Genomic DNA, 184,002 nt, shown 5'->3' with positions numbered 1-184,002 from the left:
AAAGCCCAAGCTAGTCATCCACTCAGATCAAGGGTGGCATTATCAGCAGGCTCAATACCGTCACAAACTTGCCGCACGAGGTGTGAAGCAGAGCATGTCCCGCAAAGGCAATTGCCTGGATAATGCGGCGATGGAAAGCTTCTTCGGCACGCTCAAGTCGGAGTTTTTCTACCTGAATCGCTTTGAGAGTGTCGAGGAACTAAAAGCGGGACTGGATGAGTACATTCACTACTACAACCATGACCGCATCAGGCTGAAACTCAATGGCCTGAGCCCTGTGAGCTACAGGACTCAGACCACTGGCTAAAACTGTCCAACTTTTGGGGGGCAGTCCAATCTGTGGGAGCTGGCTTGCCGGCGATGGGCCGCAAAGCGGCCCTGCTGTCAGGCCTGCTTCACTTCACGCATCGGCTTGCCCTTAACCGGTGCATCGCCTGCCACATAGTACTTGGCAGTGCTGCGCGCCAGCGGCTTGCGGCCACGGATCTTGTCGGAGATTTTCTCGGCGATCATGATCGTGGTGGCGTTGAGGTTGCCGGTGATGATCAGCGGCATGATCGACGCATCGACCACGCGCAGGCCCTTCATGCCGTGCACACGGCCTTCGCCGTCGACCACTGCCATGTCATCGGTGCCCATCTTGCACGAGCAGGACGGGTGGAAGGCAGTTTCGGCGTGCTCGCGGATGAACTTGTCCAGTTCTTCGTCGGTTTGCACGTGGGCGCCCGGGCTGATTTCGCGGCCACGGTACGGGTCCAGCGCCGGCTGGGCCATGATTTCACGGGTCAGGCGGATGCCGTCACGGAATTCCTGCCAGTCCTGCTCGGTGGACATGTAGTTGAACAGGATGCTCGGGTGCTGGCGCGGGTTCTTCGACTTGGCCTGGATGCGACCACGGGCAGGCGAGCGCATGGAGCCCATGTGCGCCTGGAAGCCGTGTTCCTTCACGCCATTGGAGCCGTTGTAGTTAATGGCGACCGGCAGGAAGTGGTACTGAATGTTCGGCCACTTGAACTCAGGGCGGGTACGGATGAAACCGCCAGCCTCGAACTGGTTGCTGGCACCGATGCCGGTGCCGTTGAACATCCACTCGGCACCGATGGCCGGTTGGTTCCACCACAGCAGCGAAGGGTACAGCGATACTGGCTGGGTGCAGGCGTATTGCAGGTACAGTTCCAGGTGGTCCTGCAGGTTTTCGCCTACGCCTGGCAGGTCGTGCACCACCGGGATGTCGAGGCTTTCCAGCAGGGCACGCGGGCCGACGCCGGAACGTTGCAGCAGCTGTGGCGAAGCGATGGCGCCGGAGCTGACGATCACTTCCTTGCGCGCACGGGCTTCAACGCGCTCTTCGCTGTCGCCGACCAGGTAAGTCACGCCAACGGCGCGCTTGCCGTCGAACAGCACGCGGTCGCTCAGGGCGTGGGTGACGATGGTCAGGTTCGGGCGCTTCTTGGCCTGGTCCAGGTAGCCACGGGCAGTGCTGGAGCGGCGGCCGTTCTTGGTTACCGAACGGTCCATCGGGCCGAAGCCTTCTTGCTGGTAGCCGTTCAGGTCTTCGGTGCGCGGGTAACCGGCTTGTACGCCGGCCTCTACCATGGCGTGGAACAGCGGGTTGTTGCCAGCCTTTGGCGTGGCCACGCTGACCGGGCCTTCGCCGCCGTGGTAGTCGTTCGGGCCGATGTCGCGGGTTTCGGCTTTACGGAAGTACGGCAGGCAGTCCAGGTAGGTCCAGTCTTGCAGGCCTGGCAGCTCTGCCCAGCCGTCGAAGTCCATGGCGTTGCCGCGGATGTAGCACATGCCGTTGATCAGCGACGAGCCACCCAGGCCCTTGCCGCGGCCACATTCCATGCGGCGGCCGTCCATGAACGGCTCCGGGTCGGTCTCGTAGGCCCAGTTGTAGCGGCGGCCCTGCAGCGGGAAGGCCAGGGCGGCTGGCATCTGGGTGCGGAAGTCGAAGCGGTAGTCGGGGCCACCGGCTTCCAGCAGCAGTACGGTAACGCCGGCGTCTTCGGTCAGGCGGGTAGCCAGGGTGTTACCGGCCGAGCCGGCACCGACGATGATGTAATCGAATTCTTGGGACATGAAAGTACCCTCGTGTTGGCGGTGATCAGGGAGCGGGAACGCCCGTGCGCGGGGGCACGGGCGTGGCTGGACAGGGCCTTAGAAGACCGAGTTGTAGCCGCCCAGCTCGACCTGGACCGACTTGATGCGGGTGTATTGAGCCAGCGAGCTGACGCCGTTTTCACGGCCGACGCCCGACTGCTTGTAGCCACCGACCGGCATTTCGGCCGGCGATTCGCCCCAGGCGTTGATCCAGCAGATACCGGCTTCCAGCTTGTGGATGATGCGGTGGGCGCGGGTGATGTCGTTGGTGCACACACCGGCGGCCAGGCCGTACTCGGTGTCGTTGGCGCGACGGATCACTTCTTCTTCGGTTTCGTAGGTGAGGATGCTCATCACCGGGCCGAAGATTTCTTCCTTGACGATGGTCATGTCGTCGGTGCAATCGGTGAACACGGTCGGGGCCACGAAGGCGCCCTTGGCGAAGTCACCGGCAGTCAGACGCTCGCCACCGCACAGCACACGGGCACCTTCTTCTTTGCCCTTGGCGATGTAGCCCAGCACGTTTTCCATGTGCGGGAAGCTGACCAGCGGGCCGAAGTTGGTGTTTTCGTCTTCTGGGTTGCCAACGCGAATGCGGGCAACGCGCTCGGCGATCTTGGCTTCGAAAGCCGCTTTCATCTCGGCAGGGATGAACACGCGGGTGCCGTTGGTGCACACCTGGCCCGAGCTGTAGAAGTTGGCCATCATGGCGATGTCGGCGGCCTTGTCCAGGTCGGCGTCGGCGCAGATGATCAGTGGCGACTTGCCGCCCAGTTCCATGGTGACTTCCTTCAGCGAGGAGCTGGAGGCGCTGGCCATGACCTTCTTGCCGGTGGTGGTGCCGCCGGTGAAGGACACTTTTTCAATGCGTGGGTGCTCGGTCAGCCAGGTGCCGACTTCGCGGCCGCTGCCGGTCAGTACGTTGAACACGCCGTTCGGCAGGCCGGCTTCGGTGTAGATCTCGGCCAGTTTCAGGGTGGTCAGCGAGGTGACTTCCGACGGCTTGAAGATCATCGCGTTGCCAGCGGCCAGGGCCGGGGCGGACTTCCACAGGGCGATCTGGATCGGGTAGTTCCAGGCACCGATACCCACGGTGACGCCCAGCGGCTCGCGACGTGTGTAGACGAAGGACGATTCGCGCAGCGGGATCTGCTCGCCTTCGATGGCCGGCACCAGGCCTGCGTAGTATTCCAGCACGTCGGCGCCGGTGACGATGTCGACGTAGCGGGTTTCGGAGTACGACTTGCCGGTGTCCAGGGTTTCCAGCATGGCCAGCTCGTCGTTGCGCTCGCGCAGGATGTCGACGGCGCGGCGCAGGATGCGCGAACGCTGCATGGCGGTCATTGCAGCCCAGACCTTCTGGCCGCGCTCGGCGCTTTCCACAGCCTTCTCGACGTCAGCCTGGGTGGCACGCTGTACGTGGGCGAGGACTTCGCCGGTAGCCGGGTTGATGGCTTCGAAGGTGGCATCGCTGCCAGCGTCGACGTAAGCGCCATCAATGTAGAGTTTTTGCGTTCCGAAACGGGCCATAGTGTCCTCGCAAGTGCAGTGTGTGGTTTGGCTTGCGCGTCACGCTCCAGCCGGGTTGGCAAGGGCCGTGCGCGGTTGTTCAGCGGCCTGGTCGTTTGTACCCAGGGTGTGCTGTTTAGCCAGTTGTAGATCCATGTATTCGTAAGCAATCCGTATCGCCTGGTCGGTGTCGAATGCATCACCCGACAGGGCACCACGCAGCCACAGGCCATCGATCAAAGCTGCCAGGCCGCGGGCTGCCTTGCGCGCATGGTAGAGCGGCAAGGCGCGGCGGAACTGGCAGCACAGGTTGGAATACAAGCGGTGGTCGTTGATCCGCTGCAACCTGTGCAAATCGGGCTGGTGCATGCTGGAAGCCCAGAAGGCCAACCAGGTTTTCATTGCCGGGCCGTTCACCTGGCTGGCATCGAAGTTGCCCTCGATGATCACTTTCAGGTGGGCGCGCGGGCTGTCGTCCGTCAGGGCCTGGCGACGTGCTCGAACACCTTCGTTGAGCATGTTCATGATGTAACCCATCGTCGCTGCAATCAGGCCGTTCTTGTCCCGAAAGTAGTGACTGATGATGCCGTTCGACACACCGGCCAAACGGGCAATCAGCGCAATGCTGGCGTCCCCCAGACCGACCTGATCGACCGCCTGCAACGTGGCTTCGATCAACTGCTGGCGGCGGATGGGTTGCATACCGACCTTGGGCATCTTGCTATCTCCTCAGGCCTGCGAGCAGACGACGGGCGGCTGACTCGGCGAAGGCCAGTCTATTTTGTTTTGATTGAACGTTCAATCAATAAAGAATAAGCTCTGCGACAATTTGTGCCATTGACAGTTTTTCAAGCGGTCGAGAAGGCACGAGTTGACACCCCAGGAAATCGCGTAACCCCCGGAATACAAGGCGTTGACGGGCATGAGCGATGCGAAATGCAGATTCTGCCGTACGGTCACTGGCCCTGCGACAGGCCCTTGGAGCGGGCGGGGTGATCTGTGACGAATGCGCGCACCTCAGCCGAGGCGTGGCATTTTCAGCAGGCCACCTGTCTGTTTTTTTGCAACGTATCGATTCGGGATCACGGTTTCCAGGGTGCTTTTATAACACCTGATGCAGTGGGGATATTCCACCAATTGCTCGGGAAAGACTGATTAGCCTCCACAGCCGTACTGCCCGGAGCATTCGTGCAATGAGTTCTGCCTCACTTACCAAGCCCCCCGCCGAGAGGGTACGGGTCAACCGCGTGGTGTTCTTCACCTCCGCGCTGATGATCCTTGTTCTGACTGCCTTGCTGATCGCTGTACCCGAAACCGCCGGCCAGGTGCTGGGCGTGGCCCAGAAATGGCTGACGCGCACCTTTGGCTGGTACTACATGCTGGTGATCTGCGGTTACCTGCTGTTTGTCGTCTACCTGGCCTTCTCCGACTACGGCAGCCTCAAGCTGGGCGGCAAGGACGACCAGCCGGACTTCAGCTACGGCGCCTGGGCCGGCATGCTGTTCTCGTCCGGTATCGGTATTTCGCTGCTGTACTTCGGCGCTTCCGAGCCGCTGGACCACTACTTCAACCCGCCGGAAGGCACCCCGGCCAGCCTCGAAGCGGCGCGCCAGGGCCTGCAACTGACCTTCCTGCACTGGGGCCTGCACGGCTGGGCAATCTATGCCCTGGTCGGCCTGGCCGTGGGTTACTTTGCCTACCGCCACAACCAGCCGCTGGCACTGCGCTCGGCGCTGTACCCGCTGGTGGGTGAGCGTTGGGTCAAGGGCGCTGCCGGCAACGCCGTGGACATCTTCGGCATGTTCGTGACCCTGCTGGGCCTGGTGACCAACCTGGGGATCGGCTCGATGCAGGTGTCCTCCGGCCTGGAGTACCTGTTCGGCATGGACCACAGCAAGACCAACCTGCTGGTGGTGATCTTGGTCATGGCCGGTGTGGCCACCGTGGCGGCGGTGTCGGGTGTGGAGAACGGCATTCGCCGCCTGTCCAACCTGAACATCATGCTGTTCAGCGGCCTGCTGATCTTCGTACTGCTGGGTGGTGAAACCCTGCACCTGCTCAACGGCTTCGTGCAGAACATCGGCGACTACCTCAACGGCATCGTGCTGAAAACCTTCGACCTGTACGTGTATGAAGGCGAGGCGGGCAAGTCCGAGCGCTGGCTGGGCCTGTGGACCGTGTTCTACTGGGCCTGGTGGATCTCCTGGGGCCCGTTCGTCGGCATGTTCATTGCCCGTATCTCCAAGGGCCGCACCGTGCGCCAACTGGTGATGGGTGTGCTGCTGATCCCGCTGGGCTTTACCCTGGCCTGGCTGTCGATCTTCGGCAATACCGCGCTGGACCTGGTGATCAACCAGGGCGCTGTAGAACTGGGCAAGACCGCGTTGGAACAACCGTCGATGTCGATCTACCAGCTGCTGGAATACTTCCCGGCAGCCAAGATCGTGATCGGTGTAGCGGTGTTTGTCGGTTTCGTGCTGTTCCTCACCCCGGCCGACTCCGGCGCGGTGATGATGGCCAACCTGTCGTGCAAAGGCGGCAAGGTCGACGAAGACGCTCCGCACTGGATGGTGGTGTTCTGGTCGGTGGTTATCACCCTGGTCACCATTGGCCTGCTGTTTGCCGGTAACTTCGAAGCCATGCAGACCATGGTGGTGCTGGCGGGCCTGCCGTTCTCGGTGGTGCTGGTGCTGTTCATGTTCGGCCTGTACAAGGCCATGAAGCAGGACGTGGCGGTAGAAAGCGAGCGCGCCGAGCTGGCCGCCCGTGGCCGTCGTGGCTTCAGCGAGCGCCTGACCCAGCTGGAACTGCAGCCTACCCAGGCCGTGGTGCAGCGCTTCATGGACAAGCAGGTCAGCCCGGCGCTGAAAGAAGCGGCCGCGCAACTGCAAACCCTGGGCTTCGAAGTGGAAACCCGTGTTGGCCAGTCGCGTAACATGATGGGCCTGCGGGTGATGATGGACGAGGGTAACCCGTTCGTTTACGAAGTAAGCCTGGACGGCTATATGGCCGCGCCGAGTGAGGCGCCGGTGGAAGGCGAGCCGGAAGTGCGCCAGCGCTTCTACCGTGCCGAGGTCTACTTGCACGATGGCAGCCAGGAGTACGACCTGATGGGCTTTGCGCCGGAGCAGATCGTGCGGGATGTGCTGGACCAGTTCGAAAGCCACCGCCAGCTGCTGGGGCGTGTGTATAGCTGACCCTGAACGGGTTGGATGAACGAAGGGCCTGTTTTCGAACAGGCCCTTTTTTTATGCGGTCAGGTTCAAGCCCCGCTTTCTTCCAGCAAATCGGTGCGATGCGCCGAGCGTTGCTCGATCAGGTCGATGGCAACGCTGCACACCTTCAACGGCAATTTCGAGGCTTTGACCACGATGTGCTCCTGGCGCAACAGGCGGTAGCCTGCCGGGTCTTCGCAGTCGGTCGTGTCTGGCGCTCCACGCTTCACTCTGTAGAACAGCACGCCTGGTTCTTTATGCCAGGACAAGCTGATGTTTCCGTCCTCAAAGGCCTCACGGGTGACCTGTGCGGTAGGCTTGCCCGGTGGCAGCAATTTAAGCGCGATGCTGAGGCTGTTGGCCATGAGCGCATGGGAGGGGCGTTGGTCTGCAGACTGCACACCCATCAGGCACAGATAGTGTGTGCCAGGCTCAGGCCCCACTGCATCATTGATCAATGCCTCGCTGGCGAGGATGGTGCCGCTGTATCCGGTCGGCTCTTCACAGGCCAAGGCATCGGCAGCCAGCTTGTAGCGATAGCGCGGCGTGTCGATGTTGAAAGCAAAATTCCAGGTGGCTGGCTGCAAAGTGCCGTCATCCAGTGTGCGGGCTTTGGTGGAGGTTTTGAACGCGCTGTCAGGGCGTTGCTCAAGCTGGAAACCCGGTACCAGGTTGCAACCGTCCAGGCCCAGATCGACCTGGCCCGCCGCGAAACAGCCAGATATACGGTGTACAGGAATAGAACCGGCTTCATCGCCCTGGAGGCTGTTGATGACGCTGGTCAAGCGGCCAAGGTTGGGGTCGAATACCGGGCTACCCGAAACGCCTGTGCCAAGCCCTTGGCAGTCGTTGTTCCTGACATTGCGCCATACCCAGCTGCCCACACTTGCGGTAGGTGCATACCATTCCGAGCATTTGGAAAGCCTTAACCCATTGTCTGTCGACGCAGAGGGCTCGCCGATAACCCAGACTGCTGCGCCTGAGGCGGGTGAGGCGGGTGAGGCGCCGAGTTTCAACGGGGTGATTCCCAAGGCCAAGAGCTCATCGAGGGTGGCGTCTAGCTCAAGCAAGGCAAGGTCGGCACCCTGCGTGCTGTTCCAGACCGTGCGTTTCAAGGGGCGTGTATGGCGCTGTCGCACTGTGTCGGTGAAGTAATTGAACTGGATGCTGCCCTCTGCGGGCTGGTCGACAAGTATCTTGCCATTCACACCGCCAGCGCAGTGGCCGGCAGTCAGGACATAGGCCGGGCCGTTCGGGCCCGCCAGGGCGTCATGTGTATCAAGCAGGGTGCCTATGCAGCGCTTGCCCGCCAGTGACAAACGCCCGATGCCTGTCCACTGAGCATTCTCGCCATTGCTGTTGGTCAAGGTGACAGGAGCAGTGGCCGGCGTACGTTGGGCTGCACTGTCGTTGCCTGTGGCATACGCCTGGGTACCGAGTAGTGCGCAGCTCAAGGCGATCAATAGGGATGGTTTCATCTCGAACCTCCTTTGAAATGGAGGTAACAGGGTGCAGAGCTGTTGGAAGGCCAGGCAGTAAATAGGTATGAGCCTGCAATAAGTAGCACCGGGGGCGCTGGTAATCGCGCAAGGCTTTCTGCTCACTCAAGAGGAAGTTATTGGCATGCCCCACTCCGACACATTCACATTTGACTTCAGGCGCGCTGCTGCCCAGCAGTTTGGCGAGCGTCCCACCTTGCGCCAGGTGGTGAGCGAGCAGTTGCTCAAGCTGTTGCTTGCAGAGCTACCGTGGCTAGCCTATGTGCAACCCGGTTTGCCGTCCGCCGATGCGCTGGCACTGGAGAGTCCGGCGCCGGGCTTGTCCTACTGGACCACTCAGCCACTGGTCGACCAGGTTCTGCAGGCCATGCTGGAGACTGGCTCGCTCGACCTGGAGCCGCTTGGCGAGCGCCACTACAACCTGGGCCTCAGTGAGCCCTATCGCTTCGCCGGCGCCAAAAGCCAGTTCGAGTCCCGGCAGATCAGCGGCCTTACCGGCCCACTGAACGCACTGATCGAGCAGTTGCCGCAGCACTTTTGTGAGGCACAACTCGATTTCTGGCGTGGCCAGGGGCGCACCGGCACCAGCCGCGACCAATGGCTGCAGTTGCTGCTGAAGACGGCCCTGTTGCGTGGCCTGCCTCTACAAGGCCTGGATGCTCAGGAGCAGGCATGCATCCGTGGCCTGATACGCGGTGGTGCCGACCAACCGAATGTGAGCTTCGTGCAAGCCCGGCTGTCGAAGGGGGAAAACCATTCGGATGAAATGCTGAACCATCTGTTGGTGACGGGGGAGTGGGATGAACGTCAGGTGGTCTTATGGTGTGCGCCTTCCGGCCAAGTGCACAGCTTTGCGTCGTTGGCCGAGTTTGCCTTGGCCCTGCGTGACGACCTTGCTCGGCACTACAGCTTCGATGACATGACCTGGCAACGTTACCCGGTTGAGGGCAATGCCTTTGCGCAACAGGTTGCACAGCTGCTCGAAAGTGTGTTCGACAGGGTTGCGCGGGTGCGCTATGGGCGCCTGGCCGATGTTGCAGCGCTAGAAAAACTATTCGCCGAGCTGAGCGATCCGGCGCAGTGGTTCGTCACCTACCTCGACGACACGTCGGCGGTAACACCTCCTCCTGGCGTTTCGGCACGTTCAGGCTCCGGCGCCATTGCCTGCCATGGCGCCTTGCTGCAACTGGCGATCGACCAGTTGGACGCCGAAGGTGTCGGTGCGCTGGATGGTGTCCAGAGCCTGCACACCTACGCCCGTCAGCGCTTGAGTGAGCAGATGCTCAAGGCGCATGCCGACGACACATCGCCGGACGACCTGGTTCTTGAGTTCTACCTGGCGCAAGGCGTGCCCGGTGGTGCCGGGGTGGGAGCGGGAGGCGGCGAGCCCTTGGCCCTGGAAGGCGAGAAGACCCTGACCGAGTTCGCTATCGGCAACCTGAGCGCACTCAGCCAGGCTTCGGTCATACGTATTCGCCATGCTCGTGGGGCACAGGTACCTGAATGGCTGGATGCCAACGCCGCGAGGCGCTTGGTAACCCAGGTGGATATCGGCGGCACCTACCCTCGCTATGTCGCCGGTTTGCTGGACGACCCGCTCACCCGTGAGCAGCGGGTCAAACGGTTCGGCCGGGAGTGGCGCAGCACTCTGCGCTTCAGCGCGTTGCAGGGCAAACTGGATGGCAAGCTCACGGAGACGGGATTGCAGTGCGTCATGACGTTCTGTGCAGGCCATGACGACCCGGAAACCCCTCGAATGGTCCTGATGCCGCTGACCTTCAGGCGTCAGCCAGGCTCCCATCGGTTTGATCGGGTGCGAGGCATGTACCTGTTGTTCTGCGTCGAGCCGGCGCTGGTATTGCTGTACCGCCCGCTGTTCAAGCAGGACACGCTGCGCGAGTACGCGAGCCTGAGTGCGTTGCTTGAGCACATACAGGATTCGTCTCTTCTGCAAGCGAGCATTCTTGAGTGGTTGGAACCTGAGGTTCGGCATATCTATGACAATGGCGGCTTCCGTGAGCCGCATGTCAGCAGCGTGGGCATCGACCCTTACAGCTTGCCTGAGCCTGTGGTTGCGCCGGTCATTCATCCGCAGTTCTGGCGTACTGGCCTTGATGACAAGCTCTACAGTGCCAATCGCGACCTGCTCGTCGAAATGGCCGATCTGCAGTCCACGTCCAATGTGGAGCGTCGATGGGAAACCCTGTGCCAGGGCGCCTGGCTGCTGTTCGATGTGGTTACCCTGGTGCTACGGGGGCCGGTGGCGAGCGTGGCGTGGCTGGTGCAACTGCTGGCGTCCCTGCAGAACGATTTGCTTGCCCTTGAACAGGGCGGGGAATTTGATCGTTCCGCCGCGATAGCGGATTTATTGATGAACCTGGGCATGGTGCTGATGCATGCACGGCAACCGGGCCTGAAACCCGGCACATACGGGCAGCTTCCCGACCTCGCCAACTTTGAAAGCGTCTCTATGCAGCGTGGCGCATTTGCCGAAGTCTCGGTGACACCCACTGGCGGAGTGCCGCAGGCGATCGGCGCGTTAGCGGCCTTGCCGGAGCGCCGGCTGGACTTGTCCTGGCGTGGCAACCACGGCTTCAACTGGTTGCCACCCACACAGCGCCAGGCGCTGCGAGCCATGCGCTCAGGCGTACATTTCGAAGCCTCAGACTTGCAAACTCAGGGACAGGCTGCTGGCCTGTACCGGGTCCAGGGCCAGCTCTACGCCGTGATGGGCGGGGATGCTTACCCGGTCGACGTATCGGTGGGGGGCGTGCGTGTTCTGGACGGTAAAGGCGGCCATGGGCCGTGGTTGATCAATAGAGACGGGGGGTGGCGGGTTGACGGCACGCTACGTCTTGCGGGTGGCATGCGCAAGGGCGGCATGCGCGAAAAACTTGCCGAGCGCTTCAACAAACTGGTTCACGCTATCAACCAGCATGTCGATCAGGTCAATGAAGTAACCGAAAGATACACGGGGCTTCAAGGTGAGGTTAAAGCGTTGCAGAGTAAAACGGCCAAGCTGAAGGCCCTTCGGGACAAGGAACAGCTAAAGCTGGACACTGCGCACGCTGAAGATGACATGGGGGCTTCTGCAAGGCTTGTTGAGCAGTACGATGCGCGCCTCGCCGACTGGACATTGCAGCTCGCTGACAAACGCGAAGCAGCCGTACGATGCCTTGAAGAAATTGTGCGATATGACAGTGAAAAGTTGGCCAATCTCGAGACCATGCTTGAACCCAAGTTTACGGCGCAGCGAAGAAAAGGATGGGACGCTCAGTTGGCCACGCAGAAACGTACCGCTCTGATCAACCAGATAGCTAATAACGATTTCATCATCCACGAGTTGTGGCACTTGGCAGAGTATCCGCAGCTGGTTGCAATCCAGGACGCGGTCAATGGGCGGCCATTGCTGCAGGTTCATGAAGAGTACCTTGCATACCGCCGTAAGCTGGAAAGCGTTGTGGCATTTGAGGATCGGATTCTGCTTGCACATGAGCTCCTCGATGCGGCGGTAGTTGAGGCACCCGGTGAATGGGTGATCAGCAGCGAAGGCGAAGCGGTTGTTCGAACGGTCGACTCACTGATCGCCAAGCGTACCTTCAGTACGGTGCAGTACCGCTTCCATCAGGCATTGAATTTTGCAGGCCTGGCTTTGCACGCGGACTCTGTCAGTGGTCAGCGCAGCATCCGCATGTTCAAAGAGGAGCTGGCGGGGCGCGCCTTGCGCAATGCGGCGGGCGCGCACGGAACACTCGATTTTGCCAACCTGCCAGTCGAGGATCGAATCACCATTCTTCAAGACGCCTGGGACAGGTATGCAGAGGCCCTGCTCAACAGCGCGCGTATTCGTAAAGAAGGTGGGGCCCTGATCGAGGTTGCAATGATCGACCGCTACCGCACCGAGCTGGAAAAGCTAAAGCGGGATGCCGGTTCTCGTCTGGTCGAGGCATTCAAGGAGCAAGACGGTGTCAGCGCTCCGCCCCGGCGGCTTGCTTACTTGCCATCCAGCAAGCCGCAGTTCGTGGTGCGCAACGTCGAAGGGCAGCTACTTATCGGTAACGTACTCTCTGAAGGCGGGCGCAGGGTGCTTGAGGTGAACGAGCCATTCGGTGGCAAGGCACTGGCCCACTTTGAGTGGGAGGCGGGGAAGTGGCGTGAACGTAACCAACAGCAGGCCCAGGCGGATGCAGAGCCGGTCGATACGGCTGATCGTGTGCAGGCCTTGCTGGATGAAAACGAGCGGCTCATCCGTAAAGCGGACGAATATATTGGCAGTGATATCAAAGGCACCTTGCTTGCACAGCTGTTCGACCGCCAGTTGGTTGTGCTCGACAAGGCAGCCGTATCACCTGGTAACGCTGCCATTCGCCTGAAGGACGCGGCGGCCAGGCTGCGGTCGGAGAAAACCCTGAAACTGACTGCGCTCTACACCGGTACACGTTACCCAAGTGCCGAAGCACTCAAGTTCATGCATGAGCAGGAGTTGATCAAGGTGGAATATGTCAGCCCAAGGAAAACCATGAGCGATGGCAGTGCTTTTGACGAGTACAAGATCATGCTTGTGGCGCAGCCCGGTGCGAAGCCAGGGCGGACACTGTGGGTAGCGCACTTTCACATGCCCTCCGTTGACGCACTGCCACGGGCGTTCACGCGGGGCCACCTGAAAACCTGGCGTCAGCGACATATGGGTGGGCGTGAGGAAGGTGGGTCGGGTTATCGCGTGCACCGGGGTGAACTGACGCTGGAGCAGGCAACCGGCATCATCCCGTTCGATTGACGCCGTCAGCGGTTGCTGTATCGGCCATGGCTGCCATGTGCGGGCATGGCCTGGTTACCCCGTTCGGCGATCATCTGCGGCAGGCCGATCAACGTGATGCCTTGGGCCTTGAGTCTCGGTAGCTCGCGCTCAAGCACGTCCAGCGTTTGCGGGTAAGGGTGCCCGATCAGCACTGCGGATCCCTGCCGCTGAGCCAGCTGAACGGCCCGGCTCAGTTGCCCCATGATGGCCGCTGTGGTGCGTTCGTCGTCCAGAAACACGTCCCTTGAGACGTGGGCAAGCCCCACTGCCTGCGCCTGCGCGGCAGCCACCGTCGCGGCGCTGGTACGGCTGTCGACGAAGAACAGGTGTCGTTGCTGCAGTTCACCCATCAGCCAGGTCATGGCATCACGCTGGGCGGTCATTCGGCTGCCCATGTGGTTGTTGATGCCGGCGGCGAATGGCACCTTGGCCAAGGCTGCGTCCAGCCTGCTGGCCAGGACCGGCAGCGGCAACTCGGGGTGCCAGGCATAGGGACCGGTCGCAGGGTCCATCGGCATGTGCAGGATCACCGTCTTGCCAGCTTTGTGTGCCTGACGAGCGAAATCGCTGGCATGTGGGGTGTCGGGCATGATCGCCATGGTCACCGGGCCGGGCAGGGCGAGGGTGCGGCTGTCCCGCTCGGTGCTCTGGCCCAGGTCGTCGATGATGATGCTCATGTAGACCTTGTTGGCCGGTGCCGCTTGCGCGACCCCTGCCAACACGCAGAACAACAGACACAGCAGATACCGCATAGGGTGAATCACTTGCCTGAGGTGATGTTCAGCCCTTTGAGCAGGCTCAGCGCCTGGCTCAACTGGAAGTCGTCATCCTGTGGGCGCTCCTTGCGCTTGCTGCTGCCAGTCGGGCGGTCGGCGCCGCCGTTGCCGTTGCCCAGGTGGCCCTGCAGGTCGGCTTCCTTGAAGTTGTCGGTGTCGACTTCAGCGGTGAGCTTGGCCGGGCGCACTTCGATATCGGGGACGATGCCCTGGGCCTGGATCGAGCGGCCATTGGGGGTGAAGTACAGCGCGGTGGTGAGCTTCAGGGCGCGGTCGTTGGCCAGCGGCAACACGGTCTGCACCGAACCTTTGCCGAAGCTGTCGGTACCCATCAGCACAGCGCGTTTCTGGTCCTGCAGGGCGCCGGCGACAATCTCGGAGGCCGAGGCACTGCCGCCGTTGATCAGCACCACCAGTGGCACGCCTTCGCTGGCGTCGGCCGGGTCGGCGGAGAAGCGCAGTTCGGAGTTGGCGATGCGGCCTTTGGTGTAGACGATCAGGCCCTTGGTCAGGAAGTGGTCGGCCACTTCCACTGCCGATTGCAGTACGCCGCCCGGGTTGTTGCGCAGGTCCAGCACGACCCCGCGCAGCTTCTTGCCGTTGTCCTTGCGCAGCTTGGCCAGGGCCTTGCCCACTTCGTCGCCGGTCTTGACCTGGAACTGGGTGATACGGATGTAGCCGTAGTCATTTTCCAGCAGCTGGCTCTTCACGCTCTTGACCTGAATGACCGCGCGGGCCAGGGTCACGTCAAACGGGTTGCCGCCGTCGCGCACCAGGGTCAGGGTGATTTTTTCGCCGACCTTGCCGCGCATCTTGTCGACCGCCTCGGTCATGGTCTGGCCGCGGGTCGGGGCGCCGTTGATCTTGACGATCAGGTCGCCGGCCTGCACGCCAGCCCGTGAAGCCGGGGTGTCATCGATAGGCGAGACCACTTTGATGAAGCCGTCTTCCTGGCCCACTTCGATGCCCAGCCCGCCGAATTCGCCGCTGGTGCTTTCCTGCAGCTCCTGGAAGTCTTCGGGGCCGAGGTAGGCCGAGTGCGGGTCAAGGTTGCTGAGCATGCCTTTGATGGCATTTTCCAGCAGGGTCTTGTCGTCCACTGGCTCTACATAGGCCGCCTTGATGCGGTCCATGACCTCGGCGAAGGTGCGCAGCTCTTCCAGTGGCAGTGGTGCCTTGGCCGTGACCTCGGTGGCGGGCACTGCGGCGGCCTTGGCCGGCTCTGCAGCGACGGCCAGGGGCGCACCGACCGCCAGGGCGATGGACAGGGCCAGCTGGGTGAGACGAGGCGAGTGCAGCATGTCGAACGAACTCCTGATCCTGTAAGCGCTCCCTGGGGAGCATCGGCGCAGCACTCAGGCTACGCCGTAGAAATTTGACTAGCCCCGGCACCATTGCGAAGGGTCGGTCGGCCGGCCCTGCTGGCGGATGGCGAAGTACAAGCCTGCCGCGTCCTGGCCACCGCTGTCGCCAACGGTGGAAATGGCTTCACCGGCCTTGACGATATCACCGGCGCTCTTGAGCAGGCTCTGGTTGTGGCCGTACAGGCTCAGGTAACCGTTGCCATGGTCGAGAATGACCAGAAGGCCGGCACCGCGCAACCAGTCGGCGAACACTACACGCCCGCCGTGCACCGCACGTACCTGGGTGCCTGGGTTGGCGCTGATCATCACCCCGTCCCACTTGGCACGGGCATCGCTGCCGCGGGCATCACCAAAGCGTGCCAGCAGTCGACCATTGACGGGCCATGGAAGTTTGCCCCGCGCGGCAGAAAAAGCGCCGCCGTAGTTGGCGCCATCGCTGGAAACCATCGGGCCGAGGGTGGTGCGGGCCTTTTTCGGTGGCTCCACCGGCTCCTTGGCCTGTTCGCGGGCAGCGGCGGCGGCCAGGGCCTCCTGCTGGCGGCGTTTTTCCGCTTCCTGCTGGGCCAGCAAGGCTTTCTTGCGCGCTTCCTCGGCTTCGCGGGCCTGACGGGCCAGGGTTTCCTCGATGGTCTTGAGTACTTTGGACAGGTCGGCCTGGTCCTGCTCGCGGGCCTGCAGCTTCTGGTCGCGGTCCTTCATGTCGCCATTGAGCTTGGCCAGCACCTGCTGGCGCTTGCCGCGCTCGGCTTCCAGGGCCTGGCGGCGGCTGTCGAGGTCGGCGCGCTGGGCCAGCAACTGCTCTTGCTGGCTGGCAATTTCCTGCTCGACGTTGGCCAGCTGGCGCAGGGTCTCGTTGAAGGTACGCAGTTGTTCCAGGCGCGCCTTGCTGATGTAGTCGTAATACGTGAGGGTGCGGGCGAACTTCTCGGGGTTCTGCTGGTTGAGCAGCAGCTTGAGGTATTCCTCGCGGCCGTTGTTCTGGTAGGCCGAGCGGGCCTGGATGGCGATCAGTCGCTGTTGTTCAACGCGGGCGCTCTGGAGTTTTTTTTTCTCGGTATCAAGGCGCTCCAGATCGCCCTCGGTCTTTTTTAGCTCTTGCTGCAGTGCCTCCACCTGTTTTTCGAGGTCGCCGATGTCGGTCTCGGTGGCTTTGAGGTCCTTTTGCACGCCGGCCTTTTCTTCCTGGAGCTTGCCCAGCGTCTTCTTGAGCTCGGCAATGTCCTGGCGGGTGGCGTCCAGTTGCTGCTGGGTCTGCGCACGCTCATCGGCAAAGGCCGGGCTGAGCAGGCAAGACAGGGCTAGGAGAATCAGGGCGCGAAGCATGGGGTTTGGCGTACCAAGGATGGAGACTGGCCTAGTATGCCCGCCCGGGCAGGCAAAAAAAACGCCTCGCTGCGGGTGCAGAGGGGCGTTTGTCTGGAATTCATGTGTCATGGGGGCTCAAAGCGGCCCCCGATGCACAGAATCAGGCGTCAACCAGGATCGAGGTGCCGGTCATTTCCACCGGCTTCTCCAGCCCCAGCAGCTTCAGCATGGTCGGCGCCACGTCGGCCAGCACGCCGCCATCACGCACTTTCACGTTGCGCTTGCCCACATAGATGAACGGCACCGGCTCGGTGGTGTGTGCGGTGTGCGCCTGACCGGTGCATTCGTCTTCCATCTGCTCGACGTTGCCGTGGTCGGCGGTGATCAGCGCTTCGCCGTCCACCTTGGCCAGCGCTTCGACGATGCGGCCGACGCAGGTGTCCAGTGCTTCAACTGCCTTCACCGCAGCCTCGAACACGCCCGTGTGGCCGACCATGTCGCCGTTGGCGTAGTTGACCACGATCACGTCGTAGCGCTGCTGCTCAATGGCTTCGACGATGCGATCGGTTACTTCCGGCGCGTTCATTTCCGGCTGCAGGTCATAGGTGGCGACCTTTGGCGATGGAATCAGGATGCGCTCTTCGCCTTCGAACGGCTCTTCACGGCCACCCGAGAAGAAGAAGGTGACGTGGGCGTACTTCTCGGTCTCGGCAATCCGCAGCTGGGTTTTGCCGTTCTTTGCCAGGTACTCGCCCAGCACGTTGTTCAGGCTGGCCGGTGCAAAGGCTGCAGGTGCCGGAATCTTGGCCGAGTACTGGGTCAGGCCGATGTAGGCCGCCAGTTTTGGCAGGCGGGCACGCGGGAATTCGTTGAAGTCGGCTTCGACGAACACGCGCGACAGCTCGCGGGCACGGTCGGCGCGGAAGTTCATGAAGATCACGGCATCGCCGTCTTCGACCTTGACCGCTTCACCAATGCGCGTGGCCTTGACGAACTCGTCGCTCTCGTCACGGGCGTAGGCCGCTTCCAGGCCAGCCAGGGCGGTGTCGGCGGTATATTCGGCGGCGCTGTCGACGATCAGGTTGTAGGCGGCGCTGACGCGGTCCCAGCGGTTATCCCGATCCATGGCGAAGTAGCGGCCGATCAGGCTGGCGATGCGGCCCTTGCCCAGCTTGGCGAAGGTGGCGTCGAGCAGTTCGATGGACGACTGCGCGCTGCGCGGCGGGGTGTCACGGCCATCGAGGAAGGCGTGCAGGTAGATTTTTTCCGCACCGCGCTGTGCGGCCAGTTCGGCCATGGCCACCAGGTGGTCCTGGTGGCTGTGTACGCCGCCATCGGACAGCAGGCCGAGGATGTGCACGGCCTTGCCGGCGCTGGCGGCCTTGTCCACGGCACCAGTGAGCACCGGGTTTTCGAAGAATTCGCCGTCACGGATGGCCTTGGTCACCCGGGTGAAGTCCTGGTACACGACGCGACCGGCGCCCAGGTTCATGTGACCGACTTCGGAGTTGCCCATCTGCCCGTCCGGCAGGCCGACATCCATGCCTGAGCCGGAAATGAGGCCATGCGGCTGGGTAGCGCGCAGGCGGTCATAGACCGGCGTGTTGGCGGCAAAGATGGCGTTGTGTTCGGGGATTTCGCTGTGGCCGAAGCCATCCAGGATGATCAGGACCAGGGGTTTGGGCGTACTCGTCATCAATCAAACTCACGGTTGTTCAAAGATGATAAAGACACGCATTTTAGGGCAAATCCGCCACCAGCGGCGAATATTCGTCCTATTGCCTGACCAGTGCGCCCGATGTAGCAACATGAAGGTACCTTTCCCTCCGGCCTGTCGGGCTTTGGTGGCACTGGGGGGCTGTGTATACTGGCCGGCATTTTCAATCGCCTGGAACACCGCTGATGGTTGCTCACCTGATTCAATTCGCGACAGATCACTACATCCTGGTTGCGATCTTCGTTGTTCTGCTGGTCCTGCTGCTGCTCAATGAAATCCGCCGTGGCGGCCAGAGCCTGACCAACGGCCAACTGACCGCCCTGGTCAATGCCGACAAGGGCCTGGTCGTCGACATCCGTACGGCCAAGGAATACGCCGCCGGCCACATCGTCGGTGCGATCAACATTCCGCAGGACAAGCTGGCCACCCGCATGAGCGAGCTGGACAAGCACAAAGAGAAGACCCTGATCGTCGTCGACGCAATGGGCCAGCAGTCCGGCACCCACTGCCGCGAACTGCTCAAGGCTGGCTACACCGCTGCCAAACTGAGCGGTGGCGTTTCCAGCTGGAAAGCCGATAACCTGCCCCTGGTGAAGTGATATGAAGCCCGTCATCGTCTATTCCAGCGACTACTGCCCCTACTGCATGCGCGCCAAGTACTTGCTTGAAAGCAAAGGCGTGGCCTTCGAGGAAATCAAGGTCGACGGTAAACCGCAGGTTCGCGCCGAGATGAGCCAGAAGGCCGGCCGCACCTCGGTGCCGCAGATCTGGATCGGCAGCACCCATGTCGGTGGATGCGATGACCTCTATGCCCTGGAGCGCGCCGGCAAGCTCGACGCGCTGCTGGCGGCCTGATTTGCACTGCATTCAAAAACATTAGGATAAGGATCTGCCATGACTGACCAACAGACCAACGGCGCTGCTGCAGAAGACAACAGCCCTCAGTTCTCCCTGCAGCGCATCTACGTGCGCGACCTGTCGTTCGAAGCCCCGAAAAGCCCGCAGATCTTCCGCCAGAGCTGGGAGCCGAGCGTCGCGCTGGACCTGAACACCAAGCAGAAAGCCCTGGAAGGCGACTTCCACGAGGTGGTGCTGACCCTGTCGGTTACCGTCAAAAACGGTGACGAAGTGGCGTTCATCGCTGAAGTACAGCAGGCCGGTATCTTCCTGATCGCCAACCTGGATGCGGCTTCGATGAGCCACACCCTGGGTGCGTTCTGCCCGAACATCCTGTTCCCGTACGCCCGTGAGACCCTGGATAGCCTGGTGACCCGCGGTTCGTTCCCGGCCCTGATGCTGTCGCCGGTCAACTTCGACGCCCTGTATGCGCAAGAACTGCAACGCATGCAGGAAGCGGGCGCTGCGCCAACTGTGCAGTAATAGCTGCCGGTATCACGAAAGCGCCTCTCGGGGCGCTTTTTTATTGCCTGTACCGGCCCTTTCGCGGGCACGCCCGCTCCCACAGGAATGATGCAAACCTTGAGGGCGACGCTCTACCTGTGGGAGCGGGCTTGCCCGCGAAGAGGCCAGAGCAGGCTACAGATCAGCTCCCGGCAAACCCATTCTGCCGCCACGCCTCATACACCGTCACCGCCACGGTATTGGACAGGTTCAGGCTACGGCACCCTGGCCGCATCGGCAGGCGCAGGCGTTGTTCGGCTGGCAGGCTGTCCAGCACCTCGGCTGGCAATCCGCGGCTCTCTGGCCCGAACAGGAAGGCATCGCCCGGCTGATACGCCACTTCATGGAACGGGTGCGAGCCCTTGGTGGTGAAGGCGAACAGCCTTGGATTGCCCAGGCTTTCCAGGCATCCGGCCAGGCTCTCATGGCGCTTGAGCGTGGCATACTCGTGGTAATCCAGCCCCGCGCGGCGCAGGCGCTTGTCATCCAGTTCGAAACTGATGGGTTCGATCAGGTGCAGGTGGCAGCCGCTGTTGGCGCACAGGCGAATGATGTTGCCGGTATTCGGCGGAATTTCTGGTTGAAAAAGGATGACGTGAAACATGCACGGCTCCAAGCGTGAAGATGACGGGCATTCTACCCCTGAACCGGACGTGCGTTCGAAGGCCTTCCCACGGATGATGCTGTCGCTGGCGATCGTTGGCGTTATGGTCGGGTTGATGATTGGTCGCCTGACAACGCCCGAAGAGCGGGTGTTGCAGCAGGTGGAGGTGGTGCAGGATGGCTTGGACCTTTGGTTCAATGAAGAACCGCAGCTGCACGGCGAGAACGTGGAAGGGACGGTTGCGTTGCTGTTCCAGGCCCAGGGCAAGGCCCAGCAAGGGCAATTGAGCCTGGCGGGGAAGCCGGTGAGCTGGCGGGTGCAGAAGAGCAAGGAAGGCTTGTTGCTGACAGTGGTGGCCGCGCGTCCCCTGCACGGCGAGTGGGCCGGTGCAGAGGACGCTGGGCGCTGGCGTGTGCAGGTGAAACTGCACGAGTAAAAGAGGGGATATCCCGGCCTGCCTGTACCAGGGTCCCCAAAAGGGGTACTGCGTATTGCGTGTAAAGGGGGGATGTCCCGGCCTGCCTGTACCGAGGTCCCCAAAACGGGCGGTGTTGCAAATAAAAGAGGGGTTCACCCGGCCTGCCTGTACCAGGGCCCCCGAAACTGGGTATGTATTAGGTATTGCAGGGGGCGTGCCAATTTTGCAAAGCCCGTGAATATTGGGCTTTGAGGGGTATTTGGCCGGGTTTTGAGGGGATTTGTGCCTTCGAGAGGTGCAGCGGGCACAGGATCGGTGCATCGGGAGGCTGAAATGGCTGGGGCCGCTTTGCGGCCCATCGCGACACAAGGCCGCTCCCACAGGACGCCGCTCAGTTCAGATGCGGCGCTATCCCTGTGGGAGCGGCCTTGTGTCGCGATGGGCTGCGCAGCAGCCCCAAAGATCTTGCAGAATTACCGAGAGTCAGTGCTCGTCACCTTCCTCGTCATCACCACCCGCCACATTCATCCCCAGCTCCTTGATCTTGCGCGTCAGGGTATTGCGCCCCCAGCCCAGCAACAGCGCAGCATCCCGGCGTCGCCCGGCGGTGTGCTTGAGCGCTGTCTCGATCATGATCCGTTCAAAGCTCGGCACTGCACTGTCCAGCAGGTTCGACTGCCCACGCGCCAACGCCTGGTCGGCCCACTGGCGCAGGGCCTGTTCCCAGTTGGTGACCGGTGCGGCATCCTGCGGGAGGTTCAGCAGCTCAGGCGGCAGGTCGCCGATCAGCACCTCGCGGCTGGAGGCCATCACGGTGATCCAGCGGCAAGTGTTCTCCATCTGCCGCACGTTGCCCGGCCACGGCAGGTTGCGGATGAACTCTTCGGTCTCCGGCTTGAGAATCTTCGGCTCCACCGCCAGCTCCTGGGCGGCGCGGGCGAGGAAATGCCGGGCGAGGGCGGGGATGTCCTCACGGCGGTCGGCCAGCCGAGGAATATGGATGCGAATTACGTTCAGGCGATGGAACAAGTCTTCGCGGAACTTGCCGGCCTGCACCAGCGACTCCAGGTTCTGGTGGGTCGCGGCAATGATGCGCACATCGACCTTGACCGGCACGTGGCCGCCAACGCGATAAAACTCGCCATCGGCCAGCACCCGCAGCAGGCGGGTCTGGGTGTCGGCAGGCATGTCACCGATTTCGTCGAGGAACAGCGTGCCGCCATCGGCCTGCTCGAAGCGGCCCCGGCGCAGGTTGGCGGCACCAGTGAAGGCGCCTTTTTCATGGCCGAACAGTTCGGACTCCATCAAGTCCTTGGGGATGGCGGCCATGTTCAGGGCAATGAACGGCGACGCCGCACGCGGGCTGTGGCGGTGCAGTGCATGGGCAACCAGCTCTTTACCGGTACCCGACTCACCGTTGATCAGCACGGTAATGTTGGAGTGGCTGAGGCGGCCGATGGCGCGGAACACCTCCTGCATGGCCGGTGCTTCGCCGATGATTTCCGGTGTGCGCGCCAGGTTCTGTGGCACATCCAGCCCTTGCTGTTCCTGGGCATGCTGGTTGGCACGTTTGACCAGCGAGACAGCCTCGTCCACGTCGAACGGCTTGGGCAGGTATTCGAAGGCCCCCCCCTGGTAAGACGCCACGGCGCTGTCCAGGTCGGAATGAGCGGTCATGATGATGACCGGCAGGCGTGGGTGCTGCTCGCGAATCTGTGCCAGCAGGTCGAGGCCGCTGGCACCCGGCATGCGGATGTCGGAAATGATCACGTCCGGTTGCTGGCGCGCAAGGCGGCCCATCACACCATCTGCGCTGTCGAAGCTCTGGGTGGTCATGCCTTCCTGTTGCAGGGCTTTTTCCAGTACCCAGCGGATGGAGCGATCATCGTCGACGATCCATACGGTTTCACTTCGGCTCATGAGGCGGTGGCTCCTTGTTCCAGAGGCAGGTAGATCGAAAAGGCGGTGTGGCCTGCGTGGCTTTCACACTCGATCAGGCCCTGGTGCTGGCTGATGATGTTCTGGGTAATGGCCAGGCCCAGCCCGGTACCGTCGGGGCGGCCACTGACCATGGGATAGAAGAGGGTGTCTTGCAGTTCCGGCGGGATGCCCGGGCCGTTGTCGATGATTTCCACCCGCGCCACCAGGCGATGGCGCACATGGCCGATGGTGAACTGGCGCAAGGCGCGGCTGCGCAGGGTGATGCGGCCCAGGCGCAGCTCGTTCTGCGAACTGATCGCCTGCATGGCGTTACGCACGATGTTGAGGACCGCCTGGATCATCTGCTCGCGGTCGATCAAGACGTCCGGCAGGCTTGGGTCGTAATCGCGCACCAAAGTGATGCAACCCTGGCTTTCGGCCTCGACCAGGCTGCAGACCCGCTCCAGCACTTCGTGGATGTTGGTCATGGCCAGCGACGGCAGCTTGTTCGAGCCGAGCATGCGGTCCACCAGGTTGCGCAGGCGGTCGGCCTCTTCGATGATCACGTTGGTGTAATCGCGCAGGCCTTCCTCGGGCAATTCGCGCGACAGCAACTGCGCTGCGCCGCGGATGCCGCCGAGGGGGTTCTTGATTTCGTGGGCCAGGCCGCGCACCAGCATCTTGGTGGTTTCCTGCTTGCTCAGCTGGGCTTCTTCCTTGGTGATGCGCAGCAGCCGGTCGCGCGGGTGCACCTCCAGCAACAGCAGGGTCTGGCCCTGGTTGAGGATAGGGGTTACCGCATAGTCGACGGTGATGGTCTGCCCGGTCAGCGAGGTGAGCTGCGCTTCGCGCTTGGTGAACGGGTGCGCCTGTTCGACCGCCTGGCGCAACGAGCTGAGCGCTTCGGTCGACTCGGTGAACAGCTCGCTGATGAACTGCCCATGGCTACGTTGGCCGCTGACGGCCAGCAGCATTTCTGCGGCCGGGTTCATGTACTCCAGGCGCAGCTCGGCATTGAGCAGCAACGTGGCGGTGGTCAGGTTGTCCAGAAGCAGACGGTGCTGTGCATCGCTGATGGTCATAAGGCGTCGTTGACCTCTTTTGGCGCTTGCCTGGCACTGCTTTGGCCAGGGCCAGGTGCGGTGGCCCCGCCGATGCGAGGCTCTCTACCTGCTAGAAATGCAAGAAACAAACCAAAGCTCCGAAAAGAAGCGGGATTTGCCGATAAAGGCCTGTATCTGCGCAAATTCGGATCAGAAACTCTGGATGAAACGTTTCATTTGAACCAGATTGGGGAGCAAATAGGGGCAAGGCGCTTTGTTGTGCACCAAGATAGAGCATAGCGTGGGTGAGGTGATTTCTGTGTGGCGCAGAAACGAAAACGGCCTCCCGAGGGAGGCCGTTCCTGATCATGTCATCGGCGCGAGGCGCCGATCAGATCAGCAGCTGTAGTACAGCTCGTATTCCAGCGGGTGCACGAAGGTACGGACCTTGATCTCTTCTTCCGACTTCAGCTCGATGAAGGCATCGATGAAGTCATCGGAGAACACGCCGCCCTTGGTCAGGAACGCACGGCCTTTGTCCAGCTCTTCCAGGGCTTCTTTCAGGCTGCCGCACACTTGCGGAATGTCCTTGGCCTCTTCTGGTGGCAGGTCGTACAGGTTCTTGTCGGCAGCATCGCCTGGGTGGATCTTGTTCTGGATGCCGTCCAGGCCAGCCATCAGCAGGGCCGCGAAGGCCAGGTACGGGTTGGCCGATGGGTCCGGGAAGCGTGCTTCGATACGGCGGGCTTTCGGGCTGCCGACGTAAGGAATACGGATCGAGGCGGAACGGTTACGCGCCGAGTAGGCCAGCATTACCGGGGCTTCGAAGCCTGGTACCAGACGCTTGTACGAGTTGGTCGACGGGTTGGTGAAGCCGTTCAGCGCCTTACCGTGCTTGATGATACCGCCGATGAAGTACAGGGCGGTGTCGGACAGGCCGGCATAGCCTTCACCCGAGAAGGTGTTCTTGCCGTCTTTCCAGATCGACATGTGTACGTGCATGCCCGAACCGTTGTCGCCGTACAGTGGCTTCGGCATGAAGGTGGCGGTACGGCCGTAAGCGTCGGCAACGTTGTGCACGACGTATTTCAGGGCTTGTACTTCGTCAGCCTTCTTCACCAGGGTGTTGAACTTGACGCCGATTTCGTTCTGGCCGGCAGTCGCCACTTCGTGGTGGTGAACTTCAACGGTCTGACCCATTTCTTCCAGTGCGTTGCACATGGCAGTACGGATTTCGTGGTCGTGGTCGAACGGCGGAACCGGGAAGTAGCCGCCTTTCACGCCTGGACGGTGGCCTTTGTTGCCGCCTTCCACGTCAGCACCGGTCATCCACGAGCCTTGCTCGGAGAAGATCTTGAACATCGAGCCGGAGATGTCCGACTGGAACTTCACTTCGTCGAAGATGAAGAACTCAGGCTCCGGGCCTGCGAATACGGTGTCACCGATGCCGGTGCTCTTCAGGTACTCTTCGGCGCGCTTGGCGATTGCACGTGGGTCACGATCGTAGCCCTGCATGCTCGACGGGTCGACGATGTCGCAGGTGATGATCAGGGTTGGTTCTTCGGTGAACGGGTCCAGAACGGCGGTATCGTCAACCGGCATCAGGATCATGTCGGAAGCTTCGATGCCTTTCCAGCCAGCGATGGAGGAACCGTCGAACATCTTGCCGACTTCGAAGAAGTCCTCGTCCAGCGCATCACGCGACGGCATGGTCACGTGGTGCTGAATGCCTTTGGTGTCCGTGAAACGCAGATCAATCCACTTGACGTCATGATCTTTGATGAGTTGAACCGACTTCGACATGTTGTCCTCCGGATGGTCTAGAGCGCGGTGGGCCGCTGCCCTGGAAAAAGGGTGTTGCCGGGCGCGGATAGTCGGCCAAGCTTACCTGCCTCACAAGGGAGCAAATTGCATGCCAGTGCCCGAAAATGGCGAGGGCGGGATAAAAGGGGGCGTTTGCGGGCATTTGGCGGTGGGTTGGGTTGGAAAAGTGCACTCTTACGAGGCGAAATTTGGATTTGTCGCACCAATGTGGTGCGTGTCTTGAGTTGTAGCGTTTGTGAGACCGAGCGCCGCAAATCCCCCCCTCGTACATTTATCTGAAAGCTTCTGACCAAAAGTTGGTCAAATCCTGAGCAATTTCCGCTATAATTCGCGCCCCTCATTTTCGGCAGGCCCTGCGCGCGCTGTTAACCAATGAAACTTATCGTCAAAGTCTTCCCAGAAATCACCATCAAGAGCCGGCCGGTGCGCAAGCGCTTCATCCGCCAGCTCGGCAAGAACATCCGCAACGTGCTCAAGGATCTCGACCCTGAGCTCGCGGTCGATGGTGTCTGGGACAATCTCGAAGTGGTCACCCGCGTCGAAGACGAGAAAGTCCAGCGCGAGATGATCGAGCGCCTCACCTGCACGCCGGGTATCACCCACTTCCTGCAGGTAGAGGAATACCCGCTGGGTGACTTCGACGACATCGTCGCCAAGTGCAAGCACCACTTCGGCCACTTGCTGGCCGGCAAGCACTTCGCCGTGCGCTGCAAGCGCGGTGGCCACCATGACTTCACCTCGATGGACGTCGACCGCTACGTCGGCAGCCAGCTGCGCCAGCAATGCGGCGCCGCCGGCATCGAGCTGAAGAACCCTGAAGTGCTGGTGCGCATCGAAATCCGCGACCAGCGCCTGTACGTGATCCACAACCAGCACAACGGCATCGGCGGTTACCCGCTGGGCGCCCTGGAGCAGACCCTGGTGCTGATGTCCGGTGGCTTCGACTCCACCGTGGCGGCCTACCAGATGATGCGCCGTGGCCTGATGACCCACTTCTGCTTCTTCAACCTCGGCGGCCGTGCCCACGAGCTGGGCGTGATGGAAGTGGCCCACTTCCTGTGGAGAAAATACGGCAGCAGCCAGCGCGTGCTGTTCATCAGCGTACCGTTCGAAGAAGTGGTCGGCGAGATCCTCAACAAGGTCGACAACAGCTACATGGGCGTCACCCTCAAGCGCATGATGCTGCGCGGTGCCGCGCACATGGCCGACCGCCTGCAGATCGACGCGCTGGTCACCGGCGAGGCGATTTCCCAGGTGTCCAGCCAGACGCTGCCGAACCTGTCGATCATCGACTCGGCCACCGACAAGCTGGTGCTGCGCCCGTTGCTGGCCAGCCACAAGCAGGACATCATCGACCAGGCCACCGAAATCGGCACCGCCGACTTCGCCAAGCACATGCCAGAATACTGCGGCGTGATCTCGGTAAACCCGACCACCCATGCCAAGCGCCACCGCATGGAGCATGAAGAAAAGCAGTTCGACATGGCCGTGCTGGAGCGCGCCCTGGAACGCGCCAAGTTCATTTCCATCGACCATGTGATCGACGAGCTGGGCAAGGACATCGAAATCGAGGAAGTGGCCGAGGCGTTGCCAGGCCAGATCGTCATCGACATTCGTCACCCCGATGCCCAGGAAGACGAACCCCTGGCACTGGAAGGTATCGAAGTCCAGGCCATGCCGTTCTACGCGATCAACAGCAAGTTCAAGCACCTGGACCCCACGCGCCAGTACTTGCTGTATTGCGACAAGGGTGTGATGAGCCGTTTGCACGCACACCACCTGCTCAGTGAGGGACATGCCAATGTGCGTGTTTATCGTCCGACATAAGACGCCGGGGCTGTATGGCGGCAGTATCCGCCATCGCCCTCCCGACCGCCGGGCCCGCTGAGCCTTAAACAGTACATATTGGCCGCCTACACTGGGCGGCAACCGAATCCTCTGATCGAGATACACTTGTGATCGAAAATCTGCGTAACATCGCCATCATCGCCCACGTTGACCATGGTAAAACCACCCTGGTCGACAAACTCCTGCGTCAGTCCGGCACTCTGGAGCGTAACGAGCTCAACGACGAGCGCGTCATGGACTCCAACGACCAGGAAAAAGAGCGCGGTATTACCATTCTGGCGAAAAACACCGCCATCAACTGGAACGGCTACCACATCAACATCGTCGACACCCCCGGCCACGCCGACTTCGGTGGCGAGGTTGAGCGTGTAATGTCGATGGTCGACTCCGTGCTGCTGCTGGTCGACGCCCAGGACGGCCCTATGCCGCAAACCCGCTTCGTGACCAAGAAGGCCTTCGAAGCCGGCCTGAAGCCAATCGTCGTGATCAACAAGGTTGACCGTCCGGGCGCGCGTCCTGACTGGGTTCTGGACCAGATCTTCGACCTGTTCGACAACCTCGGTGCTACCGACGAACAGCTGGACTTCAAAGTCGTCTACGCCTCGGCCCTGAACGGCATCGCCGGCCTGGACCACACCGAGATGGGCGAAGACATGACCGCCCTGTACCAGTCGATCGTCGACAACGTACCTGCGCCGTCTGTTGACCGTGACGGCCCGTTCCAGATGCAGATCTCCGCACTGGACTACAACAGCTTCCTCGGCGTTATCGGTGTTGGCCGTATCGCCCGTGGTCGCGTCAAGCCGAACACCCCGGTTGTCGCCATCGACACCAACGGCAAGAAGCGTAACGGCCGTATCCTGAAGCTGATGGGCCACCACGGCCTGCACCGTGTAGACGTTGAAGAAGCCCAGGCTGGCGACATCGTCTGCATCAGCGGTTTCGACGAGCTGTTCATCTCCGACACCCTGTGCGCCCCGGATGCGGTAGAAGCGATGAAGCCGTTGACCGTTGACGAGCCGACCGTTTCCATGACCTTCCAGGTCAACGACTCGCCGTTCTGCGGTAAAGAAGGCAAGTTCGTCACCAGCCGTAACATCAAGGATCGTCTGGACAAAGAGCTGCTGTACAACGTTGCTCTGCGCGTTCAGGAAACCGATTCCCCTGACAAGTTCAAGGTATCGGGCCGTGGTGAGCTGCACCTGTCGGTTCTGATCGAAACCATGCGCCGTGAAGGCTTCGAGATGGCCGTAGGCCGTCCTGAAGTAATCATCCGCGAAGTTGACGGCGTGAAGCAGGAGCCGTTCGAGAACGTCACCATCGACATCCCTGAAGAATCCCAGGGCAAGGTGATGGAAGAGATGGGGCTGCGTAAAGGCGACCTGACCAACATGGTTCCGGATGGCAAGGGCCGTGTGCGCCTGGAGTACAACATTCCAGCCCGTGGTCTGATCGGTTTCCGTAACCAGTTCCTGACCCTGACCAACGGTGCAGGCATCCTGACCTCGATCTTCGATCGCTACGACACCATGAAGTCGGGCCAGATGTCCGGCCGCCTGAACGGCGTACTGGTTTCGGTCGAAACCGGCAAGGCGCTGACCTACTCGCTGGAAACCCTGCAGGCGCGCGGCAAGCTGTTCGTCGAGCACGGTCAGGAGATCTACAACGGTCAGATCATCGGCCTGAACAGCCGTGACAACGACCTGGGCGTGAACCCGACCAAAGGCAAGAAGCTCGACAACATGCGTGCTTCGGGCAAAGACGAAGTCATCGCCCTGGTACCGCCAGTTCGCCACACTCTGGAACAGGCTCTGGAATTCATCCAGGACGACGAGCTGTGCGAAGTGACGCCTAAGTCGATCCGTCTGCGCAAGAAGATCCTGGACGAAGGCGAGCGTACCCGCGCTGCCAAGAAAGCCAAGAACTGAGTTAGCTCAGGCTGAATGAAAACGCCCCCGGTCGAAAGGTCGGGGGCGTTTTTTTATGCCTTACGTTCATCCAAAGTTAGTTTTTTCAGGTGTGTAGATTTCTGGTAAATACCACTGCGCCAGTACATATTTCCATATGCCTGGATGTTTAAATATTCTTTAGCCTCATCTCTCTACTTTATTTGAGGCTGAGGAATTGAGTATGTCTGATGTGATTGTCGGCAAAGATATATGCATTATCGATGACGGCATTACCGATAAAGAGCATGCGCAAATCTTGCGGCTCCTTACGGATTCGGTGTGGCGCTATGGGTGGCCTTATCCTTATTCGCCGCTTGAGCGCCCTTGCTGGCACAGTTTCATAGCCGGCTCTCGCAGAGACGCGTTGGAAGATTGCGAGCAGGAGCTGCGTGAGCGCTCGGACTGGGGTTTTCTGGCGGACATCTGGGCACGCATTAAAGCCGCTCACATGCCTTCAGCTGTATTGCTGGGTGTGTACGCGAACGGACAAACCACCAGTCAGGATGGGCCGATACATCGGGATAATACCGCGAAGGCGCCGGGACGAACTGTCATGCTGTTCTGTAGTGAACATTGGGCTACTTGCTGGGGAGGAGAGTTAATGTTCTACGACGCCGGCAAGGAGACCATCATTATGTCGGTACAGCCCAAGCCAAGAAGGGTTGTCGTTTTCAATGGCGAGATACCGCACGCCGCACGGGCACCTGCAGCAAGCTGTAACCGTCTGCGTATGAGTATCGCCTTCAAGACGATGATAAAGGAGTGATGGCAGATGGCTAAAACAGTTGAAATAATCCTGGGCTATGTCGATGCACCCGTCGCGGTGGGGGCGGCTTCGACCTCCATAGTGGATCAGTACGATAGCGACAAGTCTGGTTTCGATTTGGTGAACCAGAGTGCGCAGACAGGTGCTGCGGTCGCAGGCGTCACGTCGATTGTAAAGCTGACAGCGGGTTTTACACCATTTCTGAACATAAAAACGAATACCCTGGCGGCAACTACAGTGCTTCTAAAGATTACAGCGAGGTACAAGACGAAGCAGGAATTTGAAACCGGAGATGTCTTAAGTCTGATTGGGAATGTTGCTGGGATTGTCGGAGGAATTACCTTGCTGGCTGGTGCAAGTTCAGCTGCAGTGGCATTCACAGCTGTGGGTGTAGGGGCTAATGCGTTTGGGGTTTTTAATTCTGATGTGGCGAAGAAATTGTATCATTCTGCAATTATCCCTGTTCTGGAAAAATATTTTGTTGCGGATACAAACGCGGTGTTTCCAGATTACTGGGTTGCACCGGACTTGACACTTGCATCTCTTGATCAAATAATTGCGAGCTACTCAGGTGGTATTGCGGTAAGTCAGTGGAATCCTGATACACATGACGTTTCGCTTGGCAGTAACTCCGTTTACATATTTGGAGTAGGCGCGGGAAGTGGGGGCGGATATATAGAGGGTGACAGTGGAGGGAGTCAGGTCATTCCACTGACTGGCTCCGGTTGGGGTATTGGCGTCGGTCCTCTAGAGTACCCAGGGTGGAATATTGATATTGGTCCCATACAAATTATCGAGCCTGGCGGTAGTAATTGGGGTGTTGACAGGTATCACTGAAGAGCGTAGTTCTGCATTGTTTTGGTAAGATATAAGGAGGGGGTGTGCATTCAATGTCTGGTTTTTTCAAAATATACAGAGCCTCCCCTCCGTTTAAACGTATTCAATTGCTATCAATTGTTTTGGTTACAATGCTGTCATTTACAGCGCTGTATTACAGTGACTTAAAAGTATACAAAGCTCCGGATTTTTCCAAGTTGACGTTTGTTGAAGGGCGTGTATCGGGTTACCCGGACACTTGGGAGCATAATCGTTCGATTATACATTTCGCAGTTGCATACACGCTGGATGGAGTACGGTATGGTAAAGGGATCTACACGTATCCGGCGTTGTACAAGGAGTCAGGGCTGCGAATAAACAAGAAGGTATCCTTGACGGTGGAGCGCCTGGACGACGGCAGCCAAGTGCGTGAACTGGCCACCTTGGATGGCCGTGTCCTTTTCGATGATCGATTCCATCAGCAAGTCATCGCTTGGAACAATCAATCAATAAAGTTCAAGGTGGTGTTGGCAGGCCTGATGTCATTTGGGCTCGCTGTCGCGGCTTTGGTCGTAGCTATACGTCATCGGGGCAAGCTTTTTCAGGCTGGTTGAGCTCAGGATTGCTTCAACTAGAAATACGACGCCCCCAGTCGAAAGGCCGGGGGCGTTTTTTTATGCCTTCAGGAGTTGTGTTGCCCCTTTCGCGGGCTTGCCCGCTCCCACAGGTTTTGCACAGGTCTGAATGATGTGGAGATCCTGTGGGAGCGGGCAAGCCCGCGAAGAGGCCCTTGAAGGCTACAGATCAGCGCCCAACGACCTTGGGTTTATAGGCGCAGTAACCAGGCCGCGGCCCAACCTTGGGGTGGTTGCGGCAGGTATCCGGGCGCTTGTCATAAATGGTGCACAGCCGGCTCTTACGATCCAGATACATGCAGTCATCGTTGCTCATCCGGGTCAGGGTGAAGATGCCTGACTTCTGGTTGAAGCGTTCGATGATGCCTTCTTTTTGCAGGCGCTTGGCCACGTTTTTCGGCGGCTCGTCTTTTTCGAACTCGTCTACCACGCCGATACGGATCAGATCCTTGATCTTCACCTCCACCGGCAGGGTGCAACAGGTCGAGTGGCAGCCACCGCACATGTGGCTGGCATAGCGCTGCCAAGTCTCCAGGCGGTCGACTTCGGCGGCGGCGATCAGGGTCGTTTTCATCTTTATAGGGTGGATCACGGTCTTGGGGCGCGCGATGATACCGGAATTGTTCAATTTATGAACAACCTTTTGCCGGAATCGCAGAGTGGGCATGAAAACTGCGAACCGTAACTGTCACTCCCGGTCGAAGGGTCTAGTCTCAACAATCTCCCTCCGCTTTCGTCAACTTGCCCGAGGATGTCGCATGTCCCAGGAACCCAAAGCACGTGACGCCGAAGTCGCGGATTTTCGCGCCGCCGTACTGAACAAGCTGACCTATGCGGTCGGCAAGGACCCGGAGCACGCCTTCGACCATGACTGGTTCGAAGCCATTGCCCTGGCTGCGCGCGATCACATGGTCGACCACTGGATGGACCATACCCGCCAGGCCTATCGACGCAGCCAGAAGCGGGTCTACTACCTCTCCCTGGAGTTCCTTATCGGGCGCCTGCTGTACGACAGCCTGAGCAACCTGGGGCTGCTGGACATCGCCCGCGATGCACTGGAAGGGTTGGACGTGGACCTGGAGCGCATCCGCCTGCTCGAACCCGACGCCGCGCTGGGTAACGGGGGCCTTGGCCGGCTGGCGGCGTGCTTCATGGAAAGTATGTCCACCTTGGGCATTGCCGCCCATGGTTACGGCATCCGCTACGAGCATGGGCTGTTCCGTCAGGCCGTGGTCGATGGCTGGCAGCAGGAGCAGACCGAAAACTGGCTGGATTTCGGCAACCCCTGGGAGTTCGAGCGTGCCGAGGTGATCTACCCGATCAGTTTCGGCGGTAGCGTCGAAACGGTGCACGATGGCAACGGTGCCCAGCGCCAGGTCTGGTCGCCGGGTGAGACAGTGCGGGCGGTAGCCTATGACACGCCCGTGGTCGGCTGGCGCGGGTCCAGCGTCAACACCTTGCGCTTGTGGCGTGCGCGGGCGCTGGAAGAGCTGCACCTTGAACGCTTCAATGCGGGCGACCACCTGGGGGCCGTGGCCGAAGTGGCGCGGGCCGAGAGCATTTCTCGCGTGCTGTACCCTGCGGATAGCACCGAGGCGGGGCAGGAACTGCGCCTGCGTCAGGAGTACTTCTTCGTGTCGGCTTCGTTGCAGGATTTGCTCCGCCGTCACCTGAACATGCACAAAGACCTGCTCAACCTGCCCGATGCGGCAGCCATCCAGCTCAACGACACCCACCCATCGATTGCCGTGGCGGAGTTGATGCGGCTGTTGGTGGATCAGCATGAAGTACCGTGGGAAAAGGCCTGGGAACTGACCGTCGGCACGCTCGCCTACACCAACCACACGCTGCTGCCCGAAGCCCTGGAAACCTGGCCGGTCGCGCTGATGGAGCGCATGCTGCCCCGGCACATGCAGATCATCTACCTCATCAATGCCTACCATATCGACTCGCTGCGCGCCAAAGGCCTGCACGATTTCGACGTGCTGCGCGCCGTGTCGCTGATCGAGGAAGACAACGGCCGCCGCGTGCGCATGGGCAACCTGGCATTCCTTGGCTCGCACAGCGTCAACGGCGTGTCGGCGCTGCACAGCAAATTGATGAAGAGCACCGTGTTCTCCGAGCTGCACAAGCTTTACCCGCAGCGTATCAACAACAAGACCAACGGCATTACCTTCCGCCGCTGGTTGTACCAGTCCAATCCTCAGTTGACCGACATGCTGGTCGAGGCGCTCGGGCCGGAACTCAAGGACGACCCTGAAGGGCGCCTGGCCGGCCTGGTGCCGTTTGCCGACAAGCCCGGTTTTCGCAAGCAGTTCGCCGCCCAGCGCCTGCACAGCAAGCGCGCCCTGGCCAGCATCATTCAGGATCGCATCGGCGTCACGGTAAACCCCGAGGCGCTGTTCGACGTGCAGGTCAAGCGCATCCACGAGTACAAGCGCCAGTTGCTCAACCTGCTGCACACCGTGGCGTTGTACCAGGCCATACGCAACGACCCCGGTACCAACTGGGTACCGCGGGTGAAGATTTTCGCCGGCAAGGCGGCAGCCAGTTATCACCAGGCCAAGTTGATCATCAAGCTGGCCAACGACATCGCCCGGGTGGTGAACAACGACCCGACTGTCCGTGGCCTGCTGAAGGTGGTGTTCCTGCCCAACTACAACGTCAGCCTGGCCGAGAGCATCATCCCGGCGGCAGACCTTTCCGAGCAGATTTCCACGGCCGGCTATGAAGCCTCCGGTACCAGCAACATGAAGTTCGGGCTGAACGGCGCGTTGACCATCGGCACGCTGGATGGCGCCAACGTGGAGATGTGCGAACAGGTGGGCGCCGACAACATGTTCATCTTTGGCCTGACCGCCCAGCAGGTCGAGGCACGCAAGAAGGCGGGTGATTTTGGTGCCAGTGCGGCGATTGCCGCGTCCAACCGCCTGAGTGACGTGCTGCAGGCGATTCGCAGCGGTGTGTTCTCGCCAGACGACCCTTCGCGCTACGCCGGCTTGATCGACGGGCTGGTGGCGTATGACCGCTTCCTGGTGTGCGCCGACTTCGATGCCTACTGGGATGCCCAGCGGCGGGTCGAGGAACTGTGGCACACGCCGCAGGAGTGGTGGCGCATGGCGGTGCTGAACACGGCGCGGATGGGGTGGTTCTCGTCGGACCGGACCATTCGGGAGTATGCCACCGAGATCTGGAAGGCTTTGGATTGATGTGAGGCCATTCGCGGGCGCGCCCGCTCCCACAGGTACAGCGCAAGCCTTGAAGCTTGCGAGACACCTGTGGGAGCGGGCGTGCCCGCGAATGGGCCCACAACCGGACCACCGGCCTGGCGAAGGCTGAACTAGCGACCTATTGTGCCGTCAGAGAGCCGTGGCGAGTCTCATCACTCGCTAGCCTGCAACTCTCCCTGTAAACTGCGGGGGTTTTTCATCCCCCCCAATCCGTTCGGAGCCATACATGTCCCGCGTTACCCTGAGTCGCTATCTGATTGAGCAGACCCGCAGCAACAATACCCCTGCCGATCTGCGCTTCCTGATCGAAGTGGTGGCGCGTGCGTGCAAGGAAATCAGCCATCACGTGTCCAAAGGCGCCCTGGGTGGTGTGTTGGGCAGCATGGGCACTGAAAACGTGCAGGGCGAAGTCCAGAAGAAACTGGACGTGATTTCCAACGATATCCTGCTGGAAGCCAACGAGTGGGGCGGCCACCTGGCCGGCATGGCGTCCGAAGAAATGGACAACGCCTACCAGATCCCGGGCAAATACCCGAAAGGCGCCTACCTGCTGGTCTTCGACCCGCTGGACGGTTCGTCGAACATCGACGTCAACGTGTCGGTCGGCACCATCTTCTCGGTACTGCGTTGCCCTAACGAATACCTGAGCCAGAACGAAACCCTGAACGAAAACGCCTTCCTGCAGCCAGGCACCCAGCAGGTCGCCGCCGGTTACGCCATCTACGGCCCGCAGACCATGCTGATCCTCACCCTGGGCAATGGCGTGAAGGGCTTCACCCTGGACCGCGAGCTGGGCAGCTTCGTTCTGACTCACGAAAACATCCGTGTGCCGGAAAGCACCGCCGAATTCGCCATCAACATGTCCAACCAGCGCCACTGGGAAGCCCCGGTACAACGCTACGTGGGCGAGCTGCTGGCAGGCGAGACCGGCCCGCTGAAGAAGAACTACAACATGCGCTGGATCGCCTCGATGGTGGCCGACGTGCACCGCATCCTGACCCGTGGCGGCCTGTTCATGTACCCACGTGACGCCCGTGAGCCAAGCAAGCCGGGCAAGCTGCGCCTGATGTACGAAGCCAACCCGATGTCCTTCATCATCGAGCAGGCCGGCGGCGCCTCTACCAACGGTTACGATCGCATCCTCGACATCAAGCCAGAAAGCCTGCACCAGCGCGTGTCGGTGATCCTCGGCTCGAAGGAAGAGGTCGAGCGCGTTACCGCCTACCACAAGGAGTAAGTCATGCTCGCACCTTGGCAGCCGTTGCTGGAATGGTGGTTCGGTTGGGGCACCAGTCCCCAGGCCGTGGCTGACGAGAAGAGCACGCTGTGGTTCGGCAAGCATCACGATGCCGATGCCCATGCGCTGTTTGGCGACCTGACCGAGCAGGCCTTGGCCGGCGGGCTCGACGAGTGGCAGCAAAGCCCGCAGGGCTGGCTGGGCCTGCTGATTCTGCTGGACCAGTTGCCGCGCATGATCTACCGCGACACGCCGCGCGCCTTCGAGGGCGACCGGCGTGCCCAGGTGGTAGCCATGCAGGGCCTGCAGAAGGGCTGGGACTACCAGTTGCTGCCCATCCAGCGGGTGTTCGTGCTGCTGGTGCTGGAGCATGCCGAGGTGCTGGACTGGCAGAACCTGTGTGTCGAGCGTTATCAGGTATTGCTCGACGAGCAGCCAGAGGCCCATCGCCGGCTGTTCGAAGGCTTCCTCGACTATGCCGAGCAGCATCAGCGCGTGATTGCCCGATTCGGGCGCTTCCCGCACCGCAACCTGGTGCTGGAGCGGCCGAGCACCAGTGAAGAGATGGACTTTTTGCTGGAGCCCGGGTCCAGGTTCTGAGGCATTGGGCCTGCTGTGCAGGCCGTCGCGACGCAAGGCCGCTCCTACAAGGGGCGGCCTTTTTTATTGGGAGATGACTATTACTTTGTGATTAATCGCACGGTAGTGGCCACCCGACCAATGGTGTAGGGGTAAATGGGGTGGGGTAGGGAACCCGGGAGGGTTTTTTCCGTCGAAGGTCACTGCAGGCCACTCGCCTGTATCCCCTCTCCAGGAGTGTCCTTCATGTCGTTGCGTTCCCTCGCCCTGTTGTCGCTGTGCGTCGTCCTGACTGCCTGCAGCAAGATCAACCAGGAAAACTATTCCAAGATCAAGGCCGGTATGAACAAGGCCGAGGTCGAGCAGTTGCTCGGCACGCCGACCGAGTGCTCTGGCGCGCTGGGCATGAGCAGCTGCACCTGGGGGGACGAGAAGAGCTTCATCAGCGTGCAGTACGCAGCTGACAAGGTGCTGATGTATTCAGGGCAGGGTCTCAAATGAGGCGTGCGTACCTGCTGATGGGGGTATGCCTGGCGTTGCTGCTGGGCGGTTGTGCAGGCTCCGTGCACGACCCGCTGGCGCCGAAAACCGCCGGCAATGTCGACCTCAAGCGCTATCAGGGCAAATGGTTCGAGCTGGCACGCCTGCCTATGCGCTACCAGACCGGCTGCGAGCAGTCCGAGGCGCACTACAACCTCAAGCCGGATGGCAGCTTTGGCGTGCTCAACCGCTGCCGCACCATGGGTGATGAATGGCTGCGTGCCGAGGGGCACGCCAGCATTCAGGAGCCGGGGCATACCGACAAGCTGTGGGTCGAGTTCGACAACTGGTTTACCAAGCTGGTGCCGGGCGTGGCTCGGGGCGAGTACTGGATTTTGTATGTGGATGACCGTTACCGCACGGCGGTGGTCGGCAGCCCGGATCGCAAGCATTTGTGGATTCTGTCGCGTACGCCGACATTGCCGGCGTGGGAGCGTGAGAACCTGCTGTCCAAGGCACGGCAGCAGGGGTATGACACCAGCCGGCTGATCTGGCGGGCTTCGGACCAGCAGATCGTCAAGATGCACTGACGTTGGCTTTGCTGGCCCTATCGCCGGCAAGCCAGCTCCCACAAGTACTGCGCAGTTCTCAATACCTGTGGCGACCTTGTGGGAGCTGGCTTGCCGGCGATAGGGCCAGAACAGGCAACCAGTCAGCTCAAAAGCTGCCGCAAGACCCCAGCAAACGCTCCTGCGCTTTCCTCTTCCTGTGCATGCCGCCCCTGGCGCACTACCCACTGCCCATTCACCATCACATCCCGCACCTGGCGATCGCCACCCGCAAACAGCCAGCGGTTGAGAATGGCATCGCCATCCGCCAAGGCGATGTAAGGGTCCTGCCCGTCAAGCACCAGCCAGTCGGCACGCTTGCCCACCGCCAGCTCCCCGATCCCTTGCCCCAGCGCCTGCGCACCGCCTGCCAGTGCCGCGTCATACAACGTGCGCCCAACCATCGGCTGGTCGCTGCGGTACAGGCGGTTACGCCGCTGGTCACGCAGCCGCTGGCCGTATTCCAGCCAGCGCAGCTCTTCCACCACGCTCAGTGACACATGGCTGTCCGAACCAATGCCCATGCGCCCGCCCTGCGCCAGGTAGTCCACCGCCGGGAAAATACCGTCACCCAGGTTGGCCTCGGTGGTCAGGCACAGCCCGGCCACGGCACCGCTGCGGGCCATGGCGGTGACTTCATCCGGCTCGGCATGGGTGGCATGCACCAGGCACCAGCGGTGGTCGACATCCACATGTTCGTATAGCCATTGCAGTGGACGCAGGCCGCTCCAGGCCAGGCAGTCGTCCACTTCCTTCTGCTGCTCGGCGATATGGATATGCACCGGGCAATGCTTGTCGCTGGCCGCCAGCACGTCGGCGATCTGCCCAGGCGTTACCGCTCGCAGCGAGTGGAAGCACAGGCCCAGCTGCTGTGCAGGCTGCGCGGCCAGGATCGGGGACAGTTGCGCCTGCAGTTGCAGGTACCCTTCGGTGGAATTGATGAAGCGCCGCTGCCCGTCGTTCGGTGCCTGGCCACCAAACCCGGCGTGGCTGTACAGCACCGGCAGCAAGGTCAGGCCAATGCCGCTGTCGGCCGCAGCCGCGCTGATGCGGCGGGAAAGCTCGGCCGGGTCGGCGTAGGCCTTGCCGGCATTGTCATGGTGCACGTAATGAAACTCGGCCACCGAGGTGTAGCCGGCCTTGAGCATCTCGATGTACAGCTGACGGGCGATGACTTGCAGCTGCTCCGGGGTGATCTGCCCGACCAGGCGGTACATCAGGTCGCGCCATGTCCAGAAACTGTCGTTGGGGTTGCCGGCGACTTCCGCCAGGCCTGCCATGGCGCGCTGGAAGGCATGCGAGTGCAGGTTGGGCATGCCGGGCAGCAACGGGCCGGCCAGGCGTTCAGCCCCTTCGGCCGAAGCGCCCGGCTCGATGCTGGCTACATGGCCATCGCTGGCGACCTCGATACGGACATGGCTGGCCCAGCCCGTTGGCAGCAGGGCGCGTTCGGCGAAGTAGGCGGACATCGGTGAAATCCTGTTATTGTTAACTTGTATATACATATACAGGCGTTTGCCTGCCGGGTAAACTGCGGCAAGCTACCGCTCATTCCATTGCAAAGGACTCAACGCCGTGCCGACACCTCCTGTCTCCGCGCTGGTTGCCCAGATGGGCGAGGGCCCGGCGCCGCTGTATGCCCGGGTCAAACAAATGATCGTCCAGCAGATCGACAACGGCAGCTGGCCGCCACACCACCGGGTTCCCTCCGAGAGCGAACTGGTAAGCGAGCTGGGTTTCAGCCGCATGACCATCAACCGCGCCCTGCGCGAGCTTACGGCTGAAGGCCTGCTGGTGCGCATGCAAGGCGTGGGTACCTTCGTGGCTGAGCCCAAGGGCCGATCGGCGTTGTTCGAGGTCAACAACATTGCCGACGAAATTGCCGCGCGCGGCCATCAGCATAGCTGCCAGGTGATCACCCTGGCTGAGGAAGCCGCCGGCTCCGAACGGGCCCTGGCGCTGGACATGCGTGAAGGCCAGCGGGTGTTCCACTCGTTGATCGTGCATTTCGAGAATGGCGTGCCGGTGCAGATCGAGGACCGCTACGTCAACGCGGCAATCGCACCCGACTACCTCAAGCAGGATTTCACCCGGCAGACGCCTTACGCCTACCTGTCCCAGGTGGCGCCGCTGACCGAGGGCGAGCACGTGGTCGAGGCCATCCTGGCCGAGCCGGACGAATGCACCCTGTTGCAGATCGAGCGGGGCGAGCCTTGCCTGCTGATTCGCCGCCGCACCTGGTCCGGCCGCCAGCCGGTGACCGCTGCACGGTTGATACACCCCGGTTCCCGTCATCGCCTGGAAGGACGTTTCAGTAAATGAGCCAACTGCAGTTGTTGCGTGCGCAGGAATACCCGCGCATGCCGTGGAAGAACGGTGGCGGTTTCACCGAAGAAATTACTCGCGACAGCGGTGAAGGGCTGGACGGTTTTGGCTGGCGCCTGTCGATTGCCGATATCGAGGAGTCGGGCGGCTTTTCCACCTTCGCCGGCTACCAGCGGATCATCACTGTGCTGCAGGGCGATGGCATGCGACTGCTGGTCGATGGCCAGGCCAGTCGACCGTTGTTGCCGTTGGATGCCTTTGCCTTCAGCGGCGAAAGCCAGGTCAGCTGCAAGCTCTTGGGCGGGCCGATTCGCGATTTCAACCTGATCTATGCACCGCTGCGGTATCGGGCGCGGTTGCAGTGGTTCGATGGCACCAGCCGGTTGTACAGCTCGGCGTCGACGGTGTTGTTGTTTGCGGCCAGTAGCCAGGTTGAGGTGACCATGGCAGGGCGTGAGGTGCAGCGGTTGGGGTTGCATGACTGCCTGCGGCTGGAGGGCAATGACGAATTGCTTGGGCTGGAGGTTCAGGGGCGGTTCTGCCTGATCGAACTCATTTCACACTGAGATAGCCGGGGCCGCAAAGCGGCCCCGTTTTTTTCAACCATTCAGCGGATCAGTCCGAAACTTTTGGTTGTCCATGCTTGTACATACAAGTAAAGGTGTGTTTGTATATTGACCACGACATACCCGCCCGCGGACGACCGCAGAGGACCTTTCCCGTGACCGACAACAACAAATACCGTGACGTTGAAATCCGTGCCCCACGTGGCAACAAGCTGACCGCCAAAAGCTGGCTGACCGAAGCGCCACTGCGCATGCTGATGAACAACCTCGACCCGCAGGTCGCGGAAAACCCGAAAGAACTGGTGGTATACGGCGGTATCGGCCGCGCCGCCCGTAACTGGGAATGCTACGACAAGATCGTCGAAACCCTCACCCGCCTGGAAGACGACGAAACCCTGCTGGTGCAGTCGGGCAAGCCGGTCGGCGTGTTCAAGACCCACAGCAACGCCCCGCGCGTGCTGATCGCCAACTCCAACCTGGTGCCGCACTGGGCCAACTGGGAACACTTCAACGAACTGGACGCCAAAGGCCTGGCCATGTACGGCCAGATGACCGCCGGCAGCTGGATCTACATCGGCAGCCAGGGCATCGTCCAGGGCACCTATGAAACCTTCGTCGAAGCCGGTCGCCAGCACTACGGCGGCAGCCTGAAAGGCAAGTGGGTACTCACCGCAGGCCTGGGCGGCATGGGCGGCGCCCAGCCACTGGCCGCTACCCTGGCCGGCGCCTGCTCGCTGAACATCGAATGCCAGCAGAGCCGCATCGACTTCCGCCTGGAAACCCGCTACGTCGACGAGCAGGCCACCGACCTCGACGACGCCCTGGCGCGCATCGCCAAGTACACCGCCGAAGGCAAGGCCATCTCCATCGCCCTGCACGGCAACGCTGCCGAAATCCTGCCAGAGCTGGTCAAGCGTGGCGTGCGCCCGGACATGGTCACCGACCAGACCAGCGCCCACGACCCACTGAACGGCTACCTGCCAGCCGGCTGGACCTGGGAACAGTACCGCGACCGTGCGCAGACCGAGCCGGCTGCCGTGGTCAAGGCCGCCAAGCAGTCGATGGCCGTGCACGTACAAGCCATGCTGGACTTCCAGAAACAAGGCATCCCGACCTTCGACTACGGCAACAACATCCGTCAGATGGCCAAGGAAGAAGGCGTGGCCAACGCCTTCGACTTCCCGGGCTTCGTGCCAGCCTACATCCGCCCGCTGTTCTGCCGTGGTATCGGCCCGTTCCGCTGGGCGGCGCTGTCTGGCGATGCCGAGGACATCTACAAGACCGACGCCAAGGTCAAGGAACTGATCCCCGACGACGCCCACCTGCACCGCTGGCTGGACATGGCCCGCGAGCGCATCAGCTTCCAGGGCCTGCCGGCACGTATCTGCTGGGTTGGCCTGGGCCTGCGCGCCAAGCTGGGCCTGGCGTTCAACGAAATGGTCCGCAGCGGCGAGCTGTCGGCACCGGTGGTGATCGGCCGTGACCACCTGGACTCGGGTTCGGTCTCCAGCCCTAACCGCGAAACCGAAGCCATGCGTGATGGCTCGGACGCTGTTTCCGACTGGCCGCTGCTCAACGCCCTGCTGAACACCGCAGGCGGCGCCACCTGGGTGTCGCTGCACCACGGCGGTGGCGTGGGCATGGGCTTCTCGCAGCACTCGGGCATGGTCATCGTCTGCGACGGTACCGACGAAGCCGCCGAGCGTATCGCCCGCGTGCTGACCAACGACCCGGGGACTGGTGTGATGCGCCACGCCGATGCCGGTTACGACATCGCCATCGACTGCGCCAAGGAGCAGGGCCTGGACCTGCCGATGATCACTGGCTGATCGCCACGCTTTGGATCACACCCCACAAGGGGTGATACTGAACAACAAGAAGGAGCGCGCAGGCACCGAAAAACGGGCCTGCGGCTCCACGCGATTTGGAGTAGCAACGTGACCGAACTCACCCTCAAGCCTGGCACCCTGACCCTGGCCCAGCTGCGCGCGATCCACGCCGCGCCCGTGCGCCTGCAACTGGATGCCAGCGCCGCGCCGGCCATCGACGCCAGCGTTGCCTGCGTCGAGCAGATCATTGCCGAAGACCGTACCGCCTACGGCATCAACACCGGTTTCGGCCTGCTGGCCTCGACCCGCATCGCCAGCCACGATCTGGAAAACCTGCAGCGCTCGCTGGTGCTGTCGCACGCCGCCGGTGTTGGCGCGCCGCTGGATGACGACCTGGTGCGTCTGATCATGGTGCTGAAAATCAACAGCCTCAGCCGTGGCTTCTCCGGCATTCGCCGCAAGGTCATCGACGCGCTGATCGCCCTGGTCAACGCCGAAGTCTACCCACACATCCCGCTGAAAGGCTCGGTGGGCGCATCCGGTGACTTGGCGCCGCTGGCGCACATGTCGCTGGTGCTGCTGGGCGAAGGCAAGGCCCGCTACAAAGGCCAGTGGCTGTCGGCCACCGAAGCCCTGGCAGTTGCCGGCCTCGAACCGCTGACCCTGGCTGCCAAAGAGGGCCTGGCCCTGCTCAACGGTACCCAGGCTTCCACCGCCTACGCCCTGCGCGGCCTGTTCCAGGGTGAAGACCTGTACGCTGCCGCCATCGCCTGCGGTGGCCTGAGCGTCGAAGCGGCATTGGGCTCGCGTTCGCCGTTCGATGCGCGTATCCACGAAGTGCGCGGCCAGCGCGGCCAGATCGACACCGCCGCTTGCTTCCGTGACCTGCTGGGCGATTCCAGCGAAGTGTCGCTGTCGCACAAGAACTGCGACAAGGTCCAGGACCCGTACTCCCTGCGCTGCCAGCCGCAGGTCATGGGCGCCTGCCTCACCCAGCTGCGCCAGGCTGCCGAAGTGCTGGGCATCGAAGCCAACGCCGTGTCCGACAACCCGCTGGTGTTCGCCGCCGAAGGTGATGTGATTTCCGGTGGTAACTTCCACGCCGAGCCGGTGGCCATGGCTGCCGACAACATTGCCCTGGCCATCGCCGAAATCGGCTCGCTCAGCGAGCGCCGCATCTCGCTGATGATGGACAAGCACATGTCCCAGCTGCCGCCATTCCTGGTGGAAAACGGCGGGGTCAACTCCGGTTTCATGATCGCCCAGGTGACCGCTGCCGCCCTGGCCAGCGAAAACAAGGCCCTGTCGCACCCGCACAGCGTCGACAGCCTGCCGACTTCGGCCAACCAGGAAGACCACGTGTCGATGGCCCCGGCAGCTGGCAAGCGCCTGTGGGAAATGGCTGAAAACACCCGTGGCGTGCTGGCCATCGAATGGCTGGGCGCCTGCCAGGGCCTGGACCTGCGCAAAGGCCTGAAGACTTCCACGAAGCTGGAGCAGGCGCGCAAGGCGCTGCGCAGCGAAGTGCCGCACTACGACCGTGACCGTTTCTTCGCGCCAGACATCGAAAAGGCCGTGGAACTGTTGGCCAAGGGTAGCCTGACCGGTTTGCTGCCGGCGGGTGTGCTGCCAAGCCTGTAATGCCCCTAGGGCCGCGTTGCGGCCCATCGCGAGCAAGCTCGCTCCTGCAAAGGCAACGCGTTCCCTTGTAGGCGCGAGCTTGCTCGCGATTGGGTTGCATGGCGGCCCCCCTGATCTCACGACCACAAAAACAATTTAAGGACGTGACATGCAACAAGCTCAAGGTCTCAAGCGCGGGCTAAGTGCCCGCCACATCCGTTTCATGGCCCTCGGTTCTGCCATCGGCACCGGGCTGTTCTACGGCTCCGCCTCGGCCATCCAGATGGCCGGCCCGGCCGTGCTGCTGGCCTACCTGATCGGCGGCGCTGCCGTATTCATGGTCATGCGCGCCCTCGGCGAAATGGCCGTGCACAACCCGGTGGCCGGCTCCTTCGGCCACTACGCCAGCACCTACCTCGGCCCCATGGCCGGCTTCATCCTCGGCTGGACCTACGCCTTCGAAATGGTCATCGTCGCCATCGCCGACGTCACCGCCTTCGGTATCTACATGGGCTTCTGGTTCCCGGAAGTGGCCCGCTGGATCTGGGTGCTGGGCATCGTCTTCCTGATCGGCGGCCTCAACCTGTGCAACGTCAAGGTATTCGGCGAGATGGAGTTCTGGCTGTCGCTGCTCAAGGTCGGCGCCATCGTGGCGATGATCCTGGCCGGCCTCGGCATCATGGCTTTCGGCTTCAGCCAGGTGGGTACCGGGCATGCCGTCGGCGTCAGCAACCTGTTCGACCACGGCGGCTTCATGCCTAACGGCGTGGGTGGCCTGATCGCGTCGTTTGCCGTGGTGATGTTCGCCTTCGGCGGCATCGAGATCATCGGCGTCACCGCTGGTGAGGCCAAAGACCCGCAGCGCGTCATTCCCAAGGCGATCAACGCCGTGCCGCTGCGCATCCTGCTGTTCTACGTACTCACCCTGTTCGTGCTGATGTGCCTGTACCCATGGCCGCAGATCGGCAGCCAAGGCAGCCCGTTCGTGCAGATCTTCAGCAACCTGGGCATTGGCTCTGCCGCCGCCGTGCTGAACATCGTGGTGATTTCTGCCGCCATCTCGGCCATCAACAGCGACATCTTCGGCGCCGGCCGCATGATGTATGGCCTGGCCCACCAAGGCCATGCGCCACGCAGCTTCGGCAAACTGTCGAAACATGGCGTGCCGTGGATGACCGTGGTGGTGATGGGCGCTGCACTGCTGATCGGTGTGCTGCTCAACTACCTGATCCCGGAAAACGTGTTCCTGCTCATCGCGTCCATTGCCACCTTCGCCACTGTGTGGGTGTGGCTGATGATCCTGCTTACCCAGGTGGCCATGCGCCGCAGCATGAGCCGTGAGGAAGTGGCCCAACTCAAGTTCCCGGTACCGTTCTGGCCTTACGGCCCGGCCATGGCCATTGCGTTCATGGTGTTCATCTTTGGTGTGCTCGGCTACTTCCCGGACACCCAGGCGGCACTGATCGTCGGCGTGGTCTGGGTGGTGTTCCTGGTGGCGTCCTACCTGCTGTGGTGCAAGCCGCGTGCAGGGCAGGGCAAGCCGGCAGCAGAGCCCGTCGAGCTGCACCGTTAGTAAAGGAGATTATGCATGAGAACCCTCTGGCAGCATTGCCATGTGGCTACCATGGCCGAGGGCCGTTATTCGGCCATCGAGGACGCGGCCATCGTCACCTGTGCCGGGCTGATCGAGTGGATCGGCCCACGCGCCGAGCTGGCGCCGGTCGACGCTGACCGTACGGTGGACCTGGGCGGCGCCTGGGTCACCCCGGGGCTGATCGACTGCCACACCCACGCGGTGTTCGGTGGTAACCGCAGCGGTGAGTTCGAGCAGCGGCTGCAGGGCGTGAGCTATGCCGAAATCGCTGCCCAGGGCGGCGGTATCGCCAGCACCGTGCGGGCTACCCGTGCGGCCAGCGAAGACGAGCTGTTCGCCAGTGCTCGCCAGCGGGTTCAGGCGCTGATGCGCGATGGCGTGACCACGATCGAGGTCAAGTCCGGCTACGGCCTGGACCTGGCCAACGAACGCAAGATGCTGCGCGTGGCCCGGCGGCTGGCCGACGAACTGCCGCTGGCGGTGCGCGCCACCTGCCTGGCCGCGCACGCCTTGCCACCGGAGTACGCCGGCCGGCCCGACGACTACATCGCGCACATCTGCGACGAGATGCTGCCGGCCCTGGCTGCCGAAGGCCTGGTGGATGCAGTAGATGCCTTCTGCGAACACCTGGCGTTCTCCCCGGCCCAGGTCGAGCGGCTGTTCATCAAGGCACGCGAACTGGGCCTGCCGGTCAAGCTGCACGCCGAACAGCTGTCGTCGTTGCACGGCTCCAGCCTGGCAGCGCGTTACCAGGCGCTGTCGGCGGATCATCTGGAGTTCATGACCGAGGAAGACGCCATCGCCATGGCCGCCGCCGGCACAGTCGCTGTGCTGCTGCCGGGCGCCTTCTACTTCCTGCGTGAAACCCAGTTGCCGCCCATGGATGCCTTGCGCCGCCACGGGGTGAAAATTGCCCTGGCCAGCGACCTCAACCCCGGCACGTCACCAGGGCTGTCGCTGCGGCTGATGCTGAACATGGGCTGCACCTGTTTCCGCATGACCCCGGAAGAAGCGTTGGCTGGCGTAACGGTACATGCCGCCACGGCACTGGGCCTGGGCGACAGCCACGGCTCGCTGGAAGTGGGCAAGGTGGCCGACTTCGTCGCCTGGCAAATCGAACGTCCTGCCGACCTGGCCTACTGGCTGGGCGGCGACCTGCCCAAGCGCGTGGTGCGCAAGGGCAACGAAATCTCCAATTGAGCGAGGCACGATGGACAAGGTACTGAGTTTTCACCAAGGCCACCTGCCGCTGCTGATCAGCATGCCGCACGCCGGCCTGGGCCTGAGCAACGCGGTGCGCGACGGCCTGGTCGATGAGGCGCGCAGCTTGCCGGACACCGACTGGCACATCCCCCGGTTGTACGACTTTGCCCGCGACATGGGGGCCAGCGTGGTCGCGGCGGAGTATTCGCGTTTCGTCATCGACCTCAACCGCCCGGATGACGACAAGCCGTTGTATGCCGGCGCTACCACCGGCCTGTATCCGGCCACGTTGTTCGAGGGCGAGCCGCTGTTCAAGGATGGGCTGGCGCCCTCAGGCGAAGAACGCAAAGGCTATCTGGAGCAAATCTGGCGTCCCTACCATGGCACGATCCGCAGCGAGCTGGACCGGTTGCGCGAGCAGTTTGGGTACGCCCTGCTGTGGGATGCCCATTCCATTCGTTCGCTGATCCCGCACTTGTTCGACGGCAAGCTGCCGGACTTCAACCTGGGCACTTTCAACGGCGCCAGTTGTGACCCGGCATTGGCTGAGCGGCTGCAAGGCGTGTGCGCCAAGGCGCAAGGTTATAGCCATGTGCTTAATGGCCGCTTCAAAGGCGGGCACATCACTCGGCATTACGGTGACCCGGCCAACCATATCCATGCTGTGCAACTGGAGCTGGCACAAAGCACGTACATGGACGAAACCGAGCCGTTTGCCTACCGGGAAGACTTGGCCAGACCGACGCAAGACGTACTGAAGCAGCTTCTGCAGGCGCTGCTGGCTTGGGGCGCGGAGCGTTACAAGCGTTGAACGGAAGGGGCGACGCCATCGGCGTCGCCCCGCTTCATGGGGGTTCAGTCGTTGGCTACCTGCGCAATGGTCAGTTCGCGCAGCAGCTCCGCTTCCTCCTGTTCCTTGTCGTGTTGCAAACCCTTCTGCAACTCCAGTTCTTGCGCAAGCGGGTAGTCGGCACTGGCCAGTTCGAGTACGCGCAGACCGAAGCGAGCCTCTATTTCGTCGAAGCGGTCCGCATACTCGGCACGCAGGCGTGCAGTCCAGTCGCTGTTCGCCAGCATGTAGTCGACCAGTACGTCGCTACGTTCAATTTTCCGAACCTTTTCCAGCACACTGGAAAGCTCATTGCGCGCCAGGTTTGCAGCGCCACGAAAACGCATGCTGTCGGCGATCGGGAGGTCCAGTTCCTTGGCCAGTTCGCGGCGGTAGGCCAGGCGTACCGACACCAGGTCACCCGAGCCTGAGCGCTTGTTGGCCAGTAACTCCAGCTGATCGATCCTGAACAGCTGCAACAGACGCTGACGCAGCGTTTGCAACGTATCTCCCGCATCAACCAGCAATCGCTGACCCATCAGGTACAGCTCGATATTGTTGAACTCCTGCAAGGCACCATCGTGGCAGGTTTGCGAGCCGGTTTCCGGGTCTGGCAATGCGGCTGCGGCGATGCTTTCCATCACCGGGCGCTCGGTATCGTTACTTGCCGCCACTACCAGCATCATGCGTACCCGCTCGCAGAAGCTGGCCCGGGTATTCGGGTCGACGTACGGCGCGGCGTTGTGCAATCGGCCCACCAGCCGTAAAAGATCACTGCCTTCCAGTGTTTGCCAGCAGTCTTGTAACGCTTCGTTCTGCAATGGGTTGCCTAGCATCCAGTTTTCCAGCATTGGCCTGTCGTCGCCTAGCAAAGGGAAGTGCGGGTGGTCGAGTGAACCTTCGCTCGAAGAGTCAGCAAGCATCAGGTTGTTCGGGATATCCAAGGCAAAGGAATAGCTGTGCTGGCTGTCCGAGAAGGTGCGCACGCGCAGGATCGTTTCAAGCGGTAAAGGGTTGTCGAACAAGGCGATCGATGAGATCGGCATGGGGTTGTTCAGGTTCGTGAGGATGTGTTCGGGCAACTGGGTGATGCTGTTGGAGCTCAAATCCAGAAGCTCCAGCGGCAGCAAGCCGTCGCACCAGCTTGGCCACGCTTGCAGGTTCATGTTGGTCAGTGCCAGTGATTGCAGATTGCTGGCCAACTGTGCCGGTACCTGGTTGATGGCGCCCACGCGGTTGCCCGAAAGGTCCAGTGATGTCAGGTGGTCCAGCCCCGCAAAAATATCCAGCATGGCCTGGTCGACTTCCAGGCCCATGTTGTGAAATTCCAGGTGCGAGAGTTGCCTAAGGCGCAGCAAGGCAGAGGCCAGGGAAGGGGTCGCTGCCTGGTGGGCATCGATGGTCAGCCGGGTGATGTTGGGGAAGCGGCTGAGCAGGTCATCAAGCTGTGAGGCGGTACCACGCAAACGTGTCAGGCTCATGGCTTGCACGCGCTCGGCAAAGAAGGATGGAAGCCGCCTGGGGAAATGTTCGATGGCTACATCTTCGAGTTGCAGGCGCAGGTACAGCTGGCCCTGCTCCTGGTGCTCCCAGAATTGGCTAATGGCGGTTTCGATGCTGTGTCGGTCGGCCAGTGCGGCCTGGGTCAGTGGGTTGCCAGAGCTGGAGGCCTGGGCCCAGCCATCGATCGCGTCGCGCATTTGCTGCCGTTCACTGCGAATGCGCGCAAGCCTTGTGGTGAGTTCTACCGGCACATCAACGGCAATGTTGGCCCGCTCGGCCTGCTCGCTCAGCAGCAAGCGCTGCAAGTGGGTTTCGTTGATGCTGTTACCCTGCAGCGAGATCACCGGCGTGTTGAGCAAGACGTCTGCGTCATTGAGCAGGAACGTGGGTAGCGACCTGAGGTTGTTGTTGCGCAGTGACAGGTGGGCGATACGGCCCAAAGCATCACTGCCAATGCCGATAGGCCATTGAGCCAGCTGCATGTGGTCCAGCCCCAGATAGTCCAGTGTCAGTTCATGGAAGCTTGGTCTGTTGTGCTGTGCCAGCCGGTTACCGCTCAAGTCCAGATGCCTCAAGCGGCGAAGGCCGGCCAACAGATTCAGGTCGTTTTCGGACAGTGCGATGTTCTGGTTGGTCAGCACCAGCTGCTGTAGCTCGGGCAAGTTCGTGGTGATGGTAGGGATGCTGAAAAGGAAGGACGAAGGGCTTGCCCCCGGGTCGTAAGAGCGGCTGATTTCCAGCGATTCCAGTTGCGGCATCTGCCTGAGCAGGCGTTGCAGCAAACGCTCGTTCTGGGTCCAGCCCGCAAGGCCTTCCGAGAGCAGGTCGAGCAGGCTCAGGCGGCGAACACGCGTGTTGAAAAAGTCTGGCAGATTCAGCGGAATGTCGGCCAGCGGGACACGCGTTATCTGTAGTTCGGCCGGGTGCTCAGATGCTTCCAGGGCCGTGTCATACCAGTGCTGCAAGATCGCATCACCGACGCTGTCATGATCGCGTGCCGCCTGTTCTGTCGTTGGCGTGATGGCTTCGCTCCAGTCGGCCAGCCTGCTTTGCAGCTCATTGCGCTGTTCCAGCAACAGCTGCAGGTGTTCCAGCATCTGCGCGTGTGTACGCCCGTGACTGGCAAGTGCCTGCAATACCTGATCCGCCGACCGCCCCGTTCGGGCTGGCAGGCCTGAGGCTTCTACAGCGTCGATCAACTGTTGGCGGGTGACGCCTTGCGCAGTGGGGGCCCCGCCACTGAGCGGGTAACCCAGGCGGCCATCGGCGAGGCGCATGGGTGAACGGTAGCCAGGGCGTACGGGCTGCATACCCAGTACCGTCCTCAAGGTTGGGCGGGGCAGCAGGGGGCTTTCCCGAGCCAGGCGCTGCAACGCTTGCTGATCGGTGGCACCCAGCTGCGCCATGGCCTCTGGCAGCGCCGCATGCAAAGCGGCAAAAAAGCTTGGGTAGGCAGTGACCACCGTATTTGGCTGGCGCTCATCGTGGATGATGTACCCAGCCCTGGCATGGGTGATGGTGGTAGACGGGTGCGTGTCCAGCGGGCCAATGGCATGCTCTTCGGCCGGCCAGTGCATGCGTTGGAGCACCTGCAGTTTTGTTTCGGCAGGCCAGCCTGGCAGGCGCTTGAGCGTATGCATGATCAGGCGGTCGCTATCCCAGCTTGGCACACAGGACAGGTACAACCCTTCATACGCGCGGGCCAGGCGGATGTGTTGCTGGTAAATGCGGATTTCCTCGCCAAGGCGCAAGGGCACCTTGCCGCTGGCGAGCATGTGCAGTTCGCGGGTGCTGGCGCCGCGTGCCAGCTCATCGATGACGGCGGCCGGCAGTTTGGGGTATGCCCGCTGGATGGCTTCGGCACCCGGCGCCAAGCTGCCCGGAAGGCGGGCGTAGGCGCTGGAAAACTCGGCTTGCCACGTACCCGCATCCGGCAGTTGGCTGACCGTTTCGTCCAGCTTGAAGCGTTGCATCGTGTCTTCCAGCAAGGCCGGTAGCCGTTGGCTTTGCGCCAAGGCCCGGCGTAGCACGTCTTCGTGCGTGTCGCTGACGGCGACAATGCGCTGCAGTGTCGGCTCGTCGAAATGCGCGTTCAAGTGACCGATCCGGCGCAGCAGTGTCATTCCCGACCAGCTCAGCGGTTTGTCCGTTATCTGCAACCAGGCCCCGGCACCGTTATGCCTTACGGGTGGCCGGTAGCGGCGAGGGTTGTTGGGGTGTTGCAGGTGGTACTCGCCAGTGCCCGGCACTTGCTCGACGGCATATCGGTTGCCGTCCAGCACCAGCCAGCGTCCGCCCTGGTGGTGGCGCAGGCCGTGCGCGTCCGGCTCCAGGTCGTCGGGTAGCACTTGAGGGCTCTGGTACGGCGTAAGGTCGGGCTTCCACAGGCGGCGTTGGCCATCCGGTGTCTCGATGTCGTCCAGCTCCTCGATGAAGGAGGGGGTTTCCACCGGAATCCGCTCGGCCTCGGCCTCGGGCTCTTCGACTTCGGGTTCCTCCACCCTTGGCCCTGCCTCGGCACCGCCCGATTCGCCGCTTTTGGCACCTTTCAGCACCTTGGCCGCTGCGCTAAGGGCGGCCATTACCGCGACGTTTTCAACCACATCGATCATGTACCCATAAGCGGTGTCGCGCTCATCGTTTTCCCAGGCTTCGATACCCTCATAGACTTCAAAGGCCAGTTGGGTCATGCATACGGCCAGCATCGCCGCACCCAGCCCAGGAACGAAGAAACCCGCGATGTTAAAGGCTGTCAGCACGCGGCCGGCAATCAGTTCCCGGTGCGCCTGGGCAGTACGCCGGTCGACGATTTCGGTCGGTATGGCGTGGTACAGCACATCCTTCTCGTGGCGTTGGGCTTTCTGGAACGCCATCACGCCCTGGAAGGCATGGGTAAAGGGCTGTGGGACCGGGCGCAAGGTGGCATGTGGGTCCGGGATCGGCTCATGCAGGCCGCGCGTACTCCAGCCGAGCGGTGTGAGCCGGTCCTTGAGGCGGGCAAGGATTGGCGCTTTGTCGCGGTCGGCGAGGTGCTTGTCCAGGTAGTGGATGTTGGCGTGGAGGCGATCGCGCAGGGCATCCTGCAAGGCTTCCCAGGTGTCGAACTCCTGGAGCGGCGTCGTGCTGTCCTCGGGAATATACAAGGCCATGGCTTGGCGCCCTGAAACTTGCAGGCCAATGAGCGCAACGCCAGTCAGTTCGGCTTCCCACAGGTTGAGCAGGCTGAACGACACGGGTGAGCGGGCCTGCGGGGCTTGATCAAGCGGCGTGGCAAGGGCCGCGGTGTAAAGCGCCTCGCTGATGTCACCTTTCAAGCGGGCGAAATGCAGGGACTGCCGGTAAGCCGAGACTTCGGCCCGCCCCAGGGTTTCATAAACGGCAAGGGCAACTTCATCGGCGCTGAGCTGTGCCGTGGCCGCAGGGTAATAGATGGCATGCACCAACGCATGGTATTGACCACCGATGTCCAGGGTACGGCACAGGTCGGCAAAGTCTTCCGCGCCTAGCCCTACCGCATTGGTTATCGGCACGGTGCCCATGAAGCGCCGGTGGTCGAGAATGACGGATTTCTTCAGCAGGGCCTTGGGCGCATCCATGCCGTGTTCTGCACAGGCGGCCAGGTCGAAGTTGTGCAAGGCACTGTGCAGCAGCGAGCGGGTGGCCTGGTTGATCGCCTGGCGAGCGTCGCTTGCGTGGGCTGTGTCGATCAGGCGGGCATCGACCAGGTATGTGTTGCGAACATCAAGGTCCAGCCCGAATCGCTGCCTGATGGCGTCGGTCAAGGCTTGGGCAGCGTAGGTTTCCAGGTCGGGGAGTTGCTCGAACAGTTTCTGCACCTGTGCCTGGTGTTCACGGTGGCGGGCATGTTCCGCCTGCCATGCACTGGCAATTTCCGGGTGTTGCGCGATGGCTGTTGCCAGCCAGGCGGGTGCCTGCTGCCAGTTGCGCATCTCACGATGGGTTTCAGCAGGGGCTTGCCTGAGCCACGCAGGGACCCTGCGCTCGATGGTGGCGTAGTGGATGCTGGGCGGTGCAGTGACTGATGTTGGCATGTGGGGAGGCCTTGCAGGACAGGAAGCAAGGGACTATCGCCGCGCAGCTTGGCCGGCTGGGGGTAGATATGTGTGCCCGCAAGGTTGGCCGTATCAGCGAGGACGGTGCTGAAAGTGCAATTCAGGTTTATGATGGCCCACGGCCGAATAATCCTCACACGGAGTGCGCAATGCAGACCCTCTACCCGCAGATCAAACCCTACGCCCGGCACGATCTGGCCGTGGAAGCGCCGCATGTGCTGTATGTCGACGAAAGCGGCTCGCCAGAAGGTCTGCCGGTGGTGTTCATCCACGGTGGCCCGGGCGCCGGTTGCGACGCCCAGAGCCGTTGCTACTTCGACCCCACGCTGTACCGCATCATCACCTTCGACCAGCGCGGCTGTGGCCGTTCCACGCCACACGCGAGCCTGGAGAACAACACCACCTGGCACCTGGTCGAGGACCTGGAGCGCATTCGTGAGCACCTGGGTATCGACAAGTGGGTGCTGTTCGGCGGTTCGTGGGGCTCCACCCTGGCCCTGGCCTATGCCCAGACCCACCCCGAGCGCGTGCATGGCTTGATCCTGCGCGGCATCTTCCTGTGCCGGCCGCAGGAGATCGAGTGGTTCTACCAGGAAGGCGCCAGCCGAATGTTCCCGGACTACTGGCAGGATTACATCGCGCCAATTCCGCCGGAAGAGCGCGGCGATCTGGTCAAGGCCTTCCACAAGCGCCTGACCGGCAATGACCAGATTGCCCAGATGCACGCCGCCAAGGCCTGGTCCACCTGGGAAGGCCGCACTGCCACCCTGCGCCCCAACCCGCTGGTGGTCGATCGCTTCTCCGAGCCGCAACGTGCGCTGTCGATCGCCCGCATCGAGTGCCACTACTTCATGAACAATGCGTTCCTCGAGCCGGACCAGCTGATCCGCGACCTGCCGAAAATCGCCCACCTGCCGGCGGTTATCGTGCACGGCCGCTACGACGTGATCTGCCCGCTGGACAACGCCTGGGCACTGCACCAGGCCTGGCCGAACAGCGAGCTGAAAGTCATCCGCGACGCCGGCCACGCGGCTTCCGAGCCGGGTATTACCGATGCCCTGGTGCGTGCCGCCGACCAGATGGCCCGGCGCCTGCTCGACCTGCCGCTGGAAGAAGCATGAGGGGCCTGCTCCAACGCGTGCGCGGTGCGCGGGTTGAGGTAGCGGGGGAGGTGGTCGGCGCCATCGACCAGGGTTTGCTGGTGCTGGTGGCCGTCGAGCCTGAAGATTCCCGTGAACAGGCCGATAAGCTGTTGCACAAGCTGTTGAACTACCGTGTGTTCAGCGACGAGCAGGGCAAGATGAACCTGTCGCTCAAGGATGTCGGTGGCGGTTTGTTGCTGGTGTCGCAGTTCACCTTGGCGGCGGACACCCGCAACGGCATGCGCCCGAGCTTCTCGACGGCAGCGCCACCGGCCCTCGGCGCCGAGTTGTTCGACTATCTTTTGCAGCAGGCAAACGCGCAGTACACCGACGTGGCCAGTGGCCGCTTCGGTGCGGATATGCAGGTGCACCTGGTCAATGATGGCCCCGTAACATTTATGTTACAAATGTGAGCTCAAAAAACCCTTTGTTTATAGGAAAACAAGGGGTTTTGTACGATAAATAGTTGTTCCAGCCTGATGCGTTGTCACGCGACCTGCTGGATAATCGCGCGCTGCATGGACCTGCGTTCGCAGGTTCGTTTCACTCTGACTCGAGCATTGTCTGGATCCGTTTGGGGAATCATTACGCCCTCACGGGGTCCGAACAGTGCTCGCCAACCCGGCATTTGTCGCTGGCCGTTGGTTTCATGATCTGTTTTCGGCGAGGGTTGCTCGTGATTGTTAGTCCCCAAAAAGCATCAAGAATCCCCGGAACCGGGCTGCGCAAGGCTTTGATGGCCAGTGTGGCACTGGTCGGCCTGATGAGCGCGGGCCAGCTGTGGGCATTCAATCTTGACGATGTTGCAGCCAAGGCAAAGGATCTGGCCGGCCAGAAGTACGAAGCACCCAAAAGCAACCTGCCGGCAGTATTCCGCGACATGAAGTTTGCGGACTATCAGAAAATTCATTTCCTGCAGGAAAAGGCCGAGTGGGCCAAGGACAAGACCCCGTTCAAGCTGTCGTTCTATCACCAGGGCATGCACTTCGATACCCCGGTGAAAATCAACGAGGTCACCGCCACCAAGGTCGAGGAAATCAAGTACGACCCGAGCCGCTTCGAGTTCGGTGACGTACCACACGACCCGGAAACCACCAAAAACCTGGGTTACGCCGGCTTCCGCGTGCTGTACCCGATCAACAAGGCCGACAAGCAGGACGAGATCATGACCCTGCTTGGCGCCAGCTATTTCCGCGTGGTCGGCAAGGGCCACGTGTACGGCCTGTCGGCCCGTGGCCTGGCCATCGACACCGCGCTGCCATCGGGCGAGGAATTCCCGCGCTTCACCGAGTTCTGGGTCGAAAAACCCAAACCGGCCGACAAGCACCTGGTGATCTACGCCCTGCTGGATTCGCCACGCTCCACCGGTGCCTACAAGCTGACCCTGCGCCCGGGCAACGATACCGTGGTCGACGTACAGTCCCAGGTCTTCCTGCGTGACCAGGTCAGCCGCCTGGGCATTGCCCCGCTGACCAGCATGTACCTGTTCGGCCCTAATCAGCCGTCCAAGGTGCTCAACTACCGCCCGGCCCTGCACGACTCCGAAGGCCTGTCGATTCATGCCGGCAACGGCGAGTGGATCTGGCGCCCGCTGAATAACCCGAAACACCTGGCCGTGAGCAACTTCAGCGTCGAGAACCCGCGTGGTTTCGGCCTGATGCAGCGTCAGCGCGCCTTCAGCGACTACGAAGACCTCGACGACAACTACCAGAAGCGCCCAAGCGCCTGGATCGAGCCGAAGGGTGATTGGGGCAAAGGTACTGTCGACCTGGTCGAAATCCCGACTGCCGACGAGACCAACGACAACATCGTTGCCTTCTGGAGCCCGGAAAAGCTGCCGGAGCCAGGCAAGCCGTTCGAGTACGCCTACCGCCTGCACTGGACCATCAACGAGGCGAAGTTCCAGGCGCCTGAGTTGGGCTCGGTCAAGCAGACCCTGCGTTCCACCGGTGATGTGAAGCAGTCCAACCTGATTCGCCAGCCAGACGGCAGCGTGGCCTTCCTGGTCGACTTCGCCGGCCCGACCCTGGCCGCACTGCCGGAAGACACCGCCGTGCGCAGCCAGATCAGCGTGGGCGACAACGCCGAGGTGGTCGAGAACAATCTGCGCTATAACCCTGAGACCAAGGGCTGGCGCCTGACCCTGCGTTTGAAGGTCAAGGAAGCCAACAAATCGACCGAAATGCGTGCCGCGCTGGTGCGCGATGTGCCGGTCGAACCCGCCAAGCCTGCGCAGGACGCCAAGCAGGACAAGGCCGCAGCCAAACATGCCAAGGCCGAGAAAGCCGTCAAGGCTGAGCAAACTGCCAAGGCCGAACAACCTGCCGCCGATGCGGCGCCCACCAACGGGGCCCCGGCCACCACCGAGAAGGTGCTGACCGAGACCTGGAGCTATCAGTTGCCTGCCGATGAGTAACTCAAGCGCAAGGCCAGTATCGCTTGGCGAGTACCTGGCTCACCTACCACTGAGTGACGAGCAACGGGCGGAACTCGCCAATTGCACGTCGTTCAGTGAGCTGCACCAACGTTTGGCGGCCAAACCGGCCGCCGACGCTGCCGAGGCCGTGCAGGCCTCGGTGGGCCCGCGCCTGACCGTGGGCAGCGCCGCCGAGCTGGAAGACGCCGAAATGCTCGGTGTCGACGGCAGCGGCCGCCTGTGCCTGAAAATCGCCCCGCCGATCAAACGCACCAAAGTGGTGCCAGAGCCTTGGCGCACCAACGTGCTGATCCGCATGTGGCGGCGCATGACCGGCCGCACCAATGCGCCGCAGCCACCCAAGCGCGAGCTGCCGCCGGCGCGCTGGCGCACGGTCGGCTCGATCCGCCGTTACATCCTGCTGGCCCTGATGATCGGCCAGACCATCGTCGCCGGCTGGTACATGAAGGGCATCCTGCCGTACCAGGGCTGGTCGTTCGTCGATCTCGACGAAATCCTCAACCAGTCGCTGTGGGATACGGTGGTGCAGGTGTGGCCGTATGCCTTGCAAACCTCCATCCTGATCCTCTTCGGCATTCTGTTCTGCTGGGTGTCGGCGGGCTTCTGGACTGCGCTCATGGGCTTCCTCGAGCTGCTCACCGGGCGCGACAAGTACAAAATTTCGGGCAGCAGCGCCGGCAACGAGCCGATTGCACCCGAGGCGCGTACCGCACTGGTGATGCCGATCTGTAACGAAGACGTGCCGCGCGTGTTTGCCGGCCTGCGTGCAACGTTCGAGTCGGTGGCCGCCAGCGGCAACCTCGACCGTTTCGACTTCTTCGTGCTCAGCGACACCAACGACACCGATATCGCCGTGGCCGAACAGCAGGCCTGGCTGGACGTGTGCCGCGAAACCAAAGGCTTTGGCCGCATCTTCTACCGCCGCCGTCGGCGCCGGGTGAAGCGCAAGAGCGGCAACCTCGACGACTTCTGCCGTCGTTGGGGTGGCGAGTACAAGTACATGGTCGTGCTCGACGCCGACAGCGTCATGAGCGGCGAGTGCCTGAGCAGCCTGGTGCGCCTGATGGAGGCCAACCCGGACGCCGGCATCATCCAGACCGGGCCGAAAGCCTCGGGCATGGATACCCTGTATGCGCGCATGCAGCAGTTCGCCACCCGCGTGTACGGCCCGCTGTTCACCGCCGGCCTGCACTTCTGGCAGCTGGGCGAGTCGCACTACTGGGGCCATAACGCGATCATCCGCATGAAGCCGTTCATCGAGCACTGCGCCCTGGCGCCGTTGCCGGGCAAGGGCGCGTTCGCCGGTGCAATCCTTTCTCACGACTTCGTCGAAGCTGCGCTGATGCGCCGTGCCGGCTGGGGCGTGTGGATCGCCTACGACCTGCCGGGCAGCTATGAAGAGCTGCCGCCAAACCTGCTGGACGAGCTCAAGCGTGACCGTCGCTGGTGCCACGGCAACCTGATGAACTTCCGCCTGTTCCTGGTCAAGGGCATGCACCCGGTGCACCGTGCGGTGTTCCTCACCGGGGTGATGTCGTACCTGTCGGCGCCGCTGTGGTTCCTGTTCCTGGTGCTGTCGACTGCGCTGCTGGCGACCAACACCCTGATGGAGCCTCAGTACTTCATCGAGCCGTACCAGCTGTACCCGCTGTGGCCGCAGTGGCACCCGGAGAAGGCCGTGGCGCTGTTCTCCACCACCATCGTGCTGCTGTTCCTGCCCAAGCTGCTCAGTGTCATCCTGATCTGGGCCAAAGGTGCCGTCGAGTTTGGCGGGCGGGTCAAGGTCACCTTGTCGATGCTGATGGAGATGCTGTTCTCCATGCTGCTGGCACCGGTGCGCATGATCTTCCACACCCGCTTCGTGCTGGCCGCGTTCCTCGGCTGGGCCGCGACCTGGAATTCGCCGCAACGTGACGACGACTCCACTCCGTGGGGCGAGGCTGTGCGCCGCCATGGTCCGCAAACCCTGCTGGGTATTGCCTGGGCTGGGCTGGTGGCGTGGCTGAACCCGAGCTTCCTGTGGTGGCTGGCGCCTATCGTTGGCTCGCTGGTGCTGTCGATCCCGGTTTCGGTGATTTCCAGCCGTACGCGCCTGGGCCTGGCAGCCAAAGACGAGAAGCTGTTCCTCATTCCCGAGGAATACGCTACCCCGCAAGAGTTGCTGGCCACCGACCGGTACACCCACGAGAACCGCTGGCATGCCCTGCATGACGGCTTCGTGCGGGCCGTGGTCGACCCACGGCAGAACGCCCTGGCTTGTGCCATGGCCACTGCCCGTCATGGTCAGGCGGCGCCGATCGAAGCGCTGCGTGCAGAGCGTGTGGCCAAGGCGATGGAGGTTGGGCCGAAAGGGCTTGACCTCAATACCCGCCTGGCCCTGCTCAGCGACCCGGTGGCGCTGACCCGCCTGCACGAGCAGGTGTGGGCAGAGCACAATGCGGCGTGGATCGATGTGTGGCGCGCTTCCATCAAGAACGACCCGCATTCGCCGTTGCTGCCATTGCACCCGGAGAACGAAGGCCAACCGGCACTCGTCGGCGCCTGAACCATCGCAATCGCGGATAAATCCGCTCCTACCAGGGTTACCCCTGTAGGAGCGGATTTATCCGCGATGCTTTTTTGGCCAACAAAGTCCCCCCCGGCTCTAGGTCCCCGAGCCGCCATGCGTTAGCATCCCATTCCGATACGACGCCTCGGCCAGTACGGCCGTGCCAATACAATAAGATTCGCTACTTTTCTTGCTAGGGGACTTGGTGATGATCAAGAAATACCTTTCGCGACTGCTGGTCGGTGTTACCGCCCTGGTCGCCGTGACAGCGGCCCAGGCCGGCGCCATCGATGATGCAGTCAAGCGCGGCACCCTGCGGGTGGGCATGGACCCGACCTACATGCCGTTCCAGATGACCAACAAGCGTGGCGAAATCATCGGTTTCGAGGTCGATATCCTCAAAGCCATGGCCAAGTCCATGGGCGTCAAGTTCGAAGCTGTATCCACCGCCTATGACGGCATCATCCCGGCCCTGCTGACCGACAAGTTCGACATGATCGGCAGCGGCATGACCCTGACCCAGGAACGCAACCTGCGCCTGAACTTCAGCGAACCCTTCATCGTGGTGGGCCAGACCCTGCTGATCCGCAAGGAACTGGCTGGCGAGATCAAGTCGTACAAGGACCTGAACAACGAGAAGTACCGCCTCACGTCCAAGCTCGGCACCACCGGAGAGATGGTTTCCAAGAAGCTGATCGGCAAAGCCAAGTACCACGGCTACGACAACGAGCAGGAAGCGGTGATGGACGTGGTCAACGGCAAGGCTGACGCCTTTGTCTACGACGCACCGTACAACGTGGTGGCCGTTGAGAAGGCCGGCGCTGGCAAGCTGCTGTTCCTCGAAGAACCCTTCACCTACGAGCCGCTGGCCTTCGGCCTGAAGAAAGGCGACTACGACAGCATCAACTTCATCAACAACTTCCTGCACCAGATCAAGCATGACGGGACCTACGATCGTATTCACGACAAGTGGTTCAAGAACAAGGACTGGCTGAAGGAAATGGAATAAGGCCCAGGCCACAAGCCCGGCTTTATGACCCCGACGCGCAGGCAAACCCTGCGCGTTCGCATTTACGGAAGTACCCCACGTGATCAAACACAAGAAAGCCCAGTGGCCCTGGCATGGGCTGACGGCCCTGGTTCTGGTGGGCCTGGCGTTCAGCCTGTATATGGCCACCTCGATGATTTCCTACGAGTGGCGCTGGAACCGCGTACCGCAATACTTCGCCTACAAGGCCGAGGAAACACAGCGCGCTGCCAATTACGGCACTGTGCAGGACATCGTCATCTCCGGCGATAACGCCCGCGTCACGCTGAAAGATGAAAGCGGCGCCGAACAAGTACTTGATGTGGCCAAGGACAGCCTGCAACTAAGCCGTGGCGACGATGTTGCCGAAGGCGACGCGATAGGCGTAACCCGCCATTGGGCAGCGGGCCCGCTGGCCTGGGGCCTGTGGACCACCTTGTGGATTTCGGTGGTGTCCGGGGCGCTTGGCCTGGTGATCGGCCTGTTCGCCGGCTTGTGCCGGTTGTCGAACAACCCGACCCTGCGTGACCTGTCGACCGTTTATGTCGAACTGGTGCGCGGCACGCCGCTGCTGGTACAGATCTTCATCTTCTACTTCTTTATCGGCACCGTGCTCAACCTCTCCCGCGAGTTTGCCGGGGTGGCGGCGCTGGCGCTGTTCACCGGCGCCTATGTGGCCGAAATCGTCCGTGCCGGGGTGCAGTCCATTGCCAAGGGCCAGAACGAAGCGGCCCGCTCGCTGGGCCTGAACGCGGGCCAGTCGATGCGGCATGTCATCTTGCCGCAGGCGTTCAAACGCGTGCTGCCGCCGCTGGCCGGCCAGTTCATCAGCCTGGTCAAAGACACCTCGCTGGTGTCGGTAATTGCCATTACCGAACTGACCAAGAGCGGCCGTGAGGCCATCACCACCTCGTTCTCGACGTTCGAGATCTGGTTCTGCGTGGCAGGCCTGTACCTGCTGATCAACCTGCCGCTGTCGCACATTGCCAGCCGGCTTGAGCGGAGGCTTGCGCAAAGTGATTGAAGTCCGTGACCTGCTGAAAGTCTTCGACACCCGTGGCCAGGTGGTACGGGCTGTGGATAACGTCACCACCCAGGTCGCCAAGGGCGAAGTGGTGGTGGTGCTCGGCCCATCGGGTTCGGGCAAGTCGACCTTCCTGCGCTGCCTGAACGGCCTGGAGCATTTCGACGAAGGCCATGTGGCCATCGACGGCCTGCAGCTGGCCGACCCCAAGACCGACATCAACGCCTACCGCCGCGAAGTGGGCATGGTGTTCCAGCACTTCAACCTGTTCCCGCACATGACCGTGCTGGAAAACCTGTGCCTGGCGCAGAAGGTGGTGCGCAAGCGCAACAAGGCCGAGCGTGAAGCCAAGGCCCGTGCGCTGCTGGAAAAAGTGGGCATTGCGCAGAAGGCCAACGAATTCCCGTCGCGCCTGTCCGGTGGCCAGCAGCAGCGGGTAGCGATTGCCCGCGCCTTGGCCATGGACCCGAAAGTGATGCTGTTCGACGAGCCCACTTCGGCGCTTGACCCGGAAATGGTCGGCGAAGTGCTGGACGTGATGAAGACCCTGGCCCAGGAAGGCATGACCATGGTCTGCGTCACCCACGAAATGGGCTTCGCCCGTGAAGTGGCCGACCGGGTGTTGTTCTTTGACCATGGCAAGCTGCTGGAAGACTCGGCCCCGGCCGCCTTCTTTGCTGCGCCGAAAGACCCAAGGGCCCAGGCCTTCCTGCGCCAGGTGCTGTAACCGCTGGGGGCGCTTTGCGCCCCTTTCGCGACACAAGGCCGCTCCCACAAGGAAATACGATCGCTTGTGGGAGCGGCCTTGTGTCGCGAAAGGGCTGCAAAGCAGCCCCGGCCATCTCAAATGCTGAACCGCCCCACCATCCCCCGCAACTGCTGCCCCAACTGCTCCAGCTCCCCACTTGAAGCCGCCGTCTGCTCACTGGCCGCACTGGTCTGATCTGACGCATCCCGCACACTGATGACGCTTCGGTTGATCTGCTCGGCCACCACGCTCTGTTCCTCGCTGGCCGTGGCGATCTGCTGGTTCATGCCCTGGATGCTCGACACCGTGTCGGTGATCTGGCTCAGTGCATCCCCGACGCGGCGGCTCAGTTCCACGCTCTGCTCGGTCAGGTGCTTGCTGTTGTCCAGCAGGCGGGTCACTTCGTCGGTGCCGTTGTGCAGGCTGTCGATCAGCTGGCCGATTTCTTCGGTGGCCGTCGAGGTCCGTTGGGCCAGGCCGCGTACCTCGTCGGCCACCACGGCAAAGCCACGCCCGGCTTCACCGGCCCGTGCCGCTTCGATCGCCGCGTTCAGGGCCAGCAGGTTGGTCTGTTCGGACACCGACTTGATCACATCGAGGATGCTGCCAATCCGCTGGCTTTCGCCCGCCAGGTGCTGCATGGCCGTCAGGCAATGGTCCATCTGTCCGGCCAGTTGCTCGATACGGCCGATGGCTTCGGCTACCACCTGGTCACCCAGTTGCGCCTGCTGGTCGGCGTTGGTCGCGGCCAGCGAGGCCTGCTCGGCGTTCTGTGCCACTTCCTGCACGGTGGCGCTCATCTGGTTCATGGCGGTGGCCACCTGGTCGGTTTCCTCACGCTGCTGGTTGATGCGCAGCTTGGTGTCCTCGCTGCTGGTCGCCAGCTGTGTGGCAGCCTGCGACAGCTGACCGACACCCTGGTCGATGCCCCCGATCAGCTCGCGCAGGCTCAAGGTCATCTTGCGCATGCTGGTTTGCAGCTGGCCCATTTCGTCGCGGCGTTGCACGGTGTCAACCTGGCTAAGGTCACCCTTGGCGATGCGCGCGGCCACGGCCAGTGTCTGGCGTAGTGGCTGCGTGATCTGCAGGGTAATCAGCCAGGCGGCTATCACCCCGAGCACCAGCGCCAGCAGCGCCACGCTGGTGAGCAGCGAGCGGGCGGCCAGGGCTTCGCTGTCCCGTTGTTCAACTTTGCGCCCGGCCAGTTCTACACTCGCCACGCCCAGTTCGTCGCCCATCTTTTCCATGCTGCCCTGCAGCTGCTCGGCGCGCACCGCTGCACGGCGGTACTGATTCAGGCTGGCCCGGTATTTGGCCAACTCGACGCCGGGCTGCTCGGTCAGTGATCGTGGCAAGCTCAGCGGTGCCAGGGCCTTTAGCAGTTGCTCAAGGCTCTTGTCGGCGGCGTCCAGTGCATCGTCGCCGACCTTGGCGAACGCCTCGACAGGCGAGAAGGTGTAGGCCGGTACAAGGCTTTGCTGGTTGGCGCCTTCGACATGGCGACTGAGGCTTTCCATCAGGCCCAGCGCGCTGCCTTGTTGACTCTCAGACATCGTCAGCAAAGCTTGGGTCTGCAAGTCGTCGATGACATCGTCCAGTTTGAGCGCTTGCGCTTGCATGGCCTGGCGCAGTGTCGTACGGCTGGCGACGGTGCTTTGCAGCTCGATGAAGTCTTCGCGCAGCTGTTGCAGCAATTGCAGTTTTTGTGTGAGCAACTGACGGGACTCGTCAACGTTGCTGCGCTGCTGCAACGTGGTCAGCATGCGCTCCAGTTGCTCGATGGCCTGCTGGATGCGTGCCTTGCTGGTGTCGTCGCTGAGTACGCGGAAGGTGATGCGCTCGGCACGCAGGTCTTTGACCAGATCGTTGATCTGGCCAATTTCACTGAGCTGTTGCGAGCGGTTGATGGCGCCATCCAGAGCACGCCAGCCGCTGATGGTGGTGGCCAAGGTGAGCAGCAGGACCACGGCGAAGCCGAGGGCCAGTTTGGCGGCGACATTGAGGTTGCCGAGCTTGCGGTTGAGGTAGCCGAGCATGGGAAGTCTCCGTGCGATTGGGGGAGGGCATGCAGGCGTATTGCCGGCATGACACCTCTGCCAATCGGCAGCGGAGCTGTAGGACTTGACCTGATAATCAGGTAGGAAATTTCACTGCTGTATGTAGGAAGGTTCTCCGACCCTCGGTTTAGAGCCTGAACCGCCCCACCAACCCCTGCAGGTGGGTGCCCAGCCGCGCCAGTTCCACGCTGGAGCTGGCCGTCTCTTCACTGGCTGCCGAGGTCTGGTCGGAAATGTCCCGCACATTCATCACACTGCGGTTGATCTCTTCGGCCACGGCCGTCTGTTCTTCTGCAGCCGTGGCAATCTGCTGGTTCATCGCCTGAATCGACGACACGGTACGGGTGATGGTTTCCAGCGAACTGCCGGCGCGGCGGGTCAGCTCGACGCTGCTGTCGGTCAGCTGGCGGCTGTTGTCCATCACAGTGGCCACCCGTTGGGTGCCGCTTTGCAGGCCGGCAATCAGCTCTTCGATCTCTTCGGTCGACTGCTGGGTGCGCTGGGCCAGGCTGCGCACTTCGTCGGCCACCACGGCAAAGCCACGCCCGGCCTCGCCGGCGCGGGCGGCTTCGATGGCGGCGTTCAGGGCCAACAGGTTGGTCTGTTGAGCCACCGACTTGATCACGTCGAGCACGCTGCCGATCTTGTCGCTCTCGGCCTTGAGCTGGTTCATCGCTTCGCTGGAGTTGACCACTTCGCCCGCCAGGCGCTCGATCTGTGCCACGGCCTCGCCCACCACACGGTCACCTTCGCGGGCTTGCTGGTCGGCCATCAGGGCGGCTTCCGAGGCCTGCTCGGCGTTGCGCGCCACTTCATGCACAGTGGCGGTCATCTGGTTCATGGCGGTTGCCACTTGATCCGTCTCGACCTTCTGGTTGTTGACCCCGGCGCTGGTTTGCTCGGTGACGGCAGAGAGCTGTTCGGCGGCGCTGGCGATTTGCGTTACCCCGTCGCCAATGCCGCCGATCAACTCGCGCAGGCCTTGGGTCATGCGCTGCATGCTGGCCTGCAACTGGCCCAGTTCGTCGCGGCGCTGTACGGGCAGGCTCTGGGTCAGGTCGCCATTGGCCACGCGCTCGGCAGCGCGCAGGGTCTGGCGCAGCGGGATGATGATCTGCCGGGTAATGGCCCAGGCGGCCACCAGGCCGAAGGCGAGGGCCAGCACGGTGGCAAGCGCGAGCAGGGTTTTGGCCTGGGCTGCAGCGGCGTCGCGCACCTCGGTTTGAGACGTGGTCATCGCCTGGCTGGTCTGCAGCAGTACCGTGCCTTGTTCTGCCATGCGTTGCAGGGCTTGCTCGCTGGCGGTCTGGGCATTGCCGAACTGGATGACCGCATCGCGGTAGCCAGCCATGGCTGTGGCGGCATCGTCCAGGCTGGCGGCATGTTCGGCAGGCACCTTGGACGGCAGCGCGCGCAACTCGGCCAGTGCCTGGTCGATGGCCTTCAACGCCGTTTGCTGGAAGTCGGCGTTGCCGCTGTAGGTGTAGCCGCGCACCTGAAAACGTGCCTGCTGCAGCAGGGCGCTCACATCCACCGCATGCTGGTACTGGTTGATATCGCCACCTTGTTGCAGGCCTCGCTGCACGCGGCCGATCAGTTCCGCTGCCTTGTCGGCGCTGTCGCCGAGCACGTCACGGCTGGCTTCGCGGCGCTGGCCGGCCTGCTTCAGCTCGTTGAATGCCTGCTGGTAGGTGCGCACGGCTTCGCGCTGCTGCTCCAGGCGTTGGCGATCGGCGGGAAGCTCGATCAGCCCGAGCATCAGCTGTACCTGGCGGTCGAGGTTGGCCAAGGCCTTTTCCAGTTCTGCCACCGAGGCATCGTCACGCCGGCGCTCGTAGTGCTGGCGAGCAATGCGCAGTTCCTGGGTGTACTGCTGGATGACCGAGATGTTCCCCAGCTTGTCGCCACGGTCGATGATGCTGTCCATGCCGTGCCAGCCGGTCAGGGTGATAGCCAGGGTCAACAGCAGCACCAGGCCGAAGCCCAGCCCCAGTTTGCGATTGACGCTCACATTGCCCAGCGATTGGGCTAACCATTGATACATGTACGACTCCCTGGCGACTTGGCAGTACAAATAGTTGTTGTATTGCCAAGGCATCGGCCTGGGAGAGGGAAACTTGATGGGCGAAAAAACGGCGTTTGCGTCAGAAAATACGCGAAAGCAGCGCCGTTACCGCGGTCTCGACCCGCAAGATACGGTCACCGAGTTGCACCGGCGCCAGCCCGGCGTTGCCCAGCAGGTCGACTTCGTAGGGGATCCAGCCGCCTTCGGGGCCGATGGCCAGGGTAACGGCTTGCTCCACGGCACGGGGGCAGGCGGGGTAGGGGCCGGGGTGGCCGACCAGGCCCAGGGTGCCAGCCGCGATGGCGGGCAGGCGGTCTTCGACGAAGGGCTTGAAGCGCTTTTCGATGATGACTTCGGGCAGCACGGTGTCGCGCGCCTGTTCCAGGCCAAGGATCAGGTTTTCGCGAATGCTCTCGGGCTGCAGGAAGGGCGTTTGCCAGAAGCTTTTCTCGACCTTGTAGCTGTTCACTAGGATCAGGCGTGGCACGCCCAGGGTGGCCACGGTCTGGAACAGCCGACGTAGCATTTTCGGCCGAGGCACCGCCAGCACCAGGGTTAGCGGCAGCTTGGCCGGTGGGGGCTGGTCAAACGCAACTTCCAGCTCGGCTTCGTGCTTTTCCAGGCGCAGCACCGTGGCCTTGCCCATCAGGCCGTTGATACGCCCCACGCGCAGGTTGTCGCCCACCGCCACGCGGTGGATGTCCTGCATGTGGGTGAAGCGCCGGTCAGCAAGAACGACGCGGTCGGCCGAAACGAAGTCGGCCTCTTCAAGAAGCAGCAGGTTCACGGTTGGGTCGCAGGTGGCTGGTCGTTATGGTCGTCGGCGGTTTCGTCATGGGCGCTGCGTTTGCGGATCATGCTGCCGCACAGCACACCCACCTCGAACAGCAGCCACATGGGCACGGCCAGCAGGGTCTGGGAGAAGATATCCGGCGGGGTGAGCACCATGCCGACCACGAAGCAGCCGATGATCACGTAGGGGCGGATTTTCTTCAGGTACTTGACGTCGACCACGCCGATCCACACCAGCAGCACCACCGCTACCGGGATTTCGAAGGCCACGCCAAAGGCGAAGAACAGCGTCATCACGAAGTCGAGGTAGCTGGCGATGTCGGTCATCATCGACACGCCTTCCGGCGTGGCGCTGGCGAAGAAGCCGAAGATCAGCGGGAACACCAGGAAATAGGCGAACGCCATGCCGGCATAGAACAGGAAGATGCTCGACACCAGCAGCGGAATGGCGATGCGCTTTTCATGGCGGTACAGCCCGGGTGCGATAAAGCCCCAGATCTGCTGCAAGATGAACGGAATCGCCAGGAACAGCGACACGATCATGGTCAGCTTGAACGGCGTGAGGAACGGCGAGGCCACGTCGGTGGCGATCATCGTTGCATTGGCCGGCAAGTGCTCGCGCAGCGGCGCCGAGACCAGTGTGTAGATCTGCTGGGCGAAGGAGAATAGCCCGGCAAAGATCAGGAAAATGACGGCAACGCACCGCAGCAGGCGGGTGCGCAGTTCGGTCAGGTGCGAAACCAGCGGCATCGGCTGGTCGTGTTCCGGGATCTCGCTCATGGGGCTCGCGGCGGTTGAGGCGGTTCAGAAGGCGTGGCCGGGGCGGCAGGCGGCTCGACCGGCCTGGCTTCCAGCCCGGCAGGTGGCTGCACGCTGGCCGTGGTTACCGGCGGCTGTGCGGGTGGCGTCATCGGGTTGAGGATGCGCTTGGCTTCCTCTTCCATCTGCAGGATGTGCTCGTTGTGCAGCTGGCGGCGGATGTCGTCGGCGCCGATTTCGCGCTCCACTTCCATCTTGATGCTGTTGAAGCTGCGCTTGAGCCGGCCGATCCACAGGCCTGCCGTGCGCGCGGCACCCGGCAGGCGCTCGGGGCCGAGCACCAGCAGAGCGACCAGGCCGACGAGCAGCAGCTCGCTGAAACTGATGCCGAACATGGGTCAGTCTTTCCGCTGTGGCTCTTGGACCGGCTGGGCCTGGCCTTCGATGGTGTGGCCTTGGCTCTGCTGCGCAGTGTTCTGCACCGGCGGAACAGGTTGGGCAGGCGGCGGGGTTTGCTCGGCCGGCTTGTTCTCTTCGTCGTTCATGGCCTTGCGGAAGCCCTTGATCGACTCGCCCAGGTCACTGCCGAAGTTTTTCAGCTTTTTGGTGCCGAACACCAGGACCACGACGACCAGCAGGACGATCCAGTGTTTCCAGTCAAAAATACCCATGGTGCTCTCCTAGAATGCGTTGTGCTCAAGCCGAAGGCTGTCGCGCGGCCTTTTCATCGTGCCCGGACAGCCCGAAACGGCGCTCCAGCTCATCGAGCACGGCTTGTGGATGCTGTCCCAGCGCGCTGAGCATCACCAGGCTATGAAACCACAGGTCGGCGGTTTCGTAGATGACATCGCTGTAATCCTTGCTCACGGCGGCATCTTTGGCCGCGATGATGGTCTCGACCGATTCTTCGCCGAGCTTTTCGAGGATCTTGTTCAGGCCCTTGTGGTACAGGCTGGCCACGTAGGAGCTGTCAGGCGCCGCTTGCTTGCGTTCTTCAAGCACTTCGGCCAGGCGGTTGAGGGTGTCGCTCATGTCAGTGTCCTGCGCTGTAGATGGCATCCGGGTCCTTCAGGACCGGGTCGACGATTTTCCACTGGCCGTCTTCGTACACGCGGTAGAAGCAGCTTTCACGGCCGGTATGGCAGGCGATATGGCCCAGTTGCTCGACCATCAGGATGATCACGTCGGCGTCGCAGTCCAGGCGCAGCTCATGCAGCTTTTGCACATGCCCGGATTCCTCGCCCTTGCGCCACAGCTTGCCACGCGAACGCGACCAGTAGATGGCGCGTTGCTCGGCGGCGGTAAGCGCCAGCGATTCGCGGTTCATCCAGGCCATCATCAGCACGCGTCCGGTCTTGTGGTCCTGGGCGATTGCCGGTACCAGGCCATCGCTGTTCCACTTGATCTCGTCCAGCCAGTCTTTCATCGTCGACTCCAAAACGGGCCCGCTCCTGTACCGGGCCCTTTGCGCTAGTGTGCCAGCCACGGGCGCGGCTGGCTATTGGCGTACGATCAGGTAAAGGCCTGCGGCCAGCATCAGCCAGGCCGGCCACGCGGCCGGGGCGGCCAGGCTGGCGGCTTCGGCGGCGCCAGCGGCCAGTACCGCACCTCCACCGAGCAGGCCGGCGCCCAGCAGGCGCAGTGCCCAGCGGTCGCCCTGGCGGCGCCGTTCCGGCAGTTGCGGATCTTGCAGGTGCGGCTGTGACAGGCGTTCGAGCAGGTCGCGGGCCATGTCGGCCAGGTGCGGCAGTTGCTCGACCTGGCTGTGGATGTTGCCGAACACGGCCTTGGGGCTGTAGCGGTCGCGCATCCAGCGTTCGAGGAATGGCTTGGCGGTGCTCCACAGGTCCAGATCGGGGTACAGCTGGCGGCCCAGGCCTTCGATGTTGAGCAGGGTCTTTTGCAGCAGCACCAACTGGGGCTGCACTTCCATGTTGAAGCGCCGTGCTGTCTGGAACAGGCGCATCAGCACCTGGCCGAAGGAAATATCCTTTAACGGTTTTTCGAAGATCGGCTCGCAGACGGTGCGGATCGCCGCTTCGAATTCGTTGACCTTGGTGTGCGCCGGTACCCAGCCCGAGTCGATGTGCAACTGGGCGACACGGCGGTAGTCACGCTTGAAGAAGGCAATCAGGTTGCGCGCCAGGTAGTCCTGGTCCTCGGCGGTAAGGCTGCCGACAATGCCGCAGTCGATGGCGATGTACTGCGGGCTCCACGGCTTGACCGTGCTGACGAAGATGTTGCCGGGGTGCATGTCGGCATGGAAGAAGCTGTCGCGGAACACCTGGGTGAAGAACACTTCCACGCCACGCTCGGCCAGCAGTTTCATGTCGGTGCGCTGGTCGGCCAGGGTGGCCATGTCGGTCACCGGCACGCCGTAGATACGCTCCATCACCAGTACCTTGGGGCGGCACAGGTCCCAGTACACCTGGGGCACGTACATCAGCTCGGAGCCTTCGAAATTGCGCCGCAGCTGGCTGGCGTTGGCCGCTTCGCGCAGCAGGTCGAGCTCGTCGTAAATGGTTTTTTCGTAGTCGCCAACGATTTCCACCGGGTGCAGGCGGCGGGCATCGGCCGAGGCGCGTTCGGCGGCCTTGGCGATCAGGAACAGCCAGGCCAGGTCCTGGGCAATGACTGGCTTCAGGCCCGGGCGCACGACCTTGACCACCACTTCTTCGCCGGTTTTGAGACGTGCAGCATGCACCTGGGCCACCGAGGCCGAGGCCAGTGGTTCCACGTCGAAGCGGCTGAACAGCTGCGCCACCGGGGCGCCCAGCTGTGCCTCGATCAAGGCCACGGCCTGTTTGGGGTCGAACGGCGGCACACGGTCCTGCAGCAGCATCAGCTCATCGGCGATGTCGTTGGGCAGCAGGTCGCGACGGGTGGACAGCAACTGGCCGAACTTGATGAAGATCGGCCCCAGGTCCTGCAGCGCCAGGCGCAGGCGTGCGCCACGGCTCAGTTCGGACGGCTTGCGCGGCAGCCAGCGCCACGGCATCAGCAGGCGCAGGCTCATCAGCCACCAGGGCAGCGGCAGGTCGAACAGCAGGTCATCGAGACGGTAGCGGATCACCACACGCTGGATGCGAAAAAGACGGCGGACGGCGAGCAGCTTCATGCGTTATCGCTGGTATCAAGGGATCGGGAGAGGCGCTTGAGGCGGGCCTCAAGGCGTTCTGTGTCGAGCTTCAGGGCATCGAGTTCGCTGAAGGCGGCTTCGGCTTCGCGTTTGCCCACCAGGGTGCGGGACTCTTCGGCCAGGTACTCGGACAGGTTCTGGCTGAAGCGCGCCAGGCCCTGGCGAGTCCAGCGTGCACGCAAGCGGATATGGCCGGCCAGCATGGCCGTGGCGACCGGGCCAAGCCAGCGTTGCAGCTCGTGCTCCCAGTCCAGCTCAAGGTCTTGCAGCACGCCGAACAGGTCCAGCAGTACGGCGCTGTCGCCATGCAGCTCAACCTGCGGGCTGTGCAGCACGGCGGTCTTGTCCTTGGCCAGGGCCAGTTGCGCCAGGCTGCCAGCCGGGGCGCGCAGGCTGCAGTCGACCTCGCCCTGCCAGTGCGCGGCGAGCATCAGGCCTTCTTCATCGGGCAGGATGAACACCTGCAGGGCCGGTTGGCGGCAGTCGATCTCGATGACCTTGCCTTCCAGCGCGGCCAGGCGCGGCAGGGCCGTGCTGTCCATGCGCAGGATGCGGTTCAGGCCATGTTCGACGCTGGCGAGCAGCCCGGCCAGCAGCATCAGGGTTTGATCCCCCGGTGCACGGCAACGATGCCGCTGGTCATGTTGTGGTAGGTGACGCGGTCGAAACCGGCCTCGACCATCATGCTCTTCAGGGTTTCCTGGTCCGGGTGCATGCGGATCGATTCGGCCAGGTAACGGTAGCTTTCCGAGTCGTTGGTGATCAGCTTGCCGGCCAGTGGCATGAAGGCGAACGAGTAGGCGTCGTAGGCCTTGGACATCAGCTTGTTGGTCGGCTTGGAGAACTCCAGGATCAACAGGCGGCCGCCCGGCTTGAGCACGCGCAGCATCGAACGGATGGCTTCGTCCTTGTGGGTGACGTTGCGCAGGCCGAAGGCGATGGTCACGCAGTCGAAGTGGTTGTCCGGGAACGGCAGCTTTTCAGCGTCGGCCTGGACGAACTCGATGTTGCCGGCCACGCCACGGTCGAGCAGGCGGTCACGGCCGACCTTGAGCATCGAATCGTTGATGTCGGCCAGCACCACCTGGCCGGTCGGGCCTACAAGGCGCGAGAACTTGGCGGCCAGGTCGCCGGTACCGCCGGCGATATCCAGCACGCGGTTGCCGCTGCGCACGCCCGACAGCTCGATGGTAAAGCGCTTCCACAGGCGGTGCATGCCGCCGGACAGCACGTCGTTCATCAGGTCGTACTTGGCGGCCACCGAGTGGAACACTTCGGCGACTTTCTTCGCCTTCTGGCTTTCAGGGACGTCCTGGTAGCCGAAATGGGTGGTGGGTTCGGCGTGTTCGCCTTTGCGCTGGTCGTTCATATCGCTTCACCGGAAAAAATTACCGCCATTCTAGGGCGAACGGGCGGATTTGTCTTGGCGGGGTGTGCCAGTGGGCAGGGGCGGGCATAATGCCGATTATGTCTACATCTTCAGGAACACCCGCATGACCCAGATCAGCGTCGAACGCAAACACTCCCTCGGCCGCGATGCCGCCCGTGCCAAGGCCGAAGCTCTGGTCGACAAGCTCAGCCGCGAATACGACCTGAAGGCCACCTGGAACGGTGACCGGGTCGATGTGGCGCGCAGCGGCGCCAACGGCAGCGTGCACATCGGTGAGGACAGCATCCGTGTGGAGCTGAAGCTGGGCATGATGCTGTCGATGATGAGCGGCACCATCAAGGGCGAGATCGAGCGGGCGCTGGACAAAGCCCTGGCGTGATGCCAGGGCAGGCCCGTTGATCAGGGTTGTCAGGTAGCCGGGAAGGGAATGATGCCTTCGACTTGCTCCAGGCGCAGGTCACCGCGATAGATCTCGATGCGTTCGGCCGCTGTATTGGCCTTCTCCAGCTGGGCCTCACGCTCTTTGCCAAGCCTGGCATCGCCTGGCAAGCGTGGTTCCCAGAGCTTCAGGTGGCCTTTGGCGAAGGTTTTGGGCGCTGCATCGGCGCTGCGGTAGTGAAAGTGAGCCTCCCACAGCACATTTTTCGGCGCCTGCACGTCCTTGATCTGGTAAACGTCGAGGTAATCGTTGGCGTTGCGAAGCGCTTTGCGAGACTGGGTCAGGGTGATCTGAAGCCGTTTTTGCTGGTGCAGGTAACGTAGCGCGCTGCTGTCCGGGTGACGGGTGCCCAGGTAGGCATTTGTCAGCAGGCGTTGTTTTTCCGTGGATACTGCGGCGATGGCATCGCGCAGTCGCGCGCTCAATGTCGTGCTGGGTTGGTCATGTGCGGTGCTCAGTTGCTGCTCCACCTCGCGCATGTCCTCGACCTGCCAGTCCAGCAGATCTGCCAGGCTGTTCGGTTCGTGCGCGTAGCGTGCCGCCGATGCGATCCGGGCATCCTTCTGTGTCAGCAGGCTTTGTGCACGGCGGCGCAGCTGTGCGGTGTCTTGCGAGGGCGTCGCCTTGTTGCCTACCACTTCATGCCACTCACCCTCTCGACGTTCATAAGTGCCTGCTGGCTGTTGGGTCGCCGGGTTGTGCTGCACTGCACGCTCCCCTTGTGGGTCCTGCTCGACGAGTACCGGGCGCCCACGTGAAGTGCGGATCAACGTCTGTTTGCCAGGCCTGGTACGGTGGGCCACGGAGCGCGGAGCCGGTAGTGTGCCACGCTCGACATTGGCCAGTGCGCAGCTCAGCTCGTTTTCCGCCATGCGCTCCAGGCCGGTCATTTCATTGATGTATTCATCGAGTATCTGCGTGTCCAGCGCGGGTTCTGTAAACGACTGAAGGTACTGAGCCTTGCCGAGGGCTGCACGATAGTCGCGCAATACGTTGTTCAGCACTTCGACCTGCTGGTCGGCAGGCAGGTTGGTTGATGCCAGGCCATCATGGTTCCACAGGGATGCCGACAAGTCCTTGTTGCTGAGGCCAACCTGCAGCGGCAATAGTTCGGCAGCGGCCTCGGCGGTCAGCAGGGTTTTGTCCAGCGTCAGGTAGGCCAGGTCGCTGATGATCTGCGCACGGACGATCAGTGAGGAGTAGGGGCGCAGTTTGATGGTGCGTTCGATCTTGGCATTTTTGTCGGGATAGTCGACCCGAGCGTCGCTCAGCGCCAAGGGGAGTGTGCTGTCCAGCCGTTCACTGACCTTGAGCAGGCGTCGACTGACCTTCAGCGAGTACCGGGTTGATTCGCGGAACACACTGTGGCGTTGCTTTTGCTCCTCGTTGTCGGGCAACCAGCGCAAACCCATGGACTGCTCCTGAAGCTTTTCGTGGTCGATCAGTTCGAGCAGGCGCCTGAGCAGGAGCATATCGGTGTCGATCGCCGTTTCGGTCCAGTTACTGAGCCTGCGCGGTGTCGCTGCGGAGCGGTCGTACTTGAGGAAGCGGGGTTCGAGCATTTTCCGGAAGATGTCGACGTTGGCGTGCAGCAGGGTGGTTTGCTTCTCCAGGTACAGGGCGGCTGCGGTGATGTCGGACATATGCACGTTGCGTAGCCTCAGCAGTTCCATGCGCTGTTGTGCAAGCGCCTCTGGCAGCGTGCTGACGTCGGGGTTGGGCAGTGCATTGAACGCCAGGGTGAAGGCGGCTGCCTTGTCGTCAAAGGCTTCAAGCTGTTCCCGATTGCGCTCCATCAGTGGTTCAAGTTTGTTCAGCGCTGCCTGGTTCGCTTGAGTATCGGTTTGCAGGGCTTCGAACTGCTGGCGATTCTGCGCGGTGATGGCCTCGCGGGTCTTTGGCATGCCGCCTGCGAGGCTCAGGTCCAGCACCCACTCTTCGTTCCAGCGTGTCAGCCAGGGGCCTTTGCTGCGCTCTCGTCCGACGATGTAATAGCCATCCGGTGCACCTCCCCAATACGATTGCCATTCACCTTGGTGGGTTTCCGGGCCGATGATCTGTACGCCCCCCCAGGTCTCGTGCACCTCGTAGGCGACGTCTTGAAGCTTCACATACAGCTGCTCCCCAACCTTGTACAGCCCACGCAGGCGGCCGTGTGTTTCGGCAGCATGGCCTTGCAGGGAAACGGATGCCCGCAGCTCAGCCAGGCGCTGACGTGCTTCAGCGGGCAGGTTCCCCACACGTTGGCTGTTCCGCCAGCTTTCCACGTGGATGTGGCTTGGGTCTGGTGACTGTTCGTGCGCAACCCAGTCCGTAGCCGTGGGTGGTTCGACCGTTACTGACGTGAATGGGGCTCTGGTGGCAAGGCCCTCAAGGGCCAGTGCTGGCGTAGCAGTTGTGGCGACGGCACTTGTCGATTGGCCTGATGACGTGTGCATCAGTAGCATGGCCAGGTTGCTCAACAGGTCCGCAGCGGCCATGGCTTGCTCTTGCGGGCTGCCTTGGTAAAGCGCTGGCAGGTCATCCTTGAGTGTGGCCAGGGCGGCCACCAGCCAGGCCAGCGTTGCCGCCGGGCCACGCACCAGCGGGGTGACCGTGTTGAACACCACCCAGGCCAGCTGCACGATCAACGCCCAGCGTTGCTGGGCGTTGGAAGTACTCTGCCGGGATGCCAACAGTAGCAATGCCTGGATGCGGGCTTCGTAGAGGTGGCTGTCCAAGTCTTCCGACCAGGGCTTGTGCCACGCGCTGACCGGTACTTTCAAACGTTCCAGAATGGCATCGACCAACGCCGACTCCGTGCCTAGCAGGTGCGCCAGTGCAGAAAGGCCGGGGTGCAGGTGTGGGCGCTCGAATCCACCCTGTTGGTAAATGACCCGGGCGTCATCGTCCATCCAGGCAAGCAGGCTTTGCTGCAAGGCCTGATCTGTCCGAATTCGCGCCATCAGGCTGTCCAGGCTGGCAAACTCGATCAAGGTGTCTTGCGCGAACAACGGACGGTACAAGGCCCAAACCTGGCTTGCATGAATGTTGATCAGGAACATGCCATGTACGCGATCACCCTTGGCGGCACCTGGCGCCGGCAGGAATGCCAGTGGCGCAACCGTCAGGGAAGCAGCCTGTGTGGCGGTGGCACGGCAGAAATCGACGATGGCCTGGCAGGTGTGCGCACGCAGTTGTCCTTTTAGTCTGGCTTCGAGTGCGGCAAACCGCAGGGTGTTGCGCCATTGTGTGGCGTGACACTGAATGCGTGTGGCCTTGAGCGTGGTGTCTTTCAGCTGGTCTGTGACATAGACCGGGTATTGGCCACCAACGTCCACCTTAGAGATCAGTGCATTGACGTAGTCAAGGTTCAGCCAGCTGTCGAGGGGGCGTGCGTGGGTGTCGGCAAGGCCGGATGCCACTTCGTTTGCATCCGTGTGCAAGCGTGAAATGGCCAGTTCGGTCAGCGTCATGCTTTTCAGGTACTGCAGTTGCGCAGGCCCTGAGGATGACAACGGTACCACCACAGAGATCTCTACAAGCAGTTGGTCCGGGTCATGGGGCGCTTTGCCCGGGTGATCCAGGCGCATCTGCTTGCGTAGCAGGTCGGCGGCATAACGGTCCAAAGGCGCTATCGCTTCGAACGATGTCTTGCCTTGGGCTTGCGCGTGGCTGGCTGCAAGCTCTAACAGTGCACCACCGTACAGCATGCGCCCGGTGGTGTCGGCCTGGGTGAGCCAGGCCGGCAGGCTGATGAGCGGTTGCGCAGTGTTCGACAGGGGCAGATCGAGGAAGTTGACAGAGGGGTCGCTCAAGGCGCTGAAGGCTGCTTCAAGGTCATGAACGCAGGTAAGCGCCGACAACTGCAGGCGGCCGATCCTGTCGAGAATGCCGTTCAGCAATGCCATGGCCTGGTAGTGGAACGGGTCGGTATCCAGCGGCTGCCGTGCCCAGCGCAAGGCACTGAATGGGTAGCGCTGTGCCAGCTCATCGCGAAGGGCTTCGGCGAAGGCCGCCAGCCCTTCATGGCTGCGCACTGCGCCGCAGGGCTTGCACCACAGCACGCGCCCAGAGGTACCGGTGATCAGCAGGTCGGGTAGCGTCTGGGGCGGGTGGTCATCCAGGGTAACCTGCAGGCCGTTGACTACCAGCCCTTGTTCACTGCCATTGATCAGGCCGTACAGCGTGTTTCTTTCCGGGGCGGCCAAGCCTTGCTGTTCCACACCACCGAGCAAGGCTGCTTTCAGGGTTTGTGCCAGCCAGTGCAGAGGTGAGAATGCCGATGTGGCATCGCTCGCAGCCCAGAAGCCAATCTGTGCATGCTGGAAGGCTTGGGGGAGTGAGGCCAACACTTCATCGAAGACCTCGTTCAGCTTCTGCATGCTCAGGTTGATTTCGGGTTGTGTGCTCGGGTCTGCACCTTGTTCCTGCGGGCGAAAGGGTGCAGGCGGCACAATGCTGAGCATGTCGGTGTCGGTGAACGCCAGGCTGCCCCCCGTCAGGAAGTGTTCCAGCAAGGTGTCCACAAGGGCAACCTGCCCAGGCTCCTTGCCTTCGCCATGCATCAGGGTGAAAGCGCCAAGTGAGTTCAATTGTGGGTGATTGCGGGTAATCCACGGGTAGCGGTCGGCAAGTACCGCGAAGCCGACTTTGCCGATGACTCCGCGCAGGGTGGGGCGCTTGGCGAAGCGGCTGGCAACCAGTTGCTTGAAGGTGATGGTTTGCGTGTCAAACGTTTCAGGCATTTTGTTCGGGCTCCGTGGGTGGCAGTGCCTGAACGCTAGGGTGAATGACTGTGTCGAAGGCTGTACTTAAATGCCCCCCGCGCAACTGCAGGGTGACCTTAGGGTGAGGTTTCTAATTTTTCTCCCTACCTTATGCTCAAGCCCAACCTCCATGGGCGGTTCCTCCTCCACTCATGAGTATGAGGTACAGAGCATGGCCAAAGTGACGGTGAAGAAAAAGGACGACGCCCTGGGTACGCTGGGCGAAGTGCGCGGCTACGCGCGCAAGATCTGGCTGGCTGGCATCGGCGCTTATGCGCGGGTGGGCCAGGAAGGCTCCGACTACTTCCAGGAGCTGGTCAAGGCCGGCGAAGGCGTCGAGAAGCGTGGCAAGAAACGCATCGACAAAGAGCTCGATGCTGCCAACAACCAGATCGACGAAGCGGCTGAAGAAGTCAGTCGCGTACGCGGCAAGGTAGAAATTCAACTCGACAAGATCGAAAAAGCTTTCGACGCACGGGTAGGGCGCGCCTTGAATCGCCTTGGCATTCCGTCTAAACATGACGTTGAGGCGCTGTCGATCAAGCTTGAACAGTTGCACGAGCTGCTTGAGCGCGTCGCGCACAAACCATAAGGAGAGCAGGATGGCTGGCAAGAAGAACACCGAAAAAGAAGGCAGCTCCTGGGTCGGCGGGATCGAGAAATACTCCCGCAAGATCTGGCTGGCGGGGCTGGGTATCTATTCGAAGATCGACCAGGACGGCCCGAAGCTGTTCGACTCGCTGGTGAAGGATGGCGAGAAGGCCGAGAAGCAGGCGAAGAAAACCGCTGAAGACGTGGCCGAAACCGCCAAGTCCTCCACCACTTCGCGCGTGTCTGGCGTGAAGGACCGTGCATTGGGCAAATGGAGCGAACTCGAAGAGGCTTTCGACAAGCGCCTGAACAGCGCCATCTCGCGCCTGGGTGTGCCGAGCCGCAACGAGATCAAGGCCCTGCACCAGCAGGTGGACAGCCTGACCAAGCAGATCGAGAAGCTGACCGGTGCGTCGGTTACGCCGATTTCGTCGCGCACCGCTGCTGCCAAACCGGCTGCGAGCAAGGCGGCGGCCAAGCCACTGGCCAAAGCGGCAGCCAAGCCTGCGGCAAAAACCGCAGCGGCCAAGCCGGCAGCTAAAACCGCAGCGGCAAAACCGGCTGCCAAGCCTGCAGCCAAGGTGGCGGCGGCCAAGCCTGCAGCCAAACCGGCAGCGGCCAAGCCTGCTGCGGCGAAGAAGCCTGCGGTGAAAAAAGCCCCGGCCAAACCGGCAGCCGCCAAGCCAGCAGCCCCAACGGCCAGCGCCGCCCCGGCCGCTACCGCAGCACCGGCACCTGCCGCCGCCCCGGTCAGCAGCACGCCGTCGGCACCAACGGGCACCGGTACCCTGATCTGATACCGCGTCGCCTGCTTCGCGGGCTTGCCCGCTCCCACAGGTTTATCGCAGAGCCCTTGGTTTGTGCGATCCCTGTGGGAGCGGGCGAGCCCGCGAAGGGCTGCAAAGCAGCCCCAGTCAAACTGGAGGACTCAGTTGGCTGGCATCATTGTTACCCCTCCAGATACCGCACCGCCAACTGCTCCGCCGCCGCTCGCGCCTGCGCCTGCAAATGCGGCGCCACCAGCATCATCACCTGATACACCACAATCCCCACATCCCCCTCGCGCCCCAGTACCCGCTGGTAATCCAGCGAGAACATCAGCGTCAGGGTGATCTGCTCCACCAACTGCCCCAGCGCCTGGGTGTCACTCTCCACCAGCCCCTGGCCCTTGAGGCTGGCCAGCAACGCCGCCAGCGTACGCTTGAGCGCGTTGATCAGGCTGCGCATGCCGCGCGCCAGCTTGGGCAGGCGCCCGGTCAGATTGGACAGGTCCTGGAACAGGAAGCGGTACTGGGCCATGTGCTCGACGATCAGGTGCAGGAACAGCCAGTAATCCTCGGCATCCAGGCGCACCTCCAGCGGCGGGTCGAGCAGGGGCATCAGCGCTTCTTCAAAGCGCTCGAACAGGCCCAGCACCAAGGGCTCCTTGCCGTGGAAGTGGTAATACAGGTTGCCCGGGCTGATACCCAGTTCGTTGGCAATCTCCAAGGTGGAAACGTTCGGTTCGCCCTGCTGGTTGAACAGTTGCAGGGCGCATTCGAGGATACGGTCGCGGGTCTTCATCCAGTCGTCAGGCTCATCGGGTCAGGACATAGGTGCCTGGCGCCGGGCCGAGCGGTGGATACGTGCTGTTGCCCAGTTCGGTACGGGGTGCCTTGAGCGGGCCGGAACGTGGCGTGATCCATTCCAGCCACAGGGGCCACCAGCTGCCGTCGCTGCGTTTGGCTTCGTAGAACCAGGCGCGCGGGTCGCCCGAAAGCTTGGGGTTTTCCAGGTAGTAAGCCTTGGGGTTGCCCGGCGGGTTGATGATGCTCTGGATGTGCCCGCTATTGGCCAGCACGAAGCGCCGGTCGCCACCGAGCAGCAAGGCCGAGCGATACACGGCATCCCACGGGGTGATGTGATCGTTGCTGCCGGCCACGGTGAAACTGTCCAGGTCGACCTGCTTGAGGTCGATGGGCGTGCCGCACACTTCAAGGCCTGCGGGGTGGGTCAGCGGGTTGTGCTTGAAGAAGTCCAGCAAGTCGCCGTGCAGGGCTGCCGGCAGGCGCGTGTTGTCGGCGTTCCAGTAGAGGATGTCGAACGCGGGCGGCGCCTTGCCCAGCAGGTAGTTGTTGACCCAGTAATTCCAGATCAGGTCGTTGGGGCGCATCCAGGCGAAGATCCTGGCCACCTCGCCGCCGTCCAGCACCCCCCGTTGATACGAGCGACGTTTGGCGGCCTCGACGGTCTGCTCGTCGGCGAACAGGCTGGCCGGGCTGTCGAACTTGCTGTCCAGCAGGCTGACCAGGTACGTGGCGCTACGTACCCTGCGCAGTTGGCGCTTGGCCTGCAGATGCCCCTGCAGCGCGGCCATGGTCAGCCCGCCGGCGCAGGCGCCCATCAGGTTGGGGTCGCGGTTGCCACTGATGCTGCGGCAGGCGTTGAGCGCTTCCTCCAGGGCCTGCACATACGAGGACAGCCCCCACTCGCGGTGGCGTGGGTCGGGGTTGCGCCAGCTGACCATGAACACCTGCAGGCCGTTCTTGAGCATGTACTGGACGAAGCTGTTGTGTGCCTGCAAGTCGAAGATATAGAACTTGTTGATTTGTGGCGGCACCACCAGCAAGGGCCGGGCGTGCTGCTTTTCACTCATCGGCTTGTACTGGATCAGCTCCAGCAGCTCGTTGCGAAACACCACCGCGCCAGCTGTCGCCGCCAGGTTGCCACCCACCTCGAAGGCGCGTTCGTCCACCTGGCGCGGCAGGCCGTCGTTATGGCGCAGGTCGTCGAGCAGGTGGGCCACGCCACGCACCAGGCTTTGCCCGCCGGTATTGAGCAGTTCCTTTACCGCCAGCGGGTTGAGCAGCGAGTTGCTCGGCGCCAGGGCGTCATTGATCAAGCCAAACAGAAAGTGCGCGCGGGCCCGGTCATCGTCGTCCAGGTGGCTTTCGTCGATCCATTGGCGGGTCTGCTTCTGCCAGGCCAGGTAGGCCTGCAGGCCACGGCGGTAAAACGGGTTCTGGCTCCAGGTCGGGTCGCTGAAGCGGGCGTCGCGGGGGTTGGGCTGGTAGGGCGAGTCGCCCAGCATCACGCGGCCCAGCTGGCCGCCGAGTGCCAGCAGGTGGCGCGCCGTATGCAGCGGGTTGGTCAAACCGTGGCGGCCCACCCTGCGCAGGGTCGACACCAGGTCGCGCCCGCGCAGGCCGAGTATGGCGTTCTGTACGTTCATGCTGGTGGCGGGGAGCGTTTTCGTTCCTTTGGCCGGTTTGTCTGTCATGGCAACACTCCCTCGTCTTACCCGTTTTCCGGGCAGCGACAATCAACCGCCGGAGGCGGGGCGCGGATGCATGACCGCGCGCTGACGTTCTTCCTGGAGAAACTTCATGATGATCGGTGCGACGGCCTCGGCCCGGGTAATCAGGAACAGGTGGCCATCGTCGATTATGTGTAGCTGGGCGTTGGGAATCCGCCAGGCCAGCAGGCGCATGTTGATCAGCGGAATAAGCGGGTCGTCGTCACCGGCCAGCACCAAGGTCGGCTGGTGGATCTTGTGCAGCCAGTGGATGCTCGTCCAGCCCAGGCCTGCGAACAGTTGCCAGTAGTAACCCATCTTGCCGCCGGAACGGACCTTGGACGCATGGTGCATGGCCAGGTCCGGGTCGCGACGGAAAGCGCCGCCATAGATCATCGGCGCGATGCGGATGACATGGGAGGGCTGCACGTAGCGCCTGGGGCTGGCCATCATCCACAACACTTTGGGCTTGCCCGGCACCATGACGGCGCCGGCGGCAGTGGCAGCCAGCACCAGCTTCTTGCAGCGCTCCGGGTAATCGTGGGCGAACTGCTGGGCCAGGGCGCCGCCCCAAGACACGCCGATGGCGCTGACCTGGCCGTAGTCCAGGTAATCGAGCATGCGCGCGGTCAGCTTGGCCAGCCCCGGAAAGCGATAGGGATGACGCGGTGTGGACGAACCACCCACCCCGGGCACATCGAAGGCGATGACCTCAAGGTCCGGGTCCAGCGCCTCGATGAACGGGAACACCAGCTCCAGGTTGGCGCCGATGCCGTTGAAAATCAGCAACGGTGTCAGGTGCGGCTTGCCCGGGCGGACGGCAGTGCGAATGGATTGGTCGTCCAGTTCGACGGTCCTGAAGATGTAGGGTTCCGGCATGCGTTCGACTCTTCGGTGAAAAAAGCACCGTGGCGCGCCGATGGCGGCCACGGCAAGGCCACTCAACGCTCGTGAACGTAGGTGCCCGGTGAGGCTTCGCCAGCGGCATAGGCGCGGTTGCCCAGGCGGGTCGGCGCCTTTTTAAGCTCCCCGGCACGTTCGCTCAGCCAGCTCTGCCAGTGCAGCCACCAGGAGTCGGCATGCTTGGTGGCGTTTTCCTGCCAGGCCACCGGGTCACCCGGGCGATCGGCGCCGGTCATGAAGCGTGCCTTGGGGTTGCCTGGCGGGTTGAGGATGCTCTGGATATGGCCACTGTTGGACAGCACGAACTCGATCTTGCCGCCGAACAGGTGCGCCGAGCGGTAGCACGACTGCCACGGGGTGATGTGGTCGGCGGTGCCGGCGACGCTGAAGATGTCGCACTGCACTTTCTTCAGGTCGATCGGGGTGCCGCACACTTCAAGGGCGTCCGCGCGGGTCAGCGGGTTGCTCTTGAACATTTCGATCAGGTCGCCGTGGAAGGCGGCCGGCAGGCGTGTGGTGTCGTTGTTCCAGAACAGGATGTCGAACACGGGCGGCTCGTTGCCGAGCAGGTAGTTGTTGACCCAGTAGTTCCAGATCAGGTCGTTGGGGCGCATCCAGGCGAACACCTTGGCCATGTCGCTGCCTTCCAGTACGCCGGCCTGATAGGAGTGGCGCTTGGCCGACTCCAGGGTCTGCTCGTCGACGAACAGCGCAACCTGGGTATCCATGGTGGTGTCCAGCACGCTGACCAGCAGGGTCAGGGCATTGACCTTGTTCTCACCGAGGGCGGCATAGTGGCCTACCAGTGCGGTGCAGGTGATGCCGCCGGAGCAGGCACCGAGCATGTTCAGGTCCTTGCTGCCGGTAATGGCCAGCACGGCATCGACCGCTTCCTTGAGCGCATCGATGTAAGTGGACAGGCCCCACTCGCGCTGGGCCTTGGTCGGGTTGCGCCAGCTGATGATGAAGGTTTGCTGCTGCGAGCGCAGGCAGTAGCGGGCCAGGCTCTTCTCCGGGCTCAGGTCGAACACATAGAACTTGTTGATCTGCGGCGGCACCACCAGCAGCGGGCGGGCATGCACCTGTTCGGTGATGGGGCTGTACTGGATCAGCTCCAGTACATCGTTGCGGTACACCACGGCACCTTCACTGGTGCCCAGGTTCTTGCCCACTTCGAAGGCGTCCATGTTCACCTGGCTGGGCATGCCGCCGTTGTTGACCATGTCCTTGGCCAGGTTGGACAGGCCGTCGAGCAGGCTCTTGCCACCGGTTTCGAAGAAGCGTTTGACCGCTGCCGGGTTGGACAGGGTATTGGTCGGTGCCATGGCTTCGGTCATCAGGTTGATGACGAACTGGCCGCGGCTGATGTCTTGCGGTGACAGGTCGCTGCTGCCAATCCAGTCCTGCAGCTCCTTGCGCCAGGCCAGGTAGGTTTGCAGGTAGCGGCGGTACAGCGGGTTGTTGCTCCAGGCCGGGTCATTGAAGCGACGGTCGTCGCTTTCCGGGGCCAGGCTGGATTTGCCCAGCAGCACGTTCTTCAGCTCCAGGCCAAAGTGGGCCACATGTTTGGCGCTGTGCAGCGGTTGGCGCACGGCCTGGCGCAGCACGGTACGTGCCGAGCTCAACAGGTCCTTGCGGCGAATGCCGATGACCGGGTTCAGCCCCAGGGTATTGTCCGAGGCCTGCCGCTGCAGCTCATCGTTGTTCTTGTTACTCATCTACGACGCTCCGTTGTCCTGAGACGAGTACCGGTTGCTGTGACAGGAGCACAGCCCTGAGCCCGGTACTGCTACTCGGGTGACCAGTGATAAGGAACAGCGGTGCTGCGGGGGTTCTGACTGCCTGCAAAATGATGCAGGGAACTTGCCACACCCATTGGTTACCCGACTTTCATGTAATGCGCAAGACAGCCCTTCACTGGGCTGTCTGTAAGTCATTCAAACAGATGAATTTAGAAAATGCGCTCTAAACCCTGCAGCCCTTGCGCTAGAGCATGAGTTTCACGACCGATTCGGCCGGGTCGCGGGATTTCCCGGCCTTGTGCAGTTCGTCGAGGTACTCGGCCCACAACTGTTCCTGGCGCAGGCACAGCTGTTCAAGGTATTCCCAGGTGAACAGGCCGCTGTCATGGCCGTCGTCGAAGGTCAGTTTCAGTGCATATTGGCCGGCAGGTTCCAGGCCGATGAGGCCGACGTTGATCTTGCCAAATTGCAGGATGGGGTTGCCGTGGCCCTGGACCTCGGCGGAGGGGGAGTGCACGCGCAGGAATTCGGCGGGCAGGGTGTAGGCCTCGCCGGGGGCGTAGGTGAGGGTGAGGGTTTTCGAGGCTTTGTGCAGGTTGATGGCGGTGGGCAGGCGGGCCATGGGCGGAATCTCTCGGGAGCTGATAGTGCACAGCTTCGGGAGATTCGGACCATTGTGCAAGGGGGCTGCAGGGCAGCCCCGTGCGGTCTTACAGGATGTAGCGCGACAGGTCTTCGTTCTGCGCCAGCTCACCCAGGTGGCTGTTCACATACGCCGCGTCGATCTGGATCGGCGTTTCGTCGTGGGTGCTGGCCAAGTCGCCAGCGCTGAACGACACCTCTTCAAGCAAACGCTCAAGCAGGGTGTGCAGGCGGCGGGCACCGATGTTCTCGGTTTTCTCGTTCACCTGGTAGGCAATTTCGGCCAGGCGCTTGATACCGTCCGCCTGGAACGCGATGTTCAGGCCTTCGGTTTTCAACAGGGCCTGGTACTGCTCGGTCAGCGAGGCATGCGGCTCTTGCAGGATGCGTTCGAAGTCTTCCGGGGTCAGTGCCTTCAGTTCCACGCGAATCGGCAGACGGCCTTGCAGCTCGGGCACCAGGTCGCTTGGCTTGCTCAGGTGGAATGCACCCGAGGCAATGAACAGAATGTGGTCGGTCTTGACCATGCCCAGCTTGGTGTTGACGGTGCAGCCTTCGATCAGCGGCAGCAGGTCGCGCTGTACGCCTTCACGGGACACGTCAGCGCCGCCAACGTTGCCGCGCTTGGCAACCTTGTCGATTTCGTCGATGAACACGATGCCATGCTGCTCGACCGCTTCCAGTGCCTTGGCCTTGAGCTCTTCCTCGTTGACCAGGCGGCTCGCTTCTTCATCACGCACCATCTTCAGCGCTTCTTTCACCTTCAGCTTGCGCGCCTTGCGCTTGCCTTTGCCCATGTTGGCAAACAGGCTTTGCAGCTGGTTGGTCATTTCTTCCATGCCGGGTGGCGCGGCAATTTCGACGCCCACGGCATCGGCCACTTCGATTTCGATTTCCTTGTCGTCCAGCTGGCCTTCACGCAGGCGCTTGCGGAACAGCTGGCGGGTGTTGGAGTCGGTGCTGGTCTGTGCGGCTTCCTCGGCGAAGCTGCTCACCCGTGCCTGCGGCAGCAGGGCATCGAGGATGCGGTCTTCGGCGGCATCTTCGGCGCGGTGTCGCACGCGGATGATCTCTTGCTCGCGCAGCATCTTCAGCGCCGCATCGGCCAGGTCACGGATGATCGACTCGACATCACGGCCCACGTAGCCCACTTCGGTGAACTTGGTGGCTTCCACCTTGAGGAACGGCGCGTTGGCCAGTTTGGCCAGGCGACGGGCGATTTCGGTCTTGCCGACGCCGGTAGGGCCGATCATCAGGATGTTCTTCGGGGTGACTTCGGCACGCAGCTCGGCAGGCAGCTGCATCCGGCGCCAGCGGTTGCGCAGGGCAATGGCCACGGCGCGTTTGGCGTCGTCCTGGCCGATGATGTGGCGGTTGAGTTCGTGGACGATCTCGCGGGGGGTCATGGACATGGTCAATACGGTCCTTGGGCAGATGAATCAGCGTGGAAAAGCCCCGTCACCGGGAAGGGGCGCCAGAACAGCTGAGTCAGTCGGCCAGGTCCTGCTCCTCGATGGTCAGGTTGTGGTTGGTGAACACGCAGATATCACCGGCGATGTTCAGGGCGGTTTCGGCGATTTCACGGGCCGAGAGGTCGGTCTTGTTCAGCAGGGCGCGGGCTGCGGCCTGAGCGTAGGCGCCACCGGAACCCATGGCGATCAGGCCGTCTTCGGGTTCGACCACGTCGCCGTTACCGGTGATGATCAGGGAAGCGTCCTTGTTGGCCACGGCTAGCATGGCTTCCAGGCGGCTCAGGGAACGGTCGGTACGCCATTCCTTGGCCAGCTCGACGGCGGCACGTACCAGGTGGCCCTGGTGTTTTTCCAGCTGGCCTTCAAAGCGTTCGAACAGGGTGAAGGCATCGGCGGTGGCACCGGCGAAGCCCGCAATGACCTGGCCGTGGTACAGGCGGCGCACCTTCTTGGCGTTGCCTTTCATCACGGTGTTGCCGAGGGATACCTGGCCGTCGCCACCCATGACGACTTTGCCGTTACGGCGGACAGAAACGATGGTGGTCAAGGGGAGAGTCTCCACGCAGCGGGGCGAAAGTGCCTGATGCAGACTCATATGGGGGTGGGGGGAAGGATTTCAACCGTGGGGGATGAATGGTCGCGCTTGGCAGGGGGAGCCGTGCGAGGGCATTCGCGGGCATGCCCGCTCCCACAGGGTTACCACATGCCTTGGGTTAGTGGTGATCCTGTGGGAGCGGGCGTGCCCGCGAAGAAGGTTACTCAGCCCTCGTGGCAAACATGCCCATCGACCAAGGTATAACGCACCGCACCCGGCAGGCAGTGGCCGATGAACGGGCAGTTCTCGCCGCGCGAGAACCATTGCTCGCCGGCAACGGTGGAGGCTTGCGGGTCGAACAGCACCAGGTCAGCTGCGCCACCCACCTTCAGCTCGCCAGCCGGCAGGCGCAGGGCAGCAGCCGGGCCGCTGCTCAGGCGGGCCAGCAGGGTCGGCAGGTCGAGCAGGCCGTCCTGCACCAGCGTCATGGCCAATGGCAGCAGCAACTCGACGCTGCTGATACCCGACTCGGTGGCGCCGAACGGGGCCAGCTTGGCGTCGCGTTCGTGCGGCTGGTGGTGGCTGGAAATCGCCTGGATCACACCTGACTTCACCGCCTCTCGCAGGCCGTCGCGGTCGGCGGCGGTACGCAGTGGCGGCTGCACGTGGTACAGGCTTGAGAACTCGCGCAGCGACTCATCGGTGAGGATCAGCTGGTACAGCGCCACATCGGCGGTTACCGGCAGGCCGAGGGCCTGGGCCTGGGCGATCAACCGTGCGCCACGGGCACTGGTGATCTGGGTGAAGTGCGCACGCACGCCGGTCTGTTCCACCAGCAGCAGGTTGCGCGCCAGGGCCACGGTTTCGGCGGTTTCCGGGATGCCCGGCAGGCCGAGGAAGCTGGCCATGGCCCCTTCATGGGCCAGGCCGCCCTGGGACAGGTCGCGGTCCTGGGAGTGGAACACCACGGTCAGGTCGAAGGTGGCGGCGTATTCCAGGGCGCGGGCCAGGGTACGGTTGTTGGGGATTTCCTTCAGGCCGTTGCCGAAGGCCACGCAACCGGTGTCGCGCAGGGCTACCAGCTCGGCCAGTTGTTCGCCTTCCAGGCCCTTGGTCAGGGCGCCGATCGGGTAGACCTTGCTGTTGGCGGCTTCGCGGGCGCGGTCCAGGATCAGCTCGGCCACGGCCGAGGTGTCCAGTACCGGCTTGGTTTGCGGCGGGCAGCACAGGCTGGTGACACCACCCGCCACGGCCGCGCGGGTTTCACTGGCGATGTTGCCTTTACGGCTGTAGCCCGGCTCGCGCAGGGACACGCCAAGGTCGACCAGGCCGGGCGCGGCAACCAGGCCATCGGCCTGGATCGTGCGGCTGGCGCTGAAGCCGGCCGGGGCAGCGCCGACGGCGGCAATGCGGCCGCCGTCCAGGTGCAGGTCGGTCACCTGGTCCAGGCCTGTCTTGGGGTCGATGACCCGGGCGCCGAGAATACTGAGGGTCACTGGGCGTTCTCCTGGTCGAATTGACGTTGCGCGTTCTGCCCGCTCATGGCCATGGACAGCACGGCCATGCGCACGGCGATGCCGTAGGTGACCTGGTTGAGGATCACCGAGTGCTTGCCGTCGGCCACCGCCGACTCGATTTCCACGCCCCGGTTGATCGGGCCCGGGTGCATGACGATGGCGTCGGGCTTGGCCCCGGCCAGGCGGGCGGTGGTCAGGCCGAACAGGCGGTAGAACTCGCCCTCGCTGGGTAGCAGGCCACCCGCCATACGCTCGCGTTGCAGGCGCAGCATGATCACCACATCGACGTCTTTCAGGCCTTCGGCGAGGTCGGTGTACACCTTCACGCCGTACTGCTCGATGCCGATCGGAATCAGGGTTTTCGGGCCGATCACGCGGATGTCCGGGCAACCCAGCGCCTTGAGCGCCAGCATGTCGGAGCGGGCCACGCGTGAGTGCAGGATGTCGCCGACGATGGCCACCGAGAGGTTTTCGAAGCTGCCCTTGTGGCGGCGGATGGTGAGCATGTCTAGCATGCCCTGGGTCGGGTGCGCGTGGCGGCCATCACCGCCGTTGATCACGGCAACGTCCGGGCACACGTGCTCGGCGATGAAGTGTGCGGCACCGGAGTCGGAGTGGCGCACGACGAACATGTCGGCGGCCATGGCTTCGAGGTTGCGCAGGGTGTCGAACAGCGTCTCGCCCTTGCTGGTCGAGGAGGTCGACACGTTCAGGCTGATCACGTCGGCCGACAGGCGCTGGGCCGCCAGCTCGAAGGTGGTACGGGTACGGGTGGAGTTCTCGAAGAACACGTTGCACACGGTCTTGCCGCGCAACAACGGGACTTTTTTCACGGCCCGGGCACCAACTTCCAGGAAGGAGTCGGCGGTGTCGAGGATTTCGGTGAGCAGTTCGCGGGGCAAACCGTCCAGCGAGAGGAAGTGGCGCAGCTGGCCCTGATCATTGAGCTGCAGCGGGCGCTTGGCGTCGAATGGCGTCATCGCAGGGGACTCTTAAAGGGCGGAAGCGGAGGCGAGGTCCTGGCGCTCGAGGGCGAGCGGTGCGGGTCCGGTCAATTTTACCCGTTCATGGGCGGCCAGCGACAGGGTGACACCCAGCACATTCGGACGGATCGGCAGTTCTCCGGCATCCAGGTCCAGCAGGCAGACCAGGGTGACGCTGGCCGGGCGGCCATAATCGAACAGTTCGTTGAGTGCGGCGCGCACGGTACGACCGCTCATCAGCACGTCATCCACCAGCACCAGGTGCTGGCCTTCCACTTCGAACGGCAGCTCGGACGGACGCACTTGCGGGTGCAGGCCGTTCTGGCTGAAGTCGTCGCGGTAGAACGAAACGTCCAGGGTGCCCATGGGGCTGGTATCACCCATGGCTTCCTGCAGGGCCTGGGCAACCCAGACACCGCCGGTGCGGATGCCGATGTAACGTGGCTCGCTGATGTTGCGGCGGGCCAGGTGGGCGCGAAGGTCGACAGCCATCTGCCGGATCAGCTCGGCGGGATTGGGTAGGCTCATTGCGGGCTCCTCGGAAGGGTGCGCCGGGCGGGCCCGGCGGCAAAGATGATCAGGTATTGGCCTCCAGCCAGCCTTGTAGCAACAGGGCGGCGGCGATGGCATCGACCGGGTTGTCGCGGTAGCTGCCGCGCTGGCCACCACGGGCCATGCGCTCGCCTTTGGCCTCGAAGGTGGTCAGGCGCTCGTCGTGGGTGTGCACGGGCAGGTTGAAGCGGCCATTCAGGCGTCGGGCGAACTTTTCGGCGCGGGCGCTCATTTCGCTGGGCGTGCCGTCCATGTTCAGCGGCAGGCCGACGACGATGGCGTCGGGTTTCCACTCATTGATGAGCTTTTCCACCTGAGCCCAGTCCGGTACGCCGTTTTGCGCCTTCAGGGTGCACAGTTCGCGGGCCTGGCCGGTGACCACCTGGCCAACGGCCACGCCGATCTGTTTGCTGCCATAGTCGAAGCCCAGCAGCAGTCGTAGTTCGGCCATCAGGCGTGGCCCGCCTGGCTGGTCAGCAGGTTCAGGTTGATCCCCAGGCTGGCGGCGGCGGCGTCCAGGCGCAGGTCGCTGGCCAGGCCAAAGATGATTTCCGGGTCGAACGGGCAGTTGAGCCAGGCGTTGTCGGCCAGCTCGGCTTCCAGCTGGCCGGCTTCCCAGCCGGCGTAACCGAGGGTGATCAGGCTTTGTTTCGGGCCTACCCCGGCAGCGATGGCCAGCAAGATGTCCTGCGACGTGGTCAGCGCCAGCCCTTCCAGCGCCACGGTGGCCTGGAAGCTGCACTCGCTGCTGTGCAACACGAAGCCGCGGTCGGTCTGCACCGGGCCACCCTGGTAGATCGGCACCTGCAAGGTGCTGGCCGGTGGTGTTTCATCCGGGCGCAGCTGCTCGAGGATGTCGGCCAGGCTCAGCTCCTGCGGCCGGTTGACCACCAGCCCCATGGCGCCATGCTCGTTGTGCTCGACGATGTACGTGAGGGTCTGGGCGAAGTTCGGATCGGCCATGTGCGGCATGGCGATCAGGAACTGGTGCTTGAGGTAGCTCGGGGCGAGGGTTTTCATGGGGGATAGTGTGGCGCCAGGTGGCGAGGCTGACAAGGTGCGGATTTGTGTCGTTTGTGCTGGCCTCTTCGCGGGCAAGCCCGCTCCCACAGGTACCCCTCAGGACTTGGAGTCGATGAAGATCCTGTGGGAGCGGGCTTGCCCGCGAAAGGGCCGGTACTGCCAATAAATCAGTTACTGGACAAACGGTCCCCACGCGCAAACCGCCAGGTCCGAATGATCTCCAGCCGGTCAAACTCGGCCAGATCCCCGGTAAACGGCGCAAATGGCGCCGCCAGCCGCACGATGCGCTGTGCCGCCTGGTCCAGCACCGGCTGCCCCGACGATTCCAGCACCAGCACCTCATACAACGAACCATCGCGGTTGATCGACACCATCATCCGCAAATTGCCGTAAATCTGTTGCCGGCGCGCTTCGTCGGGGTAGTTCAGGTTGCCCACCCGCTCGACCTTCTTGCGCCACTCTTCCTTGTACCAGGCGCCCTTGTCGCGCATGGTCGATGCAGCATTCAGGCGGTGAATCTTCGGCCGCTTGGCGTACATCTGCTGTTCGTTGGAAAGCTCCGCTTCCAGGCTGGCGATCTGGCTGGACAGCTGCGAGCTGTCAAAGTCTGGCGCTGGCGCCGTCGGCTTGGGCTGTGGCTTGCTTTCCTTGGGTTTGGGCTCAACCTTCTGCGGCTTGGGCGCCGTGGTCACCACCGCCGACTTTTGCGGGGTAGGGGGCGGCACCACCTCGGGCTTGGCGGCAGGCGGTGGGGTAATCTTGTTGATCTTGCTGTCCTGGAACGGCGCCAGCTCGGTGGTTGTGGGTACCGCTTTCTTGTCCAGGGTGCCGCTGCCCTGCTGGTTGTCCTGGGCCTGGAAATCGGCCTTCTCGGGCGGTTTCTCGCTCTTGAAGGTGGCCAGGGTGATGTCCATGGTGTGGCGGATTTCGGCCGGCTTGACCACGCTGAAGCCGACGCCAAGGATCAGCGCCAGGTGCACCAGGGCAGCCAGGAACAGGGTAAAGCCTAACCGGTCCACCGGGCGAACACGGGGAGGCAGCAGGGTGGCGGGGATGTCAGCGGGCAGCGTCATCAGGTATCCAGCAACCGCAGGGCGGGGCAGCAGCTCAGTCGAATAGGACCGGCATCATACCCCACTCTACGGTTTTGCTTCGCGTTGGCTGTCAGCGCGCCTTCAGCTTGCGATCAATGGCATCCATCAACTTGCCACCGATATCGGTGTTGTAGGCGGCATCGATCTCGCGGATGCAGGTAGGGCTGGTGACGTTGATTTCCGTGAGGTAGTCGCCGATCACGTCCAGGCCCACGAACAACAGGCCTTTTTCGCGCAGGGTCGGGCCGACCTGGGCGGCAATCCAGCGGTCGCGGTCGGTCAACGGGCGGGCCTCGCCACGGCCGCCGGCGGCCAGGTTGCCACGGGTTTCGCCACTGGCCGGGATGCGCGCCAGGCAGTAGTCCACCGGCTCGCCATCGATCATCAGGATGCGCTTGTCGCCGTCCTTGATGGCCGGCAGGTAGGCCTGAGCCATGATCTGCTGGGTGCCCAGCGCGGTCAGGGTTTCCAGGATCACCGACAGGTTGGGGTCGCCAGCCCGGTGACGGAAGATCGACGTACCGCCCATGCCGTCCAGCGGCTTGAGGATCACATCGGCATGCTTGGCCGCGAATTCACGAATGATGTCCGGGCGGCGGCTGACCAGGGTCGGCGTGGTGCACTGCGGGAACAGCGTGGCGAACATCTTCTCATTGCAGTCGCGCAGGCTCTGCGGGCGGTTGACCACCAGCACGCCATCATTTTCGGCCTGTTCCAGCAGGTAGGTGCTGTAGACGAATTCCATGTCGAACGGCGGGTCCTTGCGCATCAGGATCACGTCCAGTTCGGCCAGGGGGCTGTCCTGCTCTTCGCCCAGTTCGAACCAGTGTGCCGGGTCGGCAAACACCTTCAGCGGGCGCATGCGAGCGCGGGCCTTGCTTTCGCCCTGGTACAGGTCTTGCTGTTCCATGTAGAACAGGCTCCAGCCGCGTGCCTGGGCGGCCAGCAGCATGGCCAGCGAGCTGTCCTTCTTGTAGGAGATGGACGCGATGGGGTCCATGACAATGCCGAGGCGTACGCTCATGGGGTGGTTCCTCTTGGCGGCAGGTGCCGCGATGGCTCGAAAGAAAAGTGGCTCAGGGTGGCGCCGCAAACGCCGCCGGTCAAGGGGCGGCGCAGATGGAATGGCCACCCGGAGTGTGCTAAAAATGCAGCTAATTTCCATTGGTAGGCGTCTATGGAACAACCCCTGAAGGTGATGGTGATCGACGATTCCCGCACGATCCGCCGCACCGCACAGATGTTGCTCGGTGAAGCGGGCTGCGAGGTAATCACCGCCAGCGATGGCTTCGATGCCCTGGCCAAGATCGTCGACCACCAGCCCGGCATCATCTTCGTCGATGTGCTGATGCCGCGCCTGGACGGCTACCAGACCTGCGCCGTGATCAAGCACAACAGTGCTTTCAAGGACACGCCGGTCATCCTGCTGTCGTCGCGCGACGGCCTGTTCGACAAAGCCCGCGGCCGGGTGGTCGGTTCTGATCAGTTTCTGACCAAACCGTTCAGCAAAGAAGAACTGCTCGATGCGATCCGCGCCCACGTGCCCGGTTTTGCCGCAACCCAACAACCCGCACCCTGACCGTGCCCCGCCATGGCATGGTCTTACTTTCCTGATGGGGAAACAGCATGGCCCGAGTTCTGATTGTCGACGACTCGCCGACAGAGATGTACCGCTTGACCGAGTGGCTGGAAAAGCACGGCTACCAGGTGCTCAAGGCCAGCAACGGTGCCGATGGCGTGGCCCTGGCCCGGCAGGACAAGCCCGACGCGGTGCTGATGGACATCGTCATGCCCGGCATGAACGGCTTTCAGGCCACCCGCCAGCTCAGCAAGGACCCGGAAACCGCCGCCATCCCCGTGATCGTGGTCACCACCAAGGACCAGGAAACCGACCGCATCTGGGCCACGCGCCAGGGCGCCCGTGACTTCCTGACCAAACCGGTGGAAGAAGACGCGCTGATCGCCAAGCTCAAAGAAGTGCTGGGGGCTTGACCACCCGCCCGCAAGGCGCGTCGCTGACCGCCTTCGAGTTGTTGCTGGACATCGACCGGCGCTGCCGCCTGCTGGTCGCCGACCAGCCCCCGCAGGACAACCGCCTGCAACAGTGGAGCGGTATCGGCTTTCGCATTGCCGGGCAGTGGTTCGTCGCGCCCATGGGGGAGGTGGCCGAGGTACTGCGCGAACCGCGCAGCAGCCGCGTCCCGGGTGTGCAACCGTGGGTGTGCGGGGTGGCCAACCTGCGTGGCCGGCTTTTGCCGGTCATGGACCTGAGCAGCTTCTTCGGCCTGGGCCACGCCGCGCCTGGCAAGCAGCGGCGGGTGCTGGTGCTGGACCACGACGACCTGTTCGTCGGTTTGCTGGTGGACGAGGTGCTTGGCCTGCAACACTTCGCCCTCGACAGCCTGCAACTGTCGCCGCCGCAGCCATTGATCCGCGCCGCTGCACGCTTCGTGCAGGGGCACTTCCCGCGTGAACGCAACTGGGCAATCTTCAGCCCCTTCGCCCTGGCCCAGGCGCCGGGCTTTCTTGATGTGGCGTTATAGGACCTGCGAACGTGAACAAGCCTGCCGCCCCCGTCACAGCCACCACTGTGACCCCACGTACCCGCAGCATCGCGCAGATCACCGTGCTGTTTCTGATCCTGATCCTGTCGATCATCCTGCTGTTCGCCAACTTTGCCTACCTGAACACCCAGTCCAACTACGACAAGCAGTACATCGGCCATGCCGGCGAGCTGCGGGTGCTGTCTCAGCGCATTGCCAAGAACGCCACCGAAGCCGCCGCCGGCAAGGCCCTGGCCTTCAAGCTGCTGTCGGATGCACGCAACGACTTCGAGCGGCGCTGGGGCTACCTGCGCCAGGGTGACAAGTCCACCGGGTTGCCAGCTGCGCCGCCTACGGTGCGAGACGAGATGGAGGCGGTACGCCGCGACTGGGAAAACCTGCGCAAGAACACCGACACCATCCTGGCCAGTGAGCAGACCGTGCTGTCGCTACACCAGGTGGCGGCCACGCTGGCCGAAACCGTGCCGCAGTTGCAGGTGGAATACGAAAAAGTGGTCGAGATCCTGCTGCAAAGCGGCGCTCCGGCCAACCAGGTGGTGGTGGCGCAGCGCCAGCTGTTGCTGGCCGAGCGCATCCTCGGTTCGGTCAACACCGTGCTGGCGGGTGACGATACCGCCGCTCAGGCGGCGGATGCCTTTGGCCGCGATGCCGGGCGCTTTGGCCAGGTGCTGGAGGGGATGCTCAGCGGTAACGCGGCCATCCAGGTAACCCGTGTCGAGGACGCCGACGCCCGTGCGCGGCTGGCCGAAATCGCCGAACTGTTCCAGTTCGTCGCGGGCTCGGTCGACGAAATTCTCGAAACCTCGCCCGAACTGTTCCGCGTGCGTGAGGCCGCGGGCAACATCTTCAGCCTGTCGCAAACCCTGCTGGACGAGGCGTCACACCTGGCCAACGGTTTCGAGAACCTGGCCGGCGGACGTACCCTCGATACCGTTGGCGGCTATGCCCTGGGCCTGCTGGCGCTGGCCTCGATCATCCTCATCGGCCTGGTCATGGTGCGCACCACCAACCGCCAGCTGCGCGAAACGGCAGAAAAGAACGAACGCAACCAGCAGGCAATCATGCGTCTGCTGGATGAAATCGAAGAGCTGGCCGACGGCGACCTGACCGTGACCGTATCGGTGACCGAAGACTTCACCGGCGCCATTGCCGATTCGATCAACTATTCCGTGGACCAGCTGCGCGACCTGGTCGCCACCATCAACCACAGCGCCGTGCAGGTTGCCGCTGCCGTACAGGACACCCAGAACACCGCCCGCCAGCTGGCCAAGGCTTCCGAGCACCAGGCCGAGCAGATCAGCGAGGCCTCCGAGGCGGTCGGCGACATGGTCGAGTCGATCGACCGGGTTTCGGCGCATGCCTACGAGTCGGCCAAGGTGGCCGAGCGCTCGGTGGCCATTGCCAACAAGGGCAACGAGGTGGTGCATAACACCATCAACGGCATGGACAACATTCGCGAGCAGATCCAGGACACCGCCAAGCGGATCAAACGCCTGGGCGAGTCTTCCCAGGAAATCGGCGACATCGTCAGCCTGATCGACGACATTGCCGACCAGACCAACATCCTTGCACTCAACGCGGCCATCCAGGCCTCGCTGGCCGGCGAGGCTGGCCGTGGTTTTGCCGTGGTTGCCGACGAAGTGCAGCGCCTGGCAGAGCGCTCGTCGTCGGCCACCCGGCAGATCGAGGCGCTGGTGCGTACCATTCAGGCCGACACCAACGAGGCAGTCATCTCCATGGAGCAGACCACCGCCGAAGTGGTGCGTGGCGCTCGCCTGGCGCAGGATGCCGGGGTGGCGCTGGCCGAGATCGAAGGGGTGTCGCAGAACCTGGCCGATCTTATCCACAGCATCTCTGACGCTGCCCAGTTGCAGACCTCGTCGGCCGGGCAGATTTCCCACACCATGGCGGTGATCCAGCAGATTACCGCGCAAACCTCCGCCGGCTCCGGTGCCACCGCCGACAGCATCCGCCACTTGGCCCGCATGGCCAGCGAGATGCGCCGTTCGGTGTCCGGTTTCACCCTGCCGCCACCTGCGCAAAGCCCCACCGATGCGCCGCGCTGAGGAGTGCCCATGGCTTCTGCTGCTGTAAGTCCCGAGCGCCACGACACGGTAGCGCTGGCCTGGACCAAGGCTGCCATCCTCGACTGCCTGGGCCAGGCGCGCCAGGCGCTGGAGCGTTTTGCCGGCGAACCGGGCGACCTGTCGATGCTGGCCTTTGTGGTCGACAACCTGCATCAGGTACATGGTTGCCTGCGCATGCTTGAGCTGCGCGGTGCGACGCGCCTGGCCGAAGAGCTGGAACTGTTCGCCAAGGCGCTGGCCGACGGCCAGGTCAGCCCACGGGGCGATTGCCTGGGGGCGCTGTTTCGTGGCCTGGAGCAATTGCCCTCGTACCTTGAGCGCTTGCGCGGTGCCCGCCACGACCTGCCCTTGGTGATGCTGCCGCTGCTCAATCAGCTACGTGCCTGCCGAGGTATCGAGCCCTTGGCCCAAGCCAGCCTGATCAGCGGTGCAGCACAGCGTTTTGCCGGGTCCGACGACCTGGCCAACCTTGACCTGTCGCTGGGCAATTGGCGTGAACAATTGCAGGCCGGGCCGGGCCGCGATGCCCTGCGCTCGGTGGTGACCGCACTGTGCGACGACCTGATGCGCATCAAGGAGCGTCTGGACCAGTTCGTGCGCGGCGACCGCCAGCACAGCGAGCAGCTCGATGCCCTGCTGGCGCCGCTGCGTCATGTGGCTGATACCCTGGCTGTGCTGGGCTTCCAGCAACCACGACGGGTTATCATCGACCAGGTGCTGGCGCTGCAGGCCCTGGCCCAGGGCGAGCGCGTGGTGGACGACGCGGTACTGATGGATGTGGCGGGCGCCTTGCTGTACGTGGAGGCTTCGCTGAACGGCATGGTCGGCCCGCTGGAAGAAAACGGGCAGGGCGGGCTGCCTGGCTCGGACCTGGCCGAGATACGCCAGCTGGTGCTGAACGAATCGCTGAACGTACTGCAGCAGGCCAAGGACCTGATCGGCGACTACCTGGAGTCCGACTGGCCGCGCCAACGCCTGCAACCGTTGCCGGGGCTGTTGCAGCAGATTCGCGGCGCGCTGGCCATGTTGATGCTGCCCGCCGTAGCCGAGCTGTTCGCCGGCTGCGCCAGCTATGTGCAGCGCTGGTTGCAGCACCTGGATGTAGAGCCGCCCGCCGATGAGCTGGCCCACCTGGGTGAAGCCATGAGTGCCGCCGAATGCTACCTGCAGTGGCGGGTGGCCGACCCGCTGGCGGATGCCCAGCCGTTCATCGACATGGCCCGTGCAAGCCTGGCAGCGCTGGGCGTGTATTGTGCGCAGGCCGACACCCGTGCAGGCCAGGATGCCAATGGCGACGGCATTGATGACGAGCTGCGCGAGGTATTTCTCGATGAAGCCGGCGAGCTGCTGCCGGAGATCGAGCGGCACTGGCTGCGCTGGCGTGCCGACAACCAGCAGCGCGAGGCGCTGGGGGAAGTACGCCGTGCGCTGCATACGCTCAAGGGTAGCGGCCGCATGGTGCATGCCGAAGCGGTGGCCGAGCTGGCCTGGGGCGCCGAGCACCTGCTGAACCGGGTGCTGGAGGGCCGTAGCGTGCTGAGCCCGGAGGGCGTGGTGGCCCTGCAGCAAGTGTTCGTCCACCTACCCGATTTGCTGGCCGACTTTGCGGCTGGCCAGTTGCCGCAACTGACCGAAATCGAACAGTTGGCTGGGCACCTGCATGCCCTGGCAGAAAACGACGCACCGGGTGCTGCCGATATCGATGGCCTCGACCCGCAGCTGCTGGATATTTTCCGCACTGAGGCGCAAGGCCACCTGGCCAGCCTCGATGTGTTTCTGCAGGGCGCAGACGGCCACGATACGCCGGTCAGCGATGGCCTGCAGCGCGCCCTGCATACGCTCAAGGGCAGCGCTGCCATGGCCGGGGTGATGCCGGTCGCCGAGCTGGCCACCGCCTTCGACCGCCTGGCCCGGGAATACAAGGGCCACCAACTGCCTCTGCAAATGGCCGAGATCGAATGGCTGGAGGCCGCACGCTCGCTGTTCCACCTGGGCCTGGCGCAACTCGACAGCACGCCGTTGGCCGCCATCCCTGGTGCTGCGGAGCTGATCGAACAGGTTGGCCAGGCCGTAGACGCGCGGCTGGCCAGCTTGCATGACGACCCGCAGCATGTCCGGCGCGGCAAGCGCGACCCGCAGTTGGTCGCCAGTTTCCTGGCCCAGGCCATGGATATCCTCCTCGATGCCGAGTCGTTGCTGTCGCGCTGGCAGCAACAGCCTGGGCAGCGTGATGCGCTGGACACCCTGCTCGACCAGCTGACCACCCTGGGCCACGCCGCGCACCTGGCCGACTTGTGGCAGATGGATGATGTGTGCGAGGCCTTGCTGGATGTGTATGGCGCCGTGGAGGAGGGCAGCCTGCCTGCCAATGCGCGCTTCTTCGCCCACGCCCGGCGTGCCCATGAAGCCCTGCTGGACATGCTCGATGAAGTGGCGGCCGGGCAGGACATCGCGCCGCGGTCAGAAACGGTCGACGGCCTGCGCAACCTGCTGGACCAAGCCTTGGCGCCAGAGGCCACTGGCCTGGTGGGCATCGACACGGTCACGCCGTTGCACCCGGACATGGACGTGGCCGACACCCTGGGCCTGGGGCTGCCCCATCAGCCGCAGTTGCCTGACATGACCGAGCCTCTGGTTGAGGAGCCTGAAAGCCCAGGCGAAGAGCTGCTGGAAGTGTTCCTCGAAGAAAGCTCGGACATCGTCGAAAGCGCCGCCGCAGCCCTGGCGCGCTGGCAGGCCGACCCGCGCAGCAGCGTCGAGGTAGACAACCTGATGCGCGACCTGCACACCCTCAAGGGTGTGGCGCGCATGGTCGAAATTGCCCCCATCGGTGACCTGGCTCACGAACTGGAGTTTCTGTACGAACTGCTGGCTGCCGGCCGCTTGCCGCCGAGTGCGCCTTTGTTCGCGCTGTTGCAAAACTGCCACGACCGCCTGGCGCACATGCTCGATGCCGTGCGCCTGGGGCAGCCACTGCATGCCGCCACGGCGCTGATCGACTATATCCGTAACTTCAGCAGCGCGGCCCTGACCGACAGTGCTGCCGGCCAGGGGCCGGTCGAAGCCGCCGCCAGCGAGGTGCCGACAGCAGCGCCAGAGCGGGCGCCAGGCGACATGGTCAAGGTCGATGCCGAGTTGCTCGACGACCTGGGTAACCTGGCGGGTGAGCATTCGATCATTCGTGGGCGCATCGAGCAGCAAGTCAACGATGCACAGTTCACCCTCAACGAGATGGAAACCACCCTTGAGCGCATGCGCGACCAGCTGCTGCGCCTGGACATCGAGACCCAAGGGCGAATCTCCAGTCGCCAGCAGTTCGAAGGCGATGCCTATGACGATTTCGATCCGCTGGAAATGGACCGCCATTCTCAGTTACAGCAGTTGTCGCGGGCCTTGTTCGAGTCCGCCTCGGACTTGCTCGACCTGAAGGAAACCCTGGCTCAGCGTGCCCAGGAGGCCTACAGCCTGCTGCAGCAGCAGGCGCGGGTGAACAGCCAGTTGCAGGAGGGCCTGACCGCCACCCTGATGGTGCCCTTCGAGCGCCTTGTGCCGCGCTTGCAGCGCGTGGTGCGGCAGGTGGCCAGCGAGCTGGGCAAGCAGGTAGAACTGGTGGTCGGCAATGCCGAAGGTGAACTGGACCGCAGTGTGCTGGAGCGCATGGTGGCACCGCTTGAGCACATGCTGCGCAACGCCGTTGACCATGGCCTGGAAAGCCGCGAAGCGCGCCTGGCTGCCGGTAAGCCGGAGCAGGGCACCATTCACCTGAACCTGCTGCACGAAGGCGCCGATATCGTCATCGAAATGACCGACGACGGTGCCGGTGTGCCTCTTGAAGCCGTGCGGCGCAAGGCCATCAAGCGTGGCCTGCTGGACCCGCAGGCACAGCTGAGCGATCACGAGATCTTGCAGTTCATCCTGCGCCCGGGCTTTTCCACCGCTGAAAAGATCACCCAGATTTCCGGGCGTGGCCTGGGCATGGACGTGGTGCACGAAGAGGTCAAGCAGTTGGGGGGCTCGATGAGCATCGAGTCGGCCCAGGGCAAGGGCGCACGCTTCTTGATCCGCCTGCCGTTCACCGTATCGATCAACCGTGCGCTGATGGTGCATTTGGGCGAAGAGCAGTACGCGATCCCGCTGAATACCATCGAGGGCATCGTCCGTGTGCCGCCGGCAGAGCTGGCGGCGTGCTATCAGCTGGACCCGCCCCGCTATGTTTATGCCGGCCATGAATACGAGCTGCGTTATCTGGGCGAGTTGCTGCAAGGCCTGCCGCGTCCGGCCTTGCTGGGGCAGAGTGTGCCGTTGCCGGTGCTGCTGGTGCACGCCAAGGAGCAATCGTTCGCCATTCAGGCCGATAGCCTGTCGCCCAGCCGCGAAATCGTGGTGAAGAGCCTGGGGCCGCAGTTTGCTGCGGTTGCCGGGCTGTCGGGGGCGACGCTGCTGGGCGATGGCCGGGTCGTGCTGATTCTCGACCTGCTTGGCCAACTGCGCGGCCAGCAGCGGCGCCTGGCCCGTTTGCCCGGTGGCGGCACCCCGCGCCAGTTGCTCGGCCCGGTGCCGCGCCGCGCATTGTTGGTGATGGTGGTGGACGACTCGGTGACTGTGCGCAAGGTCACCAGCCGCTTGCTGGAACGCCACGGCATGAGCGTGCTGACGGCCAAGGACGGGGTCGATGCCATGGCCTTGCTGGAAGAGCACCGCCCGGACGTGTTGCTGCTGGATATCGAGATGCCGCGCATGGACGGCTTCGAGGTGGCCACCCGCATTCGCCGTGACGCACGGCTGAAAGACCTGCCGATCATCATGATTACCTCGCGTACCGGGCAGAAGCACCGCGACCGCGCCATGGCCATTGGCGTCAACGAATACCTGGGCAAGCCGTATCAGGAGTCGTTGTTGCTGCAGAGCATTGCACACTGGAGCCAGCCCCATGCTTGAACTGATTGCCGGGCAGCGCAGCAGCCTGACCGGGCTGTTGCTGCCCTTGGGCGACCGCACCCTGGTGTTGCCCAACGTGGCGGTGGCCGAGTTGAGCGGCCAGCGCAATTTGGTGTGCCAGCGCGGTGAGCCGGCCTGGCACCTGGGCTGGATCGACTGGCGACAGCAGCGCCTGCCGCTTATAGGGTTCGAAGCGGCGTGTGGTGGTGAGACGCCGTGCGGCGAGCGGGCGCGGGTTGTGGTGCTCAATGCCCTGGGCGACACCGGGCTGCGTTATTTGGCGCTGTTGCTGCAGGACATTCCGCGTTCGTGCAAGCTCGACAGCCAGCTGAATTATGTGGATGTGGCGCTGGGGCGCCTGGAGCTGGCGGCGGTGCAGGTGGGGGAGCAAGTGGCGCGGGTGCCGGACCTGGCTGGGCTGGAAAGGCTGGTGCGTGACGCGGAACTGCAACCAGGAGCGCTGTAAGCTGCAAGCGGAAAGTTGCAAGCCAGAGCGGTGACATCAATGCTATCGCGATTCACTTGCTGCTTGCCGCTTGAAACTTACAGCTGTTGGGGGAGGTCTGTGTTTGCATGTATTACGGTGAACGCTTCAACGCCTGGACCCACCTGGTCGGTGCTGTTCTGGCCTGTATCGGTGCGATCTGGCTGATCGTGGTCGCGGGCCTGCAAGGCGACCCGTGGAAGATTGTCAGTTTCTCCATCTACGGCAGCACGCTGTTGTTGCTGTACAGCATCTCCACCCTGTACCACAGCACCCGCGGGCGGGCGAAGGTGATCATGCGCAAGCTCGATCACCTGTCGATCTACCTGCTGATCGCCGGCAGCTACACACCCTTCTGCCTGGTCAGCCTGCGCGGCCCCTGGGGCTGGAGCCTGTTTGGCGTGGTCTGGGGGCTGGCGGTAATCGGCATGCTGCAAGAGATCAAACCGCGCTCCGAGGCGCGGATTCTGTCGATCATCATCTACGCGGTGATGGGCTGGATCGTGCTGGTGGCGGTCAATCCATTGCTCCACTCGCTGGGCACTGCCGGTTTTGCCTGGCTGGCTGCCGGCGGGGTGTTCTACACCGTCGGCATCATCTTCTTCGCCTTGGACAGCCGCTTGCGCCACGGGCACGGCATCTGGCACTTGTTCGTGATCGCCGGCAGCCTCATGCACTTCGTGGCGGTGTCGTTCTACGTACGCTAGTTAAAAATCGCCCCAAAGCTGTTGTGCCACCGACAGCGCCACCACTGGCGCGGTCTCGGTGCGCAGTACCCGTGGGCCGAGGCGTGCGGCGTGGAAGCCGGATGCTTTGGCCTGCTCGACTTCGGCTTCGCTCAGGCCGCCTTCGGGGCCGATCAGGAAGGCCAGGGTGGCAGGCTTGTCGTGGCTGGTGAGTGGCTCGGCCACCGGGTGCAGCACCAGTTTCAGCTCGGCCTTGGTGCTGTTCAGCCACTCGGCCAGGGTGACCGGTGGGTGGATGACGGGCAAGGTCGAGCGGCCGCATTGTTCACAAGCGCTGATTGCCACTTGGCGCCAGTGGGCCAGGCGTTTGTCGGCGCGTTCGTCCTTCAGCCGCACTTCGCAGCGCTCGCTGACGATCGGGGTGATTTCGTTGGCGCCCAGTTCGGTGGCTTTCTGGATCGCCCAGTCCATGCGCTCGCCACGGGACAGGCCCTGACCGAGGTGTACATGCAGTGGCGAATCGGCCTGGCCAGGCAGTGCCTGGTCAAGGTTGACGCGTACGGTTTTCTTGCCCACTTCGAGCAACTGGCCGAGGTATTCCTGGCCGCTGCCGTCGAACAGCTGCACGGCGTCGCCGGGGGCCATGCGCAGTACGCGGCCGATGTAGTGGGCCTGGGCTTCGGGCAGGTCGTGCTCGCCAAGGCTCAGGGGGGCGTCGATGAAGAAGCGGGACAGTCTCATGGGGTGCTCGTCAAAAAGGGTGTACTTGGCCCCTTGTGGGAGCGGCCTTGTGTCGCGAAAGGGCCGCAAAGCGGCCCCGGCAATCTCTGCTGCGAAGCTAAGAACCTGGGGCCGCTTCGCGACCCTTTCGCGACACAAGGCCGCTCCCACAAGGTTCTGTGTATTGGCAAACGGATTTAGCCCGGGTCGCGGAAGTCGGGGTGGAAGTTGGCCGGCACGGCAACGCTGACGCTTTCCCGGGTAGCAATGTCGATGCCTTCACTGGCCACTTCCGCCAGGAAGTCGATCTGCTCGGGCGTGATCACGTACGGCGGCAGGAAATACACCACGCTGCCCAGCGGCCGCAGCAGGGCGCCGCGCGTCAGGGCATGCTCGAATACTTTCAGGCCACGCCGCTCCTGCCACGGGTAGGCAACTTTTCCTGCCTTGTCCTTGACCATCTCGATGGCCAGGGCCATGCCGGTCTGGCGAATCTCGGCAACGTGGGCATGATCGGCCAGGTGTGCAGTCGCCGTTGCCATGCGCGTAGCCAAGGCCTTGTTGGCCTCGATCACGTTGTCCTGCTCAAAGATGTCGAGGGTCGCCAGCGCCGCAGCACACGCCAGCGGGTTGCCGGTGTAGCTGTGCGAGTGGAGGAACGCGCGCAGGGTCGGGTAGTCGTCGTAGAACGCCTGGTACACCTTGTCGGTGGTCAGGCAGGCGGCCAACGGCAGGTAACCCCCGGTCAGGGCCTTGGACAGGCACAGGAAGTCCGGGCGGATGCCCGCCTGTTCACACGCGAACATCGTACCGGTGCGGCCAAAGCCCACCGCGATCTCGTCGTGGATCAGGTGCACGTCGTAGCGGTCGCAGGCCTCACGCAGCAGCTTGAGGTACACCGGGTGGTACATGCGCATGCCGCCAGCGCCCTGGATCAGTGGCTCGACGATCACGGCGCTGATGGAGGCGTGATGCTCGGCCAGGGTCTGTTCCATGGCCTGGAACATGTTGCGCGAGTGCTCTTCCCAGCTCATGCCCTCGGGGCGCAGGTAGCAGTCGGGGCTGGGCACCTTGAGGGTGTCCAGCAGCAGCGCCTTGTAGGTTTCGGTGAACAGCGGCACATCGCCCACCGACATGGCGGCAATGGTTTCGCCGTGGTAGCTGTTGGTCAGGGTAACGAAGCGCTTCTTGCCTGGCTTGCCGACGTTTTGCCAGTAATGGAAGCTCATCTTCAGCGCCACTTCGATGCACGACGAGCCATTGTCGGCATAGAACACCCGGTCGAGCCCGGCCGGGGTCATGGCCACCAGGCGCTCGGACAACTCGATCACCGGCTGGTGGCTGAACCCGGCCAGAATCACATGTTCCAGCTGGTCGACCTGGTCCTTGATACGCTGGTTGATGCGCGGGTTGGCATGGCCGAACACGTTGACCCACCAGCTGCTCACCGCGTCCAGGTAGCGCTTGCCTTCGAAGTCCTCCAGCCACACGCCTTCGCCGCGCTTGATCGGGATCAGCGGCAGCTGCTCGTGGTCTTTCATCTGGGTGCAGGGGTGCCACAGGACCTTGAGGTCGCGTTGCATCCACTGATCATTGAGGCCCATGGGCACTTCTCCTGGCTTTGCGGCGTGGTTCGACCGCGTAAGCCTAAGCAATGCCGCAGGGCAGGACAACCATCGTGGTTCAGTGCCGGTGGGTGCCGGTCCATTCGAGGCGGCGGATGTGCACGGTCCCGGCCTGTGAAGTGGAGATGGTCAGGCGCCGAAATGGTCCGTCGATTACCTGATGGTAAGGGTGTGTGGCGATGGGGCCGGGCCGCAGGTCGTGAAACCCGCTGCCTTCCAGCGTGAGCCAGTAGAAGTTACGTGGCGCAGGGGCGACCAGGTCGTAATGATGGTTTTCGGCATCGAACAGCATGTGCAGGTCGTCACAGAGGAAATCGCTGACCACATAGTACTCCAGCCGCAGGCACTCGACTTCCTGAGCGAAGGTGATCTCCACATCGCTGTGCTCACCAATGACCAGTTCGGTGCCGTCTTCGCCCTTGAACGCTTCATGAAAGCCGGCCCATGAGGTGCTGTTGGAGCGGATACTCAGGCCAGAGGCTGTTTTAAGCGTTTGCTTGTGCCACAAAAACTGCCGTTCGACGTGTTGAAAGTGCTCCTCGAAGATCATGTTCGTGCCCTCCTGGCGGGGCTCTGGCCACCTTCGTCAGTTTTACCTGCCGCTGTGTGACAGGGCTACTGGCAAAAATGTCAGTTGCCAAAAGCACTTGATGTCACTGCGCTGGCAGGGTTGGTGGAGGTGACGTATTCTTAACGCATCTCTCTCGGGGCATTCCTGCCTCTTCCCGTATCTGTAACCTCTGACTCGGAGTTCGCCGACATGGCTGCTGCTTGGGTGCGCCTGTGCGCGTTGGTATTGATTGGTGTGTCCAGCGGCGCCGCGCTGGCAAAGGACAAGACGCCCACGGCAATCGTGGTGGGTGGCGGCCTGGCAGGCCTGACGGCAGCCTACGAGCTGCAGAACAAAGGCTGGCAGGTGACCCTGCTGGAAGCCAAATCGGGCATGGGCGGGCGTTCGGGCCTGGCCACCAGCGAATGGATCGGCAACGCCAAGGCGCAGCCGGTGCTTAATCAGTACCTGGACCGTTTCAAGCTTGAAACACTGCCGGCGCCGGAGTTCGTGCGTACCCCCGGTTACCTGATCGACGGCGAGTATTTCAGCGCCACCGACCTGGCCACCAAGCAGCCGGCTACCGCCGAAGCACTCAAGCGTTACGAGAAAACCCTCGACGACCTGGCCCGCTCCATCGACGACCCGCTGAACCCGCAGGCAACCAGCACATTGTTTGCCCTCGACCAGATCAACGTCTCCACCTGGCTCGACAAGTTGCAGCTGCCGGCCACGGCCCGTCAGCTGGTCAACCAACAGATCCGTACCCGCTACGATGAGCCGTCGCGCCTGTCGCTGCTGTACTTCGCCCAGCAGAACCGCGTGTACCGTGGCGTCAGCGACCGCGACCTGCGTGCCGCACGCCTGCCAGGTGGCAGCCCGGTGCTGGCCCAGGCTTTCGTCAAACAGCTGAAAACCATCAAGACCAGCTCGCCGGTTACCGCCATCGTCCAGGACAAGGACGGGGTAACGGTAAAAGTCGGCAGCGTCGGCTACCAGGCCGATTACCTGGTCATGGCCGTGCCGCTGCGCGCCCTGGCCAAGATCCAGATGACCCCGGGCCTGGACAACCAGCACCTGGCAGCGTTGAAGGGCACCAACTATGGCTGGCGCGACCAGCTGATGCTCAAGTTCAAAAAGCCGGTGTGGGAAAGCCGCGCACGCATGTCGGGCGAAATCTTCAGTAACGCCGGCCTCGGCATGCTGTGGATCGAACCAGCGCTCAAGGGCGGCGCCAACGTGGTGATCAACCTGTCCGGCGACAACGCCCGCCTGCTGCAGGCATTTGGCGACAAGCAGATGGTCGACCAGGTGCTGATCCGCCTGCATGCGTTCTACCCACAGGCCCGTGGTGCGTTTACCGGTTACGAGCTCAAGCGCTACAGCACCGACGCCGGCACCGGCGGCGCTTACCTGGCTTATGGCCCAGGGCAGATCAGCAAGTACTGGCGCTTGTGGGAGCGCCCGGTGCAACGCATCACCTTTGCCGGTGAGCATACCGATGCCCTGTACCCTGGCACCCTGGAAGGTGCCCTGCGCAGCGGCCAGCGTGCGGCCAGCCAGGTGCAGGACCTGTTGGCCGGCAAGTCGTTCGACCCGGCCAAAGCGGCGCCGGTTGCGGCGGCAGCGGCAGCCGGTGCGGTGGCCGCCAAGGAAAGCAAGGGCGGTTTCTTCTCCAATCTGTTCGGTGGTTCGTCCGACAAGGCTGACAAGGCGCCAGTGAAAGAGGAGCCGAAAAAGGTCGAAGAGGCCAAGCAGGACAAGCCGGGCTTCTTCAAGCGCCTGTTTGGCGGGGCGGACACGCCAGAGGTGAAGGCCGTGCCGATCGCCAAGGCTGAGGAAGTGGCGCCGGCACCCGCGCCAGCTCCACAAGCCGCGCCGGCCCCGGTTGCACCTGCTCCTGCGGTCAAGGAGGCGGCTGCCAAGCCAGCAGCGACCAAGGCGGCCCCGGCCAAGCATGCGCCGGCGCACAAACCCGCGCACAAGCCTGCCGAGACCAAGAAGGCGACTGCCAAGTCCGAACCGACCAAGAAACCTGTGGCCAATACCCAGGCCAAGGCGGGTTGATTTGTTGCCAGTGCCGGCGATAGGGCCGGCACTGGCAACCCTGAGCGCTCCGGCTATCGTTAATGTTTCCTTAATGGGAAGCTTACAGAATAACTATCGGATTTCTTGATAATCCGAAGCAATTTTTTCCGCTTTTCTTCGATACATTTCGCGTTAGTCTGTGTACAGCTTTCACGGGGAAACACGCCAACATGCAACTGCGCAATTCATCTTCTCGCTACGGCGTGGTCAGCATCATCCTGCACTGGGGTGTGGCGCTGGCAGTCTTCGGCCTGTTCGGCCTGGGCTTGTGGATGGTCGGCCTCGACTATTACAGCCCTTGGCGCAAAGCCGGCCCGGACCTGCACAAGAGCATCGGCCTGGTGCTGTTGGCGGTGATGTTGCTGCGCGTAGTCTGGCGTTTCGTCAGCCCGCCACCTCCGGCGCCGGCCAACCATGGCGCCTTCACCCGCCTGGCGGCCAAGCTGGGGCACCTGGCCCTGTACCTTGGGCTGTTTGCGGTGATGGCGGCCGGTTACCTGATTTCCACCGCCGACGGCGTCGGCATTCCGGTGTTCGGCCTGTTCGAAGTGCCGGCATTGATCAGCGACTTGCCCGATCAGGCAGACGTGGCGGGTGTGATTCACCTGTGGCTGGCCTGGGGCCTGGTCATTTTTGCCGTGCTGCATGCCTTGGCAGCGCTCAAGCACCATTTCATCGACCGTGACGCGACCCTGACCCGCATGCTGGGCCGCAAAGCTTGACCCTCAACCTCAATTGCATAGGAAGGAACAGGATGTTGAAAAAGACTTTTGCCGCTCTGGCGCTCGGTACCGCACTGCTCTCCGCTGGCCAGGCCATGGCTGCCGAGTACAAGATCGACAAGGAAGGCCAGCACGCGTTCGTTGACTGGAAAATCAGCCACCTGGGCTACAGCTTCATCCACGGTACCTTCAAGGACTTCGACGGTAACTTCACTTGGGACAGCGCCAAGCCTGAAGCCAGCAAGATCAACGTCGACCTGAAAACCGCCAGCCTGTGGTCGAACCACGCCGAGCGTGACAAGCACATCGCCAGTGCCGATTTCCTCGACGTGAAGAAGTACCCGGAAGCCAAGTTCGTCTCCACCAGCGTCAAGTCGACTGGCGACAAGACGGCTGACGTGACTGGCGACCTGACCATGCACGGCGTGACCAAGCCGGTCACCTTCAAGGCTACCTTCAATGGCGAAGGCAAGGACCCATGGGGCGGCGAGCGTGCTGGCTTCAACGCCACCACCACCCTGAACCTGAACGACTTCGGTATCAAAGGCCCGGGTGCTACTTCGCAGACCCTGGACCTGGACATCAGTGTTGAAGGCGTGAAGCAGAAGTAATCTGCTGTAGCTGAAATGTCGAGGGGGCTGCTTCGCAGCCCTTTCGCGACACAAGGCCGCTCCCACAGGTATTGCGCAGATTTCATGTACTGCGCAATACCTGTGGGAGCGGCCTTGTGTCGCGAAAGGGCCGCAAAGCGGCCCCCTGTCGTATCAGCCCTTACGGGTCAGCAGCGCCGGGCGCTCACCGCGCGGGCGGCTTGGCAGGTCATCCAGCTGCTCAGGCGTTGGGTAACGGTCGAGTTTGGATTCCTTGCGGATGATCACCGGCTGTTTTTCCGGCTGGCGCGGGTTGCGCACGGCCGGCTCTTGCCGGGCGGCATCGTCACGGGCAGGGCGGCCACGGCCTGCGCCGCCACCATCACGGCGGGCACCGCCACCGTTGTTGGCGCGAGGTGGGCGTTTTTCGCCGCCACCGCTACCGCTGCGCTGTTGGCCACCACTGCGGGCCTGACCCTGGCCACCAGCATTGCTGCGCTGGCCATTGCCTTGGCCCTGACCTTGCCCGGCACCACCACCTGGGCGGCGGTTGCGGCCCTGGTTCTTGCCCTGGTAGGGGCTGACGTAGTCAGCACGGTTACCGAAGTTGTCGATATCGTCGTCCAGGAACTCTTCCGGGTCACGGTCGGCTGGCGCTTTCGGTACGCTGCTGTTGCTGGCCTGCTGCTGTTGCTGCTGGCGCGGCTTCTTGTCACGCGGCTTGCGTGGCTGCTGTTGCTTGTCGCCGCTCTTTTCCTTGTCGGCCGGCTTGTCCGCAGCCTGCTGCTTGGCCTTGCCTTTATCCTTGCCTTTGTCCTTGCGGCCGCCGTTGGCGTCTTTGCCGCCTTCGCCACGGGCCTGCTGGTTACGGCCACCGCGCCCGTTGTTTTGCGGGCGCTCGCGCACTTCAGGCTTTTCGGCTTCTACCTGGCTGGCGTCAAAGCCCATCAGGTCGCCATCCGGGATGCGCTGCTTGGTCACCCGTTCGATGCTCTTGAGCAGCTTCTCTTCATCTGGCGCGACCATGGAAATCGCCTCGCCCGAACGACCGGCACGGCCGGTACGGCCAATGCGGTGAACGTAATCTTCCTCGACATTGGGCAGCTCGAAGTTGACCACATGAGGCAGTTGGTCGATGTCCAGGCCGCGGGCGGCGATGTCGGTGGCAACCAGCACGCGCACGCTGTTGGCCTTGAAGTCGGCCAGCGCCTTGGTGCGGGCGTTCTGGCTCTTGTTGCCGTGGATCGCAGCGGCGGTCAGGCCGTGCTTTTCCAGGTATTCGGCCAGGCGGTTGGCGCCGTGCTTGGTACGGGTGAACACCAGCACCTGCTCCCAGGCACCCAGGGTAATCAGGTGTGCCAGCAGCGCGCGCTTGTGGCTGGCAGGCAGGCGGTAGACGCGTTGCTCGATACGTTCGACCGTGGTGTTCGGCGGGGTGACCTCGATACGCTCCGGGTTATGCAGAAGCTTGTCGGCGAGGTCGGTGATGTCCTTGGAGAAGGTGGCCGAGAACAGCAGGTTCTGGCGCTTGGCCGGCAGGCGGGCCAGTACTTTCTTGACGTCGTGGATGAAGCCCATGTCGAGCATGCGGTCGGCTTCGTCGAGCACCAGGATTTCCACGTGGGCCAGGTCGACCTTGCCTTGTCCGGCCAGGTCGAGCAGGCGGCCCGGGCAGGCAACCAGCACGTCAACGCCTTTGGCGATGGCCTGGATCTGCGGGTTCATGCCAACGCCGCCGAAGATGCAGGCGCTGACCAGTGGCAGGTCGCGGGCATACACCTTGAAGCTGTCGTGCACCTGGGCTGCCAGTTCGCGGGTCGGGGTCAGGACCAGCACGCGCGGCTGGCGCGGGCCATGACGTTGCGACTTGTCGGGGTGGCCGGTCGGGAACAGGCGCTCGAGAATCGGCAGGGCGAAACCGCCGGTTTTACCAGTACCTGTCTGTGCGGCAACCATCAGGTCACGGCCTTGCAACACGGCGGGAATGGCCCGCTGTTGCACGGGGGTCGGCTGGGTATAGCCCGCAGCCTCGATAGCGCGGACAAGAGCCTCGGAGAGACCGAGGGAAGCAAAGGACATGGGCGATCCTGTTCTCGTGTGGGCTGGGCCCGTTGGGATGTTCTGCCTGGCGCGACGGGCATCGGTGGGATGCGATCGCGTCCGGTCCAGCTGGGCTTTCACTGCACATCCGGGAAACGGAGGGTGGACGCGAAGGGGCGTCGGTGCCGATCGGGATGCCTGTTGCGAGGCCGAGCGTCCGGGCGTGAGCCGGGCGGGAAGGCCCGAGTATAACAGAGCTAACGCGCTGTGCTGCTTTCCTGCTGCTCAACGGCGTTGAGAATGTTTCCGATGTCGCCTGTGTAGCGCTGGCTGATGGCGGCAAAGGCCGGTTCCTGTTTGAAACGCTGCAGTTCTTCGGCAAAGGCCTGGGCCAATGCCTCACGCCCGGGTTTGCGTACCAGCCCCAGGTACTGGGCCTGGCGGTTGATCACCAACGGCAGCGCCTCGACTTGCTGTTCCAGGCCCAGTTGCCGGAGCAGGTAATGACCAACCTTGCGATCGGTGATTGCCAGGTCGATACGGCCCAGCAGCAGCTTGCCGAAGTTGGCTTCCTGGGTGGGTGCGGCTTCCCGACGGAAATGTGTGGCCTCGTTGAACGCGGCGCCGTAGGCATAGCCGGGCGAGGTGCCGATGGTGAGGCCTGCGAGGTCGTCTGGGCCGGTCACAGGGTGGCGGCGTGCGCGCGCCTGGAACAACACGAATTCGACTTGCGACAAGGGCTCGGGGGCATAGACCAGGTAGGGGCGTCGGGCTTCGGTCTGGAAGATGTCCAGAATCCCGTCGGCCAGGCCTTGCTCGATCATTGCCAGGCAGCGCTTCCATGGAAGGAACTGCCATTCCACCTGGACGCCGAGGCGTTTGAACACCTCGGTGGTGACTTCGTAGTCGATGCCGTGGGGTTGGCCATTCTGCTGGTAGATGTAGGGTGCCCAGTCATCGGACACCAGGCGCAGACGCTCGCCCAAAGCCGACGGGCTCAGGCAGGCGAGCAGCAGGGTGCAGAACAGGCGGGCGACGAGTGGCATGGCCGGAGATTACGCGCTCGGCCTGTTCTAGGCCAGAGGAGCTGGTGTTCTCCTGTGCCGGCCCACTCAAATGTGGGAGGACCTCAGCAAATGTGTCTCGATTTCCTTGCGCCGCTCACCCAGCGACAGCCGCAGCCCCGGGTGGCGCAAGCACTGGCGCAGTTGCTCGGGCTGCAGCTGGCCGCAGCGGGCGTTGAGGTTTTCCAGGGCCTTGTCCCACCAGGCCGGCGCGCAGGCGCGGTCGAACTCATTGGGGTAGGGGTAGCAGCCATAGAGCAGCTCGCGGGCGAACTGGCGCTCGTGCCTGGGCAGGGTCATGCTCAACGCCTTGTAGCCCAGGCGGTGCAGTGCGGGTGGCCGCGGTAGCTGGTCGTTGACCAGCTTGACGTCAGCCAGCGCCGCCTGGCCCAGCGGGTCGTGGCCGTGCTTGCGCAGCCAGGCCTGGATCTTGGCGCGGAATTGCGCCTTGCGGCTCCAGTAGTGGTGGATGACATCGGTGCACTCGGCCACCTCCAGCCTACGGTATGCCGCCACTGCCAGGCAGAACTCTTCTAGCGTGTAGGCCTCGCGCGCCAGCGGGTAGAACTCGTCCATCATGGCGATGGAACTGTCCAGTGTGCTGGCGTCCTCGGCCGTGAGGCCGATCACGCCGGAGTTGATCAGTGGCATCTGGCAGTCGGCCAGGCCCCGGCCTTGCAAAATGGTCAGCAGGTTCTTGTACAGCAGGCACTTCTGGTTCGCGCCGTAGCGCGGGCCGATGGCATTGCACAGCAGCTTGCCCGGGGCTACGCGGGCGAACAGTTGCAGTGGCGAGGTGCGGAAAAAGGTATCGGTGTCGATCAGCACCGCCAGCGGGTGTTGCTGCAGCACCTGGCGCAACAGCACGTGCTTGCTGCGAAAGTGATAACCGTGGGGGGCGTTCCATGCCTGGCGCGTGGCTTCGTCCAGCGGGTGGATGCTGACAGGCAGTTTGGCATAGGGCTGCGGGTTGTCGGTGTACACCTGGATGTCCATGGCTTCACGTGCCGTACCCAGGTGGGCAAGGGCGCTGACGATGCTGAAGCAGGCTTCCTGGTGATAGGTTGCCGGGCCAAAAGCCAGGTAGACAAGCTGTGGACGCGGTGGCTGGGGATGCTGCATGGCAGGCAAGACCTGTGTAACCCGAAAATGAATAAGGCTTTAGTCTATGACCAAAGCCTTAATCATTTCTTAAGCAGACTTTGCCAAAAGATTTCAGCGCGGCAGCTTGAGGTTGTTCCAGATCGCCAGGCTCGGTTCGGCCTGGTTCAAGGTGTAGAAGTGCAGGCCCGGCGCGCCGCCTTGCAGCAGCTGTTCGCACATGCGGGTGATCACTTCTTCGCCGAAGGCCTGGATGCTGGCGGTGTCGTCGGCATAGGCTTCCAGCTGCTTGCGGATCCAGCGCGGGATCTCGGCGCCACAGGCGTCGGAGAAGCGGGCCAGCTTGCTGTAGTTGGTGATTGGCATGATGCCAGGCACCACCGGGATGTCCACGCCCAGCTTCTGTGCGCGCTCGACGAAGTAGAAGTAGCTGTCGGCGTTGAAGAAGTACTGGGTAATGGCGCTGTCGGCACCGGCCTTGACCTTGTGCACGAAGTTGGCCAGGTCGGCCTCGAAGTTGCGCGCCTGTGGGTGCATCTCAGGGTAGGCGGCCACTTCCAGGTGGAAGTGATCGGCGGTTTCCTGGCGGATGAACTCGACCAGGTCGCTGGCGTAGCGCAGTTCGCCACTGGCCATGCCCATGCCCGACGGCAGGTCGCCACGCAGGGCGACGATGCGCTTGATGCCGGCGGCCTTGTACTCGGCCAGCAGGGCGCGCAGGTCATCCTTGGAGTCGCCCACGCACGACAGGTGCGGCGCGGCAGGTACCTTCACTTCGTTTTCCAGCTGCAGCACGGTGTTCAGCGTGCGGTCGCGTGTGGAGCCGCCGGCGCCGTAGGTGCAGGAGAAGAAGTCCGGGTTGTAGGTGGCCAGCTGGCGGGCAACGCCCATCAGCTTTTCGTGACCGGCGTCGGTCTTGGTCGGGAAGAACTCGAAACTGTAGCGGCGTTCTTGTGACATCACTCGTTCCTCAAGCAGCCTGCTTCAAGCGGCAGGCTGCAAGTAAAAGCCAGGGCGGTGTGGGCCGGCCTGGCTTGGGCATCGTTGCGAAGCGTTGCCTACGAACGCTTAGTAGCGGTAGGCGTGCGGCTTGAACGGGCCTTCGACGGTCACACCGATGTAGTCGGCTTGTTGCTTGGTCAGCTGGGTAACCACGCCGCCGAAGCCGCGGACCATTTCCAGGGCCACTTCTTCGTCGAGTTTCTTCGGCAGCACTTCAACGGTCAGGCGCTCTGCTTTCTTCTCGGCCGACAGGTCGGCGAACTTCTGCTCGAACAGGAAGATCTGGGCCAGAACCTGGTTGGCGAACGAACCGTCCATGATGCGGCTTGGGTGGCCAGTGGCGTTACCCAGGTTGACCAGGCGGCCTTCGGCCAGCAGGATCAGGTAGTCGTCGTTCTGTGGGTCGAAGCTGCCAGCGCCGGTACGGTGGATCTTGTGTACCTGCGGCTTGACCTCTTCCCATGCCCAGTTCTTGCGCATGAAGGCGGTGTCGATCTCGTTGTCGAAGTGGCCGATGTTGCAGACCACGGCGCGCTTCTTCAGGGCCTTGAGCATGTTGGCGTCGCAGACGTTGACGTTACCGGTGGTGGTCACGATCAGGTCGATCTTGCCCAGCAGGGCCTTGTCGATGCTGGCTTCGGTGCCATTGTTGATACCGTCGATGAACGGCGAGACCAGCTCGAAGCCGTCCATGCAGGCCTGCATGGCGCAGATCGGGTCAACTTCGGTGACCTTCACGATCATGCCTTCCTGGCGCAGGGACTGGGCCGAGCCCTTGCCCACGTCACCGTAGCCGATCACCAGGGCTTGCTTGCCCGACAGCAGGTGGTCGGTACCACGCTTGATGGCGTCGTTCAGGCTGTGACGGCAGCCGTACTTGTTGTCGTTCTTGCTCTTGGTGACCGAGTCGTTGACGTTGATGGCCGGCACTTTCAGCTCGCCCTTGGCCAGCATGTCCAGCAGGCGGTGTACGCCGGTGGTGGTCTCTTCGGTCACACCGTGCACGCGGTCCAGTACCTGTGGGTACTTCTTGTGCAGCAGCTCGGTCAGGTCGCCGCCGTCGTCGAGGATCATGTTGGCGTCCCAAGGCTGGCCATCTTTCAGGATGGTCTGCTCCAGGCACCACTCGTACTCTTCTTCGGTTTCACCTTTCCAGGCGAATACCGGAATACCGGCGGCGGCGATGGAGGCAGCGGCCTGGTCTTGAGTGGAGAAGATGTTGCAGGACGACCAGCGCACTTCGGCACCCAGGGCTACCAGGGTTTCGATCAGCACGGCGGTCTGGATGGTCATGTGGATGCAGCCCAGGATCTTCGCACCCTTGAGCGGCTGCTCGGCCAGGTACTTGCGACGCAGGCCCATCAGCGCAGGCATTTCCGATTCGGCAATGATGGTTTCGCGACGGCCCCAGGCGGCCAGGGAAATGTCGGCGACTTTGTAATCGGTAAAACCAGCAGGCATGTTTGCAGCGCTCATGAGAGCCTCCATTCGTAGTGTGCGAATGGGCGCCGTTGTGCGTTAAGCGCCCGCAAGCGCGAGCAACGCCCCATCCGAGCCTGACAGGCCTAGCCTGCTGCAGCGCCCCTCGGACAGGTGGCGGGCATGGCACCGCTGTGGGCAACCATGTGAAGCGGCGCAGATTATAGCCGCCCCCGCCCGCTTGCCCAAGGTTTTCTGTCGATTAATCGCGACGATAGTCGATGTTCAATGGAGCGATGGCGGCCGCTCTGCCATCATTGCTCTACGTTAGCCAAGCAGGTCAGGAGTACAGATGAACTTTCACACCCGCAAGTGGGTTAAACCCGAAGACCTCAACCCCAATGGCACCCTGTTCGGTGGCAGCCTGTTGCGCTGGATCGACGAAGAGGCGGCGATCTACGCCATCGTCCAGCTGGGCAACCAGCGCGTGGTGACCAAGTACATTTCGGAAATCAACTTCGTCAGCGCCTCGCGCCAGGGCGACATCATCGAGCTGGGCATCACCGCCACCGAGTTTGGTCGCACCTCGATCACCCTCAAGTGCGAAGTGCGCAACAAGATCAGCCGCAAGGCCATCCTCACGGTCGACAAGATGGTCTTCGTCAACCTGGGTGAAGACGGCCTGCCGGCGCCGCATGGGCGTACCGAGATCAAGTACATCCAGGACCAGTTCCCGGATTCTGCGGTGGAATGACGATTTTTGGGGCCGCAAAGCGGCCCCAGAATCTCAAGGCTGGGCGCTGACCTTGCGCACCACCCGACCGATGCTCAACCCCTGCACCAGAATCGACGACAGCACCACGATGTAGGTGATCGACAGCAGCAGGTCACGTTCCTCGCCCAGCGGCAACGACAGCGCCAGGGCCACCGACACCCCACCCCGCAAGCCACCCCAGGTCAGCACCCGCACCGTGCCTTTCGGCACCGGGCGCCAACGCCGCAGCAGCACAATGGCCGGGGCCACGGTCAGCAACCGCGACAGCAGCACCGCCAGCGCCAGCACGCCGCCGGCCGCCAGGTGCATCCAGTTGAACGGCAGCAGCAACAGCTCCAGGCCGATCAACGCGAACAACAAGGCGTTGAGCATGTCATCGATCAACTCCCAGAAACCGTCCATGTAGCGACGGGTCATGTCATTCATCGCCAGGTTGCGGCCCAGGTTACCGATGATCAGGCCGGCCACCACCATGGCGATCGGCGCCGAGACGTGCAGCTCGTAGCACATGGCCGAGCCACCAATGACCAGTGCCAGGGTCAGCATGACCTCGACCTGGTACTGCTCGACACTTTTGATCATGCGGTAGGTGGCGTAGCCGATCAGGCCGCCGAACACCACGCCGCCGATGGCCTCCCGGGCGAACAGGATGGCGGTGTCGGTCATGCTCGGTGTTTCACCCAGCTGGATGATGCCCAGCAGCACGGTGAACACCACTACCGCCGTGCCATCGTTGAACAGCGACTCGCCAACGATAGTGGTTTTCAGCGGTTTGGAGGCGTTGGCGGTGCGCAGTGCGCCCAGCACGGCAATCGGGTCGGTGGGCGAAATCAGCGCACCGAACAGCAGGCAGTAAATCAACGGCACCTGCCAGCCGAACAGGGCGAATACCCAGTGCGACAAGTAGCCGATAACCACGGTGGCGATCAGCACGCCCAATGTCGCCAGCAGGCCAATGGGCCAACGGTAGCTGCGCAGGTCGCTGAGGTTGACGTGCAGTGCGCCGGCAAACAGCAGGAAGGCCAGCATCCAGTGCATCAGCAGGTCGTTGAAATCGATCTGGTTCATCAAGCCTTCGACGCGTTCTTCCAGGCCAGGGAAGCCGATCAGGCTCAGGCCCTGCAGCATCAGGGAGAACAGCAATGCCGTGACCATCACGCCGATGGCGGGGGGCAGGCCGATGAAGCGGTAATTGACGTAGGTAAGAAGGGTGGTGAGGCAGATAAACGCGGCAACTAATTCAAGCATCCCGAATCCTGTAACAGTGGCTTCCAAGTCGTTACCCGAATGGCTCGGGCAGTTCTTTGATGACCTGGCGCGGGGTTCGGGACACAGGGTTTGACCGGATTCCCTGAAATCGTTCCCATGCCGGGGGCGCGGCGGCCCCCCGGAATGCCCTATATTCGACCCCTTACAACCCTGCAAGGATAAGAAGGCGTGTTGGCAACATCCCTGGTGCTGGTCGCCGCCCTGCTGCATGCGACCTGGAATACCCTGATCAAGTTCAGCGGCGAGCGCCTGCTGGTAATCGCCAGCATGGACACGGTTGCACTCGCTTTCGCGGTGCTTGCCGTGGCGTTCGTCGATGTGCCGCCTGCTGAAATCTGGCCTTGGTTGATCGCTTCGGCACTCGCCGAGCAGTTGTACCGCTACTTGCTGATCCAGGCCTATCGCGTGGGCGACCTGGGGCTGGTCTATCCTCTGATGCGCGGGTTGTCACCATTGGTGGTGCTGGGGCTGACCCTGGCCTTCGCCGGGGAATCGCTGAGCCAGCAGCAGATCATCGGCATCCTGTTGATCCCGTGTGGCATGGCCTGCCTGTTGTGGCAGGGCGGTGGTGGCGACCGGCTGCCTTGGTCGATGCTGCCGGTGGTTGCCCTGATTGGCCTGTGCATCGGCTGCTACACCTGGTTCGATGGCCAGGCCGTGCGCTTGTGGGGCAAGCCTTGGGACTACCTGGTGTGGTTGACCCTGCTCAGCGCCTGGCAATTTCCGCTGCTGGCCAGCGTGGCTCGGCGCGCACCGTTCATGCTGTTCTGGCGAACACAATGGCGCCTGGGGCTGGCGGTGGGCTTTTGTGTATTGTTCAGCTACGCCCTGGTGCTCTGGGCCATGCATCTGGGGTCGGTGGCCGAGGCAGCTGCGTTGCGCGAGTTGAGCGTGATCCTGGTGGTGCTGCTGGGCATGCGCTACCTCAAAGAACCTTTTGGCGGGCCAAGACTCCTAGCTTGCGGGCTGGTCCTGGCAGGCATGCTGGTGATGAAGCTCTAACCCATTTTCGAACAAGGAGTCCTGAGCATGACCGTTGCCCTGTGGTGCATTTTGATCGCGCTGCTGTTGAATCCGCTGTGTGCCTTGATCGCCAAGGTGAGCAGTGGCCGCTTTGGTCTCAAGGACAACCATGACCCGCGCGCCTTCCTCGATACCTTGTCGGGCTTGCCACGGCGTGCCCATGCTGCGCAGCAGAATGGCTACGAGGCGTTTCCGGCGTTTGCCGCAGCGGTGCTGGTGGCGGATATCGTCGGCAATGCCGAGCAGGTGACGCAGGATGTGCTGGGGGTGATGTATATCACCAGCCGCTTGCTTTTCATCATTTGCTACTTGGCCGATTGGGCTGCATTGCGTTCGCTGGTGTGGTTTGCCGGGTTGGCGCTGATTGTGGCGTTCTTTGTGGTTTCCATCTGAAACCGGGTTGTGTTCTTCGCGGGCAAGCCCGCGAAGAACACAGCGCCGATCAAGGCATCTTAGGGACTTCTGGCAGTGGTTGCCCCTTAGGCCACAGCATCCAGATCTGCCCTTGCTGCTTCATGTTCCCGGCCAGCTCACCGGCTTGCGGCCCAGTACCCCAGAACAAATCCGCACGCACTTCACCAGCAATCGCCCCGCCCGTGTCCTGCGCCCCAACCGGGCGCACCACAGGCGAGCCATCCGGGCGAGTCGTGGACAGCCACAACAAGCTGCCCAGCGGTATCACCTTGCGGTCGATGGCTACGCTGTAGCCGGCAGTCAGTGGCACGTTCAGCGACCCGCGCGGGCCTTCGTTGCTGTCCGGGCGTGTGCTGAAAAACACGTAGCTGGGGTTGCTGGCCAGCAGTTCCGGCACGCGCTGCGGGTTGGCCTGGGCCCAGGCATGAATGGCGCCCATGCTCACCTCTTCTTTTTTCAGCTGGCCCTGTTCCACCAGCCAGCGCCCGATTGGCCGGTAAGGGTGCCCGTTCTGGTCGGCGTAGCCCAGGCGCAGTTGCCGGCCGTCCTCCAGCTGGACGCGGCCAGAGCCCTGGATCTGCAGGAACTGCAGGTCCATCGGGTCGGTCAGCCAGGCCAGCACCGGCGCCTTGACGCCGTCACGGTTGATCACCTCGGCAGTGTCGTAAGGCTTGAGCACCCGGCCATCGAGGCGACCGCGCAGGCGTTTGCCCTTCAGCTCGGGGTACACGCTGGCCAGGTCGACCACGATCATGTCTTCAGGAATGCCATAAACCGCCACATGGTTGGTCGACGACTGCTTCAGGCTGCCGGGGTAGACCGGCTCGTAGTAGCCGGTGATCAGGCCGTTGGCGTTGTTCTCGGCAGAGCGCAGGCCGTACACCTCCAGGTTCTGCTCCAGAAAGGTGCGCACTTGCGCGGCGCTTGCCGTGGCGCTTCCGGCCGCTTCACAGGTGGCAGACCACACGGGGTCGCGCTTGAGCTTCTCGCAGCCGCTGCGCCAGGCGTAGAAACCGGCCAACAGGTCTTCATCGCTGACCGCCGGCAGGTCTTTCCAGGTGGCCGGGGCATAGGTGGCGATGGCGTGGGGCTCGGGCTTGGCGTTCTCGCCGCCATTGCAGCCGGCCAGCAACGCCAGTACAGGGAGTGTCCAGGCCAGGTGGCGCAGGGCAGAGTTCATGAGTGCATTCCTGTCATGGGCGAACATGAATATTCGCCCCTGTATTTTATGTGGCTATTGGTCTTTGGCCTGTTGGCAGCGATACTGGCCGCCCATTTGCGTAGGCCAAAGTGACCCTGATGTTGAAGCGATTGACTGTTGTTCTGCTGGCAGCACTGGCCCTGGGGGGGTGTGACCGGGTTGACCCGAACTCGCCACTGGGCAAGCGCAAAGTGATTTTCAAGGACATGCTCAAGACCAGTGAAGACCTGGGTGGCATGCTGCGTGGCCGGTTGCCGTTCGACGGGATCAAGTTTGCCGACGGTGCGCTGAAGCTGGACAGCCTTGCACATCAGCCCTGGCAGCACTTTCCACAGGTACGCGATGGCGGCGACAGCGCCGCCCGCGCCGAAGTATGGGAGCGCCAGGCGCGTTTTCATGACCTGGCCCGGCAGCTGGAGGGGGTTACCGGCGAACTGGTCGGCGTAACCCGCAGCCAACCGCTGGATGCCGCGCAGTTGAAGGCGCCGATGGACAAGGTCGAAGCGGCGTGCAAGGCCTGTCATACCGAGTTTCGTAATCATTGATAGCCTGCAGTGGCCTCATCGCCGGCAAGCCAGCTCCCACAGGTTTTGCGCAGCATTCAAAGGCGGTGCCGTACCTGTGGGAGCTGGCTTGCCGGCGATGAGGCCAGTAAAGACAACGCGAATCGCTGTCAGCGGTCCAGATCGTCCACCGCTTCCTGCAATTCTTTACGCGACTCGGCCAGCTTGTCTTTACGCTTGTTGATCTTCTCGGCGTCGCCTTTCTTCTCGGCCTTCTTCAAGTCTTTTTCCCGCTGCGCCACTTCATGGCGGGCGTCGAGCACCTTCTGCTCACGTTCCTTGCGCAGGCTGGCGTCGGTGCAGTTGTCCACCCCGCGCAGGGCTTCTTCCAACCCGGCAACCTGGTCGCTGTTGCCATGGTCACGGGCAATTTTCAGCTGGTTTTCGATGGCACTGCGCTTGGCGGCGCAGCCGGTCAGGCCGGCATCCGGCTGGGCAGCCTGTGCGGTGCCTGCGGCCAGGCCAAGTGTCGCAAGCAGCAAAAGGGTCGAAATACGTTTCATGAAAAGCCTCCTGGACGGGGCGGGGCAGCAAAAGTTGGTGGAAATCCTGCCTTGGTTTTGCCCATTTAGAAACCCTTGTCGGTCTTTTCTGGTGTGATCTCAGGGTTTCCCTACAAGTAAATTGGTAAAAAATCATTGCTCGATGGGTTCGCTGCCGTTCTGGAACCCGTTGATCCCTGCCAGGGCCAGCTCTGCGACAAGGGCTTTGACCTCATCGGCAGCAAAAAACGCCGCCAGTTGCTGCCCACGCTTTTCGCCAATCCCGGCCAAGGCTTGCCATTCACGGCTGCTGCGCTTTTCCAGCCCTGGCCAGTCGCCTGCCAGCTGCAGGCTCGACGGTAGGGGTGTGCCCAGCCCGCGCAGCCATTGGGCAAAAGGCCGTGAGCGGGCCGCATCGAAGCTGCTCGCCAACTGCGCAGATGTCGCATCACTGAAGCCTGCCACCTGGCCCAGGCGCTCGGCATCCAGGTACAACCAGTCGGCCATCGATGTCACTAGCCCGGCGTCCACCAGCCGGCGCCAGGTGCCAGGCCCGGTGCGTGGCAAGGCCAGCCCGTGCTTGCCGCTGAGCCACGTCAGGCGGGCAATGAACTGCTCCTCGCAGCCCTCGCTGGCCTGCCAGCAACTGTGGGCGTGGTAACGGTCGGGCGCCGGCGCGCTGACCGCCTGGCGTTCGACTGCGCGATGCACCACCTGCTCCAGGCGCGGAATGGTCAACCCGGCCAGGCTGATGGCCACCTGGTCACCGGGGCGGATGTCGAGGCTGTGCCAGCGCGCCAGCGAGCCCAGGCTCACCTGGGTAATGCGTCGGTCGTCCAGGGTGACTGGCAGCAATTGCAAAACTGGCGTGACCTTGCCGGTGCGACCGACCCGGAAGCGTACGTCACGCACTTCGGCCAAGGCCTGCGCGTAGGGGTACTTCCAGGCCGCGATCCAGTAAGGCGCCTTGGCCTGCCAGCGCGCTGCGGGCGGCCGACTGCCCTGGCGCAGCACCACACCATCGGTTGCGAACGGCAGGGCAGAGCGGTACCAGTGGTCGCGCCAATAGGCTGCTTCGTCCGTAGTGCCGATGGCGATGCTGTAGCGCAGGCTTTCCGGAAAGCCCAGTTGCGCCAGTTGCTTGAGGCGCTCAGCCTGCTGGCTGGGGCCGTGCGGCCAGTCCCAGACGAACAGGCCGATGCCGGCGCCTTGTTCAGTTGTCAGCTGTTTGCGTGCGAGCAGCCCGGCCACGGTGCCGCGGGCGTTGGCGCTGCCTGCCCGGGCTTGCACATGCTGGTCCAGGCGCAGATACAGCTCACCCTGCAATTGCAGGTCGATTGCCTGAGGCAACTGCCGGGTGAGGGTGCCCAGCTGGGGAATGTGCCGGCTCCAGTCGTGCCCCTGCACGCCGTCTCCGCGACTGACCAACTGCACCAGCTGGCCTTGCCGATAGGTGAGCGAGACGGCAACACCGTCGATCTTGGGCTGCACCCATACACCTGTTTTGCCGACCAGCCAACGTGCGACGGCCTGGCGGTCGGCCAGCTTGTCGATGCCGGTGTGCGGTACCGCGTGAGGGATTGGGCCTCGCGCGCTGGCCAGGGGGGATGAAGCGGTGGCCAGGCCAAAGCATTGCTGCAAATGCTCCAGGCGTTGGCGGCTCTGGTCGTAAAGCGCGTCGGCCACCAGCGCAACGCCTTGTCGGTGGTAGTGATCGTCCCAGCGGGCGAGTGTGGCCCGCAGTTGCGCTACTTCGGCGTCGACGTGTTGTGCAGACCAGTCGGGGCACTGCTCGGCCCGGGCCAGTGGGGCTTGCAGCAACAGCAGCAGGGTAAGCAACAGAGGGTAACGCATGGCCAGCATCCTTGCGTGGCGTGTAGGAGCCCCCAGCCTAGGCGGGTTCACTGGTGCTTGCCGCAGCGCGATTGTCAGCCGATATGTCACAAAAAAGCCCCTGCCGATCGCTCGGCAGGGGCTTTCGCCAGGCACTGTAGGAAACTTACAGGCCGGCAGCGTCACGCAGCGACTGGGCGCGGTCGGTGCGCTCCCAGGTGAAGGTGGTGAAGGTGTCGTCGCCGACAGTCTTCTGCTGCGGGGTGCGACCGAAGTGGCCGTAGGCAGCGGTTTCCTGGTACATCGGGTGCAGCAGGTCGAGCATGGTGGTGATGGCGTACGGACGCAGGTCGAAGCACTCGCGCACCAGCTGGATGATCTTGTCGTCGGAAACCTTGCCGGTGCCGAAGGTGTTGATCGAGATGGAGGTCGGCTGGGCCACGCCAATGGCGTACGACACCTGGATCTCGCAACGCTCGGCCAGGCCGGCGGCAACGATGTTCTTGGCAACGTAGCGGCCAGCGTAGGCAGCGGAACGGTCGACCTTGGACGGGTCCTTGCCGGAGAATGCGCCACCACCGTGGCGGGCCATGCCGCCGTAGGAGTCGACGATGATCTTGCGGCCGGTCAGGCCGCAGTCACCCACCGGGCCACCGATGATGAAGTTGCCGGTCGGGTTGATGTGGTACTGGGTGCCCTTGTGCAGCAGCTCGGCAGGCAGGGTGTGCTTGACGATCAGCTCCATCACGGCTTCTTGCAGGTCTTTCTGCGAAACCTCAGGGTTGTGCTGGGTCGACAGCACCACGGCGTCGATACCGACGACCTTGCCGTTTTCGTAGCGGCAGGTGACCTGCGACTTGGCGTCCGGGCGCAGCCATGGCAGCAGGCCGGATTTGCGTGCTTCGGCCTGGCGCTCGACCAGACGGTGCGAGAAGCAGATCGGTGCCGGCATCAGCACTTCGGTTTCATTGCTGGCGTAGCCGAACATCAGGCCTTGGTCACCGGCGCCCTGGTCTTCAGGCTTGGAGCGGTCCACGCCCTGGGCGATGTCCACCGACTGCTTGCCGATGATGTTCATCACGGCGCAGGTGGCACCGTCGAAGCCGACGTCGGAGCTGTTGTAGCCGATGTCGATGATGACTTTACGCACCAGGTCTTCCAGGTCGACCCAGGCCGAAGTGGTGACTTCGCCGGCGATGATGGCGACACCGGTCTTGACCAGGGTTTCGCAGGCTACGCGGGCGTATTTGTCCTGGGCGATGATGGCATCGAGGACTGCGTCCGAAATCTGGTCGGCGATCTTGTCCGGATGCCCTTCGGACACGGACTCAGAGGTGAAAAGGGAGTATTCGCTCATCTCGAAGGTTCCTGAAATTTACCGATGGTGTATGTCGCCAGCCGTCCGCTGGAAATGGCGGACCTGGATCTGGAAACCGTTACGCAAGCCTACGTACAGGCTGTCCCCGTGGGCCAGCCCGGCAGCGTTGGCCCAGCGGGCCAAGTCGTCCTGTTCGAAGCCAAGCCACAGGTCGCCGCAGGCTTCGCGCGCCCACCCCTGGTCATGGCTGCACAGTTCGGTGACCAGCAGGCTGCCGCCTGCCTTTACCCGTTTGGCCAACTGGCGCAAGGCCAGGGCCGGGTCGCTGAAATGGTGCAGCACCATGTTCAGCACAACGCAGTCGGCGACCACATCCGTTGCACCCAGTGCATCGGCCAACTGCAGGTTGACGTTGTGAAGCCCTTCGCGCTGGCACACCTGGCGCGCCAGCTCCAGCATGGTCGGGCTGTTGTCCAGCGCGGTGACCTGGGCAAAGCGCCGGGCCAGGTCTGGCAGGAAGCCGCCGTCGCCGGGGCCAACCTCCAAGGCGCTGGCGGCCGGGTCGAAATTGAGCTTGTCGAGCAGTGTCAGCAGGCTTTCGCGGTATTGCGGCAGGCCGGCGATCAGGTCTTGCTGGGCGCGGAACTTCTCTTCCACACGCAGGAAGAAGTCCTGGCTGGTGGCCGCGCGGCGTTGTTGCACCTGGGCGATCCGCGCTTGCACGTCAGGCGGCAGGGCCATGTCATCCACTTCTTCAAGCAACGCCGCGTGCAGCCGGCCACCGAGGCGCAGGCCGTCGGGCAGGGCGCGGCGGTAGAAGATGGCGTTGCCTTCGCGACGGGTTGCCACCAGCTCGGCCTGGGCCAGCACCTTCAGGTGGTGGCTCATGCCCGACTGGCCGATGTCGAAGATCTGCGCCAGTTCCAGCACACCGAACGAGTCGTTGGCCAGGGCGCGCAATACGTTCAGGCGCAGCGCGTCGCCACTGGCCTTGCACAGGGCGGCCAATGCTTCGCGTTGCTCGGGGATCGATTGCGCACGGAGGTTCATGGGGCGGCAGTCTAGACAGGCATCAATGCCCTAGCAAGGCCAATATCAAAAAGTTTTGATATTGAGTGATGGGCGGGGCGGTTATCCCGGTTTTGCCCCGAATTGAAGGCCAATCACAGGAAAATCCCCCGACTGCGACCATACGTCATTGCCCCAAGCCCCCCCAGTGGGCGAAAATGGCCGCCTTTTTTCGTGACACCACCTATTCAAGCCCCCCAGGAGATCAGCGATGCCCAGCCGTCGTGAACGTGCCAACGCCATTCGTGCCCTCAGCATGGATGCCGTGCAAAAGGCCAACAGCGGCCACCCAGGTGCCCCTATGGGCATGGCGGATATCGCCGAAGTGCTTTGGCGCGACTATCTGAAGCACAACCCGAGCAACCCGAGCTTCGCCGATCGTGACCGCTTCGTGCTGTCCAACGGCCACGGCTCGATGCTGATCTACTCGCTGCTGCACCTGACCGGCTACGACGTCACCATCGATGACATCAAAGGCTTCCGCCAGCTGCACAGCCGCACCCCGGGCCACCCGGAATACGGCTACACCCCAGGCGTCGAGACCACCACCGGCCCACTGGGCCAGGGTATCGCCAACGCCGTGGGCTTCGCCCTGGCCGAAAAAGTACTGGCTGCCCAGTTCAACCGTGAAGGCCACACCATCGTCGACCACAACACCTACGTGTTCCTGGGCGATGGCTGCATGATGGAAGGTATTTCCCACGAAGTCGCCTCGCTGGCCGGCACCCTGGGCCTGAACAAGCTGATCGCCTTCTACGACGACAACGGCATCTCCATCGACGGTGAAGTGCACGGCTGGTTCACCGACAACACCCCGGCGCGCTTCGAAGCGTACAACTGGCAGGTGATTCGCAACGTCGACGGCCACGATGCCGAAGAAATCAAGATGGCCATCGAGACGGCGCGCAAGAGCGACCGCCCGACCCTGATCTGCTGCAAGACCATCATCGGTTTCGGTTCGCCGAACAAGCAGGGCAAGGAAGATTGCCACGGTGCTCCGCTGGGCAACGACGAAATCGCCCTGGCCCGCAAGGAACTGAACTGGAACCACGGCCCGTTCGAAATCCCGGCCGACATCTATGCCGAGTGGGATGCCAAGGCCGCCGGTGCCAAGGCCGAAGCCGACTGGAACCAGCGTTTCGACGCCTACGCCAAGGCCTTCCCGGAACTGGCTGCCGAATTCAAGCGCCGTGACAGCGGCGAGCTGCCGGCTGACTTCAGCGAGAAGGCCCAGGCCTACATCAACGAAGTGGCCGCCAAGGGCGAAACCATTGCCAGCCGCAAGGCCAGCCAGAACGCCCTGAACGCCTTTGGCCCACTGCTGCCCGAGTTCCTGGGTGGTTCGGCTGACCTGGCAGGCTCCAACCTGACCCTGTGGAAGGGCTGCAAAGGCGTCGAAGCCAATGACGCCAGCGGCAACTACGTGTTCTACGGCGTGCGCGAGTTCGGCATGACCGCCATCATGAACGGCGTTGCCCTGCACGGTGGCCTGGTGCCTTACGGCGCGACCTTCCTGATGTTCATGGAATACGCCCGCAACGCCGTGCGCATGTCGGCACTGATGAAGCAGCGTGTGATCCACGTCTACACCCACGACTCCATCGGCCTGGGTGAAGACGGCCCGACTCACCAGCCAATCGAGCAACTGACCAGCCTGCGCAGCACGCCGAACCTGGACACCTGGCGCCCGGCCGATGCGGTGGAATCCGCCGTGTCCTGGAAAAACGCCCTGGAGCGCAAGGACGGCCCTTCGGCGCTGATCTTCTCGCGCCAGAACCTGCAGCACCAGGCACGCGACGCCCAGCAGATCGCTGACATCAGCCGTGGTGGCTACGTGCTCAAGGACTGCGCTGGCGAGCCGGAGCTGATCCTGATCGCCACCGGTTCCGAAGTGGGCCTGGCCGTTCAGGCGTTCGACAAGCTGACCGAGCAAGGCCGCAAGGTGCGCGTGGTTTCCATGCCGTGCACCAGCGTGTTCGATGCCCAGGACGCTGCCTACAAGCAGTCGGTGCTGCCGCTGGAAGTGGGTGCGCGTATCGCCATCGAAGCGGCCCACGCCGACTTCTGGTACAAGTACGTCGGCCTGGAAGGCCGTATCATTGGCATGACCACCTACGGTGAGTCGGCGCCGGCTTCGGCACTGTTCGAAGAATTCGGCTTCACCCTGGAAAACATCCTGGGTACTGCCGAAGAGCTGCTGGAAGACTGATGTAACAGTGGAGGGCAGTGACGCCCTCCAGGTCGTGCAAGGGGAGGGCTTCGCCCTCCATCGCGACGCAAGGCCGCTCCTACAGGTACCGCGTAGCCCGATGACGGCGCGGTACCTGTAGGAGCGGCCTTGTGTCGCGATGGGCCGCAACGCGGCCCCAAAAGCCATCATGCGTTAGCGAGCCAACGAATGCCCCACCTGCGTCCCTACAAAGTTGCACTCAACGGTTATGGCCGTATCGGCCGCTGTGTCCTGCGCGCGCTGTTCGAGCGGGGGGCGAAGGCCGGTTTCGAGATCGTCGCGCTGAACGACCTGGCCGATCAGGCCAGCCTGGAATACCTGACTCGCTTCGACTCCACCCATGGGCGTTTCCCCGGTGAGGTGAAGGTCGATGGCGATTGTCTGCATATCAATGGCGACTGCGTGAAAGTCATGCGCAGTGCTACCCCTGAAGGCATCGACTGGGCAGCGCTCGGCATCGACCTGGTGCTGGAATGCTCCGGCGCCTACAACACCCGCGCCGATGGCCAGCGTTTCCTCGACGCCGGTGCGCCCCGGGTACTGTTCTCGCAGCCCATGGCCAGCGAAGCCGACGTTGACGCCACGGTGGTCTACGGCATCAACCAGGCCTGCCTGACCGGCAGCGAACGCCTGGTGTCCAACGCCTCGTGTACCACCAACTGCGGTGTGCCGCTGTTGCGTGTGCTGGACCAGGCGTTTGGCATCGAATACGTGCAGATCACCACCATTCACTCGGCGATGAACGACCAGCCGGTGATCGACGCCTACCACCACGAAGACCTGCGCCGCACGCGTTCGGCCTTCCAGTCGGTGATCCCGGTGTCCACTGGTCTGGCGCGTGGCATCGAGCGCCTGCTGCCGGAACTTGCCGGGCGAATCCAGGCCAAAGCGGTACGCGTGCCCACCGTCAACGTCTCGTGCCTGGACATCACCCTGCAGACCGCCCGCGACACCAGCGCGGCCGAGGTCAACCGGGTATTGCGCGAGGCGGCACTGGAAGGCCCGCTCAAAGGTTTGCTGGCCTACACCGAGCTGCCGCACGCCAGCTGTGATTTCAACCATGACCCGCATTCGGCGATTGTCGATGCCAGCCAGACCCGTGTTTCCGGCCCCCGCCTGGTGAACCTGCTGGCCTGGTTCGACAACGAATGGGGTTTTGCCAACCGAATGCTCGACGTTGCCGAACACTTTCTGCACGTCGTTCACCCAACCCGCAACAAACAGCCCTGAAGGACTGCATTCATGACCGTGTTGAAGATGACCGACCTCGACCTGCAAGGTAAGCGCGTACTGATCCGCGAAGACCTCAACGTGCCTGTGAAGGACGGTGTGGTAGCCAGCGATGCGCGTATCCTGGCAGCGCTGCCGACCATCAAGCTGGCCCTGGAGAAAGGCGCAGCGGTAATGGTCTGCTCGCACCTGGGCCGCCCGACCGAAGGCGAATTCTCTGCCGAGAACAGCCTCAAGCCGGTTGCCGACTACCTGAGCAAGGCCCTGGGCCGCGACGTGCCGCTGGTTGCCGACTACCTGGACGGTGTCGAGGTCAAGGCCGGTGACCTGGTGCTGTTCGAGAACGTGCGCTTCAACAAGGGCGAGAAAAAGAACGCTGACGAACTGGCGCAGAAATACGCCGCCCTGTGCGACGTGTTCGTCATGGACGCATTCGGCACCGCTCACCGCGCCGAAGGTTCGACCCATGGTGTGGCCAAGTTCGCCAAGGTCGCTGCTGCCGGCCCACTGCTGGCTGCCGAGCTGGACGCTCTGGGCAAAGCCCTGAAGGCGCCTGCCAAGCCGATGGCGGCCATCGTTGCCGGTTCCAAGGTGTCCACCAAGCTGGACGTGCTGAACAGCCTGAGCGCCGTGTGCGACCAGCTGATCGTCGGTGGCGGCATCGCCAACACCTTCCTGGCTGCTGCTGGCCACCCGGTGGGCAAGTCGCTGTACGAGCCTGACCTGGTCGACACCGCCAAGGCCATCGCCGCCAAGGTCAGCGTGCCACTGCCAGTAGACGTGGTGGTTGCCAAGGAATTCGCCGAAACGGCCGAAGCTACCGTCAAGGCCATTGCCGACGTGGCAGCCGATGACATGATCCTGGACATCGGCCCGCAAACCGCGGCCAACTTCGCCGAGCTGCTGAAGTCGTCGAAGACCATCCTGTGGAACGGCCCGGTCGGCGTGTTCGAGTTCGACCAGTTCGGCAACGGCACCCAGGTACTGGCCAAGGCCATCGCCGACAGCGCTGCATTCTCCATCGCCGGTGGCGGTGACACCCTGGCAGCCATCGACAAATATGGCGTCAGCGAGCAAATCTCCTACATTTCTACCGGTGGTGGTGCCTTCCTCGAGTTCGTCGAGGGCAAGGTCCTGCCCGCCGTGGCAATCCTGGAAGAGCGGGCCAAGGCCTGATGACGTCGGCGCTTGGCAAAGGGAGTGGCCTGATGGTCAAGCAATTGCCTGTGATGATGCTGGCCGGCCTGCTGAGCGCCTGCTCTGGCAGCCCGGCTTCTGATGCCGATCCGGCGCATTCGCCCAAGGGCGGCTGCTATCAGTCCGAATGGCAGGCCGAAACCGTGCCGGTCATCAGCAAGCGCGTGGGCCCGGAAGGCCTGGAAAAGTACGACGAAGACCACCAGCGCAAGGCGCCGGGTTGCCCTTGATCGGGTGATAGGCAACCTGAAGACTGATTTGTGGTCTTGAAGAAGGGGCCGCTGTGCGGCCCTTCGCGGGCTCGCCCGCTCCCACAGGTACAGCGTCACTTTCAAGGATATGCGGTCTCTGTGGGAGCGGGCGAGCCCGCGAAGGGCTGCAAAGCAGCCCCAAATCGAGGAAACTGAATGAAAGCGCTTTTGGCCGTGACGGCCCTGGCGACACTGGCAGGATGCTCACTGCTGCAGCCGGCGCAACCCGCCCCGGCAGACAACTGGACCCGTTGGGTCTGTGACACCCAGGCCGAAGTGCTGTGGCGCTTCGCCGATGCACAACGTGACCAGGTCGATGTGCGCCTTGGTGGCGGCGACCAGGTCTACCGGCTCAAGTCCGAGCCGGGTGCCTCGGGTGCGCTGTACAGCGATGGCATGCTGGCCTTCCACACCAAGGGCGAAGAAGGCCTGGTGTACTGGGTGGCAACCAACGATCTGATTGGGCGGGGCTGCAAGGCACCGTGACTGGCCGGGCCGCGACGGTGGCCCACACTACTTGAACAGCAACCGCCCCTGCGGCAGGCTTGCACGAAACAAACGACGCTTGTCGGGAGAGAGATACACAATGGCACTCATTAGCATGCGCCAGATGCTGGACCACGCCGCCGAGTTCGGTTACGGCGTACCAGCTTTCAACGTCAACAACCTCGAGCAGATGCGCGCCATCATGGAAGCGGCCGACAAGACCGACTCCCCGGTGATCGTCCAGGCTTCGGCCGGTGCCCGCAAATACGCTGGCGCCCCGTTCCTGCGCCACCTGATCCTGGCGGCCATCGAAGAATTCCCGCACATCCCGGTGTGCATGCACCAGGACCACGGCACCAGCCCTGACGTCTGCCAGCGCTCGATCCAGCTGGGCTTCAGCTCGGTGATGATGGACGGCTCGCTGGGTGAAGACGGCAAGACCCCGACCGATTACGAGTACAACGTCCGCGTTACCCAGCAGACCGTTGCCATGGCACACGCCTGTGGCGTTTCGGTAGAAGGCGAGCTGGGCTGCCTGGGTTCGCTGGAAACCGGCATGGCCGGTGAAGAAGACGGCATCGGCGCCGAAGGCGTGCTGGACCACAGCCAGATGCTGACCGACCCGGAAGAGGCTGCCGACTTCGTCAAGAAGACCCAGGTCGACGCCTTGGCGATTGCCATCGGTACCAGCCACGGTGCCTACAAGTTCACCAAGCCACCTACCGGTGACGTGCTGGCCATCGACCGCATCAAGGAAATCCACAAGCGCATCCCCAACACCCACCTGGTGATGCACGGTTCTTCCTCGGTACCGCAAGAGTGGCTGGCGATCATCAACCAGTACGGCGGCGACATCAAGGAAACCTACGGTGTACCGGTTGAAGAGATTGTCGAAGGCATCAAGTACGGCGTACGTAAGGTCAACATCGACACCGACCTGCGTCTGGCCTCTACCGGTGCCATGCGCCGCCTGATGGCGACCAACCCGAGCGAGTTCGACCCACGCAAGTTCTTCGGTGAAACCGTCAAGGCCATGCGCGACGTGTGCATCGCCCGTTACGAAGCCTTCGGCACCGCCGGCAATGCCTCCAAGATCAAGCCGATCTCCCTGGAAGGCATGTACCAGCGCTACCTGAAAGGTGAGCTGGCCGCCAAGGTCAACTGATCGACCGGCAGCATGAAAAACCCGCAGCGATGCGGGTTTTTTTATGGGCGACAGAACCTGCACATAATCCCGGCAGACTGACCGTTAGTCGGCTACCGTACAGTTGAGCCACTGATAGCGTTCTGATTGCATTGCGCGTTACGGCCTCGGGTCTAGAGTATTAATGGATCCAACCGTATTTTGAAGTCGGTCACATAACAGAGAAGCAGCATGGATGGCGCTCAAGCTCAACCACAGCCACTGGATGGCAGCTCGGTTCTTCTGGTGGTAGACGACTACCCCGAGAACCTCATCAGCATGCGGGCCTTGCTGGCCCGGCAGGATTGGCAAGTGTTGACGGCAAGCTCAGGGATGGAAGCCTTGAGCGCGTTGCTCGAACACGATGTCGACCTGGTCCTGCTGGATGTGCAAATGCCGGAAATGGACGGTTTCGAAGTCGCCCGGCTAATGCGTGGCAGCCAACGCACCCGGCTGACCCCGATTATCTTCCTCACCGCCAACGAACAATCCGAAGCCGCCGTGCTCAAAGGCTACGCCAGCGGCGCTGTCGATTACATGTTCAAGCCGTTCGACCCGCAAATCCTCAAGCCCAAGGTTCAGGCCTTGCTCGAACAGCAGCGCAACCGGCGCATGCTGCAACGTCTGAGCCGAGAGCTGGAGGCCGCGCGGGCATTCAACGCATCGATCCTGGAGAATGCTGCTGAGGGCATCCTGGTGGTAGATGCCCAAGGTGTCATCAGTTTTGCCAACCCGGCCATTTCGCGCTTGCTGGCGGCACCGGTGCAGCAATTGCAGGGCGCTCACCTGCTTGACCTGGTGCAACTGGCCAATGCCAGCCTGTGGGGTGAGTCCGACTTCTACCAGGCCTACCTGGGGCGGCGCATTTTCCGCGTACACGATGCCCAGTTGCGCACTTTGGGGGGCGAGCTGGTGCCGGTGGCGCTGTCCTGTGCACCGCTGCCGGCCGATCAGCAGGCCATGGTGGTGACGGTGCTGGACATGTCGGTGGTGCGCAACCTGCACCAGCAGCTGGAGTACCAGGCTGTTACCGACCCGCTCACCGGGTTGCTCAATCGGCGGGGTTTCTACCAGGCCGCCGAAGGTGCGCTGCTGCGTAACGAGCGCTCGGACAAGGCGCAGGCGCTGATGTACATGGACCTGGATGGCTTCAAGCGCATCAACGACTCGCTGGGCCACGAAACCGGTGACCGCGTGCTGCGCTGGGTAGGCGAGCAACTCAAGGACTGCCTGGGTAGCGAGGCGTTGCTGGCGCGGATGGGCGGTGATGAATTTACCGCGCTGTTTGATAGCCTGCCTTACCCCGAGCAGGCAGGGCGATATGCCGAGAAATTGCTTGAGCGTATTTCGATCAGTCACCAGATCGAAGGGCTCGATGTGAGCCTTGGGGTCAGCATCGGCATCGCCACTTACCCGGACTGCGGCGCCAATGTGGAAGGCCTGTTGCGTGCAGCCGATGCGGCGATGTACGCCGCGAAGCAGGCCGGGCGCCAGCAGTACCGCTTCTATGACCAGGAACTCAACGGCCGGGCACGTTCGCGCCTGATGCTTGAAGACAGCGTGCGCACCGCCATCGAGCAGCAGGACTTCACCTTGGTCTATCAGCCGCAGGTGTCGTTCATCGATGGCCGTCTGCGTGGTTTCGAAGCATTGTTGCGCTGGCAGCACCCCAGCGTCGGCGACGTGCCGCCGGGGCTGTTCATTCCGTTGCTGGAGGAAGCGCGGCTGATCAACCGCCTGGCCAGCTGGATTTATCGGCAGGGGGCCGCTCAGCGCCAGGCCTGGTATGAACGCTTCCCCGCAGACCTGGTACTCGGCATCAGTTTGAGCCGTGCGCAGTTCGTCATGCCCAGCCTGGTTGAAGAGTTGCAGCGGGTCATCCAGCTTTACCAACTGGACCCGGCGCAGCTGGAGGTGGAAGTGGCGGAAACGTCGTTGATGTACAACATCGATGCGGCCGTGAAGCAGATACACCGCCTCCGCGAGTTGGGGGTGAGGGTGGCGCTGGATGACTTTGGTGCGGGTGACTGTTCATTGCGCATGCTGCGCGACCTGCCAATCGACACCCTCAAGCTTGACCGCCACCTGGTGGCACGCCTGCCCGACTCGGCGGTGGATGCGGCCTTGGTCCGCAGTGTGATTGGCCTGTGTGCCGACTACCGCATCACGGTGATTGCCGAAGGGGTGGAGACCCCGGCTCAGGCGGCCTGGCTCAAAGCCAATGGCTGTGAATATGTGCAGGGCTTCCTGGTGGCTTACCCAATGATCGCAGCGGACGCCAGCGGCTTTCCGGCAATTTTCTCGTGGCCTGGGCCATGATTGGCTAGAATCGGCATTCGTTACGCCGAATGCAGCGCCATGACCGTATTACGTTACTTGCAAGCCTACCCCCCGCACCTGCAAGCGCAGGTGCGGCAGATGATCGACAGCGGCCGCCTGGGCGAGTACCTGCAGCGACGCTACCCCGACCGCCATGACGTGCAAAGCGACAAGGCGCTGTACGGCTATGCCCAGGACCTGCGCCAGCAGTACCTGCGCACCGCGCCGGGCCTGGACAAGGTATTGTTCGACAACCGCCTCGACCTGACCCATCGGGCCTTGGGCCTGAATACGGCGGTGTCGCGGGTGCAGGGCGGCAAGCTCAAGGCGAAAAAGGAAATCCGCATTGCCTCGTTGTTCAAGGAGGCCGCGCCACAGTTCTTGCGCATGATCGTGGTGCACGAACTGGCGCACCTGCGCGAGCGCGATCACAACAAGGCGTTCTACCAGCTCTGCCAGCACATGGAGCCGGACTACCACCAACTGGAATTCGACCTGCGCGTCTACCTGACTTATCGGGAGCTGCCGGGCAACGTTTAAGGACCACGCAGCATGGAAGTGAGCAAGACCAAGAGCAGCTTCTACCGCCGTTTGTACGTGGCCTGGCTGATCGACAGCCAGACCGCGACCAGCGTACCCGCGTTGATGGAGGCCACCGGGATGCCACGGCGCACGGCCCAGGACACCATCGCCGCCCTGGCCGACCTGGACATCGTCTGCGAGTTCGAGCAGCAGGAAGGCGCACGCAACCATGCCGGGCATTACCGCATTCATGACTGGGGCGCGATCGACAAGCAGTGGATCATCCAGCACCTGCGGCAGATCCGCGAAGTTTTGGGCTACCCGTGAAGTTCCGGGGCCTCAGACTGGCCCCGGCAATCTCAACCTTTGCGCATCCCGATATGCGGAATGTCGTCCTCAAGGTATTCCTCTCCCACCACAGCAAACCCGTGGCGGGCATAGAACCCTTGCAAATGTGCCTGTGCCGACAGGTAAACCGGTACGCCTGGCCAGCAATGCTCAGCCGCCTCCAGCCCCTTGAGCAGCAACGGATGCCCCAGCTTCAGCCCGCGCGCTGACGGCGAAGTCACCACTCGCCCGATCACCACATCCCCGCCCTGTGACTGCGGATCGAGCAGGCGCAGGTAGGCGACCAGCTTGTCATCCTGCCAGGCCATCAGGTGCAGGGTATCGCCCGTCAGGTCCTGGCCGTCCACTTCCTGGTAGGCGCAGCGCTGCTCTACCACGAACACTTCCGTGCGCAATTGCAGAATGGCGTAGAGCTGGTCCTTGCCGAGGTCGGTGTGGTGCTTGCAGAGCCAGTCGATGGACATAGGCGCGAACTCCTTGAGTGAGCCGTCGATCATCGCATGGCCTGTGCCCTTCGGCCAAAATAGAGGCTAAATGACACTATTGGCCGCTGCCCTCGGCGACGGCTTTGTGTAATCTCATCGGCAGTGTGTGCCCCCCATTGCGAAAGGACGTGAGCATGCGGCCACTGCTTTGTGTTCTGGGATTACTGGCAATGATGCTGGCAGCCCCCGTCGCGGCTCACGACAAGCTGCGCCTAGTGGCCGACAGCTGGCCGCCGTTCACTGATACCAGCATGCCGGGCGGGGGCTTGGCTACCAGCATTGTCACCACGGCGCTGGCCCGCGCGGGCTATGCCACTACGTTCGAAGAAGCGCCTTGGGCCCGGGCGTTGCTGGGGGTGAGTGAAGGGCGTTACGACGTGCTGATCAATGCCTGGCAGAACGACTCGCGTGCCCGTATCGGGCAGTTCTCCAGCGCTTACCTGACTAACCGTATTCGCCTGCTGCAACGCACGGGCGAGCCATTCCGCTATCAGCACCAGTCGGACTTGTACCCCTACAGTATTGCTGTGGTGCGTGATTACGCCTACTCACCTGAATTCGACGGCGATACCCGGTTGAACAAGGTGCCGGTGCGCAACTTTTCGTCGGCGGTGCGCATGCTGGCGGCCGGGCGGGTGAACCTGGCGGTGGAGGACGAGTATGTGGCGCGTTACAACTTGCAGCGTGAGCCGCAGGACGTGCGCGATGGGGTGATGCTGGTGGAGCCGCCGTTGGGGGAGAACACCCTGCATATTCTGGTTAGCCTGAAGCACCCGGGGCATGCGCGGATTGTCGAGGGGTTCGAGCAGGCGATTGCGGCGATGAAGGCGGATGGCAGTTACGCGCGGTTGCTGCGCCAGCATGGTTTCTGAAGGTTGCGCCTGCTCTCAGGCAGGCGCACCTTCTTTGATTAGATGCGCCGCCAAGGTCCGCAACGGCCCCAGCTGGCGGCAAATCAGCGCCAACTGCGTCTGCACCAGCCGCTGATGCTCATCCAGTTCTTCCGGCATCTGCTCCAGGGCATTGGCCAGCGCCTCTTCTTCATCACTGTGAATTGCCACCGGCAACCGCGCCGCCAGCCCATTGGCTATTTCGTCCAGGCTGCTGGCCAGGCTTTGCCCGGCACCTTCGATCAACTGCTCCTGGACCTCCGCCGGCAACGCCGTGTCGCGGTGTGCACCCAGCCCGGAGAGGTAGCTGAGCAGGGTGTGTGACAGCACCAGGAAACGGAAGCCCACATCCGCTTCCTTACGGAAATGCCCAGGCTCCATCAGCATGTTGGCCAAGGTGGTGGACAGCGCCGCGTCGGCGTTGTGGGCATTGCGCCGGGCCAGGCGGTAGGCCAGGTCGTCGCGCTTGCCGTGGGCGTACTGCTGCATGATCTGGCGCAGGTATACGCTGGCGCAAGCCAGGGTATTGGCCAGTGCCTTGTTCAGCCGCCGCCCTTGCCAGTCAGGCAGGAACAGGAACACCGCCAGGATGGCGATCAGGCTGCCCACCAGGGTATCGAACAGGCGCGGCAGGAACAGCCCATAGCCATCGCCGATCTGATTGAAGCAGAACAGTACCATCAGGGTGATCGCCGCCGTGGCCAGGGTGTAGCGGGTGGTGCGGTTGACGAAGAACACCACCCCGGCGACCACGGCGAACAGCGACTGGATGACCGGGTTGGGGAACAGGTCGAACAACGCCCAGCCCACTGTCAGGCCGACGGCGGTGCCGAAGATGCGCTGTACCAGCTTGCGCCGGGTTGCGCCGTAGTTGGGCTGGCACACGAACAATGTGGTCAGGATGATCCAGTAGCCTTGAGTGGGGTGGATCAGGTGCACCATGCCGTAGCCGATCGACAGCGCCAGCGGCAGGCGCAGGGCATGACGGAACAACAGCGAGGTCGGCGTCAGCTGGGTGCGCAGGCGTGTCCACACGTCTTTAAGCGAGCGTGGGGAGCGGTCGAGCAGGCTGCTGTCGCTGGCGTCGGCCAGGCTGTCCGGGTTGCTGGCGGCGCTGAGCAAGCGGTCCAGTGTTGCCAGGTTGGCGGCCAGTGCCCGCAGCGAACGCAACAGGCCACGCCAGGCCGGGTTGCTCTGGATGCGCAGGTGCTCTAGCGAAGCGTTGAGGTCTTCGAGGGCTTCGGGATAACCGCTGGCCAGCACGAACGGCTGGCGCAGGCGAATCGAGCGCGCCAGTTCCTGGCAGGACGAACCCTGCTTGCGCAGCAGGCGCTGGCAGCGAAACATCACATCACTGTGGAAGAACGCGTCGGTCAGGGCGTTATAGGGGTAGTGCGAGGCACTGACCCGCTCGTGGATGTCCTGGGCCAGGAAATACAGCTTGAGGTAGCGGCTGACCTTGGAGTTCGGCTGGCTGTTGCCGACCCGGTGCAGGATGATTTCCTTGGCTGCGTTGAGCGCCGCCACCACCTTGCCGTTTTGCTGCGCCAGCTCAAGGCGTCGGGCCTCGACGTCGAGGGTGCGTACCGGCTCGAACAGGCTGGCCTTGAGCTTGAGGTAGCTGCCCAGCTCGAAGAACAGCTTGGCCAGGCTTTGCTGCACCGGCTGGTTGGAGAACAGTGCCTGCCACAGCACCGACAGCAGCCCGTACCAGGCCGCCCCCGTCACCAGCAGCAAAGGCTCGTGCCAGAAGTCCGTCACCTGGCCACCGCGCTGGTCCACGCCGATCATGGTGTAAACCGCTGTGATCAAGGTCGCTGAAGCGATGGCACCGTAGCGTTCGCCCAAGGCACCGAGCATGGTCAGGCCGAATGCGGCCAAGGCCAAGGCAACAACGAAAACCCAGGGGTAGGGGAACAGCAGCTCCACCGCCAACGCGGCGATGGCAAAACACACGAGGGTAACGGCAAGGGCGCTGAGACGGCCCTGCCAGCTGTCGTCGGTTTCGGCCAGAGCACTGGCGATGATGCCGAGGAACAGGGGGATCAGCAGGGCCATCTCGTTCTGGTACCAGCACAGGGCCAGGCTGCCGGTGAGGGCGATGGTGACCCGGATGCTGTAGCTGAACTTGTCTTGGCCCCACAGGCGACGCAGTGACTGACGGAACGAGCTCGATGACATGATGGCCTGCTAGGCAGTAAGCGAAGAATGCATTGCAGCACGGGCCAGCAAGAAGCGTTCCGTGCTGCTGAATGGATTCTACTCTACACGAACTGCGCTGCGGCGTTGGCCGATGCCCAGGCCCACTGGAAGTTGAAACCGCCCAGGTGGCCGGTGACGTCGAGCACTTCGCCAATGAAGTACAGCCCCGGGCTTTTCAGCGATTCCATGGTCTTGGACGACACTTCGCGCGTATCCACGCCGCCCAGGGTGACTTCGGCGGTGCGGTAGCCTTCGGTGCCGGCCGGTACCACTTGCCAGTTCGCCAGCTTTTCGGCGATCTGTGCCAGTTCTGCCGGGGTGTACTGCTTCATCGGCCTGGACTCGAACCACTGCTCGGCCAGCAGGTTGGCCAGCTTGCGGGTGAACACCTCGCCCAGCACGGTCTTCAGTTCGGCGTTGGCGCGCTCGGTTTGCATCTGTTGCAGCCAGGTGAGCGCATCGCGGTCGGGCAGCAGGTTGATCTCCACCGTGTCACCGGCTTCCCAGAACGAAGAAATCTGCAAGATCGCCGGGCCGCTCAGGCCACGGTGGGTAAACAGCAGGTTCTCGCGGAAGCTGGTGCCATTGCAGCTGGCGGTGCAGTCCAGCGAGGTGCCGGACAACTCGGTGCACAGTGCCTTGAGTTGGGGCTCGGTGATGGTGAACGGCACCAGCCCGGCGCGGGTCGGCAACAGGGTGTGGCCAAACTGGCGCGCCACCTGGTAGCCGAAACCGGTGGCACCCAGGGTCGGGATCGACAGGCCGCCGGTGGCGATCACCAGCGACTGGCAGGCGAACTGGCCACCGCTGGTCTGCAGCAGGTAACCGGTTTCTGTCTTTTCGATCTGTTCGATGCTGGTGTGCATGCGGATTTCGGCGCCAGCCTCGTCGCACTCGGCCAGCAGCATGTCGAGGATGTCGCTGGCCTTGTTGTCGCAGAACAGCTGGCCGAGCTTCTTCTCGTGGTACGCCACGCCGTGCTTGCACACCAGTTCGATGAAGTCCCATTGGGTGTAGCGGGCCAGGGCCGATTTGCAGAAATGCGTGTTCTGCGACAGGAAGTTGGCCGGTTCGGTGTACATGTTGGTGAAGTTGCAGCGCCCGCCGCCGGACATGAGGATCTTCTTGCCGGGCTTGTTGGCGTGGTCGAGCAGCAGCACCCGGCGGCCACGACGGGCGCTGAGCTGGGCGCACATCAGGCCGGCGGCGCCGGCGCCGAGGATGATGACGTCGGTGGAATGCACGGTGTTACCTCATGGATAGCCGGGGCTGCTTTGCAGCCCTTTCGCGACACAAGGCCGCTCCCACAAGGGATTGCACAACATATGAAATTTGCGCAATACCCTGTGGGAGCGGCCTTGTGTCGCGAAAGGGCCGCCAAGCGGCCCCAAAATAGGTCAGACGATACGGACTTTCAGGGCGCGGCCCTTGATCTTGCCGCTGTTCAGCCGCTGCATGGCCTGCTTGGCCAGCGCCCGCTCCACGGCAACGAACGCCTGGAAGTCGAAGATGGCAATCTTGCCCACCTGTTTGCCCGGGATACCGGCATCACCGGTCAGCGCACCCAGAATATCGCCCGGGCGCAGCTTGTCCTTGCGCCCGGCTGCAATGCACAGGGTGCTCATCACCGGCAGCAGCGGCTCGCCGCCTTTGTTCTTCAGGCTGTCCAGCTGGTCCCAGCGCAGCGGGCTCTTCTGCAGCTCCTCGATGGCCTGGGCACGGTGGCCTTCGGCCGGTGCCACCAGGCTGACTGCAACACCTTTCTCACCCGCACGGCCAGTACGGCCCACACGGTGTACGTGGATTTCGGCATCACGCGCCAGCTCCACGTTGATGACCATGTCCAGGCCATCGATATCCAGGCCGCGCGCGGCCACGTCGGTAGCCACCAGCACCGAGCTGCTGCGGTTGGCGAACATGGTCAGCACCTGGTCGCGGTCGCGCTGCTCCAGGTCGCCGTGCAGCGCCTGGGCGACGATGCCCTTGGCGGTCAGGTGGGCAACCACGTCCTCGCACTGCTGCTTGGTGAAGCAGAACGCCACGCAGGACTGCGGGCGGTAGTGGCCGAGCACGCGGGTGACGGCCTCCAGGCGCTGCTGCGGGTCGATCTCGATGAAGCGCTGTTCGATCTGGTTGTCGGTGTGCAGGCTTTCGACCTTCACCTGCTGTGGGTTGCGCATGAAGTCGGCGGCCAGTTGCTTGATGCCGGCCGGGTAGGTGGCCGAGAACAGCAGGGTCTGGCGGCGCGACGGGGTCTTGCCGATGATGCTGGCGATGGCGTCGAAGAAGCCCATGTCGAGCATGCGGTCGGCTTCGTCCAGCACCAGCGTGTTCAGGCCATCGAGTACCAGGGTGCCCTTGTCCAGGTGTTGCTGGATACGCCCCGGGGTGCCGACGATGATGTGCGCACCGTGCTCCAGCGAGGCGATTTGCGGGCCCAGCGAAACGCCGCCGCACAGGGTGAGGATCTTGATGTTGTCCTCGGCGCGGGCCAGGCGGCGCAGCTCCTTGGCCACCTGGTCGGCAAGCTCGCGGGTAGGGCACAGCACCAGCGCCTGGCAGCCGAAGTAGCGCGGGTTGATCGGGTTCAGCAGGCCGATGCCGAAGGCGGCGGTCTTGCCGCTGCCGGTCTTGGCCTGGGCGATCAGGTCCTGGCCCTTGAGGATGACCGGCAGGCTCTGGGCCTGGATCGGCGTCATCGAGGCATAGCCGAGGGCGTCCAGATTCGCCAGCATGGCGGCGGACAACGGCAGAGTGGCAAAGGCGGTGGATTCGGTGGTCACGAGGCTGGCCTGCGGTGCGAAGCGAAAAATGCCGCACAGTCTACCAGCCTCATGGCCATTCGCCCTACGACTCCATGTGTTCTTCCGGACGACGGGCACGCCTTCCGTCCGTCGGCGCCAGTTGCAGGAAGATCGCCGCCGCCAGCATGGCCATCACGCCGATGGTGACAAACGTCAGCTGGAAGGCGCCCAAGGTGGACTCCACGCCTTCGGCGCTGCCCGCTGCGGTAAAGCCGCCCAGCAAGGCACCGGCACAGGCTACGCCCAGGCTCAGGGCCAGCTGCGCGACCACCGACAGCAGGCTGTTGCCGCTGCTGGCGCTGGCGTCGTCCAGGTCGATCAGGGTCACGGTGTTCATCGCGGTGAACTGCATCGAGTTGACCGCCCCCAGCAAGCCCAACTGAATCAGCAGCACGGCGTAGGGCGTCTGCTCGTCGACCAGCCCCAGGCTGGCCAGCAGCAGGCCCAGCAGCAGGGTGTTGCCGGTGAGGATGATGCGGTAACCGAAGCGCTCGATCAGCGGGCGGGCAACGGACTTGGCCAGCATGGCCGCTGCCGCCAGCGGGATCATGCTCATGCCGGCCTGGGCCGGTGAGTAGCCCAGCGCGACCTGCAGCAGCAACGGCACCAGGAACGGCAGGGCGCCACTGCCCAAGCGGGCGAACAGGTTGCCGAGGATGCCGATGGCGAAGGTGCGCACGCGGAACAGGCTGGGCGAGAACAAAGGCTCCGGGTCGCGCCCGGCACGCAGCCAGTAGGCTGCCAGGCACGCCATGCCGGCGAACAGCAGCAACATCACCCGCAAGTGCGGCAGGTGCAGCTCGCCCAGGCCTTCCATGGCGATGGTGATCAGTACCATCGCGGCGCCAAACAGCAGGAAACCGGGGCCGTCGAACGTGGTGCGCTCGGCGCCGCGCAGGTCCGGGATGAACTTCCAGACGGCAAAGCAGCCGATCAGGCCGACGGGCAGGTTGAGCAGGAAGATCCAGTGCCAGCTGAGGATTTCCACCAGCCAGCCACCCACCGTCGGCCCAAGCAGCGGGCCGAGCAGGCCGGGGATGGTGATGAAACTCATGATCCGCACCAGTTCGCTGCGCGGGTAGGCGCGCAGCACCACCAGGCGCCCGACCGGCAGCATCAAGGCACCGCCCAGGCCCTGCACGACGCGGGCGAAGATCAAAAAGCCCAGGCTGTTGGCGGCGGCGCACAGCAGCGAGCCGAAGCTGAACAGCAGGATGGCACTGAAGAAGATGCGCTTGGTGCCGAAACGGTCGGCGATCCAGCCCGAGGCGGGGATCAGCAGGGCTACGGTGAGCATGTAGGCGATGATCACGCCCTGCATGCGCAGCGGGTCTTCGGCCAGCGAGCGGGCCATGGCCGGCAGTGCGGTGTTGAGGATGGTGCCGTCCAGGGACTGCATGAAGAAGGCGATGGCCACCACCCAGGGGATCCAGCGGGCGGTGACGGGGTCTAGCGGTGGGCGTTCGGGCATGACTTCCTCGTTTGTCAGTGCCGGCCTCTTCGCGGCTAAAGCCGCTCCCACAAGGGTTATGCGATCCCTGTAGGAGCGGCTTTAGCCGCGAAAGGGCCAGCAAATCCAGTCACAATGTCAGTGTGAGACCTTTGACCAGCGCCCCCGGCAAATGACTCGACCCGGTACTGCGCTGTCCATAGGTGCTGGTCGACAGGATCATCTCGCGCTCGCAGGTCAGGTCCTCCAGCTGGCTGCCAAGCAAACTGTACAGGCTGTCATCGAAACGCATGGTGCTCACCGGCCCTTGAATCTGCCCGTTTTCCACCCAGAAGGTCGCGAACCGGGTCAGCCCCGTCATGCGCGCCGCCGGCAGATCAGAGTAGTTCAGGTACCACAGGTTACTGATGTACAGCCCGGTACCCAGCCGCTCAAGCACCTGCTCGCTGGCCAGGTTACCCGGTGCCAGGCTCAGCGCACACGGCGATTCGTAACTGTCGGCACCATTGGCCAGTAACGCGAACTCGGCTGCACTGCGTGCACTGATCAACCTCTGCTGCGCCTCGCCTTGCTGAATCAACGGCACATCCAGGCGCGGTGCCCCCTCATCGGAAAACGCCGGGCTCAGCGAACCGCTGACCTGCTCGGTGAAACTCACCCGTGGGCTCAGCCGGGCATCGCCGTTGTACAAACGCTGCAAGGCGCTGTTGCCAGTGGCCAAGGCCTGTGCGGAAAAACCGCCCCAGCACAGCATGCCGGCGATTTCGTCCATGGCTGCCGGGGCCAGGTAGGCACGGTAGCTGCCGGGTTTGAGGGTGATCGCCGGGTGGCCGAGGAAGCCCAGCTGTTCCCGCGCCTGCCGCAAACGTGCCGTGAAATCGTCGATGTTCCAAACCTGGCCGGCATAGTTGGCCTTTACCGCTTGGCCATTGTCGTGGAACAGGCTCCAGTCAAAGTTGAAGCTGTTGGCCTGGTGCCAGCCAAAGGCGCCGAACGAACTGGCAAAGCCCCGGCAGATCGGGCCGGCAGCGTAGATACCGACCAGGTCCAGCTCGCCTGCTTCGCGGTCGAGCAGGGCGAGCACGTCGCTCAGCTCGGGCAGGGGGTGTTCCTGCAAGCTGTGGCTCTGCCAGGCGGTCTCGTCCAGGCGCAGATAAGGGTCGACAGCCAAAAGCGGCAAGGTCTGGCGCAGTTGCGTCAGGGCATCGGCAAGGCGCTGGCGGTCCAGTTGCGCGTCGCCACTCAAGGTCACCTGCTGTTCCGCCTGGCGGCCATCACGGACCAACCGCAGTTGCGCGCTGGCCTGGCTTACAGTGCCGGCCTGGCGCACCTTGGCGTGGTTGAAACGCACGAATTGCGACTGTTCGGCGCTGTAGCCGAGGGTGAACTGCTCGCCTGCTTGCAGGGCGGCGCGCACATCCCCGACCAGGGTTTCGAAAGCATGCTTCATCAGGCGTCTCCTCCGAATACGTCGATCTGGCGGAATACGCAGGCGGGCGATGCATGGCCGACCCGCACCACCTGGTTGGGCTCGCCCTTGCCGCAGTTGGGCGTGCCGAGTACCTGGAAGGTGCTGCGGTCACCAACTGCCGCCAGGTTGCGCCAGAACTGTGCGGAGATGCCGCGGTAGTTGGGGTTCTTGACGATGCCCTTGAGCTCGCCGTTTTCGATCAGCTGGCCCCATTCGCAGCCGAACTGGAACTTGTTGCGTGCATCGTCGATGGACCAGGAGCGGTTGGTGCGCATCAGGATGCCATGCTCGATGCCCTTCACCAGTTGCTCCAGGCTCTGGTCGCCCGGCTCGATGTTCAGGTTGGCCATGCGGTCGATCGGTGCACGGTTCCACCCGCAGGCGCGGCTGTTGGCCACGCCGTCCAGGCCAGAGCGGAATTGCGACAATGCGCCGCCCAGCGGGCGCAACAGCAGGCCGTCGCGGATCAGGAACTGCTTGCTGGCCGGGGTGCCGTCGTCGTCAAAGCTGTAGCTGGCCAGCTCTTCGCCGATGGTCGGGTCGAACGTCACGTTCAGCAGGCTGGAGCCGTATTGCAGGTGGCCGAAGTCGCTGGCTTTGACGAAGCTGGTGCCAGCGTAATTACGCTCGTCACCGAGGATGCGGTCCATTTCCAGCGGGTGGCCGATGGACTCGTGGATCTGCAGCATCATCTGGTCCGGCATCAGCAGCAGGTCACGCGGGCCGCTTGGGGTGTTGGGGGCCAGCAGCAGTTGCAGCGCCTCGTCGGCGACCTGCCGGGCGGCGCCCACCAACCCGCAGCGCTCGATGATCTCGAAGCCACCCTGCTGGCCGAAGTTGTCGCGGCCCAGGCTGCGGCTCTGGCTGTCCTGCCCGTCGCTGGCGGTCACGCCCAGCCCCGGGAACAGGAAACGCTGGGCATGGCGCAGTTCGGCGCCGGTAGAGTTCAGGTAGGTTTGCTCGACCAGGGTCAGGCCCAGGCTGGCTTGCCAGTCCACCAGGCGGTCGTCCTTGGGGACGCTGGCCGACTCGGCGGCAAGCAAGCCAAGGCAGTCGGCGAGGGACGGCACGGGCTGGTCGAAGTTGGGTGAGATATGGTCGTGCCGCGCGCTGGTCACGGGTTGGTCGCGCAGGTCGAGCAAGCTGTGCCGGGCGATCTGCCGGGCCAGGGCCTCGGCCTGCTCCAACGCGTGTTGCAAGCCCGCCTGGGACAGGTCGGCGGTGGCCGCGTAAGCCTCCACGCCATTGACCCGCACGGTTAGCATGACGCCTTCGTCCTGGCTGAAGAAGGGTGGTTCGGCAACGTTGCGGCGAACCGACAGCGCCTGGTGCGACTGTTTCACATGGCGCAGGGAAAACAATTCGGCCGTACTGCGCAGCGCGGCAAAGCGCTGGCGCAGCAGGGCGCTGGTATCGAACATGTGGAAGCCTCCGTGTACATGGTGGCTCCCCCTTAGAACCACTCGTCCTGCATGGTGAGGCAAGTGTCGTCGCGCGCCTCCAGCAATGCCAGCTCATTATGGCAGCCCGGTACTTCCCAGGTCAGGAAATAACGCGCCGCTTGCAGCTTGCCGAGGTAGAAGTCGCGGTCGGCGGGGTTGCCCGTGAGTAGGCCAAGCTCGGCGTGAATGGCCTGTTCCAGCCAACGCCAGCCGATCACGCAGTGGCCGAACGCCTTGAGGTACAGGGCCGAGTTGGCCAAGGCGCCAGCGACTTTTCCCTGAGCCAGGTCGCCGAGCAGGGCAAGGGTCACGCTTTGCAATCGGTTGACCAATTGCTCCAGCGGCTGGCGCAGCGGGTCGAGGTTCGGGTGATGGCTGGCGCGTTCGCCTGTGCTGGCGATCAGGCGGATCAGTTGCTTGAGGCCGGCGCCATTGTTCTGCGCCAGCTTGCGGCCGAGCAGGTCGAGCGACTGGATGCCTTCGGTGCCTTCGTGAATCGGGTTCAGGCGGTTGTCGCGGTAGTACTGCTCCACCGGGTATTCGCGGGTGTAGCCGTGGCCGCCGAGAATCTGGATGGCCAGCTCGTTGGCCTTGAGGCAGAAGGCCGAGGGCCAGGATTTGACGATAGGGGTCAGCAGGTCGAGCAATTCCTGAGCCTGCTTGCGAGTGCTTTCTTCGCTGGCGGTCTGGGTGTCGTCGAACAGGTGAGCGGCGTACAGGCCCAGGTCGAAGGCGCCTTCGACGTAGGCCTTCTGGGCCAGCAGCATGCGCTTCACATCGCTGTGCTCGATAATCGGCACGGCCGGGCTGTGCGGGTCTTTGTTATCCGGCAGCCGGCCCTGCGGCCGCTGGCGGGCGTACTCCAGCGAGTACAGGTAACCGGCGTAACCGAGCATCACCGAGCCCATGCCGACGCCGATGCGTGCCTCGTTCATCATCTGGAACATGCAGGCCAGGCCTTGGTGCGGTTGGCCGACCAGGTAGCCGACGCACTCGCCGTTGTCACCGAAGTTCAGCGCGGTAGAGGTGGTACCGCGCCAGCCCATCTTGTGGAACAACCCGGCCAGCAGCACATCATTGCGTGGGCCACGGCTGCCGTCCTGGTTCACCAGGTATTTCGGCACGATGAACAGCGAGATGCCTTTCACCCCGGGCGGTGCGTCCGGCAGTTTGGCCAGCACCATGTGCACGATGTTGTCGGACAGTTCGTGATCGCCGCCGGAGATGAAGATCTTGTTGCCCTTGAGCCGGTAGCTGCCGTCGCCGGCAGGTTCTGCCCGGGTGCGGATGTCGGCCAGCGATGAGCCGGCGTGGGGTTCGGTCAGCGCCATGGTGCCGAAATAGCGGCCCTCGATCATCGGCTGCAGGAACAGGCGCTTTTGCTCGTCGGAGCCAAAACTCTCGATCAGGTTAGCCGCGCCCATGGTCAGGAACGGGTAGGCCGTGGTGCCGGCGTTGGCGGCCTGGAAGTGGGCGAAGCAGGCTTGCGAGACCAGGCTGGGCAGCTGCATGCCACCGACCTCGAAGTCCCGGTTGGCGTTGAGGAAGCCGGCTTCGAGGAAGGCATCGACGGCGGGTTTCACCTCCGGGATCAGTTCGGCCCGGCCGTCCACATAGCGCGGCTCGTTTTCATCAGCCTTGCGGTTGTGCGGAGCGAAGAACTTTTCGGCGATCGTGCGGGCAGTGGTCAGCGCGGCGTCGAAGGTTTCGCGGCTGTGTTCGGCGAAACGCGGGCGCTGAGTGAGGGCTTCGGCGTCGAGGACTTCGTAGAGTTCGAAGGCGAGGTTGCGGGGGCTGAGCAGGGTCTCGGGCATGGTGGCAGTCCTGAGGCGGGATGCTGCGAGTGTAGGGGGGGTGGGGGGGCGGGGACAGGTTAATAGGTTTGGGTGATATGGGTTAAGAAAACTCAATGAGATCTAGCGGTCTGGCATCTGTTCAGATCTTATTTCCTACGCAGGCCAGAGAAATTTCCCACAATATTTTCGGACGTTGCCATGCGGCTTTCTTGAGTTAAATCATGTAAATGTCAGTCTTTGGAATTGAGGGTTGGCAATGGAAAAGCTCGCTGGACAGCTGTCAAGAAAGAAGATCTGCGCAAAGTCGAAGATCCATTCTTTGCGGTCTCGATAATTAGAGATAATTTGATAAGTAGGGGTTATGTTCGAGAGATATATGGTGTAGCTGAGCTCCTGAAGGAGTGTGGTCTGTATTATAGCTCGGTTAGCCTTGTGGGTGATCAAATTGATAGAGCACTCAGGCCGGTTGCGTCAGGCGAGTGGATGCTGATTAAAGATGAACCATTCAAGCCGATAAATATCGAAGAGAATTGGTATGCAAGAATTTGTAGTAGGCAAAATGACGGCGATCATTTGATTAATACTGTCTCTGAGATGAGTGGTCCGGGAAAGTGGAAGATAACATCTATGCATGTTAATAAATTTGCTTCGAGTGCTGCCTTTGTTGCAAATTTCCTGGTGTCGAGGGGCGATGAAGGTCGAGTTTTCTTATCGTCAGGGAAAGATTTTGCCAGTACGACGCGGGCCGTAACACAGGAGTGGGTGCCGCTTAACGCTGAAGAACGCAACTTTGCATTGTCTTCAGTAATTCATAGATATGGTATGGAGCGGAAAATCACGCAAATTTATGTTGAGGCTGATGATGCATGGGATGTGTCGGGGTCATCATGGCATTGGCGGCCAGTAATCGCAAACGAAGAGTATGAGTTAAAACAAAAATGACCTGGAACATGGATTTGACAAAGCCAACGCGTTTGGTCGGTTTGCTTTGGGGTGGTATGGATGCTTTTTACGTTTCGTTCGTGGTATTCAGTAGCTTGAGTAGAGGTGTGACACCCTTTGTGAGCGACCTCAATTCTGCCCTTGCAAACATGGAGCATTGGGGGGGAGGGCTTGAATTTATGATTTGGATGGGGCTAGTCGTCCAGATATCCCTTATCGCCAGTAGTATATTGCTTTGCTTGGGAAGAGTCTCCGGGCTCTACTTGGCTGGTGTACAAATTCCTTTTCGCATTTTCTTTATAATTCCATCGTTTTCCTTGATTTTGCTATTGCCTGATACCAGTACGTGGATTTGGTTGACCCTTCTCGTTGCTTCTGAAGGAGCTAAAGCCTGGAGTCTTTGGTGGCTCTGGCGAAGGCGCACCTGAACATCTCACACCACACGCCCATAAAAAAGGAGAGCCGAAGCTCTCCTTTTTTCCAACAGCTATCAGCCAATGGTCATCAAGCTGGCATTACCGCCCGCAGCCGCAGTGTTCACACTCACCGCCCGCTCGATCACCAACCGCTCCAGCGCAATCTGGTGATCCCCGCTGGACAGCCCGTGCACACCCACGATCGCCCCGGCGCGCTTGGCCACCTGCTGGCAAACGCCGCGCAGCTGGTCCGAGTCGCCATGGTGGATCACAGCGTCGAACGCCACTTCATCCTTGCTCCAGTCCGACACCAGCTTCACCTTGGCCTGCAGCTCACGCGGCAGGCGCTGGCGCAGGGCTTTGCCAGGTTCGCCGTCAGCCCATACCGCCGAGCTGCCCACCGCCAGCACGGCAGCGAACTGGGCCAACAGGTCGGCCTCGTTGTCGGCCAGGCACAGCACATGCTCGCGTGGCAGGATGGTGTAGCTGTTGCGCTCGCCGGTCGGGCCTGGCAGCAGGCGGGCGATGCCGCTCTGCGACTGGCTGGCGAACTGGCTGCACAGCGCGGCCAGGTCGGCCAGCTGGTTGCTTTCTGCCCAGGCCTTCAGGCCGTGCAGCGGCTTGATCAGCTGATCGTGCAGGGTGCGGTCCGGCTTGCCTTCGCCATCCTGGTGCTGGAAGTGGCGGCCAATCGCGTCGGCCGGGCGGGTCGACAGCAGGCGGTACAGGTACAGCGGGCCGCCGGCTTTCGGGCCGGTACCAGACAGGCCTTCACCACCGAACGGCTGCACACCCACCACCGCACCGACGATGTTGCGGTTGACGTACATGTTGCCGGCGTTGGCGGTTTCCACGACTTTGGCGATGGTCTCGTCGATGCGGGTGTGCACGCCGAGGGTCAGGCCGTAGCCGGAGTTGTTGATCTGCTCGATCAACTGGTCCAGGTTGCGACGGTTGTAGCGCACCACGTGCAGCACCGGGCCGAAGATTTCACGCTTCAGCTCGTCGAAGCTTTCCAGTTCGATCAGGGTTGGCATCACGAAGGTGCCGCGCTTGATCTCGGCGGCATCGGCGATTGCCACTTGATAGACCGAGCGGCCTTTCTCGCGCATGCCCTGGATGTGCTTCTCGATGCCGGCCTTGGCTTCGGCGTCGATCACCGGGCCAATGTCCACGGCCAGGCGGTCCGGGCAGCCCAGGCGGCTTTCGGCCATGGCGCCCTTGAGCATTTCGATCACGCGGTCGGCGGAGTCTTCCTGCAGGCACAGCACGCGCAGGGCCGAGCAACGCTGGCCGGCGCTGTCGAAGGCCGAGGACACCACGTCGATCACCACCTGCTCGGTCAGTGCCGAGGAGTCGACGATCATGGCGTTCTGGCCACCGGTTTCGGCGATCAGCGGGATCGGGCGGCCCTGGTTGTCCAGGCGGCCAGCGACGTTGCGCTGCAGCAGGCGGGCCACTTCGGTGGAACCGGTGAACATCACGCCCTTGACGCGCTCATCACCCACCAGGCCGGCACCGACGGTTTCACCGCGGCCTGGCAGCAGTTGCAGCACGCCTTCAGGGATGCCGGCTTCCAGCAGCAGGCGCACGGCCTGGGCGGCGATCAGCGGGGTTTGCTCGGCTGGCTTGGCCAGCACTGGGTTACCGGCGGCCAGGGCAGCGGCCACCTGGCCAGTGAAGATTGCCAGCGGGAAGTTCCACGGGCTGATGCATACCACTGGGCCCAGTGGGCGGTGGGCGTCGTTGCTGAAGTCGTTGCGGGCTTGTACCGCGTAGTAACGCAGGAAGTCCACGGCTTCGCGCACTTCGGCAATGGCGTTGGCGAAGGTTTTGCCCGCTTCGCGGATGAGCAGGCCCATCAGCGGCTGGATTTCGGCTTCCATCAGGTCGGCGGTGCGCTCCAGAATGGCGGCGCGCTCGGCGGGCGGGGTGGCCTGCCAGATCGGTGCAGCATTCAGCGCGCACTGGATGGCGTTGTCGACATCGGCGACAGTAGCTTCCTGTACATGGCCCACCACGTCGCTATGGTCTGCCGGGTTCAGTACCGGTGCGGCGGCACCTTGGCTGGCCGCGCAGGCCAGCAGCGGGGCGGCTTTCCAGTCGTTGTGAGCGGTGGCCAACATGGCGCAGGACAGCGACGCCAGGCGGTGTTCGTTGGCCATGTCGATACCGGCCGAGTTCGCGCGCTCGCTGCCATACAGTTCACGCGGCAGCGGGATACGCGGGTGCGGCAGGCCGATGTTGCCTTCCTGGGTGCCCATGCGCTCGATGCTGGCGACCGGGTCGGCAACCAGTTCCTGGATGGAGATCGAGTGGTCGGCGATGCGGTTGACGAACGAGGTGTTGGCGCCGTTTTCCAGCAGGCGGCGTACCAGGTAGGCCAGCAGTGTTTCGTGGGTGCCGACCGGTGCATACACGCGGCACGGGCGGTTCAGCTTGCCATCGGCAACCTTGCCGACCACTTGCTCGTACAGTGGCTCGCCCATGCCGTGCAGGCACTGGAACTCGTACTGGCCCGGGTAATAGTTCTGCCCGGCAATGTGGTAAATGGCCGACAGGGTGTGGGCGTTGTGGGTGGCGAACTGCGGGTAGATGGCTTCTGGCACGGCCAGCAGCTTGCGGGCGCAGGCCACGTAGGACACGTCGGTGTACACCTTGCGGGTGTAGACCGGGTAGCCTTCCAGGCCTTCGACCTGGGCGCGCTTGATCTCGCTGTCCCAGTAGGCGCCTTTTACCAGGCGGATCATCAGGCGGTGGCGGCTGCGCTTGGCCAGGTCGATGACGTAGTCGATCACGTACGGGCAGCGCTTCTGGTAGGCCTGGATAACAAAGCCGATACCGTTCCAGCCAGCCAGCGACGGTTCGAAGCACAGGCGCTCAAGCAGGTCGAGCGACAGCTCCAGGCGGTCGGCCTCTTCGGCGTCGATGTTCAGGCCGATGTCGTACTGCTTGGCCAGCTGGGTCAGCGACAGCAGGCGCGGGTACAGCTCTTCCATCACGCGCTCGTACTGGGCGCGGCTGTAGCGCGGGTGCAGCGCCGACAGCTTGATGGAGATGCCTGGGCCTTCATAGATGCCGCGGCCATGGGAGGCTTTGCCGATCGAGTGGATGGCCTGCTCGTAGGACGCCAGGTACTTCTGTGCGTCGTGCTCGGTCAGTGCCGCTTCGCCGAGCATGTCGTAGGAATAGCGGAAACCTTTGGCCTCGAAGCGGCTGGCATTGGCGAGGGCTTCGGCAATGGTTTCACCCGTCACGAACTGCTCGCCCATCAGGCGCATGGCCATGTCGACACCCTTGCGGATCATCGGCTCGCCGCTCTTGCCGATGATGCGGGTGAGCGAGGAGGTAAGGCCGGATTCGTTGTGGGTGCTGACCAGCTTGCCGGTCAGCAGCAGGCCCCAGGTGGCGGCGTTGACGAACAGCGACGGGCTGTTGCCCAGGTGCGGCTGCCAGTTGCCGGTGCTGATCTTGTCGCGGATCAGCGCGTCGCGGGTGCCCTTGTCGGGGATGCGCAGCAAGGCTTCGGCCAGGCACATCAGCGCCACGCCTTCCTGGGACGACAGCGAGAATTCCTGCAGCAGGCCCTGAACGATACCGGCACGGCCGCCAGCGCTCTTCTGGTTGCGCAGCTTTTCGGCGATGCCGGCGGCCAGCTTGTTGGTGGCCTCTGCCAGCGGGGCGCTCAGGCGCGCCTGCTCCAGCAGCATTGGCACCACTTCCTGCTCGGGGCGGCGGTAGGCGGCAGTGATTGCCGAACGCAGTACCGACTGCGGCAGGATGCTTTCGGCGAATTCGAGGAAGCACTGGTGGCTGTGGTCTGCCTGGACTTCGCCGGCGTCGTCGGCCAGGTTGCTGACATGACCGTTGAGTTCGGTCAGGGTGGCACCACCCTCGAGCTTCTCCAGGTAGTTGAAGATCGCTTGCTTGATCAACCAGTGCGGCGTGCGGTCAATGGACTGCGCAGCTGCTTTGAGTCGCTCACGGGTCGGGTCGTCGAGTTTGACCCCAAGGGTGGTAGTCGCCATTTCTTATCCTCGTTATTGCCACGGTTGTGGCCTAAGCTGGCGTCAAGAGTATCTGTAGGACAATTCGGGTGCAACCAGGTGCAACCCGAATTTTTTGTGTAAAAGGTGCAACTCGTCTGACAGTCATTTCCACACGATGGAAAGGGACGTTTTCGGTGCTTTTTATTCTGAAAAAACGGCTTGATGCGCAAAAAAGGAGCAAAAAAGCAGCTTTATCGGAAAATGCACGGGCAGGTGCAACTTGCAAATGAAAAAGGGTTGCACCCGCTTTGCGTTGTTGCATAGCATTCGCCGCCTGGGTGCAACCGCCGTGGCTGCGGTTGCGCATGAGATAAAAACAAACGCCAGGGCACACGTATGGGCAACCCACTAACGATCACCTTCGTGATCTACATCGCGGCAATGGTGCTGATCGGCTTCGCCGCCTATCGCTCCACCAACAACCTTTCCGACTACATCCTCGGCGGTCGTAGCCTGGGCAGCGTGGTGACCGCGCTTTCCGCTGGCGCTTCCGACATGAGCGGCTGGCTGCTCATGGGCCTGCCGGGCGCCATCTACTTCTCTGGTCTTTCCGAAGCCTGGATCGCCATCGGCCTTACCGTCGGTGCCTACCTGAACTGGCTGTTCGTCGCCGGCCGCCTGCGCGTGCAGACCGAGCACAACGGTGATGCACTGACCCTGCCGGATTACTTCTCCAGCCGCTTCGAAGACACCAGCGGCCTGCTGCGGATCATCTCGGCCATCGTCATCCTGGTGTTCTTCACCATCTACTGCGCCTCTGGCATCGTTGCCGGTGCCCGCCTGTTCGAAAGCACCTTCGGCATGCCGTATGAAACTGCCCTGTGGGCGGGTGCTGCGGCCACGATTGCCTACACCTTCGTGGGTGGCTTCCTGGCAGTGAGCTGGACCGACACCGTGCAAGCGTCGCTGATGATCTTCGCGCTCATCCTCACCCCGGTGATCGTGCTGATCTCGACCGGTGGCTTCGACACCACCTTCGCCGCCATCGACGCGGTGAACCCGGCCAACTTCGACATGCTCAAGGGCGCGACCTTCGTCGGCATCATCTCGTTGATGGGCTGGGGCCTGGGCTACTTCGGCCAGCCGCACATCCTGGCGCGCTTCATGGCTGCCGACTCGGTGAAGTCGATTGCCAACGCTCGCCGTATCTCCATGACCTGGATGATCCTGTGCCTGGCCGGTACCTGTGCCGTGGGCTTCTTCGGTATCGCCTACTTCTCGGCGCACCCTGACCTGGCGGGTCCGGTAACTGAAAACCACGAGCGTGTGTTCATCGAGCTGGCCAAGATCCTGTTCAACCCATGGATCGCCGGTGTGCTGCTGTCGGCCATTCTGGCGGCAGTAATGAGCACCCTGAGCTGCCAGCTGCTGGTGTGCTCCAGTGCCCTGACCGAAGACTTCTACAAAGCCTTCCTGCGCAAGAACGCTTCGCAGGGTGAGCTGGTGTGGGTCGGCCGCCTGATGGTACTGGCCGTTGCGCTGATCGCCATCGCCATGGCCGCCAACCCGGAAAACCGCGTGTTGGGCCTGGTGGCTTACGCCTGGGCTGGCTTCGGTGCGGCCTTCGGCCCGGTAGTGCTGATTTCGGTGCTGTGGAAAGGCATGACCCGTAACGGCGCGCTGGCCGGTATCGTGGTGGGTGCGCTGACTGTGATCCTGTGGAAGAACTTCGACACCCTCGGGCTGTACGAAATCATCCCGGGCTTCCTGTTCGCCAGCATTGCCATTGTGCTGGTGAGCAAGCTGGGCAGCCCATCGCAGTCGATGGTCAAGCGTTTCGAAACTGCTGATGCGGCGTATCACGCTGACAAGTAATACCCGCTGAGTCGGCGGCGCTTGCTTCGCGGCTAAAGCCGCTCCCACAGGTTCAGTGTGCACCTCAAGGCATGCGCAACCCCTGTGGGAGCGGCTTTAGCCGCGAAGAAGCCACCGCCGATCAGCTGTCAGGCCTGACTCCGCCTGCAAGGCAAGGTAAACTTGCCACCCCCGCAGGAGTTGCCATGAACTATCGTCACGCCTTCCACGCCGGCAACCACGCCGACGTCCTCAAACACATCGTGCTGACCCGCCTCATCGCCCTGATGTCGCGCAAGGAGCAGCCGTTCGCCTACATCGATACCCACGCAGGGCTTGGTCTGTACGACCTGCAAGGCGACCAGGCGACCCGCACCGGCGAATACCTGGAAGGCGTCGCCCGCTTGTGGAATCGTGATGACCTGCCAGCCATGGCTGCCGATTACCTGCGCGTCATCAAGCGCCTGAACGCCGACGGCGAGCTGCGCTACTACCCCGGTTCGCCCGAGCTGGCCCGCCGCCTGATGCGCCAGCAGGACCGTGCCCTGCTCAACGAGAAGCACCCCGAAGACGGGCCGCTGCTCAAAGAGAACATGAAAAAAGACCCGCGCGTGGTCGTGCACCTGGGCGAAGGCTGGCATGTGCCGCGTGCCTTGCTGCCCGTGCAGGAAAAGCGCGCGATCATGCTGATTGACCCGCCGTTCGAGCAGGCTGACGAGCTCAAGCGCTGCACCAATGCCATGAAAGAGGCGATTGGCCGCATGCGCCAGACTGTTGCGGCCATCTGGTACCCGATCAAGGAGCAGCGCTCGCTGACTCGCTACTACCAGGACCTGACCAGCACCGGTGCGCCGAAACTGCTGCGGGTCGAGCTGTATGTGCATCACCAGGACAGCCCGCAGGGGCTCAATGGCTCTGGCCTGGCCATCGCCAACCCGCCATGGGGGCTGGAAGAAGAGCTCAAGGAGCTGCTGCCGTGGCTGGCCAAGGAGTTGGCGCAGACCGATGGCAGCTACCGCATGGACTGGCTGATCGCTGAGTAACCAGGCACCACAACTCTCCTGTGGGAGCGGGCTCGCCCGCGAACACCGGCAAAGCCGGTGCCTGCTTCGCGGGCAAGCCCGCTCCCACAGGTTAATGCAGTGCCTCTGCTGATGTTTGCGTTATAATCCCGCCCTTTAGCCGCCACCCGCCCAAGAGGCCGCTGGCGCATTTTTACCGAATGAAGAGGCTAATCCCTTGGCATTGACGATCCTTGGCCTGTCCGGCGCCCTTAGCCATGACCCTTCCGCGGCCCTGTACATTGACGGCAAGCTGATTGCCGCCGCCGAAGAAGAGCGCTTCGTGCGTGACAAGCATGCGAAGAACCGCATGCCCTACGAGTCGGCGAAGTTCTGCCTGGAACAGGCAGGCATCAAGCCGTCCGACGTCGACGTGGTAGCCATCCCGTTCGCCCCGATCAGCCTGTTCGGCAAGGCGCGCTGGCACTATGCCAAGCGCTACTGGTACGCCCCGGATCGCGCACTCGACGCCATCCTGATGGGCAACCGTCGCTACAAGCGCTACCGCAAGAAGATCGTCTGGTGCCTGGAGCAGCTGGGCTTCGACCCGAAAAAGGTCAAGATCGAGCCGGTCGAGCACCACCTGGCCCATGCCTCCAGTGCCTACCACTGCTCCGGCTTCAAGGAAAAAACCGCCATCCTCGGCATCGACGGTAAAGGCGAATACGCCACCACCTTCTTTGGCTACGGCGAAAACGGCAAGATCCACAAGATCAAGGAGTTCTTCGACCCGGACTCCCTGGGAGGCCTGTACGGCGCGATCACCGAGTTCCTCGGCTTCGAGATGCTCGACGGCGAGTTCAAGGTCATGGGCATGGCGCCGTATGGCGACGCCAGCAAGTACGACTTCTCGCGCCTGGCCAGCTTCGAAAACGGCGAACTGGTGATCAACACCGAGTATGCCAACGTTATCGGCCTGCGCCGCTATAAAGAGAAGGGCAAGGGCTTCTACTTCTCGCCGAAGCTGATCGAATGGCTGGGCCCCAAGCGCGAAGGCGACATCGCCGACGAGCCGTACATCCATTACGCGGCCAGCATGCAGGCGCTGTTCGAGAAACTGGCGCTGCAGATGATCGACCACTACCTGGGCGACACCCTGCGTGAAACCGGCAAGCTGGCCTTCGCCGGCGGCTGCGCGCTGAACGTGAAACTGAACCAGAAGATCATCGCCCGTCCGGACGTGAAAGAGCTGTTCGTCCAGCCGGCCTCTGGCGACGCCGGTACTGCCGTTGGCGCCGCGGCCTATGTTTCCCACGCCCGTGGCGTACCGGTCGAGAAGATGGAACACGTCTACCTCGGCCCGTCGTACTCCAACGAAGACGTGATCGCGGCCTGCGCCCGTCACCCGAACCAGCCGAAGTGGCGCAAGCTGGAGAACATGCCTCAGCAGATCGCCCAGATCATGGTCGACGGCAACCCGGTGGCCTGGTTCCAGGGCCGCATGGAGTTTGGCCCGCGTGCCCTCGGTGGCCGTTCTATCATCGGCTGCCCGAGCGTTGAAGGCGTGGCTGACCGCATCAACCACCAGATCAAGTTCCGCGAACGCTGGAGACCTTTCTGCCCGTCGATGCTCGACACCGTCGCCCCGCAGATGATCAAGGTCGACCACCCGGCGCCGTTCATGACCTTCACCTTCGAAGTGGCTGAAGAATGGAAAACACGTGTGCCGGAAGTGGTCCACGAGGACGGTACTTCGCGTGCCCAGGTGCTCAAGCGTGAGTACAACCCACGCTACTACGACATGATGAAGGCGCTGGAGGAGCTGACCGGTAACGGCGTGTCGCTGAACACCTCGCTGAACCGCCGTGGCGAGCCGATGATCTGCTCGCCGACCGATGCCCTGAACATGTTCTTCGGCTCGGACCTGCAGTACCTGATCATGGAAGACATCCTGGTCGTGAAGGACGGCGCTGCCGCCTATGACCAGCCGCTCTGAACCGCGCATCCTGCAGTTCTGCCATGGCTATGACGGGCCTTTCCTGGATTGCGCCCGTCAGTACGCCAGCCTGTTCCAGGGGCGTGGCTACCAGGTCACCACGGTGTTCCTCACCGGCGCTGCCGACCCGCAGGTAGCAGCGGGCTGCGCGTCGGGCGAGGTGCTGTTCCTGGAGTTCAGCTCCAAGGCGGTGCGTGGCCTGAAACTCGGCGCCATCCGTGCCTTGCGGCGGATCGCGGCCGAGCGCAATTTCGCGTTCTGCATCGCCCACCGCTTCAAGCCGATCTACGTGGCCCTGCTGGGCACCGGCCTGCCGGTGATTGGCGTGCACCATGCCTTTGGCGACTACGAGCGCAAAGGCCGCCGGCTGTTCGCCAACCTGTTCAGCAAGCGCCTGAGCCTGCTGGGCGTGTCGGACGCCGTGCGTGACGATATGCGCCGCTGCCTGCCGCAGTGGCCGGCCGAACGCATCCAGACCCTGTACAACCGCATCGATATCGACGCCCTGCAAGCGGCACTGGTGCCGCGCGCCGAAGCACGCCAGGCCCTGGGCCTGGATGCACAGGCATGGACCGTCGGCAATGTCGGGCGCCTGCACCCGGACAAGGACCAGGCGACCCTGTTGCGTGGTTTTGCTCAGGCGTTGCCAGGGCTGCCGGCGGGCGCCCGTCTGGCGATTCTCGGCAAGGGCCGGCTGGAGGCCAAGCTCAAGGCGCTGGCCGCCGAGCTGGGCATTGCCGGGCAGGTGGACTTCCTGGGCCAGATACCGGATGCACGGCGCTATTTCCAGGCGTTCGACGTGTTTGCCCTGAGCTCTGACCATGAGCCGTTCGGTATGGTCCTGCTCGAAGCCATGGTCGCCGGTGTGCCGGTGCTCGCCACGGCGTGCGGCGGGGCTCGCGAAGTGGTCGAGGGTGTGGGTGTGCTGTTCCCGCTGGGCGATGCTGCACAGTTGGCGCAGGGGCTGAAGCATCTGGCTGTGCTGGACGGCGAGCAGCGCCAGGCCTGTGTCGAGCACATGCTGCAGCGTCTGCGTGAACGCTTCTCTGACCACGCGGTGCGTGAGGCCTTCTGGCAACTGCCGCAAGTGCGTGCGCTGGTGGAGCAGGCCTGATGCTCAATCGAATCCAGGCCTTCCGCGAACGTGGTTGGCAAGTTATAGACGCCAAGGCCTATGCCGAGGCATGGGCGCGCTTTGGTGGCAGTGTTGCCACCCATCCGCTGGTGGTCGAACAGCTGGCAGACCTGGCACAGATCCCGGTGCGATACCTGGGCTGGCATCAGGCGGGTGAGCTGAAGGCCGCCATCCCGACCTGGGGGCGTCACCTGGCGCTGTCCAAGGATGTGCTCAAACGTGCCGGCAAGAAAGCCCTGTTCGATCTGGGCAATGCCGAAATCATCCTGCCGGCGGCAGCCGATGCCGCTGCACCGCTGCGCCATGCCGCGCGCTACCTGTCTGATCTGAACCAGGGCCGCTTCAGCGGCCTCAAGGCGCAGAAGGAACAGCTGGCCATGGCCCGCGCGCCTGAAGACCTGTCGAAAAAATTCCGCTACAACCAGCGCCGCGAACTGCGCCTGCTGGAAGAAGCAGGTGGCGTCGTGCGCCCGATCAGCGACTTCAGTGCCCAGGAAATCGCCAGCATGTACTGCGACCTGTTCCAGCGCCGCTGGGGCTTCCCGGCCACCGGTGCCGAGCACATGGCCCAGGTGCTGGAGCGCCTGCAAGCGCTGCTGATCGGCTCGGTACTGCTGCTGGATGGCAAGCCGATTGCCATTCAGCTGGTGTACCGCGTCGAAGCGCCGGAATGGATCAGCGTCGAGTACATCAATGGCGGCGTAGACCCTGAAACCAAGGCTTTCAGCCCGGGCAGCGTGCTGAGCTTCCTCAATACCCAGGCCGCCTGGGAAGACGCCCGTGCGCGCAACAAGCCACTGCGGTTCTCGTTCGGCCGTGCCGACCGCGAGTACAAGGACCGCTGGTGCAACCCTGTGCCGGTGTATCAGGCGTGAGCCGCAAGCAGCAGTTGCTCAAGCGCCACCGGCGCAACAAGCGCCTGGGCTTGCTGGCGGGCCTGGTTGCGTTGGTCGCCTTGGGTGTTTTCAGCTGGTGGTGGCTGCCATTGCTGCTGCTGCCGCTGGTCTGGGCGGCTCACGAAGCCTGGTTTGCCGACCATCTGTTCTATGCCCCGGGCGAGGACTACGCCTACGACTTCGGTGAACAGGCGCGGGAAGTGCCTGCCAGCCTGCGCGATGGCCAGCTCCAGGCCGATTGCGTGCTGCAAGGTGACGAAACCCTCATGCTTGAGCTGCAGGTAAAAAGCTCCTGGCTGGGGCGGTTTCTCGACCCTCGGGTAGAGCTGGGCGCTGCTGAGCAGGCTGACCGGCAAACGTTCGAGCGTGGTGTCGATGGCGTACGTTTTCTCAACCTGACCGGCCTGGCCGTGCCCTTGCAAGCGGGTACCTTGCGCCTGCGCGGTCGCCATTGCCGGCTGCAAGGCCAGCCGCGCCTGTGGATAACCCCCGCTGTCGAGTTGCAACGGCGCCGGGTGATGGTGATTGCGCCGCACGCCGATGACGCCGAGCTGGCTGCATATGGCCTCTACAGCCAGGCCGACGAAACCTGGGTGGTCACTCTGACAGCTGGCGAAATCGAAGCCGAACACTACCAGCAGATGGGCCTGGAAAAAGCCGAGGCCGCCCGCCTGAAGGGCCGCTTGCGTGCCTGGGACAGCATCGCCGTGCCGCGCTGGGCGGGTGTGCCGGAGTCACGTTGTGTGCAGCTGGGTTACTTCTGCCTGCAACTGCCTGCCATGCAGGCCGCGCCCGATCAGCCGGCTGCTTCCCGTGAAGCCGATCTGGCCGATATCCGTGTGTTCCGCCAGTTCAACCCGTTCCCGCTGCCGGCCGACCGCGATGGCGCACCAACCTGGCACAACCTGCTGGCCGACCTGCGGGCCTTGCTGGAAATGGCCAAGCCGGAAGTGTTGGTGATGCCGCACCCGCAACTCGACCCGCACCCCGACCACATCTGCGCGCAGGCGGCCGTGCTGGAGGCCCTGCAAGGCTTGGCCTGGCAGCCGCAAACCTTGTTGTGCTACGCCAATCACCTGCACGACAACGACCGTTGGCCGATGGGCGACAGTGGCGACGGCGTGGCCTTGCCGCCGCAGTTGAGCGCAGCCCAGGCTTGGGCACCCTGCAGCCTGGTGCTGGACCTGGCCACGCAGCGCGACAAGGCCATGGCCCTGGGCATGATGCACGACTTGCAGCCGCCGGCCCCCTTCAAGCGCCGCTTGCGCCGCCTGCTGCAACGCTGGCTGGCCGGGCGGCAGCCCTCGCCTTACGGGGAGAACGAGTTCTTCCGCAAGGCCGTGCGCAGGCACGAACTGTTCTGGCGGCGTGAACTGTAAGCACGCCCCATGGTTGACCGCGATGGCGCAGAGCGCCCAAGGAACGTTATGAAAGTCCTATTTCTGGTACAGAAGGAACAGCGGGCTATTCTCGACCGCCTGTACGACGGCGTCGCGGCCAACTGCGAGTGCGACCTGCGCTGGCTGACCAGCGATGACCAGCGCAACCTGCGCCGCTATTTCAAGCGTGAAGTGCAGGTCGAGCGCTATGACCGCATCGTGTTCTTCCTGCGCTTCAAGCAGGAGATTCGCCAGGTGGCCTTCATCCGCACCGTGCCGAACCTGGTCATCCTCGAGCACGACGCCTACCAGAACTACATCCCGTGCAAGTACACCGGCAAGTTCAGCGCCCATTACCGGCAGCTGCCATGGGCGCGGGTTATCAGCTCGGGTTACATGGTCAGCGAACGCCTGCGCCAGGAAGGCTTCGATGCGGTATTCGTGCCCAAGGGCTATGACGAGCAGTTGCTGGCCGATCAAGGGCGTGAGCGCGACATCGAACTGGCCTTTGTCGGCAGTGTCAACAGCGTGGCCTACAGCGGCCGCAAGGCGCTGCTGGACGAATTGGGGCAGGTCGAGAACTTGCTGGTAACCCGTACCAAATCGGGCGAAGACTACTGCAACACGCTCAACCGTATCCGTTTCTTCGTCAGTGCCGACGTCGGCATGGGCGAATACATGATCAAGAATTTCGAAGCCATGGCCTGTGGCTGTGTATTGCTGGCATACGACCAGGGCGAGGAAGAGAACCGCGCGCTGGGCCTGCAGGACATGCACAACGTGGTGTTCTATGACAACATCCCGACCCTTCAGGAAAAGCTCCGCCGTTTGCGGGCAGACCCTGAACTGGCCCGGCAGATTGCAGAAAATGGCCGCCATCTGGCGGTTTCCCGTTTCAGTTTCGCCGCAGTTGGACGTAGCATCGTCGACCACATGCGCCCGGCGCTCAGGCCCCACCCGCCATTGTCTGCATGGCAGCGGCTGCGCCTGAAGCTGGGCATCTAAATAAGAGCTTTCACGCCCAGGAGCGGGTTGTTGAAGGCCGTTTGTCGCAATGCGGAGGGAGTCCGGTGCGCTTTTCAAATGAGAGTGACGTCACGCTCGTCGTGACCAGTTGTGGGCGGTTCGATCTGCTCAAAGATACCCTTGAGAGTTTCGACCGCTACAACACCGCGCCCATTCGCGAGGTATTCATCACCGAAGATTCCGGTGACGATGCTGTGCATGCCGCTGTGCCAGAGCACTGGAAACCGCACTGCAAGGTGTTCGTCAACCGGCCCAAGCTTGGCCAGTTGCCGTCTATCGACCTGGCCTACAGCCACGTCAAGACGCCGTACATCTTCCACTGCGAGGACGACTGGCATTTCTATCGCCAAGGCTTTGTCGAAGACTCGCGGGCCATTCTGGATGTGAGCCCCAACCTGTTGCAGGTGTGGCTGCGCAGCCATGCTCACGACCTGGCCATCCACAGCCCTTACATCCACTTGGGCGATCGGCAGGTGATCGCGGGTGTGCCTTGCTACCCGCTGCTGTCCGACAAGGCTGAATGGCAGGCGTTTTCGCTCAACCCCGGTCTGCGGCGTTTGAGTGATTACCAGCGCTGTGCGCCATTTGCCGCCTATGCTGGAGAGAAGGCGCTTTCCCGGCGCTACGCTGAGTTAAATCTGACAGCGGTCACCTTGGAGGGTGATGCAGTATTGCACACTGGATTCGGTAATCACGTGACCTTGCCCATCGAAGTGGAGCGCAAGGCCAAACGCCGTCAACGTGATCGGATCAAACTGGCATTGACGCTGGTGACGGGTGCCTTGATCGGCATGGGTATCACCATTTTTGTTCAATGAAGTCGCTGTCCCACCTGACATGAGCGGGAGAGGGCCCATGAACATCGTCAATATGATGTGGGCGGGTGGAACGCCGTACATGTCCATCCACAAGGTGCATCGCCAAGTGCTGTCGCACGCAGGTACCGATGCCCGGATCAGTAACTGGTTGCTGCTGGGAAGCGGGTTGTGTTGCGGGCTTGGCTCGACCCGGGAGTGGCACATGCCACTGCGTGCGCTGAAAGGGCGGCACCTGTGGCGCCTGTTGCGGCCCTGGTTGCGCTTGCGTTTGCGCAAGGCGCTTGCCGAGGCCAAGGCCGAGGTCGTGCTGCTCGACGGTATTGGTGTCGCGCGGCTGGTGCTACCGCTGTTGCAGAACATTCCTCAGGTGCGGGCAAAGGTGCTGTTCCATGGCAAGACGCGCCTGAACAGTAGCGATGTACGCTTGTTGCGTATGTTCCCTGCCGAGCGCCTGAGCATCGCAGCGGTGTCGCATACACTGGCCGAATCGCTGGAGCACGACTTGGGCAGGCCGGTGCAGACCCTGCGCATGGCGCTTGACCCGTTAGCGTTCGTCGAGCCGTTGTTGAGCCGTGACAGGGCCAGGCAGGCGCTGCAGTTGCCTGCTGCGACCGGGGTGATGCTGGGCGCGGTAGGGCGGTTGGTGGAAAGCAAAGGCTTCGAGATGCTGATCGAGGCGTTTGCCCGGGCCAGCACTCATCAGCCGGACCTGCAGCTGGCCATTATTGGCGAAGGCCCTCTGCACGCCGTGTTGCAAGAGCGTATCGATGCACTGGGCCTGGCCGCGCGCGTTCACCTGTGCGGTCACCGTGAAGACCTGCAGCAGTTGTATCGGGCGTTCGATTGGCTACTGGTGCCTTCTCGCTCAGAAGGCCTGGGGCTGGTGGTGCAGGAGGCAGTCATGGCCGACGTGCCGGTGGTGTGCAGCGACCTGCAAGTGTTTCGCGAGCAGTTGCAGGATACCGGCGGTTACCTGCCGGTAGCCGATGAGGGGGCATGGGCCGAGGCAATCGAACGATGCACGTCCCTCAGCGCCCGGACGGTAGCCGCCCGGCAGCGTCAGGCGCTGGCGCCGGAGCAAGCCTGGCAAGCCTTCTGCAATGGCTCGCAAAGCTTGCTGCGCAACTGACGTTCAGCGTGCCAGCAGGGCCGCCTCGAACGCAGCGAGGGGGAACCGGTCACCCAGGTTCTCCCGCTCGATATAGCGCACCATGTGCTGAACATTGCGACGAATCATGCGTGCCGACAACGGCGGGCGCAGGAAGCGCATGTCGGCCACGTCGATCAGGCCCAGGCGCTGGTCGGGGGTAACCACCACGTTGCCCAGGTGCAGCGAGCGGAAGTACACGCCGCTGTGGTGCAGCTGGCGAACCAGCTGAATCAGCTGCGGCAGGTAGGTATCCCAGCTGAAACCCTCATCGCGCGACATTTGCAGCAGGGTACGCCCGGGCAGCGGGCGATACAGCACGGCGGTACGGCCTGGCAGGTCGAGCTTGTGCTGGCTGATCACCTCGAGCGTAGGGATGCCCAGTTGTGCCAGGCGCGCGGCGTTATCGACGAAGCGCTGCGAGTAGGGGCGCAACAGTGCAGATGAAATCAGCCGCTTCCTACGAAAAACCTTGAGGAAATTTCCATCCTTGAGCAGGTAGACTTTGGCGCCATGGCTGTCTGCCTCAAGCACCTGTGCGCCTTGTGTCAGCTGATCGAAGTCGACCTGGGTGAGCCGGGAGCATTGCATGAATAGAGCCTTGTCGTCTGGCGAGCAAAATGACCGGCAATAATGCCGAAAATAATGCTGTTGCACCATGGATGGTGTCTTTGATTCATCGGGGGAAAGGATGTTGTATCAAAAAAACTGGGCGCGGGCCTGGTTAGGTTTGGGTCTGGTCTGGTTCCTGGCAGCAATTGCCCTGGCACCGAGCAACAAGGTTTACCAGCAGGGGCTGGTGTTGTTTTTGTGGCTGCCAACGCTGGTACTGGCGTGGTCTGCCCGTGAAGTGCTGGTGCAAGCCTGGAGGCGCCAGCCAGCGCTGTGGGTGAGTGTGCTGCTGTTGCTGGCGTGGTGCGGGCTGAGCCTGGCCTGGTCGCCCGCAGAAGACCCAGGGCGTGAGATCAAGCGCCTTGTCTACATTCTGGTATTCCTGCTGGCATTCCCGCTGCTGGCGCAGCAAGGCAGGGCCCGCATTCGTCAGCTGTTGCTGCTTGGCAGCGGCCTGCTGGCACTCGCCGCGCTGGTCTCGATCATCAATTTCTACGGTTTGCAGGGCAAATCGTTGCTGGCCCGTCTGGCAGGCATTGGCGAGATCTCGCACCCGATTCTGGGGGCCTATGTCATCGGCTCGGCCGTGCTCTTCTTGCTGTACGAGCCGCCGCGCCAGCGTGGCATGCAGCTGTTATGGCTGGTGGCGCTGGTCTGTCTGGGCGCGTTTGCCATGCTCAGCCAGAGCCGCGGGGCGATTCTGGCCCTGGTGATCACCGTGGTGATCGCGCCGCTGTGGTTCCGCGATCGCCACAGCCAGGTGTTTTCCATCCTGGCGCTGGTTGCCACCGGCCTGGCGTTCTTCGTCGTATACGACCTGATCGCCAAGCGCGGCTCGTCCTATCGGCCGGAAATCTTCAATGCCGTCATCGATATGATTGCCGCACACCCCTGGACCGGTCTGGGGCTGGGGGCTGCCTACGACGTAAGTGCCGTGGGTAAACACTTTGACCACACCCACAACATGTTCACCCATGTTGCCGTGGAAATGGGGATCCCTGGCATGCTGCTCTGGGTCATCGTGTGGTTGTTCACCCTGGGCGAAATCGTCCGTGCGCGCGGCACGCTGTTTGGCAAGATCCTTCTGGGGTTCTGGGTGTACTCGACCCTGGCCATGCAGTTCGATGCCGCCAGCCTCACCGGCACGCCGCGCGCCGAGTGGTTTATCAGCTGGCTGCCTGTCGGCCTTGCCATGATGCTGCCATGGGGGCGTGCCGAAAATGGCGCCTGTGGTAAAATTTCCGGTTCAACCTGAACAGCGAGCTCGATAATGGCCGAAACACCGCGACCGGCGGAGCACACCTCCAGCCTGAAGATCTACTTCCGGCTGCTGAGCTATGTGAAACCCTATGTCGGCATTTTCCTGCTGAGCATTGTCGGTTTCGTGATCTTTGCCTCGACCCAGCCAATGCTGGCGGGCATCCTCAAATACTTCGTCGATGGGCTGAGCAACCCCGAAGCGGTGTTGTTCCCCAACGTGCCCTACCTGCGCGACCTGCAATTGCTGCAGGCGGTGCCGCTGCTGATCATCCTGATTGCCGCGTGGCAGGGCTTGGGTTCGTTCCTCGGCAACTACTTCCTGGCCAAGGTTTCCCTGTGCCTGGTGCATGACTTGCGGGTGGAGTTGTTCAACAAGCTGCTGGTGTTGCCCAACCGCTATTTCGACAACCATAACTCCGGGCACCTGATTTCGCGCATTACCTTCAACGTGACCATGGTCACCGGCGCGGCGACTGATGCCATCAAGGTGGTGATCCGCGAAGGCCTGACCGTGGTGTTCCTGTTCGCCTACCTGCTGTGGATGAACTGGCACCTGACCTTGGTGATGGTCGCCATCCTGCCGGTAATTGCGGTGATGGTCAGCGTTGCCAGCAAGAAATTCCGCAAACAGAGCAAGAAGATCCAGGTGGCCATGGGTGATGTCACCCACGTTGCCTCGGAAACCATCCAGGGCTACCGCGTGGTGCGCAGCTTCGGTGGCGAGGCCTATGAGGAACAGCGTTTCGGCAAGGCCAGCCAGAGCAACACCGACAAGCAATTGCGCATGACCAAGACCGGCTCGCTCTACACGCCGATGCTGCAGCTGGTGATCTACAGCGCCATGGCCGCGCTCATGTTCCTGGTGCTGTTCCTGCGCGGTGAGTCCACGGCGGGCGACCTGGTTGCCTATATCACCGCCGCCGGCCTGCTGCCCAAGCCGATTCGCCAGCTTTCGGAAGTCAGCTCGACCATCCAGAAGGGCCTTGCCGGTGCAGAAAGCATCTTCGAGCAACTGGACGAAGAGCCTGAGCTGGACACCGGTACTGTCGAGAAGGAGCGTGTGGAAGGGCGTCTGGAAGTGCGCAACCTGAGCTTCACCTACCCGGGTACCGAGCGCGAAGTGCTAAGCGACATCAGCTTTGTCGCCGAGCCAGGGCAAATGATCGCCCTGGTGGGCCGTTCCGGCAGCGGCAAGTCGACTCTGGCCGCGCTGATCCCGCGCTTCTACCACCATGACCAAGGGCAGATTCTGCTCGATGGCGTGGAAATCGAGAACTATCGCCTGCGCAACCTGCGCCGCCATGTTTCGCAGGTGACTCAGCACGTCACCCTGTTCAACGACACCGTGGCCAATAACATTGCTTACGGCGACTTGGCTGGCGCCCCGCGCGCAGATATCGAAGCCGCTGCAGCCGATGCCTACGCCAAGGAGTTCGTCGACCGGTTGCCGAAGGGCTTCGATACCGAGGTGGGTGAGAACGGCGTGCTGCTTTCCGGCGGCCAACGCCAGCGCCTGGCGATTGCCCGGGCGCTGCTGAAAAACGCACCGCTGCTGATCCTCGACGAAGCCACTTCGGCACTGGATACCGAGTCCGAGCGGCACATCCAGGCCGCCCTGGACCATGTGATGCAAGGCCGCACCACGCTGGTGATCGCCCACCGCCTGTCGACCATCGAGAAGGCCGATCAGATTCTGGTCATGGACCAGGGTCGCCTGGTGGAGCGTGGCACCCATGCCGAGCTGCTTGCGGCTAATGGCCATTATGCCCGCCTGCACGCCATGGGCCTGGATGAGCCGGTCAAGGCCGATATCACCTGAGTCCTCCCTGATCGGGGCCTTAACGGCCCCGATTGTCACGGGAATTTTCCGGGGACGATCTGGCCATAAAGCCGTCGTCTACCCTGTGCTAATATCCTGCCCCTGTTCATTATTTCCATATGGGTTGCCCATGAAGTTGTCCATGCCGCGTTTCGATCAAGCCCCGGTACTGGTGGTCGGCGATGTCATGCTCGACCGCTACTGGCATGGCGGTACTTCGCGTATCTCGCCTGAGGCGCCAGTCCCGGTGGTCAAGGTCGATCAGATCGAAGATCGCCCAGGCGGTGCGGCCAACGTTGCCTTGAACATCGCTGCGCTGGGCGCGCCGGCTTCGCTGATCGGCGTCACCGGCCAGGATGAAGCTGCCGACAGCCTGGCCAACAGCCTGCAGGCTGCCGGTGTGCGTTCGGTGTTCCAGCGCATTGCGCATCAGCCGACCATCGTCAAGCTGCGGGTCATGAGCCGTCACCAGCAGTTGCTGCGTATCGATTTCGAAGAGCCGTTCGCCACCGACCCGCTGTCGCTGGGCGCGGAAGTCGACAGCTTGCTCGAAGGCGTCAAGGTGCTGGTCCTTTCCGACTACGGCAAGGGCGCACTGAAAAACCACCAGAGCCTGATCCAGGCGGCGCGAGCCAAGGGTATTCCGGTGCTGGCCGACCCCAAGGGCAAGGACTTTTCCATCTACCGCGGTGCCAGCCTGATCACCCCGAACCTCAGCGAGTTCGAGACCATCGTTGGCCGTTGTGCCGATGAGGCCGAGCTGGTTGCCAAAGGCGTGCAACTGCTGCAGGACCTGGACCTGGGCGCCTTGTTGGTCACCCGCGGTGAGCACGGCATGACCCTGCTACGCATGGGGCAGCCAGCGCTGCACCTGCCGGCGCGGGCGCGCGAAGTGTTCGATGTGACCGGTGCCGGTGATACTGTCATCTCCACCCTTGCGGCGGCCATTGCGGCTGGCGAGGACCTGCCCCACGCAGTGGCGCTGGCCAACCTGGCGGCAGGCATCGTGGTTGGCAAGCTGGGTACGGCTGCGATCAGCGCCCCCGAACTGCGCCGGGCCATCCAGCGCGAAGAAGGCTCCGAGCGCGGTGTGTTGGGCCTTGAGCAGCTGCTCCTGGCCATCGATGATGCGCGGGCGCACAAAGAGAAGATCGTCTTCACCAATGGCTGCTTCGACATTCTGCATGCCGGGCATGTCACCTACCTTGAGCAGGCGCGGGCCCAGGGCGATCGCCTGATCGTCGCGGTCAACGACGATGCCTCGGTCAGCCGCCTGAAAGGGCCTGGCCGGCCGATCAACAGCGTCGATCGGCGCATGGCCGTTCTGGCCGGCCTGGGGGCGGTGGACTGGGTGATCAGTTTCCCTGAGGGCACGCCGGAAAACCTGCTGAGCCAGGTCAAGCCGGATGTGCTGGTCAAGGGTGGCGACTATGGCATCGACCAGGTGGTGGGCGCCGATATCGTCAAGGCCTATGGCGGCACTGTGAAGGTGCTGGGACTGGTCGAGAACAGCTCGACCACGGCGATTGTCGAGAAGATTCGCAAGAACTGATATCGCCGGGGCCGCTTTGCGGCCCATCGCCGGCAAGCCAGCTCCCACAGGTACAGCGCAGGTCTTGAGAACTGTGCAGGTCCTGTGGGAGCTGGCTTGCCGGCGATGGGCTGCAAAGCAGCCCCAGGTTTCACTTGTGAAGTGAGGTACGCGCCCGCTCCAGCAACGCCCGTGCCTTGTCACCAAACCGCTGCAAGTGCGACGCCCGCACCGGCTTGGCCTCCACCAACCCCTGTTGCTTCACCCAGTCCTTCCAGCGCACTCGCTCGTCCTTCACCACCCAACCTTCCTGCCGGGCAAAACTCTCTGCCAGGTACAGCCCACGCGTACTCGCCGGCACCAGTTCATCCTTTTTCAGCGTATACAGCTCCGCCAGCGGTTGGCCGTCCTTCAACGGCATCAGGTACAGGTCTGGCCGTTTGCGGTTGAGTCGCGCCACCAGCTGGCCGCTCTCCAGTCGCTCGTCGACGTGGAACAGGCTGAGCTTCTTGGCTTCACGTGGCACCTGCAGACGCATGTCGTAGATCAGTTGCAGCGAGGCGGTGGGCAAGTGCACATAGGCCCTTGGCCGCTCCAGCAGCATCAGGTTGCCGCAGTGCACGGGGCGGGCGGCGCCGGACTGCGGGGTCAGCAGGAAGTGCGGTGTTTCGCGATAGTGCAGGGCGGCGGCGTACGGCACGGGCAGCCAGGTATCATTGAAGCGCCCGCCCAGCCAGCCTTCCGGGGTTTCCAGCAGGCATTCCTCAGCCACTTCCTGCACCGCCGTGTGCAACGGCAGGTTCAGCTCCTGTGCCGGTACATAGCCGGAAATCAGTTTCAGCACCACATCGCCCCGGTCTTGCCGGCGCTGGCGCACCAGCACCCAGTAATCACGGTTTTGCCAATGCAGGGTAAGGCGCACCGACACACCCAGGTTGGCCAGTTCGGCCACGAAGTGCTGCGTGTCGGGTAGCTGGATGGCCTTGCGCCGCTGCTGGGTCTGGGCAAAGTTGAGCGGCATGCCGATACTTTGATAAATCAGCCCTTCGGGCGTGGCCTCGACATGCAGCGGCAGTGTCTTGAAGTTGCTCGGGTTCTTGCGGATCAGCGTTCGCGCCACGAGGCTCCTCCTTGCGTCGGGTCAGTCGCCAGGCCCTCGGGCCTGGGGTAACTCAATGCTGGCCCAGGATACGGGCGACGGTCGCCACATTGTGGGCCAGGTGCAGCGGGTTGATGGTGCCGACGATAGCACTGCTGACGCCCGGGTGGGCGAACAGCAGTTCGAAGCTGGCCTGCACCGGGTCAACGCCCGGGGCCAGACAGACATGTCCACTGGCCAGGGCCTTCTTTACCAGGATGGCCTTGCCGTGTTCGGCAGCGTAGTCCAGCACCGGGCGTTCTGCCTGCTCGTTGAGGTTGTAGGTGACCATGGCGCAGTCGCCCTGTTCCAGTGCTTTCAGGCCGCCGGCCACGGTCTTGCCGGACAGGCCGAAGCCGAGGATCTTGCCCTCCTGCTTCAGTTCAGCCAGGGTCTGGTAGACCTCCTGCTGTTCGAGGATCGCCAGGTCATTGCCGTCGGAATGCACCAGCACCAGTTCGATGCGGTCGGTCTCCAGGCGGCGCAGGCTGCGCTCCACCGAGCGGCGGGTGTGGGCGGCACTGAAGTCGAAGTGCGACTGGCCGTTGTCGAATTCTTCACCGACCTTGCTCACGATCACCCACTCGTCGCGCTGGTCGCGCAGCAGGGGGCCCAGGCGTTCTTCGCTGCGGCCATAGGCCGGGGCGGTGTCGATCAGGTTGATGCCCAGCTCGCGGGCCTGGGCCAGCAGCAGGCGGGCTTCGTCGTCACCGGGGATGGTGAAGCCGGTGGGGTACTTCACGCCTTGGTCGCGGCCCAGTTTGACTGTGCCCAGGCCCAGCGGTGAAACCTTGAAACCGGTGCTGCCCAGCGGGCGGTGGAAGTCGTGCAGGGTGGGCAGTGTCATGGCAGCAGTTGCTCCCAGGCAGGAACACCCAGCGGTGGGCGTGGCAGGCCGGCCAGGTCGGCTTGTGCCTGTGGGCGGATGCCGTCGCGCTCCAGGTGGCTGATGACCCGGTCGCTGAAGTCTGGCGCCAGTGCCAGCTTGGTCGGCCAGCCCACCAACAGGCGTTGCTGGTCGGCGAGGAAGGCGTTGTCCGGGCGCACCAGGCCGGACTGCGCAGGTTCAGCGCGGTCGACGCGCAAGGTGGCCCAACGGACCTGGCTTTGGTCTACCCATGGCAACAGGTTGGCTATTTCCTTCTGCGCCGCCGCAATCTGTGCTGCCGGCTCACGTGCCACGCCATCGGCTTCGGCCAGATCGCCGCCCAGGTACCAGACCCATTGGCCATCAGCAGCCGGGTGAGTCGTCACTGTTACCCGTGGCTTGGGGCCGCCGCCCAGGCAGTGTGCATACAGCGGCTTGAGGTCAGGGCCCTTGGCCATGACCATGTGCAGCGGGCGGGTTTGCATCGCCGGCTGCTTCAGGCCCAAGGCATGCAGCAGGTCCTCGGTGCCGGCACCGGCGCTGAGCACGATACGCTGGGCGCGGATGTTGCGGCCATCGACGCGCAGGCCGACCAGTTCGTCGCTTTCGCGCAGCGGCTCGATGCGTTCCCCGGCCAACAGGCTGTCGCCCGCCAGGTCGGCCAGGTTGGCCAGCAGGCTTGGTACGTCGATGACCAGTTCGGCCAGGCGATAGACCTTGCCCTTGAAGGCACGGTCTTGCAGGGCAGGCGGCAGTTGTTCGCCTTTTACCTGGTCGACCCGGCCGCGCACGGCCTTGCTCGCGAAGAAGCTGGTGAGGTTGCCGGCCAGGGTGCCTGGCGACCACAGGTAGTGGGCCTCGGACAGCAGACGGGTGTTGCTCAGGTTCAGCTCGCCGCTACCGCTCAAGGCTTCGCGCCAGCGGCGCGGCATGTCGGCAATGGCTTCCGAAGCACCGGTGAGGGCACCTTGCAGGGCGTACTTGGTACCGCCGTGAATGATGCCTTGAGACTTGATGGTCTGCTCGCCGCCAAGGCTGGCGCGTTCCACCAGCACTGTCGAATACCCCAGGCGGCGCAGGCGGGCATTGAGCCAGAGGCCTGCGACCCCGGCGCCGACGATCAGCACGTCAGTGGAAATGGCAGATGGCATGGCGGTACCTCGAAGACTGGGACAGCTGGCAAGTATACAGGGTATCCCTGTGGGGGCCCTATCGCCGGCAAGCCAGCTCCCACAGGTACTGCATAAGGCTTGATGGCAGTGGAGAACCTGTGGGAGCTGGCTTGCCGGCGATGAGGCCCCTACAGGTTGTCTCAATGCCCGGCTGTCTTGGAGAACAGCTGAATCACTACCACCCCACCCACGATCATGGCCATCCCCAGCATTGCCGGCACATCCAGCTTCTGCCCGTAGATCACCAGCGCCGCCACACTGATCAGCACAATCCCCAGCCCCGACCAGATGGCATAGGCAATGCCCACCGGAATGCTGCGCACCACCAGGGTCAGCATCCAGAACGCAATGCCATAGCCAACCACCATCAGCAGCAACGGCAATGGCGTGCTCAGGCCCTTCACTGCTTTCATCGAAGCGGTGGCAATGACTTCGGCGCAGATGGCGATGGCGAGGTAGGTGTAGGCATTCATGGCAGGATCCTCCGGTAACTGGTCGGGCATTCTAGACGCTACCTGGATGGGGTAAAGTCATTACCTATCAACCCTGGAGATAGGTAGATGGCCGAGCAGTGGAACCTTGATCAACTGCGTACCTTTCTGCGCGTCGCTGAACTACGCTCGTTTTCCGCCGTGGCGCGCGAACAGCGCAAGGCGCAGTCGGCCATCAGCAGCGCGATTGCCCTGCTTGAAACCGACCTGGGGGTCACCCTGTTCGAGCGCAGCAGTGGCCGGCAGCCGAAGCTGACCGAGAACGGCAGTGCGTTACTGGAAGATGCCCGCGAACTGCTGCGACAGTGCGAACGCCTGGATGGCCGCGCCCTTGCGTTGATGCGCGGGCAGGAGGCTTTGCTGCGGGTGGCACAGGACGAAGCCATGCCTTATCAGCCGGTGATCGACAGCCTCGACGAACTGGCCAGCCGCTTTCCGTTTCTGGAGGTGCAACTGGCCAGTGGTGCGCAAGGTGATGTGGCGCGCAAGCTGGTGGAACGCCGCGCCGACCTGGGCCTGTTCTTTCACCACGAAAGCATGCCGGCATCACTGGAGCGGCGCGCCCTGGGCAGTGTGGAGATGGTCACCGTGTGCGCCGTCGGCCATCCGCTTGCAGGTGAGGGCCGGGTCACCCGCCAGCAACTGGCCCGCCACCGGCAACTCCTAATCACACCACAGCAAAGCGGTTACCCCGGCGGCGAGGCAGTCAGCCCGCAGGTGTGGCGTGCCGACAGCTTCTACGCCATGGCCGAATTGCTGATGCGCGGCCTGGGCTGGGCCTGGCTGCCGCGGCATGTGGTGCAGTACCCGACTTATCAGGCGCATATGGTCGAGCTGGACAGCGAGTGGCGCCCGCCGGCACTGGTGGCAGAGCTTGCCTGGCGCCGTGATGAGCCACTGGGGCCTGCGGCGCAGTGGCTGGCCGAGCGCTTTGCAGTGCACTTGCGTGCGATCGGGTAAACTCCGCCGCCATGAACAGAACACTCTATACCTTGCTGTTTCACCTGGGCCTGCCATTGGTTGCGCTGCGCCTGTACCTGCGCGCGCGCAAGGCGCCGGCCTATGGCCAGCGCATCGGCGAGCGCTTTGCCTTCAAGCTGCCGGCCATGCGCAGGGGAGGCATCTGGGTGCATGCGGTGTCGGTGGGCGAAAGCATCGCCGCCGCGCCAATGGTGCGGGCCTTGCTCAAGGCCTACCCGGAACTACCGATCACGCTTACCTGCATGACGCCGACCGGTTCCGAGCGCATTCGCGCCATGTTCGCCGACGAACCGCGCGTGCAGCATTGCTACCTGCCCTACGACCTGCCCTGGGCGGCCGGGCGTTTTCTCGACCATGTGCAGCCGAAGCTGGGCATCATCATGGAAACCGAGTTGTGGCCCAACCACATTCACCAGTGCGCCAAACGCGGCATCCCGGTGGCGCTGGCCAATGCGCGGTTGTCCGAGCGCTCGGCCCGTGGCTATGGGCGCTTTGCCAAGCTGACACGGCCAATGCTGGCGGAGATGAGTCTGATTGCCGTACAGACCGAAACCGAGGCCCAGCGCTTCCGTGATTTGGGCGCGCGCGCTGAGTGCGTGCAGGTCACCGGTTCGATCAAGTTCGACCTGAAGATTGATGAGCAACTGCTTCCGCGTGCCAAGGCACTGCGCGTGCAATGGGGGGCTGAGCAGCGCCCGGTGTGGATTGCGGCCAGTACCCATGAAGGCGAGGATGCGCTGATTTTGCAGGCGCACCGGCAGTTGTTACAGGTGCATGGCGATGCGTTGCTGATCCTGGTGCCACGCCATCCCGAGCGATTCAATACGGTACATGTGCTGTGCAGCGAGCAATTCGCTACCGTACGGCGCTCTGCTGGCACGCCCGTCGATGCGCAAACCCAGGTATTGCTTGGCGATACGATGGGTGAGCTGTTGTTCCTGTATGCGCTGGCCGACATTGCCTTTGTCGGCGGTAGCCTGGTGGCAACCGGTGGGCACAACCCGCTGGAGCCGGCAGCGCTGGCGTTGCCGGTGCTGATGGGGCCGCATGTGTTCAACTTCCTTGAGATCAGCGCGATGCTGCGTGAGGCGGGGGCGTTGCAGCAGGTGGACGATGCCGACGGGCTGGCCGGGGCAGTGCGGCGGCTGGTCGAGTTGCCGCAGGATGCACAGCGCATGGGCGAGGCGGGCAGGGCGGTGATGCGGGCCAATCAGGGGGCATTGCAGCGTTTGCTCGATGGGCTGGGTGCACTCATTCGCTAAACGTGAATTTTCGCGGTCCTTGTGGGAGCGGCCTTGTGTCGCGAAAGGGCTGCAAAGCAGCCCCAGCAATTTGTGCATTTTCGCTGAAACCGTGGGGCCGCTTTGCGGCCCTTTCGCGACACAAGGCCGCTCCCACAGAGGGCAGTGCCAGTCTCAGGGGCGGCGCTCGAAGTTCTTGGCAGCAGCCGCAGCCAGGTCCGGCGGCAGGAAGTCCTTGTCCGGGTTGTAGTCAGGCTTCAGGTAGCGCTTGAGGTCCGCCAGGTCCTGTGGGCTCAAGGTGCCGGCCGCCTGCTTCAGGCTCAGGTTGTCCAGAATGTAGTCATAGCGGCTGTTGTTGTAATCCCGCACCGAGGTGTACAGCTGGCGCTGGGCATCGAGCACGTCGACGATGTTGCGGGTACCCACCTGGTAGCCGATTTCAGTGGCTTCCAGCGCGCTCTGGTTGGAGATGATCGACTGCTTGCGCGCCTGCACCTGTTCTACGTCGGTGTTCACCGCACGGTGCAGGTTACGGGTGTTTTCCACCACTTGGCGGCGCAGGCTCTCGCGCTGCTGCTCGCTCTGGCTCAGGCGCTGGTAGGCCTCGCGTACCTGCGAGCTGGTCAGGCCGCCGCTGTAGATCGGAATGTTCAGTTGCAGGCCCACGCTGGTCTGTTCCACGTCGCCGCTGTAACGCACGCCCAGTTGCGAAGGGTTGGTGAAGCCCAGGCTGTCGTTGTCACCCTTCTGGTACTTGGCCACTGCATCCAGGGTCGGCGCATGGCCGGCCTTGCGCTGGCGCAGGGTTTCTTCAGCGGCGGACACTGCGTAGTTGGTGGCCAGCAGGTTGAGGTTCTGGCGCCCGGCAGTTTCGACCCAGGCCTTGGCGTCGTTGGGCGTTGGCACCTGCACCGGCAGGCTATGCACCACACCCTGAATCGAGGTGTATTCACGGTTGGTCAGGGTGACCAGTGCTTCAAAGGCATCCTGCACCTGGCGCTCGGCAATGATCCGGTTGGCCCGCGCAGTGTCGTAGCTGGCCTGGGATTGCAGCACGTCGGTCTTGTCCGACAGGCCCACATCGAAACGCTCGTTGGACTGGTCGAGCTGGCGCTTGAACGCGGCTTCTTCGGCCTTGGTGGCGGCCAGGTTGTCCTGGGCACGCAGCACGGCGAAGTAATTCTGCGCAGTTTGCAGGATCAGGTTCTGTTCAGTGGCCGACAGCTCCAGCGCCGCCTGTTCGTTGACAGCCTCGGCTGCCTGCAACTGGAACCAGCGGTCGGCGCGGAAGATGGGCTGGGCCAGCGTCGCGCTCCATGAGTTACCGCTGCGGTTGGAGGTGATGGAAGGCTCGTCCAGCTTGGTGCGGGTGTTCATCATCTCGGCGCCAGCCGACAGGTTGGGCAGCAACCCGGCGCGGGCCTGTGGCACCACTTCGCGGCGGGCGCCGTAATCGGCGCGGGCGGCGGCCAGGTCGGCGTTGTTGTCCACCGCTTCCTGGTAGACGCTGACCAGGTCGGTCTTCACTGTCGGGGGCACGTCCGCTGCCCAGACCACTCCGTTGGACGCACAAGACACGGCTATCGCCAGTGAGAGTTTGCGCAGCATAGAGGCAATCCTTGTACGAAATTGAATTACTGAACTGTTGAGTATCGGATGACGGGCCAGTGTAGTGCCATGCGCCCCCGGCAACAATCGCCTGGTGTGCCTTTCATCAACCGCGCATTTACCCGCTTGGCTTTGCCGACCACTCCAGTCTAGACTGCGCATGTTCTTGTCGGGGTGCCTTGAAGCAAAGGCTGAGATCGCAGAGGTGCGGATCCCGTTGAACCTGATCAGGTTAGCGCCTGCGTAGGGAACAAGATTGCTCGCCTTCCCGGGGAGCCTCTTGTGCCAGGTCCGGGAATGTCGCAGCTGCATGCAGCTTCAGGCACCCCCATATCCGGCACTGCACCCATCATGGGTGCGTCCGCGCCTTTCAGGTTCACCCCGACATTCCACTGCTAGGAAGCCGTCTGGAGAGCCTGTGATGACCAAACAAGAAAAAGCGATCAACCTCAGCGAATCGGCACAAGTCGATCAGCAGTCCGTGCAACCGTTCCCGCGTTCGCGCAAGGTGTATGTCGAAGGCTCGCGCCCGGACATCCGCGTGCCCATGCGTGAAATCAGCCTGGACGACACCCCGACCGATTTCGGTGGCGAAACCAATGCCCCGGTGCTGGTCTACGACACCTCTGGCCCGTACACCGACCCCAACGTGATCATCGACGTGCGCAAGGGCCTGGCCGACGTGCGTTCGGCGTGGATCGACGCCCGTGGTGACACCGAGCGCCTGGACGGCCTGAGCTCCGATTTCGGCCAGCAGCGCCTGAACGATGCCGAACTGGCCAAGCTGCGCTTTGCCCACGTGCGCAACCCGCGCCGCGCCAAGGCCGGCGCCAACGTCTCGCAGATGCACTATGCCCGCCAGGGCATCATCACCGCCGAGATGGAATACGTGGCCATCCGCGAAAACATGAAGCTGCAAGAGGCCCGCGCCGCCGGCCTGCTGAAAGAGCAGCACGCCGGCCACAGCTTCGGCGCCAACATCCCGAAAGAAATCACCCCCGAATTCGTCCGCCAGGAAATCGCCCGCGGCCGCGCGATCATCCCGGCCAACATCAACCACCCGGAAGTGGAGCCGATGATCATCGGCCGCAACTTCCTGGTGAAGATCAACGGCAACATCGGCAACAGCGCCCTGGGTTCCTCGATCGAGGAAGAAGTGGCCAAGCTGACCTGGGGCATCCGTTGGGGTTCGGACACGGTCATGGACCTGTCCACCGGCAAGCACATCCACGAAACCCGCGAGTGGATCATCCGCAACTCGCCGGTGCCGATCGGTACCGTGCCAATCTACCAGGCGCTGGAAAAGGTCAACGGCGTGGCCGAAGACCTGACCTGGGAGCTGTTCCGCGACACCCTGATCGAGCAGGCAGAACAGGGCGTGGACTACTTCACCATCCACGCCGGCGTGCTGCTGCGCTATGTGCCGCTAACCGCCAAGCGTGTTACCGGCATCGTCAGCCGTGGTGGCTCGATCATGGCCAAGTGGTGCCTGGCGCACCACAAGGAAAACTTCCTGTACACCCACTTCGACGAAATCTGCGAAATCATGAAGGCCTACGACGTCAGCTTCTCGCTGGGCGACGGCCTGCGCCCTGGCTCGATTGCCGACGCCAACGACGCCGCGCAGTTCGGTGAGCTGGAAACCCTCGGCGAGCTGACCAAGATCGCCTGGAAGCACGACGTGCAGTGCATGATCGAAGGCCCGGGCCACGTGCCGATGCAGTTGATCAAGGAGAACATGGACAAGCAGCTGGAGTGCTGCGACGAGGCGCCGTTCTACACCCTCGGCCCGCTGACCACCGACATTGCACCGGGTTACGACCACATCACTTCGGGCATTGGTGCGGCGATGATCGGCTGGTTTGGTTGCGCCATGCTGTGCTACGTCACGCCCAAGGAGCACCTGGGCCTGCCGAACAAGGATGACGTGAAAACCGGCATCATCACCTACAAGATCGCCGCGCACGCCGCCGACCTTGCCAAGGGCCACCCGGGCGCGCAGATTCGTGACAACGCCTTGTCCAAGGCGCGTTTCGAGTTCCGTTGGGAAGACCAGTTCAACCTGGGCCTGGACCCGGACACTGCCCGTGCCTTCCACGACGAGACCCTGCCGAAGGAGTCGGCCAAGGTCGCACACTTCTGCTCGATGTGCGGGCCGAAGTTCTGCTCGATGAAGATCACCCAGGAAGTGCGTGAATACGCCGCCAGGATCGAGACCGTGGACGTGTCGGTCGAAGAAGGCATGCGCGAGCAGGCCGAGCGGTTCCGCCAGGAAGGCAGCCAGCTGTACCACAAAGTCTAAGTCGCAGCGCCTTACCCTGTGGGAGCGGGCGTGCCCGCGAACAAGGGCGAAGCCCTTGCCAGGCGCCGCGGTGCTTGCTTCGCGGGCACGCCCGCTCCCACAGGGTGCTGTGTGCAACCCCTAATTCTTTTGGCGAACATAACAATGACCACCCCCAGCCAGTTTTCCCCCGACCACCCGGTCCCCACCCACCAGCGCATCTTCGGTGCCCGCGACCTGTTCTCGCTTTGGTTCTCCCTCGGCATCGGCCTGATGGTGCTGCAGGTCGGCGCCATGCTGGCCCCCGGTCTGGGCCTGGCGGGCGCAGTGCTGGCCATCGCACTGGGCACCGGCGTGGGCGTACTGTTGCTGGGGGCTGCCGGTGTGATCGGCAGCGACACCGGCCTGTCGGCCATGGGTACCCTGAAACTCAGCCTGGGCAGCCACGGCGCGCGCCTGCCGGCGCTGCTCAACCTGCTGCAACTGGTCGGCTGGGGCGCGTTCGAGATCATTGTCATGCGCGATGCCGCCAGCCTGCTGGGTGCGCGCGCCTTCGGCGAAGACAGTGTCTGGAACAGCCCGATGCTGTGGACCCTGTGCTTCGGTGCCCTGGCCACCTTGCTGGCAGTGAGCGGGCCACTGGCCTTCGTGCGCAAGGTACTGCGCGCCTGGGGTATCTGGTTGCTGCTGGGTGCTTGCGTCTGGCTGACCTGGAACCTTTTCGCCAAAGCTGACCTGGCCGATCTGTGGAGCCGCGCCGGGGACGGCTCGATGTCGCTGGCGGTAGGCTTCGACATCGTTATTGCCATGCCCCTGTCGTGGCTGCCGCTGATCGCCGACTACTCACGCTTCGCCCGCAACGGCAAGCATGTATTTGGCGGCACGGTAGTGGGCTACTTTATCGGCAACACCTGGCTGATGAGCCTGGGCGTGGCTTACACCCTGGCCTTCGCTGCCAATGGCGAGGTCAATGCCCTGCTGCTGGCCCTGGCGGCCGCCGGCATGGGTATTCCGCTGTTGCTGATTCTGCTGGACGAGTCGGAAAAGGCCTTTGCCGACATCCATTCGGCGGCCGTGTCCACGGGTGTGCTGGTGCCTGTGAAGGTCGAACACCTGGCCTTGGCCATTGGCGTGCTGTGCACCCTGATCGCTTTGCTGGCGCCGCTGGCCCAGTATGAGAACTTCCTGCTACTGATCGGCTCGGTGTTCGCGCCGCTGTTCGGCGTGGTGCTGATGGACCACTACGTGGTGCGTCGCCGCCGCCTGCCGGCCCAGGTGGGTGGTTTGCACTGGCAGGCGCTGCTGGCCTGGGTGGTGGGTGTGGCGGCTTACCATGTCATCGCTACACAAGCGCCGGACTTCGGGGCGACCCTGCCGGCACTGGTGCTGGCAGGGCTACTGCACGGGCTGTTGAGCCTCAGCCGCGGCCGGGAAACAGTTCAGGCTTGAGCACGCCATTCAGGCGCGGGTAAGGGATCTTCAGCTCTACGTGGCCCATGGAATAGGGCGCGATGGCGTAGACCTCATACTTGACCACGACTGCGCCGTACGTCAGGGCGATGTGCGGCGATTTCTTGAACGGCCAGGTTTTGACGAACTCGGCGTCCTTGTCCATGCCCACGCTCATCAGCCAGGCCCGGTGCGACTCTTCGACAGTTTTCCAGAAGGTGTCTTCCTGGCCGGGTACCAGCATGTCCTGCAGGGTCAGCACCTTGTCCAGCTTGCGCGAATAGTTGATGAAACCGCGCCCCGGCATGCCGTGGGCACCACCGCTGTCCAGGTAGCTGGACAATTCGATGATCACCAGCCCGTCATGCTGCTCGCGTACCTTGGCTTGCAGGTAGCTGCTGTTACGTTTGTCGGCACTGGCCAGGTATTGCTGCTCGTAGGCCTGCAGGGTGCTCGGCGCGGTGCCATGCTGATTGTCTTCGGTCAGTTGCAGCAGGCGTTTTTCGACGATGGCGTCCAGCTTTGGCAAGGCCGGGAAGTGGACCATGTCGATGTTCACCAGCGGGCAGTCGCTTTCGCTGCAGCCGGGCTTCACGTGCTCCCAGGCGTCGCGCTTGACCTCGAGCGGGGCCCGGTAGTTGGGCGTGAACAGGCTCTGGCAGGCGCCCAGAGCGAGTGCCAGCACGGCCACGGAAGTCAGTTTGACAAGTGTCATGATGATCCTTGCAGAACAGGGAAAAGTCGGCCTTTGACCGTCTGCGCGGCCTTCAGTTCGCCACTAAGCTAACAGAGTGAAGACCTGCTGTCCCGAGTGCGCCAGCGGTTGGCGGAAAGGGATGAAACCGGCAGGCGTGCAGAGTAGGATGGCGCGATGCAGTAACCAGGCGGTTGATGTAGCAACGAGGATTTCCATGTCAGACACATTGAATTCGGTGCCCAAGGCGGTCGAGATCGTCAAGCGGGCCAACTGTTTCCAGGGCTTCTACAAGCTCGACAAGGTGCACCTGCGCCACGAGCTGTTTGCCGGAGGCATGGGCCGCGAGATCAGCCGCGAACTGTTCGTGCGCCACGATGCAGTGTGTGTACTGCCTTACGACCCGTTGCGTGATGAAGTGGTGCTGATCGAGCAGTTTCGCGTTGGCGCCATGGGCAAGATCGATAACCCCTGGCTGATCGAGATGGTCGCCGGGCTGATCGACAAGGACGAACAACCCGAGGAAGTTGCCCACCGCGAAGCCGAAGAAGAAGCAGGCCTGACGTTCACTGCGCTGTGGCCGATGACCCGCTACTTTCCGTCGCCTGGTGGCAGTGACGAATACGTTCATCTGTTCCTTGGCCGGTGCAGCAGCGAGGGTGCGGGCGGCCTTCATGGCCTGGAAGAAGAGGGCGAAGACATTCGCGTGCGCGTGTGGTCGTTCGAGGACGCCTTGCAGGCTGTGCGCGACGGGCGTATCTGCAACGCGGCGACCATCATCGGCCTGCAATGGCTGGCGCTGAACCGCGACGAAGTACGAGGTATGTGGAAGTGAACCTGCTGCGCGAGCGCTATCGAGTCGATCTGGTCGGGCTGCAGGCAGCCTGCGAGGCCAACTACGCCCGGCTGATGCGCCTGTTGCCCGACATGCGCACCACCCAGAGCTCGCGCCGTATCGGCATGACCCAGGGTGACCAGATGCTCGGTGTGCTGGTGCTCGACGTGGTGCTGGCCTGCCCGTACACCACCACCCTGCATGTACGCCAGGAACACAGCCTGCCGTGGCTGCCTGTGCCGCACCTGGAAGTGCAGGTGTACCACGATGCGCGCATGGCCGAAGTGGTCAGCGCCGAACACACGCGGCGCCTGCGCAGCATCTATCCGTACCCTAACGAGGCCATGCATCAGCCGGACGAAAAGGCCCAGCTCAACCTGTTCCTCGGTGAATGGCTGAGCCATTGCCTGGCTTGCGGTCACGAACTGGCAAGTGTTCGCTGACATGCGGCCAGACCTGACGCACCCTGTGCATGTGGTGCAACTGACCGACGCTCACCTTTTCGCCGATCCGGCCGGCAGCATGCTGGGCCTCAAAACCCGTGACAGCTTGCGCCATGTGGTGGCCCAGGTGCGGCGAGAGCAACCGCTTGTCGACTTGCTGCTGTGCACGGGTGACCTGTCCCAGGATGCCAGTGTTGCCTCTTATGAAGCGTTTCGTGAGCTGACCGCGCCATTTGCCGTGCCCACCCGCTGGTTGCCGGGCAACCATGATGAAGCCCGGGTCATGGCCGAAGTGGCACCGGAGCTGGTGCAGGCGGTGACCGATATTGGCGCGTGGCGCGTGGTCATGCTCAACACCGCCGTGCACGGTGCAACCCACGGGTTTCTGGAAGATGGCCAGCTGGCGGTGCTGAAAGCCGCCTTGGAAGGCGCAGGTGAGCGGTATTGCCTGGTGTGCTTCCACCATCAGCCGGTGGACATCGGCTGCGCCTGGATCGCGCCGATCGGCTTGCGCAACGCCCAGGCACTGTTCGATATCGTCAAGGCTTATCCACAGGTGCGGGCGTTGCTGTGGGGGCATGTGCATCAGGAATGGGATGAAGTACGCGATGGCCGGCGCCTGCTGGCCACGCCGTCGACCTGCATTCAGTTCGCGGCGCGCAGTGAGGATTTCCAGGTGAGCGAGGAACACCCAGGTTACCGCTGGTTGCGCCTGCATGCCGATGGGCGGCTGGAGACCGGGGTAGAGCGGGCGCTGGATTTCGATGTAAAGCTCGACTTCGATAGCCCAGGGTATTGAAGAATTTGTTGCTAAAACCCCGGAGCGGCGTCAAAACCCGGCGAACGCGCTACACTGCGCGTCCCTGCGCCCGCATCATCAGGCGCAACGCCACAGTTTCCGGGGGCAGCATGTCGGGTTCCATCCTCTATATCCATGGCTTCAACAGCTCGCCGCTTTCCACCAAGGCGCGCCAGCTCGAAGCCGTGATGCAGCAACTGGGGCTGTCGGCCCAGCTACGCGTGCCTGCCTTGCACCACCACCCGCGCCAGGCCATCGCCCAGCTCGAAGCGGCTATCGCAGAACTCGGTGCGCCATTACTGGTGGGCAGCTCGCTCGGCGGCTACTATGCCACCCATCTGGCCGAGCGCTATGGCCTGAAAGCGCTGCTGGTCAACCCGGCGGTAACCCCGCACAAGCATTTCGACGGTTACCTGGGCA

Annotated in this window: 150 protein-coding genes, 2 pseudogenes and 2 riboswitches (1 of these 154 only partly in view); of the genes and pseudogenes, 79 read left to right on the top strand and 73 right to left on the bottom strand. The window is 62.8% G+C overall.

The features are described from left to right. Positions 1–307: IS3 family transposase (locus N436_RS09905; RefSeq protein ID WP_146232677.1), on the top strand; the 307-nt coding region annotated here is incomplete at its 5' end. Positions 308–384: 77 nt separating this feature from the next. Here the strand turns inward: N436_RS09905 and betA are convergent. The 3 genes from betA to betI all read right to left on the bottom strand — a co-directional run bounded on the left by betA (position 385) and on the right by betI (position 4,329). Beyond that, positions 385–2,082, bottom strand: a complete 1,698-nt coding sequence (gene betA / locus N436_RS09900) for a choline dehydrogenase (protein ID WP_105946419.1) — start codon at positions 2,080–2,082, stop codon at positions 385–387. Positions 2,083–2,160: 78 nt separating this feature from the next. Next, positions 2,161–3,633, bottom strand: a complete 1,473-nt coding sequence (betB, locus tag N436_RS09895; protein WP_027614845.1) for a betaine-aldehyde dehydrogenase — start codon at positions 3,631–3,633, stop codon at positions 2,161–2,163. 39 nt (positions 3,634–3,672) lie between these two features. Then, positions 3,673–4,329: a transcriptional regulator BetI gene (gene betI, locus N436_RS09890; RefSeq protein WP_003259891.1), complete on the bottom strand. Its 657-nt coding sequence runs from the start codon at positions 4,327–4,329 to the stop codon at positions 3,673–3,675. A gap of 533 nt (positions 4,330–4,862) precedes the next feature. Here betI and N436_RS09885 point away from each other — a divergent pair. Next, positions 4,863–6,809 (top strand): BCCT family transporter, encoded by a 1,947-nt coding sequence (locus tag N436_RS09885; RefSeq protein WP_230852945.1) that lies wholly within the window; start codon positions 4,863–4,865, stop codon positions 6,807–6,809. Positions 6,810–6,874: 65 nt separating this feature from the next. Here N436_RS09885 and N436_RS09880 read toward each other — a convergent pair whose 3' ends face one another. Beyond that, positions 6,875–8,305 (bottom strand): serine protease, encoded by a 1,431-nt coding sequence (locus tag N436_RS09880; RefSeq protein ID WP_110740886.1) that lies wholly within the window; start codon positions 8,303–8,305, stop codon positions 6,875–6,877. Positions 8,306–8,534: 229 nt separating this feature from the next. Here N436_RS09880 and N436_RS09875 point away from each other — a divergent pair, with 229 nt between their 5' ends. Further along, complete coding sequence (locus N436_RS09875; protein WP_256589905.1) at positions 8,535–13,103, top strand: dermonecrotic toxin domain-containing protein; 4,569 nt, start codon at positions 8,535–8,537, stop codon at positions 13,101–13,103. A gap of 5 nt (positions 13,104–13,108) precedes the next feature. On the opposite strand, the gene N436_RS09870 is transcribed toward N436_RS09875, so the two are convergent. From N436_RS09870 to gpmI, 4 genes are all read right to left on the bottom strand, one after another. Next, entirely contained in the window at positions 13,109–13,876 is a 768-nt protein-coding gene (locus N436_RS09870) for a divergent polysaccharide deacetylase family protein (RefSeq protein ID WP_105946415.1), read from the bottom strand. A gap of 8 nt (positions 13,877–13,884) precedes the next feature. Continuing rightward, positions 13,885–15,201: a S41 family peptidase gene (locus tag N436_RS09865; protein WP_060500663.1), complete on the bottom strand. Its 1,317-nt coding sequence runs from the start codon at positions 15,199–15,201 to the stop codon at positions 13,885–13,887. 78 nt (positions 15,202–15,279) lie between these two features. Beyond that, positions 15,280–16,587, bottom strand: a complete 1,308-nt coding sequence (locus tag N436_RS09860) for a murein hydrolase activator EnvC (RefSeq protein ID WP_105946414.1) — start codon at positions 16,585–16,587, stop codon at positions 15,280–15,282. Positions 16,588–16,729: 142 nt separating this feature from the next. Next, complete coding sequence (gene gpmI, locus N436_RS09855) at positions 16,730–18,265, bottom strand: 2,3-bisphosphoglycerate-independent phosphoglycerate mutase (protein WP_105946413.1); 1,536 nt, start codon at positions 18,263–18,265, stop codon at positions 16,730–16,732. A 206-nt stretch (positions 18,266–18,471) separates the two neighbouring features. Between gpmI and N436_RS09850 the strand changes: the two genes are divergently transcribed. Genes N436_RS09850 through secB form a run of 3 tightly spaced genes read left to right on the top strand, consistent with a single transcriptional unit; the run spans position 18,472 to position 19,666 of the window. Next, the gene (locus N436_RS09850; protein WP_105946412.1) at positions 18,472–18,885 is read left to right on the top strand and encodes a rhodanese-like domain-containing protein; all 414 of its coding nucleotides are present in this window, start codon (positions 18,472–18,474) and stop codon (positions 18,883–18,885) included. 1 nt (position 18,886) lies between these two features. Next, positions 18,887–19,141 (top strand): glutaredoxin 3, encoded by a 255-nt coding sequence (gene grxC, locus N436_RS09845; RefSeq protein ID WP_003249204.1) that lies wholly within the window; start codon positions 18,887–18,889, stop codon positions 19,139–19,141. A gap of 39 nt (positions 19,142–19,180) precedes the next feature. After that, positions 19,181–19,666, top strand: a complete 486-nt coding sequence (secB, locus tag N436_RS09840) for a protein-export chaperone SecB (RefSeq protein ID WP_016712467.1) — start codon at positions 19,181–19,183, stop codon at positions 19,664–19,666. Between the two features lie 163 nt (positions 19,667–19,829). Here secB and trmL read toward each other — a convergent pair whose 3' ends face one another. Further along, positions 19,830–20,291 (bottom strand): tRNA (uridine(34)/cytosine(34)/5-carboxymethylaminomethyluridine(34)-2'-O)-methyltransferase TrmL, encoded by a 462-nt coding sequence (gene trmL / locus N436_RS09835; RefSeq protein ID WP_012274606.1) that lies wholly within the window; start codon positions 20,289–20,291, stop codon positions 19,830–19,832. On the opposite strand from trmL, the gene N436_RS09830 reads away from it, so the two are divergent. Continuing rightward, positions 20,290–20,727: a hypothetical protein gene (locus N436_RS09830; RefSeq protein WP_110740884.1), complete on the top strand. Its 438-nt coding sequence runs from the start codon at positions 20,290–20,292 to the stop codon at positions 20,725–20,727. The two genes, trmL and N436_RS09830, sit on opposite strands and share 2 nt — an antisense overlap. Positions 20,728–21,192: 465 nt before the next feature. Here the strand turns inward: N436_RS09830 and ntrC are convergent, their stop codons facing one another. From ntrC to glnA, 3 genes are all read right to left on the bottom strand, one after another. Then, positions 21,193–22,629, bottom strand: coding sequence for a nitrogen regulation protein NR(I) (gene ntrC / locus N436_RS09825; RefSeq protein WP_110740883.1), 1,437 nt, complete (start codon positions 22,627–22,629; stop codon positions 21,193–21,195). Further along, the gene (gene glnL / locus N436_RS09820; RefSeq protein WP_016712463.1) at positions 22,626–23,711 is read right to left on the bottom strand and encodes a nitrogen regulation protein NR(II); all 1,086 of its coding nucleotides are present in this window, start codon (positions 23,709–23,711) and stop codon (positions 22,626–22,628) included. The genes ntrC and glnL overlap by 4 nt, the downstream gene beginning before the upstream one ends. Before the next feature lie 357 nt (positions 23,712–24,068). After that, positions 24,069–25,475 (bottom strand): type I glutamate--ammonia ligase, encoded by a 1,407-nt coding sequence (gene glnA, locus N436_RS09815; RefSeq protein ID WP_060500655.1) that lies wholly within the window; start codon positions 25,473–25,475, stop codon positions 24,069–24,071. 393 nt (positions 25,476–25,868) lie between these two features. Here glnA and thiI point away from each other — a divergent pair, with 393 nt between their 5' ends. From thiI to N436_RS09790, 5 genes are all read left to right on the top strand, one after another. Continuing rightward, positions 25,869–27,323, top strand: a complete 1,455-nt coding sequence (gene thiI, locus N436_RS09810) for a tRNA uracil 4-sulfurtransferase ThiI (protein WP_110740882.1) — start codon at positions 25,869–25,871, stop codon at positions 27,321–27,323. Positions 27,324–27,451: 128 nt separating this feature from the next. Beyond that, a complete protein-coding gene (typA, locus tag N436_RS09805; RefSeq protein WP_016712460.1) occupies positions 27,452–29,272 on the top strand; it encodes a translational GTPase TypA in 1,821 nt (606 codons plus the stop codon). Positions 29,273–29,474: 202 nt separating this feature from the next. Then, a complete protein-coding gene (locus N436_RS09800) occupies positions 29,475–30,059 on the top strand; it encodes a 2OG-Fe(II) oxygenase (RefSeq protein ID WP_105946406.1) in 585 nt (194 codons plus the stop codon). 6 nt (positions 30,060–30,065) lie between these two features. Next, complete coding sequence (locus N436_RS09795) at positions 30,066–30,896, top strand: hypothetical protein (RefSeq protein ID WP_105946405.1); 831 nt, start codon at positions 30,066–30,068, stop codon at positions 30,894–30,896. A gap of 53 nt (positions 30,897–30,949) precedes the next feature. Then, entirely contained in the window at positions 30,950–31,489 is a 540-nt protein-coding gene (locus tag N436_RS09790) for a hypothetical protein (RefSeq protein ID WP_110740881.1), read from the top strand. A 190-nt stretch (positions 31,490–31,679) separates the two neighbouring features. Here N436_RS09790 and N436_RS09785 read toward each other — a convergent pair whose 3' ends face one another. Then, positions 31,680–32,084, bottom strand: coding sequence for a YkgJ family cysteine cluster protein (locus tag N436_RS09785; protein ID WP_016712459.1), 405 nt, complete (start codon positions 32,082–32,084; stop codon positions 31,680–31,682). Between the two features lie 184 nt (positions 32,085–32,268). Between N436_RS09785 and N436_RS09780 the strand changes: the two genes are divergently transcribed. From N436_RS09780 to N436_RS09760, 5 genes are all read left to right on the top strand, one after another. Further along, on the top strand, positions 32,269–34,719 hold the full coding sequence (locus N436_RS09780; protein WP_110740880.1) for a glycogen/starch/alpha-glucan phosphorylase: 2,451 nt from the start codon (positions 32,269–32,271) through the stop codon (positions 34,717–34,719). A gap of 247 nt (positions 34,720–34,966) precedes the next feature. Beyond that, positions 34,967–35,977, top strand: a complete 1,011-nt coding sequence (locus N436_RS09775; protein ID WP_016712457.1) for a class 1 fructose-bisphosphatase — start codon at positions 34,967–34,969, stop codon at positions 35,975–35,977. Positions 35,978–35,980: 3 nt separating this feature from the next. Next, the gene (locus tag N436_RS09770; protein WP_019098301.1) at positions 35,981–36,577 is read left to right on the top strand and encodes a DUF924 family protein; all 597 of its coding nucleotides are present in this window, start codon (positions 35,981–35,983) and stop codon (positions 36,575–36,577) included. 225 nt (positions 36,578–36,802) lie between these two features. Continuing rightward, positions 36,803–37,057, top strand: a complete 255-nt coding sequence (bamE, locus tag N436_RS09765; protein ID WP_003249234.1) for an outer membrane protein assembly factor BamE — start codon at positions 36,803–36,805, stop codon at positions 37,055–37,057. After that, complete coding sequence (locus N436_RS09760; RefSeq protein WP_019098302.1) at positions 37,054–37,626, top strand: lipocalin family protein; 573 nt, start codon at positions 37,054–37,056, stop codon at positions 37,624–37,626. The genes bamE and N436_RS09760 overlap by 4 nt, the downstream gene beginning before the upstream one ends. Before the next feature lie 122 nt (positions 37,627–37,748). On the opposite strand, the gene N436_RS09755 is transcribed toward N436_RS09760, so the two are convergent. Further along, complete coding sequence (locus N436_RS09755; RefSeq protein ID WP_110740879.1) at positions 37,749–39,113, bottom strand: formimidoylglutamate deiminase; 1,365 nt, start codon at positions 39,111–39,113, stop codon at positions 37,749–37,751. A 142-nt stretch (positions 39,114–39,255) separates the two neighbouring features. Between N436_RS09755 and hutC the strand changes: the two genes are divergently transcribed. The 7 genes from hutC (at position 39,256) to hutG (ending at position 47,592) form a co-directional block, all read left to right on the top strand. Then, positions 39,256–39,966 (top strand): histidine utilization repressor, encoded by a 711-nt coding sequence (hutC, locus tag N436_RS09750; protein ID WP_156866887.1) that lies wholly within the window; start codon positions 39,256–39,258, stop codon positions 39,964–39,966. Then, entirely contained in the window at positions 39,963–40,535 is a 573-nt protein-coding gene (locus N436_RS09745; RefSeq protein WP_110740878.1) for a HutD family protein, read from the top strand. The genes hutC and N436_RS09745 overlap by 4 nt, the downstream gene beginning before the upstream one ends. Positions 40,536–40,690: 155 nt before the next feature. After that, positions 40,691–42,364, top strand: coding sequence for a urocanate hydratase (hutU, locus tag N436_RS09740; RefSeq protein WP_104833819.1), 1,674 nt, complete (start codon positions 40,691–40,693; stop codon positions 42,362–42,364). Between the two features lie 108 nt (positions 42,365–42,472). After that, on the top strand, positions 42,473–44,005 hold the full coding sequence (gene hutH, locus N436_RS09735) for a histidine ammonia-lyase (protein ID WP_104833820.1): 1,533 nt from the start codon (positions 42,473–42,475) through the stop codon (positions 44,003–44,005). Between the two features lie 148 nt (positions 44,006–44,153). Beyond that, positions 44,154–45,557: an amino acid permease gene (locus N436_RS09730; RefSeq protein ID WP_060500633.1), complete on the top strand. Its 1,404-nt coding sequence runs from the start codon at positions 44,154–44,156 to the stop codon at positions 45,555–45,557. A gap of 15 nt (positions 45,558–45,572) precedes the next feature. After that, positions 45,573–46,778, top strand: a complete 1,206-nt coding sequence (gene hutI / locus N436_RS09725; RefSeq protein ID WP_105946400.1) for an imidazolonepropionase — start codon at positions 45,573–45,575, stop codon at positions 46,776–46,778. Positions 46,779–46,788: 10 nt separating this feature from the next. Next, the gene (hutG, locus tag N436_RS09720; RefSeq protein ID WP_105946399.1) at positions 46,789–47,592 is read left to right on the top strand and encodes an N-formylglutamate deformylase; all 804 of its coding nucleotides are present in this window, start codon (positions 46,789–46,791) and stop codon (positions 47,590–47,592) included. 44 nt (positions 47,593–47,636) lie between these two features. Here hutG and N436_RS09715 read toward each other — a convergent pair whose 3' ends face one another. Further along, positions 47,637–53,165, bottom strand: a complete 5,529-nt coding sequence (locus N436_RS09715) for a dermonecrotic toxin domain-containing protein (protein WP_256589901.1) — start codon at positions 53,163–53,165, stop codon at positions 47,637–47,639. A gap of 170 nt (positions 53,166–53,335) precedes the next feature. On the opposite strand from N436_RS09715, the gene pip reads away from it, so the two are divergent. The 7 genes from pip (at position 53,336) to N436_RS09680 (ending at position 62,091) form a co-directional block, all read left to right on the top strand. Then, positions 53,336–54,307, top strand: coding sequence for a prolyl aminopeptidase (gene pip, locus N436_RS09710; RefSeq protein ID WP_060500625.1), 972 nt, complete (start codon positions 53,336–53,338; stop codon positions 54,305–54,307). Further along, positions 54,304–54,741 (top strand): D-aminoacyl-tRNA deacylase, encoded by a 438-nt coding sequence (dtd, locus tag N436_RS09705; RefSeq protein ID WP_110740876.1) that lies wholly within the window; start codon positions 54,304–54,306, stop codon positions 54,739–54,741. The genes pip and dtd overlap by 4 nt, the downstream gene beginning before the upstream one ends. Before the next feature lie 263 nt (positions 54,742–55,004). After that, positions 55,005–56,744: a glucan biosynthesis protein G gene (locus N436_RS09700; RefSeq protein WP_211256841.1), complete on the top strand. Its 1,740-nt coding sequence runs from the start codon at positions 55,005–55,007 to the stop codon at positions 56,742–56,744. Further along, entirely contained in the window at positions 56,737–59,310 is a 2,574-nt protein-coding gene (mdoH, locus tag N436_RS09695) for a glucans biosynthesis glucosyltransferase MdoH (protein ID WP_105946396.1), read from the top strand. The genes N436_RS09700 and mdoH overlap by 8 nt, the downstream gene beginning before the upstream one ends. A 214-nt stretch (positions 59,311–59,524) precedes the next feature. Beyond that, on the top strand, positions 59,525–60,322 hold the full coding sequence (locus N436_RS09690) for a transporter substrate-binding domain-containing protein (RefSeq protein ID WP_025752328.1): 798 nt from the start codon (positions 59,525–59,527) through the stop codon (positions 60,320–60,322). A 79-nt stretch (positions 60,323–60,401) separates the two neighbouring features. Continuing rightward, entirely contained in the window at positions 60,402–61,364 is a 963-nt protein-coding gene (locus N436_RS09685) for an amino acid ABC transporter permease (RefSeq protein ID WP_105946395.1), read from the top strand. Next, the gene (locus tag N436_RS09680) at positions 61,357–62,091 is read left to right on the top strand and encodes an amino acid ABC transporter ATP-binding protein (RefSeq protein WP_025752329.1); all 735 of its coding nucleotides are present in this window, start codon (positions 61,357–61,359) and stop codon (positions 62,089–62,091) included. Before N436_RS09685 ends, N436_RS09680 begins: the two co-directional genes overlap by 8 nt. 116 nt (positions 62,092–62,207) lie before the next feature. Here N436_RS09680 and N436_RS28930 read toward each other — a convergent pair whose 3' ends face one another. The 13 genes and pseudogenes from N436_RS28930 to ubiE form a co-directional block, all read right to left on the bottom strand. After that, positions 62,208–63,071 (bottom strand): methyl-accepting chemotaxis protein, encoded by an 864-nt coding sequence (locus tag N436_RS28930; protein ID WP_371920899.1) that lies wholly within the window; start codon positions 63,069–63,071, stop codon positions 62,208–62,210. After that, positions 63,063–64,148, bottom strand: a pseudogene (locus tag N436_RS28925) (methyl-accepting chemotaxis protein); the annotation flags it as partial. The gene N436_RS28930 and the pseudogene N436_RS28925, both read right to left, overlap by 9 nt. Before the next feature lie 148 nt (positions 64,149–64,296). Next, positions 64,297–65,010, bottom strand: coding sequence for a methyl-accepting chemotaxis protein (locus N436_RS28920; protein WP_371257697.1), 714 nt, complete (start codon positions 65,008–65,010; stop codon positions 64,297–64,299). A 141-nt stretch (positions 65,011–65,151) separates the two neighbouring features. Beyond that, positions 65,152–66,096: pseudogene (locus N436_RS28915) on the bottom strand (methyl-accepting chemotaxis protein); the annotation flags it as partial. A gap of 217 nt (positions 66,097–66,313) precedes the next feature. Beyond that, positions 66,314–67,021 (bottom strand): 16S rRNA (uracil(1498)-N(3))-methyltransferase, encoded by a 708-nt coding sequence (locus N436_RS09665; protein WP_105946392.1) that lies wholly within the window; start codon positions 67,019–67,021, stop codon positions 66,314–66,316. After that, entirely contained in the window at positions 67,018–67,806 is a 789-nt protein-coding gene (tatC, locus tag N436_RS09660; RefSeq protein ID WP_016712436.1) for a twin-arginine translocase subunit TatC, read from the bottom strand. Before tatC ends, N436_RS09665 begins: the two co-directional genes overlap by 4 nt. Next, the gene (tatB, locus tag N436_RS09655) at positions 67,803–68,180 is read right to left on the bottom strand and encodes a Sec-independent protein translocase protein TatB (RefSeq protein WP_060500613.1); all 378 of its coding nucleotides are present in this window, start codon (positions 68,178–68,180) and stop codon (positions 67,803–67,805) included. The genes tatC and tatB overlap by 4 nt, the downstream gene beginning before the upstream one ends. A 3-nt stretch (positions 68,181–68,183) precedes the next feature. Beyond that, entirely contained in the window at positions 68,184–68,456 is a 273-nt protein-coding gene (locus N436_RS09650; protein WP_105946391.1) for a twin-arginine translocase TatA/TatE family subunit, read from the bottom strand. A 25-nt stretch (positions 68,457–68,481) separates the two neighbouring features. Further along, positions 68,482–68,817, bottom strand: a complete 336-nt coding sequence (locus N436_RS09645; RefSeq protein WP_013974545.1) for a phosphoribosyl-ATP diphosphatase — start codon at positions 68,815–68,817, stop codon at positions 68,482–68,484. Position 68,818: 1 nt separating this feature from the next. Continuing rightward, positions 68,819–69,211 (bottom strand): phosphoribosyl-AMP cyclohydrolase, encoded by a 393-nt coding sequence (hisI, locus tag N436_RS09640; RefSeq protein ID WP_003249284.1) that lies wholly within the window; start codon positions 69,209–69,211, stop codon positions 68,819–68,821. Between the two features lie 72 nt (positions 69,212–69,283). Next, positions 69,284–70,903 (bottom strand): ubiquinone biosynthesis regulatory protein kinase UbiB, encoded by a 1,620-nt coding sequence (gene ubiB, locus N436_RS09635; RefSeq protein ID WP_110740874.1) that lies wholly within the window; start codon positions 70,901–70,903, stop codon positions 69,284–69,286. Continuing rightward, on the bottom strand, positions 70,900–71,523 hold the full coding sequence (locus N436_RS09630; RefSeq protein ID WP_028698463.1) for an SCP2 domain-containing protein: 624 nt from the start codon (positions 71,521–71,523) through the stop codon (positions 70,900–70,902). The genes ubiB and N436_RS09630 overlap by 4 nt, the downstream gene beginning before the upstream one ends. Then, entirely contained in the window at positions 71,523–72,293 is a 771-nt protein-coding gene (gene ubiE, locus N436_RS09625) for a bifunctional demethylmenaquinone methyltransferase/2-methoxy-6-polyprenyl-1,4-benzoquinol methylase UbiE (protein ID WP_016712431.1), read from the bottom strand. Before ubiE ends, N436_RS09630 begins: the two co-directional genes overlap by 1 nt. A gap of 124 nt (positions 72,294–72,417) precedes the next feature. Between ubiE and N436_RS09620 the strand changes: the two genes are divergently transcribed. Continuing rightward, the gene (locus N436_RS09620; protein WP_016712430.1) at positions 72,418–72,693 is read left to right on the top strand and encodes a polyhydroxyalkanoic acid system family protein; all 276 of its coding nucleotides are present in this window, start codon (positions 72,418–72,420) and stop codon (positions 72,691–72,693) included. A 29-nt stretch (positions 72,694–72,722) separates the two neighbouring features. On the opposite strand, the gene N436_RS09615 is transcribed toward N436_RS09620, so the two are convergent. Further along, on the bottom strand, positions 72,723–77,480 hold the full coding sequence (locus tag N436_RS09615) for a dermonecrotic toxin domain-containing protein (protein ID WP_110740873.1): 4,758 nt from the start codon (positions 77,478–77,480) through the stop codon (positions 72,723–72,725). Positions 77,481–77,673: 193 nt separating this feature from the next. Here N436_RS09615 and N436_RS09610 point away from each other — a divergent pair, with 193 nt between their 5' ends. Next, positions 77,674–78,093, top strand: a complete 420-nt coding sequence (locus tag N436_RS09610) for a phasin family protein (protein ID WP_012274565.1) — start codon at positions 77,674–77,676, stop codon at positions 78,091–78,093. 10 nt (positions 78,094–78,103) lie between these two features. Beyond that, positions 78,104–78,889: a phasin family protein gene (locus N436_RS09605; protein ID WP_110740872.1), complete on the top strand. Its 786-nt coding sequence runs from the start codon at positions 78,104–78,106 to the stop codon at positions 78,887–78,889. Positions 78,890–79,040: 151 nt separating this feature from the next. Here N436_RS09605 and N436_RS09595 read toward each other — a convergent pair whose 3' ends face one another. The 14 genes from N436_RS09595 to gshB form a co-directional block, all read right to left on the bottom strand. Further along, a complete protein-coding gene (locus N436_RS09595; RefSeq protein WP_105946387.1) occupies positions 79,041–79,655 on the bottom strand; it encodes a TetR/AcrR family transcriptional regulator in 615 nt (204 codons plus the stop codon). A 13-nt stretch (positions 79,656–79,668) separates the two neighbouring features. Beyond that, positions 79,669–81,351, bottom strand: coding sequence for a class II poly(R)-hydroxyalkanoic acid synthase (phaC, locus tag N436_RS09590; RefSeq protein WP_105946386.1), 1,683 nt, complete (start codon positions 81,349–81,351; stop codon positions 79,669–79,671). Positions 81,352–81,393: 42 nt separating this feature from the next. Beyond that, the gene (gene phaZ / locus N436_RS09585; RefSeq protein ID WP_105946385.1) at positions 81,394–82,245 is read right to left on the bottom strand and encodes a poly(3-hydroxyalkanoate) depolymerase; all 852 of its coding nucleotides are present in this window, start codon (positions 82,243–82,245) and stop codon (positions 81,394–81,396) included. A 62-nt stretch (positions 82,246–82,307) separates the two neighbouring features. Continuing rightward, the gene (phaC, locus tag N436_RS09580) at positions 82,308–83,987 is read right to left on the bottom strand and encodes a class II poly(R)-hydroxyalkanoic acid synthase (RefSeq protein WP_110740871.1); all 1,680 of its coding nucleotides are present in this window, start codon (positions 83,985–83,987) and stop codon (positions 82,308–82,310) included. Between the two features lie 268 nt (positions 83,988–84,255). Continuing rightward, the gene (locus N436_RS09575; protein ID WP_105946383.1) at positions 84,256–84,633 is read right to left on the bottom strand and encodes a gamma-butyrobetaine hydroxylase-like domain-containing protein; all 378 of its coding nucleotides are present in this window, start codon (positions 84,631–84,633) and stop codon (positions 84,256–84,258) included. Positions 84,634–84,721: 88 nt separating this feature from the next. After that, positions 84,722–86,065: an ATP-dependent protease ATPase subunit HslU gene (hslU, locus tag N436_RS09570; RefSeq protein WP_060500589.1), complete on the bottom strand. Its 1,344-nt coding sequence runs from the start codon at positions 86,063–86,065 to the stop codon at positions 84,722–84,724. A gap of 76 nt (positions 86,066–86,141) precedes the next feature. After that, complete coding sequence (gene hslV / locus N436_RS09565; protein ID WP_003249309.1) at positions 86,142–86,672, bottom strand: ATP-dependent protease subunit HslV; 531 nt, start codon at positions 86,670–86,672, stop codon at positions 86,142–86,144. 212 nt (positions 86,673–86,884) lie between these two features. Further along, positions 86,885–88,156 (bottom strand): dihydroorotase, encoded by a 1,272-nt coding sequence (locus N436_RS09560; protein ID WP_110740870.1) that lies wholly within the window; start codon positions 88,154–88,156, stop codon positions 86,885–86,887. Then, positions 88,153–89,157 carry an aspartate carbamoyltransferase catalytic subunit gene (locus tag N436_RS09555; RefSeq protein WP_011536054.1) on the bottom strand — a complete coding sequence of 335 codons (1,005 nt, stop codon included), beginning with the start codon at positions 89,155–89,157 and terminating at the stop codon, positions 88,153–88,155. The genes N436_RS09560 and N436_RS09555 overlap by 4 nt, the downstream gene beginning before the upstream one ends. A 12-nt stretch (positions 89,158–89,169) precedes the next feature. Continuing rightward, positions 89,170–89,688, bottom strand: coding sequence for a bifunctional pyr operon transcriptional regulator/uracil phosphoribosyltransferase PyrR (gene pyrR, locus N436_RS09550; RefSeq protein ID WP_110740869.1), 519 nt, complete (start codon positions 89,686–89,688; stop codon positions 89,170–89,172). A gap of 49 nt (positions 89,689–89,737) precedes the next feature. Next, positions 89,738–90,163, bottom strand: a complete 426-nt coding sequence (gene ruvX / locus N436_RS09545) for a Holliday junction resolvase RuvX (RefSeq protein WP_012312410.1) — start codon at positions 90,161–90,163, stop codon at positions 89,738–89,740. Further along, positions 90,163–90,732, bottom strand: coding sequence for a YqgE/AlgH family protein (locus tag N436_RS09540; RefSeq protein WP_016712417.1), 570 nt, complete (start codon positions 90,730–90,732; stop codon positions 90,163–90,165). Before N436_RS09540 ends, ruvX begins: the two co-directional genes overlap by 1 nt. Before the next feature lie 170 nt (positions 90,733–90,902). Further along, positions 90,903–91,808, bottom strand: a complete 906-nt coding sequence (locus N436_RS09535) for an energy transducer TonB (RefSeq protein ID WP_105946380.1) — start codon at positions 91,806–91,808, stop codon at positions 90,903–90,905. Between the two features lie 91 nt (positions 91,809–91,899). After that, on the bottom strand, positions 91,900–92,853 hold the full coding sequence (gene gshB, locus N436_RS09530; RefSeq protein ID WP_060501049.1) for a glutathione synthase: 954 nt from the start codon (positions 92,851–92,853) through the stop codon (positions 91,900–91,902). Positions 92,854–93,006: 153 nt separating this feature from the next. Here gshB and N436_RS09525 point away from each other — a divergent pair, with 153 nt between their 5' ends. The 7 genes from N436_RS09525 to N436_RS09495 all read left to right on the top strand — a co-directional run bounded on the left by N436_RS09525 (position 93,007) and on the right by N436_RS09495 (position 102,609). Next, positions 93,007–93,408 carry a PleD family two-component system response regulator gene (locus tag N436_RS09525; RefSeq protein ID WP_060501047.1) on the top strand — a complete coding sequence of 134 codons (402 nt, stop codon included), beginning with the start codon at positions 93,007–93,009 and terminating at the stop codon, positions 93,406–93,408. A 47-nt stretch (positions 93,409–93,455) separates the two neighbouring features. Next, positions 93,456–93,821 (top strand): twitching motility response regulator PilH, encoded by a 366-nt coding sequence (gene pilH, locus N436_RS09520; protein ID WP_016712413.1) that lies wholly within the window; start codon positions 93,456–93,458, stop codon positions 93,819–93,821. Beyond that, a complete protein-coding gene (locus tag N436_RS09515; RefSeq protein WP_012274550.1) occupies positions 93,818–94,372 on the top strand; it encodes a chemotaxis protein CheW in 555 nt (184 codons plus the stop codon). Before pilH ends, N436_RS09515 begins: the two co-directional genes overlap by 4 nt. A 47-nt stretch (positions 94,373–94,419) precedes the next feature. Next, positions 94,420–96,459 carry a methyl-accepting chemotaxis protein gene (locus N436_RS09510; protein WP_232888512.1) on the top strand — a complete coding sequence of 680 codons (2,040 nt, stop codon included), beginning with the start codon at positions 94,420–94,422 and terminating at the stop codon, positions 96,457–96,459. 9 nt (positions 96,460–96,468) lie between these two features. Next, the gene (locus N436_RS09505) at positions 96,469–101,418 is read left to right on the top strand and encodes an Hpt domain-containing protein (protein ID WP_110740868.1); all 4,950 of its coding nucleotides are present in this window, start codon (positions 96,469–96,471) and stop codon (positions 101,416–101,418) included. Continuing rightward, a complete protein-coding gene (locus N436_RS09500; protein ID WP_060501042.1) occupies positions 101,411–101,884 on the top strand; it encodes a chemotaxis protein CheW in 474 nt (157 codons plus the stop codon). The genes N436_RS09505 and N436_RS09500 overlap by 8 nt, the downstream gene beginning before the upstream one ends. 107 nt (positions 101,885–101,991) lie before the next feature. After that, positions 101,992–102,609 carry a hemolysin III family protein gene (locus tag N436_RS09495; RefSeq protein WP_060501040.1) on the top strand — a complete coding sequence of 206 codons (618 nt, stop codon included), beginning with the start codon at positions 101,992–101,994 and terminating at the stop codon, positions 102,607–102,609. Here N436_RS09495 and N436_RS09490 read toward each other — a convergent pair whose 3' ends face one another. The 3 genes from N436_RS09490 to N436_RS09475 all read right to left on the bottom strand — a co-directional run bounded on the left by N436_RS09490 (position 102,610) and on the right by N436_RS09475 (position 105,483). Further along, the gene (locus N436_RS09490) at positions 102,610–103,329 is read right to left on the bottom strand and encodes a 16S rRNA (uracil(1498)-N(3))-methyltransferase (protein WP_110740867.1); all 720 of its coding nucleotides are present in this window, start codon (positions 103,327–103,329) and stop codon (positions 102,610–102,612) included. Positions 103,330–103,505: 176 nt separating this feature from the next. Further along, entirely contained in the window at positions 103,506–104,912 is a 1,407-nt protein-coding gene (locus N436_RS09480; protein WP_110740865.1) for an adenosylmethionine--8-amino-7-oxononanoate transaminase, read from the bottom strand. 79 nt (positions 104,913–104,991) lie between these two features. Beyond that, on the bottom strand, positions 104,992–105,483 hold the full coding sequence (locus N436_RS09475; RefSeq protein ID WP_110740864.1) for a hypothetical protein: 492 nt from the start codon (positions 105,481–105,483) through the stop codon (positions 104,992–104,994). 210 nt (positions 105,484–105,693) lie between these two features. On the opposite strand from N436_RS09475, the gene N436_RS09470 reads away from it, so the two are divergent. From N436_RS09470 to N436_RS09460, 3 genes are all read left to right on the top strand, one after another. Beyond that, entirely contained in the window at positions 105,694–107,550 is a 1,857-nt protein-coding gene (locus N436_RS09470; RefSeq protein ID WP_110740863.1) for a flavin monoamine oxidase family protein, read from the top strand. Positions 107,551–107,741: 191 nt separating this feature from the next. After that, positions 107,742–108,293, top strand: a complete 552-nt coding sequence (locus N436_RS09465) for a cytochrome b (RefSeq protein WP_019096619.1) — start codon at positions 107,742–107,744, stop codon at positions 108,291–108,293. Between the two features lie 32 nt (positions 108,294–108,325). Then, positions 108,326–108,904, top strand: coding sequence for a YceI family protein (locus N436_RS09460; RefSeq protein ID WP_025340897.1), 579 nt, complete (start codon positions 108,326–108,328; stop codon positions 108,902–108,904). A gap of 153 nt (positions 108,905–109,057) precedes the next feature. On the opposite strand, the gene N436_RS09455 is transcribed toward N436_RS09460, so the two are convergent. From N436_RS09455 to ahcY, 5 genes are all read right to left on the bottom strand, one after another. Next, positions 109,058–110,962: a DEAD/DEAH box helicase gene (locus N436_RS09455; RefSeq protein ID WP_105946370.1), complete on the bottom strand. Its 1,905-nt coding sequence runs from the start codon at positions 110,960–110,962 to the stop codon at positions 109,058–109,060. Positions 110,963–111,180: 218 nt separating this feature from the next. Next, a complete protein-coding gene (locus N436_RS09450) occupies positions 111,181–111,969 on the bottom strand; it encodes an ABC transporter substrate-binding protein (RefSeq protein ID WP_105946369.1) in 789 nt (262 codons plus the stop codon). A gap of 66 nt (positions 111,970–112,035) precedes the next feature. Next, positions 112,036–113,109 carry a hypothetical protein gene (locus N436_RS09445; protein WP_110740862.1) on the bottom strand — a complete coding sequence of 358 codons (1,074 nt, stop codon included), beginning with the start codon at positions 113,107–113,109 and terminating at the stop codon, positions 112,036–112,038. Positions 113,110–113,202: 93 nt separating this feature from the next. Continuing rightward, the gene (gene metF / locus N436_RS09440) at positions 113,203–114,048 is read right to left on the bottom strand and encodes a methylenetetrahydrofolate reductase [NAD(P)H] (RefSeq protein WP_105946367.1); all 846 of its coding nucleotides are present in this window, start codon (positions 114,046–114,048) and stop codon (positions 113,203–113,205) included. A 108-nt stretch (positions 114,049–114,156) separates the two neighbouring features. Beyond that, positions 114,157–115,566 (bottom strand): adenosylhomocysteinase, encoded by a 1,410-nt coding sequence (gene ahcY, locus N436_RS09435; RefSeq protein ID WP_105946366.1) that lies wholly within the window; start codon positions 115,564–115,566, stop codon positions 114,157–114,159. A 20-nt stretch (positions 115,567–115,586) separates the two neighbouring features. Then, a riboswitch (S-adenosyl-L-homocysteine riboswitch) is annotated at positions 115,587–115,683 on the bottom strand. Between the two features lie 178 nt (positions 115,684–115,861). Here ahcY and N436_RS09430 point away from each other — a divergent pair. Then, positions 115,862–116,263, top strand: coding sequence for an acyl-CoA thioesterase (locus tag N436_RS09430; RefSeq protein ID WP_016712397.1), 402 nt, complete (start codon positions 115,862–115,864; stop codon positions 116,261–116,263). Between the two features lie 33 nt (positions 116,264–116,296). Here N436_RS09430 and N436_RS09425 read toward each other — a convergent pair whose 3' ends face one another. Continuing rightward, positions 116,297–117,532, bottom strand: coding sequence for a sodium:proton antiporter (locus N436_RS09425; protein WP_016712396.1), 1,236 nt, complete (start codon positions 117,530–117,532; stop codon positions 116,297–116,299). A gap of 189 nt (positions 117,533–117,721) precedes the next feature. Between N436_RS09425 and N436_RS09420 the strand changes: the two genes are divergently transcribed. Both N436_RS09420 and N436_RS09415 read left to right on the top strand, forming a co-directional pair. Further along, positions 117,722–118,555, top strand: a complete 834-nt coding sequence (locus N436_RS09420) for an EamA family transporter (RefSeq protein ID WP_016712395.1) — start codon at positions 117,722–117,724, stop codon at positions 118,553–118,555. Between the two features lie 27 nt (positions 118,556–118,582). Continuing rightward, on the top strand, positions 118,583–118,969 hold the full coding sequence (locus N436_RS09415) for an MAPEG family protein (RefSeq protein WP_110740861.1): 387 nt from the start codon (positions 118,583–118,585) through the stop codon (positions 118,967–118,969). Positions 118,970–119,018: 49 nt separating this feature from the next. On the opposite strand, the gene N436_RS09410 is transcribed toward N436_RS09415, so the two are convergent. Then, positions 119,019–120,170 (bottom strand): murein transglycosylase A, encoded by a 1,152-nt coding sequence (locus tag N436_RS09410; protein ID WP_110740860.1) that lies wholly within the window; start codon positions 120,168–120,170, stop codon positions 119,019–119,021. A gap of 119 nt (positions 120,171–120,289) precedes the next feature. Here N436_RS09410 and N436_RS09405 point away from each other — a divergent pair, with 119 nt between their 5' ends. After that, positions 120,290–120,736: a cytochrome c gene (locus N436_RS09405; RefSeq protein ID WP_110740859.1), complete on the top strand. Its 447-nt coding sequence runs from the start codon at positions 120,290–120,292 to the stop codon at positions 120,734–120,736. A gap of 128 nt (positions 120,737–120,864) precedes the next feature. On the opposite strand, the gene N436_RS09400 is transcribed toward N436_RS09405, so the two are convergent. From N436_RS09400 to N436_RS09385, 4 genes are all read right to left on the bottom strand, one after another. Further along, complete coding sequence (locus N436_RS09400; protein ID WP_016712391.1) at positions 120,865–121,257, bottom strand: DUF1090 domain-containing protein; 393 nt, start codon at positions 121,255–121,257, stop codon at positions 120,865–120,867. A 132-nt stretch (positions 121,258–121,389) separates the two neighbouring features. Further along, on the bottom strand, positions 121,390–123,090 hold the full coding sequence (ligB, locus tag N436_RS09395) for an NAD-dependent DNA ligase LigB (protein ID WP_110740858.1): 1,701 nt from the start codon (positions 123,088–123,090) through the stop codon (positions 121,390–121,392). A gap of 145 nt (positions 123,091–123,235) precedes the next feature. Beyond that, complete coding sequence (gene metK, locus N436_RS09390) at positions 123,236–124,426, bottom strand: methionine adenosyltransferase (RefSeq protein ID WP_003249375.1); 1,191 nt, start codon at positions 124,424–124,426, stop codon at positions 123,236–123,238. Between the two features lie 18 nt (positions 124,427–124,444). After that, the gene (locus N436_RS09385; protein ID WP_110740857.1) at positions 124,445–125,437 is read right to left on the bottom strand and encodes a metalloregulator ArsR/SmtB family transcription factor; all 993 of its coding nucleotides are present in this window, start codon (positions 125,435–125,437) and stop codon (positions 124,445–124,447) included. 229 nt (positions 125,438–125,666) lie between these two features. Here N436_RS09385 and tkt point away from each other — a divergent pair, with 229 nt between their 5' ends. The 9 genes from tkt (at position 125,667) to N436_RS09340 (ending at position 135,200) form a co-directional block, all read left to right on the top strand. Continuing rightward, a complete protein-coding gene (tkt, locus tag N436_RS09380) occupies positions 125,667–127,664 on the top strand; it encodes a transketolase (protein ID WP_105946359.1) in 1,998 nt (665 codons plus the stop codon). Positions 127,665–127,853: 189 nt separating this feature from the next. Then, positions 127,854–128,915: an erythrose-4-phosphate dehydrogenase gene (epd, locus tag N436_RS09375; protein ID WP_012274524.1), complete on the top strand. Its 1,062-nt coding sequence runs from the start codon at positions 127,854–127,856 to the stop codon at positions 128,913–128,915. A 12-nt stretch (positions 128,916–128,927) separates the two neighbouring features. Beyond that, positions 128,928–130,091, top strand: a complete 1,164-nt coding sequence (locus N436_RS09370) for a phosphoglycerate kinase (protein ID WP_105946358.1) — start codon at positions 128,928–128,930, stop codon at positions 130,089–130,091. Beyond that, positions 130,091–130,342 (top strand): hypothetical protein, encoded by a 252-nt coding sequence (locus N436_RS09365; protein ID WP_019097664.1) that lies wholly within the window; start codon positions 130,091–130,093, stop codon positions 130,340–130,342. The genes N436_RS09370 and N436_RS09365 overlap by 1 nt, the downstream gene beginning before the upstream one ends. A 177-nt stretch (positions 130,343–130,519) precedes the next feature. After that, positions 130,520–130,849, top strand: coding sequence for an MliC family protein (locus N436_RS09360; RefSeq protein ID WP_012274521.1), 330 nt, complete (start codon positions 130,520–130,522; stop codon positions 130,847–130,849). Between the two features lie 100 nt (positions 130,850–130,949). After that, complete coding sequence (gene fba, locus N436_RS09355) at positions 130,950–132,014, top strand: class II fructose-bisphosphate aldolase (RefSeq protein ID WP_012274520.1); 1,065 nt, start codon at positions 130,950–130,952, stop codon at positions 132,012–132,014. 210 nt (positions 132,015–132,224) lie between these two features. Then, positions 132,225–134,351: a bifunctional diguanylate cyclase/phosphodiesterase gene (locus N436_RS09350; RefSeq protein WP_110740856.1), complete on the top strand. Its 2,127-nt coding sequence runs from the start codon at positions 132,225–132,227 to the stop codon at positions 134,349–134,351. A 39-nt stretch (positions 134,352–134,390) separates the two neighbouring features. Then, positions 134,391–134,891: a M48 family metallopeptidase gene (locus N436_RS09345; protein ID WP_060500996.1), complete on the top strand. Its 501-nt coding sequence runs from the start codon at positions 134,391–134,393 to the stop codon at positions 134,889–134,891. A 12-nt stretch (positions 134,892–134,903) separates the two neighbouring features. Beyond that, positions 134,904–135,200, top strand: coding sequence for a helix-turn-helix domain-containing protein (locus N436_RS09340; RefSeq protein ID WP_016395304.1), 297 nt, complete (start codon positions 134,904–134,906; stop codon positions 135,198–135,200). A 32-nt stretch (positions 135,201–135,232) separates the two neighbouring features. On the opposite strand, the gene N436_RS09335 is transcribed toward N436_RS09340, so the two are convergent. Beyond that, positions 135,233–135,685 (bottom strand): GNAT family N-acetyltransferase, encoded by a 453-nt coding sequence (locus N436_RS09335; protein WP_105946356.1) that lies wholly within the window; start codon positions 135,683–135,685, stop codon positions 135,233–135,235. A gap of 155 nt (positions 135,686–135,840) precedes the next feature. On the opposite strand from N436_RS09335, the gene N436_RS09330 reads away from it, so the two are divergent. Continuing rightward, positions 135,841–136,578 carry an ABC transporter substrate-binding protein gene (locus N436_RS09330; RefSeq protein WP_110740855.1) on the top strand — a complete coding sequence of 246 codons (738 nt, stop codon included), beginning with the start codon at positions 135,841–135,843 and terminating at the stop codon, positions 136,576–136,578. Positions 136,579–136,593: 15 nt separating this feature from the next. Here the strand turns inward: N436_RS09330 and yccS are convergent, their stop codons facing one another. The 7 genes from yccS to N436_RS09295 all read right to left on the bottom strand — a co-directional run bounded on the left by yccS (position 136,594) and on the right by N436_RS09295 (position 147,779). Further along, positions 136,594–138,777: a YccS family putative transporter gene (yccS, locus tag N436_RS09325; protein WP_110740854.1), complete on the bottom strand. Its 2,184-nt coding sequence runs from the start codon at positions 138,775–138,777 to the stop codon at positions 136,594–136,596. 83 nt (positions 138,778–138,860) lie between these two features. Then, positions 138,861–140,042, bottom strand: coding sequence for an NAD(P)/FAD-dependent oxidoreductase (locus N436_RS09320; protein ID WP_110740853.1), 1,182 nt, complete (start codon positions 140,040–140,042; stop codon positions 138,861–138,863). 153 nt (positions 140,043–140,195) lie between these two features. Next, positions 140,196–141,533: an ATP-dependent RNA helicase DbpA gene (gene dbpA / locus N436_RS09315; RefSeq protein WP_232888511.1), complete on the bottom strand. Its 1,338-nt coding sequence runs from the start codon at positions 141,531–141,533 to the stop codon at positions 140,196–140,198. 112 nt (positions 141,534–141,645) lie between these two features. Next, on the bottom strand, positions 141,646–143,073 hold the full coding sequence (mdtD, locus tag N436_RS09310) for a multidrug transporter subunit MdtD (protein WP_016712374.1): 1,428 nt from the start codon (positions 143,071–143,073) through the stop codon (positions 141,646–141,648). 109 nt (positions 143,074–143,182) lie between these two features. Beyond that, complete coding sequence (locus N436_RS09305; protein ID WP_110740852.1) at positions 143,183–144,502, bottom strand: TldD/PmbA family protein; 1,320 nt, start codon at positions 144,500–144,502, stop codon at positions 143,183–143,185. After that, the gene (locus N436_RS09300) at positions 144,502–145,944 is read right to left on the bottom strand and encodes a TldD/PmbA family protein (RefSeq protein ID WP_110740851.1); all 1,443 of its coding nucleotides are present in this window, start codon (positions 145,942–145,944) and stop codon (positions 144,502–144,504) included. The genes N436_RS09305 and N436_RS09300 overlap by 1 nt, the downstream gene beginning before the upstream one ends. 32 nt (positions 145,945–145,976) lie before the next feature. Continuing rightward, positions 145,977–147,779 carry an acyl-CoA dehydrogenase gene (locus N436_RS09295; protein WP_110740850.1) on the bottom strand — a complete coding sequence of 601 codons (1,803 nt, stop codon included), beginning with the start codon at positions 147,777–147,779 and terminating at the stop codon, positions 145,977–145,979. A 465-nt stretch (positions 147,780–148,244) separates the two neighbouring features. Here N436_RS09295 and N436_RS28380 point away from each other — a divergent pair, with 465 nt between their 5' ends. Continuing rightward, complete coding sequence (locus N436_RS28380) at positions 148,245–148,703, top strand: hypothetical protein (RefSeq protein WP_146232418.1); 459 nt, start codon at positions 148,245–148,247, stop codon at positions 148,701–148,703. A 490-nt stretch (positions 148,704–149,193) separates the two neighbouring features. Here the strand turns inward: N436_RS28380 and putA are convergent, their stop codons facing one another. Beyond that, positions 149,194–153,147, bottom strand: coding sequence for a trifunctional transcriptional regulator/proline dehydrogenase/L-glutamate gamma-semialdehyde dehydrogenase (putA, locus tag N436_RS09285; RefSeq protein WP_110740848.1), 3,954 nt, complete (start codon positions 153,145–153,147; stop codon positions 149,194–149,196). 357 nt (positions 153,148–153,504) lie between these two features. Between putA and putP the strand changes: the two genes are divergently transcribed. The 9 genes from putP (at position 153,505) to N436_RS09240 (ending at position 164,342) form a co-directional block, all read left to right on the top strand. Further along, positions 153,505–154,983: a sodium/proline symporter PutP gene (putP, locus tag N436_RS09280; RefSeq protein WP_105946345.1), complete on the top strand. Its 1,479-nt coding sequence runs from the start codon at positions 153,505–153,507 to the stop codon at positions 154,981–154,983. Between the two features lie 185 nt (positions 154,984–155,168). Continuing rightward, the gene (locus N436_RS09275; protein ID WP_110740847.1) at positions 155,169–156,005 is read left to right on the top strand and encodes a 23S rRNA (adenine(2030)-N(6))-methyltransferase RlmJ; all 837 of its coding nucleotides are present in this window, start codon (positions 155,169–155,171) and stop codon (positions 156,003–156,005) included. A 196-nt stretch (positions 156,006–156,201) separates the two neighbouring features. Then, positions 156,202–157,959: a carbamoyltransferase gene (locus N436_RS09270; RefSeq protein WP_110740846.1), complete on the top strand. Its 1,758-nt coding sequence runs from the start codon at positions 156,202–156,204 to the stop codon at positions 157,957–157,959. Further along, entirely contained in the window at positions 157,943–159,073 is a 1,131-nt protein-coding gene (locus N436_RS09265) for a glycosyltransferase (protein ID WP_110740845.1), read from the top strand. Before N436_RS09270 ends, N436_RS09265 begins: the two co-directional genes overlap by 17 nt. Then, positions 159,073–159,969, top strand: coding sequence for an antimicrobial resistance protein Mig-14 (locus N436_RS09260; protein ID WP_016712361.1), 897 nt, complete (start codon positions 159,073–159,075; stop codon positions 159,967–159,969). Before N436_RS09265 ends, N436_RS09260 begins: the two co-directional genes overlap by 1 nt. Beyond that, positions 159,966–161,369 (top strand): PIG-L deacetylase family protein, encoded by a 1,404-nt coding sequence (locus N436_RS09255; RefSeq protein WP_110740844.1) that lies wholly within the window; start codon positions 159,966–159,968, stop codon positions 161,367–161,369. The genes N436_RS09260 and N436_RS09255 overlap by 4 nt, the downstream gene beginning before the upstream one ends. Positions 161,370–161,417: 48 nt before the next feature. Further along, positions 161,418–162,374, top strand: a complete 957-nt coding sequence (locus tag N436_RS09250; protein ID WP_016712359.1) for a glycosyltransferase — start codon at positions 161,418–161,420, stop codon at positions 162,372–162,374. A gap of 65 nt (positions 162,375–162,439) precedes the next feature. Next, complete coding sequence (locus N436_RS09245; RefSeq protein ID WP_019097681.1) at positions 162,440–163,213, top strand: glycosyltransferase family 2 protein; 774 nt, start codon at positions 162,440–162,442, stop codon at positions 163,211–163,213. A gap of 37 nt (positions 163,214–163,250) precedes the next feature. Further along, on the top strand, positions 163,251–164,342 hold the full coding sequence (locus N436_RS09240) for a glycosyltransferase (RefSeq protein WP_110740843.1): 1,092 nt from the start codon (positions 163,251–163,253) through the stop codon (positions 164,340–164,342). A 3-nt stretch (positions 164,343–164,345) separates the two neighbouring features. Here N436_RS09240 and N436_RS09235 read toward each other — a convergent pair whose 3' ends face one another. After that, positions 164,346–164,951, bottom strand: a complete 606-nt coding sequence (locus N436_RS09235) for a hypothetical protein (RefSeq protein WP_016712356.1) — start codon at positions 164,949–164,951, stop codon at positions 164,346–164,348. Positions 164,952–165,051: 100 nt separating this feature from the next. Here N436_RS09235 and N436_RS09230 point away from each other — a divergent pair, with 100 nt between their 5' ends. The 3 genes from N436_RS09230 (at position 165,052) to hldE (ending at position 169,603) form a co-directional block, all read left to right on the top strand. Further along, positions 165,052–166,227 (top strand): O-antigen ligase, encoded by a 1,176-nt coding sequence (locus tag N436_RS09230; protein ID WP_110740842.1) that lies wholly within the window; start codon positions 165,052–165,054, stop codon positions 166,225–166,227. Between the two features lie 15 nt (positions 166,228–166,242). Continuing rightward, positions 166,243–168,051, top strand: coding sequence for a lipid A export permease/ATP-binding protein MsbA (gene msbA, locus N436_RS09225; RefSeq protein ID WP_105946338.1), 1,809 nt, complete (start codon positions 166,243–166,245; stop codon positions 168,049–168,051). A 130-nt stretch (positions 168,052–168,181) separates the two neighbouring features. Beyond that, entirely contained in the window at positions 168,182–169,603 is a 1,422-nt protein-coding gene (gene hldE / locus N436_RS09220; RefSeq protein ID WP_105946337.1) for a bifunctional D-glycero-beta-D-manno-heptose-7-phosphate kinase/D-glycero-beta-D-manno-heptose 1-phosphate adenylyltransferase HldE, read from the top strand. Positions 169,604–169,733: 130 nt separating this feature from the next. Here the strand turns inward: hldE and N436_RS09215 are convergent, their stop codons facing one another. From N436_RS09215 to N436_RS09200, 4 genes are all read right to left on the bottom strand, one after another. Then, positions 169,734–170,702: a metal ABC transporter ATPase gene (locus tag N436_RS09215; protein WP_105946336.1), complete on the bottom strand. Its 969-nt coding sequence runs from the start codon at positions 170,700–170,702 to the stop codon at positions 169,734–169,736. Between the two features lie 52 nt (positions 170,703–170,754). Then, entirely contained in the window at positions 170,755–171,567 is an 813-nt protein-coding gene (locus N436_RS09210; protein WP_110740841.1) for an aldo/keto reductase, read from the bottom strand. After that, positions 171,564–172,739 (bottom strand): FAD-binding oxidoreductase, encoded by a 1,176-nt coding sequence (locus N436_RS09205; protein WP_105946334.1) that lies wholly within the window; start codon positions 172,737–172,739, stop codon positions 171,564–171,566. Before N436_RS09205 ends, N436_RS09210 begins: the two co-directional genes overlap by 4 nt. 161 nt (positions 172,740–172,900) lie before the next feature. Beyond that, the gene (locus N436_RS09200; protein WP_008095055.1) at positions 172,901–173,233 is read right to left on the bottom strand and encodes a multidrug efflux SMR transporter; all 333 of its coding nucleotides are present in this window, start codon (positions 173,231–173,233) and stop codon (positions 172,901–172,903) included. Between the two features lie 87 nt (positions 173,234–173,320). Between N436_RS09200 and N436_RS09195 the strand changes: the two genes are divergently transcribed. Next, the gene (locus N436_RS09195; RefSeq protein WP_110740840.1) at positions 173,321–174,211 is read left to right on the top strand and encodes a LysR family transcriptional regulator; all 891 of its coding nucleotides are present in this window, start codon (positions 173,321–173,323) and stop codon (positions 174,209–174,211) included. A gap of 11 nt (positions 174,212–174,222) precedes the next feature. Beyond that, positions 174,223–175,494 carry a lipid IV(A) 3-deoxy-D-manno-octulosonic acid transferase gene (gene waaA, locus N436_RS09190; protein WP_110740839.1) on the top strand — a complete coding sequence of 424 codons (1,272 nt, stop codon included), beginning with the start codon at positions 174,223–174,225 and terminating at the stop codon, positions 175,492–175,494. Between the two features lie 153 nt (positions 175,495–175,647). Here waaA and N436_RS09180 read toward each other — a convergent pair whose 3' ends face one another. Beyond that, complete coding sequence (locus tag N436_RS09180) at positions 175,648–177,081, bottom strand: TolC family outer membrane protein (protein ID WP_060500335.1); 1,434 nt, start codon at positions 177,079–177,081, stop codon at positions 175,648–175,650. 160 nt (positions 177,082–177,241) lie between these two features. Further along, a riboswitch (TPP riboswitch) is annotated at positions 177,242–177,348 on the top strand. A gap of 154 nt (positions 177,349–177,502) precedes the next feature. On the opposite strand from N436_RS09180, the gene thiC reads away from it, so the two are divergent. After that, positions 177,503–179,383 carry a phosphomethylpyrimidine synthase ThiC gene (thiC, locus tag N436_RS09175; protein WP_016712346.1) on the top strand — a complete coding sequence of 627 codons (1,881 nt, stop codon included), beginning with the start codon at positions 177,503–177,505 and terminating at the stop codon, positions 179,381–179,383. A gap of 144 nt (positions 179,384–179,527) precedes the next feature. Beyond that, the gene (cytX, locus tag N436_RS09170) at positions 179,528–180,811 is read left to right on the top strand and encodes a putative hydroxymethylpyrimidine transporter CytX (RefSeq protein WP_110740837.1); all 1,284 of its coding nucleotides are present in this window, start codon (positions 179,528–179,530) and stop codon (positions 180,809–180,811) included. Here cytX and N436_RS09165 read toward each other — a convergent pair. Then, positions 180,780–181,526: an RsiV family protein gene (locus tag N436_RS09165; protein ID WP_016712344.1), complete on the bottom strand. Its 747-nt coding sequence runs from the start codon at positions 181,524–181,526 to the stop codon at positions 180,780–180,782. The genes cytX and N436_RS09165 overlap by 32 nt on opposite strands. A gap of 196 nt (positions 181,527–181,722) precedes the next feature. Between N436_RS09165 and N436_RS09160 the strand changes: the two genes are divergently transcribed. The 4 genes from N436_RS09160 to N436_RS09145 form a co-directional block, all read left to right on the top strand. Beyond that, a complete protein-coding gene (locus N436_RS09160) occupies positions 181,723–182,340 on the top strand; it encodes an NUDIX domain-containing protein (RefSeq protein ID WP_016712343.1) in 618 nt (205 codons plus the stop codon). Then, positions 182,331–182,783 (top strand): DUF1249 domain-containing protein, encoded by a 453-nt coding sequence (locus N436_RS09155; protein ID WP_016501905.1) that lies wholly within the window; start codon positions 182,331–182,333, stop codon positions 182,781–182,783. The genes N436_RS09160 and N436_RS09155 overlap by 10 nt, the downstream gene beginning before the upstream one ends. Before the next feature lies 1 nt (position 182,784). Then, a complete protein-coding gene (cpdA, locus tag N436_RS09150; protein ID WP_110740836.1) occupies positions 182,785–183,582 on the top strand; it encodes a 3',5'-cyclic-AMP phosphodiesterase in 798 nt (265 codons plus the stop codon). Between the two features lie 110 nt (positions 183,583–183,692). Next, a protein-coding gene (locus N436_RS09145) for a YqiA/YcfP family alpha/beta fold hydrolase (protein WP_016712341.1) crosses the window boundary here: on the top strand, positions 183,693–184,002 show its 5' portion. The gene runs 299 nt beyond the window's last position; only the first 310 of its 609 coding nucleotides appear in the window; the start codon lies at positions 183,693–183,695; its stop codon lies off the right edge, out of view.

The sequence above is a fragment of the Pseudomonas sp. RV120224-01b genome (genome assembly GCF_003208145.1).
Classification (GTDB): Bacteria; Pseudomonadota; Gammaproteobacteria; order Pseudomonadales; family Pseudomonadaceae; genus Aquipseudomonas; species Aquipseudomonas monteilii.
This window is presented reverse-complemented; position numbering and strand designations above follow the sequence as displayed.

Excerpts from the sequence above, each read along its gene's own strand:
- N436_RS09760 (WP_019098302.1), top strand. The coding sequence starts at position 37,054 with ATGAGGCGTGCGTACCTGCTGATGGGGGTATGCCTGGCGTTGCTGCTG.
- fba (WP_012274520.1), top strand. The coding sequence starts at position 130,950 with ATGGCACTCATTAGCATGCGCCAGATGCTGGACCACGCCGCCGAGTTC.
- N436_RS09400 (WP_016712391.1), bottom strand. The coding sequence starts at position 121,257 with ATGAAACGTATTTCGACCCTTTTGCTGCTTGCGACACTTGGCCTGGCC.
- N436_RS09830 (WP_110740884.1), top strand. The coding sequence starts at position 20,290 with ATGCACGGCTCCAAGCGTGAAGATGACGGGCATTCTACCCCTGAACCG.
- secB (WP_016712467.1), top strand. The coding sequence starts at position 19,181 with ATGACTGACCAACAGACCAACGGCGCTGCTGCAGAAGACAACAGCCCT.
- N436_RS09850 (WP_105946412.1), top strand. The coding sequence starts at position 18,472 with ATGGTTGCTCACCTGATTCAATTCGCGACAGATCACTACATCCTGGTT.
- trmL (WP_012274606.1), bottom strand. The coding sequence starts at position 20,291 with ATGTTTCACGTCATCCTTTTTCAACCAGAAATTCCGCCGAATACCGGC.
- N436_RS09650 (WP_105946391.1), bottom strand. The coding sequence starts at position 68,456 with ATGGGTATTTTTGACTGGAAACACTGGATCGTCCTGCTGGTCGTCGTG.
- N436_RS09445 (WP_110740862.1), bottom strand. The coding sequence starts at position 113,109 with ATGCAGCATCCCCAGCCACCGCGTCCACAGCTTGTCTACCTGGCTTTT.
- phaC (WP_105946386.1), bottom strand. The coding sequence starts at position 81,351 with ATGACAGACAAACCGGCCAAAGGAACGAAAACGCTCCCCGCCACCAGC.
- mdoH (WP_105946396.1), top strand. The coding sequence starts at position 56,737 with ATGAGTAACTCAAGCGCAAGGCCAGTATCGCTTGGCGAGTACCTGGCT.
- N436_RS09460 (WP_025340897.1), top strand. The coding sequence starts at position 108,326 with ATGTTGAAAAAGACTTTTGCCGCTCTGGCGCTCGGTACCGCACTGCTC.
- hutC (WP_156866887.1), top strand. The coding sequence starts at position 39,256 with ATGGGCGAGGGCCCGGCGCCGCTGTATGCCCGGGTCAAACAAATGATC.
- N436_RS09240 (WP_110740843.1), top strand. The coding sequence starts at position 163,251 with ATGAACATCGTCAATATGATGTGGGCGGGTGGAACGCCGTACATGTCC.
- N436_RS09790 (WP_110740881.1), top strand. The coding sequence starts at position 30,950 with ATGTCTGGTTTTTTCAAAATATACAGAGCCTCCCCTCCGTTTAAACGT.
- N436_RS09455 (WP_105946370.1), bottom strand. The coding sequence starts at position 110,962 with ATGTCCTTTGCTTCCCTCGGTCTCTCCGAGGCTCTTGTCCGCGCTATC.
- phaC (WP_110740871.1), bottom strand. The coding sequence starts at position 83,987 with ATGAGTAACAAGAACAACGATGAGCTGCAGCGGCAGGCCTCGGACAAT.
- hldE (WP_105946337.1), top strand. The coding sequence starts at position 168,182 with ATGAAGTTGTCCATGCCGCGTTTCGATCAAGCCCCGGTACTGGTGGTC.
- glnA (WP_060500655.1), bottom strand. The coding sequence starts at position 25,475 with ATGTCGAAGTCGGTTCAACTCATCAAAGATCATGACGTCAAGTGGATT.
- N436_RS09870 (WP_105946415.1), bottom strand. The coding sequence starts at position 13,876 with ATGCGGTATCTGCTGTGTCTGTTGTTCTGCGTGTTGGCAGGGGTCGCG.
- N436_RS09800 (WP_105946406.1), top strand. The coding sequence starts at position 29,475 with ATGTCTGATGTGATTGTCGGCAAAGATATATGCATTATCGATGACGGC.
- N436_RS09645 (WP_013974545.1), bottom strand. The coding sequence starts at position 68,817 with ATGAGCGACACCCTCAACCGCCTGGCCGAAGTGCTTGAAGAACGCAAG.
- glnL (WP_016712463.1), bottom strand. The coding sequence starts at position 23,711 with ATGACCATCAGCGATGCACAGCACCGTCTGCTTCTGGACAACCTGACC.
- N436_RS09610 (WP_012274565.1), top strand. The coding sequence starts at position 77,674 with ATGGCCAAAGTGACGGTGAAGAAAAAGGACGACGCCCTGGGTACGCTG.
- N436_RS28380 (WP_146232418.1), top strand. The coding sequence starts at position 148,245 with ATGCTGATTAAAGATGAACCATTCAAGCCGATAAATATCGAAGAGAAT.
- N436_RS09535 (WP_105946380.1), bottom strand. The coding sequence starts at position 91,808 with ATGACGCTGCCCGCTGACATCCCCGCCACCCTGCTGCCTCCCCGTGTT.
- N436_RS09210 (WP_110740841.1), bottom strand. The coding sequence starts at position 171,567 with ATGACACTGCCCACCCTGCACGACTTCCACCGCCCGCTGGGCAGCACC.
- N436_RS09605 (WP_110740872.1), top strand. The coding sequence starts at position 78,104 with ATGGCTGGCAAGAAGAACACCGAAAAAGAAGGCAGCTCCTGGGTCGGC.
- N436_RS09780 (WP_110740880.1), top strand. The coding sequence starts at position 32,269 with ATGTCCCAGGAACCCAAAGCACGTGACGCCGAAGTCGCGGATTTTCGC.
- N436_RS09300 (WP_110740851.1), bottom strand. The coding sequence starts at position 145,944 with ATGTTCGATACCAGCGCCCTGCTGCGCCAGCGCTTTGCCGCGCTGCGC.
- putA (WP_110740848.1), bottom strand. The coding sequence starts at position 153,147 with ATGGCGACTACCACCCTTGGGGTCAAACTCGACGACCCGACCCGTGAG.
- N436_RS09370 (WP_105946358.1), top strand. The coding sequence starts at position 128,928 with ATGACCGTGTTGAAGATGACCGACCTCGACCTGCAAGGTAAGCGCGTA.
- N436_RS09430 (WP_016712397.1), top strand. The coding sequence starts at position 115,862 with ATGAACTTTCACACCCGCAAGTGGGTTAAACCCGAAGACCTCAACCCC.
- N436_RS09500 (WP_060501042.1), top strand. The coding sequence starts at position 101,411 with ATGCTTGAACTGATTGCCGGGCAGCGCAGCAGCCTGACCGGGCTGTTG.
- N436_RS09470 (WP_110740863.1), top strand. The coding sequence starts at position 105,694 with ATGGCTGCTGCTTGGGTGCGCCTGTGCGCGTTGGTATTGATTGGTGTG.
- ubiB (WP_110740874.1), bottom strand. The coding sequence starts at position 70,903 with ATGAAGCTGCTCGCCGTCCGCCGTCTTTTTCGCATCCAGCGTGTGGTG.
- N436_RS09615 (WP_110740873.1), bottom strand. The coding sequence starts at position 77,480 with ATGCCTGAAACGTTTGACACGCAAACCATCACCTTCAAGCAACTGGTT.
- hslU (WP_060500589.1), bottom strand. The coding sequence starts at position 86,065 with ATGTCCATGACCCCCCGCGAGATCGTCCACGAACTCAACCGCCACATC.
- tkt (WP_105946359.1), top strand. The coding sequence starts at position 125,667 with ATGCCCAGCCGTCGTGAACGTGCCAACGCCATTCGTGCCCTCAGCATG.
- cpdA (WP_110740836.1), top strand. The coding sequence starts at position 182,785 with ATGCGGCCAGACCTGACGCACCCTGTGCATGTGGTGCAACTGACCGAC.
- hutG (WP_105946399.1), top strand. The coding sequence starts at position 46,789 with ATGGACAAGGTACTGAGTTTTCACCAAGGCCACCTGCCGCTGCTGATC.
- N436_RS09230 (WP_110740842.1), top strand. The coding sequence starts at position 165,052 with ATGTTGTATCAAAAAAACTGGGCGCGGGCCTGGTTAGGTTTGGGTCTG.
- gshB (WP_060501049.1), bottom strand. The coding sequence starts at position 92,853 with ATGAGCGTACGCCTCGGCATTGTCATGGACCCCATCGCGTCCATCTCC.
- N436_RS09415 (WP_110740861.1), top strand. The coding sequence starts at position 118,583 with ATGACCGTTGCCCTGTGGTGCATTTTGATCGCGCTGCTGTTGAATCCG.
- N436_RS09410 (WP_110740860.1), bottom strand. The coding sequence starts at position 120,170 with ATGAACTCTGCCCTGCGCCACCTGGCCTGGACACTCCCTGTACTGGCG.
- N436_RS09330 (WP_110740855.1), top strand. The coding sequence starts at position 135,841 with ATGCGGCCACTGCTTTGTGTTCTGGGATTACTGGCAATGATGCTGGCA.
- N436_RS09205 (WP_105946334.1), bottom strand. The coding sequence starts at position 172,739 with ATGCCATCTGCCATTTCCACTGACGTGCTGATCGTCGGCGCCGGGGTC.
- mdtD (WP_016712374.1), bottom strand. The coding sequence starts at position 143,073 with ATGCCCGAACGCCCACCGCTAGACCCCGTCACCGCCCGCTGGATCCCC.
- phaZ (WP_105946385.1), bottom strand. The coding sequence starts at position 82,245 with ATGCCGGAACCCTACATCTTCAGGACCGTCGAACTGGACGACCAATCC.
- N436_RS09880 (WP_110740886.1), bottom strand. The coding sequence starts at position 8,305 with ATGAAACCATCCCTATTGATCGCCTTGAGCTGCGCACTACTCGGTACC.
- N436_RS09595 (WP_105946387.1), bottom strand. The coding sequence starts at position 79,655 with ATGAAGACCCGCGACCGTATCCTCGAATGCGCCCTGCAACTGTTCAAC.
- ubiE (WP_016712431.1), bottom strand. The coding sequence starts at position 72,293 with ATGAACGACCAGCGCAAAGGCGAACACGCCGAACCCACCACCCATTTC.
- N436_RS09860 (WP_105946414.1), bottom strand. The coding sequence starts at position 16,587 with ATGCTTCGCGCCCTGATTCTCCTAGCCCTGTCTTGCCTGCTCAGCCCG.
- thiI (WP_110740882.1), top strand. The coding sequence starts at position 25,869 with ATGAAACTTATCGTCAAAGTCTTCCCAGAAATCACCATCAAGAGCCGG.
- N436_RS09295 (WP_110740850.1), bottom strand. The coding sequence starts at position 147,779 with ATGCCCGAGACCCTGCTCAGCCCCCGCAACCTCGCCTTCGAACTCTAC.
- N436_RS09770 (WP_019098301.1), top strand. The coding sequence starts at position 35,981 with ATGCTCGCACCTTGGCAGCCGTTGCTGGAATGGTGGTTCGGTTGGGGC.
- N436_RS09195 (WP_110740840.1), top strand. The coding sequence starts at position 173,321 with ATGGCCGAGCAGTGGAACCTTGATCAACTGCGTACCTTTCTGCGCGTC.
- N436_RS09265 (WP_110740845.1), top strand. The coding sequence starts at position 157,943 with ATGACCAGCCGCTCTGAACCGCGCATCCTGCAGTTCTGCCATGGCTAT.
- dbpA (WP_232888511.1), bottom strand. The coding sequence starts at position 141,533 with ATGCTGGCGAATCTGGACGCCCTCGGCTATGCCTCGATGACGCCGATC.
- N436_RS09385 (WP_110740857.1), bottom strand. The coding sequence starts at position 125,437 with ATGAACCTCCGTGCGCAATCGATCCCCGAGCAACGCGAAGCATTGGCC.
- N436_RS09575 (WP_105946383.1), bottom strand. The coding sequence starts at position 84,633 with ATGGCCCGCCTGCCCACCGCCATCAACCTGCACAAAGCCTCGAAAACC.
- N436_RS09340 (WP_016395304.1), top strand. The coding sequence starts at position 134,904 with ATGGAAGTGAGCAAGACCAAGAGCAGCTTCTACCGCCGTTTGTACGTG.
- N436_RS09630 (WP_028698463.1), bottom strand. The coding sequence starts at position 71,523 with ATGCTGCTGGCCGGGCTGCTCGCCAGCGTCGAACATGGCCTGAACCGC.
- ahcY (WP_105946366.1), bottom strand. The coding sequence starts at position 115,566 with ATGAGCGCTGCAAACATGCCTGCTGGTTTTACCGATTACAAAGTCGCC.
- N436_RS09425 (WP_016712396.1), bottom strand. The coding sequence starts at position 117,532 with ATGCTTGAATTAGTTGCCGCGTTTATCTGCCTCACCACCCTTCTTACC.
- betA (WP_105946419.1), bottom strand. The coding sequence starts at position 2,082 with ATGTCCCAAGAATTCGATTACATCATCGTCGGTGCCGGCTCGGCCGGT.
- N436_RS09490 (WP_110740867.1), bottom strand. The coding sequence starts at position 103,329 with ATGAGACTGTCCCGCTTCTTCATCGACGCCCCCCTGAGCCTTGGCGAG.
- N436_RS09360 (WP_012274521.1), top strand. The coding sequence starts at position 130,520 with ATGAAAGCGCTTTTGGCCGTGACGGCCCTGGCGACACTGGCAGGATGC.
- N436_RS09405 (WP_110740859.1), top strand. The coding sequence starts at position 120,290 with ATGTTGAAGCGATTGACTGTTGTTCTGCTGGCAGCACTGGCCCTGGGG.
- N436_RS09335 (WP_105946356.1), bottom strand. The coding sequence starts at position 135,685 with ATGTCCATCGACTGGCTCTGCAAGCACCACACCGACCTCGGCAAGGAC.
- tatC (WP_016712436.1), bottom strand. The coding sequence starts at position 67,806 with ATGAGCGAGATCCCGGAACACGACCAGCCGATGCCGCTGGTTTCGCAC.
- pilH (WP_016712413.1), top strand. The coding sequence starts at position 93,456 with ATGGCCCGAGTTCTGATTGTCGACGACTCGCCGACAGAGATGTACCGC.
- N436_RS09260 (WP_016712361.1), top strand. The coding sequence starts at position 159,073 with ATGCTCAATCGAATCCAGGCCTTCCGCGAACGTGGTTGGCAAGTTATA.
- putP (WP_105946345.1), top strand. The coding sequence starts at position 153,505 with ATGGGCAACCCACTAACGATCACCTTCGTGATCTACATCGCGGCAATG.
- tatB (WP_060500613.1), bottom strand. The coding sequence starts at position 68,180 with ATGTTCGGCATCAGTTTCAGCGAGCTGCTGCTCGTCGGCCTGGTCGCT.
- N436_RS09180 (WP_060500335.1), bottom strand. The coding sequence starts at position 177,081 with ATGCTGCGCAAACTCTCACTGGCGATAGCCGTGTCTTGTGCGTCCAAC.
- N436_RS09275 (WP_110740847.1), top strand. The coding sequence starts at position 155,169 with ATGAACTATCGTCACGCCTTCCACGCCGGCAACCACGCCGACGTCCTC.
- N436_RS09305 (WP_110740852.1), bottom strand. The coding sequence starts at position 144,502 with ATGAAGCATGCTTTCGAAACCCTGGTCGGGGATGTGCGCGCCGCCCTG.
- N436_RS09235 (WP_016712356.1), bottom strand. The coding sequence starts at position 164,951 with ATGCAATGCTCCCGGCTCACCCAGGTCGACTTCGATCAGCTGACACAA.
- N436_RS09350 (WP_110740856.1), top strand. The coding sequence starts at position 132,225 with ATGGATGGCGCTCAAGCTCAACCACAGCCACTGGATGGCAGCTCGGTT.
- N436_RS09745 (WP_110740878.1), top strand. The coding sequence starts at position 39,963 with ATGAGCCAACTGCAGTTGTTGCGTGCGCAGGAATACCCGCGCATGCCG.
- ruvX (WP_012312410.1), bottom strand. The coding sequence starts at position 90,163 with ATGGCCGAACTACGACTGCTGCTGGGCTTCGACTATGGCAGCAAACAG.
- N436_RS09755 (WP_110740879.1), bottom strand. The coding sequence starts at position 39,113 with ATGTCCGCCTACTTCGCCGAACGCGCCCTGCTGCCAACGGGCTGGGCC.
- N436_RS09165 (WP_016712344.1), bottom strand. The coding sequence starts at position 181,526 with ATGACACTTGTCAAACTGACTTCCGTGGCCGTGCTGGCACTCGCTCTG.
- N436_RS09480 (WP_110740865.1), bottom strand. The coding sequence starts at position 104,912 with ATGGGCCTCAATGATCAGTGGATGCAACGCGACCTCAAGGTCCTGTGG.
- waaA (WP_110740839.1), top strand. The coding sequence starts at position 174,223 with ATGAACAGAACACTCTATACCTTGCTGTTTCACCTGGGCCTGCCATTG.
- N436_RS09250 (WP_016712359.1), top strand. The coding sequence starts at position 161,418 with ATGAAAGTCCTATTTCTGGTACAGAAGGAACAGCGGGCTATTCTCGAC.
- grxC (WP_003249204.1), top strand. The coding sequence starts at position 18,887 with ATGAAGCCCGTCATCGTCTATTCCAGCGACTACTGCCCCTACTGCATG.
- betI (WP_003259891.1), bottom strand. The coding sequence starts at position 4,329 with ATGCCCAAGGTCGGTATGCAACCCATCCGCCGCCAGCAGTTGATCGAA.
- betB (WP_027614845.1), bottom strand. The coding sequence starts at position 3,633 with ATGGCCCGTTTCGGAACGCAAAAACTCTACATTGATGGCGCTTACGTC.
- metF (WP_105946367.1), bottom strand. The coding sequence starts at position 114,048 with ATGTCACAAGAACGCCGCTACAGTTTCGAGTTCTTCCCGACCAAGACC.
- N436_RS09785 (WP_016712459.1), bottom strand. The coding sequence starts at position 32,084 with ATGAAAACGACCCTGATCGCCGCCGCCGAAGTCGACCGCCTGGAGACT.
- gpmI (WP_105946413.1), bottom strand. The coding sequence starts at position 18,265 with ATGACGAGTACGCCCAAACCCCTGGTCCTGATCATCCTGGATGGCTTC.
- N436_RS09715 (WP_256589901.1), bottom strand. The coding sequence starts at position 53,165 with ATGCCAACATCAGTCACTGCACCGCCCAGCATCCACTACGCCACCATC.
- N436_RS09540 (WP_016712417.1), bottom strand. The coding sequence starts at position 90,732 with ATGAAAACCCTCGCCCCGAGCTACCTCAAGCACCAGTTCCTGATCGCC.
- N436_RS09495 (WP_060501040.1), top strand. The coding sequence starts at position 101,992 with ATGTATTACGGTGAACGCTTCAACGCCTGGACCCACCTGGTCGGTGCT.
- N436_RS28920 (WP_371257697.1), bottom strand. The coding sequence starts at position 65,010 with ATGAACCAGATGACCGCCACTGTGCATGAAGTGGCGCGCAACGCCGAG.
- yccS (WP_110740854.1), bottom strand. The coding sequence starts at position 138,777 with ATGTCATCGAGCTCGTTCCGTCAGTCACTGCGTCGCCTGTGGGGCCAA.
- N436_RS09200 (WP_008095055.1), bottom strand. The coding sequence starts at position 173,233 with ATGAATGCCTACACCTACCTCGCCATCGCCATCTGCGCCGAAGTCATT.
- N436_RS09865 (WP_060500663.1), bottom strand. The coding sequence starts at position 15,201 with ATGCTGCACTCGCCTCGTCTCACCCAGCTGGCCCTGTCCATCGCCCTG.
- thiC (WP_016712346.1), top strand. The coding sequence starts at position 177,503 with ATGACCAAACAAGAAAAAGCGATCAACCTCAGCGAATCGGCACAAGTC.
- hisI (WP_003249284.1), bottom strand. The coding sequence starts at position 69,211 with ATGAAAGACTGGCTGGACGAGATCAAGTGGAACAGCGATGGCCTGGTA.
- N436_RS09505 (WP_110740868.1), top strand. The coding sequence starts at position 96,469 with ATGGCTTCTGCTGCTGTAAGTCCCGAGCGCCACGACACGGTAGCGCTG.
- N436_RS28930 (WP_371920899.1), bottom strand. The coding sequence starts at position 63,071 with ATGACCTTGAGCCTGCGCGAGCTGATCGGGGGCATCGACCAGGGTGTC.
- ntrC (WP_110740883.1), bottom strand. The coding sequence starts at position 22,629 with ATGAGCCGAAGTGAAACCGTATGGATCGTCGACGATGATCGCTCCATC.
- N436_RS09730 (WP_060500633.1), top strand. The coding sequence starts at position 44,154 with ATGCAACAAGCTCAAGGTCTCAAGCGCGGGCTAAGTGCCCGCCACATC.
- metK (WP_003249375.1), bottom strand. The coding sequence starts at position 124,426 with ATGAGCGAATACTCCCTTTTCACCTCTGAGTCCGTGTCCGAAGGGCAT.
- cytX (WP_110740837.1), top strand. The coding sequence starts at position 179,528 with ATGACCACCCCCAGCCAGTTTTCCCCCGACCACCCGGTCCCCACCCAC.
- dtd (WP_110740876.1), top strand. The coding sequence starts at position 54,304 with ATGAGGGGCCTGCTCCAACGCGTGCGCGGTGCGCGGGTTGAGGTAGCG.
- N436_RS09345 (WP_060500996.1), top strand. The coding sequence starts at position 134,391 with ATGACCGTATTACGTTACTTGCAAGCCTACCCCCCGCACCTGCAAGCG.
- N436_RS09365 (WP_019097664.1), top strand. The coding sequence starts at position 130,091 with ATGACGTCGGCGCTTGGCAAAGGGAGTGGCCTGATGGTCAAGCAATTG.
- epd (WP_012274524.1), top strand. The coding sequence starts at position 127,854 with ATGCCCCACCTGCGTCCCTACAAAGTTGCACTCAACGGTTATGGCCGT.
- N436_RS09795 (WP_105946405.1), top strand. The coding sequence starts at position 30,066 with ATGGCTAAAACAGTTGAAATAATCCTGGGCTATGTCGATGCACCCGTC.
- N436_RS09475 (WP_110740864.1), bottom strand. The coding sequence starts at position 105,483 with ATGATCTTCGAGGAGCACTTTCAACACGTCGAACGGCAGTTTTTGTGG.
- hutI (WP_105946400.1), top strand. The coding sequence starts at position 45,573 with ATGAGAACCCTCTGGCAGCATTGCCATGTGGCTACCATGGCCGAGGGC.
- N436_RS09775 (WP_016712457.1), top strand. The coding sequence starts at position 34,967 with ATGTCCCGCGTTACCCTGAGTCGCTATCTGATTGAGCAGACCCGCAGC.
- N436_RS09525 (WP_060501047.1), top strand. The coding sequence starts at position 93,007 with ATGGAACAACCCCTGAAGGTGATGGTGATCGACGATTCCCGCACGATC.
- N436_RS09465 (WP_019096619.1), top strand. The coding sequence starts at position 107,742 with ATGCAACTGCGCAATTCATCTTCTCGCTACGGCGTGGTCAGCATCATC.
- N436_RS09555 (WP_011536054.1), bottom strand. The coding sequence starts at position 89,157 with ATGACGCCATTCGACGCCAAGCGCCCGCTGCAGCTCAATGATCAGGGC.
- N436_RS09160 (WP_016712343.1), top strand. The coding sequence starts at position 181,723 with ATGTCAGACACATTGAATTCGGTGCCCAAGGCGGTCGAGATCGTCAAG.
- ligB (WP_110740858.1), bottom strand. The coding sequence starts at position 123,090 with ATGCGTTACCCTCTGTTGCTTACCCTGCTGCTGTTGCTGCAAGCCCCA.
- bamE (WP_003249234.1), top strand. The coding sequence starts at position 36,803 with ATGTCGTTGCGTTCCCTCGCCCTGTTGTCGCTGTGCGTCGTCCTGACT.
- msbA (WP_105946338.1), top strand. The coding sequence starts at position 166,243 with ATGGCCGAAACACCGCGACCGGCGGAGCACACCTCCAGCCTGAAGATC.
- pyrR (WP_110740869.1), bottom strand. The coding sequence starts at position 89,688 with ATGAGCCTACCCAATCCCGCCGAGCTGATCCGGCAGATGGCTGTCGAC.
- pip (WP_060500625.1), top strand. The coding sequence starts at position 53,336 with ATGCAGACCCTCTACCCGCAGATCAAACCCTACGCCCGGCACGATCTG.
- N436_RS09450 (WP_105946369.1), bottom strand. The coding sequence starts at position 111,969 with ATGCCACTCGTCGCCCGCCTGTTCTGCACCCTGCTGCTCGCCTGCCTG.
- N436_RS09620 (WP_016712430.1), top strand. The coding sequence starts at position 72,418 with ATGACCCAGATCAGCGTCGAACGCAAACACTCCCTCGGCCGCGATGCC.